The sequence below is a fragment of the Caulobacter sp. GW821-FHT10A06 genome, assembly GCF_059415805.1.
Genome location: NZ_JBWKNY010000009.1, coordinates 1 through 223,424, shown reverse-complemented (window position 1 = coordinate 223,424; position 223,424 = coordinate 1). Strand labels below are relative to the sequence as shown.

General features: G+C 68.4%; 201 protein-coding genes, 1 tRNA gene and 17 pseudogenes (1 of these 219 running past the window's edge). 120 read left to right on the top strand and 99 right to left on the bottom strand.

The genetic code is table 11. The features are described from left to right. The 7 genes from greA to AC07NF_RS25270 all read right to left on the bottom strand — a co-directional run. Positions 1-7: the start of a transcription elongation factor GreA gene (greA, locus tag AC07NF_RS25300; RefSeq protein WP_492083176.1), read on the bottom strand. The gene continues 467 nt to the left of window position 1, outside the view; only the first 7 of its 474 coding nucleotides appear in the window; it begins with the start codon at positions 5-7; its stop codon lies off the left edge, out of view. A 123-nt stretch (positions 8-130) separates the two neighbouring features. Beyond that, complete coding sequence (locus AC07NF_RS25295; RefSeq protein ID WP_494633422.1) at positions 131-1,732, bottom strand: methyl-accepting chemotaxis protein; 1,602 nt, start codon at positions 1,730-1,732, stop codon at positions 131-133. After that, positions 1,729-2,076 (bottom strand): hypothetical protein, encoded by a 348-nt coding sequence (locus tag AC07NF_RS25290; RefSeq protein ID WP_494633421.1) that lies wholly within the window; start codon positions 2,074-2,076, stop codon positions 1,729-1,731. Before AC07NF_RS25290 ends, AC07NF_RS25295 begins: the two co-directional genes overlap by 4 nt. Positions 2,077-2,188: 112 nt before the next feature. Continuing rightward, a complete protein-coding gene (locus AC07NF_RS25285) occupies positions 2,189-3,511 on the bottom strand; it encodes a DUF418 domain-containing protein (protein WP_494633420.1) in 1,323 nt (440 codons plus the stop codon). Between the two features lie 67 nt (positions 3,512-3,578). Next, positions 3,579-4,004, bottom strand: a complete 426-nt coding sequence (locus AC07NF_RS25280; protein WP_494633419.1) for a VOC family protein — start codon at positions 4,002-4,004, stop codon at positions 3,579-3,581. Positions 4,005-4,116: 112 nt separating this feature from the next. Beyond that, a complete protein-coding gene (locus tag AC07NF_RS25275; protein ID WP_494633418.1) occupies positions 4,117-5,391 on the bottom strand; it encodes an alginate export family protein in 1,275 nt (424 codons plus the stop codon). A gap of 79 nt (positions 5,392-5,470) precedes the next feature. Further along, the gene (locus AC07NF_RS25270; protein WP_494633454.1) at positions 5,471-6,133 is read right to left on the bottom strand and encodes a glutathione S-transferase family protein; all 663 of its coding nucleotides are present in this window, start codon (positions 6,131-6,133) and stop codon (positions 5,471-5,473) included. Between the two features lie 110 nt (positions 6,134-6,243). Here AC07NF_RS25270 and AC07NF_RS25265 point away from each other — a divergent pair, with 110 nt between their 5' ends. Beyond that, complete coding sequence (locus tag AC07NF_RS25265; protein WP_494633417.1) at positions 6,244-8,451, top strand: methyl-accepting chemotaxis protein; 2,208 nt, start codon at positions 6,244-6,246, stop codon at positions 8,449-8,451. 134 nt (positions 8,452-8,585) lie between these two features. On the opposite strand, the gene AC07NF_RS25260 is transcribed toward AC07NF_RS25265, so the two are convergent. The 3 genes from AC07NF_RS25260 to AC07NF_RS25250 all read right to left on the bottom strand — a co-directional run bounded on the left by AC07NF_RS25260 (position 8,586) and on the right by AC07NF_RS25250 (position 11,779). Continuing rightward, the gene (locus AC07NF_RS25260) at positions 8,586-9,647 is read right to left on the bottom strand and encodes an HPP family protein (RefSeq protein WP_494633416.1); all 1,062 of its coding nucleotides are present in this window, start codon (positions 9,645-9,647) and stop codon (positions 8,586-8,588) included. 86 nt (positions 9,648-9,733) lie between these two features. Then, positions 9,734-11,263 (bottom strand): hypothetical protein, encoded by a 1,530-nt coding sequence (locus tag AC07NF_RS25255; RefSeq protein WP_494633415.1) that lies wholly within the window; start codon positions 11,261-11,263, stop codon positions 9,734-9,736. 42 nt (positions 11,264-11,305) lie between these two features. Then, positions 11,306-11,779, bottom strand: coding sequence for a hypothetical protein (locus AC07NF_RS25250; protein ID WP_492814905.1), 474 nt, complete (start codon positions 11,777-11,779; stop codon positions 11,306-11,308). Positions 11,780-11,841: 62 nt separating this feature from the next. Between AC07NF_RS25250 and AC07NF_RS25245 the strand changes: the two genes are divergently transcribed. Next, positions 11,842-12,552: a hypothetical protein gene (locus tag AC07NF_RS25245; RefSeq protein ID WP_494633414.1), complete on the top strand. Its 711-nt coding sequence runs from the start codon at positions 11,842-11,844 to the stop codon at positions 12,550-12,552. On the opposite strand, the gene AC07NF_RS25240 is transcribed toward AC07NF_RS25245, so the two are convergent. Further along, complete coding sequence (locus AC07NF_RS25240) at positions 12,549-14,219, bottom strand: sensor histidine kinase (protein WP_494633413.1); 1,671 nt, start codon at positions 14,217-14,219, stop codon at positions 12,549-12,551. The genes AC07NF_RS25245 and AC07NF_RS25240 overlap by 4 nt on opposite strands. A 151-nt stretch (positions 14,220-14,370) precedes the next feature. Here AC07NF_RS25240 and pgsA point away from each other — a divergent pair, with 151 nt between their 5' ends. Both pgsA and AC07NF_RS25230 read left to right on the top strand, forming a co-directional pair. Next, positions 14,371-14,988, top strand: a complete 618-nt coding sequence (gene pgsA / locus AC07NF_RS25235) for a CDP-diacylglycerol--glycerol-3-phosphate 3-phosphatidyltransferase (RefSeq protein ID WP_492814911.1) — start codon at positions 14,371-14,373, stop codon at positions 14,986-14,988. A 96-nt stretch (positions 14,989-15,084) separates the two neighbouring features. After that, entirely contained in the window at positions 15,085-16,860 is a 1,776-nt protein-coding gene (locus tag AC07NF_RS25230; protein ID WP_494633412.1) for an SLC13 family permease, read from the top strand. Here the strand turns inward: AC07NF_RS25230 and AC07NF_RS25225 are convergent, their stop codons facing one another. After that, entirely contained in the window at positions 16,861-17,037 is a 177-nt protein-coding gene (locus AC07NF_RS25225) for a hypothetical protein (protein ID WP_494633411.1), read from the bottom strand. Positions 17,038-17,415: 378 nt separating this feature from the next. Between AC07NF_RS25225 and AC07NF_RS25220 the strand changes: the two genes are divergently transcribed. Continuing rightward, a complete protein-coding gene (locus AC07NF_RS25220; RefSeq protein ID WP_291871344.1) occupies positions 17,416-17,625 on the top strand; it encodes a cold-shock protein in 210 nt (69 codons plus the stop codon). 250 nt (positions 17,626-17,875) lie between these two features. Then, positions 17,876-19,084 carry a patatin-like phospholipase family protein gene (locus AC07NF_RS25215; protein WP_494633410.1) on the top strand — a complete coding sequence of 403 codons (1,209 nt, stop codon included), beginning with the start codon at positions 17,876-17,878 and terminating at the stop codon, positions 19,082-19,084. On the opposite strand, the gene AC07NF_RS25210 is transcribed toward AC07NF_RS25215, so the two are convergent. From AC07NF_RS25210 to AC07NF_RS25175, 8 genes are all read right to left on the bottom strand, one after another. Then, positions 19,044-19,706, bottom strand: a complete 663-nt coding sequence (locus AC07NF_RS25210) for a glutathione S-transferase family protein (RefSeq protein ID WP_494633409.1) — start codon at positions 19,704-19,706, stop codon at positions 19,044-19,046. The two genes, AC07NF_RS25215 and AC07NF_RS25210, sit on opposite strands and share 41 nt — an antisense overlap. Beyond that, complete coding sequence (locus tag AC07NF_RS25205) at positions 19,703-20,161, bottom strand: SRPBCC domain-containing protein (protein ID WP_494633408.1); 459 nt, start codon at positions 20,159-20,161, stop codon at positions 19,703-19,705. Before AC07NF_RS25205 ends, AC07NF_RS25210 begins: the two co-directional genes overlap by 4 nt. Next, positions 20,158-20,523: an ArsR/SmtB family transcription factor gene (locus AC07NF_RS25200; RefSeq protein WP_492814919.1), complete on the bottom strand. Its 366-nt coding sequence runs from the start codon at positions 20,521-20,523 to the stop codon at positions 20,158-20,160. The genes AC07NF_RS25205 and AC07NF_RS25200 overlap by 4 nt, the downstream gene beginning before the upstream one ends. A gap of 87 nt (positions 20,524-20,610) precedes the next feature. Next, a complete protein-coding gene (locus AC07NF_RS25195; RefSeq protein ID WP_494633407.1) occupies positions 20,611-23,571 on the bottom strand; it encodes a hypothetical protein in 2,961 nt (986 codons plus the stop codon). A 183-nt stretch (positions 23,572-23,754) separates the two neighbouring features. Continuing rightward, a complete protein-coding gene (locus AC07NF_RS25190) occupies positions 23,755-27,114 on the bottom strand; it encodes a hypothetical protein (protein ID WP_494633406.1) in 3,360 nt (1,119 codons plus the stop codon). 142 nt (positions 27,115-27,256) lie between these two features. Then, a complete protein-coding gene (locus AC07NF_RS25185) occupies positions 27,257-29,908 on the bottom strand; it encodes a hypothetical protein (RefSeq protein ID WP_494633405.1) in 2,652 nt (883 codons plus the stop codon). A 113-nt stretch (positions 29,909-30,021) separates the two neighbouring features. Continuing rightward, on the bottom strand, positions 30,022-33,228 hold the full coding sequence (locus tag AC07NF_RS25180; RefSeq protein WP_494633404.1) for a hypothetical protein: 3,207 nt from the start codon (positions 33,226-33,228) through the stop codon (positions 30,022-30,024). Positions 33,229-33,347: 119 nt separating this feature from the next. Further along, a complete protein-coding gene (locus tag AC07NF_RS25175) occupies positions 33,348-36,236 on the bottom strand; it encodes a hypothetical protein (RefSeq protein WP_494633403.1) in 2,889 nt (962 codons plus the stop codon). Between the two features lie 310 nt (positions 36,237-36,546). Between AC07NF_RS25175 and carB the strand changes: the two genes are divergently transcribed. Further along, a complete protein-coding gene (gene carB, locus AC07NF_RS25170; RefSeq protein WP_494633402.1) occupies positions 36,547-39,846 on the top strand; it encodes a carbamoyl-phosphate synthase large subunit in 3,300 nt (1,099 codons plus the stop codon). Positions 39,847-39,985: 139 nt separating this feature from the next. On the opposite strand, the gene AC07NF_RS25165 is transcribed toward carB, so the two are convergent. Both AC07NF_RS25165 and AC07NF_RS25160 read right to left on the bottom strand, forming a co-directional pair. After that, the gene (locus AC07NF_RS25165; RefSeq protein ID WP_494633401.1) at positions 39,986-41,131 is read right to left on the bottom strand and encodes an alkaline phosphatase; all 1,146 of its coding nucleotides are present in this window, start codon (positions 41,129-41,131) and stop codon (positions 39,986-39,988) included. A 92-nt stretch (positions 41,132-41,223) separates the two neighbouring features. Next, positions 41,224-41,760, bottom strand: coding sequence for a hypothetical protein (locus AC07NF_RS25160; protein WP_494633400.1), 537 nt, complete (start codon positions 41,758-41,760; stop codon positions 41,224-41,226). 160 nt (positions 41,761-41,920) lie between these two features. Between AC07NF_RS25160 and AC07NF_RS25155 the strand changes: the two genes are divergently transcribed. Further along, a complete protein-coding gene (locus tag AC07NF_RS25155) occupies positions 41,921-44,083 on the top strand; it encodes a DUF6311 domain-containing protein (protein ID WP_494633399.1) in 2,163 nt (720 codons plus the stop codon). A gap of 14 nt (positions 44,084-44,097) precedes the next feature. Here the strand turns inward: AC07NF_RS25155 and AC07NF_RS25150 are convergent, their stop codons facing one another. Genes AC07NF_RS25150 through AC07NF_RS25135 form a run of 4 tightly spaced genes read right to left on the bottom strand, consistent with a single transcriptional unit; the run spans position 44,098 to position 46,718 of the window. Then, a complete protein-coding gene (locus AC07NF_RS25150) occupies positions 44,098-44,826 on the bottom strand; it encodes a class I SAM-dependent methyltransferase (protein ID WP_494633398.1) in 729 nt (242 codons plus the stop codon). Continuing rightward, complete coding sequence (locus AC07NF_RS25145) at positions 44,814-45,272, bottom strand: GtrA family protein (protein WP_492814938.1); 459 nt, start codon at positions 45,270-45,272, stop codon at positions 44,814-44,816. The genes AC07NF_RS25150 and AC07NF_RS25145 overlap by 13 nt, the downstream gene beginning before the upstream one ends. Next, positions 45,272-46,276: a glycosyltransferase family 2 protein gene (locus AC07NF_RS25140; RefSeq protein ID WP_494633397.1), complete on the bottom strand. Its 1,005-nt coding sequence runs from the start codon at positions 46,274-46,276 to the stop codon at positions 45,272-45,274. Before AC07NF_RS25140 ends, AC07NF_RS25145 begins: the two co-directional genes overlap by 1 nt. 40 nt (positions 46,277-46,316) lie before the next feature. Next, positions 46,317-46,718 carry a DUF2177 family protein gene (locus tag AC07NF_RS25135; RefSeq protein ID WP_494633396.1) on the bottom strand — a complete coding sequence of 134 codons (402 nt, stop codon included), beginning with the start codon at positions 46,716-46,718 and terminating at the stop codon, positions 46,317-46,319. Positions 46,719-46,830: 112 nt separating this feature from the next. On the opposite strand from AC07NF_RS25135, the gene AC07NF_RS25130 reads away from it, so the two are divergent. The 4 genes from AC07NF_RS25130 (at position 46,831) to chrR (ending at position 50,248) form a co-directional block, all read left to right on the top strand. Then, positions 46,831-48,192, top strand: a complete 1,362-nt coding sequence (locus tag AC07NF_RS25130) for an NAD(P)/FAD-dependent oxidoreductase (protein WP_494633395.1) — start codon at positions 46,831-46,833, stop codon at positions 48,190-48,192. Between the two features lie 2 nt (positions 48,193-48,194). Further along, entirely contained in the window at positions 48,195-48,962 is a 768-nt protein-coding gene (locus tag AC07NF_RS25125; protein WP_494633394.1) for a DUF1365 domain-containing protein, read from the top strand. Between the two features lie 90 nt (positions 48,963-49,052). Continuing rightward, a complete protein-coding gene (locus AC07NF_RS25120) occupies positions 49,053-49,613 on the top strand; it encodes a sigma-70 family RNA polymerase sigma factor (protein ID WP_492814946.1) in 561 nt (186 codons plus the stop codon). Next, entirely contained in the window at positions 49,610-50,248 is a 639-nt protein-coding gene (gene chrR, locus AC07NF_RS25115) for a cadmium/peroxide/UV radiation responsive anti-sigma factor ChrR (protein WP_494633393.1), read from the top strand. The genes AC07NF_RS25120 and chrR overlap by 4 nt, the downstream gene beginning before the upstream one ends. On the opposite strand, the gene AC07NF_RS25110 is transcribed toward chrR, so the two are convergent. Next, positions 50,245-50,703, bottom strand: a complete 459-nt coding sequence (locus AC07NF_RS25110; protein ID WP_492814950.1) for an Lrp/AsnC family transcriptional regulator — start codon at positions 50,701-50,703, stop codon at positions 50,245-50,247. The genes chrR and AC07NF_RS25110 overlap by 4 nt on opposite strands. Before the next feature lie 104 nt (positions 50,704-50,807). Between AC07NF_RS25110 and AC07NF_RS25105 the strand changes: the two genes are divergently transcribed. Both AC07NF_RS25105 and AC07NF_RS25100 read left to right on the top strand, forming a co-directional pair. Next, positions 50,808-51,599: a tryptophan 2,3-dioxygenase gene (locus tag AC07NF_RS25105; protein ID WP_494633392.1), complete on the top strand. Its 792-nt coding sequence runs from the start codon at positions 50,808-50,810 to the stop codon at positions 51,597-51,599. Then, entirely contained in the window at positions 51,599-52,741 is a 1,143-nt protein-coding gene (locus AC07NF_RS25100; RefSeq protein WP_494633391.1) for a kynureninase/PvdN C-terminal domain-containing protein, read from the top strand. Before AC07NF_RS25105 ends, AC07NF_RS25100 begins: the two co-directional genes overlap by 1 nt. Here the strand turns inward: AC07NF_RS25100 and AC07NF_RS25095 are convergent. The 11 genes from AC07NF_RS25095 to AC07NF_RS25045 form a co-directional block, all read right to left on the bottom strand. Further along, a complete protein-coding gene (locus AC07NF_RS25095) occupies positions 52,738-53,307 on the bottom strand; it encodes a sigma-70 family RNA polymerase sigma factor (RefSeq protein WP_492814956.1) in 570 nt (189 codons plus the stop codon). The two genes, AC07NF_RS25100 and AC07NF_RS25095, sit on opposite strands and share 4 nt — an antisense overlap. Positions 53,308-53,402: 95 nt before the next feature. After that, the gene (locus AC07NF_RS25090) at positions 53,403-54,494 is read right to left on the bottom strand and encodes an energy transducer TonB (RefSeq protein ID WP_494633390.1); all 1,092 of its coding nucleotides are present in this window, start codon (positions 54,492-54,494) and stop codon (positions 53,403-53,405) included. Between the two features lie 68 nt (positions 54,495-54,562). Beyond that, positions 54,563-54,904, bottom strand: coding sequence for a response regulator (locus AC07NF_RS25085; RefSeq protein WP_494633389.1), 342 nt, complete (start codon positions 54,902-54,904; stop codon positions 54,563-54,565). After that, positions 54,901-55,269, bottom strand: coding sequence for a response regulator (locus AC07NF_RS25080; protein ID WP_494633388.1), 369 nt, complete (start codon positions 55,267-55,269; stop codon positions 54,901-54,903). Before AC07NF_RS25080 ends, AC07NF_RS25085 begins: the two co-directional genes overlap by 4 nt. Before the next feature lie 102 nt (positions 55,270-55,371). Continuing rightward, complete coding sequence (locus AC07NF_RS25075; RefSeq protein WP_494633387.1) at positions 55,372-55,599, bottom strand: hypothetical protein; 228 nt, start codon at positions 55,597-55,599, stop codon at positions 55,372-55,374. Between the two features lie 46 nt (positions 55,600-55,645). Then, positions 55,646-57,340: a glycoside hydrolase family 9 protein gene (locus AC07NF_RS25070; protein ID WP_494633386.1), complete on the bottom strand. Its 1,695-nt coding sequence runs from the start codon at positions 57,338-57,340 to the stop codon at positions 55,646-55,648. Between the two features lie 79 nt (positions 57,341-57,419). Further along, positions 57,420-58,814: a family 43 glycosylhydrolase gene (locus tag AC07NF_RS25065; protein ID WP_494633385.1), complete on the bottom strand. Its 1,395-nt coding sequence runs from the start codon at positions 58,812-58,814 to the stop codon at positions 57,420-57,422. A 17-nt stretch (positions 58,815-58,831) separates the two neighbouring features. Further along, positions 58,832-61,672: a TonB-dependent receptor gene (locus AC07NF_RS25060; protein WP_494633384.1), complete on the bottom strand. Its 2,841-nt coding sequence runs from the start codon at positions 61,670-61,672 to the stop codon at positions 58,832-58,834. Positions 61,673-61,965: 293 nt separating this feature from the next. Then, complete coding sequence (gene uvrC / locus AC07NF_RS25055) at positions 61,966-63,882, bottom strand: excinuclease ABC subunit UvrC (protein WP_494633453.1); 1,917 nt, start codon at positions 63,880-63,882, stop codon at positions 61,966-61,968. A gap of 17 nt (positions 63,883-63,899) precedes the next feature. Then, on the bottom strand, positions 63,900-64,178 hold the full coding sequence (locus tag AC07NF_RS25050; protein ID WP_494633383.1) for a type II toxin-antitoxin system RelE/ParE family toxin: 279 nt from the start codon (positions 64,176-64,178) through the stop codon (positions 63,900-63,902). Beyond that, on the bottom strand, positions 64,175-64,375 hold the full coding sequence (locus tag AC07NF_RS25045) for a hypothetical protein (RefSeq protein WP_494633382.1): 201 nt from the start codon (positions 64,373-64,375) through the stop codon (positions 64,175-64,177). Before AC07NF_RS25045 ends, AC07NF_RS25050 begins: the two co-directional genes overlap by 4 nt. Before the next feature lie 61 nt (positions 64,376-64,436). On the opposite strand from AC07NF_RS25045, the gene AC07NF_RS25040 reads away from it, so the two are divergent. The 3 genes from AC07NF_RS25040 (at position 64,437) to AC07NF_RS25030 (ending at position 66,051) form a co-directional block, all read left to right on the top strand. After that, on the top strand, positions 64,437-65,057 hold the full coding sequence (locus tag AC07NF_RS25040; RefSeq protein ID WP_492814974.1) for a TIGR02466 family protein: 621 nt from the start codon (positions 64,437-64,439) through the stop codon (positions 65,055-65,057). A 71-nt stretch (positions 65,058-65,128) separates the two neighbouring features. Beyond that, a complete protein-coding gene (locus tag AC07NF_RS25035; protein WP_492814976.1) occupies positions 65,129-65,422 on the top strand; it encodes a hypothetical protein in 294 nt (97 codons plus the stop codon). A 68-nt stretch (positions 65,423-65,490) separates the two neighbouring features. Continuing rightward, positions 65,491-66,051 (top strand): YbhB/YbcL family Raf kinase inhibitor-like protein, encoded by a 561-nt coding sequence (locus AC07NF_RS25030; protein WP_494633381.1) that lies wholly within the window; start codon positions 65,491-65,493, stop codon positions 66,049-66,051. Here the strand turns inward: AC07NF_RS25030 and AC07NF_RS25025 are convergent, their stop codons facing one another. Both AC07NF_RS25025 and AC07NF_RS25020 read right to left on the bottom strand, forming a co-directional pair. Continuing rightward, positions 66,052-66,615, bottom strand: a complete 564-nt coding sequence (locus AC07NF_RS25025) for a hypothetical protein (protein WP_494633380.1) — start codon at positions 66,613-66,615, stop codon at positions 66,052-66,054. 29 nt (positions 66,616-66,644) lie between these two features. Beyond that, positions 66,645-67,342 (bottom strand): annotated as a pseudogene (locus AC07NF_RS25020) (DUF998 domain-containing protein). Positions 67,343-67,352: 10 nt separating this feature from the next. On the opposite strand from AC07NF_RS25020, the pseudogene AC07NF_RS25015 reads away from it, so the two are divergent. Then, positions 67,353-67,486 (top strand): annotated as a pseudogene (locus AC07NF_RS25015) (hypothetical protein); the annotation flags it as partial. On the opposite strand, the gene AC07NF_RS25010 reads toward AC07NF_RS25015, so the two are convergent. Next, positions 67,465-69,174 (bottom strand): M28 family peptidase, encoded by a 1,710-nt coding sequence (locus AC07NF_RS25010; protein WP_494633379.1) that lies wholly within the window; start codon positions 69,172-69,174, stop codon positions 67,465-67,467. The pseudogene AC07NF_RS25015 and the gene AC07NF_RS25010 sit on opposite strands and share 22 nt — an antisense overlap. A gap of 378 nt (positions 69,175-69,552) precedes the next feature. On the opposite strand from AC07NF_RS25010, the gene AC07NF_RS25005 reads away from it, so the two are divergent. The 3 genes and pseudogenes from AC07NF_RS25005 to AC07NF_RS24995 all read left to right on the top strand — a co-directional run. Then, the gene (locus AC07NF_RS25005) at positions 69,553-69,792 is read left to right on the top strand and encodes a flagellar basal body rod C-terminal domain-containing protein (RefSeq protein WP_454714438.1); all 240 of its coding nucleotides are present in this window, start codon (positions 69,553-69,555) and stop codon (positions 69,790-69,792) included. 118 nt (positions 69,793-69,910) lie between these two features. Then, positions 69,911-70,000 (top strand): annotated as a pseudogene (locus tag AC07NF_RS25000) (hypothetical protein); the annotation flags it as partial. A gap of 128 nt (positions 70,001-70,128) precedes the next feature. Continuing rightward, positions 70,129-70,524: pseudogene (locus tag AC07NF_RS24995) on the top strand (DUF559 domain-containing protein); the annotation flags it as partial. Positions 70,525-70,645: 121 nt separating this feature from the next. Here the strand turns inward: AC07NF_RS24995 and carA are convergent. Beyond that, on the bottom strand, positions 70,646-71,812 hold the full coding sequence (gene carA / locus AC07NF_RS24990) for a glutamine-hydrolyzing carbamoyl-phosphate synthase small subunit (protein WP_494633378.1): 1,167 nt from the start codon (positions 71,810-71,812) through the stop codon (positions 70,646-70,648). 261 nt (positions 71,813-72,073) lie between these two features. Here carA and AC07NF_RS24985 point away from each other — a divergent pair, with 261 nt between their 5' ends. The 4 genes from AC07NF_RS24985 to AC07NF_RS24970 all read left to right on the top strand — a co-directional run bounded on the left by AC07NF_RS24985 (position 72,074) and on the right by AC07NF_RS24970 (position 77,382). Continuing rightward, positions 72,074-72,352 carry a DUF1272 domain-containing protein gene (locus tag AC07NF_RS24985; RefSeq protein WP_454714442.1) on the top strand — a complete coding sequence of 93 codons (279 nt, stop codon included), beginning with the start codon at positions 72,074-72,076 and terminating at the stop codon, positions 72,350-72,352. A gap of 578 nt (positions 72,353-72,930) precedes the next feature. Beyond that, entirely contained in the window at positions 72,931-75,846 is a 2,916-nt protein-coding gene (locus AC07NF_RS24980; RefSeq protein WP_494633377.1) for a TonB-dependent receptor, read from the top strand. A gap of 244 nt (positions 75,847-76,090) precedes the next feature. Beyond that, positions 76,091-76,234: a hypothetical protein gene (locus AC07NF_RS24975; protein WP_492814992.1), complete on the top strand. Its 144-nt coding sequence runs from the start codon at positions 76,091-76,093 to the stop codon at positions 76,232-76,234. A 380-nt stretch (positions 76,235-76,614) separates the two neighbouring features. Further along, positions 76,615-77,382 carry an alpha/beta hydrolase gene (locus AC07NF_RS24970; protein ID WP_494633376.1) on the top strand — a complete coding sequence of 256 codons (768 nt, stop codon included), beginning with the start codon at positions 76,615-76,617 and terminating at the stop codon, positions 77,380-77,382. A 56-nt stretch (positions 77,383-77,438) separates the two neighbouring features. Here the strand turns inward: AC07NF_RS24970 and AC07NF_RS24965 are convergent, their stop codons facing one another. Beyond that, positions 77,439-77,690 (bottom strand): hypothetical protein, encoded by a 252-nt coding sequence (locus AC07NF_RS24965; RefSeq protein WP_494633375.1) that lies wholly within the window; start codon positions 77,688-77,690, stop codon positions 77,439-77,441. Between the two features lie 127 nt (positions 77,691-77,817). On the opposite strand from AC07NF_RS24965, the gene AC07NF_RS24960 reads away from it, so the two are divergent. Together AC07NF_RS24960 and AC07NF_RS24955 are read left to right on the top strand one after the other, a co-directional pair. Further along, positions 77,818-78,519 (top strand): HAD family hydrolase, encoded by a 702-nt coding sequence (locus tag AC07NF_RS24960; RefSeq protein ID WP_494633374.1) that lies wholly within the window; start codon positions 77,818-77,820, stop codon positions 78,517-78,519. Positions 78,520-78,530: 11 nt separating this feature from the next. Continuing rightward, positions 78,531-78,643, top strand: a pseudogene (locus tag AC07NF_RS24955) (hypothetical protein); the annotation flags it as partial. Here the strand turns inward: AC07NF_RS24955 and AC07NF_RS24950 are convergent. From AC07NF_RS24950 to manD, 4 genes and pseudogenes are all read right to left on the bottom strand, one after another. Further along, positions 78,631-79,707 (bottom strand): annotated as a pseudogene (locus tag AC07NF_RS24950) (acyltransferase family protein); the annotation flags it as partial. The pseudogenes AC07NF_RS24955 and AC07NF_RS24950 overlap by 13 nt on opposite strands. Positions 79,708-79,875: 168 nt before the next feature. Continuing rightward, complete coding sequence (locus AC07NF_RS24945) at positions 79,876-80,532, bottom strand: helix-turn-helix domain-containing protein (protein ID WP_494633373.1); 657 nt, start codon at positions 80,530-80,532, stop codon at positions 79,876-79,878. A gap of 54 nt (positions 80,533-80,586) precedes the next feature. Continuing rightward, positions 80,587-81,336, bottom strand: coding sequence for a FadR/GntR family transcriptional regulator (locus tag AC07NF_RS24940; protein ID WP_494633372.1), 750 nt, complete (start codon positions 81,334-81,336; stop codon positions 80,587-80,589). Between the two features lie 110 nt (positions 81,337-81,446). Then, positions 81,447-82,658 carry a D-mannonate dehydratase ManD gene (gene manD, locus AC07NF_RS24935; protein WP_494633371.1) on the bottom strand — a complete coding sequence of 404 codons (1,212 nt, stop codon included), beginning with the start codon at positions 82,656-82,658 and terminating at the stop codon, positions 81,447-81,449. Between the two features lie 190 nt (positions 82,659-82,848). Here manD and AC07NF_RS24930 point away from each other — a divergent pair, with 190 nt between their 5' ends. Next, positions 82,849-84,951, top strand: a complete 2,103-nt coding sequence (locus tag AC07NF_RS24930) for an alpha-glucuronidase family glycosyl hydrolase (RefSeq protein ID WP_494633370.1) — start codon at positions 82,849-82,851, stop codon at positions 84,949-84,951. A gap of 139 nt (positions 84,952-85,090) precedes the next feature. On the opposite strand, the gene AC07NF_RS24925 is transcribed toward AC07NF_RS24930, so the two are convergent. Next, entirely contained in the window at positions 85,091-85,381 is a 291-nt protein-coding gene (locus AC07NF_RS24925) for a GIY-YIG nuclease family protein (RefSeq protein WP_494633369.1), read from the bottom strand. A 31-nt stretch (positions 85,382-85,412) separates the two neighbouring features. Continuing rightward, a complete protein-coding gene (locus AC07NF_RS24920) occupies positions 85,413-85,529 on the bottom strand; it encodes a hypothetical protein (RefSeq protein ID WP_494633368.1) in 117 nt (38 codons plus the stop codon). A 64-nt stretch (positions 85,530-85,593) separates the two neighbouring features. Here AC07NF_RS24920 and AC07NF_RS24915 point away from each other — a divergent pair, with 64 nt between their 5' ends. After that, entirely contained in the window at positions 85,594-86,907 is a 1,314-nt protein-coding gene (locus tag AC07NF_RS24915; RefSeq protein ID WP_494633367.1) for an amidohydrolase, read from the top strand. On the opposite strand, the gene AC07NF_RS24910 is transcribed toward AC07NF_RS24915, so the two are convergent. Genes AC07NF_RS24910 through AC07NF_RS24890 form a run of 5 tightly spaced genes read right to left on the bottom strand, consistent with a single transcriptional unit; the run spans position 86,904 to position 93,119 of the window. Then, on the bottom strand, positions 86,904-87,488 hold the full coding sequence (locus AC07NF_RS24910) for a TetR/AcrR family transcriptional regulator (RefSeq protein ID WP_492815010.1): 585 nt from the start codon (positions 87,486-87,488) through the stop codon (positions 86,904-86,906). The genes AC07NF_RS24915 and AC07NF_RS24910 overlap by 4 nt on opposite strands. Before the next feature lie 18 nt (positions 87,489-87,506). Continuing rightward, positions 87,507-89,015 carry a tryptophan halogenase family protein gene (locus AC07NF_RS24905; protein ID WP_494633366.1) on the bottom strand — a complete coding sequence of 503 codons (1,509 nt, stop codon included), beginning with the start codon at positions 89,013-89,015 and terminating at the stop codon, positions 87,507-87,509. Then, on the bottom strand, positions 89,012-90,526 hold the full coding sequence (locus AC07NF_RS24900; protein ID WP_494633365.1) for a tryptophan halogenase family protein: 1,515 nt from the start codon (positions 90,524-90,526) through the stop codon (positions 89,012-89,014). Before AC07NF_RS24900 ends, AC07NF_RS24905 begins: the two co-directional genes overlap by 4 nt. Further along, on the bottom strand, positions 90,523-91,608 hold the full coding sequence (locus tag AC07NF_RS24895; protein WP_494633364.1) for a tryptophan 7-halogenase: 1,086 nt from the start codon (positions 91,606-91,608) through the stop codon (positions 90,523-90,525). The genes AC07NF_RS24900 and AC07NF_RS24895 overlap by 4 nt, the downstream gene beginning before the upstream one ends. Next, on the bottom strand, positions 91,605-93,119 hold the full coding sequence (locus tag AC07NF_RS24890; RefSeq protein WP_494633363.1) for a tryptophan halogenase family protein: 1,515 nt from the start codon (positions 93,117-93,119) through the stop codon (positions 91,605-91,607). Before AC07NF_RS24890 ends, AC07NF_RS24895 begins: the two co-directional genes overlap by 4 nt. 436 nt (positions 93,120-93,555) lie before the next feature. Here AC07NF_RS24890 and AC07NF_RS24885 point away from each other — a divergent pair, with 436 nt between their 5' ends. The 4 genes and pseudogenes from AC07NF_RS24885 to AC07NF_RS24870 all read left to right on the top strand — a co-directional run bounded on the left by AC07NF_RS24885 (position 93,556) and on the right by AC07NF_RS24870 (position 100,023). Then, positions 93,556-96,747: a TonB-dependent receptor gene (locus tag AC07NF_RS24885; RefSeq protein WP_492815019.1), complete on the top strand. Its 3,192-nt coding sequence runs from the start codon at positions 93,556-93,558 to the stop codon at positions 96,745-96,747. A 128-nt stretch (positions 96,748-96,875) separates the two neighbouring features. Further along, positions 96,876-98,073: pseudogene (locus tag AC07NF_RS24880) on the top strand (glycoside hydrolase family 10 protein). Between the two features lie 127 nt (positions 98,074-98,200). Next, positions 98,201-99,886: a glycoside hydrolase family 43 protein gene (locus AC07NF_RS24875; RefSeq protein ID WP_494633362.1), complete on the top strand. Its 1,686-nt coding sequence runs from the start codon at positions 98,201-98,203 to the stop codon at positions 99,884-99,886. Continuing rightward, positions 99,864-100,023, top strand: a pseudogene (locus AC07NF_RS24870) (hypothetical protein). The gene AC07NF_RS24875 and the pseudogene AC07NF_RS24870 overlap by 23 nt, the downstream one beginning before the upstream one ends. On the opposite strand, the pseudogene AC07NF_RS24865 reads toward AC07NF_RS24870, so the two are convergent. Beyond that, positions 100,008-101,607 (bottom strand): annotated as a pseudogene (locus AC07NF_RS24865) (GH35 family beta-galactosidase). The pseudogenes AC07NF_RS24870 and AC07NF_RS24865 overlap by 16 nt on opposite strands. Before the next feature lie 46 nt (positions 101,608-101,653). Here AC07NF_RS24865 and AC07NF_RS24860 point away from each other — a divergent pair. From AC07NF_RS24860 to AC07NF_RS24830, 7 genes are all read left to right on the top strand, one after another. Next, on the top strand, positions 101,654-102,955 hold the full coding sequence (locus AC07NF_RS24860) for an alpha/beta hydrolase family protein (RefSeq protein WP_494633361.1): 1,302 nt from the start codon (positions 101,654-101,656) through the stop codon (positions 102,953-102,955). 145 nt (positions 102,956-103,100) lie between these two features. Further along, positions 103,101-104,330 (top strand): hypothetical protein, encoded by a 1,230-nt coding sequence (locus AC07NF_RS24855; protein WP_492815025.1) that lies wholly within the window; start codon positions 103,101-103,103, stop codon positions 104,328-104,330. A 3-nt stretch (positions 104,331-104,333) separates the two neighbouring features. Next, the gene (locus AC07NF_RS24850; RefSeq protein WP_494633360.1) at positions 104,334-105,122 is read left to right on the top strand and encodes a peptidoglycan recognition protein family protein; all 789 of its coding nucleotides are present in this window, start codon (positions 104,334-104,336) and stop codon (positions 105,120-105,122) included. Positions 105,123-105,215: 93 nt separating this feature from the next. Next, the gene (locus AC07NF_RS24845; protein ID WP_494633359.1) at positions 105,216-107,372 is read left to right on the top strand and encodes a sensor histidine kinase; all 2,157 of its coding nucleotides are present in this window, start codon (positions 105,216-105,218) and stop codon (positions 107,370-107,372) included. Continuing rightward, positions 107,369-108,013, top strand: a complete 645-nt coding sequence (locus AC07NF_RS24840; protein ID WP_494633358.1) for a response regulator — start codon at positions 107,369-107,371, stop codon at positions 108,011-108,013. Before AC07NF_RS24845 ends, AC07NF_RS24840 begins: the two co-directional genes overlap by 4 nt. Positions 108,014-108,078: 65 nt before the next feature. After that, the gene (locus AC07NF_RS24835) at positions 108,079-108,810 is read left to right on the top strand and encodes a CPBP family intramembrane glutamic endopeptidase (RefSeq protein WP_494633357.1); all 732 of its coding nucleotides are present in this window, start codon (positions 108,079-108,081) and stop codon (positions 108,808-108,810) included. Between the two features lie 81 nt (positions 108,811-108,891). Beyond that, positions 108,892-109,395 carry an FKBP-type peptidyl-prolyl cis-trans isomerase gene (locus AC07NF_RS24830; RefSeq protein WP_494633356.1) on the top strand — a complete coding sequence of 168 codons (504 nt, stop codon included), beginning with the start codon at positions 108,892-108,894 and terminating at the stop codon, positions 109,393-109,395. 111 nt (positions 109,396-109,506) lie between these two features. Here AC07NF_RS24830 and rutA read toward each other — a convergent pair whose 3' ends face one another. The 3 genes from rutA to rutC form a co-directional block, all read right to left on the bottom strand. Next, positions 109,507-110,565 (bottom strand): pyrimidine utilization protein A, encoded by a 1,059-nt coding sequence (rutA, locus tag AC07NF_RS24825; RefSeq protein WP_494633355.1) that lies wholly within the window; start codon positions 110,563-110,565, stop codon positions 109,507-109,509. A 4-nt stretch (positions 110,566-110,569) separates the two neighbouring features. Next, entirely contained in the window at positions 110,570-111,358 is a 789-nt protein-coding gene (rutD, locus tag AC07NF_RS24820) for a pyrimidine utilization protein D (RefSeq protein ID WP_494633452.1), read from the bottom strand. A gap of 148 nt (positions 111,359-111,506) precedes the next feature. Beyond that, positions 111,507-111,896 carry a pyrimidine utilization protein C gene (rutC, locus tag AC07NF_RS24815; protein WP_492918739.1) on the bottom strand — a complete coding sequence of 130 codons (390 nt, stop codon included), beginning with the start codon at positions 111,894-111,896 and terminating at the stop codon, positions 111,507-111,509. Positions 111,897-111,925: 29 nt separating this feature from the next. Here rutC and AC07NF_RS24810 point away from each other — a divergent pair. After that, a pseudogene (locus AC07NF_RS24810) lies at positions 111,926-112,080 on the top strand (hypothetical protein); the annotation flags it as partial. On the opposite strand, the gene rutB reads toward AC07NF_RS24810, so the two are convergent. Beyond that, on the bottom strand, positions 112,046-112,762 hold the full coding sequence (gene rutB, locus AC07NF_RS24805) for a pyrimidine utilization protein B (protein WP_494633354.1): 717 nt from the start codon (positions 112,760-112,762) through the stop codon (positions 112,046-112,048). The pseudogene AC07NF_RS24810 and the gene rutB overlap by 35 nt on opposite strands. A gap of 109 nt (positions 112,763-112,871) precedes the next feature. On the opposite strand from rutB, the gene rutR reads away from it, so the two are divergent. Then, positions 112,872-113,627, top strand: coding sequence for an HTH-type transcriptional regulator RutR (gene rutR / locus AC07NF_RS24800; protein ID WP_494633353.1), 756 nt, complete (start codon positions 112,872-112,874; stop codon positions 113,625-113,627). Between the two features lie 58 nt (positions 113,628-113,685). After that, positions 113,686-115,374 (top strand): sensor histidine kinase, encoded by a 1,689-nt coding sequence (locus AC07NF_RS24795; RefSeq protein ID WP_494633352.1) that lies wholly within the window; start codon positions 113,686-113,688, stop codon positions 115,372-115,374. A gap of 13 nt (positions 115,375-115,387) precedes the next feature. Here the strand turns inward: AC07NF_RS24795 and AC07NF_RS24790 are convergent. Next, a pseudogene (locus AC07NF_RS24790) lies at positions 115,388-115,497 on the bottom strand (hypothetical protein); the annotation flags it as partial. Positions 115,498-115,671: 174 nt separating this feature from the next. Here AC07NF_RS24790 and AC07NF_RS24785 point away from each other — a divergent pair. Continuing rightward, complete coding sequence (locus AC07NF_RS24785; RefSeq protein WP_494633351.1) at positions 115,672-117,267, top strand: flavin monoamine oxidase family protein; 1,596 nt, start codon at positions 115,672-115,674, stop codon at positions 117,265-117,267. A 5-nt stretch (positions 117,268-117,272) separates the two neighbouring features. Next, on the top strand, positions 117,273-117,674 hold the full coding sequence (locus AC07NF_RS24780; RefSeq protein ID WP_494633350.1) for a c-type cytochrome: 402 nt from the start codon (positions 117,273-117,275) through the stop codon (positions 117,672-117,674). Between the two features lie 144 nt (positions 117,675-117,818). Here AC07NF_RS24780 and AC07NF_RS24775 read toward each other — a convergent pair whose 3' ends face one another. From AC07NF_RS24775 to AC07NF_RS24765, 3 genes are all read right to left on the bottom strand, one after another. Continuing rightward, on the bottom strand, positions 117,819-118,283 hold the full coding sequence (locus AC07NF_RS24775) for an SRPBCC family protein (protein ID WP_494633349.1): 465 nt from the start codon (positions 118,281-118,283) through the stop codon (positions 117,819-117,821). Next, positions 118,280-118,621, bottom strand: a complete 342-nt coding sequence (locus tag AC07NF_RS24770) for an ArsR/SmtB family transcription factor (protein WP_494633348.1) — start codon at positions 118,619-118,621, stop codon at positions 118,280-118,282. The genes AC07NF_RS24775 and AC07NF_RS24770 overlap by 4 nt, the downstream gene beginning before the upstream one ends. A gap of 99 nt (positions 118,622-118,720) precedes the next feature. After that, positions 118,721-120,304: an aldehyde dehydrogenase (NADP(+)) gene (locus tag AC07NF_RS24765; protein WP_494633347.1), complete on the bottom strand. Its 1,584-nt coding sequence runs from the start codon at positions 120,302-120,304 to the stop codon at positions 118,721-118,723. Positions 120,305-120,892: 588 nt separating this feature from the next. Here AC07NF_RS24765 and AC07NF_RS24760 point away from each other — a divergent pair. Further along, positions 120,893-122,236 (top strand): DNA-packaging protein, encoded by a 1,344-nt coding sequence (locus AC07NF_RS24760; RefSeq protein ID WP_494633346.1) that lies wholly within the window; start codon positions 120,893-120,895, stop codon positions 122,234-122,236. A gap of 102 nt (positions 122,237-122,338) precedes the next feature. On the opposite strand, the gene AC07NF_RS24755 is transcribed toward AC07NF_RS24760, so the two are convergent. Next, a complete protein-coding gene (locus AC07NF_RS24755; protein ID WP_494633345.1) occupies positions 122,339-122,713 on the bottom strand; it encodes an endonuclease domain-containing protein in 375 nt (124 codons plus the stop codon). Positions 122,714-122,738: 25 nt separating this feature from the next. Here AC07NF_RS24755 and AC07NF_RS24750 point away from each other — a divergent pair. From AC07NF_RS24750 to AC07NF_RS24705, 10 genes and pseudogenes are all read left to right on the top strand, one after another. Further along, positions 122,739-124,023: pseudogene (locus AC07NF_RS24750) on the top strand (phage portal protein). After that, positions 124,020-124,274: a hypothetical protein gene (locus tag AC07NF_RS24745; protein ID WP_494633344.1), complete on the top strand. Its 255-nt coding sequence runs from the start codon at positions 124,020-124,022 to the stop codon at positions 124,272-124,274. Before AC07NF_RS24750 ends, AC07NF_RS24745 begins: the two are co-directional and overlap by 4 nt. Next, positions 124,264-124,671, top strand: coding sequence for an HK97 family phage prohead protease (locus AC07NF_RS24740; RefSeq protein ID WP_494633343.1), 408 nt, complete (start codon positions 124,264-124,266; stop codon positions 124,669-124,671). Before AC07NF_RS24745 ends, AC07NF_RS24740 begins: the two co-directional genes overlap by 11 nt. Before the next feature lie 32 nt (positions 124,672-124,703). Continuing rightward, the gene (locus AC07NF_RS24735) at positions 124,704-125,927 is read left to right on the top strand and encodes a phage major capsid protein (protein ID WP_494633342.1); all 1,224 of its coding nucleotides are present in this window, start codon (positions 124,704-124,706) and stop codon (positions 125,925-125,927) included. A 54-nt stretch (positions 125,928-125,981) separates the two neighbouring features. Continuing rightward, positions 125,982-126,251, top strand: a complete 270-nt coding sequence (locus tag AC07NF_RS24730; RefSeq protein WP_494633341.1) for a head-tail connector protein — start codon at positions 125,982-125,984, stop codon at positions 126,249-126,251. After that, entirely contained in the window at positions 126,248-126,640 is a 393-nt protein-coding gene (locus AC07NF_RS24725; protein ID WP_494633340.1) for a DUF3168 domain-containing protein, read from the top strand. The genes AC07NF_RS24730 and AC07NF_RS24725 overlap by 4 nt, the downstream gene beginning before the upstream one ends. Before the next feature lie 15 nt (positions 126,641-126,655). Further along, positions 126,656-127,072 carry a phage major tail protein, TP901-1 family gene (locus AC07NF_RS24720; protein WP_494633339.1) on the top strand — a complete coding sequence of 139 codons (417 nt, stop codon included), beginning with the start codon at positions 126,656-126,658 and terminating at the stop codon, positions 127,070-127,072. Beyond that, complete coding sequence (locus AC07NF_RS24715; protein WP_494633338.1) at positions 127,072-127,356, top strand: GTA-gp10 family protein; 285 nt, start codon at positions 127,072-127,074, stop codon at positions 127,354-127,356. Before AC07NF_RS24720 ends, AC07NF_RS24715 begins: the two co-directional genes overlap by 1 nt. Then, positions 127,353-127,529 carry a phage tail assembly chaperone gene (locus AC07NF_RS24710; RefSeq protein ID WP_494633337.1) on the top strand — a complete coding sequence of 59 codons (177 nt, stop codon included), beginning with the start codon at positions 127,353-127,355 and terminating at the stop codon, positions 127,527-127,529. The genes AC07NF_RS24715 and AC07NF_RS24710 overlap by 4 nt, the downstream gene beginning before the upstream one ends. Further along, a complete protein-coding gene (locus AC07NF_RS24705; protein WP_494633336.1) occupies positions 127,526-128,029 on the top strand; it encodes a phage tail tape measure protein in 504 nt (167 codons plus the stop codon). The genes AC07NF_RS24710 and AC07NF_RS24705 overlap by 4 nt, the downstream gene beginning before the upstream one ends. Here the strand turns inward: AC07NF_RS24705 and AC07NF_RS24700 are convergent. After that, on the bottom strand, positions 128,026-128,490 hold the full coding sequence (locus tag AC07NF_RS24700) for a DUF805 domain-containing protein (RefSeq protein ID WP_494633335.1): 465 nt from the start codon (positions 128,488-128,490) through the stop codon (positions 128,026-128,028). The genes AC07NF_RS24705 and AC07NF_RS24700 overlap by 4 nt on opposite strands. A 154-nt stretch (positions 128,491-128,644) precedes the next feature. Between AC07NF_RS24700 and AC07NF_RS24695 the strand changes: the two genes are divergently transcribed. The 12 genes from AC07NF_RS24695 (at position 128,645) to AC07NF_RS24640 (ending at position 142,526) form a co-directional block, all read left to right on the top strand. Continuing rightward, positions 128,645-129,244, top strand: a complete 600-nt coding sequence (locus AC07NF_RS24695; RefSeq protein WP_494633334.1) for a phage distal tail protein, Rcc01695 family — start codon at positions 128,645-128,647, stop codon at positions 129,242-129,244. Next, positions 129,244-129,870 (top strand): phage/gene transfer agent baseplate hub protein, encoded by a 627-nt coding sequence (locus AC07NF_RS24690; RefSeq protein ID WP_494633333.1) that lies wholly within the window; start codon positions 129,244-129,246, stop codon positions 129,868-129,870. The genes AC07NF_RS24695 and AC07NF_RS24690 overlap by 1 nt, the downstream gene beginning before the upstream one ends. A 212-nt stretch (positions 129,871-130,082) precedes the next feature. After that, a complete protein-coding gene (locus tag AC07NF_RS24685; protein ID WP_494633332.1) occupies positions 130,083-130,436 on the top strand; it encodes an NlpC/P60 family protein in 354 nt (117 codons plus the stop codon). Between the two features lie 10 nt (positions 130,437-130,446). Beyond that, positions 130,447-134,121: a baseplate multidomain protein megatron gene (locus AC07NF_RS24680; protein ID WP_494633331.1), complete on the top strand. Its 3,675-nt coding sequence runs from the start codon at positions 130,447-130,449 to the stop codon at positions 134,119-134,121. Between the two features lie 104 nt (positions 134,122-134,225). After that, positions 134,226-135,161 (top strand): DnaJ C-terminal domain-containing protein, encoded by a 936-nt coding sequence (locus AC07NF_RS24675; protein ID WP_494633330.1) that lies wholly within the window; start codon positions 134,226-134,228, stop codon positions 135,159-135,161. A gap of 70 nt (positions 135,162-135,231) precedes the next feature. Then, a complete protein-coding gene (locus AC07NF_RS24670; protein ID WP_494633329.1) occupies positions 135,232-137,805 on the top strand; it encodes a porin family protein in 2,574 nt (857 codons plus the stop codon). 61 nt (positions 137,806-137,866) lie between these two features. Further along, on the top strand, positions 137,867-138,109 hold the full coding sequence (locus AC07NF_RS24665) for an AbrB/MazE/SpoVT family DNA-binding domain-containing protein (protein ID WP_492815083.1): 243 nt from the start codon (positions 137,867-137,869) through the stop codon (positions 138,107-138,109). Continuing rightward, positions 138,106-138,441, top strand: a complete 336-nt coding sequence (mazF, locus tag AC07NF_RS24660) for an endoribonuclease MazF (protein WP_492815085.1) — start codon at positions 138,106-138,108, stop codon at positions 138,439-138,441. Before AC07NF_RS24665 ends, mazF begins: the two co-directional genes overlap by 4 nt. A 137-nt stretch (positions 138,442-138,578) precedes the next feature. Continuing rightward, positions 138,579-138,905, top strand: coding sequence for a PepSY domain-containing protein (locus tag AC07NF_RS24655; RefSeq protein WP_492815087.1), 327 nt, complete (start codon positions 138,579-138,581; stop codon positions 138,903-138,905). Positions 138,906-138,919: 14 nt separating this feature from the next. After that, the gene (locus tag AC07NF_RS24650; protein ID WP_454714518.1) at positions 138,920-139,597 is read left to right on the top strand and encodes a response regulator transcription factor; all 678 of its coding nucleotides are present in this window, start codon (positions 138,920-138,922) and stop codon (positions 139,595-139,597) included. A 4-nt stretch (positions 139,598-139,601) separates the two neighbouring features. After that, complete coding sequence (locus AC07NF_RS24645; protein WP_494633328.1) at positions 139,602-140,993, top strand: ATP-binding protein; 1,392 nt, start codon at positions 139,602-139,604, stop codon at positions 140,991-140,993. 162 nt (positions 140,994-141,155) lie between these two features. Then, positions 141,156-142,526 (top strand): hypothetical protein, encoded by a 1,371-nt coding sequence (locus AC07NF_RS24640; RefSeq protein WP_494633327.1) that lies wholly within the window; start codon positions 141,156-141,158, stop codon positions 142,524-142,526. Between the two features lie 176 nt (positions 142,527-142,702). On the opposite strand, the gene AC07NF_RS24635 is transcribed toward AC07NF_RS24640, so the two are convergent. Further along, on the bottom strand, positions 142,703-143,395 hold the full coding sequence (locus tag AC07NF_RS24635; RefSeq protein ID WP_494633326.1) for an alpha/beta fold hydrolase: 693 nt from the start codon (positions 143,393-143,395) through the stop codon (positions 142,703-142,705). 87 nt (positions 143,396-143,482) lie between these two features. Between AC07NF_RS24635 and ccmI the strand changes: the two genes are divergently transcribed. From ccmI to AC07NF_RS24585, 10 genes and pseudogenes are all read left to right on the top strand, one after another. Then, on the top strand, positions 143,483-144,586 hold the full coding sequence (gene ccmI / locus AC07NF_RS24630; protein WP_494633325.1) for a c-type cytochrome biogenesis protein CcmI: 1,104 nt from the start codon (positions 143,483-143,485) through the stop codon (positions 144,584-144,586). Next, positions 144,583-145,068, top strand: a pseudogene (gene ccmE / locus AC07NF_RS24625) (cytochrome c maturation protein CcmE); the annotation flags it as partial. The gene ccmI and the pseudogene ccmE, both read left to right, overlap by 4 nt. Before the next feature lie 104 nt (positions 145,069-145,172). Continuing rightward, positions 145,173-147,155 carry a heme lyase CcmF/NrfE family subunit gene (locus tag AC07NF_RS24620; RefSeq protein ID WP_494633324.1) on the top strand — a complete coding sequence of 661 codons (1,983 nt, stop codon included), beginning with the start codon at positions 145,173-145,175 and terminating at the stop codon, positions 147,153-147,155. Then, entirely contained in the window at positions 147,152-147,598 is a 447-nt protein-coding gene (locus tag AC07NF_RS24615) for a cytochrome c-type biogenesis protein (RefSeq protein WP_492815099.1), read from the top strand. The genes AC07NF_RS24620 and AC07NF_RS24615 overlap by 4 nt, the downstream gene beginning before the upstream one ends. A gap of 179 nt (positions 147,599-147,777) precedes the next feature. Then, on the top strand, positions 147,778-149,364 hold the full coding sequence (locus tag AC07NF_RS24610) for a Do family serine endopeptidase (protein WP_492815101.1): 1,587 nt from the start codon (positions 147,778-147,780) through the stop codon (positions 149,362-149,364). A 190-nt stretch (positions 149,365-149,554) separates the two neighbouring features. Continuing rightward, positions 149,555-150,226, top strand: coding sequence for a two-component system response regulator UczR (gene uczR, locus AC07NF_RS24605; RefSeq protein WP_291875595.1), 672 nt, complete (start codon positions 149,555-149,557; stop codon positions 150,224-150,226). Between the two features lie 32 nt (positions 150,227-150,258). Then, entirely contained in the window at positions 150,259-150,495 is a 237-nt protein-coding gene (locus AC07NF_RS24600) for a hypothetical protein (protein ID WP_494633323.1), read from the top strand. Further along, a complete protein-coding gene (locus AC07NF_RS24595; protein ID WP_494633322.1) occupies positions 150,495-150,809 on the top strand; it encodes a type II toxin-antitoxin system RelE/ParE family toxin in 315 nt (104 codons plus the stop codon). Before AC07NF_RS24600 ends, AC07NF_RS24595 begins: the two co-directional genes overlap by 1 nt. Positions 150,810-150,815: 6 nt before the next feature. Continuing rightward, positions 150,816-152,222, top strand: a complete 1,407-nt coding sequence (uczS, locus tag AC07NF_RS24590; RefSeq protein ID WP_492815107.1) for a two-component system sensor histidine kinase UczS — start codon at positions 150,816-150,818, stop codon at positions 152,220-152,222. 10 nt (positions 152,223-152,232) lie between these two features. Further along, positions 152,233-153,363: a threonine aldolase family protein gene (locus AC07NF_RS24585; RefSeq protein ID WP_494633321.1), complete on the top strand. Its 1,131-nt coding sequence runs from the start codon at positions 152,233-152,235 to the stop codon at positions 153,361-153,363. Between the two features lie 8 nt (positions 153,364-153,371). Here the strand turns inward: AC07NF_RS24585 and AC07NF_RS24580 are convergent, their stop codons facing one another. Next, positions 153,372-154,259, bottom strand: a complete 888-nt coding sequence (locus AC07NF_RS24580) for a M56 family metallopeptidase (protein WP_492815111.1) — start codon at positions 154,257-154,259, stop codon at positions 153,372-153,374. 106 nt (positions 154,260-154,365) lie between these two features. Here AC07NF_RS24580 and AC07NF_RS24575 point away from each other — a divergent pair, with 106 nt between their 5' ends. From AC07NF_RS24575 to AC07NF_RS24530, 10 genes and pseudogenes are all read left to right on the top strand, one after another. Next, the gene (locus AC07NF_RS24575) at positions 154,366-157,248 is read left to right on the top strand and encodes a bifunctional [glutamine synthetase] adenylyltransferase/[glutamine synthetase]-adenylyl-L-tyrosine phosphorylase (protein ID WP_494633320.1); all 2,883 of its coding nucleotides are present in this window, start codon (positions 154,366-154,368) and stop codon (positions 157,246-157,248) included. Positions 157,249-157,500: 252 nt separating this feature from the next. Then, positions 157,501-157,905 (top strand): EF-hand domain-containing protein, encoded by a 405-nt coding sequence (locus AC07NF_RS24570; protein ID WP_492815115.1) that lies wholly within the window; start codon positions 157,501-157,503, stop codon positions 157,903-157,905. A 26-nt stretch (positions 157,906-157,931) separates the two neighbouring features. Beyond that, positions 157,932-158,492 carry an RNA polymerase sigma factor gene (locus AC07NF_RS24565; protein ID WP_494633319.1) on the top strand — a complete coding sequence of 187 codons (561 nt, stop codon included), beginning with the start codon at positions 157,932-157,934 and terminating at the stop codon, positions 158,490-158,492. A gap of 13 nt (positions 158,493-158,505) precedes the next feature. After that, positions 158,506-158,961, top strand: coding sequence for a hypothetical protein (locus AC07NF_RS24560; RefSeq protein WP_494633318.1), 456 nt, complete (start codon positions 158,506-158,508; stop codon positions 158,959-158,961). Further along, on the top strand, positions 158,958-159,572 hold the full coding sequence (locus AC07NF_RS24555; RefSeq protein ID WP_494633317.1) for a periplasmic heavy metal sensor: 615 nt from the start codon (positions 158,958-158,960) through the stop codon (positions 159,570-159,572). Before AC07NF_RS24560 ends, AC07NF_RS24555 begins: the two co-directional genes overlap by 4 nt. Before the next feature lie 66 nt (positions 159,573-159,638). Further along, entirely contained in the window at positions 159,639-160,556 is a 918-nt protein-coding gene (msrP, locus tag AC07NF_RS24550; RefSeq protein WP_494633316.1) for a protein-methionine-sulfoxide reductase catalytic subunit MsrP, read from the top strand. Next, entirely contained in the window at positions 160,556-161,176 is a 621-nt protein-coding gene (gene msrQ, locus AC07NF_RS24545; RefSeq protein ID WP_494633315.1) for a protein-methionine-sulfoxide reductase heme-binding subunit MsrQ, read from the top strand. Before msrP ends, msrQ begins: the two co-directional genes overlap by 1 nt. After that, positions 161,160-161,281 (top strand): annotated as a pseudogene (locus AC07NF_RS24540) (hypothetical protein); the annotation flags it as partial. The gene msrQ and the pseudogene AC07NF_RS24540, both read left to right, overlap by 17 nt. Before the next feature lie 67 nt (positions 161,282-161,348). Next, the gene (radC, locus tag AC07NF_RS24535) at positions 161,349-162,101 is read left to right on the top strand and encodes a RadC family protein (protein WP_494633314.1); all 753 of its coding nucleotides are present in this window, start codon (positions 161,349-161,351) and stop codon (positions 162,099-162,101) included. Positions 162,102-162,206: 105 nt separating this feature from the next. Beyond that, positions 162,207-163,451: a dipeptidase gene (locus AC07NF_RS24530; protein WP_494633313.1), complete on the top strand. Its 1,245-nt coding sequence runs from the start codon at positions 162,207-162,209 to the stop codon at positions 163,449-163,451. A 141-nt stretch (positions 163,452-163,592) separates the two neighbouring features. On the opposite strand, the gene map is transcribed toward AC07NF_RS24530, so the two are convergent. The 4 genes from map to sfsA all read right to left on the bottom strand — a co-directional run bounded on the left by map (position 163,593) and on the right by sfsA (position 166,417). Next, positions 163,593-164,423 (bottom strand): type I methionyl aminopeptidase, encoded by an 831-nt coding sequence (gene map, locus AC07NF_RS24525; protein WP_494633312.1) that lies wholly within the window; start codon positions 164,421-164,423, stop codon positions 163,593-163,595. A gap of 103 nt (positions 164,424-164,526) precedes the next feature. Continuing rightward, positions 164,527-164,919 carry a hypothetical protein gene (locus AC07NF_RS24520; RefSeq protein WP_494633311.1) on the bottom strand — a complete coding sequence of 131 codons (393 nt, stop codon included), beginning with the start codon at positions 164,917-164,919 and terminating at the stop codon, positions 164,527-164,529. An 81-nt stretch (positions 164,920-165,000) separates the two neighbouring features. Beyond that, entirely contained in the window at positions 165,001-165,648 is a 648-nt protein-coding gene (locus AC07NF_RS24515) for a hypothetical protein (RefSeq protein WP_494633310.1), read from the bottom strand. 61 nt (positions 165,649-165,709) lie between these two features. Then, positions 165,710-166,417 carry a DNA/RNA nuclease SfsA gene (gene sfsA / locus AC07NF_RS24510; RefSeq protein ID WP_494633309.1) on the bottom strand — a complete coding sequence of 236 codons (708 nt, stop codon included), beginning with the start codon at positions 166,415-166,417 and terminating at the stop codon, positions 165,710-165,712. A 53-nt stretch (positions 166,418-166,470) separates the two neighbouring features. Here sfsA and AC07NF_RS24505 point away from each other — a divergent pair, with 53 nt between their 5' ends. After that, positions 166,471-167,235, top strand: coding sequence for a competence/damage-inducible protein A (locus AC07NF_RS24505; protein ID WP_492815135.1), 765 nt, complete (start codon positions 166,471-166,473; stop codon positions 167,233-167,235). Positions 167,236-167,242: 7 nt separating this feature from the next. Here AC07NF_RS24505 and AC07NF_RS24500 read toward each other — a convergent pair whose 3' ends face one another. The 3 genes from AC07NF_RS24500 to AC07NF_RS24490 all read right to left on the bottom strand — a co-directional run bounded on the left by AC07NF_RS24500 (position 167,243) and on the right by AC07NF_RS24490 (position 168,511). Further along, positions 167,243-167,641, bottom strand: coding sequence for a helix-turn-helix domain-containing protein (locus AC07NF_RS24500; RefSeq protein ID WP_492815137.1), 399 nt, complete (start codon positions 167,639-167,641; stop codon positions 167,243-167,245). Positions 167,642-167,843: 202 nt separating this feature from the next. Next, a tRNA-Leu gene (locus tag AC07NF_RS24495) sits at positions 167,844-167,928 on the bottom strand. Between the two features lie 67 nt (positions 167,929-167,995). Then, positions 167,996-168,511 carry a hypothetical protein gene (locus AC07NF_RS24490; protein WP_494633308.1) on the bottom strand — a complete coding sequence of 172 codons (516 nt, stop codon included), beginning with the start codon at positions 168,509-168,511 and terminating at the stop codon, positions 167,996-167,998. Between the two features lie 250 nt (positions 168,512-168,761). Between AC07NF_RS24490 and AC07NF_RS24485 the strand changes: the two genes are divergently transcribed. The 5 genes and pseudogenes from AC07NF_RS24485 to AC07NF_RS24465 form a co-directional block, all read left to right on the top strand. Next, positions 168,762-170,039 (top strand): Xaa-Pro dipeptidase, encoded by a 1,278-nt coding sequence (locus AC07NF_RS24485; protein WP_494633307.1) that lies wholly within the window; start codon positions 168,762-168,764, stop codon positions 170,037-170,039. 61 nt (positions 170,040-170,100) lie between these two features. Further along, positions 170,101-171,093, top strand: a complete 993-nt coding sequence (locus AC07NF_RS24480) for a methionine ABC transporter ATP-binding protein (RefSeq protein WP_494633451.1) — start codon at positions 170,101-170,103, stop codon at positions 171,091-171,093. Then, on the top strand, positions 171,093-171,746 hold the full coding sequence (locus tag AC07NF_RS24475; RefSeq protein ID WP_492815142.1) for a methionine ABC transporter permease: 654 nt from the start codon (positions 171,093-171,095) through the stop codon (positions 171,744-171,746). The genes AC07NF_RS24480 and AC07NF_RS24475 overlap by 1 nt, the downstream gene beginning before the upstream one ends. Positions 171,747-171,756: 10 nt before the next feature. After that, positions 171,757-172,104 carry a hypothetical protein gene (locus AC07NF_RS24470; protein ID WP_494633306.1) on the top strand — a complete coding sequence of 116 codons (348 nt, stop codon included), beginning with the start codon at positions 171,757-171,759 and terminating at the stop codon, positions 172,102-172,104. A 6-nt stretch (positions 172,105-172,110) separates the two neighbouring features. Further along, positions 172,111-172,205, top strand: a pseudogene (locus AC07NF_RS24465) (hypothetical protein); the annotation flags it as partial. A 6-nt stretch (positions 172,206-172,211) separates the two neighbouring features. Here the strand turns inward: AC07NF_RS24465 and AC07NF_RS24460 are convergent. Then, positions 172,212-172,460, bottom strand: a complete 249-nt coding sequence (locus tag AC07NF_RS24460) for a hypothetical protein (protein WP_454714592.1) — start codon at positions 172,458-172,460, stop codon at positions 172,212-172,214. Positions 172,461-172,577: 117 nt separating this feature from the next. On the opposite strand from AC07NF_RS24460, the gene AC07NF_RS24455 reads away from it, so the two are divergent. The 4 genes from AC07NF_RS24455 (at position 172,578) to AC07NF_RS24440 (ending at position 177,989) form a co-directional block, all read left to right on the top strand. Then, complete coding sequence (locus AC07NF_RS24455; RefSeq protein WP_494633305.1) at positions 172,578-173,393, top strand: MetQ/NlpA family ABC transporter substrate-binding protein; 816 nt, start codon at positions 172,578-172,580, stop codon at positions 173,391-173,393. Positions 173,394-173,456: 63 nt separating this feature from the next. Then, positions 173,457-174,176 (top strand): GntR family transcriptional regulator, encoded by a 720-nt coding sequence (locus AC07NF_RS24450; RefSeq protein WP_494633304.1) that lies wholly within the window; start codon positions 173,457-173,459, stop codon positions 174,174-174,176. Positions 174,177-174,315: 139 nt separating this feature from the next. Further along, the gene (locus AC07NF_RS24445; protein ID WP_494633450.1) at positions 174,316-176,712 is read left to right on the top strand and encodes a TonB-dependent siderophore receptor; all 2,397 of its coding nucleotides are present in this window, start codon (positions 174,316-174,318) and stop codon (positions 176,710-176,712) included. Further along, positions 176,682-177,989 carry an MFS transporter gene (locus tag AC07NF_RS24440; protein ID WP_494633303.1) on the top strand — a complete coding sequence of 436 codons (1,308 nt, stop codon included), beginning with the start codon at positions 176,682-176,684 and terminating at the stop codon, positions 177,987-177,989. The genes AC07NF_RS24445 and AC07NF_RS24440 overlap by 31 nt, the downstream gene beginning before the upstream one ends. A gap of 62 nt (positions 177,990-178,051) precedes the next feature. Here the strand turns inward: AC07NF_RS24440 and AC07NF_RS24435 are convergent, their stop codons facing one another. Next, positions 178,052-178,744 carry a TorF family putative porin gene (locus tag AC07NF_RS24435; protein WP_492815152.1) on the bottom strand — a complete coding sequence of 231 codons (693 nt, stop codon included), beginning with the start codon at positions 178,742-178,744 and terminating at the stop codon, positions 178,052-178,054. Between the two features lie 245 nt (positions 178,745-178,989). Then, on the bottom strand, positions 178,990-179,784 hold the full coding sequence (locus AC07NF_RS24430) for an SDR family NAD(P)-dependent oxidoreductase (protein WP_494633302.1): 795 nt from the start codon (positions 179,782-179,784) through the stop codon (positions 178,990-178,992). A gap of 85 nt (positions 179,785-179,869) precedes the next feature. On the opposite strand from AC07NF_RS24430, the gene queF reads away from it, so the two are divergent. From queF to AC07NF_RS24415, 3 genes are all read left to right on the top strand, one after another. Then, a complete protein-coding gene (gene queF, locus AC07NF_RS24425) occupies positions 179,870-180,325 on the top strand; it encodes a preQ(1) synthase (protein ID WP_492815155.1) in 456 nt (151 codons plus the stop codon). 256 nt (positions 180,326-180,581) lie between these two features. Continuing rightward, positions 180,582-181,706 (top strand): sensor histidine kinase, encoded by a 1,125-nt coding sequence (locus AC07NF_RS24420; protein ID WP_494633301.1) that lies wholly within the window; start codon positions 180,582-180,584, stop codon positions 181,704-181,706. Continuing rightward, positions 181,706-182,467 (top strand): LytR/AlgR family response regulator transcription factor, encoded by a 762-nt coding sequence (locus AC07NF_RS24415; protein WP_494633300.1) that lies wholly within the window; start codon positions 181,706-181,708, stop codon positions 182,465-182,467. The genes AC07NF_RS24420 and AC07NF_RS24415 overlap by 1 nt, the downstream gene beginning before the upstream one ends. Here the strand turns inward: AC07NF_RS24415 and AC07NF_RS24410 are convergent. Together AC07NF_RS24410 and AC07NF_RS24405 are read right to left on the bottom strand one after the other, a co-directional pair. Continuing rightward, a complete protein-coding gene (locus AC07NF_RS24410; protein ID WP_492815159.1) occupies positions 182,464-182,754 on the bottom strand; it encodes a hypothetical protein in 291 nt (96 codons plus the stop codon). The two genes, AC07NF_RS24415 and AC07NF_RS24410, sit on opposite strands and share 4 nt — an antisense overlap. Positions 182,755-182,792: 38 nt before the next feature. Further along, entirely contained in the window at positions 182,793-183,410 is a 618-nt protein-coding gene (locus AC07NF_RS24405; protein ID WP_494633299.1) for a nitroreductase family protein, read from the bottom strand. Here AC07NF_RS24405 and AC07NF_RS24400 point away from each other — a divergent pair. The 3 genes and pseudogenes from AC07NF_RS24400 (at position 183,361) to AC07NF_RS24390 (ending at position 185,774) form a co-directional block, all read left to right on the top strand. Then, a pseudogene (locus AC07NF_RS24400) lies at positions 183,361-184,090 on the top strand (NUDIX domain-containing protein). The gene AC07NF_RS24405 and the pseudogene AC07NF_RS24400 overlap by 50 nt on opposite strands. Positions 184,091-184,158: 68 nt before the next feature. Continuing rightward, a complete protein-coding gene (gene cysE / locus AC07NF_RS24395) occupies positions 184,159-184,989 on the top strand; it encodes a serine O-acetyltransferase (RefSeq protein WP_492815163.1) in 831 nt (276 codons plus the stop codon). After that, entirely contained in the window at positions 184,989-185,774 is a 786-nt protein-coding gene (locus AC07NF_RS24390) for a glutaminyl-peptide cyclotransferase (protein WP_494633298.1), read from the top strand. The genes cysE and AC07NF_RS24390 overlap by 1 nt, the downstream gene beginning before the upstream one ends. Positions 185,775-185,898: 124 nt before the next feature. Here the strand turns inward: AC07NF_RS24390 and AC07NF_RS24385 are convergent, their stop codons facing one another. Next, complete coding sequence (locus tag AC07NF_RS24385) at positions 185,899-186,057, bottom strand: hypothetical protein (protein ID WP_494633297.1); 159 nt, start codon at positions 186,055-186,057, stop codon at positions 185,899-185,901. 73 nt (positions 186,058-186,130) lie between these two features. On the opposite strand from AC07NF_RS24385, the gene AC07NF_RS24380 reads away from it, so the two are divergent. After that, positions 186,131-187,099 carry a LysR substrate-binding domain-containing protein gene (locus tag AC07NF_RS24380; RefSeq protein ID WP_494633296.1) on the top strand — a complete coding sequence of 323 codons (969 nt, stop codon included), beginning with the start codon at positions 186,131-186,133 and terminating at the stop codon, positions 187,097-187,099. 16 nt (positions 187,100-187,115) lie between these two features. After that, positions 187,116-187,322 (top strand): DUF3126 family protein, encoded by a 207-nt coding sequence (locus AC07NF_RS24375; RefSeq protein WP_454714615.1) that lies wholly within the window; start codon positions 187,116-187,118, stop codon positions 187,320-187,322. Positions 187,323-187,344: 22 nt separating this feature from the next. Here AC07NF_RS24375 and AC07NF_RS24370 read toward each other — a convergent pair whose 3' ends face one another. Continuing rightward, on the bottom strand, positions 187,345-188,616 hold the full coding sequence (locus AC07NF_RS24370) for an MFS transporter (protein ID WP_494633295.1): 1,272 nt from the start codon (positions 188,614-188,616) through the stop codon (positions 187,345-187,347). A 76-nt stretch (positions 188,617-188,692) separates the two neighbouring features. Between AC07NF_RS24370 and AC07NF_RS24365 the strand changes: the two genes are divergently transcribed. Together AC07NF_RS24365 and AC07NF_RS24360 are read left to right on the top strand one after the other, a co-directional pair. Beyond that, a complete protein-coding gene (locus AC07NF_RS24365; RefSeq protein ID WP_494633294.1) occupies positions 188,693-189,307 on the top strand; it encodes a TetR/AcrR family transcriptional regulator in 615 nt (204 codons plus the stop codon). An 8-nt stretch (positions 189,308-189,315) separates the two neighbouring features. Beyond that, positions 189,316-190,002 (top strand): GNAT family N-acetyltransferase, encoded by a 687-nt coding sequence (locus AC07NF_RS24360; RefSeq protein WP_494633293.1) that lies wholly within the window; start codon positions 189,316-189,318, stop codon positions 190,000-190,002. Positions 190,003-190,044: 42 nt separating this feature from the next. Here AC07NF_RS24360 and AC07NF_RS24355 read toward each other — a convergent pair. The 3 genes and pseudogenes from AC07NF_RS24355 to AC07NF_RS24345 form a co-directional block, all read right to left on the bottom strand. Next, positions 190,045-190,143 (bottom strand): annotated as a pseudogene (locus tag AC07NF_RS24355) (hypothetical protein); the annotation flags it as partial. A gap of 77 nt (positions 190,144-190,220) precedes the next feature. Next, the gene (locus AC07NF_RS24350; protein ID WP_494633292.1) at positions 190,221-192,215 is read right to left on the bottom strand and encodes an OPT family oligopeptide transporter; all 1,995 of its coding nucleotides are present in this window, start codon (positions 192,213-192,215) and stop codon (positions 190,221-190,223) included. 84 nt (positions 192,216-192,299) lie between these two features. Continuing rightward, positions 192,300-193,103, bottom strand: a complete 804-nt coding sequence (locus AC07NF_RS24345; protein ID WP_492815179.1) for a PhoH family protein — start codon at positions 193,101-193,103, stop codon at positions 192,300-192,302. Between the two features lie 312 nt (positions 193,104-193,415). Here AC07NF_RS24345 and AC07NF_RS24340 point away from each other — a divergent pair, with 312 nt between their 5' ends. The 3 genes from AC07NF_RS24340 (at position 193,416) to AC07NF_RS24330 (ending at position 196,866) form a co-directional block, all read left to right on the top strand. Further along, positions 193,416-193,949 (top strand): gamma carbonic anhydrase family protein, encoded by a 534-nt coding sequence (locus AC07NF_RS24340; protein WP_494633291.1) that lies wholly within the window; start codon positions 193,416-193,418, stop codon positions 193,947-193,949. 291 nt (positions 193,950-194,240) lie between these two features. Next, positions 194,241-195,908, top strand: a complete 1,668-nt coding sequence (locus AC07NF_RS24335; protein ID WP_494633290.1) for a choline dehydrogenase — start codon at positions 194,241-194,243, stop codon at positions 195,906-195,908. Between the two features lie 10 nt (positions 195,909-195,918). Beyond that, complete coding sequence (locus AC07NF_RS24330; RefSeq protein ID WP_494633289.1) at positions 195,919-196,866, top strand: aldo/keto reductase; 948 nt, start codon at positions 195,919-195,921, stop codon at positions 196,864-196,866. Between the two features lie 107 nt (positions 196,867-196,973). Here AC07NF_RS24330 and AC07NF_RS24325 read toward each other — a convergent pair whose 3' ends face one another. Beyond that, positions 196,974-197,519 (bottom strand): PAS domain-containing protein, encoded by a 546-nt coding sequence (locus tag AC07NF_RS24325; protein ID WP_494633288.1) that lies wholly within the window; start codon positions 197,517-197,519, stop codon positions 196,974-196,976. Between the two features lie 173 nt (positions 197,520-197,692). Here AC07NF_RS24325 and AC07NF_RS24320 point away from each other — a divergent pair, with 173 nt between their 5' ends. Beyond that, positions 197,693-198,622, top strand: a complete 930-nt coding sequence (locus tag AC07NF_RS24320) for a hypothetical protein (protein ID WP_494633287.1) — start codon at positions 197,693-197,695, stop codon at positions 198,620-198,622. Positions 198,623-198,678: 56 nt separating this feature from the next. Here AC07NF_RS24320 and AC07NF_RS24315 read toward each other — a convergent pair whose 3' ends face one another. From AC07NF_RS24315 to AC07NF_RS24285, 7 genes are all read right to left on the bottom strand, one after another. Beyond that, positions 198,679-201,600 carry a M16 family metallopeptidase gene (locus tag AC07NF_RS24315; RefSeq protein WP_494633286.1) on the bottom strand — a complete coding sequence of 974 codons (2,922 nt, stop codon included), beginning with the start codon at positions 201,598-201,600 and terminating at the stop codon, positions 198,679-198,681. 111 nt (positions 201,601-201,711) lie between these two features. Then, positions 201,712-202,830 carry a DUF2336 domain-containing protein gene (locus AC07NF_RS24310; protein WP_494633285.1) on the bottom strand — a complete coding sequence of 373 codons (1,119 nt, stop codon included), beginning with the start codon at positions 202,828-202,830 and terminating at the stop codon, positions 201,712-201,714. Beyond that, complete coding sequence (locus AC07NF_RS24305; RefSeq protein ID WP_494633284.1) at positions 202,797-203,405, bottom strand: hypothetical protein; 609 nt, start codon at positions 203,403-203,405, stop codon at positions 202,797-202,799. The genes AC07NF_RS24310 and AC07NF_RS24305 overlap by 34 nt, the downstream gene beginning before the upstream one ends. A gap of 60 nt (positions 203,406-203,465) precedes the next feature. Beyond that, positions 203,466-204,224: an ABC transporter permease gene (locus tag AC07NF_RS24300; RefSeq protein WP_494633283.1), complete on the bottom strand. Its 759-nt coding sequence runs from the start codon at positions 204,222-204,224 to the stop codon at positions 203,466-203,468. Next, positions 204,221-204,967: an ABC transporter ATP-binding protein gene (locus AC07NF_RS24295; RefSeq protein WP_494633282.1), complete on the bottom strand. Its 747-nt coding sequence runs from the start codon at positions 204,965-204,967 to the stop codon at positions 204,221-204,223. The genes AC07NF_RS24300 and AC07NF_RS24295 overlap by 4 nt, the downstream gene beginning before the upstream one ends. Continuing rightward, positions 204,964-205,953: an ABC transporter substrate-binding protein gene (locus tag AC07NF_RS24290; RefSeq protein ID WP_492815201.1), complete on the bottom strand. Its 990-nt coding sequence runs from the start codon at positions 205,951-205,953 to the stop codon at positions 204,964-204,966. Before AC07NF_RS24290 ends, AC07NF_RS24295 begins: the two co-directional genes overlap by 4 nt. 112 nt (positions 205,954-206,065) lie before the next feature. Further along, positions 206,066-206,662 carry an NADPH-dependent FMN reductase gene (locus AC07NF_RS24285; RefSeq protein WP_494633281.1) on the bottom strand — a complete coding sequence of 199 codons (597 nt, stop codon included), beginning with the start codon at positions 206,660-206,662 and terminating at the stop codon, positions 206,066-206,068. 74 nt (positions 206,663-206,736) lie between these two features. Here AC07NF_RS24285 and AC07NF_RS24280 point away from each other — a divergent pair, with 74 nt between their 5' ends. Next, entirely contained in the window at positions 206,737-207,132 is a 396-nt protein-coding gene (locus AC07NF_RS24280; RefSeq protein ID WP_494633280.1) for a winged helix-turn-helix transcriptional regulator, read from the top strand. Here the strand turns inward: AC07NF_RS24280 and AC07NF_RS24275 are convergent. The 3 genes from AC07NF_RS24275 to AC07NF_RS24265 all read right to left on the bottom strand — a co-directional run bounded on the left by AC07NF_RS24275 (position 207,129) and on the right by AC07NF_RS24265 (position 213,562). Continuing rightward, positions 207,129-209,201 (bottom strand): MASE1 domain-containing protein, encoded by a 2,073-nt coding sequence (locus AC07NF_RS24275; RefSeq protein ID WP_494633279.1) that lies wholly within the window; start codon positions 209,199-209,201, stop codon positions 207,129-207,131. The two genes, AC07NF_RS24280 and AC07NF_RS24275, sit on opposite strands and share 4 nt — an antisense overlap. Before the next feature lie 322 nt (positions 209,202-209,523). Then, positions 209,524-211,602 carry an ATP-binding protein gene (locus tag AC07NF_RS24270; protein ID WP_494633278.1) on the bottom strand — a complete coding sequence of 693 codons (2,079 nt, stop codon included), beginning with the start codon at positions 211,600-211,602 and terminating at the stop codon, positions 209,524-209,526. Positions 211,603-211,714: 112 nt separating this feature from the next. Beyond that, complete coding sequence (locus AC07NF_RS24265) at positions 211,715-213,562, bottom strand: ABC-F family ATP-binding cassette domain-containing protein (RefSeq protein ID WP_494633277.1); 1,848 nt, start codon at positions 213,560-213,562, stop codon at positions 211,715-211,717. 222 nt (positions 213,563-213,784) lie between these two features. On the opposite strand from AC07NF_RS24265, the gene AC07NF_RS24260 reads away from it, so the two are divergent. The 5 genes from AC07NF_RS24260 to AC07NF_RS24240 all read left to right on the top strand — a co-directional run bounded on the left by AC07NF_RS24260 (position 213,785) and on the right by AC07NF_RS24240 (position 218,363). Further along, complete coding sequence (locus AC07NF_RS24260) at positions 213,785-215,698, top strand: ATP-binding protein (protein WP_494633276.1); 1,914 nt, start codon at positions 213,785-213,787, stop codon at positions 215,696-215,698. A gap of 160 nt (positions 215,699-215,858) precedes the next feature. Further along, complete coding sequence (locus AC07NF_RS24255) at positions 215,859-216,392, top strand: hypothetical protein (protein ID WP_494633275.1); 534 nt, start codon at positions 215,859-215,861, stop codon at positions 216,390-216,392. Between the two features lie 10 nt (positions 216,393-216,402). Further along, positions 216,403-217,125, top strand: a complete 723-nt coding sequence (locus AC07NF_RS24250) for a COG3904 family protein (protein WP_494633274.1) — start codon at positions 216,403-216,405, stop codon at positions 217,123-217,125. A gap of 124 nt (positions 217,126-217,249) precedes the next feature. Then, positions 217,250-217,591: a hypothetical protein gene (locus AC07NF_RS24245; protein ID WP_494633273.1), complete on the top strand. Its 342-nt coding sequence runs from the start codon at positions 217,250-217,252 to the stop codon at positions 217,589-217,591. A 91-nt stretch (positions 217,592-217,682) separates the two neighbouring features. Beyond that, positions 217,683-218,363, top strand: coding sequence for a superinfection immunity protein (locus AC07NF_RS24240; protein WP_494633272.1), 681 nt, complete (start codon positions 217,683-217,685; stop codon positions 218,361-218,363). A 23-nt stretch (positions 218,364-218,386) separates the two neighbouring features. Here the strand turns inward: AC07NF_RS24240 and hfaD are convergent, their stop codons facing one another. The 3 genes from hfaD to hfaA are packed head-to-tail and all read right to left on the bottom strand — an operon-like array spanning position 218,387 to position 221,029. Then, positions 218,387-219,640 (bottom strand): holdfast anchor protein HfaD, encoded by a 1,254-nt coding sequence (hfaD, locus tag AC07NF_RS24235; RefSeq protein WP_494633271.1) that lies wholly within the window; start codon positions 219,638-219,640, stop codon positions 218,387-218,389. Further along, positions 219,558-220,589, bottom strand: coding sequence for a holdfast anchoring protein HfaB (hfaB, locus tag AC07NF_RS24230; protein WP_492815224.1), 1,032 nt, complete (start codon positions 220,587-220,589; stop codon positions 219,558-219,560). The genes hfaD and hfaB overlap by 83 nt, the downstream gene beginning before the upstream one ends. Further along, on the bottom strand, positions 220,586-221,029 hold the full coding sequence (gene hfaA / locus AC07NF_RS24225) for a holdfast anchoring protein HfaA (protein ID WP_494633270.1): 444 nt from the start codon (positions 221,027-221,029) through the stop codon (positions 220,586-220,588). The genes hfaB and hfaA overlap by 4 nt, the downstream gene beginning before the upstream one ends. 159 nt (positions 221,030-221,188) lie before the next feature. Here hfaA and AC07NF_RS24220 point away from each other — a divergent pair, with 159 nt between their 5' ends. Continuing rightward, positions 221,189-221,839, top strand: coding sequence for a rhomboid family intramembrane serine protease (locus tag AC07NF_RS24220; RefSeq protein WP_494633269.1), 651 nt, complete (start codon positions 221,189-221,191; stop codon positions 221,837-221,839). Positions 221,840-221,944: 105 nt separating this feature from the next. Continuing rightward, positions 221,945-222,376: a CBS domain-containing protein gene (locus AC07NF_RS24215; protein ID WP_492815230.1), complete on the top strand. Its 432-nt coding sequence runs from the start codon at positions 221,945-221,947 to the stop codon at positions 222,374-222,376. Positions 222,377-222,438: 62 nt separating this feature from the next. Here AC07NF_RS24215 and AC07NF_RS24210 read toward each other — a convergent pair whose 3' ends face one another. Then, complete coding sequence (locus AC07NF_RS24210; protein WP_454714661.1) at positions 222,439-222,870, bottom strand: RrF2 family transcriptional regulator; 432 nt, start codon at positions 222,868-222,870, stop codon at positions 222,439-222,441. Positions 222,871-223,424: the final 554 nt, after the last annotated feature.

Sequence of the window (223,424 nt, the reverse complement as noted above, 5' to 3'; positions counted from 1 at the left end):
TTTCCATTGCGGATTTTAGCTCGGACGCCTTGGGAGGAAAGACTTCCGGTCGCGGGCGCTCACAACCGGGGGCTGGGAGGATAGGCGCCCAGTTTCGGATGCGCAAGGGGGCGAGCTAGGCCTTACGGGATCAGGCCCGGCGGCGGACAGGCTGCGAGGCCGCGCCCGGCAGCTCGAACTGGCCCACCAGATCGGCCAGCAGGGCGGCGTCGGCGTTCAGGGTCTGGGTGGCCACCGAGGTCTGCTCGACCATGCTGGCGTTCTCCTGCAGCACCTGGTCCATCTGGTTGACGGCGCCGTTCACCTGGGTGAGGCCGTGGGCCTGGCTTTGCGCGGAGGCGGCGATCTCGCTGACCAGGCCGTCGATCTCGGCGATCTGCGAGACGATGCGCTCCAGGGCCTCGCCAGTGCGGCCGACCAGGCCGACGCCTTCCTCGACCTGGGCGGTCGAGGTCGAGATCAAGGTCTTGATCTCCTTGGCCGCGTCGGCCGAGCGTTGAGCCAGGGCCCGGACTTCTTGGGCGACGACGGCGAAGCCCTTACCGCTGTCGCCGGCGCGGGCGGCCTCGACCCCGGCGTTTAGGGCCAGCAGGTTGGTCTGGAAGGCGATCTCGTCGATCACCGAGATGATGTTGGTGATCTGCTGCGAGGAGCCCTCGATGGCGGTCATGGCGGTGACGGCCTGCTGCACCACCTCGCCCGAGCGGCGGATGTCGTCGCGGGCGCGAGCCACCACGCCGGCGGCCTTCTTGGCGCCCGAGGCGGTCTGGGCGACCGTGGTGGTGATCTCCTCCATGGCCGCGGCGGTCTCTTCCAGGGTGGCGGCCTGGCGCTCGGTGCGGCGCGAGAGGCTGACCGAGGCGTCAGCGATCTGGTCCGAGCCGGCGCGCAGGCCGTCGACCCGGCCCTCGATCACCGACAGGGCGTCGGCCAGCTTGCCGGCGGCGGTGTTGTAGTCGCCGCGCAGGGGCTCGTAGGCCTCGGCGAAACGCTGGTCGAGGCGCGCGGTCAGGTCGCCGCGCGCCAGGTGCGACAGGGCTTGGCCGAGGGCGGCGATGGCGGCGTCGCGCTGAGCCTCGGCCCGTTCGCGGGCGGCGGTGTTGACGGTGCGGCTCTCTTCTTCCGAGCGGCGGGCGTCCTCGGCGGCGTCATTGGCGGCGCGGGCCTCGCCGACGGCGGCTTCGGCCTTGGCGCGGGCGCGCTGGGCGACGGCGAACATCGAGTTGACGCTGGCGGTGACGGCGATCAGGGCGCCGGCCTCGACGATCAGGATGACGGCGTGGACGATCACCCGGCCCAGGCTGGCCGAGCCCGGAAACACGGCGCTGGGCAGCAGGTATGACAGGCCCAGATGGTGCACGGCGACCGTGGCGGCCGCGGCGGCGATGACGACCCAGTCGCAATAGACCACCAGCAGGGCCAGGGCGGCGAAATAGGCCATGTGCATGTCGGCCTGCCAGCCGTGGCCGCCCAGAGCCGCGACCAGCAGCGAGACCTGGGCCATCAGCGCCACGCCCACTAGCGAGCGACCGCCCGTGGTCTCGCCGCCAAACCGCCAGGCCAGGGTCGCGCCGGTCGCCGTCAGCACCGAGGCGACGGCCAGGCCCAGGGCGGCTTCGTGCACAGCCAGGCGTGCGACCAGCACCACCGGGATCATCGCCCAGGCCAGGACGACGATCAGCTTGCCGCCGAGCGCGCGTTGGGCGTCGAGGTTCGAGAAGGCCAGTTTCATGCGGAAGGCTCCGGGCGCGCGCAGGCGCCGGCAAGGGCGGGGTCGAGCAGCATCAGCGCGCCGGCGTCGCGAGCGCGCTGCGAAAGGTCGGAAGGGTCACCCCGCAGGATGACGATGAAGGAGGCTCCGCCGGCCCCGGCGATATCGCCGGCCGATCCGGCCGCGCCGATGATCTGGGCCGGGCTCCACCACGGCGGAAACACCGCCGCCACCCGTCCGGGCGTGCGGGGCTGGGCGTCGACGGCCACGGCGGCGAACAAGCTGAGAAAGACACCGAGGGTCGCGAGAGCGACCGGACCCGCGACGGCGGCAAGGCGGCGCGTCGCTGAGGTCGGGGTCGTCAAGGCGCGGGTCTCCGTCGCGCCGGCGAAAAGGTGCGAGCGCACGAAGACGAATGCCGCCAACGTGGTTTGCGAAAGCTTAACGGAGGGGCCCGGGCGACGGTTGGCCGCAGGACTAGCCGGCGGCGGACCGCCTCAACGGCCGCCACGCGCCATAGGTCAGCGACCGCAGCAGCCACTCGGCGGGGCCCATCTCGTAGACCCTGAGCCACAGCACGCTGAGCGCCGCCTGGCCGATCCAGATCACGACACACAGCCCCATCAGCTGGGCGAACCCCAGGCGGTCATAGAGGCCAAGACCGTAGAACAGGATCGAGGTGACGATGGACTGCAGCGTGTAGTTCGACAGCGCCGTTCGTCCCACCGCCGCCAGCGCGCCGCCCAGGGCGCCCAGCACGCGGGCCTTGATCAGCAGCATCAGCCCGCCCAGCCAGGCCAGGGTCATGGCCAGCCGGCCCGCCTCGAAAATCAGCGGCTGGGCCGTCGCGACGCTGGAATGGGGCAGGTAGCCGGCCCGCCACCGCAGGGCCTCGACTCCACCGCGCAGGGCCAGGCCGATGGCGAGACCGCCCAGCAGAAGGGCCCAATAGGTCGCCACGGGCGCCTCGCCGGTCAGCACGCCGCTTCGGAACAACGCCACGCCCAGCAGCATGAAACCCAGCGACTCTAGCAGCCACAGGTGGGCGTCCTCGTTCAGGTCCAGATTGAACTCCGACCACCGCTGGAGGCTCCAGCCCAGCAGCGAGGGCAGGTGGGTGCGGACCTCGCGTTCCTTGGCCCGGGCTTCGGGCGACAGGAGGGTCTTCAGCTTTTCGTCGCGCTTCTCCAGCGCCTTCTTCTGGTCGTCGGTGAGGGTCTTGCCGGCGGCCTTGGCGACGACCGCCGCTTCGGCCTGGCGCAGGCCCTCGGCGGCCTTGAGGCCCTGGACGGTGCCCGAGGCGGTCAGGGTCAGCAGCATGGCCGCCGCCGCCGCGACCAGCATCCGCGTCGGCGCCCGGCGAAACAGCGGCAGCGCCAGGCCGCACACGCCGTAGCTGAACAGAATCTCGCCCGGCCAAAGGAAGACCGCGAACTGGGCCGCGCCCAGCAGCATCAGGCCAAAGCAGCGGGTGTAGAAGGCCTGCAGCGCCAGCGCCTCCCGCTCGGGATCGGGGCGGCGCAGCATGATCATCATCCCCGCCCCGAACAGCAGGGTGAACAGCCCGCGTATCGTCCCGGCGAAGCCGACATCCTGGACGACATAGGCGATCCAGTCGGCGTTGATCGCCAGGGGCAGGGCCGGCTTGGGCCACCCCCAGCGCAGACCCATCTCCGGGATGTTCATCAGCAGGATGCCGAGGACGGCGACCCCGCGCAGGATGTCCAGGGCGTCAATGCGTGTCGCCCGCGCGACCGGCGCCAGCCTGATCCCGTCGACGTCTTTCGTCTCGCCGTCCATGAGGCCCCCGCCCGCGTGCTCGACCCTGAGTGTGTCTCAAACGCGGGCGCGGGGGTATGCGGAAAGTCTATTCCGCCTTCGGCACCGTGTTGATCATCCACGGAATCCCGAACTTGTCGGTGAAGCTGCCATAGCCCGGCGACCAGAACGTCGCGGCGAAGTCCATGCCGACCTTACCGCCTTCCGACAGGGCGTCGAAGACGCGCTTGGCCTCGGCCGGGTCGTCGGTGTGGTAGGTGACGTCGAAGCCGTTCTTGGGCTTGTCGATGTTGGGGGCGAATTCGGGCGGCATGTCCGCGCCCATGATCGACTGGTCGCCCACGTCCAGCCAGGCGTGCATCAGCCAGTCCTTGTACTTGGGATCGACCGGCATGTCCGGCGGGCCTTCGCCGAACGGGAAGGCGGCGGTGACCTTGCCGCCCAGCACCTGGGCGTAGAAGTCGAACGCGGCGCGGCACTCACCCTGGAACGAGAGGCTGGTGACGATCTTCATGGGCGTATCTCCCTTGGGTTTCCCCGACGTTAGTCGAGATCGGCGACGTTTTCACACGCACGATTGCCCGAAGTTGTCAGCAGGCGCCCCCCCGGATCTAGAGTCTGGGGACCTAGAGCTTGTACTCCAGGATCAGCCACCACTTGGTCCGCGAGGCCGGCGGGGCGAGCGTGCCCACGGGCACGGTGTCGGCGCGATCGAAGTCGGCGTACTTCCACTGCATGGTCATCTTCGAGGTGACCGGGGCGATCCAGCTGAGGTTCCACTCGCGGCCCAGGTCCGCGCCGGTGCGGTCGTCGTCGAAGTCATGATAGCGGGCCATCAGCTCGCTCTTCTTCGGCAGCCAGCGGTGCTTGGGCTTCACGGTGACGGTGATGTTGGCGTCCCGCAGGCCGTCGGCGAAGTTCTTGATGCCGCCGGCGCTGGACCAGGCGTCGGCCCAGCCATTGACCCCGTGGGCCGCGCCGATCGCCGAGCCGAAGCCGCGCACGCCGTCGCCTTCCAGGGCGTCGTAGCCCAGGCGCACGGTGTAGATGCCGCGCGTGGCCGAGGCCTCGACGCCGAGATAGTCGAGTTCGAACGGGGCGGTGTTGCCGCGCCAGTCGTTCTGGCGGGCCCAGGTGGCGGCATAGGCTACGGCGTAAGGACCGATCTTGCCCTTGCCCGAGACCCGCACGCCCTTGCTGATCGAACTGCTGGCCGGGGCCTGCTTGAAATCGAAGGCGTAGACCAGGGCCTGCACGCGCAGAGCATCGGAGACGCTCCAGCCGGCGTTGAGGAAGTGGCTGTCGCTGTCCCAGTCGGCGATCTCGCCCAGGGTGCGGTTGACCTTGGTCACATAGGCATAGGTCGCCTTGAAGCGGCCATGCGAGACGTCGGCGCGGACGGCGTCGAAGGTCTGCTCGTCCATGCGCCAGGGCGCGGCGCCGACGAAGCGCTGGTCGTCCAGCTGGATGCGCTGGCGGCCCACGGTGATCTGCGCCGCCTTGCTGGGCGTCCAGGAGAGCTGCAGGCGGTTCAGTTCGGTGACTTCCGGGTCGTTGATCACCGGATAGCGGACCTTGTCCGCGCCGTTCAGCGGCGGGCCGCCGTTGTTGGTGATGGCGAAGCGTTGCGGCCCCAGCCAGCGGATGGTCTCGAAGTCGACCAGGCCCTTGAGGGTCTTGTACTCACCGGTCTCCCAGCCGTAGCGGGCGCGGACCGTCAGGGCCTGGCCGTTTTCGGTCAGGGTCCGGGTCTTGGTCTGGTCCCAGTGCTCATAGCGCGAGCGGACCTCAAGGATTGGATGGCCACTCTTGATGGCGTCCATCACGGTGGCGTCAGCGGCCGTGGCCTCTCCGACCGCGATCCCGAACAGGGCCGCGCAAGCGAGCAGCGATGTCTTCATGGTCCGGGTGTTGGGCCATAAAGATTAATCACCTTCCCAAGAGGAACCCGGTGTCACGCTCGAGCAATACTTTGTCACACTAAGCATAGGCGTAAGGCCCGCCGCGCTCGAGGGCGCGCTGATAGGCGGGGCGGGCGTGGATCCTGTCGACGAACGCCTTGACGTGTGGACGGCTGGCCGCGCCGCCGCGGGCGATGCCGGCCTCCAGCGGGAAGCTCATCATGATGTCGGCGCCGGTCATCTCATTGCCGGCGAACCAGGACGACTTGGAAAGCTCGGCTTCCCAGTAGTCGACATGGGCCTTGATCTGCGGGTCGACGAAGCCGCTCTGGGCCTTGCCGGCGATCGACTTGACCAGGCCCTTCATCAGGCCCGGCGCGCGGTTGGGCAGGGCGGTGAAGACCAGCTTCAAGAGGAGCGGCGTCATGGCCGAGCCCTCGGCATAGTGCAGCCAGTAGGTATAGCGCAGGCGTTCGGGCGTACCCGCCGCCGGGAGCAGCCTGCCTTGGCCGTAGGTCTCCAGGATGTACTCCACGATCGCCCCGGTCTCGGCGATGACCTTGTCGCCGTCGGTGATCACCGGCGACTTGCCCAGCGGGTGGATGGCCTTCAGCGCGGGCGGAGCCAGCATGGTCGCCGCGTCGCGTTCGTAACGCTTGATCTCGTAGGGCAGGCCCAGCTCCTCCAGCAGCCACAGGACGCGCTGGCTGCGGGAGTTGTTCAGGTGATGGACGACGATCACTGGCGCTTCCCCGATATGGATATCTTGTCGCATGAACGATGATCACTCGTTCAAGGTTCGGCAAGGTTTACCATGGCTTCCTCGCCCCCTAGTCGAGTCGGGGTGTACGGATGACCGGAGCGTTTAAGCGGTTGTCATTGGCGGGAAAGCTGATGACGGCGGGCGGCGCCGCGCTTGGCGCGCTGCTGATCGCGGGCTCCCTGCTGATCACCTGGCAGAGCGGCAAGGCCATGCGCGGTCTGGCCGAGCGCTACGCCGCCACGGTGACGGCTCAGACCGGGCAAGAGATCAAGAACGACCTGGACGACGCTGACGCCGTCGTTCGGGCTTCGGCCGGCCTGTTCGCCGCGACCTACGCCTCGGGCCAGCGCGACCGCGCCCAGTACCTGGCGCAGCTGAAGCCGATCTCGAACGCCTCCAAGACCATGCTGGGCGGCTGGCTGATGTTCGCGCCCGGCGTGCTGGGCGACGACGCCGCGTTCGCCAATCGCGCCGACCTGGGCTCGACGGCCCAGGGGCGTTTCATCGGCTACTGGGTGCGCAATGGCGACACGCTGGCGGCCGAGCAGGGCGAGGACACCGAGTTCGGCGAGGACTTCTTCAAGACCAGCTACGACAGCGGCAAGCCGGCGATCCTGGAGCCCTATCGCGACAACATCACCGACGGCGGCCAGACCAAGTACGTCCTGATGACTTCGATCACCTATCCGGTGATCGCCGACGGCAAGACGGTCGGCGTCATGGGCGCCGACCTGGCGCTGGACGACATCGCCGGCCGGCTGAACGCCCTCAAGCCTTTCGACGGCGGCCGCGCCATGCTGGTCTCGCCCGGCGGCCTGTGGGTCTCGCACCCCGACGCCGCGCTGCGGATGAAGGCCTATGCCGATCCGGGCCTCGACCAGGTCAAGGCGGTGATCGCTGGCGGCGGGCCGACCGTGATCTCGGGCGTCAAGATCGGCGGCAAGCGCGCCGAGCGGCTGGTGGCGCCGATCCGCCTGGCCTCGGGCGCGACCTGGGCGGTGGTGGTCGACGTTACCGAAGAGGCCCTGCTGGCCCCCGCGCGGCAGCTGGCCCTGGGCCTGGCCATCGGTGGCCTCGTTCTGCTGCTGGCGGCCCTGTCGGTGCTGGCCCTGACCTCGCGCAAGCTGATCGCCAAGCCGTTGCTGACCCTGCGCGACACCGTGCGGGGGATGGCCGAGCACCGCTACGACCAGCCGGTGGCCGAGCTGGAACGCGCCGACGAGATCGGCTCGATCGCCCGCTCGCTGGAGACCCTGCGCGCCGAACTGGAACGGGCCCAGGCCCTGCGCGACCAGCAGGAGGCCCTGCGCGCCGCCGCCGACGCCGACCGCGACCGCGCCGCCGCCCTGACCCTGTCCATCGACGAGCAGACCGCCGTGGTCCGCCAAGTGGGCGAGGCCCTGGCCGCCGTGGCCGACGGTGACCTCAGCCGCCGCATCCCCGGTCCGTTCGCCGATGTCTACGAGCCGCTGCGCGCCGACTTCAACACCGCCGTCCAGAGCCTGGAACAGGCCATCGGCGAGATCGCCGAGGCCGCCGACGCCATCGGCGCGGCCAGCGACACCTTGAGCCAATCGTCCACCGAACTGGCCCGCCGCACCGAACGTCAGGCGCAAGGCCTGGAGCGCGCCGCCGGCTCGCTGAACGGCGTCACCAGCGCCATGGGCGAGGTCGCCGGCGGCGCCGACGAGACCCGCCGCCTGGTCGCCTCGGCGCGTGGCGAGGCCGATCAGGGCGGGACCCTGGTCGCCGAGTCCGCCCGCACCATGGGCGAGATCGACGCCTCCTCGCGCCAGATCGGCGACATCGTCGGCCTGATCGACGAGATCGCCTTCCAGACCAACCTGCTGGCATTGAACGCCGGGGTGGAAGCCGCGCGCGCCGGCGAGGCCGGTCGTGGCTTCGCGGTGGTGGCGCAGGAAGTCCGGGCCTTGGCCCAGCGCTCGGCGGACTCCGCCAAGCAGATCAAGACCCTGATCGGGGAGTCCAACCTCCGCGTCGAGGCGGGCGTGGCCCAGGTCGAACGCACCGGCGCGGCGCTGAACGGCGTGGCGGGGCGGATGGCGGGGATCGACGCGGCGGCGACGCGGATCGCGTCTTCGGTGCGGGAACAGGCGCAGGACCTCTCGGCCGTGAATGGCGAGGTGGCCGAGATCGAGCGGTTTACCCAGCAGAACCTGGCGATGGTCGAGCAGGCGCGGGTGGCTGATCAGCAGCTGGCCGGGCAGGGGGCGCGGCTGATGGAGTTGGTGGGGCGGTTCAGGCTGGGGCGTTCGGCGGTAAGGCGGGCGGCCTAGTTTTCTTCCCTTCTCCCCTTGCGGGAGAAGGTGTCAGCGAAGCTGACGGATGAGGGGTTGATAGCCCGATCCGCCGCGCGACCCCTCACCCGACCGCCTTCGGCGGCCACCCTCTCCCGCAAGGGGAGAGGGAGCTAGGCCGTGACCACACTTTCCACCACGTGCGCCCGGTACAGCACCGCGATCAGATCCGTCTGCGTGATCACCCCGATCAGCCGCCGCTCCCCATCCACCACCATCGCCTCATGCGTATGGCCGCTCGACAGGATCGGCAGCAGGGCCGCGATCGGCGTGGTCTCCATGACCTTGTGCACGAACGGATCCAACGCCGCCTCGACCTTGCGGCGGCGGTTGGTCTGTAGCTCGGCCCGACGGGCCATGCCGATCACGCGGCCCTCGGCGTCGACCACCGGGGCGGCGCGAAGTTCATGCTCGGCCAGATAGGCTAGGGCGCTTTCCGCCGACTGGTCGTGGTGCAGGCTGATCACCTCGCGAGACATCACGTCGCCGCAGCGGATCTGGGCGTGCAGGCGCTGGGCGGCCGACAGCTCGACCTCGCGGAACAGGGCGTCCAGGTCCTCGCGGCTGACGTCCAGCAGCTCGCCGTAGCGGGCCAGGGCGGCGTCCAGGTCGGCGGTGTTGTAGCCGGCGCTGCGGGTCGGCGCCGTCACCGGCGGCCGGTGCGGATAGGAGTGCCCCGTGATCCGCCCCCAGATCATGCCCGCGCCGGTCAGCAGCAGGCTGTCCACCGCCACCGGATTGAGCGCGAACAGATAACCGGCCTCCAGCACCTTGGGCCCGCCGATCACGCAGATCAAAGCGACGGCCCCGCCCGGTGGGTGTAGGCAGCCCAGCAGCATCATGGTCCCGATCGCCAATCCGACAGCAAGAGGCGCGGCGACCAGGGGCTGCGGGATCAGCATCGCCACCGTGATGCCGATGAAGGCCGAGACGATGTTGCCGCCCAGCACCGAACGCGGCTGGGCCAGCGGACTGGCCGGCACGGCGAACACCAGCACCGCCGACGCCCCGATCGGCGCCACCAGCAGCGGATGCAGCCAGTCGGCCCCGCCCACAGCGAAGCGTCCCAGGAGCCCCGCGAACAGCAGGCCCAGCAGCGCGCCGGCGCCTCCCCGGAGGGCGTCGATCGGACGGATAGGCGTCTTGCCGCGAACCAGGGCGTGAAGCGTGCTCATGGTCGGGCTCTTAGCTCGGGGCCGCGACGAGGTCTCTTCGATTTTTGTACAGCCGGTTCAAGAAAGGAGAGGCGTGGGACATCCGCCTAGTGCGGGCAGTTCGGCAAGCCCGGTTTGAGCATGGCCTTCCAGTTCTCGGCTCCTGAGCGATCTAAAAAGCGATGTAATGACGTAAGCACCGCAATCTCGTCGGGCGGCAAGCGGGGCAGGAAGCAGGAACCGACGTGCGTGTAGCCGTCGCCAGGCAGCGCAACAGGCCTACGACGGATTGCCTCCAGCTTGTATTCGAACATCGTCGTCGTGCGCAGCCTTGGGTCGTCGATCGGGAGCCAGGGGTAGAAGTCGCTCTGTAGCGGTGGAGAAATCCGCTCAGCCAACGCGCCGTGTTGGAGCCAGATCGGCTCGAATGGCGTATCGGTGCGATAGGTTTCATCAAGGCCGACCGGGCACGGCCTAGCGCCGCGCGCTCGCCCCTCCTGGCAGGCAGCGTTTAACCTGTCCCATGCGGCCCGAAGATTGGGGCCGCAAGCGCCGATGCGGACACCGGCTGGCATGCGCGTTTTGTCGTCCGCGCAGACATTGTAGAGAACGATCGATGACCAGGGTAAGCTTGAGAGGTCCGCGCCCCGTATGTCGCTATTGGCGATTACGAGACGACTGGACGTTGGTGTTTCCGGATTGACCTGGAACGAAAACACGCACTTGGCGCGATCGCCCGGCTCCCCGAAGTTCATACATATGAACCCTTGCGCCAGCGCCGCGATGTGATCAGCGCGTATAGTCGTGTCGCGCAGATTTGAGCCGACGATCGCGATCCGAGTGCTATCCAAATCGAGCTTCGTTCCCGCCAAATTGGATGAGACGATCGTTGTCGCATCAGTATTTGTCAGGAGCTGCCCGTCACGGAGCGTCGAGCCGAGTAGAACGGCTTCGCTGTCCATACTGATGTTGGGATCGGTGAGATTGGGTCCTGAGTGAAGGCTCTGAGCGTTCTTTCCAAGCTGCCACGCTTGAAGAAATTGACCGTCGATGTCGACGGTCAGACCTTTAGCGTCGAGCCCTCGAATATGGGCGCTGCCAGTGATGCAAAGTTTGTCGGCTTTGCTTTTGAGCTTGTTGAGGATCACGAAATCAATAGCGAGCGCGGTAACGTTCCCGCATATCGCGTGGGTCGCGGGACGGCGTATGGGCATCGCGCGCCGTCGGATTTTCGTATCGCGGAACTCGACTATGCGCCCGCGCTCCTGAGCGACACCGTCGGTCAGGTCCAGTCCGGTAAGGGTCTGATCATCAAGATCCATGGCCGAACTCGGCCGTCCAAGACTGATGAGTGTCTTGAAGCCCTGGCTTTGGCCGACCTCATCCCGGTGGCTTCGCCCGCGCTCGATTGCAGCTTCAGCGCCGCTCACGGCTTCAGCTACGCGGGCGGCCCGATCCAGATCTCGCGAATCCGCCTCGAAAAACCATGAAGCGATACCGCCGATCGCTACGATCGACGCGATCAGCGAAAAGACCAAGGTCAGTCGCTCGAAGCCGATCCAGAACCGCGCCACGTGTTTGGGCGCGCGTTCGATAGGCTGGCTGTATTGGATCAAACGACGCCGAAACCAGAACATTCGCCCCCGCTGAGCTCTGTCTCAGGGCGAGTGTCGCGTCGATCAGGCGTTTTGACCACCGGGTTGTTGTCCTTCCAATCGCTCCGGCGGATGTTCCAGCGGCTTCAGGTCCGGCCCCACCCACCCCAGCCGCGCTTCCGGCGTGAACAGCGCTTCCCGCGACCAGTGGTTCAGCGGCCATTCCTTGTCGCCCAGCGGCGTGACCAGCAGGCGGGCGGCGGCCTCGCCGTCGTCCAGGCCGGGCGGCAGGGCGGCGTCGAAGGCGCGGATGGCAGCCAGATAGGCTTGGGTGATGGTCTCGTGATAGCCGCTCTTGTCGTCGTTCACCCCGCCGACCGCCACGTTGTAGGCGCGGATGATGCCCGGCAGGTCGCGCTCCAGCCCCGCGTCGCGGGTGCGGACCAGGCGCAGGGTCGCCGTCAGGTGGGCGGCGTGGGTCCACTGCTCTTTCGGCAGGGTGCGGTCCAGCAGGCGCTCGGCCAGGGCCGCGATCTCGGCGGTGCTATAGGCTGTCATGGAACCATGCTGTAACCCAGTTCCTGTGAGGTGGGCATTACCTCGCGCGTAGGATTGAAGCGATGAACGTCAGTTCCCTGAGCCCGGCCATGGTGACCTCCCTGGCCAAGTCGCTGACGCCGCTCTCCAACGATCCCGCAGCGAAGACCGACGACGCCAAGGAGGGGACCTCCGCCTCGGGTTCGGCGAAAGAAGGCTCCTCGCCCGGCCAGGACGTGGCCAAGAAGCTCAAGGACATGAGCAAGGCGCTGATCGCCCTGACCCTGATCCAGGACCCGCTCGAGCGCGCCAAGGCCGCGGCCCACCTCTACAAGCAGTATTCGCAGGTGGCGAAAGACTATGCCGACGCCACGTCCGGTGGCCGCGAGGCGGCGCAGGCGGCCAGCGCCCAGAAAGCCAGCCAGCAACTCGATGAGAACGGTCAGCCGATCGACCCGCAAGCCGCCGCGCCCGCGCCGGACGCCGCCGCTCCGGTCGCCACGCCCGTCGTGACCCCGCTGCCCGCGACCGGCGCCCCACGCTTCGCCGCCGACATCTACATGGAAGAGATCAAGACCTTCGCCGGCGCGGCCAAGCAGATGTACGACGCCGCGGTGCAAGAGGCGAAGCTCAAGAAGCTGGCCGGCAAGGACGACAAGGACGACGGTTCGGCCGACATCGAGGACGGCAAGAAGGTCCTGACCGAAGCCGCCAAGGCGGTGGAAGGACCGGACGCGACGGACCAGGTCCAGATGCCCAAGGGCGCGGGCTCGGTGCTGAGCATCAGCGCCTAGAACTTATTACTCCACCGCACCTGCTCGGGCAGCGGGAAGCTGGCCTCGAACACCACGCCGTCGGGCCGGAAGTCGAACCGCGCCTGGCCCTTCTGCTCGCGGCGGATCGAGCTTTCGATCAGGCGGGTGCCGAAGCCTTGCTGCTTGGGCGGGGTGACGGGCGGGCCGCCGACGTCGCGCCAGGTGAAGGCCAGGGTGTCGGTCACCGGATCCAGCCGCCAGTCGATCTCGACCCGGCCCTCGGGCGCCGACAGCGCCCCGTACTTGACGCTGTTGGTGGCCAGTTCGTGGAACACCATGGAGAGGCCCACCGCCGTGTGCGGGGCCAGCGCCACCTCGGGGCCGGCGCGGTCGACGCGGTCCACGTGCGCCCCGACGCTGGCGGCCACCAGCGCCCCCATGTCGGCCTCGCGCCAGCCGGTGCGGGTGAGCAGGTCGTGGGCGGCCGACAGGGCGATCAGGCGGTCGGTGAACACCTCCAGCGGCGCGCCCTTCACCTTGGCGAAGCTCTGGCGGGCCAGGGCCTGGACCGTGGCCAGGGTGTTCTTCACCCGGTGGTTCAGCTCGTTGATCATCACCCCCTGACGTTCCTCGCGGGCCTGCAGTTCGCGAGAGGCCTCGCGCAGGGCGGCGTGGACGGCGGCGATCTCTTCCAGGCCGTCGGGATCGGCCGGCGACAGGGTCTCGCCCCGGCCGATGGCGTCGGCGTCTGCGACCAGGCGGCGCATCTCGTCATTGATCCGGCGCGAATAGACCAGCGACAGGGCGATCCCCAGGGCCAGCAGCAGCACGAAGACGCCGCCGGCCAGCCAGACCGAGCGGTTGACCGTCGTGGTCAGGTCCTCGCGCGGGATCGACACCACCAGGGTCCAGCCGGTCTGGGGCGAGCGGGTATAGGCGACCATGGTCGGCACGCCTTCCAGCGACTGGCTCTTGTTCACGCCTTCGGTCGAGTGGCGGAGGTTGTCCTCCATGTCCTTGGACGCCAGGGCGCCGGTGAACTTCTCGTTGAAGCGCGAGCGGGCGATGACCCGGCGGTGGTTGTCCAGCAGGGTGGCGACCCAGCGGTCGGGCACCCGCTGCTGGCGGAAGACGGAGGTGAAAGAGGCCGAGTCCACCACGTAGGACAGCACATAGGCCTTGCCCTTGACCGTGATCGGCGTGCCCACCGTAATCACCGGCTTGCCGGCCACCGGGCCCTTCAAGAGGTCGGAGACCTTGCTGCGGCCGGCCGAGAAGGCGCTGGTCTCCTCGGGCGTGCGCTTGATGCGGGGCAGGGGATCGCCATACGGCTTGAGCGTATTGACCACCTGCTGGCCGTCGGCGTCGGCGATGACGATCCAGCCGGCGCGGCGCTCCATGGCGCGGCGGGCGCGGGCGTGGAAGGCGGCCCAGTCGCCGTTCAGCAGGGCCTGGTCGGTGGACAGGGTCTCGGCCACCGAGATGCCCACGGCGGCCTGACGGTCGACGGCGCCGTTCAGGGCGCGAGCGGTGGTGACCAGCTGCTGATACAGCTGCCCGCGCGACTCGCGGTCGGCCCCCGCCAGCAGGAAACCCATCGACAGCAGGGCGGGCACCAGCAGGCTGACGGTCAGGAGAACGAGCCGGTTGCGCACCGAGCCGATGCGGCGGCGCATGCCGAAGACTCCCCCGTTCAGCCGTTCCATGCGGTGGCGCGCCCGCTGCGACGAGAGCGCGGTATCGCCCTCAAGACTTGTATACCGAAGCGAGTCGCGTCCGGCGTCTTAAAAAACCCGTTGCTCGGTTAACGAGCGTGGCCGTAGCCCTGTCGTCGTTTTGTGCGTTATGAACCTCACCATGAAGAACCTGCCCAACATCCTGACCGGCTCGCGCCTCGCGATGGCGCTGTTCATGTTCGTCGCCCTGGCGGCCGCGGCGGGCGCGGTGCCGTGGGTCAGCGACCAGCTGACGGCCGAGAGCCAGCTGCGGCTGGAGCGCTGGGCGTTCTACGCCTTTGTCGTCGCCTCGGTGACCGACTTCTTCGATGGCTGGCTGGCGCGCAAGCTGGACGCGGTCAGCGTCTGGGGCGCGATCCTGGACCCCATCGGCGACAAGATCCTGGTCTGCGGCGCCCTGCTGGGCCTGATGGCGCTGGGTCCCAACGCCATGGTCGTGCTGCCGGCCGGCCTGATCCTGTTCCGTGAATTCGCCGTCAGCGCCCTGCGCGAAGTCGGGGCCGGCAAGGGGATCAAGCTGCCGGTGACCCTGCTGGCCAAGTGGAAGACCACGCTGCAGCTGGTGGCGATCGGCGCGGAGCTGATCCTGGCCAGCTGGGGCGCGTTCGGGCTGTCGCTGGAGCCGGCGGTGATGGGCGGCTTCACGGTGGTGGCGCACAGCTTGCTCTGGATCGCGACGCTGGTGACGCTGATCACCGGCGCGCAGTACTGGGAAGCGGCGCGCAAGGCGCTGACTTAAGATCCTCCCCCGCTAGGGGGAGGATTTTGATCAGGCGCTGAACCAGAACCGTCTACGCCCCGTTCCCCCAAGCACAGCTTCCCGGGGGACTACCGTTTGACTCTCCACCAAGGCCTCGCCTTCGGCTTGATCGCGACCACCATCGCCGCCTTCGTCTGGGGCCGCTGGCGCTATGACCTGATCGCGCTGGGCGCCCTGGCCGCCGGCATGGCCCTGGGCCTGATCCCGGTGAAGGCCGCATTCGACGGTTTCGCCAACGACATCGTCATCATCATCGCCAGCGCCCTGGTCCTCTCGGCCGCCGTCGCGCGCTCGGGGATCGTCGACCTGCTGATGGCGCCGCTGCTGCCCAAGCTGAAGGACGAGCGCACACAGGTCCCCGTGCTGGCCGGGACCACGGCGGTCCTGTCCATGGCCACCAAGAACGTCGGCGCCCTGGCCCTGATGATGCCCAGCGCCCTGCAGATCGCCCGACGCACCGGCGTGCCGCCCGGGCGCCTCTTGATGCCCATGGCGTTCGGCTCGCTGGTCGGCGGCCTGGCGGTGCTGGTCGGCACCTCGCCCAACATCATCGTCTCGGAGGTGCGGCAGGAGGCCTTGGGCCAGCCGTTCCGGATGTTCGACTTCTTCCCGGTCGGCGGCATTCTGACGGTGATCGCCGTCACCTACCTGTCCTTCGCCTACCGCCTGCTGCCGCGCGAGCGCCAGGCGGCCATCGATGTCGACGCGGCCCTGGCGGCCAACGCCTATGTCACCGAGGTCGAGGTGCCCGAAGGCTGGAGCGGCGGCAACGTCTCGGCCCTGAAGAAGGCCGGCGAGGGCGCGGTCTCGATCGTGGCCCTGCTGCGTGGCCGCGAGCGGATCGAGACCCCGCACGCCAATCTCAAGCTCCACCCCGGCGACGTCCTGTTGCTGGAGGGCGAGCAGCAGGCGCTGAACCAGCTGATCGTCGCCGCCAGGCTGAAGCTGCGCGACGCCGACCGCCCGCTGGTCATGAACGAGCCGACCGAGGAGGTGCGTGTCGTCGAGGCGGTGATCGGCGGCGAGAGCGACCTGATCGGCAAGTCGGCCCGCAGCGTCACCTTGTCCGACACCCACGGCGTCAACCTGCTGGGCGTCAGTCGCAGCGGCCACCGCATGGCCGGACGCCTGGCCACCATCCGCCTGAAGGCCGGCGACATCATCGTGCTGCAAGGCGCCGAGCAGTCGCTGCCGGGCGCTCTACAAGCCTTGGGCCTTCTGCCGCTGGCGGAGCGCGAGGTGCGGCTGGGCGGCGTGCGTCACGCCATCCTGCCGGTGGCGATCCTGGTCGTGGCCATGACCCTGGTGGCGACCGGCGTCGTCCCCGTGGCGGCCGGCTTCTTCGGCGCGGCGGTGCTGGTGGTGGCGACCGGGGCGCTGCGCATGCGCGAGGCCTATGCGGCGCTGGAGGCGCCGGTGCTGGTGCTGGTGGCGGCCTTGATCCCGGTCAGCGACACGATCGAGAAGACCGGCGGCGCCGACCTGATCTCGGCCTGGCTGTCGGGCGCTTTCCACGGCCTGCCGCCGATCGCCACCCTGACGGCGATGATGGCCGTGGCCATGGCCGCCACGCCCTTCCTGAACAACGCCGCCACCGTGCTGATCGCCGCGCCGATCGGCATGGGCGTGGCGCAGCGGCTGGGGTTGTCGCCGGATCCGTTCCTGATGGCCGTGGCGGTGGGGGCGGGCTGCGACTTCCTCACGCCCGTCGGTCACCAGTGCAACACCCTGGTGCTTGGGCCGGGCGGCTACCGGTTCGGCGACTACGCCCGGCTGGGCGCGCCGCTCAGCGCGCTGATCCTGCTGATCGCGCCGTGGCTGATCGCGTGGGTGTGGCCGTTTGCCAAATAGCTAGGCCGCGTCGTTCGCCGCCAGGCGTTCCAGGGCTTCCAGCAGCTCGGGATCGGGCGCGCCGTCCAGCAGCCAGGCCGGGGGCGCGCCCCGGTCGCTGTCTTCGCGGTCGCCGTCCTCGCGCTCGCATCGCATCATGGTGGCCAGCCAGCTGGCGCCCGTCATCCGCAGAACCATCGTCGTCTCCTCGCGATGATGTTCCTGAGAATGAATTGCAATTACGACTCCCGCAAGCCCCCTCGATCGGGAGCATGCGAAACGCCGTCTGGCCTGGGCAAAATGTGGGGGAAAATCCCGGGCAAAAACTCGCCCATCAAGGCAACGCGCGAAACGCCGCGCGGGATCCAGCCCGCGCCCCAAGTAGACCAAATATTCCTTCCTTGATTTTTGGAATAAAATCAGCGATCCTAGATCATCGAATTCGCTGCCGCTCGGCCTGCTATTCCTTGCTCCCGTGGTGGAGCGCCGGACGCGCCTTCCGAACTTCCAACGAAATTTGATCGCTGATCGGGACGTTTTCGGTCGGCGAACACCCGTGACTAAGGATACTCCCCCATGGCTACTGGCACCGTGAAGTGGTTCAATTCCACCAAGGGCTTCGGCTTCATCCAGCCGGACAACGGCGGCAACGACATCTTCGTCCACATCTCGGCCGTTGAACGCGCTGGCCTCGGCTCGCTGAACGAAGGTCAAAAGATCTCGTTCGAGCCGGAAGTCGACCGCCGCAGCGGCAAGACCTCGGCCGGCCAGCTGCAAGCGGTCTAAGCGACCCGCAGCGAACCGACAGGTTCTACGGACAGGCCAGCGCTCGCGCTGGCCTGTTTTCGTTTGGAATACCCCTCTCCCCCTGCGGGAGAGGGTGGCCTGCGAAGCAGGTCGGGTGAGGGGTTGCGCTCCGCTATCCGGACAGGCCTATCAACCCCTCATCCGTCAGCTGCGCTGACACCTTCTCCCGCAAGGGGAGAAGGAGAATTCGGCCTTGACGACGGCTGTTGTCGGAGGCTTCCCATTCCCCATGTCCAGGCTGCTCGCCGCCCTGCTGTCCGTCCTGCTGCTGACCGCCTGCGGTTCGCTGCCGCGCGATCCGTTCACGGCCAATGACCTGGCGGCCGAGGCGCCCAAGGGGCTGAACGACATCCGGTTCAACGCCAGCGACGCCGACGCCGGCATCCGCTTCGCCGAGGCCGCGCGCACCCGGCGCGTCAACCAGAAAACCTTCGACGTTCTGGCCATCTCGGGCGGGGGCTCGAACGGAGCCTACGGGGCCGGGGTGCTGGTCGGCTGGACCAAGACCGGCCAGCGGCCCGAGTTCGACATCGTCACCGGCGTCTCGACCGGCGCCCTGACCGCGCCCTTCGCCTTCCTGGGTCCCGACTGGGATCGCCGCCTGACCGAGGCCTACACCAGCAAGGCGGCCGACAAGATCCTGGAGAAGCGCGGCATCGACCTGCTGTTCCGGCCCGGCTTCTACGACACCAAGGCGCTGCGGGCCCTGGTCGAGAAATATGTCGATGCGCCGATGCTGTATGCGATCGCCATGGAGCACGCCAAGGGCCGGCGCCTGCTGATCGCCACCACCAATCTCGACACCGAGGAGACGGTGATCTGGGACATGGGCGCGATCGCCGCGCGGGGCGACGAGGCCTCGCGCAAGCTGTTCCAGGACGTGCTGGTCGCCTCGGCCAGCATCCCCGGCGTCTTCCCGCCCACCCTGATCGAGGTCGAGGGCAGCGGGCGGCGCCTGTCGGAGATGCATGTCGACGGCGGGGTGACGATCCCGTTCTTCGTGGCCCCGGAGTCACTGCTGCTGTGGACCGCGCCCAAGGTCGGCGAGGCGCGGCCGGGCCACATCACGGTGCTGGTCAACGGCAAGATCGGCGGAGCGTTCGGCTTCACCAAGGGCGGCACGCTGTCGGTGGTGGGCCGTTCGTGGCTGACCATGAGCAAGGCCCTGATGCGCACCCACCTGACCGCCAGCGCCGCCTTCGCCCGGCGCAACGGCGGCAGCCTGGTCTATGCGGCCATTCCCGACGACACAGCGCTGGACACCTCGGGCCTGGACTTCAGCGCCGACAACCGCCGGACCCTGTTCGACCTGGGCAAGCGCCGGGCCGAGATGGAGGTCGCCTGGTCCGAGCCGGCGATCCCTGAAGCCCCTCAGAATGGGGTGGCCCCGCCGCCGGTTATTGCGGCCCCGTCCAGCCCGCTGGCGGCTCGCCGGTGAAGTCGGCCATCTGGGCGTCCAGGGCCTTCTGGAAACCCGGACGCGCCAGGCAGCGCGCCAGATAGGCGGCCAGCTTAGGATACTCGGCCATCATCGGCTCGGGGATCATGCGCAGCACGTCGGCCATCAGGATGTCGCCGGCCGTGAAGGCGTCGCCATCCAGATAGGCCTTGTCGCCCAGGCGGGTTTCCAGCTCGCCCAGCCGCATGCGCACCCAGCCCTCGACACGCGGGCGAGCGCCCTCGGTCCACGCCTGGCCGGCATTGAAGATATTCAGCTCGGCCAGCATGGCGATCGGTGTTTCCATGGTGTTGAGCGCGCAGAAGATCCAGGTCTGGACCCGCGCCCGGCCGGCCGCGTCGCGCGGCATCAGCGCCTCCGAGCGCTCGGCCAGGTGCAGCACGATCGCGCCGCTCTCGAACATCTCGACCTCGTCGTCGACATAGGCCGGCACCTGGCCGAACGGCTGCTTGGCGCGGTAGGCGGTCTTGTCGTCCAGGCGGATCAGCTCGGCGTCGTAGGGCAGGCCGGCCTCTTCCAGCGCCCAGCGGACGCGCAGGTCGCGGACATGGCCGCGGGCGATGCCGGGCACCCAGGCATAGGCGGAAACGAGCGCGTTCATTGGGCGGTCTCCAGATAGGTGGTCATCTTGTCGAACAGGCTGCTCCAGCCGCCGATGTGGGCGTCGCGGGCCTCGAGCGTCTTGAACGGCGCCTGGTGGAAGCGGAACAGGGTGCGGCCGCTGGCCATGGTCAGGAAGGTGACTGTGACGATGTTGTCGACATCGAACGCCCCGTCGTCCCAGCGGAAGGTCATGACGATCCGCTCGTTCGGGACGATCTCCTGGTAGACCCCCGACTTCCAGACCTCGCGGCCCTCCTCGCTGAGCATGCCGTAGTGATAGGTCCCGCCGACGCGGAAATCCTGCTCGATGGCCAGCGGGGTGAAGCTCTTGGGGCCCCACCACTTCATCAGGTGCTCGGGCTTGGTCCAGACGCGGAACACCAGCTCGCGGGGCGCGTCGAAGATGCGTTCGATCAGGAGCTCGTCGTCCTGGATCACGACAGTGTCGGTCATTCTTGAAGGTCCTTTGGGGTGTCCTTTGAGGAGGCGGCCTCTTCGGCCTGCAGTTCGGCCAGGTACGCGGCCATGCGGTCGAAGCTCTCGTCCCAGAAGCGGCGGTAGTAGTCGATCCAGCCATAGGCCCGTTGCAGGGCCTCCGGTTCCAGCTTGCAGGGGCGGGCCTGGGCCTCGCGCGAGCGGCTGATCAGCCCCGCGCCCTCCAGCACCTTCAGGTGGCGCGAGACGGCGGGCAGGCTGATGTCGAACGGCTCGGCCAGCTGGTTGACCGTGGCCTCGCCCGAGGCCAGCCGGGCCAGGATGGCGCGGCGGGTCGGGTCGGCGAGGGCGGCGAAGGTGGTGGAGAGGGAGTCGGTCATCTATTTAACGAGTTTGATAATTAACAAGATCGTTAAATTGAGGAAGCGCCTTTGTCAACCGGCGTTCTTCCGGCCTTGTCCGGGGGACTAGAGGGCGACCCCGAGCGAGACGCCGTTGCCGTTGGAGCCGGTGGTGCCGACCAGCGCGATCACGGCCATGCCGTGATCGGTGAAGTCGGCGGCGCTGAGGCTGGTGTCGCCCGCGCCGCTCGCGCCGGTATTGACCACGGCGTAGACCGTCCTGCCGGCGGTTTCGAAAACCGAGACCAGGTAGTTGGAGTCGGCGGCTAGGCCCGTGATGACAGTCGTGCCCATGGCGGCCTTGAACAGCTGGCCAATGCTGCCGGCGCTGTTGAGCGACACGCTGCCGTCCGTAAGCTTGAAGAGCACGACATTGGCGCTGATCGGCGCTCTTGTGCCGGCGGTCGAGCTGACGCTGTCGATCGTCACGGCGTCGTCCGCCGTCAGGCCCTGACTGACCGAGCCCCGGGCCAAGCCGGTGAAGGTCGTTCCGGCCGCGTTTTGCAGGCTGAAGTCGTGGTCGTCGGCGCTGAACCGGAGGGTGGGGTTGTTGGTGACGGCCGCGCCCGAAGTGCCGGTGATTGTCGCGGCCTGCAAGCCATTGAAGGTCGTGGCGGCAGCTGTGACCGTCAGCGTGTTGCCGACGAAGCCGATGGTGTCGGTTCCTGTGGTGGTGATGGCGTCGGCGCCCGCCTGGGCGTTCTGTCCCTGGACGCCGAGCGTTAGCGTATTGACGCCGCCGGCTAGGGTGAAGGTGTCGTTCCCGGTCCCGCCGACAACGGTGTCGTTCCCGTTGCCAAAGGCGGTGAACGTCAGCTTGCCGGTAAAGGCGTTAGCGTCGATCCTGCCGGAGACGTTGGTGGCCATGGATAGGGTCAGGTTGGCGTTGCCGGTGATCACCTGCTGGGCGGTGACCTTGTCGCTGACGATACGATTGGTTGTCGCCGCGCCGGTGGAGACGATGTTCAGCGTCTCCAGGTCGGCCACATCGTTCAACGTGCCCAAGGTGAAGGTGGCTAATGTCGTCGGAGCGTTGAGTTTCAGCGTCAGCATGTCGGCAGCGGTGTCATTGGCCAGGCTTAGGGCCGTGACAGCGCCACTGATCGTGCTGGCGAGCAGTTCCACGGTCATGCCGTTAGCCAGCTTGTTCAACGTATAGCCGTTAGAGGTCTGCGCGAGCTGCAGGGTGGTCATGCTGGCCGGTAGGACGCTGAAGTCCTGCGTGATCGAGTTCACGCCTGATATGCGCAGGGTTTCCACGCCGGTCACATGGGCAAAGGTGGTTGCGTCGAACGGCGAATTATTGCTGGTCACGGTCACCGCCAGCGTGTCATTGCCGCCCCGGCTGCCGTCCACGGTGTCGTTGGCGTCAAGCGTGGCGAAGTAGACGATGTTGGTCCCAGTGCCCAGGATCACGGTCTGGTTGGCCGCGCCCACCGTGGCGCTGGTAGACCCGATCGTGATGGCGCCTGTGGCGGCGCTGGCGTCGATGGTCTGAACACCGCGCGCTTTGTCGTTGGGGGGGAAGTCCAGGGTCAGTGGCGCCGAACCGCTGATGTTGATCCGCGTGAGGCTGGTCTGGACCGTCCCCGTGGCCAATCGCACGTAGTTCGCCGTGCTGGCGGAGACATTGGAGACGATGTTCAGCGTCTCATAGAAATCGGTGCTCACACCGCCGGATGGGGTCAGAGTCACGATCGGCGACGTCGACGTGTTCCCGACATCCGTGAGAGTCAGGGTGATGGCGTCGGCGGTCCCGGCCAGCGTCGCGCCGTCCCGTACGAAGGAGACGCTTCCGCTGGGGCCGATGATGCTCAGCTTGGCCACGCTGCTCCCGAAGCCGGTGATCGTCATGCCGGACGTGGCGTTATTGCTGACCAGTTCGGTGAAGCTGGTTCCCGTCACCACCACCCGGGCAAAGGTGGCGGTCGACGTCACCGACAGCCGCTCGATGTTCTGGATCTTGCTCGGATCGAGCGTGACCGCCGGGTTGCTCGTGCCGGCGATAGCCAGCGTCAAGGTGTCATAGCCGCCGGCGCCGTCCAGCACATCCGTCGCGACGTTGAAGGTCGAGGCGCCGTTCTCGGTGACGTCGGTATAGTTGGCCAGGCCGGTGAAGGTGTCGTCCAGGCTTTCGCCGGTGAACGTGTCGGTCCCGGTGGTCAGGGTGAAGGCGTGCGCGACAGCGGCGGGCTCAGGATCCGGCTCGGGCGGCGGGGGAGGCGGCGGCGGGCCGCCGGGCAGGGTGTACTGGTTCGGGGCGGAGTCGATCGCATGGCCCGTGCCGTCCGAACCCGAGCCCGGCGTCGGCTTGTAGGTGGTGGTGAGGTCAACGCCGTAGATCGCGTCGCCCTTGGCCATGGCCAGCATGAAGTTGTTGGCCGCGGCGGCGTAGACGCCCACGTCGGCCTTGATCGCCTCGCCCATCAGGTAGCCGGCCGTGGCGGCCTTCAGCGCCAGGTCGATCTGGGCCTGGCTCATGCCGGGGGTGATCATCCCTAAGGCTTGGGCCGTCGCCAGTATAGCGGCCTGACGGCTGATGATGTCGGCGATGGCCTTGGCCGGATCGGCGCCGGCGGCCTTGGCGTAGGTCGCGCCGACAATGCTCTCGTAGATCGCGGCGACATACTCGGCGAAGGTCATCGCGCCGTACTTGGCCGCGAAAGCGCCCGCGCCTTCGCCGGCCACGCCCAGGTTGGCGGCGAAGTTGATGTAGCGGTTCTCGGTGTTGAACTTGCCATAGTAGGCGTCGTTCAGGTCGTTGGGGTTGTCCGGCGAGTTGGTGAGGTAGGCCAGGCCGTCCTTGGTCGGGCTCTTGCCCGTGAAGAACTGGTAGCTGAGCGCCGCCAGGGCGGTGCTGTTGTCGGCGCTGTTGAGCACGAAGCCCAGCACCTGCGCGTCGGTCATGGCCCCGGCCGCGTTCTGGTAGGCGCGGTTCTGCAGGTCGGCCAGCGTAGCGGCGTCGGGCGCCATACCGTCGTGGACAGCCGTCCAGGCCATGACCAGCTGCTTCTCGGTATAGGCCATTGTGACACCCCTAGTGTCGAATCATCACTAGGCTTCTTGTAGCTGATTGGGCGAAAAGTTCGGTAGGCGACTTTGACGCACTTCGGGGGTCAGTTTCAGCCTTGGCCAAATGAGGAGGCGCGGCCGAAGCCGCGCCTCCTGTGACCGCCTCCCACGACGGAGGGGTCAAGGTGGCGATGGACGTTAGGACACCAGCGTCACGGTGTGCGCGGCCATGTTGCCGGTCTGGTTCAGGTCGTGGACGCCCGCCAGCTTGACGATGTAGTCGACCCCGTCGACGAAGCTGGCGGAGGCGCTGAGGTCGACGACGACATAGGTGTCGCCGCCCGCGACGAACCATTTGAGGATGGGCGTCGTCGAGCCGTCGCCCGCGGTGGCGGCGGCCAGGTTGGCGACCGCCACGCCGGCGGTGGTCTGCCCGAAGGTCACGCTGGAGAATTCGAGGGTGTCGCCCGCCCCCATGCCGGTGATCGTGGTGTAGGCGCTGGACGTGGCCGTCGCGTTCTTGATCCCGACATAGTCGTGGCCCGAGCCGACATTGACCGTGTTGGCGCCGCCGCCGACGAAGATGTTGTCGTCGCCGGTCCCGGTGGTGATCGTCGAGGCGGTGTTGTTGAGGGCGTAGACGACGTTGCCGCCATTGCCGGCATTGATCGTGGCGCCGCCGTTGCCGACCTTGATGTAGTCATCGCCCGATCCGGCCGTGATCGCCGAGGTCCCGCCGCCGTCGCCGTCGAAATAGTTCGTGCCGTTGCCCAGGTGGATGATGTTGCCGGAGAGGCCGTTGCCGCCGATGACGGTGTCGTCGCCAGCGCCGCCTTCATAGGTGATCACGCCGCCGGTCGCGGCGGTGAAGGTGACCTCGTTCACGCCCGTCGCCGAGCCCTTGATCGTCGCCGCGCCGGCCAGGGCGCCGGACGTCCACTTGAAGCCGCCGATCGTGACGCCGCTGGCGTCGACGCTGGTCAGGGCCGTGCTGGCGGCCGTCAGGTCCAGGCCGGCGTCGCCGCTGATCGTGATGGTCTTGGCGGCGGCGTCCAGCAGGCTCAGCGTGTTGAAGTCGGTCCCGGTTGGCGTCGCGCGGGTGTCGTCGGCGGTGATGGCGACGGTCTCGATGCCCGACAGGTCGACGCTGCCATAGGACACGGGGCCCGTTCCGTCGGTCACGAACCCGAGCTTGAAGCTGTCGCTGGCGCCGCCGAAATTGGCCGAGCCCACGACATAGGACGTACCTGACCGCGTCAGGACCAGGGTGTCGCCGGGGTCGAACCCGTTCAGCGTCACGCCATTGCCGTCCTCGATCTCGACATAGTGGTAGCCGCCCAGGGTGACCAGATCGATCGTGAAGTTGAAACCGTTGTCGAGGAGGAGGCGCTCGAAGTTGTGGATCTTGCTGCCGTAGAGGGCGGCGTTGTTTTGGGCGTCGATGGCGTCCATCCAGAGGCCGTCCGTGCCGTTCCCGCCGTCCACCGTCGCGGTGATCGTGCTGGTCACGCCCAGATAGAGGGTGTCGTCGCCCGCGCCCAGGTCGATGGTCTTGCTGATCGTGCTGGACGTCCAGATCGAGTCCGCGCCCGAGCCGGTCGTCACGGCCGTGACGGTGGAATCGACGCCCGCCGTGATCGCGCCCGTGGCGTTCGCGGCGTCCAACGTGGCCAGGTTGGCGTACATCGTGAGGTCGAGAAGCTCGACGGCGCCCGCGCCGGTCACGGTGATCGTCTGCAGGGCGGCGGCGCTGTCGACGATGTCCAGCGTCAGCGCGCCAGAACCGCCGATCGTCAGGGTCTTCAGGCCGTTCATGCCCAGATCGACGGCCGAGGCTTCGGGGCCCCGGGTGAGGGTCACCGTTTCGTAGACGCCGTTGTCCAGGACGTCGCCTTTGAAGCCGTTGACCGTCAGGGCCAGGGTGGTGGCCGAGGACGGACCGGCGCCGTTGTTGATGTCGACGAACACGCCGTGACTGAGCTTCAGCGTGTTCACGGCGCTGCCGCTGAAGTTGACGCCGTAGAAGCCGTCGGCCTCCAGCGTCGTGATCGCGCCGGCGTTGCTGTTGATGGTGAAATTGTCGCCGGCATGCCCGGCCGTGTCGTTGTCGGCGGTGATGGCTTGCGAGCCCTTGACCTTGATCGCGGTGGTCAGGGCGGTGCCGTCGATGGTCACCGAGCCGGGCGCCAGGGTGGAGTTGACCCCATTGGTGGCGGTCAGGGTGATGTCGGCCGAGGTTCCGACGACGATGTTGAGCACGCCCGGGCCGGCGCTGGCCCGCGTGAAGACCAGGGCGCCGGTCGGGGCGGTGTTCGTGCCGACGCGAACCGTGCCGCCGCTGTTGGCGATCGACACGGTCATGTCGTGGCCGCCGTCGGCGATGAAGGTGAAGTTGCCCTGGTCGGTGTTGGTGATCGTGACGTCCTGGGTCGCGCCGGCCGTGATCTGCGTCGACTCCTTGTCGGTGATGCTCAGCTTGGTCACGCCCGTCCAGCCGCTGGAGTCCAGATAGACGCCGGACAGGGTGTTGGTGACGTTCACCGTCTCGATGTTGCTGAAGGTCGCCGCGGCGGGGGTGTAGTTGCCGTTGAAGCTGGCGCCGATGTTCAGGGTATCGACGCCGCCGCCGCCGTTCAGCACGTCGCCGGCGTTGAAGGCCGCGGGCGTGGCGTTGAAGGTGTCGCCCAGATTGGTGCCGGTGAAGTTGTCCGCGCCGGTGGTCAGGGTGAAGGTGGCGGCCGACGGCGGCGGGGGCGGCGGCGGCGGCGGCACGTAGCCGGGCAGGGTTTCCGCCGCCGGAGCGGTGGTCACCGGGGCGCCGACGCCCTGGCCGGGCGTGGGCTTGTAGGTCTGGGTGAGGTCGACATTGTAGGCCGCGTTGCCGGTGGCCAGGGCCAGGGTGAAGTTGTTGGCGGCGGCGGCATAGACGCCGATGTCGGCCTTGATGGCTTCACCCATCAGATAGCCGGCCGTGGCGGCCTTCAGGGCCAGGTCGATCTGGGCCTGGCTCATGCCGGGCGTGATCATGCCGGCGCTCTGGGCTGTGGCCAGGATCGCGGCCTGGCGACCGACGATGTCGGCGATGGCGGCGGCCGGATCGGCGCCGGCGGCCTTGGCGTAGCTGGAGCCGACGATCGTCTCGTAGATCGAGGCGACGTACTGGGCGAAGGTCATCGCGCCGTACTTGTTCGCGAAGGCGTCCTTGCCTTCGCCGGCCACGCCCAGATTGGCGGCGAAGTTGATGTAGCGGTTCTCCAGCCCGAACTTGCCGTAATAGGCGTCGTTCAAGTCGTTGGGGTTGTCCGGCGAGTTCGTCAGATAGGCCAGGCCCTCCTTGGTCGGGCTCTTGCCGGTGAAGAACTGGTAGCTGAGCGCGGCGAGCGCGGTGCTGTTGTCGGCGCTGTTGATCACGAAGCCCAGCACCTGGGCGTCGCTCAGGATCCCGGCCGCGTTCTGCGCGGCGCGGTTCCCGAGATCCGCCAGGGTCGCGGCGTCGGGCGTGATCCCGCCATGCGCGGCCGTCCAGGCCATGGTCAGTTGCTTGAGCGTATAGGCCATCGTCCCCACCCGTGTCGGCTATTCGACTTTGGTGAGGGTTCTAACCCCGGCCGTGCGAGGCGCTTGTCATCACAAATGAGGAGGCGCGGTCGAAACCGCGCCTCTTTTCGACCTGCCCACGACGGCCGGGTCGGCGTTTTAATCAGAGGAAGGTGATGACCCCGTCGTCGACGTCGACCTGGCCGGCGCGGAGGCCCGCCGCCAGGCCCGCCGAACCGGTCAGCTTGATCACCGCGTCGCGCCCTTCGTCGAAGCCGCCGAAGTTGCTGGCGTCCGAGACGATGTAGAGGTCGCCGCCCAACACGAACCATTCCACCCTGTTGTTCGACAGGGCGGCGCCGGTGGCGGCGATGGACAGGTAGTCGGCCAGGGTGGCCATGCCGGTCAGCTCCCCGCCCAGGGCGTGGGCGTTGTTGAAGGCGCCCAGGTCCAGCTTGTCGCCGACGCCCATGCCGGTGATCGACGCGAAGTGGGTCGCGCCGTTGGCGTCGACGCCGGTGATGATCACGATGTCGTCGCCCGAGCCGACATCGACGGTGTTCGTGCCGCCGCTGATCGAGATCTCGTCGTTCCCGGTCCCGGTGGTGACGGTCATGTCGCCCGCGCCGGCGTGGACCTGGTTGGCGCCATTGCCGGCATTGACCGTGACGCCGCCGTTGTTGATCCAGAGCGTGTCGTTGCCGGCGCCCGCCGTGATGGCCGAGGTCGCGCCGCCGTAGCCCGAGAAGTAGTTGTTGCCGCCGCCCAGGTGGATGACGTTGTTGACGTCGTTCTGCGTGTACAGGGTGTCGGCGCCGGCGCCGCCCTCGAAGGTAACCACCCCGGTGATGTTCTGGGCGTCGATGTTATTGGCGCCGCTCCCGGTCTTGATCGTGACGGTGCCGGATTGCGCGACCGGCGCCCAGACCAGGTCGCCGGTGAGGGCGCTGGCGTCGACCAGGGTCAGGGCCGTGCTGGTGCTGTTGCTCAACCTCGTGTAGCCGGTCCCGTCGATGGTCAGCGTGTCCAGAGCGGCCATCTGCAAGTCGGCGTCCACGCCATTGGACTTCACGATCAGGTTCAGGGTCGAAAAGGCGCCAGAGTCCCGGAGATAGCCGTCGATGCCGTCGAGCGTGGCGTCCAGCGTCGCGGAGACGCCCACGGCGGCGATGTTGTTGGTGATCTCGATATTGCCGCCGTTGGACGCCTTCAGCGTCGTCAGGGCGTTGTCGCGGATGTACAGCGACCCGAAACCGTCGGCCTCGACCGAGGTGATCCGGCCGGCCTGGCTGGGGTCAGACCGGTAGAGGTCGTTGATAAAGAAGGTGTCGCCCCCATGACCGGCCGTGCTGGGATCGGCGGTTCGCGCCACCGAACCCTTGACCTTGACCCACTCGGTCAGGAACGTGCCGTAGAGGGTCGCCGAGCCCGACTGGGTGGTGTTGACCGCGTTGGCGGCCGTCAGGGTGACGTCCATCGACACGCCGCCGGTGATCTCCAGCGAGCCCGGGTTCACGACGGAAGCGGTTCGCGAGAAGACCAGCGCGCCGATCGGGACCAGGTTGGCGCCGACCCGGATCGTGCCCTCGCTGTCGGCGATGGAGATGGTCACGTCGCGGCCGCCGTCGGCGATGAAGGTAAAGCCCGTCTGGCTGGTGTTGGTGATCGTGACATCCTGGGTTCCGCTGGCGGTCACCTGCGTCGACTGGCTGTCGGTGACGTTCAGCTTGGTCACGTCCATCCAGTTGCTGGCGTCGACATAGACGCCCGAATTGGCGTTGGTGATGTTGACGGTCTCGATGCTGTCCAGAGTCGTCACGGCGGGGGTGTAGTTGCCGTTGAAGCCGGCGTTGATGGTCAGGGTGTCATTGCCGCCGCCGCCTTTCAGCACGTCGCTGGCGTTGAGCGTCGTGGCCGTGGCGTTGAAGGTGTCATCCAGATTGGCGCCGGTGAACGTGTCCACGCCGTTGGTCAGGTTGAAGGTCATGGGCCTCGGCGCGGGCGGGGAGGGCGGCGGCGGCGGCGGCACGTAGCCGGGCAGGGCGTCCTCCGTCGGCGCGGTCGTCACGGGCGCGCCGACGCCCTGGCCGGGCGTGGGCTTGTAGGTGGTGGTGAGGTCGACATTGTAGGCCGCATTCCCCGTGGCCAGGGCCAGGGTGAAGTTGTTGGCGGCGGCGGCATAGACGCCGATGTCGGCCTTGATCGCCTCGCCCATCAGGTAGCCGGCCGTGGCGGCTTTCAGGGCCAGGTCGATCTGGGCCTGACTCATGCCGGGGGTGATCATCCCCGAGGCTTGCGCGGTGGCCAGGATGGCGGCCTGGCGACCGACGATGTCGGCGATGGCGGCGGCCGGATCGGCGCCGGCGGCCTTGGCGTAGCTGGAGCCCACGATCGTCTCGTAGATCGAGGCCACATACTGGGCGAAGGTCATCGCGCCGTACTTGGCCGCGAAGGCGTCCTTGCCTTCGCCGGCCACACCGAGGTTGGCGGCGAAGTTGATGTAGCGGTTCTCGGTGTTGAACTTGCCGTAGTAGGCGTCGTTCAGGTCGTTGGGGTTGTCCTGGGAATTGGTCAGATAGGCCAGACCTTCCTTGGTCGGGCTTTTGCCGGTGAAGAACTGGTAGCTGAGCGCGGCGAGCGCGGTGCTGTTGTCGGCGCTGTTGATCACGAAGCCCAGCACCTGAGCGTCGCTCAGGACGCCGGCCGCGTTCTGCGCGGCGCGGTTCCCGAGATCCGCCAGGGTCGCGGCGTCGGGCGCGACGCCGCCATGCGCGGCCGTCCAGGCCATGGTCAGTTGCTTGAGCGTATAGGCCATACTCGTACGTCCCCAACTGTCGGCTATGCGACTTTGGGGTGAGTTCTAGCCTTGGCCTTGCGAGGGCGTTGTCATCACAAATAGTGAGGCGGGGCGCCTCGCAAGATTGGCCCCTAAGCCAGGGTCAGCACGCCGGCGGCGGCCGACGAGGTCGACAGGTCGATCAGGCCCGTCAGCCTGACCAGGATGTCGGTCCCCGCGTGGAACGTGGCGTCCGCGTGGCTGTCGAGCACGACATAGGTGTCGGTCCCGAACTGGAACCATCTCAGGACCGAGGTCGTGTGGCCATCGCCCGCGGCGGCGGCGTCCAGATAGTCCTGCAGTGTCGCCGGACCCGTGATCATCGCGCCCATGCCGCCGCTGGCCGCCGCTGCGCCGCCTTGCGCGGTGATCGCCAGCTTGTCGCCCGAGGCGAGGTCGGTGATCGTCGTGAAGACGCTGTTGCTGTTGGCGTTGGCGGCCGTGACATTGATCCGGTCGGCGCCCGTCCCGGTGGTGATGGTGTTGGCGCCATTGCCCACGGTGATGGTCTCGTCGCCCGAGCCGCCGGTGTAGCTGTTGCTCCCCGCGCCCAGGCTGACGATGTTGTTCTGGCCATTGGCGCCGGAGATGACGTCGTCGCCCGTTCCGCCGGTGTAGGTGATCACCCCGCCGTTCGCCGCGTTGAAGTTGACGGTGTTGGTCCCCGTCGCCGAGCCCTTGATCGTCGCGGCGTTGAGCAGCGTGTTGGCCGTCCAGGTGAAGCCGCCAGCGGTGATTCCGCTGGCGTCGACCGTGGTCAGGCTGGTGGCGAAGGTGGTCAGCGCCAGGCCGGCGTTGCCGGAGACGTTGACCGTCTGAGCCGCGGCCGACAGGTTCAGGCGCAGGGTGTGCAGCGGGTTGGTCGGGGTCGCCTGGGTGTCGACCGTCGTGACGTTGATGATCTCGACGTCGTTTAGCGCCACTGTGCCCGCCGTCAGCAGCCCGGCCTTCGACAGGACCAGATTCATCACGTCGTCGGTTCCGGCAATGAAGGCCGGGCCGCCGGTGAGGATGTAGGTGGAACCGTTGGTGGTGTCGTCCAGGATGGCCAGCGTGCCGCCTGTGGTGAAGCCGTTGAGCGACAGGTCTTGAGCGTTGAACTGGAGGCCGTTGCTGCTGACCCAGTTGTAGCCGCCCAGGTCCGTCAAGTTGAATTGTTGGCTGGTGAAGCCGGTCAGGTTCGTCAACGTCAGCCGTTCGAACCCGGTGACGTTGTTGGCGAAGGTCGTCGAGCTCATGGCGAGCAACATCGTCATCTTGACCGTCAGCTGATCGGTCGTCCCGGCGCCGCCGTTGATGGCCTTGCTGAGCGCGGTCGTGTTGGTGAGCGTGACGTTGTCGACGCCCGAGCCGCCGGTATAGGTCGTCCGGGTCCCGTCCAGCGTGATGCTGTTCGTGCCGGTGCTGGTCGAGGCGTCCACCGAGGTCAGGGTCGTGATTCCCGAGACGTTCGCGCTCAGGTCGCCCGCGCCGGCGACGGTCATCGTCGTCAGGCCAGCCATGCCGACCGTGCCCAGGGCCGAGGCCTCGGCGCCGGTGGTGACGTCCAGCGTGGTGTAGATCCCGGTGTCGGAGATCGACGGCGCGCTGACGCCGTTGACCGTCAGGGCCAGGGTGGTGGTCTTGTCGGGCGCGGCCAGGGCGCTGGTGTTGTCCAGCGTGATGGCGCCGGTGGTGTGGGCCAGCGTCAGGTTGGACAGGGCGTTGTCGGTGATGCTGACCGTGGTGGCGCCGTCGACGCTGACCTTGGTGATCGAGCCCTTCACGGCCGAGGTCCCGTCCTGGATGTCGAAGATCTGGACGGTGTTGGCGGCGTTGCCCGCGACGCCGGGCGCGGCGGCGACCGTCTTGGGCGCGACGAGGGTGACCTCGGTCGTGTTCAGCCGACCGTTGACCCGCACAGCGCCGTTGCCGTGGGTGGTGTTGGCGGTGTTGCTGGCGGTCTGGGTGACCTCGACCGTCGTGCCGCCCGAGATGTTGATCTGGCCCTGGTTGGCGGCCTGGCTGGTCGAGGTGCTGACCTTGACCGCGCCGGTCGGATCGACCGTGCCGCCGACGGTGATGGCGCCGGTCGTCGTGCCCGTGGCGTTGACGGTGACGTCGTTGCCGCCCTGCACATTCAGCATCGCCGCCGCGTGCTGGCTGGCGGTCAGCGTGACGTCGACCGTGGTGGCCGCGGTGAGCGTGGCGGCGCCGACCGAGGTGACGTTCAGCGTCTCAACGCCGGTCCAGGTCGAGATGTTGGCGGTGACGGTGTTGTTACCGTTGATGTTGACGGTCTCGATGGCGGTGACGGTCGCGGCGGGCGCGGTGTAGGCGCCGGTCGCGGTGATCGTCAGGGTGTCGCGCCCGCCACGACCGTTCAGCACGTCGCCGGCGTCGAACGTCGCGCTGGTGGCCGAGAAGGTGTCGTTCTCGCTGTCGCCCGTCAGGGTCTGTGGGCCGGCGACGAGCGAGAAGCTGAGCGACACCGGATCCGGCGCTGGCGGCAGGGGCGGCGGCGGTCCGCCGGGCAGGCCGTACTGGTCGGGCGCGGTGTCGATCGTGCGGCCCGTGCCCTGCGAGCCCGAGCCGGGGACGGGCTTGTAGGTCGTGGTGAGGTCGGTGTTGTAGACCGCCTCGCCCTTGGCCAGGGCCAGCATGAAGTTGTTGGCGGCGGCGGCGTAGAGGCCGATGTCGGCCTTGATCGCCTCGCCCAGCAGGTAGCCGGCGGCGGCGGCCTTCAAGGCCAGGTCGATCTGCGCCTGGCTCATGCCGGGGGTGATCATGCCCGAGGCCTGGGCGGTGGCCAGGATGGCGGCCTGGCGACTGACGATGTCGGCGATGGCTTTCGCGGGATCGCCGCCGGCGGCCTTGGCGTAGGTCGAGCCGACGATGGTCTCGTAGATCGAGGCGACATAGTCGGCGAAGCTCAGCGCGCCGTACTTTGCCGCGAACCTGTCCTTGCCTTCGCCGGCCACGCCCAGATTGGCGGCGAAGTTGATGTAGCGGTTCTCGAGATTGAACTTGCCGTAATAGGCGTCGCTCAGGTCGTTGGGGTTGTCCGGCGAATTGGTGAGGTAGGCCAGGCCCTCCTTGGTCGGGCTCTTGCCGGTGAAGAACTGGTAGCTGAGCGCGGCCAGGGCGGTGCTGTTGTCGGCGCTGTTGAGCACGAAGCCCAGCACCTGCGCGTCGGTCATGGACCCGGCCGCGTTCTGGGCGGCGCGGTTCTCCAGGTCGGCCAGGAGCGCGCTGTTCGGCGCGACTCCACCGTGGACAGCCGTCCAGGCCATGGTCAGCTGCTTGGATGTATAGGCCACGCGTGTTCCCCCACCGTGCATCATAGTTTTGACGTCGGTGGGGGTCTTACAACTCAAGAGCGGCGGTTGTCACCTGACGTAGCGCCGTCGGCGGTCCGCACGCTGACATTGATTTGTCGTCAGAACGCCGTCCCCAGGATCATGCCGGACGTTATGGCGGACGTGGAGACATAGCCGATCAGGGCCACGCCGGTGTCGGTGAAGTCGGCGGCGCTGAGCGTCGTGTCGCCCGCGCCGCTGGCGCCGGTGTTGACCACGAACAAGAGCGTCTTGTTGCTGCTTCCGCCGTCGAAGACCGTGACCAGATAGTTGCCGTCGGCCGCCAGGCCGGTGATCGAGGTGTTGCCGATGGCGTCGCTGAGCAGCTGCTTCAAGTCGCCGCTGTTGTTCAGGGAGGCCGTGCCCGTCAGCCCGATGAACGCGAGATTGGCAATCGCCGCGACGGGCCCGTCGTTGTTCCCGTAGGTAGAGAGGGCCAGGGTGTCGCCCGCCGTCAGGCCCTGGGCGACCGCGCCCTTGGCCAGGCCGGTGAAGGTGGTTCCGGCGAAGTTCTTCAGGCTGAAGTCGTGGTCGTCGGCGCTGAACCGCGTGGTGAGGCTCGAGACGTTGGGGGTCCCGCTGGTCCCCCGGATCCACGGGGCCGCGCCGAGAAGGCTGGTGGCGGCGCCCGTGCCGTTCGGGGCGTTGCCGACGAAGATGACGGTGTCGCTGCCGCCGTTGGTGAAGATGGTGTCGGCGCCCGACTGGGCGTTGGCCCCTTGGGCGCCCAGCTGGAACGTGTCGTTGCCCGCGCCGCCGTTCAGGGTGTCGGCGCCGGTCCCGCCGATGAAGGCGGTGCCGCTGGCCTTGGCCGTGGCCGTCAGTTTCCCGGTGAAGGCCGAGGCGTCGAGGCTGGCGGTCGCCAGGGCGTTGGTGATGGTCAGGTCGGCGCTGCCCGTCAGCACGTGAGCGGCGGTGGCGCTGTCGGTCTCGATCTGGTTGGCGGCGGTCTGGCCTGCCGCGCCGTTGGACATCAGGTTCAGGGTCTCCAGACCGGTCACGCTGGTGATGGTCTTGAGAAACGCGCCCGCCGTGCTCGCCGGCGTGATGTTCACCGTCAGGGCGTCGGAGCCGGTGTTGGCGGCCAGCGCCATCCCCAGGCTGAAGGCGTTCAGGGCGTTGACCGTCGCGTTGTTGGCCAGGTTGTTGAACAGGATGGCGCTGGTGGAGCCGTCGATCTCCAGGGTCACGCCGCCGGGCAGCTGCGTGACGTCCTGGGTCAGCAGGCCGGAGGTGTTCATGAAGCGGAACGTCTCGATGCCGGTGACGTGGGTCAGGTCGCCGGAGGTGACCGCCGAACCGGTGATCACCAGCGTGTCGTTCGTGCCCGCCGTGGCGGTCACGGTGTCGTTGGTGTTCAGCACGCCGTTGCCGAAGAACACGACGTTGCGGCCGGTCCCCAGCGTGATCGTGTGATTGGCCGCGCCCAGGGCCGTGGTGGCGTCGCCGATCGTCACGCCGCCGGTGGCGGTGTGAGAGTCGATGGTCCTGGCGCTGGTGACGATGTGATCGCCGCCGGTGGCGAAGGTCAGGGTCAGGGGCGCGGCGCCGCTGATGTTGATCGTCGCCAGGCTGGTCTGATGGGTGTCGGTGCCCAGCTTGATGGCGTTGGCCGTCCCGTTCGAGACGATGTTCAGCGTCTCGTACTGGTTGGGGGCGCCATTCCCATCGTTGATCGTGACCCCGGCCGCGCCGGTTACGTCGCTCAGCGTCAGGGTCATGGCGTCGGTGGAGCCGCTCAGGCCGGTGTTGGGCGTCTCGAAGGTGGTGGCCGAGCTGGTGTTGCTGATGTTCAGCTTGGTCGTGGCGGCGGCGTTGTGGAAGTACACGTCCTGGGTCGAGCCGGTGTTCGTCAGGTCGGTGAAGGCGATGCCGCCCAGATACAGGTGCGGGACGCCGCCGGTCGCGGTCAGGCGCACATGCTCGATATTGCTGATCTTGTTCGAGACGAAGCTGAAGCTGCCGGGGTTGTCGCTGGTGATCGTCAGGGTGTCGTCCCCGCCGGCGCCGTTCAGGACGTCGTTCGCGTTCAGCGTCGTGACGGTCCCCAGCGTGGCGGTGAAGGTGTCGGCCAGGCTTTCGCCCGTGAAGGTGTCGGCGCCGGTGGTCAGGGTGAAGGCGTGGGCGACCGGATCCGGCTCGGGCGGCGGCGGCGGCGGCGGGGCCGGCGGGCCGCCGGGCAGGCCGTAGTCAGGGGGCGCGGTGTCGACCACGTGGCCCGTGCCTTGCGAGCCCGAACCCGGCGTCGGCTTGTAGGTGCTGGTGAGGTCGGTGTTGTAGACGGCCTCACCCTTGACCAGGGCCAGCGTGAAGTTATTGGCGGCGGCGGCGTAAATGCCGACATCGGCCTTGATTGCTTCGGCCAGCACGTAGCCGGCGGTGGCGGCCTTCACGTACAAGACGACCTGGGGCCCGCTCATGGTGGCCAGATTGACCGCGCCGGAAAATATGGCTTGGGACAAGATGAGGGAGCTGCGTTCGATGATGTCGGCGATGGCCTTGGCCGGGTCGATCCCGGCGGCCTTGGCATAGGTCGAGCCGACGATGGTCTCGTAGATCGAGGCGACAAACTCGGCGATGTCCATCGCGCCATACTTGGCCGCGAAGGCGTCCTTGCCCTCGCCGGCGATGCCCAGGTTGCCGGCGAAGTTGATGTAGCGGTTCTCGAGCCCGAACTTGGCGTAGTAGGCGTCGTTCAGGTCTTTGTCGTTGTCCGGCGAGTTCGTCAGATAGGCCAGGCCGTCCTTGGTCGGGCTCTTGCCCGTGAAGAACTGGTAGCTGAGCGCGGCCAGCGCCGTGCTGCTGTCGGCGCTGTTGAGCACGAAGCCCAGCACCTGGGCGTCGGTCAGGGCGCCCGCCGCGTTCTGAGCGGCTCTATTCTCCAGGTCCGCCAGGGTCTTCGCGTTCGGCGCGATCCCGCCATTCGCGGCCGTCCAGGCCATGGTCAGCTGCTTCAGCGTGTAGGCCATATTGACACCCCTAGTGTCGAGAATCAGACATTGGTCCGTTCATATCGCGCCATAGGGGAAACTCAATCGCGGGTTTATGACGGTGCGACGTCCTGTCGCTCCCGATCGTCTCGCGAAGTGGGGCGGTGAGAGCGCGCCAAGACGGAGCCTCGACCGCGAACGCCGCTCGCCGAAAGTCGCCGTTAACCCCTTCATAAGATGCGGGGTTGCGCCAGACCGACTCCGTCTCTAAACGGGCGGCTTAACCTGCAAGATGGTCGGCAGCGGGCGCGCGGATGTGCGCGACCGTGTCTCTGCGCGCGAGTTTACGATGCCCAAAAGAACAGACATCTCCTCGATCCTGATCATCGGCGCCGGCCCGATCGTCATCGGTCAGGCCTGTGAGTTCGACTATTCGGGTGTTCAGGCCTGTAAGGCCCTGCGCGCCGAGGGCTATCGCATCATCCTGGTCAACTCGAACCCCGCGACGATCATGACCGATCCGGACGTGGCCGACGCGACCTATATCGAGCCGATCACCCCGGAGATGGTCGCCAAGATCATCGAGAAGGAGCGCCCCGACGCGCTGCTGCCGACCATGGGCGGCCAGACCGCTCTGAACACCGCCCTGGCCCTGGAAGCCGACGGCACGCTGAAGAAGTTCAATGTCGAGATGATCGGCGCCAAGGCCGAGGTCATCGACAAGGCTGAGGACCGCCAGAAGTTCCGCGACGCCATGGACAAGCTGGGCCTGGAGAGCCCCAAGTCCAAGGCCGCCCACACCATGGAAGAGGCCCGCGAAGGCCTGGCCTTCGTCGGCCTGCCGGCGATCATCCGTCCGTCCTTCACCCTGGCCGGCACCGGCGGCGGCATCGCCTACAACGTTGAAGAATTCGAAGAGATCGTCGAGCGCGGCCTGGACCTGTCGCCGACCACCGAGGTGCTCATCGAAGAGAGCGTCCTGGGCTGGAAGGAATACGAGATGGAAGTGGTCCGCGACACAGCGGACAACTGCATCATCATCTGCTCGATCGAGAACATCGACCCGATGGGCGTCCACACCGGCGACTCGATCACCGTCGCCCCGGCCCTGACCCTGACGGACAAGGAATACCAGTGGATGCGCGCGGCCTCGATCGCCGTGCTGCGCGAGATCGGCGTCGAGACCGGCGGCTCGAACGTCCAGTTCGCCGTGAACCCGGCCGATGGCCGCATGGTCGTCATCGAGATGAACCCGCGCGTGTCGCGCTCGTCCGCCCTGGCCTCGAAGGCCACCGGCTTCCCGATCGCCAAGGTCGCCGCCCGCCTGGCCGTCGGCTACACCCTGGACGAGCTGAAGAACGACATCACCGGCGGCGCGACCCCGGCCTCGTTCGAGCCCTCGATCGACTACGTGGTCACCAAGATCCCGCGCTTCGCCTTCGAGAAGTATCCGGGTTCGGAGCCTCTGCTGACCACGGCCATGAAGTCGGTCGGTGAAGTGATGGCCATCGGCCGCACCTTCAAGGAAAGCGTCCAGAAGGCCCTGCGCGGCCTGGAGACCGGCCTGGCCGGCTTCGACGAGGTGGAGATCCACGGCGCCGACGACCTGGACGCCGGCAAGGCCGCGGTGATCCGCGCCCTGGGCACGCCGACCCCCGACCGCCTGCGCGTCATCGCCCAGGCCTTCCGCCACGGCCTGACCGTGGGAGAGGTCAACGCCGCTTGTTCCTATGAGCCCTGGTTCCTGCGCCAGATCGCCGAGATCGTCCGCCAGGAAGGCTGGGTGAAGGCCGGCGGCCTGCCGACGGATGCTCAAGGCTTCCGCGCCCTGAAGGCCCAAGGCTTCTCGGACGCCCGCCTGGCCAAGCTGACCGGCTCGACCGAGGCCGCTGTGCGCAGCCTGCGCCAGGAGCTGTCGGTCCGTCCGGTCTTCAAGCGCATCGACAGCTGCGCCGGCGAGTTCCTGGCCTCGACGCCCTACATGTACTCGACCTACGAGACGGGCGCGCTGGGTCAGATCCCCGAGTGCGAGAGCGAGCCTTCGAACCGCAAGAAGGCCGTCATCCTGGGCGGTGGCCCGAACCGGATCGGCCAGGGCATCGAGTTCGACTACTGCTGCTGCCATGCGGCCTTCGCGCTGGACCAGATCGGCATCGAGTCGATCATGGTCAACTGCAACCCCGAGACCGTCTCGACCGACTACGACACCTCCGACCGCCTGTACTTCGAGCCGCTGACGGCCGAGGACGTGCTGGAGCTGCTGCATGTCGAGATGAGCAACGGGACCCTGGCCGGCGTCATCGTCCAGTTCGGCGGCCAGACCCCGCTGAAGCTGGCCCACGCGCTGGAAGAGGCCGGCGTGCCGATCCTGGGCACCAGCCCCGACGCCATCGACCTGGCCGAGGACCGCGAGCGCTTCCAGCAGCTGCTGAACGGCCTCGACATCGCCCAGCCGGAAAACGCCATCGCCCGCACCTGGGACGAGGCCCGCGCCGAAGGCGACAAGATCGGCTTCCCGTTCGTGATGCGTCCGTCCTACGTGCTGGGCGGCCGGGGCATGGAGATCATCCGTGATCACGAGCACCTGGAACGCTACATCGCCAATGCCGGCGAGATCTCGTTCGAGCACCCGATCCTGCTGGACCACTATCTGAGCCGCGCCACGGAAGTGGACGTCGACGCCCTGTGCGACGGCAAGGACGTGTTCGTGGCCGGCGTGCTGGAGCACATCGAGGAAGCCGGCGTCCACTCGGGCGACAGCGCCTGCTCGATGCCGCCCTTCTCGCTGAAGGCCGAGACGGTCGAGGAGCTGAAGCGCCAGACGGTGCAGATGGCCCTGGCCCTGAACGTGCGCGGCCTGATGAACGTGCAGTTCGCCATCGAGGAACCGCACGGCGACAACCCGCGCATCTACGTGCTGGAAGTCAATCCGCGCGCCTCGCGCACCGTGCCGTTCGTGGCCAAGACCATCGGCCAGCCGGTCGCCGCCATCGCCGCCAAGGTCATGGCCGGCGAGCCCCTGGCGGGCTTTGGCCTGAAGGACGTTCCGTACGACCACATCGCGGTCAAGGAAGCGGTCTTCCCGTTCGCCCGCTTCGCCGGCGTCGACACGGTGCTGGGCCCGGAAATGCGCTCGACCGGCGAGGTCATGGGCCTGGACTGGAAGCGCGACGGCGAGGCCGACATGGCCCCCGCCTTCGCCCGCGCCTTCGCCAAGAGCCAGCTGGGCGGCGGCGTGAAGCTGCCCCGCTCGGGCACGGCCTTCGTCTCGGTCAAGGAAAGCGACAAGCCCTGGATCGTCGAGCCGGTGAAGCTCCTGCAAGCGGCGGGCTTCACGGTGCTGTCGACCGAAGGCACCCGCGCCTATCTGGCCGAGCAGGGTGTCCAGGTCGACTACGTCAAGAAGGTCCTGGAAGGCCGTCCGCACATCGTCGACGTGATGAAGAACGGCGGCGTCCAGCTGGTGTTCAACACCACGGAAGGCAAGCAGGCCCTGGAGGACAGCTTCGAGATCCGCCGGACCGCGCTGATGATGAAGGTGCCGTATTACACGACCTCGGCCGGCGCCCTGGCTGCTGCCCAGGCGATCGCCGTGGCGCCGGAAGAGGTCTTGGACGTCCGCCCGCTGCAGAGCTACGCGGCGGAGTAGTCTGAATAGATCCTCCCCCGCGATGCGGGGGAGGTGGCCCAAAGGGCCGGAGGGGGCTAGCTCGGCCTAGGCGGCACTCGCCCCCTCAGTCGCTCCGCGACAGCTCCCCCGCATCGCGGGGGAGCATCTAGTCGGGACCCTACTTCCCGTCCTTCTTCCAGCCCCACGCGTCCATCGCCACGTCGAACAGGTGCGTGTTCGGGAAGTACCCGCGCACCCGCTCGGCGCCCGCGCCGGTGGCCAACGCCACGACTTCCTCGCCGGTGTGGGTGCGGTTCACCATCACGTTCTTCAACCGGACGAGGTCGTCGTCCTTGGCGCCCGGCTTCTGGGCAGCCTTCCAGGCGTCATAGCCCTCCAGCAACGGCTCGCCGCGCTTGCCGCCGTCGACCTGCAGGCCGAACGAGTGGTCGGCGGTGAACAGCAGCAGGGTGTCCTTCAGATCGACGCGCTGCTCGATCTCGGCGATCAGCTTGTCGAAGTCGACGATGTGCTGCAGGCCTTCGCGCGGGTCGTCGGTGTGGGCGTCCCACTCGACCACCAGCAGGTAGCCCTTGGGCGAACCCTTCAGCAGGTCCAGCGCGCGCAGGGTCGCGGCGCGGGTGTCGATCTGGTCGTTCTCGGTCACCACGATGGGGCGGGCGTTGGCCGCCGGGGCGTCTTCGAGCTTGGCGTAGATCGGGCGGTTGTTGGCCTTGGCCAGCTGGTCGAAGCCCGTGCCCGCCGCCGTCAGCTGCTGGCCGATCTTGGTGCGGCCCGTGCCGAACAGCACGTCGACGCCGTCGCCGAAGCGGGGCTTGAAGGCCTGCTGGAAGATCTCGCCCCATTTGTTGCGATCGTTCGAGTGGGCGTAGGTCGCCGCTGGCGTGGCGTCGGTGATCGGCTGGGAGGTGACGACGCCGGTGCGAAGCCCGCGCTCCTCGGCATATTCCAGCAGGGTCTTGGTCGGCGCGCCGTCGGTCTTGCCGCGCACGCCGTCGGGGGCCTGGCTGATCATGCCGTTGTGGGTCTTCACGCCGGTCATGATCGCCGACATGCCGTTGGCCGAGTCCGAAACGAACTGGTCGACCGGCGTGGTGTCGCTGAGGCCCAGGTTCGGCCACTGCTGGACGTGCAGCTTCAGCGGCTGGCCATAACCCAGCAGGCTGGCGGCGTTGACCGACGGGACGCCGCCGGCGTCGGCCAGGAAGACGATGACGTTCTTGGCCTTGGGAGCCTCGGCCAGGGCGGGAGCGGCGAGCGCCAGCGACAGCAGCGAGGCGGCGGCGAAAAGACCTCTGAACATAGGCGTCTCCCAAGCGAACATGTATCGATGGGAAGGCCTTCTAACCGCTGCCGGGCGCGGTTGGTGTGAAAGAAGTGCGACAGCGAGGCCGGCTATTGCCGGACCCCGCCCTTGGTGTTGAAGCACCGCCGCCGGCCCAACTCGCTGCCGCAGAACCCCGGCTCCTCCGTGCCCGCATGCAGCATCACATACTGGTCTCGCCGGCACTGGAACCAGGCGTGCTGGAAGGGGATGTGGTCGACGTCCTGGTGGAACACCGGGCGTTGGTCGACGGTGTAGAACCGCACCATGCTGGACAGGCCCCCGAAGCTGCCGCGACCGTTGACGATGCCGCAGATCTGGCCTTTGCGGGTGGCCCAGACCGCGCCCAGCTCCAGCGGGCTGCGCTGGTCCAGCCGGGTCTCCAGATTGGCGTGGACGATGCGCCATTCGGCCTGGGCCCGGGGGCGATAGCGGGCCGCCTGCTCGGCCGAGGGCGGAGGCAGCAGGGCGTTCTCGCGCTCGAACTGCAGGAAGTCGACGCCGGTGAAGGCCATCGCCCACAGCGTCCCGGCCACCGCCACCGTCGAGATGGCCAGCGCCACCCACGAGCGCCGCACCTTGCGTGTCCCGAAGTCCTTGATCGCCACGACGTCGTCTCCCCTGATCAGCGTCGCGCTTATGAAATTACAACTCTAAACTAATTACAATCGTAATTGTGTGTGGCGTCGACGGTGGGGCGACCTCCGGCGCGGGGGTGTCCAACCTTGGGTTCAATGCTATGCAGCGACCCTCGTACCGGGGGAATCCATGCGTCTTCCAAGCCAGCTTTCGCGCGCGCAGATCGAGACGCTCGCCTTCGCCGCCATCGTCACGATCGTGCCGATCCTGCTGTGCGGCTTCATGTTCGGGTTCGACATCCCGCTGGCCTCGGCCAAGTTCTGGAGCAATCCCAAGAACGACATGCTGGCCATGACCACGGCCTACGAGGCCTATGTCCGCCAGCCCTGGGGTTTCCCCCTGACCATGATCTCGGGCCTGACGCCCAAGCCGGTGTCGATCGTGTTCAGCGACAGCATCCCCTGGCTGTCCCTGGTGCTGAAGGCCTCGGGCCTGGGGCCGGTGTTCAACCCGTTGGGCGTCTTCCTGATGCTCTGCTACCCGCTGCAGGCCTGGGGCATGATCGCCCTGTTGCGGTCGCTGGGCGTCAAGAGCCGGGTCGCCCTGGTGCTGGGCGGTTTCCTGGCGCTGCTGTTCCCCAGCTGGATCGCCCGCCAGTTCGGCCATATCGCCCTGTGCGGCCACTGGCTGATCCTGTTTGCCTTGAGCGTGACCGTCTCGTCGGTGCGCGAGGGCCTGACGCCCCGCCGGATCGGCTGGTTCGCCGCCCTGGCGGCGCTGGCCACCGGCGTCCACGCCTATCACCTGCCGCCGATCGCCGCCTGCTTCGGCGCGGCCCTGCTGTCGGAGCTGCTGCAGCGCCGCGCCGGGGCCTGGAAGCGCGTCGCCATCGCCGCCGTCGCCGTGCTGGCCGCCGTGGCGGCCTCGGCCGTGGTGCTGGGCTATGTCGGCGCGGCCCAAGTGTCCGCCGGCGCGGACGGCCTGGGCTACTACGCCATGAACCTGCTGGGCCCGGTGTGGCCGCAGGGCTCGAACCTGTTCGGCCAGACCTGGACCGGCGCCTGGTTCAAGGGGACCCTGGCCCCGAACGGCGAGTATTTCGAGGGCTTCCAGTTCCTGGGCGTCGGGTCGCTGCTGCTGGTGGCGACCATGCTGGGCCTGGCGATCCGCGACCGGCTGGCAGGCCGCCGCCCCGAGCCCGGCTTCTGGCTGCGCTGGACGCCGCTGATCCTGGCCATGCTGGTCCTGACGGTCTGGTCGATCGGCTGGTCGGTCTATGCCGGCAAGGCGCTGCTGGTCACCTTCCCCAAGCCGGACGGCAAGGTCGCCGACCTGCTGTCGATCTTCCGCGCCCATGGCCGGTTCTTCTGGGCGCCGGGCTATCTGGTGCTGGCCCTGGGCATCGCCGCCGTCGCCCGCCTGCCGGGACGCGTCGGCTTGGCCGTCCTGGCCGCAGCCCTGGCCGTGCAGGCCTATGACAGCAGCCCCGTGCGCCAGGGCGTGCGGACGACCTTCGCCGTGCCCGACGAGCTGGACATCCCGCCCGCCCTGATCAGCGCCCCGGCGATCCGCGGCCGGACCTGGACGTTCCGCCCGACCTATTTCTGCTCGAACTCGCCGCTGGACCTGCGCGGCGTCGCCCAGCTGGTGAGGACGGCGGCCCGCAGCGGCGGCACGACCAACACCTTCGGCACCGCCCGCAACAACGACCTGCCTTGCGACGTCATCGACCCGACCCTGGGCCAGGACGCCGCGCCGGGCGATCGCCGCATCACCGTGATCATGGGCGGCGGCGCGATGGAGGGCGGGGTGCTGGAGACCGTGAACCAGCGCCACGACTGCTACCGCTTCAAGCGCGGGGTGCTGTGCGGCCGCGACCTGGGCGGGATCGCCGGACTGGAGCCGATGGAGCCCGGCCAGCTGGGCGCCAAGGTCCAGCTGCTGTCGGTGCGTCTGGACCAGCCGCTGACCGCGCCGGTGCTTGGGGAGGGCTGGTCGAAGCTGGATCCGGGCGGCAAGGGCATCTGGACCCTGGCCCACAAGGCGACCTTCACCCTGACGCCGCCGGCGACGCTGAAGCCCGGCCCGTTCCAGGTGGACATCGTCGCCATCGGCTTCTCGGACCAGCCCCTGCGGCCCCAAGCCCTGACCCTGTATGCCGAGGGGCGGCGTCTGGAGACTCAGGCCGTCGATCCGACCGCCTTCATCCTCTACCGCTTCACCGTGCCCAAGGACGTGGTCAAGCCGGGCCAGCCGATCCGGTTCACGCTGGACGTCCCTGACGCCCGCGTGTCCAGCATGGACCCGCGGATGCTGGGCGTGGCGGTGCAGGAGATCCGCCTGGCTCAGTAGGGGGTGGGCTGCTCTTAAGCCTTCTTGCGGGCGACCACGGCGATCGACATGCCGAACGGCAGGCCGGCGCCCGTCGCCAGCGGGCCTTCCAGGGCGAAGACGGCCGTCAGCGCCTTGTTCAGCCACGCGGGCGGCATGGCGTCGTCGGCGCTCTCGTCGCCCATCAGGCGCTTGAACACGCGCTGGGCCGCGGCCGGCGCGAACAGCAGGGTGTTGAAGTAGGTGGCCGCTTCGATCTCCAACCCCGCGCGCTCGAACAGCGCCCGGTATGCGGGCAGCTGATAGCGGCGCTTGTGGTGGTGCAGCACGTCGTGGTGGCCCCACATCCACTGATAGGCCGGCACCGTAGTCAGGATCGCTCCGCCCGGCTTGGCCAGCCGCGCCAGGGCCGCCACCGCGCCGGCGTCGTCATCGACATGCTCGACCACGTCGAAGGCGCAGACCAGGTCGAAGGTCTCGGGCGCGAACGGCAGGCCGTCGGGCAGCAGGCCGTGCTCCACCGGCTGGCCCAGGCGCTCGGCGGCGTATTCGCGGGAGTCCTGGTCGGGCTCCACGGCGCTGACCGTGCCGAACTCGCGCAGCAGCGGCACGTTGCCGCCCGCGCCGCAGCCGACCTCCAGGATCCGGGCGCCGGCCGGCACGCCGGTGCGGGCGATCAGGCGGCGCAGGATCCCGCGCCGGGCCACGAACCACCAGTGCTCGGTCTCCAGCTCGCGGATGCGCTCGTAGATCAGGCGTTCCATGCGGCCCCCTTGTCGGTCGGAGCGCCCTTGTGCGCGAACACCCAGAAATGGCTGAGCAGGAACAGCACGCCGGTATAGCTGACCGCCGCCGCGCCCTGCGCCGCCACGCTCCAGATCGCGCCGTGCGGCGGCAGCAGCAGGGTGGCCAGGGCCAGCACGCCCTGGTTCAGCGCGAAAGCCACGCCCACGGCGACCGCGTAACGCAGCGGGGCCGAGCGGTTGGTCGTGCGCGCCTTGAACACGAAGAACTTGGACAGCAGGAAGCTGACGCAGATGCCGATCGCATAGCCGATGGCGTTGGCCAGGTGCGGATCGACATGCAGGCCCACGTCCAGGGCCACGATGATCGAGAAGCCGACCAGGGTGTTGAGCACCCCGGCCAGGCCATACCGTAGGGCCGAGGCCAGGAAGGCCCGGCGCTCGGGGGTCAACAGACTGTGCGACATCACGCGTCCGGGCCCTGGCCGTCGAAGCCGTGACGGTCCATGACCACGTACAGCGGGCGGCCCTTCACCTCCTGATAGATGCGGGCCACGTATTCGCCCAGCGAGCCGATGGCCAGCATCTGGATCGCGAAGCCCGTCAGGATCACCACCATCAACGACGGATAGCCGGGGACGTTGTTGCCCTGCAGCAGGGTGCGGGCCACCAGGAACGCCGCCGCCAGGGCCGCCAGCACGCCGGCGATCAGGCCGACATAGCTCCACACCCGGATCGGCGCGGTGCTGAACGAGGTGATGCCGTCCAGGGCGAAGTTCCAGAGCTTCCAGTAGCGGAACGAGCTGGTCCCGGCTGCGCGCTCCGGCCGGGCGTAGGGGATGGCCTCCTGCTTGAAGCCGACCCAGGCGAACAGGCCCTTCATGAAGCGGTTGCGCTCGGGCAGCTGGCGCAGCACCTCGACCACCCGCTTATCCATCAGCCGGTAGTCGCCGGCGTTATAGGGCAGGTCGACATCCGACAGGCGGTTGAAGGCGCGATAGAAGCCCTGGGCCGTCAGGCGCTTGAGGAAGCTGTCGGCGCTGCGGTCGACGCGGACGCCATAGGCGACGTCGGCGCCGTTCTCCCAGGCGGTGATGAACTGGCCGATCAGCTCGGGCGGATCCTGCAGGTCGCAGTCGATCGGCACGACCATGTCGCCGGTCGTGGCGTCCAGCCCGGCCGACATCGCGGTCTCCTTGCCGAAGTTGCGGGCCAGGTTGATGACCTTGATCTTCGGGTTGCGCTGGTGATGGCGCAGCAGCACCGCCAGGGTGTGGTCGCGGCTGCCGTCATTGACGCAGACGATCTCGTAGTCGACGCCCAGCTTGGCCAGCTCGTCCTCGATCCGATCGAAGAACAGGTCGAGGACTTCCTGCTCGTTATAGCAGGGGGCGACGATCGAAAGGCGCTTGCCGGCGCGGGTACGCGTGACCGGAGCGGGTACGACTACGGGTATAGGCGACTGAACCATAGCTCTGGTTTAGCCGCGTTGCGGGCAAAGGGGGAGGGGTCTACTTCGCGATGAGCCGCGCGACGGCGTAACCGACCATGGCCGCCAGCATGGTGGCGACGGCGCCCCAGGCGATGTCGACCAGGGTCAGCTTCGTCGACCAGGTCCGCAAGGTGGCCTGGTTGGTCAGGTCGTAGGTGGCGTAGGCGACCGCCCCCAGCACCAGTCCGCCGACGGTGGCGCGGGAGAGGCTGGCCTCCTTCAGCGCCGGCGCGACGGCCAGCACCACCAGGCCGACCGCATAGACCAGGTAGAAGGCCACGGCCGCGCTCATCCGGGGCTTGGCGGCCAGCAGGTCGCCCAGGGCGGGGCGATAGATCCGCTCGACCATCAGGCTCAGCCACACGAAGTCCAGCGCGACGAACGCGACCAGCGAGGCGGCATAGGCGGCCAGCATTCTCATGACGAACTCCATCCGGGGACGATGCGAGGGTTACGCGCCAAAAAACCGATCGGATGCATCCATCCGTTCGCCGGCTTCGCCCGTAACCGTCTTCGAACCAGGGAGACTTCCGATGCAGGCTGGCCCGTCCGACTCCAAAGTTGCCCCGCAGCGGATCGCCGTGATCGGGGCCGGCATATCGGGCCTGTCCTGCGCCTGGCTGCTGAGCCAGCGCCACGACGTCACCCTGTTCGAGGCCGGCGACCGCCTGGGCGGCCATGCCCACACCGTCGAGGTGGCGACGCCGCGCGGCCCGATCCCGGTCGACATGGGCTTCATCGTCTATAATGAGGTCAACTATCCCAACCTGACGGCGCTGTTTAAGCACCTGAGCGTGCCGACCAAGCCGGCCGACATGTCGCTGGCCATCTCGCTGGACGACGGGGCGCTGGAATATGGCAGCAAGAGCCTGGCCTCGCTGTTCGCCCAGCCGGGGGCGTGGCTGCGCCCGCGCTTCTGGTCGATGCTGCGCGACCTGCACCGCTTCTACCGCACCGCGCCGGGGCACCTGGCGACGCTCGACCCGGTGGTGTCGCTGAGCGAGTACCTCCGCGAGAACGACTATGGCGCGGCGCTCAGCCAGGACCACCTGCTGCCGATGGCGGCGGCGATCTGGTCGGCCAGCATCGAGGGCGCGGGCGAGCACCCGGCGGCGGCCTTCATCCGCTTCTTCGAGAACCACGACCTGCTGCGTTTCGTCGGCCGTCGCAGCTGGCGCACCGTGGATGGCGGTAGCCGGCGTTATGTCGAGGGCCTGGCCCGGGCGTTCAGCGGCCGCCTGCGCCTGTCGGCCCGCATCCAGACCGTGCGCCGGACCGAGGACGGGGTGCGGGTTCTCGAAACCGACGGCCGCGAGACCGGTTTCGACCAGGTGGTGTTCGCCACCCACGCCCCGACCACCCTGTCGCTGCTGGCCGACGCCGACGCCCGCGAGCAGGCCCTGCTGGGCGCCTTCCGCTACACCACCAACGAGGTCGTCCTGCACCGCGACCGCCGCCTGATGCCGCAGCGGCGGATGGCCTGGGCCAGCTGGAACCATCTGGGCCGCCGCGACGATCCGGCCAGCGGCTGCGTCAGCTACTGGATGAACCACCTGCAGAGCCTGCCCCAGACCCCGCCGCTGTTTGTCACCCTGAACCCGCACATCCAGCCCCGCGAGGAACTGGTGCACGAGGTCCGCAGCTTCGAGCATCCGCACTACGACGCCGCCGCCCTGACGGCCCAGCGCGACCTGTGGGCGCTGCAAGGCGTGCGCCGGGCCTGGTTCTGCGGGGCTTGGTTCGGCGCGGGTTTCCACGAGGATGGCTTGCAGTCGGGCTTGGCCGTGGCCGAGCAGCTGGGCGGCGTGCGCCGACCCTGGAGCGTCGACGACGAGAGCGGCCGGATCTTCGTCGGACCCGGACCGGGCCTGGTCGAGTTCGCCAGGGCCGCCTGATCATGGAGGCCTCGGCTCTGTACCAAGGGGTCGTGACCCACGCGCGGTTCTCGCCGCGCCGCCATCGGCTGCGCTATCGCATCTTCATGCTGCTGCTGGACCTGGACGAGCTGTCTTCGGTGCTGGGGCGGCTGAAGCTGCTGACCGCCGGGCGTTTTGGCCTGCTGTCGTTCCGGGCCGCCGATCATGGCGACAAAACCGGCGGGGACCTGAAGGCCTATGCGCAGGGCGTCTTGGCCGACGCCGGCATCGTCGCCGATGGCCCGGTGCGGCTGCTCTGCATGCCGCGCATCCTGGGCTACGGCTTCAACCCGCTCAGCCTCTATTTCTGCCACCGCGCCGACGGCGACCTGGCGGCGATCCTCTACGAGGTGCGCAACACCTTTGGGCAGAGCCACAGCTATCTGGCGGCCACGCCGACCCAAGGCGCTGTAGTGCGCCAGACCGCGCCCAAGCGGTTCTACGTCTCGCCGTTCATGGACATGGACCTGGCCTACGACTTCGAGATCAGCCCGCCCGGCGAGGCGGTGTCGGTCACCGTCGGAGTCCGCCGGGGCGACGAACCTGTGCTGACCGCCACCTTCTGGGGCCAGCGCTCGGCCCTGACCGATGCGGGCCTGCTGAAGGCCTGGATTCGCCACCCGCTGCTCAGCTTCAAGGTCATCGCCGGCATCCACTGGGAAGCCGTCCGCATCCTGGCGCGCGGCATCGGCCTGCGCCGCCGCCCGCCGCCGCCCGCTCACCCCGTCACGCTGGGAAAGCCGGCGTGAGCTGTTTTTAGTCCAATCCTGGCTTCGTCCCGTATCATGGCCATGCATGCGATTCAGGCACGTTCCTCAGGCATCCGGAGACCCCGCGCGGTGAGCGCCTCGCGGGACTTCGACGGCTGCGTGACGCGGATCGCCCTGGACGGCGACCGCGAGGCCTTCGTGCGGCTGTTCGACCACTATGCGCCGCGCGTGAAGGCGCTGCTGGTGCGCACCGGCTCCAACCCCGTGGCCGCCGAGGAGCTGGCGCAGGAGACCCTGCTGGCCGTCTGGCGCAAGGCGCACCTGTTCGATCCGACCCGCGCCTCGGCGGCGGCGTGGATCTTCACCATCGCCCGCAACCTGCGCATCGACAGCATTCGCCGCAGCGACCGCGCCGTCTATGCCGAGGACCAGGCGCCGCCGGGCGACGATCCGCCCCAACCCGACGCCATCCTGGCCGGCGTGCAGGATGGCCAGCGCGTCCGGGCCGCGATGGCGTCCCTCAACCCCGACCAGGCCCAGGCGATCGAGATGGCCTTCTTCCACGAACAGACCCACACCCAGATCTCCGAAGCCTTGGGCGTGCCACTGGGCACGATCAAGGCCAGGATCCGGTTCGGGATGATGAAGCTGCGCGCCTTCATCGAGCGCGAAGCGGGAGGCCGGTCATGAGCCTGCGCCGCCTGCCCAGCGAGGAGCGTCTCCTCGCCTACGCCGCCGGGACCCTCAGTCCGCCCGAAGCCGTGGTCGTCGCCACCCACCTGGCCCTGCGTCCGCAGAGCCGCGCCTGGACCCAACTGGGCGAGGGGGTCGGCGGGGCGATGCTGGACGATCTGGCGCCGCTAGCCCTGGACGAGCGCGCGCGCGACGACGTCCTGGCGCGATTGGAAGCGCCGACGCCGGCCGAGGCTCGAGAGATCGTGAAGGGCAGCGACCCCACGCTCCCCGAACCGCTGCGCCACTTCCCGCTGAGCCGCTGGCGCTGGGTCGGCCCCGGCGTCCAGGTGCGCGACGTGCTGGGCCCTCGCGACGGCGACAGCCGCGTCATCATGCTGCGCATCGCGCCGGGCCAATGCACCCCGGTCCATACCCACGGCGGCGTCGAACTGACCTGCGTGATCGAAGGCGCCTACGCCACCAACGACGGCGTGTTCGAACCCGGCGACTTCGAAGAAGCCGACGCCAGCATCACTCACCAGCAACGGGTGGTCTCGCCCAAGCCCTGCCTGTGCGTGGCGGCCCTGGACGGTCAGATCCAGCTGCCGGGACGGCTGGGCCGCTGGCTGGCGCCGTTCGTGAAGCTCTAGAGCCCCGCCGTCAGCAGCCCGTCCTGCTTGATCGCCTTCATGCACACCGTGCTCGTATAGCGCTGCACGCCGGGCAGTTGGCTCAGGTCCTTGCGCAGCAGGTGGTCCAGATCGGCGACGTCGGCCGCCACGATGCGCAGCAGGTAGTCGCCGTCGCCGGCCGTCGAGTGGCACTCGGTGATGGCCGGGTGGCGCAGGACGGCGGCTTCGAAGGCCTCGGCGCGAGCGAACTCGACCGTGGCCAGGGCGTAGACGGTCAGGCCCTTGCCGACGGCCTTGGCGTCGATGCGGGCGCGGTAGCCGGTGATGACGCCCTGCTTTTCCAGGGCCTGGACGCGCGACCAGCAGGGCGACTTGGACAGGCCTACCCGCTCGGCCAGGGCCGCGAACGAGATGCGGGCGTCGGCCTCCAGGATGCGGAGGATCGACAGGTCGACACGGCTGAGGATGGACATTCGTTCTGTCTGTGGCGGCTGGATCGGAACATTGTTCTAGCCCGCTCGCCATCGCCCGCGCAAACGAGGACAATGTGCCGTCGCGAACAGCCTAGGGTTCTTCCATGGCGCAAGACATGACCTACGCGCGGTACCTCGCGCTCGACACCCTGCTGGCGGCGCAACAGCCGCAGAGCGATCGGCACGACGAACTGCTGTTCATCGTCATCCACCAGACCAAGGAGCTGTGGCTCAAGGAGATCATCCACGAGGTCGGCCTGGCCATGCGGCTGATCGCGGCGGGCGATGTCGAGCCGGCCTACAAGGCCCTGGCGCGGGTGTCGCGGATCCAGACGGTGATGACCCTGTCGTGGGACATCCTGGCGACGATGACGCCGGCCGATTACCTCAGTTTTCGGGGCTCGCTGGGGACCAGCTCGGGCTTCCAGTCGGCCCAGTTTCGCACCCTGGAATACATGTTGGGCCTGAAGGACCAGAGCTTCCTGAAGTTCCAAGAGGAGGGCTCGGACGGCCTCGCTTTGCTGCAGGCGGCGCTGGCCGCGCCCAGCCTGTACGACGTCGCCATCGCCCAGCTGCCGCGGCATGGGCTGACGGTGCCGGACGCGGCGCTGCGCCGCGACTTCACCCAAGCCTATGTCCCGTCCGAAGCGGTCGAGGCCGCCTGGCTGGAGGTCTATCGCGACCCGCAGCGCTATTGGGAGCTGTACCAGCTGGCCGAGAAGCTGGTCGACCTGGACGATGCTCTGGTCACCTGGCGGCACAAGCACGTGCTGACGGTCGAGCGGATCATCGGCGGCCGGCCGGGGACGGGCGGCACCGACGGCATCGGCTACCTGGCCTCGACCCTGCGCCGACGGGCCTTCCCGGAGCTGTGGACACTGCGGGGCAAGCTCTAATGACCGCGCGCAAGGACCTGTTCTCACGGGCGCTGGGTGTCCCTGGCCGCCTGCACATGGCCGCCCACAGCCACCACCTGTGGCCGGACGTGACGCTGGACGCCCAGGTCGATGTCTGGCGCGACGCCGCCATGCTGGCCGACCACAAGTGGGACAAGGTGCTGGGCGAGGTCTATCCGGCGGCGCAGGGCCTGGTCGCGCGCGAACTGAACCTGCCGTCGTCCGACACCGTGGTCTTCGCGCCCAACACCCACACCTTGCTGGCGGTGCTGAAGTCGGCGGTGGCCCGCAGGCCTGTTCGCATCCTGTCGACCGACGGCGAGTTCCACTCGTTCCGCCGCCAGGCCCAGCGCTGGGTCGAGGCCGGCGAGATCGAGCTGACCCTGGTGGAGAGCGAGCGTCCGGACTTCGCCGAGCGGTTCATCAACGCCGCGCGGACAGGCCACTACGACCTGATCTTCGTCAGCCACGTGTTCTTCAAGACCGGGTACGTTTTCGACCGGGTCTGGGAACTGGCGGCGCTGTCCAAGCCCGAGGGGCCGTGGCTGGTGGTCGACGGCTATCACGGCTTCCGGGCCGTGCCGACCGACCTGGCAAGCGTCGCGGACCGGGTGTTCTACCTGGCCGGCGGCTACAAATACGCCATGGCGGGCGAGGGCGCGGCGTTCCTGCATGCGCCGCCGGGCTTTGGCCCGCGTCCGGTGCTGACCGGCTGGTACGCCGAGTTCGGCGACCTGGAGGGGCCGCCGGGCGGGGTGGGTTACACCGCCGACGCCCAGCGGTTCATGGGCGCGACGTTCGACCCGTCGGGGCTCTATCGCTTCGTAGCGGCCGGCCGGATGCTGGAGGCCGAAGGCCTGACCACGGCGGCGATCGCCGCGCATGTGGGCGGGCTGATGCGGTCGTTGGCAGCCGCCGACCCGCTGAGGGGCGCGCTGGTGCTGAACCCGCCGGGGGATGGCCCGCAGGCGCGGTTCCTGGCGCTACGGCACGAAAAGGCCAGCGCCTGGAAACAGGCGCTGGCCGAAAAGGGTGTCGTGGTCGACGTCCGCGACGACGTGCTGCGGATCGGCCTCTCCGTCTATCACGACGAGGCCGATCTCACGGCGTTTTGCGCGGCGTGCGCGGAGCTGGAGGCTTAAGCCGCCAGACGCTCCAGCGCCTTCAGCATGCTGCCCATGGCTTCGTGCACGGGCAGGCCATCGCGTTCGTAGTTGCCGGTCTCGAAGATCTGCAGCAGGTCAGCGCGGGCGCGGCTGACGCGGCTCTTGACCGTGCCGACGGCGACGCCGATCACCTCGGCCGCCTCTTCGTACGAGAAGCCGCCGGCGCCGATCAGGATCAGCGCTTCACGTTGGCTCTCGGGCAGCATCATCATGGCCTGGCGCAGGTCGTCCAGGGCGATGGCGCTGTCGAAATTGGTGTTGGCCACCAGGGTCCGTTCGGCGGTCTCCTGGTCCAGGCCCACCGAGCGCCAGCTGCGGCGCTTGTCGGAATAGAACTGGTTGCGCAGGATCATGAAGGTCCAGGCCTTCATGTTGGTGCCCATGGTGAAGCTGTTGCGGCTGGCCCAGGCCTTGGCGACGGCGTCCTGCGCCAGATCGTCGGCGGCGGTGGCGTCGCCGCACAGCGAGCGGGCGAACGCGCGCAGGTGCGGGATCAGGGCGATCAGATCGCGTTCGAAGGTCTTTTGGTCTTGATGGTCCATCACGGCCCCCTTCGGGAAGAAACACTCAAGCTCAAAACGGAACGGGAGAGCTAAGGTTCCAGCCGAGGGGCAAATGAGGTCCTCGTTTCGAGTCTTTAGTAATCCTCGTCGACCACGGCCGGGGTCGCGTAGATGATCGGCATGACGCAGCCGCGATAGCCGGTCGGCGGAGCCGGGACCTTGATGCGCTGCATCAGGTCGCCGGCCGCGACGCGGAAGGCCTGCGTGGGCTGCGAGGCCAGCACCTCCACCGAGCCGACCTGGCCCCACGGGGCGACGTCGAACCGCACGATCGCCCAGCCGCCGACGCGGCGCTCGGCATAGGCCGGCGGGTAGGGCATGACCTCGGGCAGCGGGACCTTCTTCAAGGGGCAGGCGTCGCCGGGGCGTTCGAAGGACGAGGCGTCGGGACGCTTGGTGGCCGGCGACGCCTTCAGGCCGGCCTTGAACACCGCGTGGCAGCCGGTGCGCGGCGAGCCCGTCTGGAAGCGGCTTTCGGCGACCGAGGCGGCCGCGGCGTCGGCGAAGGCTTGTTCGCCGTGCTGGGTGACGATCTGGAGGTTGCGCACGGCGCCGTCGGCGTCGATGTCGTAGGTCATGCCCGCCCAGGCCGGGTCGACGGTGCGGTCGCCGAAGGGACGGATGTCCGGATAGGCGATGTTCTGCGGCCGGCGGCGCGGGGTCTGTCCGCAGTTGCCCAGCGCGTCCAGGGCCTTGCGCACATAGGCCGGCGTGTTGCGCCACTCGGCGATCTGGGCCTGCAGCAGCTGGGCGGGCGAAGCCAGCTCCAGCGGAACGACGGTGGCCGTCAGCGGTAGCTTGCAGGCCGAGGCCGGAGCGCCGGGCGCGAACCGCCAGCTGGCGATGAGGGCGGCCTGGCTGTCGATCGCCCGGGGCGTGTCGGGTTTCAGGTCGATCAACCGGCCTTCGGCATCGACCCCGAAGGTGTAACGCTCGGGCGCGGGCGAGCCGAACTGGCCCTCGATCGAGACGTAGCTCTGCTGCGTCCGGATCGGCACGGGCGCGCCCTCGAGCAGGCGGGCCTGGCCCTTGCCGCAGGTAAAGGTGGTCGGCGTCGGGCCGTAGGTGACCAGCTGCGGCTGGGGTTTGGGCGGTGGCGGCGGGATGACGGCGTGCGCTGCGGCAGGCGTCAGGAAGGCCAGGGCCACAAGCAGCATGCCGCGCATTGAACGCTCCGCGATCTAAGGTTGAGGCTATCTCCTCACATCGCGGCGTTCGGTCAAGTGAAGCTTTTTCAGGCAGCTTTACGGATGGCGTCGCCCAGCCGGCCCAGGCTGTAGGGCTTGGGCAGGAAAGGATCGCCCGCCGCCAGGCGACGCGCGCGGCCCGAGGTCAGCAGGCAGCGCACGGCGGGGCGACGGCGATGGATCTCGTCGGCCAGTTCCAGGCCGCTCATGCCGGGCATGTCGATGTCGGTGAAGACGACGCCGACCTCCTGGTGGTCTTCCATGACTTCCAGGGCCTCGCTGGCGTCGGCGGCCTCGTAGACGGTGAAGCCCTCGTCACGCAGGGCCTCGGCGGCGCTCATCCGGACGAGCGGTTCGTCTTCGACGACGAGAACGACTTGCAGGCTCATGGCCGGGCCTCCAGGGCGCGGCCCAGGGCCTGCAACAGCTCCCATGGCGCGATCGGCTTGGCGACGAACTCCGAGCGGCTGACGCCCTCGCTGGGGAAACGGTGGGCGCAGCGGGCCGAGACATAGACCACCGGCAGGCCCGGATCGGCCATCCGCGCCCGGTGGGCCAGGTCGAAGCCGTCGGCTCCGGCGCCCAGATTGATGTCCGTGACCAGGGCGGAGAGCGGCTCGCTGCCCAGGCGCAGCAGCGCCTCGTCGGCGTCGGCGGCGACCCGCACGCGATATCCCGCCGCTGCGAGCATGGCCTGACTCATCGCCCGCAGGGCGGCGTTGTCTTCGACCAAGAGCACCGAAATCTGTTCCATGCTCATCCTCCTGAGCAATGGAATGTCTGAAGTGCTAGCTGGTTTCAGGTCTACTAGAATTAATTTCTTGTAAATACTGGTTAATATTTGGAATTTGACCGACTAGTCGAGTGGAGGCCCGTCGTTTTCCGGCGAGCCCTTCACTGGCTCGGCCGCCTCGATCGCGTGCTTGGCCGGCTGGTCCAGGACCGCGCCGAAGCCCAGCAGCACCGAGGCCAGCATCAGTCCGCCTTTCGCCTTCGACCCGAACCGGTGGGCCAGCCAGGCGACCAGCGGGGCCAGCACTACCAGGGCGGCGAACGCGATCAGATATTGCAGCCAGATAGCCATGTTGTCCTAGGTAGGGCGTTGTTGGCGCAGGCCAACCGGTCGCCCCTCAAAGTCCCAGCAGCCCCGTCGCCAGCAGCAGGGCCGCGTTCTCGCTGGTCTGGCCCTCGTTGGAGGCCCAGGAGCCGTCGTTCTCGCAGGCGTCGACGAAGCACTTGGCCGGCGGGGTCTTGGCGTCGATCAGGACCTTCAGGCGCGGATCGGCGCCGGGCGCGCCGCCGTTGGGGCCGCCGCTGGCCCAGCCCGGCATGACGATCCCCCAGACCCGGCAGGTCCAGTGATAGGGCCGGCGCGTGGCGCGCTCGCCGTGACCGGTGACGAAGCTGTGGTCCAGGGCGTTGCAGCCCAGCACGTAGTCCAGCAGCCGCTGAGCGGTGTTGCGCGCAGGCGCTTCGCCCAGTTCGGCGGCGAACAGGCAGATGACGGCGGTGTTGAGCGCCACTTCGACCGAGCCCCAGGAGTAGGCTTGCGGGCGCAGGGTGAAGCCGTAGGGGTCGGCCGAGGCGTCGGTCGCGACGGCCTTGGCCGTCTCGACAATCGCCGCACGCGCCGTGGCGGCGGCCTCGCTCTTGCCGCGCGCCAGGCTCATCGTTCCCAGCACCTGGGGCGAAGGCCAGAAGAACGGGAAGACGCCGATCGCCTTCAAGGTTTCCGCCGCCCGCGCGCCCAATGCGGCGTCGCCGGTGGCCGCGGCCATCTCGCAGGTCGCCCACAGGATCTCCTGGCGCGGATCGGGATCGGCGTAGTTCACGTCGTCGCGCATGACCTTGGGGTTGGCTTCCAGCCAGGTCCAGGCGCGCTGGGCGGCGGCGCGGCAACGCACGGCGAAGGCATGGTCCAGCGAGGCGAACACCCGGGCCGCCTGCATTGTCGCCCCGACGAACACGCCCGCGTCCAGGCTGCCGCCGGCCTGGACCACGCGCGGATGCGGATCGCGCTCGGGCGGCTGGCCCCAGGCATAGACATTGGGGCCGGAGTCGACCTTGTGCAGCACCGAACCGTCGGGGTTCTGCATCTTCAAGAGCCACTCCAGCCCCCAGCGGGCCTGCTGCAGCAGGTCGGGCAGGTCCGGATAGAGGGGCGTGATCCCCAGCTTCAGCGCGCTAGCCGGGGCGGGGCGCAGTTCGTGCAGCCACATCATCTGGCTGACGCTGATCGCCGCCATGTGGGTCCACTTGCCGTAGTCGCCGGCGTTGTACCAGCCGCCGGTCAGGTCGCGGCTCTGGCCGTCGACGATCAGCGCGGCCTCGTCGCGGTGGCCGGCGGCGTGGCGAATGCCGGTCACCGGATCGTCGATCGCCACGCTGGCGCGGATCAGGAAGAAGGCGCGGGCGGCGTCGCGGATCAGCGGCCCGTACAGCCCCTCGGCCACGCCGAACGGCGCGGAGGCCTGCTCGCCCACCTTGACGCGATAGCGGCCGGGCGTGGTCAGGGCCGAGAAGGCGCCGGTCCGCACGTGCTCGCCGGCCGTGACGGTCAGGTCGTGGACCTTGTCGTCCAGCCTGCCGGTGAAGACGCGCTTGCCGGTCAGGGTCTCGACCGTGAAGGCGCGGGCGGCGGCGTCGCCGGGCGCGACGGTCAGCACGAACCGCTTGGCCGCGCCGGGGGCATAGCCCACCTGGTTCAGCTTCGGTCCAGGCGTGGAGGGCGCGGCGTGGGCGCAGCCGGCCTGCGCCGCCGCCAGCAGGCCGATCGCGCCGCCAGCCGCCTGACGACGGGTGATCCCCTTGTGGGTCTTCGACATGCCGCCTCCCGCGTGGTTGGCGGGACGCTAGCGTGCGGGCGTCGCGGCGACAATCTCCGGTGGAGGCATGGGCGCCGGTTCAGCTCACCGTGAACGTCGCCGCGCCCGCATCGCCGGCGCCGACAACCGCCACGCCATCCCGATGCCGAAGGTGTCCGCCGCCCAGGGCCGCGAAGGACACGCCCTTGCCGGCCATGCCCACGCCGCGCTTGAAGCTGGCGCGCTTGGGGTCACCGCTCCCGGCCGGGACGATCTCCACCGCCCCGTTGGCCCCGACCGCCAGCACCGAGCCCGGTTTCAGGATCGGCTCCAGCGACACCGTCCCGGCCCCGGCCAAGCCCGGCTTCTGCCGGAACTGCGTGGTCGGCAGCGGGCCCGCGCCCACCAGCAGCCGATCGCCGTCATGGCGCAGGAAGCTCCCCGGCCGATCCAGCGGGCTGAACCGGTCCGGGACCTCGCCCGCCCCCACCGGAACCCCGAAGTCCGGCGTCCCGTCGGGCTTGTAGTACAGCCGCTGCACGCGCGTGTGGCGGTTGGGGTCGAACAGGGGATCGCCCTTGATCTCCTTGTAGTCGCGGCCGTGATAGACGAGGACGTCGCGGCCCTGCTCGTCGACGGTGAAAGAGTTGTGGCCCGGCCCCCAGATCTTTGTCTCCTCGCAGGTCTTGAAGACCGGCTCGGGCGACTTGCTCCAGACATCGGGCGACATCAGGTCCGCGTCCTCGTCGGCGGTCAGCAGGCCCAGGCAGTAGCGGTCGTCGGTGGCGCTGGCCGAGTAGCTGATGAACAGCTTGCCGTTGCGATGCAGCGGGGCGGGGCCCTCGGCGACCTTGAAGCCGCGGATCTCCCAGTCCAGCGTCGGCACGGTCAGGCGCGCGGGCGGCCGGGCCAGGGTGGTCGGGGTCTTCAGGGGCGCCAGATAGAGGTTGCTGTTGGTCTTGATGCCCGGCTCGGCCTGGGCCCACAGGATGTAGCGCACGCCCTTGTGGCTGAAGACCGTCGAGTCCAGCGTGAAGGTGTCCCATGGGGTCTGGAACTGGCCGACAGCCTCCCAGCGGCCGGTCATCGGATCCTTGTCCAGGCAGCGCAGCACATAGGTGCGGATGTGGAACGGCTCGCCCGCGTCGCCGGCCGCGAAATACATGTGCCAGCGGCCGTCGATCTCGTGCAGCTCGGGCGCCCAGATATAGCCGCCCAGCTTGCCGGTCTTGGGCCTGCGCCAGATCACCGCCTCCTTGGCGGTGGAGAGGCCTGCCAGGGTGGGCGACCGGCGGATGGCCAGGCGATCGTACTCCGGCACCGAGGCGGTCATGTAGTACAGGCCGTCGTGGTGCTTGAAGATCAGGGCGTCGGCCCGCTGGCGCACCAGCGGGTTCGACGGAATGGCGGGCGAGATGCGGGCGGCGGCGGGGCCGGCTGCCGCGAGGACGCTTGCGCCGGCCAGCATCGTCCGGCGGCTGAGGTCGAGGGTCATGCGCTTGGTCTCCTCGATCAGAACGAATACCGCAGGCCGACCGCGAAGGTGCGGCTGAGGATGGTCGAGCCGAAGTTGTCGGTGGTCGGCCCGCCGGCGTCGCCGAAGGCATAGTACGACTGGCTCATCTCGTCGGTCAGGTTCACCGCATCGAAGGTCACCGAGATGTTCGGACGCACCTGGTAGCTGAGCTGGAAGTCCAGGCTCTTTTCCGGGCGACGCCAGATGCCGATCGGGTTGGCGAACAGGGCGGCCTCGTTGTTGTTCAGGAAGTCGTCGCGCCAGACATACGACAGGCGGGCGCCGATCGGGCCGCGCTCATAGGCCAGGGTGACATTGTACGAGAAGTTCGACACCCCGAAGAACGAGGTCCGCTGCTGGCCGGTGATAGTGCCGGCGGCGTCGGTCGAGGGGACGTTCTGCGACGACTCCAGCTTGGTCAGGCTGGCCTGCACGCCCAGGCCCTTCAGCACGTCGGGCAGGTAGTCGGGGAAATAGACCAGGCCGACCTCGAAGCCCTTCAGCACGCCGTCCGAGGCGTTGACCGGCTGGGTGATGACGAACGAGTTGGTGTTCTGGCCGCTGTTGGCGATGGTCTGGCGGCGGCGCAGGCCGACCACCAGCCCGTCGATCTCGCGCCGGAAGACCGTGCCGTAGAGGGCGCTGCCGGGCTGGAAATACCACTCGGCGGTCAGGTCGTAGTTGGTCGCGCGCGTGGCTGCCAGGTCCGGATTGCCGCCCGTGCCCGAGCCGTAGCCGACATTGGTCAGGTCGCCGGTCAGGTTGTAGTTCGGATTGAGGTCCGTGAAGTTGGGCCGGCGCAGGGTCTTGCCGTAGTTGAAGCGCAGGGTGAAAGTCTTGGCCAGGTCGTAGCGGACCGTGACGCTGGGCAGCAGGTCGTTGACCTTGGCGGTGTCCAGCTTGCGCGCGCCGGTCAGCTGGTCGTTGAAGGCCATGTCGGTGGTGACGGTGACGTAGCGCAGGCCGGCCTGGGCCTTCAGCGGGCGGCCGAACAGGTCCTGCTCGAAATCGGCCTGGACGTAGGCGGCGGTGGTGGCCTCGTCGACGCTGAAGTTCTTGAACAGGCGCAGTTGGTCGGTGGTCTTGAAGTTGGGATTGACCGTCTTGTACAGCGCCCGGATCTCGGTGGCGTGGTCGTGCAGATAGTAGCCGTTGGCCAGCACCCACGAGGTCGGCACGTCGGCCTGGCCGTCGAAGAAGCCCTCGTTGGTGAACTGCAGGCCCTTGTCCAGGGTGCTGAGCGGCCGGCCCAGGAAGCCGTCCTGGGTGCGCTGGGATTCCGAGGCCCCGCGGAAGTCGTAACGGCCGCCGAACTTGACGGTGCGTAGCGGCCCCCAGTCGGCGTCATAGGTCCCGTCGAACGACAGGGTGATGGCGTCGCCTTCGTTCTTGTTGGCGTTGTCGTAGAACTGGGCGACGTTCCACTGCGCCGGGTCTTTCAGCAGGGCGTTGTTGTCGAACTTGAACGCCGTCACCCCATTGCCCGGGTTGAAATCGACCGTGATCGAGTTGGCGACGCGATCGGTGCGCATGGCCAGGAACTGGCTGCTGTAGGTGCTGTCCTGATAGGCGAAGTCCGCCGTCAGGTGCAGCCGGTCGCCGACCTCCCACTTGCCGTTCAGGGCGTAGACGAAGCTGTCGGTCTTGGCGGTGGTCAGGTCGCCGCTGTTGAAGCCATAGACCGCGCCGACGGTCCGGGTCTTCATGATGTTGGTGCCGGGATAGAGGGTGTAGGTCGAGGCCGGGTTCGGGCCCAGGTTCCCCCACCAGTCGACAAACGAGAACAGCAGGCTGTTGAAGGTCTTGTTGCGGTAGCCGTCGTAGAAGAACTCGAAGGTGTATTCGCTGCGGTCGTTCGGGGCCCATTGCAGGGCGGCGTTGACGGCGGGGCGCTTGCGGTCGCCGTAGAAGTCGCTGGCGAACACCGCGTCGCGTGACAGCAGGTAAGGTGTGGCGACGCCGTTGATGGTCAGGGTCGAGCCGGCCTTGCTGGGCAGGCCGCTGTTGCTGCCCGGCACCCACAGCTGTTGACCTGGCGCGCGGCCGTCGGTGGGCTGGATGCGCTCCAGCGGCGTCCAGCCGGCGGCCGGCGTGGCGGTCATGAACGGCACCACGGCCCCGGCCGTGACGCTCTGGTCGCGGAACTTGGTGCGGGCGAAGCTGACGCTGAGAAGGGCGCCGACGTCGCCGGCGTTGGTGGTCCAGCGGTTGCTGACCAGGGCGCTCAGGTTGGGGTTAAACTTGTCGGCCTGCTCGTGCCAGATGCCGCGCGCGGCCAGCGAGAAGGCTGGCCCCTGGAAGTCGAAGGGGCGGCGAGTCTGGACATCGACCTGGCCGGCGATGCCGGTCTCGATCTGCTCGGCGGCGCGGGTCTTGTAGACGTCGATCCGCTTGACCAGGTTGGCCGGGATGTCCTGCAGGGCCAGCTGGCGGCCCGAGGCGGTAAAGACGTTGCGGCCGTTCCAGGTGGTGGTGATGTCGGGCAGGCCGCGGATCGAGATGGCCGAAGCCTCGCCGCCCGAGCGGTTGGTGACCTGCACGCCGGCGACCCGCTGCAGGGCCTCGACGACGTTGTTGTCGGGCAGCTTGCCGATGTCCTCGGCGACGACGGATTCGACGACCTGAGTCGCCTGGCGCTTTACCGCGAGGCCCTTCTCCAGGCTGGCGCGGATGCCGCGCACCACGACCTCCTCGACCTGGTTGTCATCGGACTGGGTGGCGATGGGGGCGGCGTCGGCGGTTTGGGCGTTGGCGCCGGTGGCGGCGCCGAGGATCAGCGCGGCGGCGGCGGTCGATACCAGCCAATAGGCGCGCGGAGTCGTGGACCGATTGGTCATTGGTGTTCCCTCCCTGAATTACACGGCCTCCGTCTGCGCGGCGGCTTCATTTGTATTATTGTCGGACAATATGGGCTTCGACAAGAGGGTATGCGGAGGCGAGCGTAGCTAGATATGCGGGAAGTGCGTGAAATCTGGTCGGACAAATTGTCCTGACCAGTTGTCTGGCCTCACCAAGGCAGAGATAAAGGCGCGCGGACGCGACGGAAACGCGGCGTTTCAGCCGTGATTCCGGGGCCTCGAACGGGATTTGTCAGGGGATAAAACCCCTCTCTCTAAGAGAGAGGGAGCTCTTAGCTCTTCCGGAAGAACCCGTGGATACGCTCGGCCAAGGCCTGGCTGACGCCTTCGACCTTCACCAGGTCCTCGACGCTGGCCCGGCCCACCCCCTTGGCCGATCCGAACGCATGCAGCAGCGCCTTCTTGCGCCCCGGGCCGACGCCTTCGATCTCGTCGAGCGGGTTCTTCTTCAGGTCCATGGATCGGCGGGTGCGGTGCGCCCCGATCGCGAACCGGTGGGCCTCGTCGCGCAGGCGCTGCAGGTAGTAGAGCACCGGCGACTTGGGCTCGAGCATGAACGGCGTCTGGCCGGGGATGAAGAACCGCTCCAGGCCGGCGTCGCGGTCCGGGCCCTTGGCGACGCCCACGACGGCGATGTCGTCGACGCCCAGGTCGGCCATGATCTCCAGCGCCGCGTCCAGCTGGCCCTTGCCGCCGTCGACCAGCACGAGGTCGGGGCGGTTGGCGTCGTCGCCCTCCTCCTCTTCCTTGACCAGGCGCGAGAAGCGGCGCTTCAGCACCTCCTTCATCATGCCGTAGTCGTCGCCGGGCGTGAGCTCGGTGCTCTTGATGTTGAACTTGCGGTACTGGCCTTTCATGAAGCCTTCCGGCCCGGCCACGATCATGCCGCCGACGGCGTTGGTGCCCTGGATGTGGCTGTTGTCGTAGACCTCGATCCGCTCGGGGGGGGCTTCCAGCTTGAAGGCCTCGCAGACGCCGGCCAGCAGCTTGGTCTGGGCGCTGCCCTCGGCCATCTTCCGCCCCAGCGCCTCGCGGGCATTGGTCAGGGCGTGACCGACCAGGTCGGCCTTCTCGCCGCGCTTGGGCACGCTGATCTCGACCTTGCGGCCGCTCTTCAGGGCGAAGGCTTCGGAGAGGAGGTCGGTCTCGGCCGGCTGGAGGTTGGCCAGGATCAGGCGCGGGATCGGCTTGTCGTCGTAGAACTGGCCGAGGAACGCGGTCAGGATCCGCTGCTCTTCGGTGGTGGTCTCGTCCTCGGATTCATCGGCATTGCCGGTGACGCGCGGGAAGTAGGCGCGGTTGCCCCAGTTCTGGCCGGCGCGGAAGAAGAACACCTGCACGCAGGCCTGGCCGCCTTCGACGTGCAGGGCGACGACGTCGGCCTCGTCCACGGTCTCGGGGTTGATCTGGGTCTCCTGCGCGACGGACGACAGGGCGCGGATGCGGTCGCGCAGGCGGGCGGCGCGCTCGAACTCCAGCTCCTCGGCGGCGGCTTCCATCTCCTTGGCCATGGTCGCCATCACCGCACGGGACTTGCCGCGCAGGAAGGCTTCGGCCTGGTCGACCAGCGCCTGGTAGTCGTCCTTGCCGATCAGGCCGGTGCAGGGGGCGGCGCAGCGCTTGATCTGGTGCAGCATGCAGGGCCGGTCGCGGGCGTCGTAGACGCTGTCGCTGCACGAGCGGAGCAGGAACGCTTTCTGCAGGGTGTTCAGCGTGCGGTTCACCGCCCAGGCGCTGGCGAACGGCCCGAAATAGTCGCCCTTGATCGTGTGGGCGCCGCGGTGCTTGCGCAGCTGGGGCGCGTCGTGGTCGCGGCGGATGACGATCTCGGGGAAGCTCTTGTCGTCGCGCAGCAGCACGTTGAAGCGCGGCTTCAGCTGCTTGATCAGGTTGATCTCGAGCAGCAGGGCGTCGGCTTCGGTGCGGGTGGTGACGAACTCCATCGACCGCGTCGCGTCGACCATGTGGGCGATGCGGTTGGTATGGAAGCGGCCCTGGGCGTACTGCACCACGCGCTTCTTCAGGCTCTTGGCCTTGCCGACGTACAGCACCTCGTCGGCGTCGCCGATCATGCGGTAGACGCCCGGCGCGTCAGGCAGGCGCGTGACCTCGTCCTTGATCAGGGCGGCGCCGATCAGGCGGGGGGAGGCGTCGGTGTCGGTGGTGGTGTCGGTCACGGAGGGAGATATAGGCGAGTCCCGGACGTTCAGCGATCTTCCAGGGTGTGGAAGATACGCAGGATGATCACGTTTTGAGGCTGCACGTCGTACTGGATCACGTAGCTTGTCGCGCCGAAGGGAACGATAAGTTCGCGGAGGTTCTCTGGGATCGAACGGCCGCGTTCTGGGAATTCGCCTAGGGATCTATAGGCCGTGATGATGGTTTCGACCGCCCGGTGCGTGACGTGCGGCGCGCGCTCCTCCAGCCACTGCCTGAGGCGGTCCAAGTCACGTCTCGCCGTCGGCGAGAATTCGACAGTCCTCATTTCCGGATGCGAGGGCGAGGCTCCGGCGGAGGAAGTTCGGCGTCGGTTCCCCAGGACCGCATCCACCGCTCGATGTCCTCAAGGGGAATACCGCCATTGCGGAGGGTCTCATCCGCCTCGCGCCGGAGCTCCGCCCAATAGGCGTCGTCTTCCCTGCGGGCGTCGAGACGGGTCTGGGGGCGATCACCATCGGCCATGTTCTGACTATGTTCCATCCATGGTTTGTCGTCAACGCGCTCCGGCGCTATGACGCGCCCCATGACCACGCGCAGCCTCTTTGTCACGCCGCTCTATGAAGCCTCCCTCGCCGGCGAGAAGGACTTCGAGACCTTCATCGACGAGCTGCACGACGCCTGTATCGCCATCGCCGAGGACGACGACGCCGGCCAGGCCTGGGCTTATAACAAGGGCTATCTGGGCTACACGTCCTACGCCTCGCTGAACGACCTGCCGCAGCGCGACAGCCTGTTCGCCGACCTGAAGAAGAAGCTCGACAAGCACGCCGCCGCCTTCGCCAAGGAGCTCCGGTTCGACCTGGGCGCGGGCAAGCTGGTCATGGACAGCTTCTGGATCAACATCCTGGAGACCGGCGGCCAGCACACCGGTCACATCCACCCCCACAGCGTCATCTCCGGCACGGTCTATGTGACCATCCCGCCGGGCGCCTCGGCCATCAAGTTCGAGGACCCGCGCCTGCCGATGATGATGGCGGCGCCCACCCGCGAGGCTGACGCGCCGGAAGGCCTGCAGCCGTTCGTCTATGTCCAGCCTTCGCCCGGCGCGATCCTGATGTGGGAGAGTTGGCTGCGCCACGAGGTGACGCCCAACCAGGCCGACGAGCAGCGCATCAGCATCAGCTTCAACTACGCTTGGCGGTAGGGCGAATGTCCTTCGGAACCGTTCGGTAAGCGCGGCGCGACTAGAGTGCGCCTCCACCCCGGGGACGAACCGTGCCGCAACATGTTCAACAGCTCTGGTTCGGCGGCCTGTATCTGGCCGTACTCACGCTCGTGGGTGTGTGGATCCTGCTCGGCGGAAATCCACACCCGTTCAAGCCGCCGTTCTGGCCCAATGCCAGCTTCCACGGCTATGCCTGCTACGACGCCTGTAAAGACCATCGGCGCGCCTATGCCTGGGCCGAGCGCGAGGGCGTGACCGACCCCGCCGAGTGCCGCCACCTCTCCCGCGCCTTCTCGGAGGGCTGCAAGGCCTGGGTCCGCGACCGCGCGCCATCCGCGTCGTGATGATCAACGGTTAAGCCGGGAAACTTGACTGGACACTCGGGGGTTGCAGCCCTCGAAGGAGACCCGTCATGGCTCAAGCGCCAGATCACGCCCCCGACCATTCCGGCGACGCTCTCATCATCCAGAAGGTCCAACCGTTCGGTCAGGGGCAGATCGTCCTGACCACGCCGTCGCTGGATCCGGACGGTCGGCTGGAGGACCGCCACTCGGCCTATCACGAGAACCGCTCGCCGCCGCTGGTCTGGACGCCGGTCGAGCACGTGGCCGCCTACGCCATTATCGTCGAGGACCCCGACGCGCCGCGCGAGCATCCGTTCGTGCACTGGCTGATCTGGAACATCCCGGGCGAGGCGACCAGCCTGCCCGAGGGTCTGCCGAACGAGGCCGGGCTGGGCCGGATCGGCGGCGCGACCCAGGGTGTCAACGGCGCGGGCAAGATCGGCTGGTACGGGCCGCGCCCGCCGCCGGGCCACGGCCTGCACCGCTATCACTTCCAGATCTTCGCCCTGGCCGCGCGCCTGACCTTCGGCCCCAACGTCCCGATGGAGACCCTGGTCAGCGCCCTGAAGGGCGACACCCTGGCCGAGGGCCTGCTGGTGGCGACCTACGAGGCGCCGGAGACGCAGTGACTACGGACCGCAGGTCCAGGTCCCCTCGATGACCCGCTTGGCGCCGTCGGCGCGGTCGTAGGTCAGCGCAGCGGGATAGGCCGGAGACTCGCCGCCGCCGGTGGGCTTGCCGGTGATGGCGATCTTAATGGTCTTGCCCTGGCCGCTGAAGGTCGTGCCGTTGACCATGGCGTCGTAGCCGCCGGGCGCGACGATGCGCTCGACATAGGTTCCGACCTTCACCAGGCCGTAGCCCGGCTCCTTCACACCGGAAAAGCCCATCGCATAGAGCAGCGGATCGCTCCCGCCGCCGCTGTTGAAGCTGCACCCCAGCTCGCCCTTCAGGGAATTGGCCTCGAAGTCGGCGCGCAGCAGGGGCGACAGCTGGATCTGCGAGCCATCGCCGCCGACCGTTGCGCCGTCGTTCGGGGCGGCGGTGACGGGCGCGGGCACGGCGGGCGCCACGGCCGGGGTGCGCACCTCGTCCGGCGCTGGCGGCGCGGCGGGCTGGTCCTCGGCCTTCTGTTGCGAACAGGCGGCCAGCGCCAAGGCGGCGGCGATCACGGCGGCGAGGCGGTAGGTCATGGCGTCCCCCAATATCGTTGAGAACGACGTTAGACGACCGCTGGCTCCGCCGCCACCGCACTCGCCTTCCAGCCTCTCTCCAGCACCCAGGCGGCGATCGCCAGCCACAGCAGGCCCAGGAACGCGTGGCCGCGCTGCCAGTAGCCGACGTCATAGCCGGTGCGGATGTTCCACACCCCGGTCAGCAGGGCGAAGACCAGGAACAGGCCGAAGAACCAGCCCAGCGAGAAGTGGGCCAGCCGCCGATAGCCCGGCTTGCCCCACAGGGCCCAGGCGGTGAACAGCGGCGCGAACTGCATGGCCAGCCCGACGCCACAGGCGCGGTGCATCGGATCAGGCCAGTGGAAGACGCCCGCGAAGAAGGCTCCCAGGCCCGTCAGCGCCACGAACAGTCCGGCGAAGGCCGAGACGCGGCGGCGACCGCCGGCCTCTTCCAGCGCATGGGCAAAGCCCGCGCCGGCCAAGAGGCCCGCGATGCCGGCGATCATCATGCCGTAGTTGAAGACCTCGGGCAGGGGCGCCTTGGGGCCGCCCAGCTCGCTGATGAACTGGGCGCCGGCGTCGAAGCCGGGGAACAGCCGCTGGGCGATCCACACGTCGGCCACCATGATGGCCGGCGCGATCACGCCGATCTTCAGGAAGGCGCCGGTGTGGACGGTCAACGCTTGGGTTCCGAGGTCACAAAAGAAGAGGGCGGCAGAATCCCTTCCGCCGCCCTCCGGGTCAATGCTCAAACGTGTCATCCCGGCCGCAGCGAAGCGGAGAGCCGGGACCCAGGGGCAACCGCTGTGCGCCGGCCCTGGGTCCCGGATAGCCTCTGCGAGGCTTCCGGGATGACACGGTGGGTTCTTACTTCGCCGCCGACGGGTGACCGGCCGGGGCGAAGACGTTGCCGAAGAAGTCGCCCTTCTTCCACACCGGACGGGCCGGAGCGTTGGCCAGCTCGCGGGCGATCTCGTAGTTCACCAGTGCGAACTTGGCGGCCGCCTGGTAGTCGATCGGCTGGTTCAGGTCGTCGCCCGGGTGGTGGTAGTTGGTCTTCAGGAAGGTGGTGAAGGCCTTCTCGCCGCCGTTCTGGAAGCCGGTCATCAGGAACACCGAAGGGATGCCCTGCTCGACGAAGCGGTAGTGGTCCGAGCGGGTGAACAGACCTTCTTCCGGCAGCGGATCGCCCGACAGCGCCACGCCCACGCGGGCGCCGGCGTGCTTGACGGCGTCGCCCACGGTCGAGCGGTCGGCGCCGAACGCGATCACGTCGGTGAACGGGTACAGCAGCACCGGCATGTCCAGGTTCACGTCGGCGGCGATGTTGGCCTTCGGCACGGTTGGGTTGTTGGCGAAGTAGTCCGAACCGACCAGACCCTTCTCTTCACCGGTCACGGCCAGCAGGATGATCGAGCGCTTGGGGCGCATCTTGCTGTTCTTGAAGCCGCGCGCGACCTCCAGCAGCGTGGCGATGCCCGAGGCGTTGTCCAGGGCGCCGTTGTTGATGCGGTCTTCGCCCGGCTTGGCGTTGTCCTTGATGCCGATGTGGTCGAGGTGGGCCGACAGGATGATGGTCTGGGCCTTCAGCGTCGGGTCCGAACCCTCGATGATGCCGACGACGTTGCTGCTCTCGCGCTTCTCGATCTCGGTCTTCAGGCTGATCTTGACCTTGCCCGGCAGGGCGAAGCCCTTGACCGCGCCGGCCGGGGTCTCGGCCTGTTCCAGGATCGTGGTCAGCGGCGTGGCCGAGCCGGCGAACAGCTTCTCGGCGCCGGTCAGGCTGATGGTGGCCAGCGACGGGGCCGACGGCGCGCGGATGGCGCCGACGTCCTGGGCGTTGCGCCAGATCACCCGCCATTCCTTCATGCCGGCCAGGCCGCGCGCGAACGGACGGCGCTTTTCGCTGCTGGTGGTCGGGATGATCAGCACGCCGACGGCGCCGCGCTTGGCGGCTTCGACGCGCTTGGTGTTGGGATTGCTGAAGTGGGCGCGTTCCTCGGTCTGGATCGAGGTCGGGGCGCCGGTCAGGATGACGACGACCTTACCCTTCACGTCCAGGCCCGCGTAGTCGTCGCGACCGCGCGAGGGATCGACCACGCCAAAGCCCGCGAACACCAGCGGCGCGTCGACATTGACGTCGGCGGCCTGGGCCTGGGAGCCCGGCAGGTAGTCTTCACCGTACTTCAGGGCGACGGCCTGGCCATCGGCGCCAGTGACGCTGATCGCGCCGTCGGTGGCCGGTCGGTGGGCCAGCAGCGGCACGTGCTGCTGATAGCTGACGCCGGTGGTCAGCTTGTCGCCGGCCGGCTTGACGCCCAGCAGGGCGTATTGGGCGGCGACATAGTTGGCGGCGATGTCGTAGCCGCGCGTGCCGGCCTCGCGGCCTTCCATGGCGTCGTCGGCCAGGAAGGTCATGTGAGCCTTGATGGCCTCGGCCGACGGCGTGAAGTCCGAAGCCGGAGCGGCTTTCTTAGCAGCGGCCGGAGCCGGCTTGGCGGGCGTGGCGGCGAGGACCGGTTGAGCGGCCATGAGCAGGGCGGCGCTGGCGAGCGCGGCGCGGCGCGTAAACGACATGTCTGTGATGAGCCTTCTTGAAAGGCAGGCCGCCCCCGGCCCGCGTCAGGGGGCGAACCATGTCGGCGCTGTGACGGCTTGTCGAGACGCGCGGACCTGAACGTTTTGTAATGTTGGGCAGGATTTCCCGCCGCGAACGGCGTTCTCGCAACAGGGCTCGCGCGGCGGGCGAGGCCAAGGCCAGCAACGGCCCCCGCCGGTTCGGTTAGCGGCAGATTCACCCTGTTCGCAACCTCGATCTGGGGCCCCGAAACATGGTTAACCCGCGTAAAAAATTATGACCAAGGTGTGAATTTTACCATTTTTGGTTGCAACCGCTTAACCCAACCGGCGCGATAACCAACGTCAACAACGGCAATTCCTTTGGGGGACAAACCGATGCAGGCAATTTCGATCGCAGCCTCCGGCATGATGGCCGCCGCCGACCGCCTCCACGCCTCGGCCCAACGCGTGGCATCGGCGGACGCCCAGGCCGATCGCGCCCAGACCCTCGGGGACGTCGACTACGTCAACGAGCGCGTCCAACAGATCGGCGCCGCCACCGACTTCAAGGCTAATGCGGCGGTGATCCGCACGGCCGACGAAATGACCGGAGCCCTGCTCAACCTCAAGGTCTGAGCCGGTTCCTGAGCAGGGCCTTTAGGCCCGCTCCCACGTAGTTAGAGCCCGGTCAGCCGGTGCGGTCTCTGCCGCAGCGGATGGGCTCTAGCGGCCGGACGCCCAAAGCGCGCCCCCCTTGCAGAGGGCGTTCGGCAGCCGCCTCCCGCTTTGCCCCCTAGTCTTGCGGGAGGCGGCCCCCCACTCTGGTTTCCCCTTCTCCCCTTGCGGGAGAAGGTGGCCCGAAGGGCCGGATGAGGGGTTGAAAGCCCTGTCCGACGCGCCGTGCGACCCCTCACCCGACCGCCTTCGGCGGCCACCCTCTCCCACAAGGGGAGAGGGGTTGTTGCGCGTTGATGTTCATGTATTGTTCTCATTATGGTGGAGCGATCGGTCGCCTTTGCTAGACGGTTGAGGCGCGATGCGCCGGCCATGGAGCGTGTGCTCTGGCGGCTGCTGCGCGATCGGCGGCTCGAGGGTCTGAAATTCCGACGGCAGTTGCCGGTTGGTCGATACGTTGCCGACTTCGTGTGTCTCCGCCATCGGCTGATCGTGGAGCTCGACGGACCTCACCACGATCAAGCGAGCGACGCTCAACGCGATGCCTGGCTGAACGCGCAAGGCTTTCGAGTCCTACGCTTCAAGAACGAACAGCTGAACGCCCCCGACGACGTACTCGGCATGATCCTCGACGCGGTCGCCGCTCCCCCTTCTCCCCTTGCGGGAGAAGGTGTCGGCGCAGCCGACGGATGAGGGGTCGCACAAACGAAAACCGCCGCGACTGGCTGTGAGGCCAGTCGCGGCGGATGCTGTCTTCAACCCCTCACCCGACCCGCTGCGCGGGCCACCCTCTCCCGCAAGGGGAGAGGGAAAACTACTTCGCCTTGTCCATCAGACCCGCAAACCGTTCGAACAGGTACAGGCTGTCCGTCGGGCCGGGCGAGGCTTCCGGGTGGTGCTGGACCGAGAACACCGGCTTGTCGGCCAGCTGGATGCCGGCGTTGGTGCCGTCGAACAGCGAGACGTGGGTCTCTTGCACCGGAGCGGGCAGGCTCTCGCTGTCCACGGTGAAGCCGTGGTTCATCGAGACGATCTCGACCTTGCCGGTGGTCAGGTCCTTGACCGGGTGGTTGGCGCCATGGTGGCCCTGTTCCATCTTCACGGTCTTGGCGCCCAGGGCCAGGGCCAGCATCTGGTGACCCAGGCAGATGCCGAACACCGGCTTGCCGCTCTCGACCAGCTTCTGGATCTCGGGAACGGCATAGGCGCCGGTCGCGGCCGGGTCGCCGGGGCCGTTGCTGAGCAGCACGCCGTCCGGGTTACGGGCCAGGATGTCCTCGGCCGAGGTGTTGGCTGGCACCACCGTGGCGCGCGCGCCGACATGGGCCAGGGCGCGCAGGATGTTGCGCTTCACGCCGTAGTCCAGGACGACCACTTCGTACTTGGGCTTGTCCAGCTTGGCGTAGCCTTCCGGCCACGACCACAGGCCCTCGTCCCAGGTGAAGGTCTGGGTGGTCGAGGCGTCCTTGGCCAGGTCCAGGCCTTCCAGGCCGGCCCAGGCCTTGGCCTTGGCGACCAGGGCGTCGAGGTCGAACTTGCCCTCGGGCGAGTGGGCGATGACGCCGTGCGGCATGCCGGTCTCGCGGATCTTGCGGGTCAGGGCGCGGGTGTCGATGCCGGCCAGGCCGATGACGCCGCGGGTCTTCATCCAGCTGTCGAAGTCGCTGCCGGCGCGCCAGTTGGCGTGGTCGGTGGGGATGTCACGGAACAGCGCGCCGCGGGCGGCGGTCTCGGCCACGCCGGTGATCTGCTCGACGTCCTCGACATTCGTGCCGACATTGCCGATGTGCGGGAAGGTGAAGGCGACGATCTGGGCCATGTAGGACGGGTCGGTCAGGATCTCCTGATAGCCCGTCATGGCGGTGTTGAAGCACACCTCGCCAACCGCGTCGCCGACCGCGCCGCAGCCCACGCCTTGCAGGATGGTGCCGTCGGCCAGGGCCAGAACGCCGGTAACGCCGGGGAGAAGGTCTTGGGACATTCTTGGGAGCGCTCCTACACGCGGTGGGGTGGGACTATTTTTGCAAAAAAGCGGGCTGGGAGTAACCCCGGCCCGCCGCGCAAACGGCGCGGTGTCTAGGGGGTATGGGGGAGGGGGTCAACCCCTGCTGATCACGCGGATTTCGCTTGCTTCCACATTCCCGTGATCGGTGAACGCTTGCCCTCGCGCGGGGGCCTGAAAAGCCCTTATGGTAGAAGGCTTCCAAGCAAAACGAACAGACGAACACGGGAGGACGGACCCATGCTCGAACTGCGCCCGAATTGCGAGTGCTGTGACGCCAACCTGCCGCCCGACAGCGACGCGGCCCGAATCTGCACCTTCGAACACACCTTCTGTGCCGACTGCGCTGACGTGCGGTTCGAGACGGCGTGCCCGGATTGCGGGGGCGGACTGGTCGCGCGGCCGATCAGGCCCGAAAGCCAGCTGCATCGGTATCCGGCGTCGCTGAGGCGGGTGAACCGGGGGCATCGGTATACGGTGCGCCGAAGCGAGGATGAGCGGCCGGCGGGCTGGGCTTAGGTCGGCGCTGGCCCCTCCACCGGCTTCGCCGGTCCCCCTGCCCCAAGCGGGGGGGGAGAGAAGGCTCCTTACACGGTGGTTTTGCATCGCTCCGCCCCGCTTGGGGGCGGACAGACCTCGCGCAGCGAGGTCAGGCGGGGGCCTGTGCGGCCTATCCAGGCCAGCGCCTCCAGTGGTCTGACATTATTGTCCGAGTAATGGGCTGTGCCGGCTCCGTGCGGCATCGGCGCTGACCTCCGCCACCCCATAAGGTCTGCCACCTGGCGAGGATATCTATCCTCCGACCATTCCCGAATGTTCGCGCGAACATTCGCCCAAAAACGCCAATCTCACCCTCGGTCACCTTCTCCGCACACGCCCTGTAGCGTGGCGCCGGCGCCGCAGCCCTGTGTCAAAGGTCCGACGATAATCCGCCGATAAGGTCTGACCACCTTGACCTAATAGGACTTACCTCGTAACGCTGTTCATTGTGACCGCTACCACCGCCGTATGGGGCGTGAACGTTGGCATGGGAAGGCCAGCGGACCCCACGGCGGCAACGAACAAGTGCGCAGAGCACCGTCTCTTAGGGGAGAAACATGCCGTCCATTCGCCGCCACTATTCCGCCCGCTCCACGACCATGCGTCTGGCTCTGATCGGCGCGACGTGTCTGACCAATATCGCCATGGCCCAAGCAGCCCAGGCGCAGACCGCGCCGGCCGCCGCCTCCGACACCGTCGAGGAAGTGGTCGTCACCGGCTTCCGCAAGTCGCTGGCCGACTCGACCAACGCCAAGCGTGACAGCGTCGCCTTCACCGACTCGGTCTTCGCCGAAGACATCGGCAAGTTCCCGGACCTGAACATCGCCGAGTCGCTGAACCGGATCCCCGGCGTGCAGCTGACCCGCGAGATCAACGGCGACGGCCTGAACGTCGCCATCCGGGGCCTGGGCACCAACTTCACCAAGATCCTGCTGAACGGCGCCCAGGCCGCCGTCGCCTCGTCGGGCCGCACCGACGGCCAGAACCAGAACCGCGAAGTCGACCTGGATCTGTATCCGACCGAGCTGTTCACCCGCCTGGACGTGTCCAAGACCCCGACCGCCGGTCAGGTCGAGGGCGGCGTCGCCGGCGTGGTCAACATGCGCAGCGCCCGGCCGTTCGACTACAAGGTCGGCCAGCAGCTGGTCTATTCGATCCAGGCTGGCGAGAACTCGGAAGACGGCCGCACCAGCCCGCGCGCCTCGCTGCTGGCCAGCAAGACGTTCGAGACCGCCGCTGGCGAGTTCGGCATCCTGATCGGCGGCGCCTGGGCCCGCAACAAGTCCACCACGACCGGCTTCGAGACGATCGGCTGGACCAACGCCAACATGACCTGCACGGGCTGTAACGTCACGGCGGGCAACGGCTTCAACTGGGCCGGGACGGTTCCGGTCGGCGTGACCGGCAATGGTCTGACCCCGGGCCAGACAATCGACAACGCCCTGCTGGCCTCGCTGAACCCGGGCACCACCCTGGTCCAGCTGTCCGACGCGCAGCTGCCGCGCCTGGGTCGTGACTCGTGGAGCTCGGGCGAGCGCAACCGCAACAGCTACATCGCCTCGCTGCAGTACCGTCCGAACGACAATCTCGATATCTACCTCGACACGATGTACTCGGAAGCGCATCGCGAGTTCGAGCGCATCGACATGAACTGGTCGGTGCGCAACTCCAACTTCATGGTCCCGGTGGGCGTGAAGGTCGACAGCAACAACGTCGTCACCGAAGGCACCTTCCTCAACTCGCAGTTCTTCCTCGAGTACCGCCCGTACGTGGAAGACGTCGAGGTCCTGAACGTGAACCCCGGCTTCAGCTGGAAGGCCAATGACTGGATCAAGGTCGACGGCCAGGTGAACTGGAGCCGTTCGGTCTTCTTCCGTGAAGCCCCGACGGTGCTGTTCAACAGCCCGCTGAACAGCGGCCTGAACGTCACCTACAAGAACGACGGCAACAAGCCCTCGATCACCCCGTCCAAGAGCCTGAACGACCCGAACCTGGGTTGGACCTGGGCCGGCGGCCGCGTGAACGTCCAGAACGAAAAGCGCGTCACCTTCACCAAGGGCGCCCACTTCGACGTGACGTTCGGCGAAGACAAGAACATCAACTTCAAGGTCGGCGCGGCCTATGACGACGTCGGTCGCCGCATCACGGCCATCGACAACTCGGGTCGCTGGCAGACCTTCACCTGCGGCGGCGGCGGCGTCACCCCGCAGAGCCCGGCCCCGTCGCCAACCCCGGCCTGCGACGGCCGCGCCGGTTCGGCCGTCACCTCGGCCACCCTGGCCAGCTTCATCAAGGCCGGTCCGATCGGCTTCGTGACCCTGGACAAGGACAAGTTCTTCGCGGCCACCAACTACGACGCGTTCAACGCGGCCGCGCCGTTCTCGTCCTCGGCCGCCACCGGCGCGGCTTCGGGCTACATCCGTGAGAAGACCTCGGGCGCCTATATCGAGATGAACGGCGTGGCCCAGATCCTGGACCGCGACCTGCGCTTCAACGCCGGCGTCCGCTACTACGACACCGAGCAGACGATCGAAGGCCCGCAGACCGTCAACGGCGTGCTCTCGTTCCTGCAGCGCACGACCAAGTACGACGGCATGCTGCCCTCGTTCAACGCCGCCTTCGACCTGGCCGACAACATCGTGCTGCGGGCCAGCGCCTCGCGGTCGATGACTCGTCCCAACCCGTCGGCCATGCTGCCGGGCACGGTGTTCTCCGATCCCTCGGCCCAGCAGGCCACGCAAGGCAATCCCAGCCTGCAGCCGTACTTCTCGAACAACTTCGACCTGGGCGGCGAGTGGTACACCGGCGGCGCCGGTTATGTGGGCGTGGCCTTGTTCCGCAAGGAGCTGACCGGCTTCACCATCAACGGCAACAACACCATCCCGTTCGCCCAGTTGGGCGTGCCGTATGACCAGCTGACCAACCTGCAGCAGCAGGCGATCACCAACCGTGGTGGCCCGAACGCGGCCACCGTGACGGTGACCCAGCAGGTCAATGCCGATGGCGTCCTGACCATCCTGGGCCAGGAAGTCACCTGGGTGCAGCCGCTGGACTTCCTGCTGAAGGGTTCGGGCTTCACCGCCAACGCCACCCACGTCGAGCAGAACCCGCGCGGTAACGGCGCCCCGGCCCAGGCCGTCGGCATCTCGCCGTGGACCTACAACATCACCGGCTACTACGAAGACCACGGCGCGACGCTGCGACTGTCGTACGTCTGGAACGACGCCCAGATCTCGTCGGGCAACAACCAGAACGGCATCCCGTTCGCGACCCTGAACACCGAGGCCCGCGGTCAGTTCGACTTCTCGGCCAGCTACCAGTTCAAGAACCTGCCGACCCAGCCGCGCGTCACCCTGGATGTCATCAACATCACCAAGGAAGAGCAGCGCAGCAACTTCTACTGGGAGAACGCCATGTTCACCCAGTACCAGCCCGGCCGTCAGGTCATCCTGGGCATCCGGGGCAAGTTCTAGGATTTGAAGTTCCCTCTACCCGCCGGCCGCGTTCCCTGGGTCGGCGGGGTTCTTTTCCAACCCCATTCGCGCGCGGGATCCTAGTCACTGCCTCCCCTCGCGCGTGGCCCTTACGGCGTGCCTTCCCACCGAAGGCGCGCCGTTCTTTTTTGGGCGAAAGGACAATCTGTCGCGGTTGTGTGACTGTGGCGGAATCTGGGCGTTAACTACCTCCGGTGCAGGGTCGGGCTTGTAAGGAGCCCCCATGACCCACCTCGACCCCGCTGCCGCCAAGATCGCCGCGATGTCCGCCAAAATCGCCCTCGGCGTTGGCGAGACCGTGCTGAACCTGGCCCTGTCGGCGGCCGTGCCGGTCAGCATCGTGGTCTTCGTGGCGCTGACCTTCTAAGGCGGGTCGACCTCAGGCTTTGAGCTCCCTCAAATCCGACTATCCCCGCGAAAGCGGGGATCCAAGCCGAGTCAGAGGATCCTCGCTCGGTCTCACCCCATCCTGAAATCCAGCTTGGATCCCCGCTTTCGCGGGGATGATCGGTGATGGGGAGGCTTGTTGATCTCGCTGGAAGTCGATCCGACTTGAGGCGTCCAGGGCCGGCCTCCGCCAACTTTTTTCCATCGCGAAAATCCAGGCCCGACAAGGGTTTGGCATTTATTTGTCGCGAAATATATTATTGCGACATCTTTTTCTCTGGACAAGCGGATCGCCTCGGGTTTATCCATTTCGTTATCGCGATAAACATTGTCGCTAACCGAAATCCGAGGGAGATCCAAATGACTCAGTTCCGCACCCTGATCGCTTCCGCCGCCGCCCTGACCCTGGCCGCCGGCTTCGTTCCCGCCCAAGCCGCGCCGAAGGCGCCCGTGAAGAACGTCGTGCTGGTGCACGGCGCCTTCGCGGACGGCTCGGGCTGGGCCGGCGTCTACAAGATCCTCAAGAAGGACGGCTACAACGTCACCATCGTCCAGAACCCGACCACCTCGCTGGCCGACGACGTGACGGTGACCAAGCGCGCCCTGGCTCAGCAGGACGGCCCGGCCATCCTGGTCGGCCACTCGTACGGCGGCGTGGTGATCTCGGAAGCCGGGACTGACGCCAAGGTCGCGGGCCTCGTTTATGTCGCCGCCTTCGCTCCGGACGCCGGCGAGTCGATCGCCACGCTGACCGCCAAGCCGGTCCCCGGCGCCCCGGTTCCGCCGATCCTGCCGCCGCAGGATGGTTTCGTGTCGCTGGACCGCGCCAAGTTCGCCGCCGCCTTCGCCGCCGACGTCGATCCCGCCCAAGCCGCCTTCATGGCGGACAGCCAGGTGCCGTGGAGCATCAAGGCCGTCAGCGGCGCGGTCACCCAGCCGGCCTGGAAGGTCAAGCCCAGCTACTATCTGCTGGCCACCGAAGACCTGATGATCCCGCCCGTCGCCCAGCGCGCCCAAGCCACCCGCGCCGGGGCCAAGATCACCGAGGTCGCCGGCAGCCACGCGGTCTTCATCTCCAAGCCGGAAGCCGTGGCCAAGCTGATCGAGGACGCCGCGCAAGGTAAGTAAGGCGGCCGCACGGAAAGAAGCCCCGGAACGCTTGGCGCTCCGGGGCTTGTCCGCGTCTAGAGGTCGCCTCGGCCGCGCAGGCGTGACCAGTGGTCGGTGTCGGGCGCCTCATCGTAGAGCGCCTGGTCCAGATGGACGAGGATCCGCGCGGCGCCGAACACCATCAGCCAGACCAGCGCGAAGAACCGGATCAGGTCGGCGTGGGGCGGCACGTGGGCGCTCCAGGCGATCAGGCCGGCGAAACCGCCTAGGCCCACGATCATCAGGACCAGCAGCAAGCGGCGATGGGCGGGGGATCGGGCGGTCATGACGCTTGAGATACCGCCGGGCCGCGTAAGGGCGCTGTTCGGAAAACCGCTCTCCGGCATAAACGCAACATAAGCTGTGACGGACATAAGGATATCCTTATGTGATTTTCGTGCTAGGCTCGCGGCCATGACCACGATCACCACCGTCGGCGTCGACGCCGACGACACCCTCTGGCACTGCGAGAGCAAGTTCCGCCTGTCGCATGCCCGATTCCTGGACCTGCTGTCCGACCACGGCGATCCCGAGAAGATCGAGAGCCAGCTGCTGGCCGTCGAGAAGCGGAACCTGCGGGTCTATGGCTACGGGGCCAAGGGTTTCACCCTGTCGATGATCGAGACGGCGCTGGAGGTCACCGACGGCGCGGTCGACACCCGCGTGATCCGCGAGATCCTGGCCGTGGGCCGCGAGATGCTGACCGAGCCGATCGAGCCGCTGCCCGGCGTCGAGAAGGCGCTGTCGGCGCTGTCGGATCGCTATCGCCTGATCCTGATCACCAAGGGCGACCTCCTGCACCAGGAGCAGAAGCTGGCCTCGTCGGGCCTGGGCGACTTCTTCGTGGCGGTGGAGATCGTGTCGGAGAAGGACGCGGGGACCTATCGCCGGGTGTTCGACCGCTACGGCACGGGCGCCGAGCAGGCGGTGATGGCCGGCAACTCGATGAAGTCCGACATCCTGCCGGCCCTGGAAGCCGGCTGCTGGAGCGCCCTGATCCCGTATCCGCTGGTCTGGGCCCACGAGGCCGCCGAGGCCCCGGTGGGGCACGAGCGGTATGTGGAGCTGGGGAGTATCAGCGAGCTGCCGGGCTGGGTGGACAGCCTGCGCGGCTAGCAAAATAACCGTGTCATCCCGGCCGCAGCGAAGCGGAGAGCCGGGACCCAGGGGCAACCGCAGTGCGCCGACCCCTGGGTCCCGGATCGGCTACGCCGTCCGGGATGACACGGATTTTTTCCCCAGCTTCGCCATCCAGTCGCGCGCCGGGCGTTCGAAGCCGATCAGCGACAGGTAGGCGATCGGGAACAGCGCCACGATCCACACCAGGCACCACAGGCGCATGGCGTCTCCGTTGAGACGCCACATCCCGAAGCCGACCCAGTTCAGCGCCACCTTCAGCGCGATCGGGTGCAGCAGGTAGAGGCTGAAGCTGAGCTGCGCCCACGGGGCCATGGCCTTGCTGACACCGCCCTGGACGCCTTGCGCGTCAGCCGCGACGCCGGCCAGGCCGACGGCGTAGATCACCAGCAGCAGGGCGGTGCGCGACGCGCCCATGCCGGACGCGACAACGAACGCCGCCAGCAGCGCCCACATGACGAAGCGGGCGTAGGGGAGTTTGGCCAGCTGATCGCGCAGCTGGAACGCCAGCATGCCCAGCATGAAGCCCGGCACGGCGCGGGCCACGCCCATGTTGAAGGTCCACTGCGAGAAGGTCTCGCCGGTGCGTGAAATCCACAGCAGGAGCAGCAGGCTGCCGATGGCGGTCGTCGCCGTGGCCCAGGCGCCGCGGGCGGTGATCCAGAACAGCGCGGGCAGGGCGATATACAGCCCCATCTCGGCGCTGATCGCCCAGCTGACGAAGTTCCAGGTCTGGGCCTTGCAGGTTCCCCAGGCGTGGATGAACAGCACGTTCTGCGGGATGCAGGTCACATCGTAGCGCGACGGGTCCCGCTCGTTCAGCACCCCGACCCAGCTGAGCGCCGCGATGACGACGAACACCAGCATGGTCGCCCAGTGCAGCGGGCCGAGGCGGGCGACGCGCTTCTGCAGGAAGTCGCGGTACTTGGCGGTGGTGGTCAGCTTGCCGGTATAGATCGCCGCCATCACGTAGCCGGAGATCAGGAAGAACAGGTCCACGATCAGGCTGAAGCTCTTGATCGTGTCGTCGGCGACTTGCCACTGGCCGTCGAGGTTGATGAACCGGTTGAAGTGGAACACCACGATCATCACCGCGCCCACGATCCGCAGGGCGTCCAGGTGCAGCATCTGGTCGGAGTCGGGTTTTAGAGGCGGGAGCTTCGGCATGGTGGAAGCTGTGGCATGGGAAGTGCGCGGCGGCCAGATAGATGCTCCCCCGCGATGCGGGGGAGCTGTCGCGGAGCGACTGAGGGGGCTAGCTGGAGCGAGGCCGAGCTAGCCCCCTCCGGCCCTCTGGGCCACCTCCCCCGCATCGCGGGGGAGGATCTGGGCGCTTTACGCCGCCACCCGCCACGCCCCCGGCGTCCGTCCCGTCAGCGCCTTCACATCTCGCGTCATGTGCGCCTGATCCGTGAACCCGACCTCCGCCGCGATCCCCGCCAGCGTCTCGGCCGTGCTGGTGATCATCCCCCACGCCCGCCGCGCCCGCGCCTCGACGCGATACCGTGACGGCGCGACGCCATAGGCCTGGCGGAACCAGCGGAAGGCGGTCTCGCGGGTGACGCCGTGGTCGCGGGCCCAGGCCTCGATGGCCAGGTCCGAGGCGTCCGACAGGGCGGCGGCCATGCGGTCGGGGGCGTCGGCGAGGGCGGCGCGGCCGGCCTCCCAGTGGGTGGCGAGATAGGCCGTGGCGGCGACGGGGTCGCGCTCGGCCAGGCGGACCAGCGTGTCCGGATCGGCGAGGCGGGCGATAGCGAAGGCCGGGGTGGTAGTCAGCGGCAAGTTCAGCACCACCGCGCGGCGGCCGGGGGCTGGATTGAAGTGGGCGCTAAAGGCGGCGTGGACCAGCACGTCGCCGGCCTCGACCCGGAACCGACCGCGCTCGCCGGCTTCCTCATAGCCGCCCTCCAGGACCACGGCGGCGTAGGGGGCCGCGTGCAGGTGGCGGGGGATGGCGTCGGCGGGGAGGGTGTGCCGGAGGGGCGGATGCATTGGGCGAACGTAGTGCGCCGAACGCGTCGCGCCAGTTAAACCCGTGTCATGGGGTTAGATCGCCACCCGCTTGGCGATCGCGCTGCGCCGCGCCTTCGTCTCCTGCTGCGCGCGCTGCACCGCTTCGGTCTCGGTCGCATGCAGCAGGTGGTCGATCACTCGCTCCAGGTGATCGCGCATCGCCTGCCGCGCCGCGGCCGGATCCCGCGCCTTCAGCGCATCCACCACCCGGCGGTGCTCGACGATGCGAGGCTCCAGGCCCATGCCGCGAGCCCGCGTCAGGATGTTCCGCGCCAGGGGCGAGCGGTTGCGCCAGTCCCACAGGTTCTCGATCGTGGCGATGATCGCGCCGTTGCCGGTGGCGCGGGCGATGGTCAGGTGGAACTCGCGGTCGGCGTCCTCGCCGCTGATCTCCTCCTCGTCGTGCATGCGCTGGAGGAGGGCTTCCAGGCCCTCGATCTGCTCGTCGCTGATCGAGGTGGCGGCCAGGGCGGCGGCCTCGCCCTCGAACAGGCGGCGGGCCTCGATCAGCTCGAAGGCGCCGATCTCGAAGTCGATCTCGGCCGACGGGGCCACGGGGCGGACATTGCCGGTGACATAGATGCCCAGGCCATGGCGGGCCTCGATCATGCCCAGCATTTCCAGGGCGATCATCGCTTCGCGTAGGGTGGGGCGCGAGACCCCAAACTGTTCGGCCAGCTCACGCTCGGTCGGCAGGCGGTCGCCCAGCTTGTACTGCCCCGCCTCGATGGCGTCGGCCACGGAGTCGGCGATCTTGCGGTAGAGCTTGACGTTGTCTGACATGGCTCGAGGGGGCTTTTAGAGACGCTGGCGGGGGCGGATTCCATGAATCACTACCACGGAGATCCGCGCGAATTGTCCTACTTTCTCTCCCTTTTCGCCGAATGGTCAGATCACCAGTCGTGCATGGACCCGTCCAGGCGGCGAGCGACCGGCAGATAGGCGCGCTGGTAGGGATATTTCGCCGCCAGCGCTTCGTCGATGTCGACGCCCAGGCCCGGCGCCTCGCCCGGATGCAGCATGCCGTCCGAGAACGTGTAGGCGTGCGGGAACACCGCGTCGGTCTCGGGCGTGTGGCGCATATATTCCTGGATGCCGAAGTTGGGGATCGACAGGTCGAAATGCAGGGCCGCGCCCATGCAGACCGGCGACAGGTCGGTGGCCCCATGGCAGCCGGTGCGCACGTGATAGAGGTCGGCGAAGCTGGCCAGCTTCTTCAGGTGGGTGATCCCGCCGGCGTGGACCACGGTGGCGCGGATGTAGTCGATCAGCTGTTCCTCGATCAGCTGCTTGCAGTCCCAGACCGAGTTGAAGATCTCGCCCACGGCCAGCGGCGTCGTGGTGTGCTGGCGGATGATCCGGAAGCTCGATTGGTTCTCGGCCGGGGTGGCGTCCTCCATCCAGAACAGGCGGTAAGGCTCCAGGTCCTTGCCCAGGCGGGCGGCCTCGATCGGGGTCAGGCGGTGGTGCACGTCGTGCAGCAGGTGGACGTCGTCGCCCAGCGCCGCGCGGGCCGCCTCGAACAGGGCCGGGGCGCTGCGCAGGTAGCGCTCGGTCGACCAGACGGTCTCCTTGGGCAGGTCGCTGTCGGCCGGCTCGTAGAAGAAGCGGTCCTTGGAGACGCCATAGGCGCCCTTCATGCCGGGCACGCCCGTCTGCAGGCGGATGGCCTTGTAGCCCTGGCCGGCATAGTGGCGGGCGTTCTCGATCGTCTCCTCGATGGTCTCGCCATTGGCGTGGCCATAGACCATCACCCCCGTGCGGCAGGCGCCGCCCAGCAGCTGGTAGACCGGCAGGCCGGCGATCTTGCCCTTAATGTCCCACAGCGCCATGTCGACCGCGGCGATGGCGGCCATGGTCACCGGGCCCCGGCGCCAATAGGCCCCGCGATACAGGAACTGCCAGATGTCTTCGATCTGGTGGGCGTCGCGGCCGATCAGGCAGGGGATGACGTGCTGGGTCAGATAGGCCTCGACCGCCAGTTCGCGGCCGTTCAGCGTGGCGTCGCCGATGCCGTAGACGCCTTCGTCGGTCACGATCTTCAGGGTGACGAAGTTGCGCCCCGGACACGTGACGATGGTCTTGGCGGCGATGATCTTGGGCATGAGACGCTTTTGCTGAAATCCGCGGGCGGGACGAAAGACCGAGGGCGCGCCAAACTTGCGGGCGCGGGCGTCCAATCTTCCTCCCTGCCTATCGGTTTACCGCTACCATGAGGCTTGTCAACCCAGTGGTCTGACCACTAAGGAGTAGAGACCCGACCTTTGAGATCGGGCGTGCGTGGGAGTGAAGCGAATGCGGTTGCTGGCTTTGGTGCTGGGCCTGGTCCTGGTCGGTTCCGCTGCCCGGGCCGAGGACGGCTATGACCTGTGGCTGCGCTATAAGCCGGTCGAGGCCGCCGCCAAGACGCCGTACGCCGCCCGCGCGGCCGCCATCGCGCCGGTCGCCAACACCCCGACGCTGAAGGTCGCTCGCGCCGAGCTGGAGCGGGGCCTCACCGGCCTGGTCGGCAAGCCCGCCAGCGCCGCCGCCGGCTCCCGCGACGGGGTCATCCAGCTGACCGTCGCGCCGCAAGCCGGCCTCGGCGACGAGGGCTATCGCATCCGCACCACGGCGGTGAACGGCAAGAAGACCACGGTCATCGCCGCGTCCAAGGACATCGGCGTCCTGTACGGCGTGTTCCGCTACCTGGAACTGATCCAGACCCGCCAGCCGGTCGAGAGCCTCGACATCGCCTCTTCGCCCAAGGTGAAGCTGCGCATGCTGAACCACTGGGACAACCTGAACCGCACGGTCGAGCGCGGTTATGCCGGCCAGTCGATCTTCGACTGGTGGCGGCTGCCCGGCCATGTCGATCCGCGCATGGTCGACTATGCCCGCGCCAACGCCTCGATCGGCATCAACGGCACGGTGCTGAACAACGTCAACGCCAAGGCCGACAGCCTGACCCCGGCCTATATCGCCAAGGCCGCCGCCCTGGCCGACACGTTCCGGCCCTACGGCATCCGGGTCTATCTGTCGGCCCGCTGGTCGGCCCCGGTCGAGCTGGGCGGCCTCAAGACCGCCGACCCGCTGGACCCGGCCGTCGCCGCTTTCTGGAAGGCCAAGGCTGACGAGATCTACAAGGCCATTCCCGACTTCGGCGGTTTCCTGGTGAAGGCCAATTCCGAGGGCCAGCCCGGCCCGCAGGACTATGGCCGCACCCATGTCGACGGGGCCAACATGCTGGCCGACGCGGTCGGCAATCGCGGCGTCGTGATCTGGCGGGCCTTCGTCTATTCGCACGAACAGCCCGACGACCGCGCCAAGCAGGGCTACAACGAGTTCAAGCCGTTCGACGGCCAGTTCCGCGACAACGTGGTCATCCAGGTCAAGAACGGCGCGATCGACTTCCAGCCGCGCGAGCCGTTCCACCCACTGTTCGGGGCCATGCCGAAGTCGAACCTCGGCATGGAGTTCCAGATCACCAAGGAATATCTCGGGTTCTCGACGCACCTCGTCTATCTCGGCCCGATGTACGAGGAGACCCTGCGCGCCGACACGATGGCCAAGGGCAAGGGCTCGACGGTGGCCAAGGTGGTCGACGGTCAGCTGGACGGCCGCAAGCTGACCGTGATGGCGGGGGTGGCCAATATCGGCACGGACCGCAATTGGTCGGGCTCGCAGTTCGACCAGGCCAACTGGTACGTCTTCGGCCGCCTGGCCTGGGATCCGGAGGCCTCGACGAAGGACATCGCGACCGACTGGGCGAAGATGACCTTCAGCAACGACCCGCGCTTCGTGAAGCCGGTCGTCGACATGATGATGGGCTCGCGCGAGGCGACGGTCGACTACATGACCCCGCTGGGCCTGCACCACCAGATGGGCCGCAGCCACCACTACGGCCCCGGGCCGTGGGTCGCCGGCGGCGAGCGCGCCGACTGGACCAGCGTGTACTACGCCAAGGCCGGGCCGGACGGGGTTGGCTTTGATCGCACGCCGACGGGGAGCAATGCGACGGCTCAATACGCGCCGGCGGTGGGGGCGTGTTTCGCCGACCTCAAATGCGTGGATGAGAAGGACCTGCTGTGGTTCCACCACCTCTCCTGGGACTACCGGCTGAAGTCGGGTGACACGCTGTGGGACGGCTTGGTGAAGCGCTACGGGCTGGGCGTGAAGTATGTCGACGACATGGAGACGACCTGGGCGGGGGTTGCGCCGTATGTGGATGCCCAGCGCCATGCCGAGGTGAGCGACTACCTGAAGATCCAGCGCGATGAGGCCCAGTGGTGGCGGGATGCGTCGGTGGCGTGGTTCGGCAGCTTCTCCAAGCGCCCCCTGCCGGCGGGCGAGAAGGCCCCGCCGAAGAGCCTCGAAGAGTACGAGGCGATGAAGTTCCCTTACGCGCCGGGGATCTAACCACTCAGTGTCATCCCGGACGCGCCGCAGGCGTGATCCGGGACCCAGGGGCGGCGCGCACCGCGTTTCGTCACCCCCTGGGTCCCGGCTCTACGCTTCGCTTCGGCCGGGATGACACGAGAATTTTGCACAGCGAGGGCTAACAGTTCAGCGTCTCGTGCAGATCCAGCCACTGCGGGTTGTTCTTCTCGATCAGCGCCAGTTTCCAGGCGCGCCGCCAGCGCTTGATGCGCTTCTCGTTTTGGATGGCTTCGTCGATCTCGCCGAACGCCTCGTACCAGACCAGCTTGGTGACGTCGTATTTCGCGGTGAAGCCTTTGTGCAGCTTCTCGCGATGTTCCCAGACCCGTCGTGCGAGATCACTAGTGACACCGGTGTAGAGCGTGCCGTTCCGTCCGCTAGTGAGGATATAGACGTAGTAGGTGTGCATTCCGATATACACTCATAGATTGTTTTATCGATCAACCTCTCGTGTCATCCCGGACGGCCCGCAGGGCCGATCCGGGACCCAGGGGCCAATGCAGTGCGGTTGCCCCTGGGTCCCGGCTCTCCGCTTCGCTACGGCCGGGATGACACATCAGAGGTAGCGGTTAAGCTGGGTTCGGCCGTCGATCCTGTGACCCCTATCCCGAGACCTCCCGCATGAAACTCCTCACCGCCACGGCCCTCGCCGCGCTGCTCGCCACCGCCGCGCAGGCCGCCCCGCTCAACGTGCCCGCCGCCAAGAAGGCCATCGACGCCCAGCTGGACCGCGACTACCCGGCGCTGGAGGCGCTCTACAAGGACATCCACGCCCACCCCGAGCTGGGTTTCCAGGAGGTCGAGACGGCCAAGAAACTGGCCGCCCAGATGCGCAGCCTAGGCTTCACCGTCACCGAGAACGTCGGCAAGACCGGCGTCGTGGCGGTGCTCAAGAACGGCGACGGCCCCAAGATCCTGATCCGCACCGAGCTGGACGGCCTGCCGATGCAGGAGAAGACGGGCCTGGCCTACGCCAGCCAGGCGACGGCGATGTACCGCGAAGAGAAGGTCTTCACCGCTCACGCCTGCGGCCACGACATCCACATGGCCGCCTGGGTCGGGACCGCCAAGCAGCTGGTCGCCCAGAAAGCCAGGTGGAAGGGCACGCTGGTCTTCGTCGCCCAGCCGGCCGAGGAGCTGACCAGCGGCGCGCGGGCCATGCTGGCCGACGGGCTGTGGGACAAGATCGGCGGCAAGCCGGACTACGGGTTTGCTTTGCACGTCGGCAACAGCCCGGCCGGCCAGGTGTCGTACAAGGCGGGCGTGCTGACCTCGACCTCGGACGGCATCGACCTGACCTTCATCGGCCAGGGCGGCCACGGCTCGATGCCCAGCGCCACGATCGACCCGATCCTGATGGCCAGCCGCTTCGTCGTCGACGTGCAGAGTGTGATTAGCCGCGAGAAGGATCCCAGCCAGTTCGGCGTCGTCACCATCGGCTCGATCCAGGGCGGCAGCGCCGGCAACATCATCCCCGACCGGGTCCGGCTGCGCGGCACGATCCGCACCCAGGACGCCGCCGTGCGCGACAAGATCCTGGCCGGCGTCCAGCGCACCGCCAAGGCCGTCGCCGCCATGGCCGGCGCGCCCGAGCCCGAGCTGAAACTGAACCCCGGCGGCAAGATGGTGGTCAATGACGCGGACCTGACCGCCCGCACGGGCGCGGTGTTCAAGGCCGCCTTCGGGGCCAAGGCGACCCTCGAGGACAAGCCCGGCTCGGCGTCCGAGGACTATTCTGAGTTCGTGCTGGCCGGCGTGCCGTCTGTGTATTTCGGCATCGGCGGGTATGCGCCGGACCAGATCGACAAGCTCAAGGCCGAGGGCAAGCCCGTGCCGACCAACCACTCGCCGTTCTTCGCCCCGACGCCGGAACCGGCCATTCGCACGGGGGTGGAGGCGATGACCTTGGCGGTGCTGGGAGTGGCGGGCCGCTAGAGCCCCAGCAGCCTGCGCACCACGAACTCCAGCGCCTCCGCCGTCACCGGCCGGCCGGTGGCGTGATTGTTCATGGCCAAGCCGCTGAGCACGTCGATGATCAGGTCGGGATCGATGCTGGCCGCGATCTCGCCCCGCGCCATGGCCCGCTCGACGATGGCGCGGCTGTGGGCGCGGCGGATGGGGAAGACCTTCTCGTGCCAGGCGACCAGCTTGGGGCGCACGCGGGCCTCGACGACCAGGAAGCTCATGCACGAGCCCATCACCGGGTCGTTGTAGAGTCGCACCATGGTCTGGCCCAGGATCACCAGGTCGGCCACGACGCTGCCGGTATCGGGCTGGGTCTCGAAGCTGAAGGCCTCGGTATAGGCCTCGGTCACGGCGTCGACCGGGTCGCTCCAGCGCCGGTAGAAGGTGGCGCGCGGCGCGCCGGCCCGCTCGCAGATGCGGTCGACGGTCAGCCCTGAGAAACCGCGTTCGGACAGCACTTCCAGCGTCGCACGCCGCAGTCGTCGCTCGACCTCCGGATCGCGCGGCCGGCCGGGTCCGCGTTTCGAGGCGGCGGGGGAGTCGGTCGTCATCACGGCAGCATAGGGGGCTCAGCCCGCCGCGCAATTCTCCGCGATGAACGCCATGTGATCCGGCATCACCTGCGCCGACTTGGCGATCACCGACTTGATCTCCGCCATGCGCGCCCGGAACAGCCCTTCGTCCATCGGATCGGCCATCGGGTCCCAGCTTTCCGGCATGATCCCCTGGCCGATGAACACCGCGAACCACGAGGTGTCGTTGAACAGCTCCTCGTTCTCGCGGAACACCCGGCCCGAGCCTCGGAACAGGTCGATCTTGTCGGCCAGATAGTCCGGGATCGGCATCTCGCGCAGATAGTCCCAATAGGCCGTGTCGTTCCGTGTCGTGGCCTTGAAGTGCAGGATCAGGAAATCCCGGATCTTCTCGTACTCGAAGGTCATGGTGCGGTTGTAGCGGTCGATGTCGGCCTGGAAGAACCGGCGGTCGGGGAAGTGGGCCAGGAGGCGCGAGATGCCGACCTGGATCAGGTGGATCGACTGGCTCTCCAGTGGTTCCATGAAGCCCGCCGACAGGCCTATGGCGACGACGTTCTTGTCCCAGCTCTTTTTGCGGCGGCCGGCGGTGAAGCGCAGGAAATTCGGGTCGGCCAGCGGCTCGCCGTCGAGGTTGGCCAGCAGGTCGGCCAGGGCCTCGTCGTCGCTGACATGGGCGCTGGAATAGGCGTAGCCGTTGCCCAGGCGGTGCTGCAGCGGGATGCGCCACTGCCAACCGTGCGGCCGGGCCGTCGCCCGCGTCACCGGGGCCAGCGAGCCGCCCAGGGCGCAAGGCATGGCCACGGCGCGGTCGTTCAGCAGCCAGTGGCTCCAGTCCTCGTAGCCGGCCTTCAAGGCTTGTTCGATCAGCAGCGCTCGGAAGCCCGAGCAGTCGATGAACAGGTCGCCCTCGATGACTTGGCCGCTTTCGAGGGTAACCGACGAAACGTGCCCGCTCTCGCCGTCCTGCTGGACGCTGGCGATCTTGCCCTCCTGGCGCACCACGCCGCGCGCCTCGGCATACTCCCGCAGGAACTTGGCATAGAGCCCGGCGTCGAACTGGAAGGCGTAGGCGATCTGGCCCAGCGGCGAGTTGGCCTGACCGTTGGGGCGCATGAACTTGCTCTGCCGCGAGGCCACGGTCTGCAGGCTGAACTCGCCCAGGTCCGGCGCGATGCCCATGGCGTGGGCCTTCAGCCAGTAGGCGTGGAACGACACCCCCTCCATGTCGACGCCATAGGGGCCGAACGGGTGGTGGTAGCTGTGGCCGATTGCCTTCCAGTCGACGAAGTCGATGCCCAGCTTGAACGTCGCCTTGGTCTTCTTGACGAACTCGTTCTCGTCCAGCCCCAGCATGCGGTTGAAGATGTTGATCTGCGGGATCGTGGACTCGCCGACGCCCACGGTGCCGATGGCCTCGGACTCGACCAGGGTCACCTGCGTGTAGCCGTCCTTGAGGAAGCGCCCCAGGGCGGCGGCGGTCATCCAGCCGGCGGTGCCGCCGCCGACGATGACGACGCGGCGCAGGCGGTGGTTCTGGGTCATGCTTTGAACTCGGGAGCCGCGCAGTAGCGGGCGATGAAGGCTTCGTGGGTCGGCATCGATTCAGCGGTCCGGCGGATCAGGCTGGCGAGCCGCTCCATCTGACCTTCGACGAAGGCGCGGTCGTACTGGTCGACCAGCGGGTCGTGGCGCTGCGGCGTCACGCCCTGGCCCAGCAAGACGGCGATCCAGCTGGGCTCGGCGAACAGGTCGTAGTCCGACTGGAAGAGGCGCCCGGAGCTGCGGAACAGCTCGATCTTGCGCGACAGGTCGGCCGGGATCTCCATCTCGCGCAGCTGCTTCCAGTAGGGCTCGTCGCGCTGGTTGGCGTGGAAGTGCAGGATGATGAAGTCGCGGATCAGCTCGACCTGCAGGATGGTCAGGCGGTTATATTCGGCGATCTCGACGGGGTTGAAGCCGCGGTCGGGGAACAGGGCCAAGAGCTTGGTGATCCCGGCCTGGATCATGTGGATGCTGGTGCTCTCCAGCGGCTCCAGGAAGCCCGACGACAGGCCGATGGCCACGACGTTCTTGTTCCAGATCTGCTTACGGCGGCCGGGGCGGAACTTGATGAAGTTCGGCTTCTGGGTGGGGGCGCCGTCGAGGGTGCCCTCCAGCGTCTTCAGCGCATCCTCGTCGCTGATGTGCTTGCTGGAATAGACATAGCCGGTGCCGATCCGGTGCTGCAGCGGGATGCGCCACACCCAGCCGGCCTCGTGGGCGGTGGCGCGGGTGAAGGGGCTCAGGCCATCGCCGCCCATCTCGCATTGCAGGGCCACGGCGCGGTCATTGGCCAGCCAGTGGCCCCAGTCCTCGAAGCCGGTCTTCAGGGTCTGCTCGATCAGCAGGGCGCGGAAGCCGGTGCAGTCGACGAACAGGTCGGCCTCCAGCACCCGGCCATCCTCCAGGGTGACGCCGGTCAGGAAGCCGGTCTCGCCGTCCTGCTCGACGCTGCCGACCTTGCCCTCGACGCGGGTGACGCCGCGCTTTTCCGCATAGCCGCGCAGGTACTTGGCATAGAGGCTGGCGTCGAAGTGGAAGGCGTATTTCAGGGCCGACATCACCTGGCCCGGATCCTTGGACGGCAAGGCGAACTTGCCCAGGTTCACGGCGGTGGCCGGCAGGTTGTAGTCGTCGATCGGCTGGGCCCAGCCTTCGTGCAGGCTGCGCAGCCAGAACTGGTGGAACTTCAGGGCCTCGATATCCAGGCCGAAATTGCCGAACGGGTGCTGGTAGCGGTGGCCCTTGTGCTTCCAGTCGATGAACTCGATGGCCAGCTTGAAGCTGCCCTTCGTCGCCCGCATGAACTCGGCTTCGTCGATGCCGAGGATCTGGTTGAAGGTGGTGATCGGCGGGATGGTGGCCTCGCCCACGCCGACCGTGGCGATGGCGTCGGACTCCACCAGCGTGACCTCGACGCCCTTGGTGTCGAGCACCTTGGACAGCGCGGCGGCCGTCATCCAGCCGGCGGTGCCGCCGCCGACGATCAGGACCTTGCGGATGGGGTTGGTCATCGCGGCATCTCCTCCGCCGTACGCTCGATCACAGCTCTCATCCGCCCCAACATCTCCCGCGTCTGCGCCAACGGCGCGCGCTCGACCAGCGGGTCCCAGCGCTTGGGCGTGATCTCCCGCGCCAGCAGGGCATGCACCCAAGCCTGCTCCGGCCAGGTCTCCTCGTCGTAGCTCACCACGCGGCCGCGGCTCTTGAACTGGGCTATTTTCCAGGCCAGCTCTTCGGGAGGCGCATCCAGCCCCCCCCACCGCAGGATCGCCATATCCCGCGCCCGATCGACGGCGAGGGCGGTCAGGCGGTTGAACTCCGCCACGGCGGCGGGACCCGTCGGCAGCAGGGCCGCCAGGCGCGAGACGGTGGTTTGCAGCAGGTGCAGGTCACCGCCATCGGCCGCGCCGATCTGGGCCAAGGTCCCACCGACGGCCACGACATTTCCAGTGACCGCCCGCGCCCGCCGGCCGGCCTTCAGCGGCGCGTCGTGGGCGAAGGTCGCGATGCGGTTCTCGACGCCCGTGAGCCGCGCGCCCGTCGGGAGCCAGGCGCTCCAGTCGATCCACTCGCCGGCCTCGCCCGAGGCGTCGACCACCAGGTCGGCGTCGGGGCGGCCACCGACCTGCACCGCGCCGGCTTTCAACGCCACGGCCTTCAGCGTCTCGGCGTACTCCGCCGCGTCCAGCAGCAGGCCATGGTCCAGGGTCGAGAGCGGCGACCTCGGATCGGCGCTCCTCTGCGCGAAACGACCGCGCGCGGCGGCTTGGGCGGTGAGGCTCCAGGCCTCCAGCGGCGCGCCATCGCCGGCGCGCAGCCAGTAGTGATGGAAGGCCAAGCCTTCGAGCACCGCGCCGGTGTCGCCGAACGGCTCGACGCTCGCGCCGTGGCGCAGGCCAAGCAGCGGGGCGCCCACCTCGATGCCCAGCCGCGTGTGCAGACCCCGCAGCGCGGGCAGGGCGACAAACTGGCCTTCAGCCGCAGGACCGGTCTTGGCCACCGAGACCTCGACGGTCCCCCGTGCGGCCGTCGCCAGCACGGCGGCGGTCATCCAGGCGTCGACGCCGCTTCCGACAATGAGGATCCGCGTCATGCCGAGACCCTCGCGTCCGCGACCGAGCGCAGATAGTCCTCATGCGCCGGCATGGCCTCCACCGTCCGCGCCACGGCCGCCTTCAGCTCAGCCAGCACGCGGGCCGACTCGGCGGCGGGGATGGCCTCGACCAGCGGGTCCCAGCCCTGCGGCGCGATGTTCTGGCCCAGATAGACGGCCAGCCACGACGGCTCCTTGAAGAACCCGTCCTTGTAGGCCGCCACCACGCCGCGTTCGCGCCACAGGGCGATCTTGTCGGCCAGGCTGGTCGGGATCGGGGCGACCGCGCGGTCGCGCCAGAACTCGGAATCGCCCCGCTGGTTGGCGTGATAGTGCAGCACCAGGAAATCGCGGATCCGCTCGAACTCCAGGTCCATGACCCGGTTGTACTCGTCCTGGTCGGCGGGATCGAAACCCTGGTGTGGGAACAGCTCCAGCAGGGTGCTGATCGCCACCTGGATCAGGTGGATCGAGGTGCTCTCCAGCGGCTCCAGGAAGCCCGAGGCGAGACCGATGGCCACGACGTTCTTGGACCACTGCTTCTTGCGACGACCGGTGACGAACCGCAGGAAGCGCGGGTCCTGCTGGGCCTCGCCATCCAGCTTCGAGAGCAAGACGCGGGCAGCCTCGTCGTCGCTGATATAGCTGGAGCAATAGACATAGCCGTTGCCCACCCGGTGCTGCAGCGGGATGCGCCAGCGCCAGCCGGCCTGGTCCGACGTGGCGCGGGTCAGGGGCGTGGCCGGCTCGACGGAGTCGCACGGCACGGCGGCGGCGCGGTCGCAGGGCAGCCACTGGGTCCAGTCGTCATAGCCGGCCTTCAGCGCGCCCTCGATCAACAGGCCCCGGAAGCCCGAGCAGTCGATAAAGAGGTCGCCCTCGATCGCCTGGCCGATCTCCAGCGTCACGCCGGTGACGAAGCCGTCGTCGGGACGCTGCTGGACGCTGGCGATCTTGCCTTCAGTGCGGGTGACGCCCCGCGCCTCGCTATAGGCCCGCAGGTACAGGGCATAGAGCGCCGCATCGAACTGGTAGGCGTAGTTGAAGGTCGAGCCCAGCGAGCGCGGATCGGGGGAGGGCGGCACGAACTTGCCCGCGAACCCGGCCATGATCGGCAGGCTGTAGGTGGTGATGGCGTCGGCTTCTCCGCGCGCCTTGGCCCGCAGCCAGTGCTGGTGGAACGGGACACCGCCGATCGGATGGCCGAACGCCCCGAACGGATGAACGTAGCGTTCGCCCTTGCGGCCCCAGTCGCGGAACTCGATGCCCAGCTTGTAGGTCGCCTGGGTCTTCTTCATGAAGTCGGCCTCGTCGAGGCCGAGGCGGGCGTTGTAGTTGCGGATGTGCGGGACGGCGGCCTCGCCGACCCCGACGGTGCCGATCTCGGCCGACTCGACCAGGGCGATCTCGATGGGCAGGCCCTTGAGCATCGCGACCAGGCCGGCGGCGGTCATCCAGCCGGCCGTGCCGCCGCCGACGATGACGATCTTGCGGATGGGAGCAGGAGTCATGCGGCGACCCTACCCATCTTGGGGTCTGTTGCGACCCCCGCGCGGACGTTTTCGCCCGTCATTCCAACGCCTCCCCCGATACCTTATCCCCGTTCAGGTCTCGTCAGATGACCCGGCAGGACAAGACTAAATTGACAACGCTGTCTTGCGTTGTCATCCTTGTTTTAAGCCGGACGTCGAGATCCGGTTCGTCGTGGCCAGACCACGAATGGGGAGGCGACCAGATCAGGAATAGAGGCTGCAGGACCGCGGTAAACCGCGAGGCCTCTACCCCAAATGGTAACGTTCCCATTCCTACGGCTACTCGAACCGAACCCGTGTGACAACGGCTTGACGAGTAGTGGTCTATCATGTGATCTGACAACAATGGTCACGGTAACATGACCGATGGTAGCGCTACCTTGCTGCCATAACGAACAAAAGGGGAGGTGGACTAATGGGAACGGCCAACAGGCCGTCCGCGGCTCGCGGACGCAATTCTATCGCCGACAATCTGAAGTACGGGGCCTCGGCGCTTGCGCTGGGCATGCTGATGGTCGGCGCGCCGGCCATGGCGCAGGACAAGAAAGAGGCGGACACGGTCGACGAAGTCGTCGTCACCAGCATCCGTCAAAGCCTCAAGAGCAGCCAGCAGCTGAAGCAGTCGTCCGACATCATCGGCGACTCGATCACCGCCGAAGACATCGGCGCCCTGCCGGACCGCTCGGTCACCGAAGCGCTGTCGCGCGTGCCGGGCGTCTCGATCAACCGTTTCGCCGCCGGCGTCGACCCCGACCACTTCTCGGTCGAAGGCTCGGGCGTGGTCGTGCGCGGCCTGAACTTCGTGCGTTCGGAACTGAACGGCCGCGACACCTTCACCGCCAACAACGGCCGTATCCTCAGCTTCGCCGACGTTCCTTCGGAACTGATGGGCGGCGTGGACGTGTTCAAGAGCCCCTCGGCCGACCTGATCGAAGGCGGCATCTCGGGCACCGTGAACCTGCGCACCCGCCAGCCGTTCGACGCCAAGGGCGAGGTGCTGTCGCTGTCGGGTGAAGTCACCTACGGCGACATGATCAAGAAGTACCGTCCGTCGATCACCGGCCTGTACAGCAACCGCTGGCAGACCAGCATCGGTGAAGTCGGCCTGCTGGCCTCGTACGTCAATTCGCGTCTGGCCAGCCGCAGCAACGCCATTCAGGTCTCGAACTTCGGCTGCCGCACCAATCTGGGCCAAGCCGTCTCGAACTGCGGCAATGGCACGAAAGGCGTGTGGTTCCCGCGCGGCGCGGCGTTCCGCTCGACCGACACCGACCGCAAGCGCGAAGGCCGCGCCTTCGCCGCCCAGTGGAAGAGCAACGACGGCACCATGTCGGCCGCCTTCCAGTACCTGCGCTCCAAGGCGGTCAGCGAATGGACCGAGCACGCGATCGAAATCGCCACCGACAACGTCACCAGCAACGGTGACTCGCGTCCGGTCGCCGGCACCAGCTTCACCTTCGACGACCAGGGCATCTTCACCAGCGGCGTGATCACCGGCACCACCGGCTGGCGCGCCGACCAGCAGGGCGCCGACCCGCGCACGCCGATCGACGGCCTGCAGTCGAACAACGTCCGCCGCGACGAGAAGCAGACGACGATCACGTCGGACTACGGCTTCAACTTCAAATGGACCCCGAACGAGCACTGGGGGATCCTGTTCGACGCCCAGCACGTGGACTCGTCGGTCGACGCCATCAGCATGGGCATCTGGGGTTCGACCTTCCAGAACGCTTCGATCAAGCTGAACGGCAACAAACTGCCGGACGTCAGCTTCCTGGCGCCGTCGAACGGCACGTCGATCTCGAACTGCACGCCGTTCAACGCCAACTGCACGTCCTACATGCGCGCGCCGCATGACAGCTTCAGCGACCCGTACAACAACTTCTGGCGCTCGGCGATGGACCACATCGAGCAGTCGGAAGGCACGGAAGACGCCGTCAAGCTGGACGTCGAATACAAGTTCAACGACGACACCTGGTTCGACTCGGTGAAGGCCGGCGTGCGCTGGTCGGAACGCGACCAGACCACCCGCTTCTCGGCCTACAACTGGGGCGTGGTCTCGGAAATCTGGGGCAGCGGCGGTCCGGTCTGGATGGACGACCCGATCAACGGCAACCCCACCACGGCCGGCGGCTTCAACAGCACCTCGCAGGTCGAGACCTACGCGTTCGACAACTTCCTGCGCGGCAAGATGGCCTCGCCGACGGCCGGTCAGCCGCGTCTGTTCTACACGAACAACACGGTCGACAATTACGCCGACCTGTCGAAGTTCCTGCTGTCGGTGGGCGACGAGTGGCGTGACCGCCTGGCCGGAGGCTGCCCACAGAACTGGGTCCCGCTGGCCATGCGCTGCGACGTCATCCCCGGCACGCCCTTCCGTAAGCAGGAAATCAATCCTGTGAACGAGAAGACCCAGTCGGCCTACGCCATGCTGCGCTTCAAGGGCGACATGGGCGAAGCCCGCGTCAGCGGCAATATCGGCCTGCGCTACACCAGCACGGACCGCGTCGCCGATGGCTTCATGGCCTATCCGCTGTCGACCAGCCTGCCGTCCGACGCCGACTGCGCCGCCGTTCCGGCCGGCCAGACCCCGTCGCCGTTCTGCCAGCTGACCCCGGCGGTCCGCGCCGCGACTCGCGCCTGGGCCAACGGCTCGGTGACGCCCAGCAGCGCCAAGTCGAAGTTCGACTACTGGCTGCCGAGCTTCAACCTGAAGGTCGTCATGCCGCACGGTCTGCAGTATCGCCTGGGCCTGTCCAAGACGATCACGCCGCCCGACATCGGCCTGACCCGCAACTACTACAACCTGGCCCTCAACACGAACGCCGACGGCATCACCAACGGTCGTCCGTCGGGCAACGTGACGGTCGGCAATCCGTACCTGAAGCCCACCCAATCGAAGAACATCGACGCCTCGGTCGAATGGTACTTCGCGCCGGTCGGCTCGCTGACGGTCGCGGCCTTCTGGAAGCAGCTGACGGACGTCGCCTACAACTCGACCGCCCGCGTGCCGTTCACCAACAACGGCGCCACGTTCGACGTGCTGGTGACCACGCCCGGCAACTCGACCAAGAAGTCGACGGTCAAGGGCTTCGAAGTCGGCTACCAGCAGTTCTACGACTTCCTGCCCAAGCCGTTCGACAAGCTGGGGATCAACGCCAACTACAGCTACATCGACAGCTCGGGCGTGCCGCAAAGCACGCTGTCGGCGACCGACCCCGACGTGGCCGCCGGCCGCATCACCACGGTCGACACCAGCAAGCTGCCGCTGCAGGGCCTGTCCAAGCACAACGCCAACTTCGCGGTGGTCTATGAGACCAGCAAGCTGTCGGCGCGCCTGGCCTACAACTGGCGTTCGGACTTCCTGCTGACCGTCCGCGACGTGATCGTGCCGTTCGCGCCGATCATGAACGAGGCCACCGGCCAGCTGGACGGCTCGATCTTCTACAACGTGACCCCGAAGATGAAGGTCGGGATCCAGGGCGTGAATCTGACCAACGAGACGACCCGCACCACGCAGGTCCTCAACAGCGACCTGCTGAAGACCGGTCGTTCGTGGTTCATGGCCGACCGCCGCTACACGCTGGTGGTTCGCGCCAGCTTCTAAGTTCCGCTGCTTGTCGGCCCGAGGGTCTCCCCCTCGGGCCGGCGGGTACGGATGGATGGGCTTTTCCGGCTTCCGATCCTCGTTTCGGAAACCGGCCGGGGAAGCCTGGTTACTCCTGCCAACTGTCTTTGTTTTGGCGCGCATCGGTCCTCCAAGACGGTGCGCGCCTTTTTCTTGGGAGCCTGACGAATGAGCCTCTCTCGCCGAGATCTTCTGGCCGTGGGCGCCGCCGGCGCCGCCACCGCTTTCGCCGGCTCGGCGTGGGCCGATGAAACCCCGCTGCGCGACCTGGCCAAGGCCAAGGGCGTCTATTTCGGCAGCGCCGTCGGCGCGGGGCCCAAGGGCGCGATCACCGGCTCGTTCGAGGATCCCAAGTACCGCGAGATCCTGGCCCGCGAGTGCGGCGTGCTGGTGCCCGAGAACGAGCTGAAGTGGTACGTGGTCCGGGCCCGCGGCCCGCAGGCCTTCGACTACGAACGCGCCGACCGCATCGCCGAATTCGCCAAGCAGAACGGCCAGGCCCTGCGCGGCCACACCCTGTTGTGGCACCACCCGCAATGGTTCCCGGCGTGGACCAAGACCTACGACTTCGGTTCGCGCCCCGCCGAGGCGGCGGCCAAGATGGTCACCGAACACATCCAGGCCCTGTGCGGCCGCTATCCGCAGATGATCTCGTGGGACGTGGTCAATGAGACCGTCGACCCCAAGGACGGCTCGATCCGCAGCACCTTCCTGTCCGATGCGATGGGCAAGGAACAGGTGCTGGACCTGTCGTTCCACGTCGCCCGCCAGGCCGCGCCCAAGGCTCGGCTGGTCTACAACGATTACATGAGCCAGGAGAACGGCAACGAGCAGCACCGCTACGGCGTGCTGAAGCTGCTGGAAGGCTTCAAGAAGCGCGGCACGCCCGTCGACGCCCTGGGCGTGCAGAGCCACATCGGCGCCGAGAACGCCGACAGCTTCACCGGTTTCGGCAAGCCGCAGACGAAGGAATGGACCGCCTTCCTGAACGAGGTCACCGGCATGGGCTACGACCTGCTGGTCACCGAATTCGACGTCCACGACAAGGGCCTGCCGGCCGCGTTTGGACCCCGCGACGCCGAGGTCGCGGCCTATGCCAAGGCGTTCCTCGACCAGATGCTCAGCTACAAGCAGACCAAGGAGGTCCTGGCCTGGGGCATGGTCGACAAGTACTCGTGGCTGCAGAACCAGTGGTATCGCCAGGACAAGCTGCCCAAGCGGCCGACGCTGTATGATGATGCGTACAAACCCAAGCCGCTGCGCGAGGCGGTGGCGGCGGCGTTCCGGGCGGCCCCGGCGCGGTAGACCTAAACCAAACTCCGACTATCCCCGCGAAAGCGGGGATCCAAGCGGTGGCGCGGGTTGGAGCACGGCGTGAAGACACAAGCTCGGCTTGGATCCCCGCTTTCGCGGGGATGATCGGTGAGAGGGGATGCGTATGATGAGATTGACCTTGGCCCTGGCCCTGATGGCCACCGCCGCGAACGCCGCCCCCAACACCGCCCAGTTCACCAACTTCGTCTACAGCGGCTCCGACCCGTCGGACTCGGTGCAGCGCGCCCCCGGCCAGTACCGCAACCCGATCGTCCAGGGCTTCTACCCCGACCCGTCGGTCACCCGCGTCGGCAAGGACTACTACCTGGTCAACTCGACCTTCGCTTGGTTCCCCGGTCTGCCGGTGCACCACTCGACCGACCTCGTCCACTGGGAGCAGATCGGCAACGCGCTGGACCGCCCCGGCATGCTGGACTTCAAGCGGCTGGGCCTGTCGCGGGCGGTGTTCGCGCCGGCCATCACCCATCACGACGGGCTGTTCTACATCCTCAACACCTGCGTCGACTGCGGCGGCAATTTCCTGATCACCGCCAAGGACCCCAAGGGGCCGTGGTCGGATCCGGTGTGGCTGCCGGACGTCGGCGGCATCGACGCTTCGCTGTTCTTCGACGACGACGCCAATGGTGGGGGCCGGGCCTGGATCGTCAACAACGACAACCCGCCGGGGCCCGCCGAGTACCAGGGCCACCGCGCCATCTGGATCCAGGAATACGACCCCAAGACCCAGAAGACGATCGGCCCGCGCTCGGTCCTGCTGGACAAGGGCGTCGACCCTTCGACCAAGCCGATCTGGCCCGAGGGGCCGCACATCCTGAAAAAGGACGGCTGGTACTATCTGGTCGCCGCCGAGGGCGGCACGGCCGAGGGCCACAGCCAGGTGGTGCTGCGCTCGAAGGTGGCCACTGGCCCATACGTTCCGTATAAGGATAATCCAATCCTCACCCAGCGCGGCCTGCCCAAGGACCGCCCGCTGCCGATCACCTCGGCCGGTCACGCCGACATCGTCGACGCCCCCGACGGCTCGTGGTGGGCGACCTTCTTAGCTGTACGTCCTTATGGCGATGATGCGTACAACACCGGCCGCGAGACCTTCCTGCTGCCGGTCGAGTGGAAGGACGGTTGGCCGGTGATCCTGCCGAAGGGCCAGACGATCCCGTACGTGAGCGCCGCGCCGAAGTTGCCGGCGGTGAAGACCTCACCCACCTCGGGTCCGTTCCGGGCGGCCGAGATGTTCGCCGGGCCCGAGCTGCCCAAAAACTGGATGACCATGCGCATCCCGACCTCGCGCTGGTGGAGCGTGAAGGGCGGCATCCTCAGCCTGGACGCTCGCGCGGCCAAGATCGGCGACAATGACCAGCCCAGCGTCTGGGCGCGGCGCCAGCAGCACATGAACGCCACGGTGTCGACGACGGTGCGGTTCGAGCCTAAGGCCGACGGCGACAAGGCCGGCCTGGTGGCGGTGCAGAACGACGACTTCTACTGGTTCGTGGGCCTGGTGCGGGCTGGCGGCAAGACCGTCGTGCGGGTCGAGAAGCGGGCCGGCAAGGGCGATCCGGTCGATGGTGTCGTGGTGGCGGAAAAGCCGGTTTCCCTCAAATCCGGCGATGGCCTGAATTTGAAGATCGTCGTGAAGGGCGGGGCCTTGGACTTCGCCTGGGGCACCGCGCCGGGGACGTGGGAGACGCTGACGGCGGGGGCTGACGGGACCACACTGAGCACCAAGGTGGCCGGTGGGTTCGTCGGAACGATGCTGGGCGTTTATGCGCATGGCGCGGCGCAGTAAGCCCGCAAAAATAGCGTGTCATCCCGGCCGCAGCGTAGCGGAGAGCCGGGACCCAGGGGCTACCGCACTGCGCTCGGCCCCTGGGTCCCGGGTCGGCTTCGCCGCCCGGGATGACACTGAATTATCGGTACTTATAGAGCCTCACCCGCTGCACCCCGAACTCCGTCGGCGGCAACCGCACGTGCCGGCCCTGGTGCGTCTGGTCGCCGTTCAGCCAGCGCCCATCAACCCACTTCCCGTCCAGGAAGCTGACCTCCCGCACGCTCTCCAAGCCGACGCTGGCCCCCTGCGTCGCGAAGGTGATCGTGATCCCCCGACCCGCCACCAGGAACTCGTCGGCGCTAAGCTGGATCACCAGCCCGCCATGCGCGGCATAGTCCTGGGCATCCTTCGGCGTCCACGGATCCACCACCGTCACCGTGAAATCCCAAGCCCCGAAGCTCGCCTTCCGAGGCGTCAGGTCCACGGTCCCGTCATAGGCCACCGGCGCCCGGAAGCCGCGCATGGTCTTGCCGCCATCATGCGTCGTGATCAGCGGCGTCAGTTGGTCCAGCAGCCGATAGGCCGCACCCAGGGTCTTCACCCCGTCCGCTGGCAGGTGCTCGATCGAGAAGGGCGAGAAGCCGATCGCGTCGTGCTCGCCGATCGCCCAGAAGGCGTTGCCGGGCGCGGGCGTCTTGCCGGCCTGGTCGGCCTCGGGGATGAACAGCGGCTGGTCGGCCCGGTCGTAGGGCGGCATCCATTTCACGAAGTCGGCGAAGTAGATGTCCGGGCTCAGCATGTCCAAGGACGGCGCCGCCGCGCGCCACAGGTCGATCAGGTGCGGCAGCGGGCCGGCGCTGGGATAACCGCCGGGCACGGTATTGGGCCGAGGCAGGGCGGCGTTGATATACATCGGCAGCGGATAGGCCTTCTTGCCGGCCGCCGTCACCGCCTCGACGTAGCGCCCGAAGGTCCAGGCCTGCCACAGCTCGTCGGTCGCCGCCGAGGCGCCGAACACCTCTTCCCACGTGCCCGTCTTCTTGGCCCCGGTCGCCTTCAGCACCGCCGCCGGCACGGGCTTCTTGAAGTCGTCCTCGGCCGCTTTGCTATGGTCGCGGGCCTGCGGCAGCATGCCGATCTCGTTCTCGACTTGGACCATCAGCACGGTGCGCTGCTCGCCGTCGACCGCCTTCAGGTGGGCCATCATCGCGGCATAGGCCTTGGCGTCGGCGTCACGGGTGGCGGGGTACGAGGCGCTGAGGATCTCGATCGCCTTCCCCTCGGCCGTGCGGGCCAAGGGGAACCGCGTCTGGTCGCGCTTCACCCAGGCTGGCGTGTAGGTCGACATGCTGTTCTTCCACGCGCCGAACCACAGCAGCACCAGCCGCATGTCGTTGGCGCGGGCCTGGGCGATCATGCCGTCCAGCACGGTGAAGTCGAACTGGCCCTCGACGGGCTCCAGCTGCTCCCAGGTCACGGGCGCGAGCACCGTGTTCAGGTTCGCCGCCTTCAGCACCGCCCAGTGGCCCGACAGGTCCTTGAGGTCCGAGCTCGAGGAATTGCCCAGCTCCCCGCCCAGGATCAGGAACGGCTTGCCGCCGACCAGCAGCCGATGCGCGCCGTCCTGGCGGGCGATGCGGGGCAGCTCTTCGGCGTGCGCGGGAAGAGCGAGGCCCAGGGTCAGGGCGGTGCCCAGAACGGTAAGAATGTTTCGCATGGCAGAGGTCAGATGACGTCATGACACTTGTAAGATCAATGCTCAAAATCGCCGTGGCGGCAGCGTTTGTGACCGCTACCCCGGCTGCCGCCCAGTTCCCGCAACGCGACGTCGCCGCCGGCCAGGCCGAGCACGCGCGCATGCTGAAAAGCCTGGGCATCACCAAGCCCCTGCGCCCCGGCGTCGACGGCTACAACAAGGCCGCGCCCAATGCCGTGAACTACGACGAGGCCAAGGCCGGGCCGTTCAGCCTGCTGCCCGATCCGCTGGCTTTCCCGGACGGCCGCCCGGTCCCCGACGCCGACGCCTGGTGGAAGACCCGCCGGCCTCAGCTGGTCGAACTGTTCGAGCGCGAGGAGCACGGGCGGATCCCCAGGAACGCCCCGAAGGTCACCTGGAAGGTGGTCAAGGAAACCAAGTCGGTCCGGGCCGGCGTGCCGGTGATCGAGAAGCGCCTGGCCGGCGTCGCCGACAACCGCCGGGCGCCGCCGATCAACGTCTCGCTGGACCTCCTCGTCGTCACGCCCGAAGGCAAGACTGGCGTCCCGCTGATCCTGGAGCTGGGCTTCCCCGACGGTCCGCCGTGGGCGCGCAACCGCCCGCCGCCGCCCGGTCCCGACTGGCGCGACCTGGTCCTGGCGCGCGGTTGGGGCTACGCGATCCTCGACCCGACCAGCGTCCAGGCCGACGATCCGGGCAAGCTGAACCAGGGGATCATCGGCCTCACCAACCGAGGCCAGCCCCGCAAGCCCGACGACTGGGGCGCCCTGCGCGCCTGGGGCTGGGGCGTCAGCCGGGCCATCGACTACTTCGAGACCGACCCGGCGATCGACGCCAAGCGGGTCGGGATCGAGGGCCTGTCGCGCTACGGCAAGGGCGCGCTGGTGGCCATGGCCTACGAGCCGCGCCTGGCCGTGGGCCTGATCGCCTCGTCCGGCGAGGGCGGCGCCAAGCTGCACCGCCGCAAGCGCGGCGAGCAGGTCGAGAACCTGGCCGCCGAGGGCGAGCACCACTGGATGGCCGGGAACTTCCTGAAATACGCCGGCCCGCTGACCGCCGACGACCTGCCGGTGGATGCTCACGAGCTCATCGCTCTGGTCGCGCCCCGGCCGCTGTTCATCAGCGTCGGCAACGACGAGGCCGACGCCTGGACCGACCCTCGGGGGATGTTCATGGCCACCGTTGCGGCGGGGCCGGTCTACCGCCTGCTGGGCAAGCAGGACCTGGGCGCGACGACCTTCCCCAAGCCCCTGACCCTGATCGCGGACGGCGACCTGGCCTTCCGCCAGCACGAGGGCGGCCACACGCCGGGCCCGAACTGGCCGTTCTTCCTCGACTTCGCGGCGCGCTACCTGGAGGCGCCCAAATAACGGGCGTCTCGATTTTATCGCTCGTTTTGAGTGTGTGGGCGCTTTTATCTTGCTAAGGCTGTGTTAACCTTTGCCGTGGGCGAGCTCGCGAGCATCAGTGCGGCGTAGCTGCAGGTCGCCATAAGTCCTTCGGGGGGAGGCGGCGATGCCGATCAAGATCAATTGGGGTGTAGTCTGGAGGTCCTTGGGCGTCTTCGCGACGTTCTTGGGCCATGCCCTTGGCGCTTTGGCGGTAACCTACGGCTTTCTTCTGGTCTTGGTGACGGCGGCGGCTCAGCAGCGCGTGATCACGCGACTGGAGGCGTTCAACAACACGCCCCCGCCGGCGCAGGTTGTACCGCCGGCCAAGGACGAGGAAGCCGATGAGGCCGATGAGACGGATCCGGCCGCCGACGCCGCCAAGCCGGTTGTCACGCCAGTGCGCGAGCGGCTCGACTACAGCTCCGGACGCGTGCGTCTTGAGGCAGCGATCGAGGCTGAGCAAAAGATTGAAACGATAAGGGGGCGGTATGCTACTGAGCAGGCGACAGCCAGAAAAGCAGTTAAAGATTACGATACTTCTCGAGAAAATGTAAAAACTACTGCGGCAAAGATTACACCGCTCTTTGAGCAGGTGCAGAGGTTGTGCAGTAAGGTCGTCCCAACATCATTATTTTTCGTTATATCTTATGAGGGGCGTTGGGATAGGGCGCGTCAATGCGGGAACTCAAATCCCACCGTGGCTACGACGTTCGCTGGTCAAGTCGACAACTATCGCGCGCTTGAGGCTGCGCTTGCTAGCCAGCGTAAGGCAGCATCCGATCTGAAGACGGCGACGGATACGTTGGAGGCGACCGGCAGGGAGCTGTCGGAGCTGCAAAATATTCTGAAAGCCGCCGAACCGCTCGGAATGATCTTCAGCGATGTCACGGCGCTCAAGGATACGTTTATTCTGAGCCCCTTCGTCGCCAGGATACCGCCGGCGATCCTTCAGATCGTGATGGCCTTTGTCTCCGGCCTGTTCGGCGCCTTGCTGGTGACGCTGGTGCTGATCGTCTATCCGAACAACTCGATCTCGGCCTCGGCCGGGGGCAAGATCCTGTCGCGGATCTTCCTGGGCGGGCTGATCTCGACCGGGGTCTATATCGTGCTCGGCGGCGGCACGGCGCTCTTGGGCGGCAACATCGCCTTCGACGAAAGCAAGGCCAACTTCATGACCTTCTGCGCCGTCGGGGTGCTGGCGGGCATGTTCTCGGACCGCGTGGCGCTGTGGCTGTCGAAGCGGGCCGACACCTTCTTCGGCGAACGCGACAAGCTGACGCCAGAGTCCTCGTCCGAGGCCGGCGGGACCACCACGACCGCCGCCACGACCACCGAACCCCATACGTACGGGTGATCCATGGCCTTCACCGCGCTCTATCCGGTCACCGAGATTCACGCCCCGATTTCGAAGCGCCGGTCCGGGCGGCGGGTCACGCCCGGCGTCAAGTTCCTGGTCGCCCACGACAGCGGCAATCCGGGCGCCACCGCCGCGGGTCACGCCCAGTGGTACCGCAACGACCCCAACCCGAAGATCGTCAGCTCGGCCCACCTGTTCGTGGACGACAAGAGCATCGTCGAGACGATCCCGGCCTTCGCCAATGCCGAGCAGGCCCTGCACGTTCTGTACTCGGTCCCGAACGACAACCGGATGTTCGGCTACGACGCCAACGATGCGGCGATCGGGGTCGAGTACTGCTATGGCGGCGGGATCGACGCCGACGCGGCCTATGCCCGTTATGTCTGGGTGCTGGCGGCGCTGTGCGACCATCACGGCCTGGACCCGGCGCGGCATGTCGTCGGCCATTCGGTGCTGGATCCGGCGCGTCGGCAGGATCCCCAGATGGGGCTGTCGGCCAGCAACCGCTCCTACGCTCAGCTGCTGAAGGACGTGGTGCGGGTGTTCCAGCAGAACAGCAGCTCGCCAACGGCCGTCGCGTCCGGCGCGGTGAAGGTCGGCCCCGTCACCACCTCGGTCTGGCTGCAGATCCGCCCGACGCCCGACCGCAGCCAGCCGCCGATCCGCAAGGTGGCGCCCAAGACCAGCCTGGTCTGCCAGGCCGTCGTGGCCGGCGAGGAGGTCGAGGGCATCGACCAGTGGTGCCAGGTCGGCGCGGCCGAATTCTGCTGGAGCGGCGGCGTCATTTGAGGTCCGCGCAACCCCCAATCCTGGGGGTGTCCCCGTAACGGTGTTCCGTGAGAGTTGCGGCCGTGCTTGTCCTGCCCCAAGCTCGGCTCATCCATGCGTACATCGTCACCCACCACCCTGTTGCTCGGCGTCGTCCTGCTGTGCGTGGCGACCGCCCTGGTCGGCGTGTGGATGGCGTTGAGCCCGGCTTGGCTGGGAGGCGGCTTCGACAGCCGGCCGAACGGCGCCATCGTCATCACTCGCCTGGACCCCGAGGGGCCCTTGGCGCGGGCCGGGGCCAAGGTGGGGGATCGGCTGGCCGGAATCGGCGCCGACCCGACGGCCCCGGCCTTGCGCGCCGCCGAGATCGGCGGCCTCGACACGCCCGCCACCCAGGTCCAGGCCCGCGAGCAGCACCGCCTGCAAGGCGCCTTCGCCCAGGCCCTGAAGGCCCGGCCGCTGGTCGTGCGGCTGGAAGGTCCGGATAAGGTCCAGCGCCCGGTGACCCTGGACGATCGCCCCCGGCCGCTGACCACCCTGAACGCCGAGTTCTGGGCCAATCTGGCGTTCGGGCTGATCGCGGCCCTGATCGTCGGCTGGGTCTGGGCGCTGCGGCCGCGCGAGCTGTCGACCCAGCTGTTCGCCGTGACGGGCCTGTCGATGCTGGCCTTCACCTTCGGCTGGGCGGTCAATTCCAGCGTCGAACTGGTGACCGACCGGGTCCTGGCCCAGGCCGCGGCCCTGCTGAACATGATCGGCGCGGTGGCCTTCGGCGGGGCGATGATCGCCTTCTTCCTGGCCTATCCCAAGCGGGTGACGCGGGCGCCGCTGATGCTGCTGGCGCCGCTATGGGTGCTGGGCTGGGCGCTGACGCCGCTGCTGCCCGGCAATCCGTCGGTCGAGAGCACCGGCCAGGCGATCACCTCGATCGAGATGGCCCTGATCATCGTCGCCATCGGCGTCCAGGTCTTCGCCAGCCGCAAGGACCCCGCCGCCATGGCCGCCGCCCGCTGGCTGGGACTGTCGGTGATCGTGGGAGCGGGGGCCTTCATCGGCAATGTCGCCGTGCCGATCGCCCTGGGCCGCGCGCCGTTCCTGGACCCGCGCTACTCGCTGGGTTTCTTCGTGATCATCTATGTCGGCATGGCCGTGGGCCTGCGCCGCCACAAGCTGTTCGAGCTAGACCAGTGGGCGTTCCGGATCCTGTTCTACCTGAGCGCCGGCGCGGCCATGCTGGCCCTGGACGGCCTCTTGATCACCGCCCTGGGCGCGGCCCCCAGCACGGCGCTGGGCGTGTCGCTGCTGATCGTCGCCTTCGCCTACCTGCCGTTCCGCGACGTGCTGTGGCGGCGCACGATCGGCCGCAAGACCATGAAGGACCACGAGATGTTCGCCGCCGTGGCCCAGGTCGCCCTGATCCACGACGCCGAGGCGCGGGCGGACGCCTGGAAAGCGCTGCTGTCCAAGGTCTATGAGCCGCTGGAAATCAGCGCCGGCGGGCCTTTACAGATCAAGGCCGAGATCCTGGACGAGGGCGTGGCCCTGGGCCTGCCCGCCGCCGCCGGCACCACGGCCCTGACCCTGCGCTTCCCGTTCCGCGGCCGAGGCCTGTTCGGCGCGGCCCAGGCCCAGCTGGCCGACCAGCTGGTGGGGCTCCTCTCACAGATCGAGGAAGGCCGCGACGCCTACGCCCGGGGCGTGGTCGAGGAGCGCCTGCGCATCGCCCGCGACCTGCATGACGACGTCGGCGCGCGGCTCTTGTCGGGCCTGCACCGCCAGGACCTGTCCCAGACCCGCGAGGCCATGCGCGGGGCGATCGGCGACCTGCGGGCCATCGTCTCGGGCCTGTCGGGCCACGACCTGCCGCTGGAGGCGGTGCTGGCCGACCTGCGCCACGAGACAGCCGAACGCCTGGAGGCGGCCGGCCTAGCGCTCGATTGGCCGCCGGTCGAGCTGGCCGACCCCGACCGCACGGCGCCCTACCGCGTCTACAAGAACCTGACCTCGGCCGTGCGCGAGGTGGTGTCCAACGCCATCCGCCACGCCGGGGCCACGACGATGGCGGTGACCGTGCATGAGGACGGCGGCCGGCTGGAACTGACCCTCAGCGATGACGGCGTGGGCCTGCCTGGCGAGCCCGGTCGGCGCAGCGGCCTGGCGAATCTCGAGCGCCGCCTGGGCGAGATCGGCGGGGCGGTCGAGATCCCCGAGACGGCCAAGGGCACGGTGATCCGCCTGTCCGCGCCGATCGATGTGAGCGCGACCGCATGAGCCTGCCTTCCACCGCATTGGTCCTCGAAGACCAGGCCGAGACCCGCGAGCACCTGCTGGCGGCGTTGTCCGAGGCCTTTCCGGGCGTGGTCGCGCGGGGCGCGGCGGACCTGGCCGAGGCGCGCTCGTTCCTGTCGGATGGCGCGCCCGACCTGGCGCTGGTGGACTTAGGCTTGCCGGACGGGCGCGGCGTCGACTTCCTGCGGGATCTGGCCGAGCGCTCGGGCGGGGCGACGCGGTCGGTGGTGGTGACCATCTATGCCGACGACCACCACCTGTTCGACGCCATCGCGGCGGGCGCGGGCGGCTATCTGCTCAAGGACATGGGCCGTGACGAACTGGTCCGTTACCTGCGGCGGCTGGAGGCGGGCGAGACGCCGCTGTCGCCGGCCGTGGCGCGGCGGATGCTGGACTACTTCCGCAAGCCCCAGGCGGCGGCCGAGCCCGAGGCCGCTTTGACGCCCCGCGAGACCGAGGTGCTGCGCCTGATCGGCCGCGGCCTGCGCTCGGGCGAGGCGGCCAAGGTCATGGGCGTCACCGAGCTGACCGTGGCGGGGTACGTCAAGGCGATCTACCGCAAGCTCAACATCTGCTCGCGAGCGGAAGCGGCGCTGGAGGCGGCCAAGCGGGGGCTGGTCTAAGCTCTACCCAGGCGCGCGGCGCACCTCTAGGGTCGCAGGGGGTAAGCGTCCCGACGGAGTGTTGCGTGCGGCAGGGTAGGTTCGGGGTCTGGCCGCGCGTGAGCGCGCTGTTGCAGATCGTGGCGGTGATCGCCGTGCTGATGGCGGCCTCGCTGGCGCTGACGATGTACGTGGCGCCGTTGCTGCCCACGCCGGTGCGTCTGCCGGTCATGACGCTGGCGACCCTGGTCGCCGTGGTCTCGGGCGGACTGTTCCTGCTGCGCGACGGGATCTCGTACCGGGACCTGGGCCTGCGCCGGCCCGCGCGGTGGCGCGCCGTCCTGGGCTGGGCGGCGGCCGCCTTCGCGGTCGCCGAGCTGGGCGCCATGCTGCTGGGCGTGGTGTTCACCCGGGTCTTCGGCTGGCCCGCGCCGAACGTCGAGTACATCCGCGCCGTGATCGTCGCCGAGCCCGTCGCCTATGTCGCCTGGATCGCGGCGGCCTGGATCTGCGCGGCGCTGGGCGAGGAGCTGACGGCCCGGGGCTTCTTCATGAACCGATTGGGCCGGGTGTTTGGGAGCAGCCGGCGCGGCCTGGCGCTGGCGGCGATCGGCCAGGCGCTGATCTTCGGCCTGCTGCATGCGCCGCAAGGACCGTCCGGGGTGTTCATGACGACCTGGGCGGGCCTGGTGCTGGCCTGGGCCTACTACGCCTCGGGCCGCAACTTCTGGGCCGCGATCCTGGCCCATGGGGCGATGGACACCTTCGCGCTGACCCTGCTGTTCATGGGCTACTGGCCACCCGGCGCCGCCAGCTGACGGGGCGAAATTTCGCCGCGAAGTTCCGGTCAAGGACGGCTACGGTGTCGCCGACTGACACCAGCGTTCGAAAGACCCTTGATGCGCCTTCTCGCTCCTCTGGCCCTCGCGGCCTTTCTCGCCGCCGGCGCGGCTCACGCCCAGGTGACGCCGACCGCGCCGCCGCAGCTGAACGCCGGGCCGTCGGCCAACGCCGTCGCCGGCAAGGCCTTCCTGGACAAGAACGCCAAGGCGCCGGGCGTCGTGACCCTGCCGTCGGGGCTGCAATACAAGGTGGTGACCTCGGGTCCCAAGACCGGCCCGTCGCCGAAGCTGGGCGACATCATCAAGGTCCACTACGAGGGCAAGCTGCTGGACGGCACGGTGTTCGATAGCAGCTTCGCGCGCGGCAAGGCGGTGATCATGCCGGCCGACGGCCTGATCCCGGGCTGGCTGGAGGCCCTGCCGCTGATGAAGGTCGGCGACGAGTGGACGCTGTATATCCCGGCCGAGCTGGGCTACGGCGGGCGGGATATGGGGGAGATCCCGCCGGATAGCGTGCTGGTGTTTCGGCTGCAGCTGATCGGGATGCTGGCGGTCGACTGATCTCCCTTCCCCCTTGATGGGGGAAGGGCCGGGGATGGGGGTGATATGGCGGTTCCGCTTGCACGGCCGTGCTCACCCCCACCCAACCCTCCCCCATCAAGGGGGAGGGCTTTAGTTTCGCGACTTCATCAACGGCTGGATCCTCTCCCCAAAATCCTCGACCCCCTTCACGAAGTCGTCGAACGTCAGCAGCACCCCGGCCGTCCCCGGCACCGCGGCGATCTCGTCCATCATCCGGGCGATGCTCTCATAGCTGCCCACCAGGGTGCCCATGTTCAGGTTCACCGCCGACTCCGGCGCGGCCAGCTGGGTCGTGTTGGTCGTCGCCCCGGCCTTGGCATTGGGCGCCGCCTGGTTGGTCAGCCAGGCCAGCGCCTCCTGGTCCGCGCCGTCGCGGTAGGACTGCCACTTGGCCATCGCCTTCTCGTCGGTCTCGTCGGCGATGATCATGAACAGCAGGAACGACTGCACGTCGCGGCCGGTCTTTTCGGCCGCCGCCTCCAGTCGCTTGTTGACCGACGCGAACGCCGTCGGGGTGTTGGTCCCCTTGCCCAGGGCGAAGCTGTAGTCGGCATATTGCGCCGTGAAGGCCAGGCCCTCGTCGGACGAGCCGGCGCAGATCAGCTTGGTCTCCTTGGGGTGCGGGCTGACCCGGCAGTCGTCCATGGTGAAGTACTTGCCCTTGAAGTCCGAGACGCCGGTCTCCAGCAGCGCCTTCAGCACGGTCGTGTATTCGGCCAGGTAGTTGTAGCGGTCGGTATAGTGCTCTTCGCCCGGCCACAGGCCCATCTGCGAGTACTCGGCCTTCTGCCAGCCGGTCACCAGGTTGATGCCAAAGCGGCCAGGGGCGATCGAGTCGATGGTCGAGGCCATGCGCGCCACGATGGCCGGCGGGATGGTCAGGGTGGCGACGGTGGCGAAGATCTTGATCTTCGAGGTCACGGCGGCCAGGCCCGACATCAGGGTGAAGCTCTCGAGATTGTGCTCCCAGAACTGCGTCTTCCCGCCGAACCCGCGCAGCTTGATCATCGAGAGCGCGAAGTCGAAGCCGTACTTCTCGGCCTTCTGGGTGATCTCTTTGTTCAGCTCGAAGCTGGGCATGTACTGCGGAGAGTTCTCCGAGATCAGCCAGCCATTGTTGCCGATGGGGATGAAGACGCCGACCTGCATGTGATTATTCCCCCGCTAGAAATTTGATGAGGCCTTCGTTGAAGGTCTCGGGATCGGTGACGGTGAAGCCGTGGCCGCCCCAGGCGACCTGCTGGAAGTCGGCATTGGGCAGATGCGCGGCCATGCGTTGCGAGCACAGCGGCGGCACCAGCATGTCGTCGGCGGAGGCCGAGATCAGCACCCGGTGAGTGATCTCCTCCAGCCGCGCGTCGATGTCGAAGGCCAGCAACGCGTTGATCCGCGCCAGCATCACCTCGCGCGGCGGGAAGCCGGCCACGTGGTGGGCCTCCTCGGCCTGCAGGCGCGCGTGGTTCCGCGAGATCCAGTCGGCCGGATAGAGGAAGATCGGCTGGGCGTGGACATAGGCTTCCGGCCCGGTGTCGTTCAGCAGATGGATGCGGGTGTCGAAGCAGCGGCGGATGTGCGGATCGGGCCGGCTCCAGCCGTTGACCACGACCAGCTTGGCCAGGCGGTCGGGGTGGTCGAGGGCCAGCTGCAGGCCCGCATTGCCGCCGGCCGCGTGGCCGACCACGTGCGCCTTGGCCAGGCCCAGGGCGTCCATGACCTTGACCATGTCATCGGCCATGTGGGCGACGGTGTAGTGGGGCGGCAGCTCCCGCGTGCTGCGGCCCGTGCCCCGGTGGTCGTAGGTGACGACCGGCCAACGCTCGGTCAGCGCCGCCATCTGCGGCCCCCAGAACGCGCCCGAGCCGCCCAGGCCGGACGACAGCAGCACGACCTCTCGGCCGGCGACCGGACCGCCGTGCAGTTCGTAGAACAGGCCGTCGACCATTCCCGTGCTCACGACCCCACCCTCCATCCGCTCATCCCCGCGAAAGCGGGGACCCAAGCAGAGCCAGCGGATTTCAGCTCGGCCGCGCCACGCCCCGAAAGGCCGCTTGGGTCCCCGCTTTCGCGGGGATGGTCGGGGGAGGGAGGCATCACTTCTTACCGATGTGCGCCACGGAGGCGATCTCGACCACGAAACCGGGTTTCACCAGGCCGCACTGGATGCAGTAGCGGGCCGGTTTGTCGCCGGGGAAGTACTCGGCATAGACCTTGTTCATCGGCGCGTAGTGGGCCCAGTCGGTGACGAAGATGTGGTTCATGGTGATGTCCTCCATCGTGCCGCCGGCGGTCTCGATCACCGACTTGATGGTCTCCAGCACTTGGCGGGTCTGGGCCTCGGCGTCGTCGGGGAAGGCGACGTTGTTGTCCTTGTCGAAGGCCAGGGTGCCCGAGACATAGACGATCCCGTCGGCCAGGGTGCCGGGCGAGAACGGGGCGATGGGCGTGCCCGTGCCGGGCGGGGTGATGACGGTCTTGGGCATCTTCCTCGTTCCTCTTCCTAGTCCTAAAAGCGTGTCATCCCGGCCGCAGCGAAGCGGAGAGCCGGGACCCAGGGGTAACCGCGATGCGCCGGCCCCTGGGTCCCGGATCGACCTCTACGAGGTCGTCCGGGATGACACGGTGTGGGTGTTCATGAGGGGGACAATTGGCCAAAAGCCCCCTTGAAATCGGCCGTCGTCGACACCCAGCCGAAGAAGGTCTCGATGTTGAACAGCGCCGCCTTCTGCACGAACTCCGGCCCCGCCTGGTGGGTGGCGTCCTCCAGCACGGTGCCGAAATATTCCAGCATGAAGCCGTCGCGCAGGGTCGACTCCACGCAGACGTTCGTGGCGATGCCGACGAACACCAGGTGCCGGATCCCGCGCGCCCGCAGCACGCTGTCCAGCTGGCTGTTGAAGAACCCGGAATAGCGCGTCTTGTGCAGCTGGATGTCGCCCGGCTGGGGTTTGAGCTCATCGACCAGCTCGTAGTCCCACTGGCCGCGCGCCAGGAGCTTGCCGTGCAGCTCGGGCTTGGCGCGCATGGTCTTCAGCGCGTTGGACTTCCACCAGTTGGGCGAGCCCGGACCGCCGGCCTCGACGTACTGGTCGTCCCAGCCGTTCTGGAAATAGACCACCTGCATGCCGGCCGAGCGGGCCACCTCCAGCACGCCCTTGATCTGCTGGATCACCGCCGCCGCGCCCGAAATGTCGAAGCCGGCCAGGTCCAGATATCCGCCCGGCGAGGCGTAGGCGTTCTGCATGTCGATGACGATCACCGCCGTGGTCTTCGGGTCCACGGGGATCGGCTCGGGCCGGGCCGGCAGCATGACGGCGCCCGGCGAAAGAGGCGTGATCGGAGAGCTCATCGACGCGGCTCCTTGTGGTTCTCAGCGGGTATGGAATACCATCTCGCCGAACGTTGCAATCCGAACCATTCGGTCCATGTTTGACCAAATGGTCCAAGTTCGAGATCGCATGACCGACCCGGCGACCAAGACCGTCAAGGCTCCGCGCAAGACCGGGCCGAAACCGGCTGCCAAAGCGACACAAGTCGCCCGCAAGCTGGTCAAGGCCGCTCAAACCGTGGGCGACGGCGCCCCTGTGGATAACTTTCCGAAGGGGCGTCGGGCTCAGGCCGGGGAAGCCCGCAAGGCCGCGATCCTCAAGGCCGCCCTGGCCGTCTTCGCCCGCCAGGGCCTGGACGGTACGAGCGTCGAGGCCATCGCCCAGGCGGCCGGGATCTCCAAGGCCAACCTGCTCTACTACCACCCCTCCAAGGAGGCCCTGTACGTGGCGGTGCTGGAGCAGGGGCTCTCCCTGTGGTTGGCCCCGCTCTCCCGCTTCACCGCCGAAGAAGACCCCGCCGACGCCATCGCCGCCCTGATCGGCGCCAAGCTGGTCCTGAGCCGCGACCACCCCGAGGTCTCGCGCCTGTTCGCCCTGGAGATGTTGCGGGGGGCGCCGCTGCTCAAGCCGGTTCTCTCGGGGCCGCTGAAGGCGGTGTTCGACGCCAAGTGCGCGGTGGTTCAATCCTGGATCGACTCCGGAAAGCTCTTCCGGGTCGATCCGCCGCACCTGATCTTCGCGATCTGGGCCCTGACCCAGCACTATGCCGACTTCGCCGTCCAGGTGCGGGCGCTGGCCGGCAAGTCCTTGTCCGACAAGGCTTTCATGGACGAGACGCAGGCGGCCCTGACCACCTTGGTGCTGGACGGGGCAAGGCCCCGCTAGGCCGGCTGCGGCCACGCGCCACGTTCCCCTTATAGGCGAGCGCCGCCAGGGTGTCGCCATGGCGGGGACGACTTCCAACACCCAGACTGCCGGCGCCCAAACCGCCGGTGAGCGGCAGACGCGACTGATCGTCGGCATTGTCGGCGCGGCCGCCGTGCTGGTGCTCGTCTCGATCCTGGGGGCCCTGGCCCTGATGGCCCTGGCCGCCCGCGCGGTGGACCACAACGAGGCCAAGGACGAGATCGCCCTGGTCGACCGGACGATGTCGCGCACCCTGGACCGCATGGAGCGCGAGACGACCTCGGCCACCATCTGGGACGCGGCCTATCTGGCCACCGGCTGGACGATCGACCACGACTGGGCCGACCTCAACTTCGCCAAATATTATCGCACCCAGTTCAGCCACGACCTGACCTTCGTGATGAAGTCGGGCCAGGTGGCCTATGCCTCCAAGGCCGGCCTGCCGGTCAGGACGGCGGACTTGGGCGGCTTCCCCGCCGAGGCCGCCCGCCCCGCCGCCGACGTCGCCGCCGACGCCCGCATCGCCCGCCGGGCTGGCCGCCTCAGCTCGGCCGCCCAGGTGACCCGCACCGGCCTGATGCGCGTGGATGGCGCGACCTGGCTGGTGTCCCTGGCCGCCGTGACCCCCGAGAGCCAGGCCGGCGCCGACGCCTATGACGGCACCTCCGCCGTGGTGGTCACCGCCCGCCGGATCGATGCGGCCTTTGTGCGCCGCCTGGCCGACGATCTTGGCCTGCAAGGCCTGGCCTTCTCGAACGACGCCCACGGACCCCAGCCCCGCGTCGTGCTGCGCGACCTGAACGGCCATCCGGTCGGCGCCCTGGCCTGGGCCGCCGAGAACCCCGGCCTGTCGCTGGTCAAGGGCGTGGCCCCCTGGATCATCGCCGGCTTTCTCGTCTTGGCCGCCGCCGGCGTGGTGCTGCTGCGCCGCGTGGCCGAGGCCCTGCGCAAGCTGGAGACCGGCCGCATCGCCCTGATCGCCGCCAAGGAAGAGGCCGAGGCCGCCAACGCCGCCAAGACCCGCTTCCTGGCCAATATGAGCCACGAGGTCCGCACCCCGCTGAACGGCGTGCTGGGCATGGCTCAGGTGATGTCCGTCGACACCCTGAGCGAGCCCCAGGCCAAACGCCTGCGGATCTTGGAGGAGTCGGGCCAGTCGCTGCTGGCCCTGCTGAACGACATTCTGGACATCGCCCGCCTGGAGACCCGCGCGGTGCGCCTGCGGGCCGAGATCTTCGACCTGGCCGGCCTGGTCGAGGCCTCCTGCGCGGCCTTTTCGGGCGCGGCGGCGGCCAAGGGCCTGAACCTTACCGTCGACATCGCCCCGGACCTGCGCGGTCGCTGGACGGGCGATCCGATGCGCCTGCGCCAGGTGCTGGGCAACCTGGTGGCCAACGCCGTCAAGTTCACCGACGACGGCGGGGTCACCGTCCGCGTGCGTCCGGCGACCAAGGGCGGCCTGCGCTTCGAGGTCGAGGACACCGGCATGGGCGTCGCGCTGGAGCACCAGACCGAGCTCTTCAAGACCTTCTCCCAGGTCGACAGCTCGATCACCCGCGCCCACGACGGGGCGGGCCTGGGCCTGTCGATCTGCCGCGAACTGGTCGAACTGATGGGCGGCACGATCGGCATGCACAGCTCGCTGGGCCTGGGGTCCAGCTTCCACTTCACCGTGCCGCTGACGCAGGCGGCGGTGGAGCGGCCGGCGCTTCGGGTGGTGCGGTAGGGGCGTTGCGTGGCCCTCGTCCTTCGACAAGCTCAGGATGAGGACCAAGGTTAGGCCGGTTCAGTAAGAAACCTCATCCTGAGCTTGTCGAAGGACGAGGTTTCGGTCCCGCCACCTGCACACTTCGCACGCAGACCGACGTTCCTTGTGCCGATAATTCGGAGCCTCCGGCCCGACCTGCCCCATTTAACCACCCCCGCCTCTCGCCCCACCGCCCTGCGCCGTGACCCCCTGAGCCCGCACCGTCGGACTCTCTCTCCGAGTCTTGGGCGGTTCAGTAGGGGATGGGCTTTCAAGATGGATTCGCGTTCAGGGGCGCCGACTCGGCGTCAGCTGCTTTCCGCCATTGCCAAGGTCGGCGGCACGGCGGCCCTCTATCAGGCGATGACCACGCTGGGCCATGCGGCCGAGACCCAGTTCCATGGGCCGCCGAACCTGCAAGGCGCGCGGTCGGGGGCCAAGGTGATCGTGCTGGGCGCGGGCCTGGCGGGCATGCTGGCGGCGTTCGAGCTGCGCAAGGCCGGCTACGAGGTCCAGATCCTGGAATTCCAGAACCGCGCCGGCGGCCGCAACTGGTCCCTGCGCGGGGGCGACACCTACACCGAGCTGGGCGGCGCGACCCAGAAGGTCGGCTTCGCCCAAGGCAACTACCTGAACCCGGGCCCCTGGCGGATCCCGCACCACCACCGGACCCTGCTGCACTACTGCAAGCAGTTCGGCGTGGCCCTGGAGCCGTTCATCCAGTTCAACCACTCGGGCTGGGTCCACTCGTCCCAGGCCTTCGGCGGCAAGCCGGTGCGCTTCAACGCCGCCGCCGCCGACTTCGAGGGCAATATCGCCGAGCTCTTGGCCAAGTCGGTCAACGCCAAGGCCCTGGACGACACCGTCACCCAGGAAGACCGCGACAAGCTGCTGGAGGCCCTGAAGGGCTGGGGCATGCTGGACAAGGACTACAAGTACTCGGCGTCCCTGCGGGCCTCGTCGCACCGGGGCTTCGAGCGGCCGGGCGGCGGCGGCGTCAACGGCGCGCCGATCCCGTCCAAGGACCTCTACAGCCTGCACGACGTGCTGGACCCGCAGGTCTGGACCTCGATGGCCTTCTTCATGGGCAGCGAGATGCAGACCACCATGTTCCAGCCGGTGGGCGGCATGGACATGATCGGCAAGGCCTTCGCACGCCAAGTCGACGGGCTGGTGACCTACAACGCCAAGGTCAGCAAGATCGCCCAGGACGACAAGGGCGTCGTGGTCAGCTGGACCGACACCGTCACCGGCAAGACCGCCGACGCCAAGGCCGACTACTGCGTCTGCACCATCCCGCTCAGCATCCTGGGCCAGATGGACCTGGCCGTGACCGACGAGATGATGGCCGCCATCAAGGCCGTGCCGTACTCGGGCCAGGTCAAGATCGGCTTGGAGATGAAGCGCCGCTTCTGGGAGGAGGACGACTACATCTATGGCGGTCACAGCTTCACCGACCAGGAGATCGGCCTGATCTCGTATCCGAACAACAACATGTTCGGGAACGGGCCGGCGGTGCTGCTGGGCGCCTTTGCCCGCGACCTGGGGGCCTTCCGCCTGGCCGGCATGACGCCCGAGCAGCGGATCGAGGTGGCCTTGGCGCAGGGCTCGGTGCTGCACCCGGAAAGCTATCGCAAGGAGTTCTCCAACGGCGCCTCGGTGGCCTGGAGCCGCGTGCCCTGGACCCTGGGCTGCTGCGCCCGCTGGAACGAGGAGACCCGTAAGGAGCACTACCAGACCCTGGTGGCCATGGACCGCCGGATCGTCCTGGCCGGCGAGCACGCCAGCTACGTCGGCTGCTGGATGGAGGGCGCGCTGCTGTCGTCCATCGACGCCATCACCCGTCTGCACAAGCGCGCGCTGGAGGCTTGAGGCTCATGAAGAAGTTCGTTGTTCTGACGGCGCTGTTGCTGGCGTCTCCGGCCGTGGCGCAAGACTCGGCCGGCGGCGTCGTCCGCGCGGCCAAGCCCGTGACCGGCGAGCAGGTCTACAGCCAGGTCTGCCAGGCCTGCCACATGGGCGACGCCAAGGGCGCGACGGGGGCGGGGACGGTTCCGGCCTTGGCCAGTAATCCGAAGCTGGCGGGGGCGGCCTATCCGATCATGGTCGTGGCCGGCGGGAAGGGTGGGATGCCGGGGTTCTCTGGCACGCTGTCTAACGCCCAGATGGCGGAGGTGGTGACCTATGTGCGGACCCACTTTGGCAATGCGTACGCCAAGCCGGTGACGGAAGCGGACGTGGCGAAACTGGCCAAGCCGCCGCCGGCGGCGAGTCACTGAGGGCTCAGCGGTCGCGGGTAACAAGATCCTCCCCCTAGCGGGGGAGGTGTCGCCGTAGGCGACGGAGGGGGAAGTAGCGGGTTATCCGGTTACTTCCCCCTCCGGCCTTCGGCCGCCTCCCCCACGGGGGGAGGGTCTGGCGCGTTACGCCGCCGCCTCCACGATCGGCGCGATCGAGTCCAGCTGCCAGCGGATGCCGTGCTCACGCCCCTCGGCCGAGTAGTACCCGTCCAGGAACGCCCCCACCTCAGTGATCACCAGCCGGGTCTTCTCCCCCTCGGCCCGGAACTCCAACGTCGCCACCGACGCCGAGGCCAGCGGCTCGCCGTGGTGCATCCAGTACGCATAGACGATCCGCTCATTCGGGATGATCTCCAGATACCGGTTGTAGAACCGGTGCGGCGGCTCGCCCGGCGGGCCGCCGATGCTGTGTTCCTCGCCGCCCACACGGAAGTCGTACTTCTGGTCGGGCACGCCCCATTCGTCGGGGCCCTTGAACCACAGCTTCTTCTTCTCCGGATCGGCGAAGGCAGCGAACACCCGGGCGGGCGAGGCGGCATAGGTGCGCTCCACGACGAAGGTCGCGTGGATGGCGTTGCGGTCGGTCATTTCGGCGTTTCCTCGTCTTCGGCCGCCAGGAAATCCCCCAGGCGGTCGAGGCGTCGCTCCCACTGGGTGCGCCTCTGGTTGATCCATTGTTCGGCCAGACTGAGGACGTCGGGGTTCATCCGGCAGGTGCGCACCCGGCCGACCTTTTCCGACGCCACGATCCCGCCCGCCTCCAGCATGGCCAGGTGCTGCATGACCGCCGGCAGGGACATGTCGAGCGGCCTGGCCAGTTCGCTCACCGAGGCGGGGCCTTGGCTGAGCCGCTCGACCATGCTGCGCCGCGCGGGATCCGCGAGGGCCTGGAACATGAGGTCGAGCGAGGGTTGTTGGTTAGGCATGGGGTTAAGTATCGAGGCGCAACTCGATAGTCAAGCGATTGCCTAAGTATCGCAGCAAACAAAAGCCCGCCGCTCCGGAAGGGGCGGCGGGCTCTTGTTTTAGGCCGTGCGGACCTTGCCATCGACCCGGCGGGCGATGCCCAGCGGGTTCTCGGTCTTCAGCTCCGCCGGCAGCAGGGCTTCGGGCAGGTTCTGGTAGCTGACCGGGCGCAGGAAGCGAGCGATGGCCAGGGTGCCGACCGAGGTCGCGCGGCCGTCCGAGGTGGCCGGGAACGGGCCGCCGTGGACCATGGCCGGGGCCACTTCCACGCCGGTGCCAAAGCCGTTGACCAGGATGCGGCCTGCCTTCAGCTCCAGGGCCGGCAGCAGGGCGGCGGTCAGGGCGTGGTCGACCTCTTCCAGGTGGATGGCGATGGTCAGCTGGCCTTCCAGGGCGTCGATGACCTTGGCCAGCTCGGCCTCGTCCTTGGCGCGCACCACCACCGAGGCGGCCCCGAAGACCTCCTCGTGCAGGCGCGGATTGGCCAGGAAGTCGGCGGCGGCGACGCTGAACAGCGCCGCGCGACCGGTGTGGCTGCCGTCGGGACCGGGCACGCCGCGCGCCACGGTGGTGACTTCCTTGGCCTCGGTCAGGGCCGCGACGCCATGGGCGAAGGCCTTGCAGATGCCGGGGGTCAGCATGACCGATGCAGGCGCGGCCTCGACCGCCTTGCCGGCGGCTTCGACGAACGCATCCAGCTCCGGCCCGTCGATGGCCAGGATCAGGCCGGGATTGGTGCAGAACTGGCCCGCGCCCAGGGTCAGGGCGGCGACAAAGTCCGGGGCGATCTTGTCGGCGCGCACCTTCAGGGCGCCCGGCAGCAGGATCACCGGATTGATGCTGCTCATCTCGGCATAGAACGGGATCGGCTCAGGGCGGCCCTGGGCGATGGCCAGCAAAGCGAGGCCGCCACGGCGCGAGCCGGTGAAGCCAGCGGCCTTGACGCGCGGATCGGCGACCAGGGCCTGGCTGACCTCATAGCCGCTGTCGTGGATCATCGAGAACACGCCCGGATGCAGGCCGACCGAAGCCACGGCCGCCTGGATGGCGCGGCCGACCAGCTCCGACGTGCCGGGGTGCGCGGGGTGAGCCTTGACGATGACCGGGCAGCCGGCCGCCAGGGCCGAGGCGGTGTCGCCGCCGGCCACCGAGAAGGCCAGCGGGAAGTTGCTCGCGCCGAACACGGCCACCGGGCCCAGCGGCACGTTGCGCAGGCGCAGGTCGGGACGCGGCAGCGGCTTGCGCTCGGGCAGGGCCGGGTCGACGCGGGCTTCCAGGAAGCCGCCGTCGCGCAGCACGCTGGCGAACAGGCGCAGCTGGCCGGTGGTGCGGGCGCGCTCGCCCTCCAGGCGCGGGCGGGGCAGGCCGGTCTCGGCCATGACGCGGACGATCAGGTCGTCGCCGATCGCCTCGATGTGCTCGGCGATGGCTTCCAGGAACGTGGCGCGGGTCTCGTAGGGCAGGGCGCGGTAGCCGGCGAAGGCCTCGTGCGCCAGGGCGGCGGCCTCTTCGACATCGGCCTTGGTCGCGCCGCCGAACGCGGGCTCCAGGACCTCGCCGGTGGCGGGGTTCTCGCCGCGGATCTCGCCGTTGGTTCCCTTGCGGCTCTCGCCGCCGATCAGAAGCTCGCCCGTCAGATGCACGTTCGTCGTCCTCGCATTTCAGTCTCGAGCGCCATATGGGCGCGGTACCATGACAAGTCCAATGCGATTGGCGGATCGGTGGGGTGTGGGCGGTGGATCGTCCACAGGAAGGTCAAAAGATCCTCCCCCTGATGGGGGAGGTGGCCGAAGGCCGGAGGGGGAACAAGTCCTGGCGCCGGTCTCTTCCCCCTCCGTCGGCTGCGCCGACACCTCCCCCGCTGGGGGGAGGATCTGGGAGTACGGGGATTGAGGGCGCTGAACGCTCGGCGTTCGCGAGATCGACTCCGGCGAATTCAACGACTTGTCACTTTTACGCCGGTCCCAATCATCCGCGCCCGCTGGCGCCGTATCTTTGTGTCATGGCCGAGAGAAGCAACGGAGCGCAGGGCTGGAGCGAGACGCTGCAGACCCGCCTCAAGGGCAAGATGGACACGTTGATCGACGCGTTCCTGTCCACCGACGATCCCGCCGAGAAAGCTCAGATCGAGAAGGACGCCCGCACCTGCGGGGTGTTCGCCCGATCGGCCAAGGCGATCGAAACCATGGTCCCCGAACCCAAGATCAAGCCCGCCGCCGACGAAGCGGCCAATGACGATGAGGCTTCCATGCATGACGGCATCCCCGACGATCCCGAAGAGCTTCAAGCCGCTCTTGCCGAGCGCTTCACCCGCATGGCCGACCTCATCGAACGCAAGCGGCGCGCCGCCGTGGATGGGGCTGGAGGCGCTGGACCGGCAACGTCTGCTGAGTGCGTGGCTCGCCGACCCGCTGGAGCACCAGCAGAGCCCTGACTACGAGCCCTGGACCACCTGGCTGATGCTGGGCGGACGCGGCGCGGGCAAGACCTTCGCCGGCGCCCGCTGGATCACCCACAAGGCGCTGGTCCATCCGACCTTGGCGCTGGTTGGTCCTACCTTGCACGACGTGCGCGAGGTGATGATCGAAGGGCCGTCGGGGCTGAAGGCGATGGGCGGGCCGCTGTTTCGCCCGCGCTGGGAAGCCTCCCGCCGCCGCCTGGTCTGGCCCAATGGCGCGGTGGCCTACGCCTTCTCGGCGGAGGATCCCGACAGCCTGCGTGGGCCCCAGTTCCACGCCGCCTGGGCCGACGAGTTCTGCGCTTGGCGCCGGCCCGCCGAGACCCTGGCCATGCTGCGGTTCGGCCTGCGCCTGGGGACCGACCCGCGCCTGGTCGTGACCTCGACGCCCAAACCCAGCAGGGCGCTGAAGGCCCTGATGGCTGAGCCCGGCGTGGCCCTGACGCGCGCCGGCACCTCCGCCAATGCCGGCAACCTGGCGCCGGCGTTCCTGCGGACGCTGGAGAGCCTCTATGGCGGCACGCGGCTGGCCGCCCAGGAGCTGGACGGGATCATCGTCGAGACCGACGGCGGCCTGTTTCGGGCCGAGGACCTGGCAAGGTGTAGGGCGGCGAGGCCCGCGCGGCTGGACCGCGTGGTCGTGGCCGTGGATCCGCCCGCTACCGCGGGCGGCGACGCCTGCGGGATCGTGGTCGTGGGACGCCGGGACGACCGGGCGTTCGTGCTGGCCGACGAGACCGCGCGGGGCTTGTCGCCGGCAGGCTGGGCCGGCAAGGCGGTCGCCGCCGCGCGGATGTGGGCGGCTGACGCGCTCGTGGCCGAGGCCAACCAGGGCGGCGACATGGTCCGCTCGGTGCTGGCCCAGGCCGATCCGCCGTGCCGGGTGAAGCTGGTGAAGGCGAGCGTCGGCAAGCGGGCCCGCGCCGAGCCGGTGGCGGCCTTGTACGAGCAGGGCCGGGTCCTGCACTGCGGGGCCTTTCCGGCGTTGGAGGAGGAGTTGATGGCGCTGGGGTCCGGGGACCTGGAGCACAGTCCGGACCGGGCGGATGCGCTGGTGTGGGCGGTGGGTGAGTTGATGCTGGGTGTGGGGCGTGCGCCGCGGTTGCGGTCGCTCTGACTCAGCACAGGCCCCCACCTGACCTCGCTTCGCGAGGTCTGTCCGCCCCCAAGCGGGGCGGAAAGGGAACCAGTCCGCTCTGCGCTTACCCGGGCGCATAGATCAAGATCCTCCCCCGCGATGCGGGGGAGGTGGCCCGGAGGGCCGGAGGGGGCGAGCTCTGAGATACTCCAGTATGCTCTTGGCCGCCCCTTCTGGGGCCTCAAGTACATCGCGCGCTGGGATGCGGAGCGTCTCGACCTGTCGAGACGCCAGCCAGGCGTCGCGCCTTACGTCTCTCGCGGGGTGATCGTCGAAGGCGTGCTGTTCTCCATCGACTTCAACGGCCAGCCTCACGCTCTCGCAATAGAAGTCCAGAATGTAGGGACCCACCGGATGCTGGCGGCGAAACTGAAGTCCGCCAAGCCGGCGTCCCTTCAGTTCCAGCCACAACAGCACCTCCGGCAGCGTCAGCTCCCGACGAAAGCGTTGCGCCATCAGTCTTCGCTCGAGTGGCGGTCTCATCTGTTCTGCCCGCGCTAGCCCCCTCCGACCCTCTGGGCCACCTCCCCCGCAACGCGGGGGAGGATCTGGATCGTGCGGCCTCTTCGTCACCACTATAACTTGTTCCTATTTCGTTCTCAACTCCGAACGCGGAGCCCTCAGTCATGCCCCTCTTCAAACCCCGCCCGCCGGAGGCCAAAGACTCCCGCGCCGCGCGCCTGATCGCCCTCACCACCGGCGGCCGCCCGCAGTGGACGCCCCGCGACTATGGCGCCCTGGCCGCCGAGGGTTTCGCCAAGAACCCCGTCGCCTATCGCTGCACCCGCCTGATCGCCGAGGCCGCCGCCTCGACGCCGCTGGCCGTGTTCGTCAACGGCCAACGCGCCGACGATCACCCGCTCAAGAAACTCCTCGACCGCCCCAACCCCGAGCAAGGCGGCCCCGATCTGATGGAGGCGTTCTTCGGCAGCCTGCAGGTCGCCGGTAACGCCTATCTGGAAGCCGCCGGCGACGCTCAGCCGTCGGAGCTCTACGCCCTGCGCTCCGACCGCATGACCCTGGTCCCCGGACCGCGCGGCTGGCCGCTGGCCTATGACTACCAGGCCGCCGGCCGCACGGTGCGGATCGCCCGCGACGCCGATGGCTGGCTGCCCGTCCTGCACCTGAAACTCTTCAACCCCACGAGCGACCACTACGGCTTCTCGCCGCTCGAGGCCGCCGCCTTCGCGATCGACGTGCACAACGCCTCCAGCGCCTGGAACAAGGCGCTGCTGGACAACTCCGCTCGGCCGTCCGGGGCGCTGGTCTACTCGAGCAAGGACGCCGGCGACCGTCTGACCGACGAGCAGTTCGATCGGCTGAAGACCGAACTCTCCGCCGCCCATTCCGGCCAGGCCAACGCCGGCCGGCCGCTGCTGCTGGAGGGCGGCCTCGACTGGCGTGCCATGTCGCTGACGCCCGCCGAGATGGATTTCACCGAGGGCAAGCACGCCGCCGCCCGCGAGATCGCCCTGGCGTTCGGGGTGCCGCCGCAGCTGCTGGGCATCCCCGGCGACAACACCTACGCCAACTATCGCGAGGCCAACGCCGCCTTCTGGCGCGGCACGGTGGTCCCGCTGGCCGAGCGTGCCGCCCGCGCCCTGACCGGCTGGCTGGGAGCGAAGTTCCCTGGCGCGCGGATCGCCCCGGACCTAGACGCCGTGCCGGCCCTGTCGGCCGAGCGCGACGCCCTGTGGAGCCGGCTGCAGGCCGCGACCTTCCTGACCGATCCCGAGCGTCGTCGCCTGGCGGGGCTGGAACATTGAGCCCGGCCGTCAACCGCTGGCGGTTCGACCGTCAGGTGTCGCTGGGCCTGGTCATCACCGTCTTTCTCCAGGCCGCCGCCGCCCTGATGTGGGCCGGCCGCGCCTCGGCCCGGATCGACGACATGCAGCGGCGCCTGGACGCCCAGGCTCCGGTCGCCGAGCGCCTCGCCCGCCTGGAGGCGCAGGCCGACGCCAGCCGCCAGAGCCTGGCCCGCATCGAAGCCCGCCTGGAGCGCAGCCATGAGCGATGAGCTGAAGATCGAGGGCTACGCCTCGCTGTTCTGGACCCGCGACCTCAACGACGACGTCACCGCCGCCGGCGCCTTCGCCGAGAGCCTGGCGCAGGGCGCGCCGGTGGTGATGCTGCACCAGCACGACGAGGCCGAGCCGGTCGGCGTCTGGGACGAGGTCGTCGAGGACGCCAAGGGCCTGTTCGTGCGTGGCCGTATCCTGAAGACCACACCGCGTGGCCGTCTGGTCGCCGCGCTGGTCGAGGCCGGCGCCCTGGACGGCCTCTCCATCGGCTTTCGCCAGGTCAAGGCCCGCACCCAGGGCCGCCTGCGCGTGCTGTCCCGCGTCGAGCTGTGGGAGGTGTCGATCGTGACCTTCCCGATGCTGCCCCAGGCGCGGCTCACCCGATCCGCCTAGCGGATATCTGCTCCCAAAACCCGGAGATCCCCATGAAGGAAACCAAACACGCGGCCTCGCCCGAGGCCCGCGCGGCGCTGGCTGACGTCTTGACGGCGTTCGAGAGCTTCAAGGCCGCCAACGACCAGCGGCTATCGGCCATCGAGACCAAGCGCGTCGACGTCCTGCTGGAAGAGAAGGTCGGCCGCATCGACGAGGCTATGTCCCGCGCCCAGGATCGCCTGGACCGGATCATGGCCGACCTCCGCCGGCCCGGTCTTGGCGGTGACGCGCCGGTCGCGCAGGTCGACGAACGCAAGGCCGCCTTCGACCGCTACGTGAAGACCGGCGAGACGCCCGCCGCGCTGCTGGAAGCCAAGGGCCTGTCGGAAAGCGTCGCCACCGCCGGCGGTTATGTCGCGCCGCCCGAGCTGGAACGGCTGATCCTGCGTCGCCTGGCGGCCACCAGCCCGATGCGCGAGATCTGCCAGGTCCGCACCATCGGCGCCGGCACGTTCCGCAAGCCGGTGTCGCCGACCGGCCTGGCCGCCGCCTGGGTGGCCGAGACCGCCGCGCGGCCTGAGACGACCGCGCCCACCCTGGACGTCATCGACTTCCCGGCCGGCGAGCTCTACGCCAGCCCGGCCGCGACCCAGGCCCTGCTGGACGACGCCTATGTCAGCATCGACGAGTGGCTGGCCGAGGAGGTGCAGGACGCCTTCGCCGCCCAGGAGACGACGGCCTTCGTGACCGGCGACGGGGTCAACAAGCCCAAGGGCCTCTTGGCCTACACCGCCGCGCCGGACGTCAGCTACACCTGGGGTCAGGTCGGCTATCTGGCCACCGGCGTCGCGGGCGCCTGGCCGGCCAGCAATCCGACCGACAAGCTGATCGACCTGATCTACGCGGCCAAGACCCAGTACCGCCAGAACGGCCGCTTCGTGATGAACCGCCGCACGGTCAGCGCGGTGCGCAAGTTCAAGGACGCGCAGGGCAACTACATCTGGAACGCGGCCCTGCAGCCGGGCCAGTCGGCGAGCCTGCTCGGCTTCCCGGTCACCGAGATCGAGGCCATGCCGGACGCCGCCGCCAACGCCTGCCCGATCGCGTTCGGTGACTTCGAGAAGGGCTACCTGATCGTCGACCGCGCCGGCGTGCGGGTGCTGCGCGACCCGTACTCGGCCAAGCCGCACGTGCTGTTCTACACCACCAAGCGCGTCGGCGGCGGGGTGCAGAACTTCGACGCGATCAAGCTGCTGAAGTTCGCGGCGTCGTAGCCGCTTCAGCGTCCCGCCGCATCGCGGCGGGACGCGCCTTCCAGGACAATCCAGATGCCCCAATCCCTCACCCTGGCCGAGGCCCGGGCGTTCCTGCGCGTGCCTGACGCCTCGGAGGACGCCGTCCTCACGATCCTGATCGACGCCGCCGAGGCCCGCATCGCGGCGGCGGCCGGCGTCACCCTGAGTCCGACCAGCCCCGCGCCGCTGCGGCTCTCCGTCCTCACCCTCGTCGCCCACGCCTACGAGCATCGCGATGCCGGGGAGCCCTCCCTGGCCCTCGTCGAGCCGTGGCTGACGCCCTATCGAAAGGCCCGGCTGTGAGCGACAAGCCCCTGATCGACGCCCTGGTCGCGACCTTGAAAGCCGCGCCCGCCGTCACCGCCATAGCGGCTCAGCGGATCCACGGCGCCGCCCCGCGTCTGCCGACCTATCCCTGTGTCGTCGTCACCCGGACGGAGAGCCGTCCCGTGGGCGAGAACGACGCCGTCGAGCACCTGCTGACCGTCACCTGCGCCAGTCGCTTCGGCGGACCCGAGGAGGCCCGCGCCCTGGTCGCGGCTGTCCGTTTGGCGCTGCACGACGCCAAGCCGGCGCTCACCGGCCGGCGGCTCGTCAACCTGCGGGTTCCTTATGCCGACGTCTTCGCCGGGGCCGACCGCGAGACCACCCTGGGCGTCGTCCGCGTGCGCGCCGTCACCGAAAATCCCTAGACCGAGGAGCTCGCCATGGCCGCCCAAGCCGGCAAGGACATGCTGCTGAAGATCAGCGACGGGGCCGCGACCCCGACCTTCCACACCGTCGCGGGCCTGCGCGCCCGGACCATCAGCCTGAACGCCAAGACCATCGACGCCACCGACAGCGACAGCACCGGCCGCTGGCGCGAGCTGCTGGCCGGGGCGGGGGTCAAGTCGGTGGCCGTATCGGGCTCGGGCATCTTCCGCGACGCCGCGTCGGACGCCCAGGTGCGGACCAGCTTTTTCGACCAGTCGCCCCGCGTGTGGCGGCTGGTGATCCCCGACTTCGGCCAGATGGAGGGCGCGTTCCTGGTCGCCGCCCTGGACTATGCCGGCGAGCACGACGGCGAGGCGGCGTTCGCGCTCAGCCTGGCCAGCGCCGGCGTCGTGACGTTCACGGCGATCTGATGCTGACGCCCAATCCCGCGCGCGGCGAGGTGGTGGTCACCATCGCTGGCGCGCCGCGGCGCCTGTGCCTGACCCTGGGCGCCCTGGCGCGGATCGAGGCGGCGTTGGGGCTCAGCGACTGGTCGCAGCTGCCGGACCGCATTGCCACCCTGTCGGCCGGGGATCTCACGTCCGTGCTCGCCGCCCTGCTGGACGGCGGGGGCGAGGCTTCGGAGATCGCCGACCGCGCCACCGTCCCGGAAGCCGCCAGCGCCTTGGCCGCCGCCCTGGCGGCCTGCGCGTGAGCTGGGCCGCGCCGCTGCGGCTGGCCGTGTCCCTGGGCATCGCGCCCGAGGCCTTCTGGCGCCTGTCGCTGAAGGAGTGGCGGGCGCTGATCGAAACGCCGCCGGCGCCGGTGCTGACCCGCACCGACCTTACCGCCCTGATCGCCCGCTATCCCGACGAGGAGATCCGATGAGCTTCGAAGACGACGGTCTATCCACGATCCCAGCCAAGGCCGCTCAAGCCGCCGCCGCGCTGGAAACCCTGAAGGCTCCCGCCGAACGCGCCGCGCGCTCGATCGATGAAGCCTTCACCCGCGCCGGCGCCTCCCTGGCGCGGTCGTTGGCGAGAGCGGCTGCCGATGGCCAAGTGTCGCTCTCCGAGCTGGCTCGCGCCGTGCTGGGTGCGGCGAGCACCGCGCTGAAAGGCGGCCTGACCGAGGCGCTATCGAAGAGCTTTTCAGGAGCGAGGGCCGACGGCGGCCCGGTGCTGCCCGGCGGCGCCTACCTGGTCGGCGAGCGGGGACCGGAGGTGTTTCGCCCGACCTCGGCCGGCAACATCGAGCCGGCGGGCGGGGGAGGGGTCTCGGTGACCGTCAATGTCCAGGGCGGCGAGGTCAGCGGCCTGGTCCGCTCCGACGCCCAGCTGGCCCAGGCTCTGGCCCGGGCCGTCAGTCTGGGGGCCCGGCGCCTCTAGAGCGCCACCGCCGCCGTGTTGGGCGGCACGGGGCCGTACTTGTTCTCGCCGGTCACGCCGGTGCTGCAGCCGACCCACAGGGTGAAGGCCAGCCAGATGGCGAAGGCGATGAAGAACGACATGAACAGGCCGCCGATGCTGGCCAGCAGGGCCGCCGTCGGCTCGCCGTCGTGGAAGGCGGTCATCAGGGCCGAGATCCCGACCGAGGCGATGGCGCCGAACACCAGCACCGGACCCAGCACCCACGGCAGCACCTGCCACCAGCCGGTCTGACCCATGTCGTGCAGGCGCTTGGTGTGGATGCAGATGCTGGAATAGATCACCAGCAGCATCAGCACGTGGCCGATGAACGGCAGCGCGCCGAGCACGATGCTGGCCCCCAGAAGGCAGAGCCATCCGATCCAGAACGCCTGGCGGCCGATGCGGCCTTCCGGCGACAGGAACAGGGTCTTCCAATCCATTTCGATCTCCAATCTCAGGCTCAATAGTTAGAGCCCGACGACCCGCCGATGAAGTGAAAAGCGGGTCATGACGCAGTCTTAATGGCAATCGCGCCGAACGGCTCCGCTTGCGCGCGATTTTTCTGCAAACCTTTTCCGAGAATGAGGGATCGCGATGAGCGAGTTCCATGAGGCGCGCCTGCCCGCGCGCCTGGCGTTCGGCTGCACGGGCGGGATCGAGCGGCGCGTCGACATCGTCACCCTGGCGTCCGGCTTCGAGCGACGGACCAGTCCGTGGACGTCCGGCCGTCGCCGTTACCTGATCGCCACCGCCGCCCGGCCGCTGGACGAGGTCGCCGAGCTCTTGGCCTTCTTCGAGGCGCGGGGCGGGCGGCTGGCGGGGTTCCGGTTTCGGGATCCGACGGACTTCAAGTCCTGCGCGCCTTCGGTCCAGCCGGCGGCGGGCGATCAGGCGATCGGGACCGGCGACGGGACGCGCAAGGTGTTCCAGCTGGTCAAGGCGGGGCGGACCATCGCCAAGCCCGCAGCCGGGACCGTGAAGGTCGCCGTGGCCGGCGTCGCCGCGCCGTTCAGCGTGGATACGACCACGGGCCTGGTGACCTTGGCGACCGCCCCGGCCGCCGGCGCGAGCGTGACGGCGGGGTTCGAGTTCGACACGCCGGTGCGCTTCGACCTGGATCGGCTGGATGTGACGCTGGAGGGCTTCGCCGCCGCGCGGGTCACCGCCTGCGCCCTGGTCGAGGTGCGGGTCTGATGCGCGCGCTTCCGGAAGGGATGGACGTCGGCCGGCTGTGCCAGACCTGGATCGTCATGCGCACCGATGGGGTGAGGCTGGGCTTCACCGACCATGACCGCGACCTAGTGGTCGACGGCGTGGTGTGCCGCGCCAGCGGCGGCTGGAGCCCCGGCGCGACCGAGACCGCCGCCGGCTATGCGCCGGGGCAGGCCGCGGCGCTGGGGGTGTTGGACGCCGACGGGATCACCGAGGCGGACCTGGCGGCCGGGCTCTATGACGGCGCGCGGGTGGCGGCGCTGCGGGTCGATTGGAGCGCGCCGAGCCGGCTGGTGCGGCTGTGGACGGCGACGATCGCGGCGGTGTCGCGGGAGGGCGAGGCGTTTACCGCGACCTTGGCCGGGCCGCTGGCGGATCTGGAGCGGGTGGCCGGGCGGACGTTCACACGGCTGTGCGACGCAAGGCTGGGGGATGCTCGGTGCGGGGTTTCTCCGCCGGCGGGCGCTGTGTGTGACAAGCGCTGGGCGACCTGTGTCGGGACGTTTGCGAATGGGGTGAACTTCCGGGGGTTTCCGACGGCGCCGGGCGAGGACTTCCTGACGCTGTATCCGGTTGAGGGTGAGCGGAATGATGGGGGACGGCGGTGAGTCAGCACTGGCCCCCACCTGACCTGCTGACGCAGGTCTGTCCGCCCCCAAGCGGGGCGGAGGAAGACACCACCCGCTCCGCGCCGGGGCGAGGCTCTCTCCTCCCCCTGTTGGGGGAGGGGGACCGGCGGAACGCCGGTGGAGGGGCCAGCGCCGTCTTGGCGGAAACCCGCCTCTGGCTCGGCACTCCGTACCGCCACCAGGCCTCGGCCATGCACGCCGGCTGCGACTGCCTGGGCCTCGTCCGCGGCGTCTACCGCGCTCTCCACGGCGCCGAGCCCGAGCCCCCGCCGCCCTACCGCCCCGACTGGGCCGAGACCGGCGGCCGCGAACTCCTCCTCGAAGCTTTTTCCCGCTGGCTCACCCCCACCGACACGCCAATCCCCGGCGACGTCCTCGTCTTCCGCATGGCCCCCGGCGCGGTCGCCAAGCACTGCGCGATCCAGTCCGGTCCCGACCGCATGATCCACGCCTATTGGGGCCGGGCCTGCGTCGAGAGCGTGCTGGGCCGCTGGTGGCGCGAGCGCCTCGTGGCCGCCTTCAGATTTCCCCCTCTCGCCCCTTGAAGGAGCCCGCATGGCCCAGATGATCCTCACCAGCGTCGGCGCGGCCGTCGGCGGCGTGTTCGGGGCGGCGGCGGGCGCCGTGGTCGGCGGGTTGATCGACCATGCCGTCGCCAGCGGCGGGACCCGGGTCGGCCCGCGCATCCCCGAGCTGCGCCTGACCGGCGCGGCCGAAGGCGCGGCGCTGCCTTGCGTGTTCGGGCGGGCCCGGGTCGGCGGCCAGGTGATCTGGGCCGCGCGCTTCCGCGAGAAGCGGGTCGAGGCCCGTGTCGGCGGCTCCAAGGGCCAGAAGACGGCCAGCTACGCCTACAGCCTGTCGTTCGCCGTGGCGGTCGCCGAAGGTCCAATCGATGGCGTCGGCCGCGTCTGGGCCGACGGCAAGGTCATGGACATGACCGGCGTCGTCATGCGCGTGCATCGCGGGACCGAGGGCCAGGGCCCCGACCCGCTGATCGCCGCCCTCGAGAGCGCGGCGCCGGCCTATCGCGGCGTGGCCTATGTGGTGTTCGAGGATCTGCCGCTGGAGCCCTACGGCAATCGCCCGCCGCAGCTGTCGTTCGAGGTCTACCGCCGGCCGCGCGCGCCCGGGACCCTGGGCCTGGAGGAGCGCCTGAAGGGCGTCTGCCTGATCCCCGGCGCGGGCGAGTTCGTCTACGCGACCGAAGCCGTCCTGCGCCGCGAGGGCCTGACCCGTACGGCCTCCGAGAGCGTGCACAATGCCGAGGGCCGGCCTGACCTGGTGGTGGCGCTGGACCAGCTTCAGGCCCAGCTGCCGAACGTCGACCACGTGACCCTGGTGGTGTCGTGGTTCGGAACTGACCTGCGCTGCGGCCAGTGCCAGATCAAGCCGGGCGTCGAGGGCGCCGCCAAGGACACCCTGCCGCTGACCTGGAGCGTGGCCGGCGTCAGCCGCTCGGGCGCGCACAAGATCTCGCTGAAGGACGGCTCGCCGGCCTATGGCGGCACGCCCGCCGACGCGGTGGTCCTGCAGGCCATCGCCGAGCTGAAGCGGCGTGGCCTGAAGGTCACCCTCTATCCCTTCATCCTGATGGACACGCCGACCTATCCCTGGCGCGGTCGGATCACCTGTGACGCCGGCACGGACGGAACCGCCTCGGCCGCGACCCAGGTGAACGCCTTCTTCGACGGCGAGTGGGGCCTGCGCCGCATGGTGCTGCATCAGGCGTCGCTCGCGGCGCAGGCGGGCGGCGTGGACGGCTTCGTTATCGGCTCCGAGCTGCGCGGCGTGACGGCCATCCGCGGCGCGGGCGGGACCTATCCGGCGACCGCCAAGCTGAAGACCCTGGCCGCCGAGGTGCGCGCGGTGGTCGGTCCGACGACCAAGTTGGGGTATGCGGCCGACTGGTCCGAGTACTTCGGCCACCAGCCGGGCGGCGGCCATGCGGTCTTCCAACTCGACCCGCTGTGGGCCGATCCGAACATCGATTTTGTCGGCATCGACTGGTATCCGCCGGTCACCGACTGGCGCGAAGGCGAGAGCCACCTGGACGCCGTCGCCGGTTTCGACGGACCGCACGATCCGGCCTATCTGCGCGCCGGCCTGACCGGCGGCGAGAGCTTCGACTGGTATTATCCCAGCCAGGCGACCCGCGATGCGCAGACCCGCACCGCGATCACCGACGGCGCCCATGGCGAGCCGTGGATCTGGCGGGCCAAGGACCTGGTCTCGTGGTGGAGCAAGCCGCATCACGACCGCCCCGGCGGCGTGCGCTCGGCGACGCCCACGGCCTGGGTCCCCAAGTCCAAGCCCATCCGCCTGACCGAGTTCGGCTGCCCCGCCGTCGACAAGGGCGCCAATTCGCCCAACCTCTTCATCGACCCCAAGAGCTCGGAGAGCTTCCTGCCGCCGTACTCCACGGGCGAGCGCGACGACTTCGGCCAGCGGCGTTACCTGGAGGCCGTGCTGGCCTGGCTGGACGAGCCGGCGGCCAATCCCGTCTCGCCGATCTATGGCGGGCCGATGATCGAGGCCGCCAGCGCCTGGTGCTGGGACGCGCGGCCGTTCCCCGATTTCCCGGCCCGCTCGGACGTCTGGAGCGACGGCGGCAACTGGGTGCTGGGCCACTGGCTGACGGGGCGGGCCGGCATCGCGCCGCTGCCCGAGTTGATCCAGGCCCTGGGCGCGCGGGCCGGCGTGGCGATCGATCCCGGCGAGGCGGGCGGAGCCGTGGGCGGCTATGTCGTCGACCGGCCGATGCGGCTGCGCGACGCCCTGGCGCCCCTGACCGAGGCCTTCGCCCTGGATCCCGTCGAGCGCGGCGACCACGTGAAGATGCTGGCCCGCGCTGGCCGGGCGGTTGGGGCGCTGGACGAGGATGATTTCGCGTTGCCGGACGACGGCCCCGCCGAGACGGAAAGTCGCGCGCTCGAGCCCGCCGCCGAAGCCCTGCGCCTGCGTTTCATCGACGCCGCCCGCGACTATCAGGTTGGGGCGCTGATGGTGCGCCGCGAGGCGGGGCAGGGGACCCGCGACGCCGACGCGCCGATCGTGCTGGCGAGCGCCGAAGCCGAGGCCGTCGCCTGCCGCATGCTGGCCGCCGACGAGGCCGCTCGTCGGGCGCGGATCGTGCGGCTGTCGCCCTCGGCCGCCTTGCGGTTGGAGGCCGGCGACCGGCTGGCCCTGGACGGTGCAACTTGGCGGGTGCAGCGCCTGGATCTCGACGAGCGGCCGCGCGCGACCCTGGTCCCGGTGCTGACGGGGATCGGCGTGGTCGGCGGCGTCGACTGGATCCTGGCCCCGCCGCGCGATCCGGCCGCCCCGCCGGTGCTGCACGTGCTGGACCTGCCCTCGGACGGCGCGCTGTCCGACGACGCCCGGCCCCTGGTCGCCGCCGCCTGCGAGCCCTGGCGGCCGCTGGACGTCCATGCCGGCGCGGGCCTCGAGACCCTTAAGGTCCGCGCCCGCCTCGCGCAGCCCGCCACCTTGGGCGAGACGCTGAGCGACCTGTTTCCGGCCTCGCCGCATCGGCTGGGTCGCGGCAGCCTGACCGTCCGCCTGGAGGGCAAGACCCTGGCCTCCGCGCCCCTGGGCACCGTGTTGGCCGGTGACAACGCCCTGGCGGTCCGCGCGCCGTCCGGCGACTGGGAGGTCATCGCCTTCCAGGGCGCCGAATTGGTCGCGGCCGACACGTGGAAGCTCTCCGGCCTGTTGCGCGGTCAACGCGATGGCGTCGCGACAGAGGTCCTGATCCCGGCCGGCGCACGGGTGGTGCTGCTGGACGAAGCCGTGGTCCCGATGGACGTCGCCGCTTTCGAGCGCGGGACGCCGCTGCTGGTCCGCGCCGCCCCGGCTGGCGGACCACCAGCAGGCTCGGCGATGACGGAAGTCAACGCGACCTGGACCGGCCGCGCTCTGCGCCCGCTCGCGCCGGCGCACCTGAAGACCCGCCTGGTCGCCGGCGACCTCCAGCTTACCTGGATCCGCCGCGCCCGCGTCGGCGGCGACGTCTGGGAAGGCGAGGTCCCGCTGGGCGAGGGCTCGGAGCGCTATCGCATCCGTGTGCTGGATGGCGCGACGGTGCTGCGCGAGGCCGAGGTTTCGACGCCGGCCTTCACCTACACCGCCGCCATGCGAATGGCCGATGCGCCCTCCGGCGCCGCCCGGATCGAGGTCTGCCAAGGCGGCGCGCTATACGGCTGGGGCGCCCCTGCGACGACAGGTCTGTGATCTAGAAGTCACAGGTGGGCTTGCGCGCGCCTCTGGACGTTCTAGATGGAGGGCGTTACCCACACTTCCCCAGTTTTCTGGGCCCACTTCTTAAAGGACCTTCCTTGGCCCGCGACCCGTATCAGGAACTCGGCGTTTCCCGCACCGCGACGGCGGACGAGATCCGCAAGGCGTTCCGCAAGCTGGCCAAGGCGCATCACCCGGACGCCAATCCGGGAGACAAGAAGGCCGAGGAGAAGTTCAAGCAGGTCAGCGCCGCCTTCGACATCGTCGGCGACGCCGAGAAGCGCAAGAAGTTCGACCTGGGCCAGATCGACGCCGATGGGCGCGAGACCATGCGCGGCGGCTTCGGCGGCCAGCCCGGCAACGGCCCGTTCAACGCCGGCGGCTTCGGCCAGGGCGGGTTCCATCGCGACCAGGGCCCGGAGATCGATCTGTCGGATCTCTTCGGCGGCATGTTCAACCAGGGCGGCGGACGTGGCCCGTTCGGCGGCGGCCAGGCCGGCGGCGGCTTCTCGACCAAGGGCGCCGACATCAAGGCTCGCCTGGACATCGACCTGGAAGAGGCCATCAAGGGCGGCAAGAAGCGCGTCGCCTTCTCGGACGGCCGCACGATCGACGTCAGCATCCCGGCCGGCGCCCAGGAAGGCCAGACCCTGCGCCTGAAGGGCCAAGGCTCGCCCGGCCGTGGTGGCCAGGGCGACGCCCTGATCGAGCTGGCCATCAAGCCGCACCCGATCTATCGCCGCGAAGGCGACGCGCTGGTCATGGACCTGCCGATCTCGATCCCCGACGCGGTGCTGGGCGGCAAGGTCGAGGCCCCGACCCCCGACGGCAATGTCATGCTGAACGTGCCGAAAGGCAGCAACAGCGGCCAGACCCTGCGTCTGAAGGGCCGCGGCATGCCCGACGCCAAGGGCAAGCGCGGCGACCTGCTGGCCCGGCTGATGGTCACCCTGCCCGAGACCGTCGACGAAGACCTGGAAAAATTCGCCCAGGCCTGGCGCGACCAGAAGCCCTACACGCCCAAGCGGAAGTAGTCTTGCCTCAAAGCCCCACCCGTCTTAGGGGAATTATGGGCTTTCAGATAACGGCGTCGGGTCGGCTTTCATGGTTCTGGTCAGCGTACTGGCGCTCTTGCAGGTCGCTGCGCCGATGCAGGAGACACCGGTTTCCCCCTTGCCGCCGGAGAGCGAGCAGACGGGGCTGCTCGACAGCCTGGTGATCAAGGCCACGCGCGGCAAGGCCAATGGCCCGGCCCAGCCCGAACTGACCCTGGACGCTTCGGAGATCCAGGCCACCGGGGCCGGCACCGTGCAGGACCTGGTCAGCTTGCTGGCCGCCGAGATCAGCACCGGCGATCCCGACAGCCCGCCGCCGATCTACCTCGCCAACGGCCGGCGGATTTCCGGCTTTTCCGAGATCAGCGGCCTGCCCAGCCAGGCGATCGAGCGCATGGACGTGCTGCCGCCGGCTTCCGCGATCGCCTACGGCTACCGGCCCAACCAGAAGGTCGTGAACTTCGTCCTGAAGAAGCGTTTCCGCTCGGCCGCCGTCGAGCTGGAAGAGGTCGCCACGACCGCCGCCGGCCGCACGGTCGAGCGGTTCGACGGCGACGTCTTCCGCCTGGCCGGCGACGAGCGCACCACGGTCGGCCTGGATTGGCGTCAGGAGTCGACGCTGTTCGAGACCGAGCGCGACATCTACCGCGTCCCCTCGGCGACCTCGCCCTATGGCCTGGTTGGCAACGTGGCGGCCACGAGCTTCGGGCGCGAGATCGACCCGGCGCTGTCGGCCCTGGCCGGCGACGTGGTCACCGTGGCGCGCGCCCCGAGCGCGGCCTGGGACGGGCCGGTGGGTCTGTCGGCCTTCTCGGCCAACAATCCCGAGCTCTCCGGGATCATCGCCAACCGCAGCCTGCTGCCGTCGTTGGGGCAGGGCAATTTCAAGGCCGCCATCACCCGCGACCTGGCCCGCAAGGTCAGCGTCACGGTCAGCGTCGACCTGGAAGACGTCCAGCGCACCAGCTTCCTGGGGCTGCCCGCGACTTCGGTGCGGTTGCCGGCCGGCAGTCCGTTCTCGCCGTTCGCGGGCGACGTCACGGTCTATCGTTATCTCGACGCGCCGTGGTCGCAGCTGCGGGTTCAGGATAATTTCCGAGGCCAGCTGGGCCTGGCCGCCAACGGCTATGTCGGCGACTGGCGCTGGTCGCTGACGGGGAACTACGACCACAACGACAGCGAGACGGCGAGCGGTCGCGGCGTCGACAGCGCGCCCTGGAAGGCGGCGATCGCGGCGCGGGATCCGGCGGTCAATCCGTTCGGCCCGATCGCCCGCGCCCTGCTGAAGGTCAACGCCCGCGACATCGCCAAGTCCAGGTCCCGCGCCGCCAAGGCCGAACTGGTCCTGAACGGCGACGTCGCCGAGATCCCCGCCGGCCGCGTGTCCTCGACCCTCAAGGTCGGCGGCGAGCGGGTCGAGCAGACCTCGGACGCCCTGCGCAACGGCGCGCCGATGCGCAGCAACTACGACCGCCGGACGATGTCGGTGCAGGGCGACATCGACGTGCCCCTGGCCAGCCGCTCGCACGAGGTGCTGCCCGTGCTGGGCGAGCTGACCGCCAGCGTCAACGCCGGCTACAATGTCGAGACCTTCAAGGACCGCCTGGCGATGGGCGCGGGCCTGAACTGGTCGCCGGACAAGCTGGTCAGCGTCAATCTCAGCCTCAGCGAGGAGCAGTCGGCCCCGGCCGCCAACCAGATCGTCGATCCGGTGCTGCAGACCGCCAATGTCACGGTGTTCGACTTCAGCACCGGGACCAGCGTGACGGTCAATCGCACGGAAGGCGGCAATCGCGGCCTGGAGAACGACCGCCGCCGCACCCTGAGGGCCGGGGTCAATCTGCGGCCGGTCGGACGCGACGGCGGCGACACCCGGGTGACGGTCAACGCCAACTATGTCCGCACCCACATCGAGGACCCGATCTCGAACTTCCCGGTGATCACCCCGGCGCTGGAGGCGGCCTTCCCCGAGCGGTTCACGCGTAACGCCGACGGCGTGCTGACGGCCATCGACAGCCGGCCGCTGAACTTCGACGCCATCGACCGCGAGGAACTGCGCGGCGGCCTGAACCTGACCCGCTTCTTCGGCCGCCCCAAGAAGGACGCGCCCAAGGGGACCAAGCCGGACCCCAAGAAGGTCGGCCAAGTGCAGGTGTCGGTGAACTACACCTTCCGCCTGCGCGACGAGACGACCTTGCGCCACGGCCTGGAGCCGCTGGACCTCTTGAACGGCGCCAGCACCAGCCGTCGAGGCCAGCCGAAGGAAGAGCTGAACTTCCGCGTCAACGCCTTCCGCCAGGGCGTGGGCCTCAACCTCAACGGCGCCTGGCGCGGCGGCAGCGTCATCGACGCCGGGCCGACCACCGGCGCCCTACGCTTCGACGACCAGACCACGGTCAATCTGTCGGCCTTCTACGAGGTCCCCCGCGACGTGAAGGCCGGCCCGGCCTCCAGCTGGCTGGCAGGGACCCGCGTCACCCTGGCGGCCGACAACCTGTTCTACAGCCGCCCCGTGGTGCGTGACGCCAGGGGCGCGACGCCGCAGGCCTACCAGCCCGATTATCTCGATCCTCTGGGCCGAACGGTGAAGCTGACGTTCAGGAAGAGCCTGATCGCTTTGTAGCGTGTCGACATTTGTTGACACATAGGCAACTCGAACCGATCTTCGTGGCAGGAGGTCGGCCATGCATGTCGTCGTGAAGAAGTGGGGTAACAGCGCTTCGGTGCGCATTCCGGCTCGGGTGATGGCCGCCGCGGATATCAGCATCGATCAAGCGGTTGATGTTCGAGAGGAAAACGGTCGGATCATCATCGAACCGATCCGGGCTCCAGAGTACGACCTTGATGCGATGTTGGCCGAGATGGAGCCCGAGACCTTCCACGAAGATGTGGATTTCGGTGCTCCCGTTGGCAAGGAAGTCTGGTGAGCGCGCGTTATGTCCCCGATGCGGGGGATATCGTCTGGCTGGAGTTCGATCCGCAGGCAGGACACGAACAAGCGGGCCATCGTCCGGCGCTCGTTCTGTCGCCGGCCGCATACAACGGCAAACGTGGGATGATGCTGTGCTGTCCGATGACCAGCCGGATCAAAGGTTACCCGTTCGAAGTCGTCGTGCCGGGACCCTCGCCCAGCGCCGTGCTTTCCGACCAGATCAAGAGCGTGGACTGGGTCGCCCGGCGGGCTCAGCGGAAGGACGTCGCCCCGCCTGGCGTGCTTGCAGAAACCCGCGCCAAGCTGAAAACGTTGCTGGGCGTCTGATCGCCTTGTGACCGCTATCGACGGAACTGGGCCGGTCGGTTCGTTCCAAGCGTGTCCGCCCGTGACAGAACGCCACAGCCCGTTCATAACCCCTGCGTTCAGTCTCCATTCAGCCGAGGTCCGTTAGACCGGAGAGCATGAAAACGATCCGTGTCCTTCTCGCCGCCGTCGCGCTGGTCGCCGCCCTTCCGGGCGCGGCCTCGGCGCAGCGTCACGACCGTGGTCCCGACTCGCTGGGCGCCGACTGGCGCGCGCAATCGGACCAGGCGCGTGGGGGCGTGCAGTCGGGTCGTCTGGTGCCGCTGGGCCGCGTGATCCAGATGATCGCCTCGCGCGTTCCTGGCCGTGTGCTGGACGCTGGGCTTGAAGGCCGCAACTACCGGGTCCGCTGGGCCGCCGCCGACGGCCGCCGCATCGACTTCATCGTCGACGCCGAGACCGGCCAGATCATCAGCGGGGGCTGAGGAGCTCTACATCCATGCGTATCCTGCTCGTCGAGGACGATCCCGATCTGTCGCGTCAGCTGAAGCTGACGCTGGGTGACGCCGGCTATGCCGTCGACCACGCCCCGGACGGCGAGGAAGCCCAGTATCTGGGCGAGAACGAGCCCTATGATGCGGTGATCCTGGACCTGGGCCTGCCCAAGGTGGACGGCGTGTCGGTGCTGGAGCGCTGGCGTCGGGGCAATGTCGCCACGCCCGTGCTGATCCTGACCGCGCGCGGCGCCTGGAGCGACAAGGTCGCCGGCTTCGACGCCGGGGCCGACGACTATCTGGCCAAGCCGTTCCATACCGAAGAACTGCTGGCCCGCTTGCGCGCCCTGCTGCGCCGCTCGGCCGGCCACGCCGCGCCATCGTTGTCGTGCGGCGCCCTACGCCTGGATCCGCGCGCCGCGCGGGCCAGCGTCAATGGCGAGCCGCTGCGCCTGACCTCGCTGGAATACCGCCTGCTGCACTACATGATGATGCACCAGGGGCGGGTCATCGGTCGCACCGAGCTGGTCGAGCACCTGTACGACCAGGACTTCGACCGGGATTCGAACACCATCGAGGTGTTTATCGGCCGCCTGCGCAAGAAGCTGGGCGCTGATCGCATCGAGACCGTGCGCGGCCTGGGCTATCGCCTGACGCCGCTCGAGGGCGAGGCAACCGCCTAGCCCGATGCTGGATCTGCGCCGCCGATCGCTGGTCCGACGGCTGGTGCTGATCGCCGGCGGCTGGACGCTGCTGGTCGTGCTGGTGGCGGGGATCTTCCTGACCGCCCAGTTCCGCGACGCGGCGATCCGCCGGTTCGACCAGTCGCTGGCCGTGCTGACCGACGACCTCTATGCCGGCTCGACCGTCGACAGCGGCCAGCTGCGCGCGCCGTTCCTGACCGACATCCGCGCCACGCGGGCCTATTCCGGTCGCTACTGGGTGATCCTGGACAAGAAGGCGGACGGGTCGATGTCGCCGGTCGTGCGCTCGCGCTCGCTGTTCGACAGCGACCTGATGCTGGCCTCCAACCAGATCGACCAGCTGGAAGCCCATCCGGGCCAGACCCAGTATTTCGACATGCGCGGACCGCAGGACAAGCCGCTGCGGGCGGCGGCCGTGCAGGCTCGCCTGCCGGGCTATGCCGATCCCGTGGTGTTCCTGGCCGCCGAGGACCGCTCGCCGATCGACGCCGACGCCGACCGCTTCGCCGGTACGACCGCGATTGCCCTGCTGATCCTGGGCGGCGGCCTGATCCTGGCGGTGGTGGTGCAGGTGCGGTTCGGCCTGCAGCCCTTGTTTCGCCTGCGCCGCGAGGTGGCCTCGGTCCGGCGCGGCAAGGCCGAGCGGCTGGCCGACGACTATCCCGAAGAGCTGGAGCCGCTGTCGCGCGAACTGAACGCCCTGCTGGCCCACAACCAGGAGGTCGTCGAGCGCCAGCGCACCCACGTCGGCAACCTGGCCCACGCCCTGAAGACGCCGCTGTCGGTGATGCTGACCGAGGCCTCCCAGCAGCCGGGCCAGCTGGCCGAGGTGGTCGAGCGCCAGGCCCAGACCATGCGCGAGCAGGTCGATCACCACCTGCGCCGCGCCCGCGCCGCCGCCCGCTCGCAGACCAGCGGCGAGCGCACGCCGGTCGAGCCGATCCTGGACGAGCTGGCCGTCACCCTGGAGCGGATCTTCCAGGACAAGTCGGACGGGCAGGGGATCGAGATCGACTGGCGCTGCCCCGAGGACCTGGCCTTCCAGGGCGAGAAGCAGGACTTCCTCGAAGTGGTTGGCAACGTGATGGAAAACGCCGGCAAGTGGAGCAAGGGCAAGATCCGCGTCGACGCCGTCGCGACCGGCGAGACCCGCATGACCGTCACGGTCGACGACGACGGCCCAGGCCTGCCGCCCGAGGAACGCGCCCTGGCGCTCAAGCGCGGCCAGCGGCTGGACGAGAACGCGCCGGGCACGGGTCTGGGCCTGTCGATCGTCGACGAACTGGCCCGCGCCTACGGCGGATCGGTCAAGCTTGGTGAATCACCCCTGGGCGGTTTGCGCGTCACGCTGGATTTGCCGCGCGCCGAGACGTAACCAGGGGTTGCGGCGAAAGGTCGCCACCAACCCCTGTGGGCAAGTTTGCTACCGGTCACCTAAACTTCTGGTAGGCCAAGACTTTTTCGCCCGCGACATCTCGGCTCAAGGCCTTGGATTTTTGACCAGTTTCGGAAATCCTTAACCTCGTTTCGAACATGGTTGACGTCTGTCGGCCGTGTGAGTCCGACACGGGGGACCATGGGCACTATCGCCGCGCATAAATTGCAGATCATCCGGACGCTGGTGGAAACCGCTCCGGACGCGGCGCTGCGCAGCCTGGAGCTGGCGCTGTCCAGCGCCGGCGCGACCGGATCCCTGGCCGCCGTGCGCGGCCTGGTCGAGGACGAGACCGCCAACCGCTTCGTCCGCAACAACATCCTGGCCCCCATCGTGCCGCTGTGTCAGCCGCGCGGCGAGGGCTGCGTCTCGTTCCCGTCGCCCGTGCTGGGCCGCGTGTGGAAGGCGCTGAAGGTCATCGTGCCGGCGCGGGTCGAGGAAGCCTCGGCCAAGTGCAATCCGTGGGACCTGGAGCAGGGCACCCCGGAAGTCTTCGACGAACTGTGCAAGACGGCCGCCGCCGGCCTGCGCGATCCCGAGAACGCCGCCTTCGACAGCGTGCGGTCGTTGTGCGACCCCGAGCATCTGGCCCTGTGCCTGCAGCTGTCGGCCATCGCCCGCTCGTGCCTGCCTAAGCTGGCCGAATGGGTCAGCCGCATGTCGGACGAGCGCGCCTTCGCCGCCAAGCTGGCCTATCGCGACGCCTGCCGCATCAGCGAAGACGCCGGCCCGCTGCTGCTGGACATGCTGTCGGCCCACCTGCCGGACGACTGGCGGATCCTGCGGGTGATCTCGGCGGTCATGGACCGGCCTACAGATCGCTACCTGGCCTCGTCCGAGGCCAAGGCGTTCGGCGAGCGCGTGCTGGCCGATATCGACGCCTCGATCGCCCGCATCGAGAACTTCAACTTCGCCGACGGCGAGAAGGTCGGCCGCGAGGCCGCCCAGGGCGCCCACCGCGCCCAGCTGCAGATCGTCGAATTCCAGCAGTCGATCGAAGTCGCCAAGGACGGCCCGTGGGGCAAGCGCCTGGCGCGCCACAAGCAGCAGATGGCCAAGGTCTGCGAGCAGCGCATGGACCAGGCCGACAAGCAGCTGGAAGCGGCCCTGCCGACCCGTCCGCTGACCATGATGGCCAAGAAGGGCAGCAAGGGCGCGGCCAAGCTGACCGAGGAGCCGGACGAGGCGATGATCCGTCGCGCCCAGTCCGCTCTCGCCTTCATCGCCGAACTGCGCTCGTGCGCCGACAAGGCCGGCTACGGCAGCTCGCGCAACAAGATCCTGGAAAAGCTGAACAGCCGCCTGGACCCCTATATCGAAGACGTCCTGCACGTGGCCCGCACGGGCGACGGCGGCGACTCCGGCCTGGCCGTGAAGTACCTGGACGTCGCGGCGGGCTTCATCGCCTACACGCGCGACGACAAGACCGCCGAGATCGTGCGGCGGCGGGCGGCGGCGGCGATCGCGGCTTAACGGCCCCCAATCCCATCTCAATAATCCTGCCTTCCTAGGCCTTGTGCCTAGGACCCATCGTTCCGCTGGCTTAGTGGGGCGAGGATATGCGCCCACGCTGACGGCGGTTTGCTGTCGACATCGCACCAAGCCGCGCCATGGGTCCTAGGCACAAGGCCTAGGAAGGCAGTTTAAGGTTACTGTTCGAGCCATTGGACCAGGGCGGCGTTCACCACCTCGGGCCGTTCGAGCGTGATCACGTGCCCGCACTCCGGCGCGACCACCAGTTTCGCGCCCGGGATCGCGGCGGCCATCTCTTCCGACAGCGCTTGCGGCGTCAGCGGATCGGCGTCGCCCACGACGATCACCGTCGGGACCTTGATCTCGCTGAGCAGCGGCCGGCTGTCGGCGCGGGCGATCACCGCCTCGGTCTGCCGCGCGAAACCCTCCAACCCCACCGCGCGGCCCATGCGGATGCTGATCGCGTTGAGCTCCGGATCGCCCTTGCGGCTGGGGTGGGTGAGGGCGTCGGCGCCTAGGGCCAAGAAGCGCTCGAAGCCGACGGCGCGGGCCTGGTCCAGCATCTTGCGGCGGGCGGCTGTCTGTTCAGGTGTGTCGGGGCGGGCGGAGGTGCAGACCAGGGCCAGCTTCTCGACCCGTTCCGGCGCTTGGCGCATGATCTCCAGCGCCAGGTAGCCGCCCATCGACACGCCGACGAGGGCGAAGCGCGGCGGGGCGGCGGCCAGGATCAAGGCGGCCATTTCCGGCAGGGTGTCGCCTTCCAGCGTATTGGCGATCTGCACCGGGCCGTGCGGCCACAGGGCGGGCAGTTGCGGGGCGAAGATCTCTTCCGAGCACAGCAGCCCCGGAACCAGCACGATCGGCGTCATCGTCACTCCCTGCGCAGCATGCGACATCTCCGTCCTTAAGCGCTTTTTCCGCTAACGGCGAAGGCCGGAACACGCTACCACGCGGCCATGATCGCTTTCTGGATCGCCGCGACGGGGCTGTCGGCCGTGACGGCCGGGCTGGTGCTGCGCGGAGCCGCGCGCGCCCGGCCGATCGACGACGCCCAGACGCGGCTCGAGCCGCATCGCCGCCGCCTGGCCGAGGTCGAGCGCCTGGCCATGGACGGACTGCTGGCGGAAGGCGAACTGAAGGCCGCCCGCGCCGAGGCCGCTCGCGGCCTGCTGGCCGCCGCCGACCAGACCCAGGTGTGGGAGCGCGACGGCGTCGGCCCGCGCAAGGCCGTGGTGGTCGCCGTCGGCGCGGCCTGCGTCGCCGCCGTCGGCCTGTATGTCACCCTGGGCCGTCCCGAACTGTCCGACCAGCCTTATGCCAAGCGCGTCGCCGCCTGGAAGGCCGCCGATCCGGCCACCCTGGCGCCCGAGCAGATCGCCGCCGTGCTGGAAGGCGTCGTCGCCGAGCGTCCCAAGGACCCCGAGCCGCTGGTGTTCCTGGCCAAGGCCCGCGCCGCCGCCGGCGACCTGACCGGCGCCGAGGCCGCCCTGCGCAAGGCCGTCCACGTTGCTCCCAAGCGCGCTGATATCTGGAGCCTGCTGGGCGAGACCTTCATGATGGAGGCGAAAGGCCAGGTCACCGCCGACGCCAAGCTGGCCTTCGGCGAGGCGCTGAAAGTCGATCCCGCCGACGTGCGCGCCCGCTATTATCTGGGTCGCGGCAAGATCGCCGATGGCGACGTCCAGGGCGGTCTGGCCGACTGGCGCGCCTTGGTGGCCGGCCTGCAACCGAACGATCCAGGCCGCGCCGCGCTGGCCCAGGAGATCGCCCAGGTCGAAGCCAAGGGCGGCCTGCCCAGCGCCGAGCCCGCCGCCGAAGCCAATCCGCAAGTCCAGGGCATGATCGCCGGCATGGTCGAGGGCCTGGCCGCGCGCCTGGCCCAGTCGCCCGACGACGCCGATGGTTGGGTGCGCCTGGTCCGCGCCTATGCCGTGCTGGGCGAGACCGCCAAGCGCGACGCCGCGCTGGCCTCGGCCTCGGCCCGCTTCAAGGACCAGCCCAAGGTGCTGTCGGCCCTGCGCCAGGCCGCCGACACGCCAGCCCAAGCTAAGACCCAATGAGTTTCTGGCCGAAATCCCGCAAAGCGCGCCGGCGCCTGACCATCCTGCTGGCCATCGCGCCTGTGCTGGCCCTGGCCGTGGGCCTGGCGCTGTATGGTCTGCGCGACAGCATCTCGCTGTTCTACACCCCCGCCCAGGCCAAGGCCGCCAATGTCGCGCCGGGCCGCAAGGTGCAGCTGGGCGGCCTGGTGCAGCACGGCAGCGTGGTCAAGCACCCCGGCGGCGACGTCGAGTTCGTGGTCGCCGACCAGCAGGCCACGGCCAAGGTCAGCTACCACGGCGACCTGCCGGACCTGTTCCGCGAAGGGCAGGGGATCGTCGCCGAAGGGACCTTCGACGCGAACGGTGTCTTCGTCGCCAAGCAGGTGCTGGCCAAGCACGACGAGCGCTACATGCCGCGCGAAGTGGCCAAGGCGCTGAAGAAGCAAGGCGAGTGGCGCGGTGAGGGGGCGGGCGCTCCGTCGTATGACAGACCCTCCCCCCAAGGGGGAGGTGGTCGCGAAGCGACCGGTGGGGGAAGTTCTGCTGACCCGGCCACGCCCCCCTCCGACCTTCGGTCGCCTCCCCCACAGGGGGAGGATCGTCGATGATCACCGAACTGGGCGCCTTCGCCCTGATCCTGTCGCTGGCCTTGTCCTTCGCCCAGACCGGTCTGTCGGCGGTCGGCGGCGCGCGGCGCTCGCCGGTGCTGGCCGGGGCCGGACGCGGCGCGGCGGTGGCGACGTTCCTGGCCGTGGCCGTGGCCTTCGCGGCCCTGATTCACGCCTTCGTCACCTCGGACTTCTCGGTCGCCAACGTGGCGGCCAACTCGCACACCGCCAAGCCGCTGTTCTACAAGGTGGCTGGCGCCTGGGGCAGCCACGAGGGCTCGATGCTGCTGTGGTGCCTGGTGCTGACCGGCTACGGCGCGGCCATGGCCTTCTTCGGCGACAGCCTGCCGCCGCGCCTGCGGGCCTATGCCATCGCCGTGCAGGGCAGCCTGGGCGTGCTGTTCCTGGCCTATACCGTTTTCGCCTCCAACCCCTTGGCGCGCCTGCTGGACGTGCCGGTCGAGGGCCGCTCGCTCAATCCGCTGCTGCAGGACTGGGCGCTGGCCGTCCATCCGCCGTTCCTCTACGCCGGCTATGTCGGCTTCTCGGTGGTCTATTCGCTGTCCCTGGCGGCGCTGATCGAGGGCCGGATCGACGCGGCTTGGGCCCGCTGGGTGCGGCCCTGGACCCTGGCGGCCTGGAGCCTGCTGACCATCGGCATCACCCTGGGCGCCTTCTGGGCCTATTACGAGCTGGGCTGGGGCGGCTGGTGGGCCTGGGATCCGGTCGAGAACGCCAGCTTCATGCCGTGGCTGATCGGGGCGGCCCTGCTGCACTCGGCCATTGTCACCGAGAAGCGCGGGGCGCTGCCGGGCTGGACGGCGTTCCTGGCCCTGGCGGCCTTCACCTTCTCGATGCTGGGCGCCTTCCTGGTGCGGTCGGGCGTGCTGACCAGCGTCCACGCCTTCGCCGTCGATCCGACGCGCGGCGTGCTGCTGCTGATGATGATGGGCCTGGCGGCGGGGACCGGTTTCCTGCTGTTTGGCCTGCGCGCCGGCAGCCTCAATCCGGGCGGCCAGTTCCGGCCGATCAGCCGCGAGAGCGCCATCGTGCTCAACAACATCCTGCTGTCGACGGCGACGGCGGTGGTGCTGCTGGGCACGCTGTACCCCCTGATCCGCGAGGCCATGGACGGCGAAGCCGTCTCGGTCGGCGCGCCGTTCTTCAGCCTGACCTTCGTGCCGCTGATGCTGCTGGCCTTCGCCGTGCTGCCGGCCGGCCCGCTGCTGGCCTGGAAGCGCGGCGACGCCAAGGGCGTGGCTCGCAAGCTGTGGATCGTGTTGGCCGTCGCCGCCCTGCTGGGCCTGGTGGCCTACGGGATCGTGCAGCCACGCAAGGCCTTGGCCAGCGGCGGGCTCGCCCTGGGCTTCTGGCTGCTGGGCGGCGCTCTGCTGGAGATGGCCGAACGCCTGAAGCTCTTCCGAGCGCCCGCCGGCGAGAGCCTGCGCCGCGCCCGAGGTCTGCCGCGCGGCGCCTGGGGCACGACCCTGGCCCATGCCGGCCTTGGCCTGTTCGTGCTGGGCGCGGCCTTCGAGACCGCCTGGAAGGTCGAGGCCGCCCAGGCGCTCAGCCTCAACGACACCCAGCAGTTGGGCGCCTACACCCTGACGCTCAGCGACGTCGGCACGGTCGAGGGCCCGAACTACCTGGCCGAGCGCGGCATCGTCTCGGTCAAGAACAAGGCCGGGACCGAGGTCTGCCACGCCGAACCCGAGCGCCGCTTCTATCCGACCGGCGGCCAGACGACTTCGGAAGTGGCCATCTGCCCCAGCGTGCTGGACGACATCTACATCGTGCTGGGCGAGCGCCGGGCGGGCGAAGGCGGCAAGCCGGCCTGGCTGGTGCGGGCCTATGTGAACCCGTGGGTGCGGCTGATCTTCCTGGGCCCGCTGATCATGGCCCTGGGCGGCATCGTCTCGCTGTCGGACCGCCGGGTGCGCCTGGGCGTGGGCCGTCGGGCCGATGAGGTGGTGTCGTGAAGCGCGCCCTGCTGATCAGCCTGGCCTCGATCGCCCTGATGGCCGGCGCGGCCGAGCCGACTGAGCGTCTGCCCGATCCGGCGCTAGAGGCCCGCGCCCGTCACCTGTTCAAGGAAGTGCGCTGTCTGGTCTGCCAGAACGAGTCGATCGACGACTCCGAGGCCCAGCTGGCCGGCGACCTGCGGCAGATTGTCCGCGAGCAGGTCAAGGCCGGGCGCAGCGACGCCCAGGTCCGCGCGTTCCTGGTCGAGCGCTACGGCGAGTTCGTGCTGCTGAAACCGGCCTTCTCGGCCGGCAACGCTGTGCTGTGGCTGGCTCCGATCGGGGTGTTGCTGGTCGGGGGCGGCCTGATGTTCGGTCTGCTGCGCCGTCGCGAGGAGCCGCCCGTTGAGCTTTCGCAGGACGAAGAAGAGCGCGTGAAGCGCCTCTTGGAAGACGATTGACACGATTGCGCCGAAAAAGAGCCTCAAGAAGCGCCTTTCGGATGACGGAAAGATAATTCGAGAACCATTGCACCTTTTATTGTCGGGACTAGGTTCTCAGATCGACTGGGACGTCGCGCCGGGCGCGAGGTTGATGCGAAAGGGACCGCGCGCGGGTCGCGCGGGTGAGGAAGAGACGAATGACCGCTAGGAAGTCGGGATTCATTGTGGGCGCCGTCGCGGGCGCGGGCGTGGCCTGTGCGGCCCTGGCCGGCGTAGGCATGCGCATGGGCGGGGCAGACGCCGCCGAGGCGCCGGCCATCCGTCCGATCAGCGCCGGAGCGCCGGCTTTCGCGCCGCCGCCGGGCGCGCCGATGTCGTTCGCCGACATCTTCGAGAAGGTCTCGCCGGCGGTCGTCCAGATCAACGTGACCTCCAAGGCCTCGCCGCCGTCGCTGCGCATCCCGGGCCTGGAAGGCTTCGACATCGTGCCGCGCGGCCAGAAGGGCAAGCCGGGCCAAGGCCAGGGCCAGGACGGTGAGGACGGCGATTCGCCGGCCACGCCGAAGCAGCAGTCCGCCGGTTCGGGCTTCTTCATCTCGGCCGACGGCTACATCGTCACCAACAACCACGTCGTGGCCGACGCCGACGACATCCAGGTGGTGATGAAGGACGGCCGCGAGCTGAAGGCCACCCTGGTCGGTCGCGACGAAGGCACCGACCTGGCGGTCATCAAGGTCATCGACCCCAAGGCCAAGGGCGCCGACTTCCCGTATGTGAACTTCGAGAACCAGGCCAAGCCGCGCGTCGGCGACTGGGTCATCACCATCGGCAACCCCTTCGGCCTGGGTGGCACCGCCACGGCCGGCATCATCTCGGCCTATAACCGCGACCTGGGCGACAACACCTCGTCGTTCGTGAACTACATCCAGATCGACGCGCCGATTAACCGGGGCAACTCGGGCGGTCCCAGCTTCGACATCTATGGCCGGGTGATCGGCGTCAACAGCGCCATCTACTCGCCGTCGGGCGGCTCGGTCGGCATCGGCTTCGCCATCCCGGCCGACATCGCCGAGGACACCGCCAAGCAGCTGATCGCCGGCGGCAAGGTCGTGCGCGGCTATATCGGCGTGACCATCCAGGACTTCAGCGCCGAGTCGGCCGAGGCCCTGGGCCTGAAGGACGTGAAGGGCGCGATCATCGCCGAGGTCACGGCCGGCGGTCCCGCCAACAAGGCCGGCCTGCTGCCCGATGACATCCTGACCGCCGTCAACGGCGTGGCCGTGGCCAACCGTTCGGAACTGACCCGCGAAGTCGCCAAGGCCCGCCCGGGCGAAGGCGTCAAGCTGTCGATCATCCGCGACGGCAAGCCGCGCGTCGTCACCGTCGTGTCGGGCACCCGTCCGGCCGAAGGCTCGCTGCTGGGCAATGACGACCAGGATCAGGACAACGGCGCGACCCCGACCCCGGACAAGCCGGCCAGCCAGAAGGTTGACGCGCTTGGCCTGACGCTGGGTCCGATCGACCCGGCCTCGCGCCAGACCTACAAGATCGACAGCGAGATCAAGGGTCTGCTGATCACCGGCGTGAAGGGCGACAGCGACGCGGGCGAGAAGGGCCTGGCCAAGGGCGACGTGCTCTCGACCATCAATGGCGCGCCCGTCGTCAGCGTGGCCGAGGTCAACAGCGCCATCGCCACCGCCAAGAAGGCCGGCCGCACCAGCGTGCTGGTCAAGGTGATCCGCCAGAACCGCCCGGTCTTCGTGCCGTTGAAGATCGCGCCGTAGGCTGAGCGCTTATTGAATGACAGAGCCCCGTTCCGGTCCGCCGGAGCGGGGCTTTTTCGTATCTGTCCAAGGTTTAAGTTACGCCGGTCGTCGAAACGGCTATCAAGCCTGCAACTGTCGCGCGATGGACCAGAATCGGGAGAACGTTGATCGTTCCGCTGTTCTGCTTGAGCGCATAAGGGGCTCACTGATGCGTATTCTGATTATCGAGGACGACCTGGAAGCCGCCGCCGCCATGGCGCACGGCCTGAAGGAAGCTGGCTACGACGTCGAGCACGCGCCCGATGGCGAGGCCGGCCTGGGCGTGGCCCAGAAGGGCGGCTTCGACGTGCTGGTCGTCGACCGCATGATGCCCAAGATGGACGGCGTCACCGTCGTCGAGACCCTGCGCCGCGAGGGCGACCAGACGCCGGTGCTGTTCCTGTCGGCCCTGGGCGAGGTCAATGACCGCGTCGTGGGCCTGAAGGCGGGCGCCGACGACTACCTGGTCAAGCCGTACGCGTTCCCCGAGCTGATGGCCCGCGTCGAGGCCCTGTCGCGCCGCCGCGAGACCGGCGCCGTGGCCACGACCCTGAAGGTCGGCGAGCTCGAGATGAACCTGATCAACCGGACGGTCCATCGCCAGGGCAAGGAGATCGATCTCCAGCCCCGCGAATTCCAGCTCCTGGAGTTCATGATGCGCCACGCCGGCCAGTCGGTGACCCGCACCATGCTGCTGGAGAAGGTCTGGGAATACCACTTCGACCCGCAGACCAACGTCATCGACGTGCACATCTCGCGCCTGCGTTCGAAGATCGACAAGGGCTTCGATCGTCCGATGCTGCAGACTGTGCGCGGCGCCGGCTACCGGCTGGATCCGTAGGCGGCAGCCGGGCGGCGTGGTAGGATCAGACCATGAACAAGCCGACGAAGCCCGAGGCTGAAGACGTCGACGACCTGGATCCGATTGGCGACGGTCTGGGTCCGATCCCGAACGGGGCCGAGATGGACGCCTGGTACGAGCGCAACCGCGAGGTCATCGCCGAGCTGGTCGAGGAGGCGCTCGCCGAGACCGAGCCGCCTACGCCCTGGAACTTCGAGGAAATGCTGGCCGATGCCCGCGCTGAATTCGAGAAGAACCAGAAGGGCTAATGGGCGCGCCAAGGGTCGTCAAATCCGCGGCCGCTATACGCGACTTCAGGCGCATCTATGCCTGGATCGCGCTGGATGGCGGAGCTGAGCGCGCGGCGAAGAACCTAGCGCGCTTGGACCGGGCGGCAGAGAGGCTAGCTCGACGACCTCTGCTAGGGCCACCTCGCCACCAAACGCAGGGCGATCTTCGCGGCTTCAGTGTCTCTCCCTGGGTAATCATCTACAGGCCGCTGCCCGACAAGATGGGCATCCACGTTCTCCGTATCCTCGACAGTCGCCAGGACCTCTCGGCGCTGCTCGGCAAGAAGACTTAAGAGCCCATGCGTCTGCCGCGCCTTCTCCGCACCACGCCGTTCCGGCTGACCCTGCTGTTCCTGACCCTGTTCGCGGCGGCGGCCAGCGCCTTCCTGGGCTACATCTATGTGGCGACGGCGGGCGAGGTGAACCGCCGCTCGCAAGCCGAGATCAGCCGCGAGTTCGAGAGCCTGGAGGCGGCCTATCGCCAGGGCGGCGTCGACGCCCTGAACCAGACCATCGTCGAGCGGGCGACGGGCGAGCGGCCGTTCCTGTATTTCCTGGCCGACAAGGACGGCAAGCGGATCTCGGGCTCGATCGAGGAGTCGCCGGTCAGCAATTTCACGGGCGATGGCCCCGAATGGGCCAGCTTCAAGGTCACCGAGACCGACCTGGACGGCGCCGAGGTCAAGGCCGCCGCGCGCGGGGTGCAGCAGCGGCTGGAGCGCGGCGAGATCCTGTTCGTCGGGGCCGATGTCGACGCTTCCGAAGCCTATGTCCGCAAGATCGTCCGGGCCCTGTGGGGCGCGGGCACCCTGGTCATCCTGCTGGGCCTGGCCGGCGGGGTGTTGATCAGCCGCAATGTCAGCCGCTCGATGCAGGGGTTGGTCGATGTGGTCAACGACGTCCGCGCCGGCGACCTGCACGCCCGCGCCAAGGTGCGCGGCACGCGCGACGAATATGACGAGCTGGCCGAGGGCCTGAACGACATGCTCGACCGGATCGAGCGCCTGATGGGCGGCCTGCGCCACGCCGGCGACGCCATCGCCCACGACCTGCGCTCGCCGCTGACCCGTCTGCGCGCCCGCATGGAGGTCGCCTTGATCGACGCCGAGAACGGCAAGGGCGATCCGGTGGCGGCGCTGGAGACCGCCCTGTCCGACGCCGACGGCGTGCTGAAGACCTTCAACGCGGTGCTGGCCATCGCCCGCCTGCAGGCGGCCGGCTCGGCGCCCGACCAGCAAGCCTTCGACGCCTCGGAACTGGCCACCGACATGGCCGAGCTCTACGAGTTCTCGTGCGAGGACAAGGGCCTGGACTTCAAGGCCGAGATCACGCCCGCCCTGAACATCAAGGGCAACCGCGAGTTCCTGGCCCAGGCCCTGGCCAACATCCTCGACAACGCCATCAAATACACCCCCGAGGGCGGAGCGATCATGCTGCGCGCGCGCCGCACCTCGTCGGGCGAGCTGGAGTTCTCGGTCACCGACACCGGCCCCGGCGTGCCCGAGGCCGATCGCCCTCGCGTGGTCCAACGCTTCGTGCGCCTGGAAAACAGCCGCAGCGAGCCTGGCGCGGGCCTGGGCCTGTCCCTGGTCAGCGCCGTCGCGACCTCGCACGGCGGCCGACTGGAACTGGCCGAGGGGCCGGGCGAGTACAACGGCATGGGACCGGGGCTGCGCGTGGCGCTGGTGTTGCCGCGGGTGGAGTAGGGAGATCGTCGTGGACCGTCGCCAGTTCCTAGCCTCGTCGCTGCTGGCCTTCGCGCCCGGCGTCGCGCTCGCCCAAGCCCAGCCTGCCCCGCCCGCCTTCCCGCCCGTCGACGCCCGCAGCGTCTGGCTGTTGGGCGACAGCGCGCCGCCCGATCCCGTGAAGACCGCCGCCCGCCTGGCCGAACTGGTCCAGAAGGGCAAGCCGCGTGACAGCTACATCTCAGGCGGCGCGGTCACCGAGCTGGAGCAGCGGTTCGCCGCGATGCTGGGCAAGGAGGACTGCGCCTTCCTGCCCACCGGCACCCTGGCCAACCACGTCGCCGTACGCATCCTGGCTGGCGAGGCCACGCGGGTCATCGTCCAACACGAAAGCCACCTCTATCGCGACGAGAGCGACGCGACCCAGCTGTTGTCGGGCTTGAACCTGATCGACCTGGCGCCCGGCCGCGCCGGCCCGTCGCTGGACGAGATCAAGGCCGCCGTCGACGAGGCTGAGAACGGCCCTTATCCGCTGAAGGTCGGGGCGATCTCGCTGGAGAGCCCAGTGCGCCGCGCCAGGGGCGAGATGCTGGACCCCGCCGCCTTGCAGGCCATCGCCGCCTACGCCAAGGGCAAGGGGATCCGCCTGCACCTTGATGGCGCGCGGCTGCTGCTGGCCCCGCCCGGCTACGACATCGCCGGGACGGCCGCCCTGTTCGATACGGTCTATGTCTCGCTCTACAAGTACCTGGACGCGCCGTTCGGGGCGGTGCTGGCGGGGAGCAAGGCCGATATCGCCAAGGCCCGCGCGCTGCGCCACCAGTTCGGCGGCACGATCTATCAGGCCTGGCCGTGCGCGGTGCTGGCCCTGGCGGCGCTGGACGACTTCCAGGCGCGCCACAAGGCCGCCTTCGCCGCCGCAGACCAGGTGTTCGCCGCGCTGGAGAAGGCCGGAGCCGCCAAGGCCAAACCCGCGCCCAACGCCTCGAACATCCGCCAGCTGGTGCTCAAGCCCAAGATCGCCGAGGGCGTCTTCGACCGCATGCGCGAAGCTGGCGTGCGCTTGGCCAAACCTGGTCCAGACGGGACGATCGACTTCTGGATCAACGACACGATCAACCGGCGTCCGGTCGACGAGTACGTGAAGCTATTCCGGGGCTGACTAGCGGCCTACTGCCCCTGCACCCAGGTGATCGCGCCCGTGTACGGATCCATCTGGGCGGCCATGCCGGGGCGCAGGTCGCCGGCGTCGGGGCCGCGCGGCGAGACGCTCCAGACGATGACCATGGCCATCACCGCCAGGAAGGTCATGGTCAGGAACCCGGCGATGTCGCGGTGCAGGCTGGGCTCGCGCCGATTCAGCAGCGACACGCGCAGGATCAGCGGATGGGTGGCCCAGCCGCAGGCCAGGGGCGAGGTGGCGACGCTCATCTGCGCCTTCATCAGGGTCTTGGCGTAGTCGGCGCGGATGTCGCTGCGCAGGGCGACGACGGTGGCGTCGCAGGCCAGCTCCTGGTCGATGCGCACCAGCCGCGTGGCCAGGGCGATCATCGGGTTGCACCAGCCCAGCACGCCGGCGCCGGCGATCACCAGGTTGGCGATCGGGTCGCCGCGATGGATGTGCGTGCGCTCGTGCAGGGTGATCATCTCGCGCTCGCGGGCGTCGAAGCGCTGGTTGAAGTCGGACGGCAGCACCACGCGCGGCCACAGGGCGCCCATGACGGCCGGCCCGGCCAAGCCTTGGTCGACCTTGCGGCGGAACAGGCGCTCGCGCAGGACCAGGACGCCGGTGGCGACGGCGCAGCCGGCCAGCCACAGCAGGATCAGCTTGGACGCCCATTCGCCCAGCGGCCGGGCGGGCGAGCCGAAGTCCATGGTCTCGGCCAAGCTGGGCAGGAAGGCGGCGGCCGCGGCGGCCGGCACGATGGCCCACAGGCCATAGGCCCGGCGCGGTCCGAACAGCTGGCGCGCGGACGGCCGCAGGATGATGACCAGCAGCACCGCGGCGGCGGCGGCGATCTGGGCCCGGATCAGGGCGAGGGCGAAGAGCTCGGTCATTCTTGAGCGGTTCCTGGCCGTTTCCTCAAACGCGATGGTTACAACTGTAAATTCCCACGTCAACCGGAGTCTTGTCCGTGAACGCGACGTGGGCCACGTTGCCCGCATGACAAAGCTCGCTACTCGCCTCGTCCCCTGCGGCCCGATCCTCGACGCCAAGGCCGCCGAGCGGGCGCATGAGGCGATCGCCAAGCGGGCGGGCGAGGCCATGGCCGGCGTCGACGCCGCCTGGGCCGCCCTGGCCCCGGTCTTCGCCGCCTCGCCGTACCTGGCCAGCCTCGCCCGCAAGGACGGCCAGCGCTTGCCCAGGATCCTGGGCGGCGATCCGGGCGAAAACTTGACCATGATCCTGGCCGCGGCGGACGCCGCCGCCGCCGAGCCGGACTTCGAGACCGCCCGCAAGACCCTGCGCGAGTTGAAGGCCGACCTGCACCTGCTGACGGCCCTGTGCGACCTGGGCGGAGTCTGGGACCTGGACCAGGTCACCGGCGCCCTGACCCGCTTCGCCGACGCCACCTTGCGCGCCGCCCTGGCCCAGGCCGTCCGGCAGGAGGTCGATCGTGGCGCCTTGACCCACGTGGGGGACGGCGAGGACGGCCCCGCGCCGGGCCTGTTCTGCATCGCCATGGGCAAGCACGGCGCGTTCGAGTTGAACTATTCCAGCGACATCGATTTCTCGATCTTCTACGCGCCCGAGAAGCTGCAGGTGGTCGAAGGTGTCGAGCCCCAGGCCGTGGCCGTGCGCATCGCCAACCACCTGGGCCGGGTGCTGCAGGAGCGCACCGCCGACGGCTATGTCTTCCGCATCGACCTGCGCCTGCGCCCCGACCCGTCCTCGACGCCGCCCGCCATGCCGGTCGACGCGGCCATGGACTACTATGAGAGCGTCGGCCAGAACTGGGAGCGCGCCGCCCACATCAAGGCCCGGATCGCGGCCGGTGACGCCCGTGAGGGCGCGGCGTTCCTGGAGGGGCTGCAGCCGTTCATCTGGCGCAAGAACCTGGACTTCGCGGCCATCGCCGACATCCACTCGATCAAGCGCCAGATCCACACCTACAAGGTCGACGACCGTCTGACCGCCAAGGGCGCGGACCTGAAGCTGGGGCGCGGCGGGATCCGCGAGATCGAGTTCTTCGTCCAGACCCAGCAGCTGATCCTGGGCGGCCGCCAGCCGGACCTGCGGGGGCCGCGCACGCTGGATGCGCTGCTGGCGCTGGCGGCGGCGGGCCACGTGACCCTGGAGGACGCCGGCTGGCTGTCCAAGGCCTATCAGGACCTGCGGGCGCTGGAGCACCGCGCCCAGATGATCGCCGACGACCAGACCCACAAGCTGCCGGAATCCGACACCGACCGGAAGCGGGTCGCCGCCCTGTGGGGGCAGGACAACCTGCGCAGCTTCGACGCCGCCGTCGGCAAGATCCTCAAGGGCGTCAACGCTCGCTATGGCCGCCTGTTCGCCGGCGAGGAGGAGCTGTCGTCGCGGTTCGGCAGCCTGGTGTTCACCGGCGTCGAGGACGATCCCGAGACCCTGGCGACCCTGAAACGCATGGGCTTCTCCAGCCCGGAGCGCGTGGCCGCCACCATCCGCGGCTGGCACCATGGCCATATCGCGGCCACCCGCACCGAGCGAGGCCGCGAGCTCTTCACCCGCCTGGCGCCGCGCCTGCTGGACGCGGCCAACGCCACGGGCGCGCCGGACCAGGCCTTCAACCGCTTCGCCGACTTCTTCGCCAGCTTGAGCTCGGGCGTGCAGATCCAGTCGCTGTTCCTGGCCCAGCCACGACTGTTCGAGCTGATCGTCGAGGTCATGGCCTTCGCCCCGCGCCTGGCCGCGACCATGGCCAAGCGGCCCACGGCGCTGGACGCCCTGCTGGACCCCAGTTTCTTCGGCCCGATCGAGACCCCGGCCGTGGCGCCGTGGGATCCGAACGACTTCGAGGGCGCGATGGACGCCGCCCGGCGCCTGTTCCGCGACCAGAGTTTCCGCATCGGCGTGCGGGTGATGAGCGGCAGCGCCGACGCCCGTGACATCGGCCGGGCCTTCGCCGAGCTGGGCGACCTGATCATCAGCGGCCTGGCCCCGGCAGCGCTGGCCGAGACCGAACGCCTGGGCGGCGCTTTCCCCGGCCAGGTGGCGGTGGTGGCGCTGGGCAAGGCTGGCTCGCGCGAGATGACCGCCAAGTCGGACCTGGACCTGATGACGCTATACATGTCGGACGACCCGGCCAGCGCGTCGGCCATCAAGGAGTGGAGCGCCGACACCTTCTACGCCCGTTTCACCCAGCGCCTGACCTCGGCCCTGTCGGCGCCGACGGCGGAGGGCACGCTGTACGAGGTCGATCTCAAGCTTCGCCCTTCGGGGACCAAAGGCCCGGTGGCGGTCAGCTTCGCGGCCTTCGGCGACTACTACGAGCGCGAGGCTGAGACCTGGGAGCTGCTGGCCCTGACCCGCGCGCGGGTAGTCTGGGCCAGCTCGCCGGACTTCAAGGCCCGCGCTGAGGGGGCGATCGAAGCGGCCCTGCGCCGGCCGCGCGAGTGGAAGAAGACCGCCGCCGACGTCATCGACATGCGCGAGCTGATGGAGCGCGAGCGACCGGGCAAGGGCGACTGGGACCTGAAACTCGAACCCGGCGGCCTGGTCGACATCGAGTTCGCCGCCCAGTTCCTGCAATTGGCCCACGCGGCGAACGGCGGCCCCCTGCGCCAGAACACCGGCGAGGCCCTGGCGGCCCTGCGCGAGGCGGGCCTGGCCGACGACGGGGCGCTGTCGCGGCTGGAGACGGCCTGGCGGCTGGAGCAGGACCTCTCGCAGCTGATCAAGGTGGCGCTGGAAGACGGCCTGGACGTCGAGGCCGAGCCCAAGGCCTTCAAGGCGCTGCTGGCCAAGGCCGGGCACGTCAGCCAGTTCAAGTCGCTGAAACCCAAGCTGGCCAAGGCGAAGGCCGATGCGCGGGCGGCCTATGAGGCGATCGTGAAAGCGGCGGGGTAGGGACCTCTTTCAATCCACCTACCAAACAAAGCTGCCTTCCTAGGCCTTGTGCCTAGGACCCATCGGTCCGCTGGGCTCAGCGCACCCGGTGATGCGCGACCATTCTGGCAAGCTCGAGAGCGGTTGAACCATGGGACCTAGGCACAAGGCCTAGGAAGGCAAAATTAGGAGGATTTCGGAGCGACGGAATTCGCCGACCTGCGCGTTCATCACTCCATGGGACGGCTTCCACCCTCGGAGACCTGAAGACCGATGATCGTACGCACCCTGATCGCCGCCGCCGTGCTCGCCGTCGCGGCGCCGGCTTTGGCGCAAACCGCTGCTCCCCAGGGCATGACCCTGCAGCAGTTCCAGGCCTCGAACGGCGACAAGCTGTTCGCGCGACTGGACACCAACAAGGATGGCAAGATCTCGCCCGACGAGTTCGCCGCCTTCCGCAAGGACAACCCCGAGGTCGACGCCAAGGCTGCGAAGGCCGGCAAGCGTGGCCAGCGGGTGTTCGCCCGTTTCGACAAGGACAAGGACGGCTTCCTGTCGCGGGCCGAGGCCGACGACGTGCTGGCCTGGCGCTTCAAGCGGATGGATACGAACAACGACGGCATCCTGACGCTGGAAGAGTTGCAGGCCAAGAAGGGCAAGGCCAAGGTCGGGGTCTGATGACGACGTGCGCGGCGGGTTGAAGCTTGGCGTCCGACGGGAACGATCCCGACGAAACCTTGCTGTCGGGGGTAGGACGGGGCGACCCGACCGCCGTGCGACAGCTATTGGACCGACGCCTGCCGCGCATTCTGGCTCTGGCCCGCCGCATGCTGAACGACGCCGGCGAGGCCGAGGACGTCGCTCAGGAGACCTTCTTGCGCGCCTGGAAACAGGCGCGGTCTTGGACGCCGGGCCAGGCCCGGTTCGACACTTGGCTGCACCGCGTGGCCCTGAACCTCTGCTACGACCGCCTGCGCCGCCGGCGCGAGGTGGTCACCGATACGCCGCCCGAGCAGGTCGACACCGGTCCCGCGCCGGACGCCGGCCTGATGCGGGCGGACCTCTCCAAGCGCGTCGAGGCGGCCCTGGCGGCTCTGCCGGCGCGCCAGCGCGAGGCGATCGTGCTTTGCCATCACCAGGGCTTGGGCAATATCGAAGCGGCGCAATTGATGGAGATCAGCGTCGAGGCGCTGGAAAGCCTGCTGGGCCGGGGGCGACGGGCCCTCAAGGCTTCGCTGGCCGATCTGCAGGGGGCGGGCGGATGAAGGAGCTGTGGTCATGATGGACCCAGAAATGCCTATTGGGCGGTTCGAGGACCTGGCCGAGATCTATGGCGGCGAGATCGCCCGCTGGCCGGAAGGCGAGCGTGAGGCCGCGCGCGCCCTGCTGGCCGCCAACCCCGAGCGCCTGTCGCCGGTGCTGGCCGGCGCCGCGCAGCTGGACCGCCTGCTGGACCTGGCGCCAGCCCAGAGCGTCGACGCCGCCCTGCTGGGCCGGCTGATCGCCGCCGCGCCGCAAGCGACGGGCAGCGCTCGCCGCTGGATCGCTGGTCTGGGCGCGGCGCTGGGCCTGTCGGCCGCCGCCTTCGCGGGCGTGCTGGTCGGGGTCTCGATGGCTAGCCATGCGCAGCCGCCGGTCGTGGCGCCGGTCGTCACCGCGCGCGCCGACACCCTGACCGCCGTCGATGTCTCCACCGACCTGCAGGACGCCCTCGAGGAGGCTTCCGAGCTATGAGCCTGTCGCGCCCGCTGCTGATCGGCCTGATCGCCTCGGCGGCCCTCAATGTGTTCCTGATCGGCGGCGTGGCCGGGGCGGTCTATGTGCGGATGTCCGCTCCGCCGCCCGCACCACAACCGGCGCCGCAGCCGATCTACATTCCGCCGTCCGTCGCCCAAGTCCCGCAGCCGAGTGATCCGGTCGCGCCAACCCGTCCCGCCAAACCTGCGACCACCACCCCGCCGCCAATCGCGCCCGTGGCGCAGGACGCCGAGCGCCAGGCCCGGCCGCCGCTGTGGACCGCCGGCGACCGTCTCTCGCCCGAGAGCCGCCGCGCGTTGCGCCAAGCCCTGCATGCGGCCAACCAGAAGAACAAGCCGATCACCCGCCAGGCCCGCGCCGAGCGCCAGGCGGCGCTGGACGCCCTGGCCTCGCCGGGCTTCGACGCGGGCGAGGTCTCGCGCCGCCTGACCACGGCCCGCACCCTGGACGTCCAGGCGCGCGGCAATGTCGAGGCCGCGTTGGCCGCCTATGCCGCCACCCTGTCGCCGCAGGAGCGGACGGTGCTGGCCCAGGGCCTGTCGCGCATCTACGCCCCGCGCCGGGCTTTGCGTCAGGGCCAGGAATAATCGTCGGCGGACGTAACCAAACGCCGCGCCCCGTCGTATCAGTGAGCGTAGCCCCGGAGCGTTCCCATGCTGATCCGCCAAGCGCCTGACCTGACCGACAACGACGTCACCGACCACGGCCTGTATTTGAAGCGCCGCACGCTGATGGCCGGGCTCGCGGGCGCGGGGCTGTTCGCTGCGGCCGGCGAGGCCCAGGCGGGCCTGAGCTTCACCAAGGGCTTTTCGACCTCGGAAAAGGCGACCTCGAAAGAGGACATCACCACCTACAACAACTTCTATGAGTTCGGCGTCGACAAGGGCGATCCGGCCGAGAACTCGGGCAAGTTCAAGCCGCGTCCCTGGACGGTGCGCATCGACGGCGCCTGCGAGGCCCCAAGGACGGTCGGCATCGAGGATCTGATCGGCAAGAACAAGCTGGAGGAGCGCATCTATCGCATGCGCTGCGTCGAGGGCTGGTCGATGGTGATCCCCTGGGTCGGTTTCCCGCTGAAGGACCTGATCGCCTCGGTCAAGCCGACCTCCAAGGCCAAGTACGTGGCGTTCGAGACGGTGATGCGGCCGTCGGAAATGCCGGGGCAGGGGTGGAACACCCTGGACTGGCCCTATCGCGAAGGCCTGCGCATGGACGAGGCGATGCACCCGCTGACCCTGATGGCCGTGGGCCTGTACGGCGATGTGCTGCCCAACCAGAACGGCGCGCCGATGCGGCTGGTCGTGCCGTGGAAATATGGCTTCAAGGGGATCAAGTCGATCGTCCGCATCAGCCTGGTCGAGAAGCAGCCGGTCACCTCGTGGAACAAGCTGGCGGCGCGTGAGTACGGCTTCTTCGCCAACGTCAATCCGGCCGTCGACCACCCCCGCTGGTCGCAGGCCAGCGAGCGCCGCATCGGCGAGTTCCGCCGCCGCGAGACCCTGCCGTTCAATGGCTACGGCGAGTGGGTCGGCGACCTCTATCGCGGCATGGACCTGAAGCGGTTCTACTGATGGCCTCTGCGAAAAAGCGTCCGTCGAAGACGCGCGACAACATCGTCTACGCCCTGGTCTGGGCGGCCTGTTTCGCGCCGATCGTCTGGCTGGCCTGGAAGGGCTTCAACGGCGACCTGGGCGCCAATCCGATCGAGAAACTGATCCGCCAGCTGGGCGTCTGGGGCCTGCGGCTGCTGCTGGTGGGGCTGGCCATCACGCCGGCCGCGCGGATCCTGAAGAAACCGCGCCTGGTGCGTTTCCGGCGGACCATCGGCCTGTTCGCCTTCAGCTACATCCTGCTGCACCTGGCCAGCTATATCGGCGTGGACCTGTTCTTCGACTGGGGCCAGCTGTGGAAGGACATCCTCAAGCGGCCCTTCATCACCTTAGGGATGCTGGGCTTTGTGCTGCTGATCCCGCTGGCGGTGACCTCGACCAACGGCTGGGTGATCCGCATGGGTCGCGCGGCCTGGAGCCGGCTGCACAAGCTGATCTACCTGATCGTGCCGCTGGGCGTCGTGCACTACTACCTGCTGGTCAAGGCCGACCACCGGCCGCCGCTGGTGTATGGCGCGGTGTTTCTCGCGCTGATGGGCTGGCGGGTCTGGGAGGCCAGGAGACCAAGACCCTCCCCCTAGCGGGGGAGGTGGCCCGAAGGGCCGGAGGGGGAAGTGCTGCTGAGCCTGCCTCTTCCCCCTCCGTCGTCTCTTCGAGCCGACACCTCCCCCGCTAGGGGGAGGATCCGAGCGCACTGCCTCTAGACAACCATGAGACGATAACGCCTACTGCTCGCCTAAGGTCGAGGGCGGCATGGTCAGCGTCAAATCCCTGGGCGTCTTGGACGCCGAGCTCTTTCCCGCGCCTCCGGCCGAGACCAAGAAGCGTTCAGCCCACGCCCACCATGCCGGCCATCGCGACCGTCTGCGCCAGCGGGCCAAGGTCGGGGGCTTCGTGGCCCTGCCGGACTATGAACTCTTAGAGCTCTATCTCTTCCGCACTTTCCCGCGCGGCGACGTCAAGCCGATCGCCAAGGCGCTCTTGACTCGCTTCGGCTCGCTGGGCGCGGTGCTGGGGGCGACGATCGAAGAGCTGGCCACCGTGCCCGGCGTCGGCGAAACGGCGGCCATGGACATCAAGCTGCTGCACGAAGCCACCTTGCGGGCCGGCCGCGACAAGATCGTCAAGCGGCCGGTGATCAGCTCGTGGAGCGCCCTGCTGGGCTATGTCCGCGTCGCCCTGGCCAACGAGTCGCGCGAGCAGTTCCGCGTCCTGTTCCTGGACAAGAAGAACCAGCTGATCGCCGACGAGGTGATGAACCGCGGCACGGTCGACCATGCTCCCGTCTATCCGCGCGAGGTGATGCGGCGGGCGCTGGAGCTGTCGTCCAGCAACATCATCATCCTGCACAATCACCCGTCCGGCGACCCGACGCCCTCGCGCCCCGACATCGAGATGACCAAGCAGATCGTCGAGGCCGGCAAGGCGCTGAAGATCGCCGTCCACGACCACCTGGTGGTCGGCCGCGAGGGCGTGGCCAGCTTCAAGGCGCTGGGGTTGATGTAGATCGGATCAGGACGAGAATTTTCTTATCAGGACGAGCCGCCTCGGCTTGACGCCCCGCATTGAAACCTTGAGCGTCGCGGCCTTGGTTTCGTCCGGAGTCTGCTCATGCGTCGCCTGCTTACCGTTTTGCTCGGATCGGCCGCCCTGCTGGCGGGGACGGCCCACGCCGCTGAAAAGAAGCCCCCCGAGAAGACCGGTGAGGTCACCAAGGCGATCAAGGCGCTGCACGACAGCTTCCTGGTCCTGGACACCCACCTGGACACGCCCGAGCACTTCTCGCGCCACGGCTGGTCGATGCTGGACGAGCACGGCGTCGCCAAGGACGGCAGCCAGGTCGACCTGCCGCGCATGAAGGCCGGCGGCCTGGATGGCGGCTTCTACGTGATCTACACCGGCCAGGGCGACCTGACCGCCGAGGGCTATCGCAAGGCCCGCGACTTTGCTTTGAACCGCGCGACCGAGATCCGCGAGATGGTCGCCGCCCACCCCGACCAGTTCGAGCTGGCCTACACCGCCGAGGACGCGGTGCGGATCAACAAGGCCGGCAAGAGCTTCGTCTTCCAGAGCATCGAGAATTCTTGGCCGATCGGCGAGGACCTGACCCTGCTGCAGACCTTCTACGCCACCGGCGTGCGCATGGCCGGGCCGGTCCACTTCCGCAACAACCAGTTCGCCGACAGCTCGACCGACCCCAAGGGCAAGATCTGGAACGGCTATTCGCCGCTGGGCCTGCGCTGGCTGGCCGAGGCCAACCGCCTGGGCATCCTGGTCGATGTCAGCCACGCCAGCGACGACATCGTCGACCAGTCGGTGGCCCTGTCCAAGGCCCCGATCATCGCCTCGCACTCGGGCGCCAAGGCGATCTTCGACCATCCGCGGAACCTGGACGACGGCCGCATCAAGAAGATCGCCGACAGCGGCGGCGCGATCTGCATCAACTCGGTCTATCTGCGCGCCAGCGCCGACAGCCCTGAGCGCAAGGCCGCCCTCGAAGCCATCGGCCGCCCGCCGCGCGACGAGGCCAGCCAGGCCGACGTCGTGGCGTGGATGGCCAAGAAGGTGGCGGTCGACAAGCAGTACCCGCCGGTGCGCGCCAACTTCGAGACCTTCATGGCCAGCATGCTGCACACCCTGAAGATCGCGGGGCCCAAGGGCGTCTGCGTCGGCGCCGACTGGGATGGTGGCGGCGGTGTCGAAGGCTTCGAGGACGTGGCCGACCTGCCCAAGATCACCGCGCGGCTCAAGGCCGAGGGCTATTCGGACGCGGATATCCAGAACATCTGGAGCGGCAACGTGCTGCGCCTGATCGCCGGCGCGCAGGCCTACGCCAAGAGCGTGGCCGGGAAGTAGAGGGGGCGGAGGTCCCAGATCCTCCCCCTAGCGGGGGAGGTGTCGGCGAAGCCGACGGAGGGGGAAGAAGCCGGATAGCCCGCTGTTCCCCCTCCGGCCTTCGGCCGCCTCCCCCACGGGGGGAGGGTCTACTCGTCCAGATCAGCCGCCCAAGATCGCCGGCTGGAACAGTCCGGCGGGCGAGGCGGTGAACACCTCATAGCCATCCTCGGTCACCCCGATCGAGTGCTCGCACTGGGCCGACAGCGACTTGTCGCGGGTCACGGCGGTCCAGCCGTCGTTCAGCACCTTCACCGCCGGCTTGCCCAGGTTCACCATCGGCTCGACGGTGAAGAACATGCCGGCCTTGAGCACCGCGCCCTGGCCCGGACGGCCAAAGTGCAGGATGTTCGGGGCGTCGTGGAACACGCGGCCCAGACCGTGGCCGCAGAAGTCGCGGACGACGCTGCAGCGCTGGGCCTCGACATAGCTCTGGATGGCGTGGCCGATGTCACCCAGCGTGGCGCCCGGCTTCACGGCCTCGAGGCCGCGCTTCATGCCTTCATAGGTGATCTCGACCAGGCGACGGGCGCGCGGGCCGACTTCGCCGACGCCGTACATGCGCGAGGTGTCGCCGTGCCAGCCGTCGACGATGGCGGTGACGTCGATATTGACGATGTCGCCTTCCTTCAGGTTCCAGTCGCCGGGGATGCCGTGACAGACGACGTGGTTGCGCGAGATGCAGACCGTCTTGGGATAGCCGCGATAGTACAGGCAGGCGGGCAGGGCGCCGTGGTCCAGGATGAACTCGCGGGCCAGGGAGTCCAGGTGGTCGGACGACACGCCCGGCTGCACGTGCGGGATCAGCATGTCCAGGCATTCGGCGGCCAGCTTGCCGGCCTTGCGCATGCCTTCGAAGTCCTCGGCCTTGTGGATCTTGATCTGACCCGTGCGGGTCTCGGCTTCGATCTCGAGGGTGTTGTCCAAGGTCATGCTCTACTCGGGCGGTCGCCGCCGCGACGGGCGGCGATCAATCTGGAAGGGGCGTATCTGCTGATCCTAGCACGGATTTCAAGCCCTTGCCCGTTCTGAACGCTTACTGGGTGGGGTTGATGCGTCGCACCGTGTCGGTCGCCGGACGGATTTCCTTGATGAAGCTGGCGTCCAGGCTGGTGGGCTTGTCGCGGCGCACATGGCAGACGCCCTTGTAGCGCGTGACCCGACCGGTCTCCTTCTCGGTCACGTCGGCGGTGAAGCTGACGTCCCATTCGCCCGGCTTGCCGGCCGGGGAGGGCTTCATGTCGTTGGAGGTGACGCTGCCGATCTCCTTGAGCCCGAAGCGGTCCTCCAGCTTGCCGGTGCAGGCCTTGAACGCGAACACGGCCCGCAGGCCGGTCATGAAGCCGTTCTCGGGCTTGCCGGGATCGGTCCGCCCGCAGCCGGACAGGGCGAGCGCCAGAACGCTCAAAGCCAGGACGGTCCCCTTCATGCGATCCCCTCAGTTCGCGTGCGGGCGAATGGGTAACCGAAGCCGCGACGATTGCAGCTTAAATCGCTGTTAGGTGAGGGATCAGACGTCGAAGGTCGCCGAGCCGCCGTCCGTCCGGATCGTCGCGATCGCGGCGTGCAAGACGGCGCGTCGATCTTGCCAGTCTTGCACGATCTTGAGCGCCCGCCGCTTTAGCGCCGGCCCTCGCCAGAAGCTGTAGACGATGATCGCCAGGGTGATCGGGGAAAGAACCACCGTCATGAACGAGAAGAGCGCGAGCGGCCAGAGCAGCCAATAGACCCAGGTTCCGACAATGAAACCCTCACCCTTCTTTCTGATCTGGGCGATGGTCTTCGGCGGGGACAACGAGAACAGCATCTGCTCGGCGGGAAAGGGGTTCTCGGCATAGGCGCGCGTGTCGAGATTTGTCGCCGAGACCGTGACCCAGTCGCCGACCGTCTCGGGCTTCACATAAACGACCCGAATGCGGCTGCCTTCGCGAAAACCAACGCCGCCATCCAGGTCGACTTCCCGCTCATCGCCAGCCGTCGTGCGGAACAACAGCTGGCGGTGCTCGGTCGTATGCGAACTGATCCTGAGGGGGGCGATATAGCCGTGCTCGCCGGTGATATGGCCCCCGCCGCCCGAAGAGCTGATCGCGGTCGAGGTCCAGTTCTGGGCGTCCAGAACCTCGCCATCAACGCTGTCGACGATGAGTTTTACCTTCAAGTTCAGCCCCCAGAGCTTGGTCGCAGGTCGAGCCTAGACGCGTTCGCGCGCCTTGGAACAGTCAGGCGTCGCCGCGCCAGCTGATCCGCCGATCAATCCGCACCGTCTCCGTGCTCATCGCACACGCATAGACCAGCACCTCGACCCCCGCCTTGGCCGCCGCGTCCAGACCCGCCGCGAATTTCGGGTCCAGGTCGGCGCAGGCGCTGAAGGTCTCGCAGTCCTCGCGCTGGACGACGAACAGCGCCACGGCGCGGTCGCCTTGCGCCACCTGGGCGGCGAGGTCGCTGAGGTGGCGGGTCGAGCGGTCGGCCTTGCAGTCGGGGAATTCGGCTAGGCCCGGCGTGCGGGAAAAGTGCACGTTCTTGACCTCCAGCCAGCAGGGCGGGCGATCCGGATGGGTCAGCAGGAAGTCGACCCGGCTGGCCTCGGCGTACTTCACCTCGGGCTTGATGGTCGCGTAGCCGGCGAGTTCGGGGATCAGGTCCTGCGCCAGGGCCTCGGCGACCAGCTTGTTGGGCAGCAGGGTGTTGATGCCGACCAGGGCGTTGCCCTGTTCCACGCATTGCAGGGTCCAGGCCAGCTTGCGTTTGGGATCGTCCGACCACGACACCCAGGCGCCCTGGCCGGCGTCCTTGACGCCCAGCATCGCGCCGGGATTGGGGCAGTGGGCGGTGATGGCCCGGCCGTCGTCCAGGATCAGGTCGGCGAAGAACCGCTTGTAGCGGGCGACCAGGCGGCCATGAACGAGCGGTTGCGGGAGCAGCATGCTGAGCCTAAGTCGAAAGGCGTAAGATCGAAGCGACATAAGGGATCCTGCCGATGACGACCAGCGAGCGCGTGACGGCTGCGGTGATGATCATCGGCGACGAGATCCTGTCGGGCCGGACCCAGGACGTGAACCTGTCGGCCATCGCCAAGTATCTGGCGACCTACGGCGTCGACCTGTGCGAAGCGCGCGTGGTGCCCGACATCGAGGAAGAGATCGTCGACGCGGTCAACGCCCTGCGCACGCGCTACGACTACGTCATCACCACCGGCGGCATCGGCCCGACCCACGACGACATCACCGCCGACTCGATCGCCAAGGCCTTTGGCGTCACCGCCCCAGAGCATCCCGAGATCATGGCCATGCTGCGCGAGCGCTGGGGCGAGCCCAACGCCGCCCGTCGTCGCATGGCGCATGTGCCCGAAGGCGGCAGCCTGGTGAAAAATCCGGTGCAGGGCCCGCCCGGCTTCCAGAAGGATAATGTCTTCGTCCTGGCGGGCGTGCCGGCGATCATGCGGGGCATGCTGGAGGACGTGGGTCCGCGCCTGCGCACCGGCGCGGTGGTGCTGAGCAAGACGGTGCGGGTCACCGGCACGGGCGAGGGCACGATCGCCGCGCCCCTGGAGGCTGTCGCGAAAGCCCATCCGGACATGTCGCTGGGCAGCTATCCGTTCTTCAGCCCGCCGGACGTCTATGGCGCCAACCTGGTGCTGCGCGGCCGCGACGCCGCCGAGCTGGACGCGGCGGCAGCCGAGCTGATCACGGCGCTGACCGAGGCGGGCGCCAGCAACATCGAGCTGCTGGCGGACCCGACCTAAGGCGAGGCTATTCCTCGCCCGCGACCGCTCGGGCCAGGTCGACCAGATGCTTGCGCATGCCGCCCGACTTGATGGCGGTGAAGGCGCGGGCCAGTTCGGGCGCGCCGGGCAGCGACCAGAAGTCGGCCATTTCGTTGGCCAGGTCGGCGGCGGTGGTGTCGGCGCCTTCCGGATCGTCCAGGCCCTCGAAGAAGAAGCCGATCGGCGTCTTCAGGAACATGGCGGTGGCCTGCAGCTTGCTGGCGCTGATGCGGTTGGAGCCGCCTTCGTACTTCTGCACCTGCTGGAAGGTCAGGCCCAGCGCGTCGGCCAGGGCCTGCTGGGAGTAACCCAGGTCCTTGCGTCGCATACGCAGGCGACGGCCCACGTGGATGTCGACGGGATCGGGGGTCTTGTCTTCAGCCATGATCACTTACTCGAACGCGACGGAGGGGGAGGTAGCTCATCGAGCCGTCGCGCGCGAACGATCGTCCTGCGTGACGCGGGCGCGATCCTGGCGGGAGTCGAGGTCTGGAGAAACGTTTATTCCTGGACGGAATGTTTATTCCCGAATGGCGGGAATCGTGGCCGCGCTTGCGCCCAAGGGTAGATCGTCGGGTTCCGGGCCTTGGTAGGGACGGTGGGACTCGAACCCACACGGATTGCTCCAACGGATTTTAAGTCCGGCGCGTCTACCGATTCCGCCACGTCCCCGTCACCTCGACCCCATAAGCCATCGATCGGCCGGGGTCGAGGCGGGTGTGGCGGCGCAAGCCGTGTGCTAGCGGCCGGTGCGGGCCTGGCGGTCCAGGGCGCGGGCCTGTTCGTCGGTGACTTCGGCGTCGCCGTTGCCGCCGATCGTGGCCGACACGTTGGTCGCCGCCTCGCCGGCCGCGACCGCGCCCGAGCGACGCGCAGCGCCGTTCTGCAGCCAGTCGATATAGAGCAGGCGGTCGGCCGAGGTCATGGCGACGTCGAAGTTGCGGCTGCGCCAGCCTTGCTCCATCCCGACGCCTTCACCTTCGACAGCCAGGGTCTGGTAGTAGCCCTTGGCCGTTTCGAGGCGGCCGGTGCGTTGATAGCCGGTGGCCAGGTTGAAGCGGTTCGGAATGGTCGGGGCCGCGGCCACGACGCGCTTCTGCAGGTTGGTGGCGATCCAGTTGTTGTCCGCCGCGAACTCGTACTGAGCCTGGTCGGACAAGGCTTGGGGGCTGGATTGCGCCAGGGCGGAAGAGGCGGCGCCAATCGAGAGCGTGCCGATTGCGGCCGAAATGAGAACAGCTTTGCTATTCGTCATGGCTAAGTCTCCGTAGATTGATGTTTCGGGGAGGTGAAACGGTCAAGTTGTTCAAGCGGAACTGGAGAGTTAGCGAAGTTCTTCTGTGTCGGTTCCTCGACCATTTTACAATTTATGCGGCAAAGCTTGTATTGATCGCTTTATCGCCAGCTTGGCTGGGCGGATCGCGGTAGGTCCGCACTAGGCCTCGACGCCTTCCACTGCCGTGATAGCGTCGCCGTGCTCAAATTTGGACGGGGACGGAACGCTTATGGGTAAGGGGATGAAAGCCGCCGCGGCGGCCGCGGTGGTGCTTGCGGCCGGCGCGGCGCATGCCGCAGACGTGGAGGCGGTCAGCGCTGCCCGCCTGCTGGACGTGGCTACGGGCAAGTATGTCGATAATCCGCTGGTGATCGTCACCGACGGTCGCATCACCAGCATCGGCAAGAAGGGCGACGCCACGCCGGCCGGGGCCAAGCTCGTCGACCTGCCGGGCGCGACCCTGCTGCCGGGCCTGATCGACATGCACACCCACATCGACGGCCTGGCCGAGATCGGCGGCTACAACAGCCTGGAATACAGCGACCGCTTCTGGAGCGTGGTCCAGGTGGCCAATGCCAAGAAGACGCTGGAGGCGGGCTTCACCACCATCCGCAATGTCGGCTCGGCCGACTTCGACGACGTGGGCCTGCGCGAGGCGATCGACGCCGGCTATGTGGTCGGGCCGCGCGTGGTCACGGCGACCTATGCGATCGGGGCTACCGGCGGCCACTGCGACTCGACCTTCTTCCCGCCGTCGATGGACGAGAAGAGCCCCTACAATATCGACAGCCCCGATGAGGCGCGGAAGGTCGTCCGGACGCTGAAGAAGTACGGCGCCCAGGTGATCAAGATCTGCGCGACCGGCGGCGTCTTCTCGCGCGGCGACGAGCCGGGCCAGCAGCAGCTGACGCAGGAAGAGATGCACGCCGTGGCAGATGAGGCCCACATGGCCGGCCTGAAGGTCGCCGCCCACGCCCACGGGGCCAGCGGCATCAAGGAGGCCATCAAGGCCGGCATCGACACCATCGAGCACGTCAGCCTGGTCGACGACGAGGGCATCAAGCTGGCGATCCAGCACGGGACCTACTTCTCGATGGACATCTACAACACCGACTACACCCAGGCCGAGGGCAAGAAGAACGGCGTGCTGGAAGACAACCTGCGCAAGGACCGCGACATCGGCGAGATCCAGCGCCAGAACTTCAAGAAGGCGCTGAAGGCCGGGGTGAAGATGATCTACGGCACCGACGCCGGGGTCTATCCGCACGGCGACAACGCCAAGCAGTTCGCGGTCATGGTCCGTTATGGCGCCACGCCCTTGCAGGCGATCCAGGCCGCGACGCTCACCGCCGCCGAGGCCCTGGGCCAGACCAAGGACGTCGGCCAGGTCGCCGTCGGGCGCTTCGGCGACATCATCGCCGTCTCGGGCGATCCGCTGGCCGACGTGACGGTGCTGGAAAAGCCGGTGTTCGTGATGAAGGGCGGGGCCGTTATCAAACAGCCCTAGCCTCGACTATCGGAGCGCGAGCGCCTAAGTGCAGCGCTCCGAAAATCACAGGACCTTCGACGTGATCGCCTTCGAGGCTGTTTCCAAGACCTATTCGGCCGGCGGACGGCCCGCCCTGAGCGAGGTCTCGCTGTCGGTGAAGGCCGGCGAGGTGTTCGGCGTGATCGGCGCCTCGGGCGCGGGCAAGTCGACCCTGATCCGGCTGATCAACGGCCTGGAGACGCCGAGCGGCGGCAAGGTGATCGTCGACGGCGATGACGTGGCGGCCCTGGGCGTCGAGGGGCTGCGGGCCCTGCGCCGCCGGGTCGGGATGATCTTCCAGCACTTCAACCTGCTGTCGGGCAAGACCGTCGCCCAGAACGTCGCCTTCCCGCTGAAGCTGGCCGGGCGTCCGGCCGCCGAGGTCAGGATGCGCACGGCCGAGCTGCTGGAGCGCGTGAGCCTGACCGAACATGCCAACAAGTTCCCCGCCCAGCTGTCGGGCGGCCAGAAGCAGCGGGTCGGCATCGCTCGCGCCCTGGCGACCAATCCCAAGGTCCTGCTGTGCGACGAGGCCACCAGCGCTCTCGACCCCGAGACCACCGAGCAGATCCTGGACCTGATCTCGGGCCTGAACCGCGAACTGGGCCTGACCATCGTCTTGATCACCCACGAGATGGACGTGGTCCGCCGCGTCTGCGACCGCGTCGCCGTGCTGGAAGCCGGCCGCGTGGTGGAAGAGGGCGCGGTCGAGGACGTCTTCCTGCATCCGACCAGCGACACCGCCCGCCGCTTCGTGCGCGAGGCGGATGGCGAGGTCTCGGCCGCCGGCATTGACGGGCGCCTGGTGCGCCTGACCTTCCGCGGCGAGGCGACCTACAAGCCGGTGCTGGGCGAGGTCGCTCGCACCACCGGCGTCGACTATTCGATCCTGGGCGGGCGCATCCACCGCCTGCGCGAGACGCCCTACGGCCAGCTGACCCTGGCGCTAACGGGCGGCGACGTGAAGGCCGCGATCGCGCAGTTCGAGGCGGCTGGTGTCCGGGTCGAGGATCTCAGCGGGGGAGCCGCCTGATGGAAAACGTCGATTGGGCCGAGATCGGCCAAGCTACCCTTGATACGCTCGCCATGCTGGGCGGCTCGATGATCCTGACGGTCATCCTGGGCCTGCCGCTGGGCGTGATCCTGTTCCTGACCGGCAAGGGCCAGATGCTGGAGAACCGCGTCGCCAACGGCGTGCTGTCGCTGCTGGTCAACATCCTGCGCTCGGTGCCGTTCGTGATCCTGCTGATCGTGATGATCCCGCTGACCGTGGTGCTGGTCGGCACCTCGCTGGGCGTGGCCGGGGCCATCCCGCCGCTGGTCGCCGGCGCCGCGCCGTTCTTCGCCCGCCTGGTCGAGACGGCCCTGCGCGAAGTCGACAAGGGCGTGATCGAGGCCAGCTTCGCCATGGGCGCCAAGCGGCGTCAGGTGGTGCTGGGCGCGCTGCTGCCCGAGGCGCTGCCGGGCCTGGTCGCCGCCGCGACCGTGACCGGCGTGGCGCTGGTGTCCTACACCGCGATGGCTGGCGTGGTCGGCGCGGGCGGCCTGGGCGACCTGGCCATCCGCTTCGGCTACCAGCGCTTCCAGACCGACGTCATGGTCGTGACCGTGGTGCTGATGCTGGTGCTGGTGCAGGTGCTGCAGATGATCGGCGACGCGGTGGTGCGCCGTGTCTCCCACAAATAGAGCTTTCGAGATGACCGACGATATCGATACCGACCACCACTGGGACGACGCCTTCGCGCAGACCCTGATCGGCAAGACCCTGCTGATGAACCTGACCTTCCTCGACGACGACGGCGAGGTGGCCGAGCGCCAGCAGTTCTTCGGCGTGGTCATCGACGCCACCGAGGCCGAGGGCATCGTGCTGGACCTGATGGGCGAGCACGACGGCGACACCTACACCCTGCCGCCCCAGACCTCGGCCATCCAGGCGGCCGAAGCGGGCGTCACGACGCTGGCCGGCGACAAGCCGGACTTCATCGCCAACTGGGCCATTCATGGCGACCCGGACGTCCCGGAAGCCGCCAACGACGAAGACTGAGGCCGCGGGGCCGTCCTCGCCCTTCGACAGGCTCAGGGTGAGGACTAGTGCTGGCGTCCAAGTAGAAACCTCATCCTGAGCTTGTCGAAGGACGAGGTTTCGGGCCCTCAAGCCTGGTCGAACGGGTGCGGCAGCCGGCCGGCCTTGAACAGGATGTCCGGGTTCTCGTCATAGTCGCCCAGCTCGACGTCGGCGCTGACCGTGAAGGCCACGACGCCTTCGCGCAGCGGGGCCAGGCGCTCGGCCTTGCGGCGCGCCTCTTCGGCCGTCTTGCAGCCGACCTGCTGTTCGGCCTTCAGGCCCTTGCCGCGTCCGGCGATATAGGACTGCACGATGTGGACGGTTTCTTTGGCCATCCCCATCCAAGCCGCCTGTTCGCAGGGGCGGTCAAGTGATCGCTCGACGGCCCCTCAGGAAATCTGATTTCCTCTGGCGCGCCTGAGCGGGCAAAACCCTACCCGTCAGATCGCCTTATGGAGCCGTTCATGGTCGCCCGCCGCGCTATTCTCGTTCTCGGCCTCGCCGCCATGACCTTGGTTGCTTGCGGGCCCAAGGCGCCCAAGGCCGGCGCCGCCAACACCCTGATCGTGGCCGCCACCGCCGTGCCGCACGCCGAGGTGCTGGAGTTCATCAAGCCGAAGCTGGCCGCCGAGGGGCTGAACATCGAGATCAAGGTGTTCAACGACTACGTCCAGCCCAACACCCAGGTCGCCGAGAAGCGCATCGACGTGAACTACTTCCAGACCCTGCCGTATCTGGAGGACTTCAACCGCGACCACGGCACCGAGCTGGTGACGATCACCGGCGTCCATGTCGAGCCGATCGGCGCCTATTCGACCAAGTGGAAGTCGATCGCCGAGGTGCCGAACGGCGCTACCGTGGCTATCCCGAACGACGCCAGCACCGAGGCGCGCAGCCTGCTGCTGCTGGCCCGCAACAACATCATCACCCTGAAGAACGCCAGCGACCTGTCGACCCTGAAGGACATCACCAGCAACCCCAAGAACCTGAAGTTCAAGGAGCTGGAAGCGCCGGCCCTGCCGCGCATTCTCAATCAGGTCGACCTGGCGGTGATCAACACCAACTACGCCCTGGACGCCAAGCTGAACCCGTCCAAGGACGCCCTGATCGCCGAGGACAAGACGAGCCCGTACGTGAACTACCTGGTCGGCCGTCCGGACAACAAGGACGACCCGCGCGTCCAGAAGCTGGCCGCGGCCCTGACCTCGCCGGACGTGAAGGCGTTCCTGGAGAAGAAGTACGCCGGGGCGGTGGTGCCGGCGTTCTGATCCGGACTGGTCACGTCTGAAATTTCACACTACCTATCAGCGACCGCTTCTCACGGATCGCTCATGGTCTCGCCTTCGCTGAACCGCACCCTGGTGCTGGACGTCGCCAACTCCTCGGGGCTCGAGGACTGGTCGCCCGACCTGCAGAAGACCAAGGTCTATGAGCGGATCCTGCTGGACCTGATCCTGGGCGCGCTGCCGGCCGGGGCGCGGTTGGACGAGCAATCGCTGGCCGCTCACTACGACACCGGCCTGGCCGGGGTGCGCGACGCCCTGGGCCGGCTGGCGCTGGAGGGTCTGGTCATCCGCCGCGCCCGCTCGGGCACCATGGTCGCGCCGCTGGACCTGGTGGAGCTGCGTCAGGGCTACGACGCCCGCGTGCTGATCGAGCCGCACTGCGCCCAGCTGGCCGCCCGCAACGCGTCCAAGGCCGAGGCCCAGGCCATGTACGAGGTCTTCGCCGAAGGTGAAGAAGCGGCCCGCACCTGCGACCTGCCGGCCCTGGTGGCCATGGACCTGCGCTTCCACGCCCTAGTGGCGCGGGCCTCGGGCAACCTCGCCTTGGCCCGGATCCTGATCCCCCTGCAGCACAAGGCCGCCCGCTTCTGGGTGTTCTCGTTCAACGGCGCCACCGAGCAGGAGCTGATGGATGAGATCGAGGAGCATCGCCAGGTCGCCCGCGTCATCGCCGGCGGCGACGCCGAGGCCTCGCGCCAGGCCATGCTGCGGATCCTGAACGTCCAGCCCGAGGCCCAGACCCGCCCGCACGTCGGCGCCGCCTAGCGGTCGCTACGGAAGCTGAGGCATTGGCGCCACAGCGTCTTCGCAATCTAAACTGAAATGTCAGAAGGCATTTTGACGAACGTCATGGCGTTCCCAGATATCGGGGCGTGAACCGCCGGGACCCGGCGGCGTGAAGGCCATGCTCCCGATGTTCAAGACCGCGCTTCTGTCCGCTTCCGCCCTGACCTTGCTGGCCTCGCCCGCGCTGGCCGAGACCCAGATCACTGACCAGGTCGACGCGGTGGTGATCGTGGCGCGCGACAAGGCGGGCCTGCTGGAGAAGCAGCCGAGCCAGACGGTGTTCGGCATCGCCAAGCCGCTGATCGAGACGCCGCGCTCGGCCAGCCTGGTCAGCGACCTGACCCTGGAGCGCTACGGCGTGCTGACCCTGGACGGCGCGACCAAGGTCTCGCCCGGGACCCACACCGCCAGCTTCTACGGCGTGCCCGGCGCGCTCAACATCCGCGGCACCCTGGCCGAGAACTACTTCCGCGGCTTCAAGCGGGTGGAGAACCGGGGGACCTATTCGACCCCGATCGGCGGGGCCTCGCGCATCGAGATCCTGCGCGGTCCGCCGACCCCGGTCTATGGCGCGGGCAAGGTCGGGGGGCTGGTCAACTTCATCCCGAAATCGGCCCGTGACGAAGGCCGCTTCCTGGTCGGGCCGGAAGGGGAGGTCACCGCCACCTTCGGCAGCTACAACAAGAAGCTGGTCACCGGCCAGTTCGGCGCGCCGGTGTCGCTGGGCAAGGCCGACGGCGGTGTCTGGGTCTACGGCGAGGTCGAGGACAGCCATAGCTACTACAAGGGCGTCTATCCGCGTCACCAGACGCTGGAGGTCTCGTCCGACTTCGACCTCGGGAATGGCTGGAGCACGGCCTTCGGCGGCATGGTGTTCCACTCGGAAGGCGACGTGCAGACGCCCGGCTGGAACCGCCTGACCCAGGACCTGATCGACAACCGTACCTACATCACCGGCCGCGACACGACGCTGAAGGACCTGGACGGCAACGGCAAGCTGACGCCCAACGAGATCGGGGCCTATCCCTACGCCAGCGCCCTGTACCTGCCGTACTACGGCTTCCCGACCACCGACACGGCCCACACCCTGGATGTCGGCGTCGGCACGACCAAGCTGGATCGCCGCACGGTCTATATCAGCCCGGCCGACTTCTCGAGAACGAGCACCCAGACCCTGTATTTCGACCTGGCCAAGGACTTGGGGAACGACCGCACGATCAAGCTGCAGCTGTTCCACGACCGCCAGGACAACAAGCGCTTCGTCTCTTACGGCTACCCCTCAGCGGTCGACGCCAAGGTCAGCGAGGTCCGCCTGACCTATGCCTTCCCGACGCAGGTCGGCGCGGTCAGCGCCAAGACCCTGGTCGGCGGTTCGCACCGCTGGTTCGAGGGCCGCCGGCGCGAGAGCTACAACAGCGGCCTGATCGCCCTGGACCGCCGCGACATCAGCCATGGCGTCACCGCCACCGACACCATCGACAGCCCGTTCGACGCCGAGCCGGGCGGCGTCGGCGTGCAGTGGGAGAACGACAACCGCTCCAAGTGGAAGCAGACGGGCGTCTTCGTCACCTCGGACATCGACGTCGGTCGGCTTAACCTGGTGCTGGGCGGCCGCTGGGATCACTACAGTGTCGAGAGCCAGGACACCGGCATCCTGTCCTACGTGCCCGCGGGCTTGCAGAAGGGCGACCGCGACAAGGCCACCTACAGCGCCAGCCTGACCTACAAGCTGCCGCTGGGCCTGATGCCCTATGTCAGCTACGCCAAGGCCGCCGCGCTGGAGATGAGCCAGGCTGGCGACGTCGCGCCGAACCTGGTGGCCGACGGCTCGTGGCTGTCGAGCTCGGACCTGACCGAGGCCGGCGTGAAGTTCCAGCTGCTGCGCGGGACCCTGATCGGCTCGCTGGCCGCCTATGAGCAGAACCGCACCCAGATCGCCGGGGCGATCTCGCCGCCGACCGTGCAGGGCACGCGGGCCAAGGGCGTCGAGTTGGAAGTCCGTTGGCTGGCGTCAGAGCGCCTGTCCTTCACCTTCGCCGGCAACAGCCAGCGCACGACGGTGAAGGGGCCGGATACGTCGTTCCAGTACATCCCGGCCTATGCCGCCGGCGTGACCGGGGCGCAGGGTTATGGCGGCTCGTACGTGGTGTGGGCGTTCAACAGCCTGCCGGGGCGCAGCGGCGACTATGCCTACACCCTGACGCCCAAGTCGGTGGTCAGCCTGTACGGGACCTACACCAGCAAGGGCTACGACTGGGGGCAGGCGGGCGCGACGGTGGGCGTCAGCCATGTCAGCCGCACGGCGGGCACGGTGCAGAACGCGGTGCGGTATCCGGCCTACAGCCTGGTCAATGCTTCAGCTTTCGTGAACCGTGGGCCGTACACCCTGTCGGTCAACATCGATAACCTCTTTGACAAGTTCTATTTCACCCCCGACGCCGACACCTACGCCAACCTCGGCGCCTTGCCGGGCAAGGGGCGGGAATGGCGGGCCACCCTGAAGCGGACGTTCTGATCGTGACCAACACTCAAGACCGCTTCCGTCCCTGGTTGCTGCTGGCCGGGTTCAGCCTGCTGCTGTTCCTGATCACCGCCTCGACCTACGGCTCGCTGGGCGTCGTCCTGCCGGCCATGATCGGCGAGCTGAAGTGGAGCTTCGAGAAGGCGTTCCTGGGCTTTTCCGTGCTGGGCGTCTTCACCGGCGCCTCGTCCTGGCTGCCGGCCATCCTGATCCGCAAGATCGGCGTGCGCGGGACCCTGTTGGCTGGCGCGGCCGTGCTGGCGGGCGGGTTCTTAGGATTGGCCAATTCCGAGAGCCTGCTCAGCTACTATGCCGGCGCGGCCGCGTGCGGCGTCGGTTTCCAGATGGCGGCGCTGATCCCCGGCACGCACGTGCTGTCGTCGCTGTTTCGCAAGCGCGCCCTGCCGTTCGGCATCTACTTCACCTTCGGCTCGCTGGGCGGCGCGGCCGGGCCGTGGATGGCCCTGACCCTGATGGGCGGCAGCGGCAATGACTGGCGGCTGTACTGGATCGTCCAGGCGGCGCTGGCGGCCGTGGTTGGCCTGATCTGCGCGATGATGGTCGGCGGGACCAAGTGGCTGGCGGAAGCCGCGCACGAAGTCGATCTCGAGGTCGAGCAGGAGGCCCGCCAGGCCCCCGCCGACGCCCGCGTCTATCGCACGTCGCACGAGTGGACGGTGCAGCAGGCCCTGCGCACGCCGCAGTTCTACATCCTGGTCGCCGCCTATTTCTCGCACCTGCTGGTGGGCGTGACCGTGGCCAGCGTCTCGGTGACCCACCTGACCGAGCTGGGCGTCGCCGCTGGCGTCGCGGCCGTCGCGGCCGGCGCCCTGGCGGCCAAGATGCTGAGCCTGGAATCGCTGATGCAGACCCTGGCCCGCCTGGCCGGCGGCGCCCTGGGCGACCGCGTCGACCCGCGCTGGCTGTTGGTCTTCGCGCAAGGGATGCTGGTCGTCGGCCTGCTGGCCTTGGCCCATGCGGCGAGCCCGGTCCTGATGCTGGTCTACGCCATCGGCACGGGCGTGGGCTTTGGCCTGACTGTGCTGGCCGTGACCGTGCTGCTGTTGAACTACTACGGCCGCCAGAGCAATCTGGAGCTCTTCTCGCTGACTTGCCTGGTCGGCGCGGTCTCGGCGGCGGGGCCGTTCATCGCCGGGGCCATGCGCGACCGGCTGGGCAGCTTTGGTCCGACCTTCCAGCTATTCGCGGCCGTCACCGCCGTAGTGTTCGTCGCCGTGCTGGCCATGCGGCCGCCGAAAGCGCCGGCGTAGGCAAAGAAAAAGCCGCCCCGGCGAACCGGGGCGGCTTCGTCTTGGAGCCTAAACCGTAAGGCTTAGAACGCGGCCTTCAGGCCGACAGCCACGCGGCTGCCGTAGATCTTGCCGTAGCCGTGCTCGTCGGTGTCCGAGTAGCGCAGGTCCAGGCCCAGCTTTTCGGTGACGGCGTAGGTGACGCCGATGTTCCAGGTGGCGTAGTCGCCGGCCTTGTCGATTTCCTGGTGGCCCAGGGCGCCGCTCAGGGTCAGCTTGTCCATCAGCGGCACGGCGCCGTTGACTTCGTAGTACACGGCGTCGCCGGTCTTGCCCGGGAATTCCGGCGACCAGTAGACGGCCAGGCCGACGGTTGCCGGGCCCAGCGGACGCGAGGCGGCGGCCTTGAACTCGGTGTAGCCGTACGAACCGGGGGTCAGGCCCTTGTCCTTGACGTAGCCGTAGTACAGCACGCCCAGGTCGATCGAGGTGTCGCCGATGGTCGGACGGATGCCGGCGTAGAAGTCGACCTCGGCGGTCGGGTCATCGGCGCCGAAGTCGACGTTCGAGGCCCAGACGCCCGCGTAGACGATGCCCGAGGTCAGGTCGACGCCGCCTTGGATGGCCGGGTCTTCCTGGGTTTGGCTGACGCCGCGGAAAACGTAGTCGCTGGTCACGCCGAGGTTGTACGAGAGCTTCAGCTCCTCGGCCATCGCGGCGCCCGACAGGGCGACGGTGGCGGCGGCGGCGGCCAGCGCGATCTTCATGGCTTTCATAATTCTATCCCCTTTTCTGTGTCGTCTCCCGGGTTGGTTCCCGAGCCCCGACGGCGCCTGCAAGCGCATTGCGTCCCTGACTGATGTGTCGGGGGCGCGCCTTTAGTTGCAATCAGGGGAATCCGAACGCCAGCAAGAAGGGCAGCCGCCGCTTAAAGTTTAGGCGCTGTGTGACGATTTTGCTTCAGAATAGGCGCAGCTAAGTCACAGCTGACGGAAAACCGAATGCGGCTTGTCTGTGCTTTTTACCTCATAGAAAGACTCGCTCCGCCCAGGTGAAGCCCCGCGTCAACCAGCAGAGTCTCTCCGGTGACGTGCCGTGAGGCGGGCGAGGCCAGGAACACGGCCGCGCCGGCGATGTCCTCGGCGGTCGAGGCGACCTTCAGCGGCGTGGCGGCCGCGGCGCCGGCCCGCAGACGCTCCAGCGACTCCTCGGGCATGTTCTTGAACCACGGCGTGTCGATGAAGCCCGGATTGACGGCGTTGACGCGGATGCGCGGACCGAGAGCCCGGGCCAGCGACAGGGTCATGGTCGTCATCGCGCCCTTGGACGCGGCATAGGGCACCGAAGAACCGTTGCCGACCACGCCGGCGATCGAGGCGGTGTTGACTACGGCGCCGGGCGAGGGCGCGGCCTCCAGCAGGGCGCGGGCGGCGCGGACCATCTGGAAGGCGCCCACCACATTGACCGAATAGAGCTTGAGGAAGTCCTCGGCGTTCACCGCGTCCAGGTCGGCGTGGTTGGGCGCGAACTTGGTCATGCCGGCATTGTTGAACAGGGCGTCGATGCGGCCCGTCGGCTCGGCGGCGGCGACGATCTTCTTGCAGTCCTCGTCATTGGCGACGTCGCCCTGGACCAGGACGGCCTTGCTGCCCTCGGCCTCGACCAGGCGGGCCGTCTCGGCGGCCTCGTCGGCGCTGCGGGCGTAGTTGACCACCACCAGGCCCGCGCCGCGCCGAGCCACCTCGACCGCGATCGCGCGGCCCAGGCCCGTGGACGCGCCCGTGATCACCACCGTGAAACCGTCGAAGTCCCGCATGTCTCTCTCCCGAACATCTGTTTGCGACGTTGTAGCGAGGCCCGTGCGGCTTGTCTCGCGGCTGTGGGAGGCCTAAATCGCGGCGATGACCGATCTCAACGTCACCCAGCTGGGCCGCGTCGTCGACGCCCCCGAAAGCCCCGAGGCCGCCGTCCTCGAGCGCGTGCCCAATCCGCAGAGCGATACGCTGTACCTGGCCCGCTTCGTCGCGCCGGAGTTCACCTCGCTGTGCCCCGTCACCGGGCAGCCCGACTTCGCCCACCTCGTGATCGACTACGCGCCGGGCGACTGGCTGATCGAGAGCAAGTCGCTGAAACTGTACCTGACCAGCTTCCGCAACCACGGCTCGTTCCACGAGGACTGCACGGTCAAGATCGGTCGCAAGATCGTCGAGATCGCCGAGCCGCGCTGGCTGCGCATCGGCGGCTACTGGTACCCGCGCGGCGGCATCCCGATCGACGTGTTCTGGCAGACCGGCGCGCCGCCGGAAGGCCTGTGGCTGCCCGACCAGGGCGTGCCGGCCTATCGCGGCCGCGGCTGATCTTGGAAAATCAAAGGCGCGCCTGAGCCGGGCGCGCCTTCTTTTTAGTTCGGGAGCGTCCTCCCAGGCGGGAGCAGGGCGTACTGAGGGTCGACGTCTCGCTCGCCCGGAAGGACCGCCTAGTGGTCGCGCCATCTGTGAAGGGTGTCAGTCCGCTTGCGACCAGGCCATATGACGCGGCGCTGGAGCGACGAAACCGGACAGCGGTGCGTCGGACGAGGGCTGCGAAAAGCGCGGCTTTCGCTAGACTGCGCCCATGAAAGATATCGACGTCGGGCTGAAGTCGGAGCTTTTCAGACACGCGCTGTTCCTGACCCTGGCCGTCTGGGGTCTGGACACGCTGCTGTTTGCCCTGCCGTACATCGCCACCGGCAAGCCGCCCCTGCCGGGCGTGCTGGCCAGCCACTTCCTGTTCATGGGCCTGGGGGCGCTGCTCTCGGGCCTGGTCTATGTCCGCGCCGCCCGCACCGCGCGCGACGACGACCGGCCGGTGCGTTTCGCGGCCCTGGTCCCGGCCGTGGTCGGCCTGGGCCTGGTGATGGCCGCGTCGGACCTCATCATCGGCGGCCACATGCGGGCGCTGCTGGACGGAACACATCCCACGGTGCGCGTCATCGCGGCCCGCAGCGTCAGCCAGTTCATGGTCGGCGCCTGGATGTTCGCGTTGCTGGGCGCGCTTTATCTGATGATGATCGCCGTGCGGGTGACCCGCGAGCGCGACCAGCAGCTGGCCGACGCCCGCGCCCAGGCCCTGGCCGCCGAGAGCCAGGCCAGCGCCGCGCGGCTAGCGGCGCTGCGCTACCAGCTCAATCCGCACTTCCTGTTCAACACCCTGAACGCCGTCAGCGCCTCGGTGATCACCGGCCGCAACGAGGAGGCCGAGTCGATGCTGGCCCGCCTGGCCGAGTTCCTGCGCTTGACCCTGGCGGCCGATCCGCAGGCGATGATCACGCTGGACGACGAGCTGGCCACCCTGCAGGCCTATCTGGAAATCGAGAGCGTCCGGTTCCGCGACCGGCTGGGCCTGGAGTTCTCGTGCCCGCCCGAGCTGCGCGGGGCGGTGGTGCCCAGCTTCATCCTGCAGCCGTTGATCGAGAACGCGGTCAAGCACGGCGTCGCCCCGACCAGTCGTCCGGTGACCATTCGCCTGGAGGCCTCGCGCGATGGCGACGACCTGGTGGTGATCGTTGAGGATGACGGGGAGGCCGCCGCCCATCCTTCGACGGGCATGGGTGTGGGCCTGACCAATGTTCGCCAGCGGCTGGAGGTGCTGTACGGCGCGCGGGGCGTCCTGCAGGCGGCGCCACGTGAGCGCGGCTACCTGGTGCTGATCCGCATCCCCTTGAAACTGGAAACCCTGTCGCGGGCGAGGGCGGCGTGATGGAGCTGAAGGTCCTTCTGGTCGACGATGAGCCGGCGGCGCTGGAACGGCTGTCGGCCCTGTTCGCCCAGATTCCCGACACCAAGCTGGTCGGCGTGGCGCGCAACGGCCGCGAGGCCGGGCAGGCGATCGCCGAGCTGGCGCCGGACCTGGTCATGCTGGACATCCAGATGCCCGAACTCTCCGGCCTGGCCCTGGCGTCTGAATTGCCGCCCGAGGCGCGGCCCGAGATCGTCTTCGTCACCGCCTTCGAGGTCTATGCCGCCGACGCCTTCGCCGTCGAGGCCGCCGACTATCTCTTGAAGCCCGTGCGTTTCGACCGCCTGCGCCAGGCCGTCGAGCGGGCCCGCCGCCGTCGCACCTTGCAGCGCGCCTATGAACAGCAGGTCGAGGCCACGGCGCCGGCCCGCGAGGGGGATCTGGACGGCATATGGGTGACGACCCGCCAGGGCCATATCCGCGTGGCGGTCAGCGAAATCGACTGGATCGAGGCGGCCAAGGACTATGTCCTGCTGCACACCGCCACCCGCAGCCACATCCACCGCATCACCATGAGCGCCTTGGAGCAGGGGCTGGATCCGAGCAAGATGATCCGTGTCCACCGCTCGGCCTTCGTCAGCCCGGACCGGGTCGAAGCCATCAACCGCCTGGGCAAGGGCCTGATCGCCCTGGTCCTACGCGACGGCGTCGCCGTGCCGGTGGGGCCGACCTATGTGAAGGCGGTGCAGGGGCGGTTGGGGCTGGTGGTGGAAGAGGTCTAGCCCTTCGCCAACCGTCGGCGGTTGGCCCGCACCTTCTTGCGCAGGTGGGCCAGCGAGCCCGAGGCGATGGCGGGGCCGGAAGCCCCCAGCTGGCCGGTCATGGCCAGCATCGGCAGGGTCAGGCCCGCAGCGACCTTTTCTCCGACCATCAGCTGGGCCTCGGCCTGGGCGGCCGCGCCGCCGGCGGCCAGTTTCATCATGCGCAGGCCGATGACCGAAGAGGCCTCCAGCCCCAGCGCCCAGCTGTCGAAGGCCAGGGTCGTCCAGGGATCTTTCCGCCGCGCCATCGTCACTCTCCTGCTGAGTTCAGAAGAAACGCCCCGCTCTAGGCAGGGCTCCATTCGGTGGTGATCGCCGCCACGTCCGGGCGCACGCGTTCCTGCGGCTGTTCGGTCGAGGTGCCGAGATAGAGATAGCCCGCCACCTGCTCGCCTTCGGCCAGGCCCAGGATCGCCGTGGCGCGCGGGTCGTAGCTGTACCAGTCGGTGATCCAGTTGGCGCCCCAGCCCAGGGCGGCGGCGGCCAATAACATTTGATGGCAGACGGCCGAGGCGCTCTGGCGCTGCTCCCACTCCGGGATCTCGCCGGGGATGAAGCGCGAGATCACGGCCACAGCCACCGGCGGGCGGGTCAGCTTGCGCAGGGCGGCGTTGGCCTTCACCGGATTGGCCTGGCTGTCGGCCAGCTGGGTGATCTGTTCAGCGAAGGCGTCCTTGGCCGCGCCTTGCAAGATCACGAAGCGCCAGGGAGCCAGCTTGCCGTGGTCGGGCACGCGAGCGGCCAGGCGCAGGATGTCGGCCAGCTGCTCGGCGTCCGGTCCCGGCGCGGCCAGGGTCATGGCCGAGGCCGACCGGCGCTTGGCCAGGAAGGCGACGACCTCGGGCGACGCCTCGATCGGCAGCGTTTCGGCGAATTCGGGAGCAGGGGGTACGGCGCCAGCCAAGACGTTATCTCCGAAGCATTGTAAGCCGCACACCTATGGCCGCAGCCCGGCCGCCACAAGTCGCGAGCCGTCGCATGTCCGAAAAGCCCAGCTGGCTGAAGCCGCACGGAAAGCCCTGGGGCGTCTCGTCCAGTCAAGTCGTATACGACAACCCCTGGATCATCCTGACCGAGTATCAGGCCATAGCCCCGACGGGCCGGCCGGCGCTGTACGGCAAGGTCGGCTTCAAGAACCAGGCGATTGGCGTCGTGCCCCTGCACGCGGACGGCACGGTGACCCTGGTCGGGCAGAATCGCTTCAGCCTCGCCAACTACAGCTGGGAACTGCCCGAGGGCGGCGCGCCGCACGGCGAAGACCCGCTGGACGGCGCCAAGCGCGAGTTGGCCGAGGAGGTGGGTCTGCAAGCCGCCGACTGGCGCCAGATCCTGCGCATGGAGCTCTCGAACTCCGTCACCGACGAGATCTGCCACGGCTTCCTGGCCATGGACCTATCGCCTGTACAGGGTGAGCCGGACGAGACCGAGGACCTCGCCGTCGCCCGCGTGCCGTTCCGCGAGGCATTGGACGCAGCGACCGCTGGCCATATGCCCGACGCAATCACGGTGGCGCTATTGCTCCGGACGCACCATATGGCCGTTCGAGGGGAGCTGCCGGCCGCTTTGGCCGCTTTGATCCTCTGAGTTTGAGAGTAGGAGCATCTTTATTGAAGATGCTCTATGTATGCGGCTGCAGGGAAGGGAGAGCCCCGATGGCCAAGCCTTTGGAAGTGGTGACATCCGAGACGGAAATCTCCGTCTGGGCGGCGCTGCGCAACCAAGCCGAACACGCCGCCAAGGACGAACCGGCCCTGGCGTCGCTGCTGAACGCGGTGATCCTGAGCCACGACAACCTGGCCGACGCCCTGACCTTCCAGCTTGCCCGCAAGCTGGGCGACCAGGAGATGCGGGCGATGACGGCGCGCGAGTTCGCCGCCGACGCCTTCGAGAGCGATCCGTCCCTGGTCGAGGCCGCCGAGGCCGACCTGAAGGCGGTGTTCGAGCGTGACCCGGCCTGCAAGGGCTATGTCCAGCCATTCCTGTTCTTCAAGGGCTTCCTGGCGCTGCAGACCCACCGCGTGTCGCACTGGCTGTGGAACCAGGGCCGCGAGACCCTGGCCTTCTACCTGCAGAGCCGCGCTAGCGAGATCTTCCAGGTCGACATCAACCCCGCCGCCAAGATCGGCAAGGGCGTGTTCATCGACCACGGCACCGGCATCGTCATCGGCGAGACCGCGGTGGTCGGCGACGACGTCTCGATGCTGCACGGCGTGACCCTGGGCGGCACCGGCGCCGACCGCGGCGACCGCCACCCCAAGATCGGCAAGGGCGTCCTGCTGGGCGCCGGGGCCAAGGTGCTGGGCAACATCACGATCGGCGACTACGCCAAGATCGCCTCGGGTTCGGTGGTGCTGCGCCCTGTGCCGCCGCATTGCACGGCCGCCGGCGTTCCGGCCCGCCTGGTCAATTGCCCCACCTGCGAGGAACCGGCCCGGACCATGGACCACACCCTGGCCGAGACCGTTTATTCCTACGAGATCTGATGCGCTCCATCCTGCGTAGTCTGAGCGGCGTTCTGCTGGCGGTCGCCCTGACCGCCTGCGCGCCTGCATCTCGCGCCGCCACCGCGCCGGTCGGCGGCTACACGGTCGTGAAGGCCTATCCGCACGACACCAACGCCTTCACCGAAGGGCTGTTCTACCGCGACGGCTTCATCTTCGAGAGCACGGGCCTGAAGGGCCGGTCGTTCATCCGCAAGTGGAACCTCGAGACGGGCGTCTCCGAACAGGAGCGCATCGTCGACAGCCGCTACTTCGGCGAGGGCATCGTCGACTGGAAGAACCGGCTGTACGAGCTGACCTGGACCGACGAAACCGGGGTCATCTACGACATCGACACCTTCGAGCGGATCGGTGAGTTCAGCTATCCGGGCGAGGGCTGGGCCCTGACCCGCGACGACAAGCGGCTGATCATGAGCGACGGCACCTCGTTCATTCGCTTCCTGGACCCCGACACCCTGAAGGAAACCGGCCGCATCGAGGTCACCGACCACGGCGTGCCGGTGCGCAATCTCAACGAGCTGGAATGGGTGAAGGGCGAGCTGCTGGCCAATGTCTGGCAGACTACCCGCATCGCCCGCATCGATCTGGCGACCGGCAATGTCACGGGCTGGATCGAGCTGGCGGGCCTCTTGAAGGAAGCCGGGGTCACCGGGACCCAGGACGACGTGCTGAACGGCATCGCCTATGACGCGGCCAAGGACCGGCTGTTCGTCACCGGCAAGCTGTGGCCCAAGCTGTTCGAAATAAAACTCACGCCGGCGAAGTGAGGCGCGGAACCGCGTTCGGGGAGTGGCGTTTATCTCACGTCCGCCCCTCTACGCCCCCCCGACCTAGTGGGCGGACCTGGGCCCCAGCCGCGAGACGCGCTGGGGCCCAACCCCTATCTGGAGCCTAGCTGTTCCTAGGGGCGCAGGCCGGGGCCTTTCCCTTCAGTGAGATTTGCTCGACATCCGGCGACGGCTTGACCGTCAGGCCGTAGATCACGGCCGTCCAGATCGCCATCAGGGCCAGGACCTGTGGGAGGGTGATGCGGGAAGGTGCGGCGGACATGCGCGCGACTATCCATCGGTTGCACCCTCGCGGATAACGACTTATCGGTCGGCCTTCTGTGAGGTTTCTTCACATGGCCCGCCGTCAGCTGCCGTCCCTGAACGCCCTGCGCGCCTTCGAGGCGTTCGGCCGTCACGGGCGCATGACCCTGGCCGCAGATGAGCTGTGCGTGACCCACGGCGCGGTCAGTCGCCAGATCCGCCAGCTGGAAGAGCATCTGGGCGTGCCCCTGACCGAGGGACCGCGCTCACGCCTGCGCATGACGGAAGCGGGCCTCAAGCTGGCCCAGGCCCTGTCGCCGGCTTTCGACCAGATCGAGGCGGCCGTGCCGCGTCCGGTCGAGGCGGGGCCAAGGCCGCTGGTCGTCTCGTGCCTGCCGACCTTCGCCATGAAGTGGCTGATCCCGCGCCTGCCCAGCTTCCAGGCGGCCTATCCCGACATCCCGGTGCGGGTGGCCGAGTCCAACGGGCCGTTCGACTTCAAGGCCGACGGCGTCGACCTGGCGGTGCGTATGCGTCGGGCGGACGATCGCGACTACGCGGACTCGGCCGCTTACCCGTTCCTACGTCACTTCCATGGACCCGTGATGGCCCCGGAGCTGGCCGCCGCGGGGCCGGCCACGTTCGCGCGGATCTGCGGACTGCCGCGCCTCCTGACCCGCACCTATCTGCAGAGCTGGCCCGACTGGATCCACGATCTGGGCGCCGCAGGCCTGCCGCCGGCGCCCAGCGAGCAGGAGTTCGACCACTATTTCTACATGCTGGAAGCCGCCGCCGCCGGCCTGGGCGTCGCGGTCGCCCCCTGGGCCTTCGTGCAGCGCGACCTGGCCAGCGGACGCCTGGTGGCGCCCTTAGGCTTCGCGCGCGGCGAGACCCGGATCGTGGCCCTGACGCCCCGCGAGGAGGCTGCGCCGGGGGCCATCCTGTTCCGCGATTGGCTGCTGGCGGAAGGCGCGTCCACACCTGATCCGCCGGAAGCGCTTGCGCCGTCCGCGTCGGACGCTAGTTTCGCCCCGATAACGCGCTCCCGGGCGCTCAGCTAGAAACGAGAGGCCCCCCGTGGACGCCAACGACATCGCCAAGCTCGAAAAGCACCTGAAGCGCACCTTCGGCAACCCGCACATCGCCGTGAAGGCGCGCCCGAAGCAGAAGGACTCGGCCGAGGTCGAAGTCGCCGGCGAATTCATCGGCGTGGTCTTCCAGGACGAGGACGAGGACGGCTCGTTCATGTTCGAAATGGCCATCCTGGGCGAAGACCTGGACTAACGGTCCCTGACCGCCGCGCGCCTCAGGCCATGACTGGCTTGGGGATCGCGCGGCGGATCATCAGCGACGCGACGCCGGCGATCAGGCCCGCCGAGCCGGCGATGATGAAGGCCTCGACATATTGGCCTTGGCTGGCGCGAATGACGCCCGCCCCGATGGCCGCCGTGGCCGCGCCCAGTTGGTGGCCGGCCGCGATCCAGCCGAACACGATAGGGCCGTCGCGCTCGCCGAAGGCCTCGGTGGACAGGCGCACGGTCGGCGGCACGGTCGCCAGCCAGTCCAGCCCGTAGAACACAGCGAACGCCGACAGGCTGACCACCGAGAAGTCCGAGAAGGGCAGGTAGATCAGCGAGAGCCCGCGCAGCACGTAGTAGACGAAGAGCAGCTTGCGCGCGTCGTAGCGGTCGGTCAGCCAGCCCGAGGCGGTGGTGCCGAACAGATCGAACAGCCCCATCAGCGCCAGCAGGCCGGCGGCCTTGACCTCGGGCATGCCCCGGTCGCCGCAGAAGGCGATCATGTGCACGCCGACCAGGCCGTTGGTAGTCAGGCCACAGATGAAGAAGCCCAGGAACAAGAGCCAGAAGGTCCGGGTCTTGGCCGCGCGGCCCAGGGCGCCGAACGCATAGGCCAGGGCGTTGCCGGCGTTGACGCGCTCGGGCTCCTGGTAGTCGTCGCCCGCGCCATAGGGCTTGAGGCCCACGTCCGAGGGGCGCTCGGGGATCAGCAGCCACATCAGCGGCGCCAGGACCAGGGTGACCAGCGAGACGGTCAGCACCACCGGCTTCCAGCCGCCGTGGTCGGCGATCAGGGCCATGCCGGGCAGGAAGATCAGCGAGCCGGTCGCGGTCGAGGCCGCTAGCAGGCCCATCATCACGCCGCGCCGGGCGACGAACCAGCGGTTCACCACCGTCGCGCCCAGCACCATGGCCACCGCGCCGCTGCCGACCCCGGCCATCACGCCCCAGGTCGCCACATACTGCCAGGAGGCGGTCATGAAGGCCGAGAGGCCGGTCGAGATCGACATCAGCACCAGGGCCAGGGTCACCGTCCGGCGCAGGCCGAACGAGTTCATCAGCGCCGCCGCGAAAGGCCCCGTGAGGCCGTACAGGAAGATGCCGATGCCCGCGGCCACCGAGATCGAGGCGCGGTCCCAGCCGAACGCCTTCTCCAGCGGCAGGATCAGCACGCCCGGCGCGGCGCGCAGGCCAGCGGCCGACAAGAGGGCCAGGAAGATCGCGCCGGCGACCACGAAGGCGTAGTTCTGCCCGAAGGGGCGGCGGCTTGCGGTTGGCATGTCGTCTCTCGATGTAACCGATCGGTACGGGCTTGAAGCGATACATACGTACCGGTAAGTAACATCGTCAAGAGCCATGTCAGACCGAACGCCAGAAGAACGACTGAACGGGCCGTACGCGGCCACGCCGCGCGCCGCCGAACGCATCTTCGACACGGCGCGGGAGCTGTTCTATCGCGAAGGCATCCGCGCCGTCGGGGTCGACGAGATCGTCACCAAGGCGGGCGTCACCAAGCCCAGCCTATACCGCAGCTACAAGTCCAAGGACGAGCTGGTCGCCGCCGTGCTGCGCGAGGTCGAGGCCGGCTTCTGGGACCGCTTCGAGGCGGCCGAGGCGCTGTATCCGAACGACGCCAAGGCCCAGATGATCGCCTATTTCCAGGTGCTGGCCGACCGTTCGGGCGGCGACGACTATCGCGGCTGCAACCTCTCCAACGCCGTGGTCGAGTATCCCGACCGCCAGCACGCCGGCCGCCAGGTTTCGCAGGTCCACAAGCAGCAGCTGCGCGAGCGTCTGCACGCCAAGGCCGCCGAAATGGGCGCGTCCGATCCCAAGGCGATGGGCGACGCCCTGATGCTGCTGATCGAGGGCGTCTTCACCTCCAGCCAGATGTTCGACGGCGACGACAAGCCGGCCAAGGCGGTGGTCGGCGCCGTGAAGGCGTTGATCGCGGCCTACTGTCCCGCTTGAATGGCGTCATGACCGCCCACATCCTCGACCGCCCCGTCTTCGCCACCCTGAACGGCCGCCAGGGCCATCTGGCCGTGCGCCGGGACGGCGCGGTGCGGATGGATCCAGACTACGGCCTGTTCGCGGCTACGGCGGACCGTAGCCCCGAGAGCCTGGCCGCGCTGGGCGAACTGGTGCGCGAGATGGGGACCGTGGGCCTGGTCGAGCTCGACACGCCGCCGGCGCCGCCCGGAACCGAAATCGTCTCCAACGCCCTTTGCCTGCAGATGGTCGCCGAGACGGTCGCGCCTGCTTGGGACGTGGCCTTCGACATGCTGGCGCTGGGCGACGCTGACGCCGCCGACATGCTGGCCCTGGCCACCCTGACCAAGCCCGGCCCGTTCTTCACCCGCACCCATCAGCTGGGCGACTTCATCGGCGTGCGCGTGAACGGCCAGTTGGTCGCCATGGCCGGCCAGCGCATGCGCCCCGACGGCTTCACCGAGGCCAGCGGTGTCTGTGTCCACCCCGAGCATCGCGGCAAGGGCTACGCGGCGAGGCTATTGCGCGAAGTGACGGCCAAGATCCTCGCAACCGGCGAGAAGGCTTTCCTGCACAGCTATGCCGACAACGCCACGGCGATCGGGCTGTACGAGTCGCTGGGCTATCGCGGGCGCGCGGAAGTGCGGTTCACGATCCTGAAGTCGGCGGAGTAGGGGCTTAGCGCCCCCTCCGTCTCGCTGCGTATCCGCAGCGATCTACCTTCCCCGTTTCACGGGGGAGGAGGCAGCTGTTCTTTCCTGCCCCGCTTGCGGGGGAGGTGGCGCGGCGCCGATAGGCGACGTGACGGAGGGGGCGCTAGCTCTGTGCTCAAAGAAAAACCCCGGAAGGCGAGGCCCTCCGGGGTTTCCTGTTTCGATCAGGCTTGGAAGCCTTACGCCTCCAGCGCCTTCGCGCCGGCCTTGCGGGCCCAGCGGTAGAGGCCGACGACCACGAACGCCGCCGCGATCAGCGACAGGATCATGCCGACGTGCTCGGGCGGGGCGAAGGGCAGGGCCAGGGGCTCGCCCTTGTTGGTGGTGACGATCAGCAGGGCCAGGGCCACGTTGAACAGGCTCTCGCCGACGATGAAGCCCGAGGCGATCAGCACGCCCAGGCGCTTGGCCGGCTCGGCCGCGCGGTCCTTGGCGACGATCTTCTCGAACAGCCAGCCGGCCACGGCGCCGACCACGACCGGAGCCGTGACGGACGAGGGCAGGTAGATGGCCAGGCCCACGCCCAGGGGCGGCAGGCTGTAGCGATCCTTGCTGGTCCCGCGCAGGATGGTGTCGACGGCCACCAAGGCCAGGCCGATCAGGGCCCCGACGCCCAGCAGGGTCCAGTTCAGGTCACCGCCCAGCACGCCCTTGGCCAGGGTCGAGATTAGGGTCGCTTGCGGCGCGGCCAGGGGCTCGTCCGAGATGGCCTGCAGGTTGGGCGCGCCGGCGAAGCCGTTCGAGCGGTTCAGCAGTTCCAGTACGAACGGGATGACCACGGCGCCCGAGATGACGCCGATGATCAGGCCGACCTGCTGCTTCCACGGGGTGGCGTCGACCAGCTGGCCGGTCTTGAGGTCCTGCAGGTTGTCGTTGGCGACCACGGCCACGGCCAGCACGCAGGTGGTGGCGTAGAGGGCGAAGGCGACCAGGGCCTTGGTGACGTCGGGGCCGACCACGCCGCGACCGACCATGCCGACCATCAGCGAGGCGCCCAGCACGGTCAGGATGGCGATGCCCGAGACCGGGCTGTTGGACGAGCCGATCAGGCCGGCCATGTAGCCGCAGACGGCGGCGGCCAGAAGGCCGGCGACGATCAGGTAGCCGATGCCGATGGCGACCAGCGGGACGGTCAGGCTGGCGATCGGGCCGCCGACCAGGAAGTGGGCCAGGAACCAGCCGGCCGGGGCCATCAGGATCAGCGAGACGATGCCGACGATGCCGATCGGGATGTCCTGCTCGACGCGGGGGATCTCGCCGCTGCCGCTCTTGCGGGCCTTGGCGGCTTCCAGGGCCGACTTCAGGCCGGCGGTGATCGGGCCGACCAGCTTGCCCAGGGTCCAGATGGCGGCGGCGCCGATGACGCCCGCGCCCAGGAAGCGCACCTGGGTCTTCCAGACGGTCAGGGCGTGGGTGGCGGCGTCGGCGCCCGGCATCGGGGTGGCGACGGTCAGGATCGGCACCAGGATGGCCCAGGCGATGAACAGGCCGGCGAACATGGCGACGCCGACGGTGATGCCCATCAGGTGGCCCGCGCCCATCAGGGCCAGCGAGCTGGAGGCGCCCAGGCCCGACGCGCCCGCGCCGGCCTTGAACTTGAAGTAGCCCGCGACCTCGGCGGCGAACAGCTTGGCGGCGGCCAGGGCGCCGAACAGGGCCGAAGCGATCGCGCCCATGCTGACGGCGGCCAGGCCCGCCTTGCCCTCGGCCTGGCCTTCGCGCGAACCGGTGCCGACCTTCAGCACCTCGGCGGCGGCGACGCCTTCGGGGTAGGGCAGGTTGGAGTTGGTCACCAGGGCCCGGCGCAGGGGGATGGTGTACATGACGCCCAGGATGCCGCCGACGGCGCAGGCGCCGAAGGTGGGCAGGAACGGCACGTTCGACCACCAGCCGATCATCAGCAGGCCCGGCAGGACGAAGATCACCGACGACAGCGTGCCCGCGGCCGAGGCGATCGTCTGGACGATGTTGTTTTCCTGGATGGTCGAGGTCTTGAACGCCCGCAGCAGAGCCATCGAGATGACGGCGGCGGGGATCGAGGTGGCGAAGGTCAGGCCGACCTTGAGGCCCAGATAGACCTGGGCCGCCGTGAAGACGAGGGTGATCAGGACGCCGAGGAGGACCCCTCTGAGGGTCAATTCCGTGCGCGGCGCGGGTAGGTCGGCCATGAACATGTCCAAAAAAGTATTAAGGCGGCCGGACCTTGCACGTCCGACCGCCTCAAACTCAAGTGCTCAGTTCAAACCGCTGTTACAAATTTACAGGACGCCCAGCATCTCCGCGACCAGCGGGTGGCGGACGATGTCGCGGTCGGCCAGGCGGACGACGGCGATGTTGGCGACCTCGTCGAACCGGGCGGCGACGTCGGCCAGGCCCGAAATGCCCGGCAGCAGGTCCGACTGGTTCGGATCGCCCGTGACGACCATGGTCGAGTGCCAGCCCAGGCGGGTCAGCAGCATCTTCAGCTGCATGTAGGTGCAGTTCTGGGCCTCGTCGATCACCACGAAGGCGTTGTTCAGGGTGCGGCCGCGCATGAAGCCGACCGGGGCGATCTCGATCGCGCCCTCGGCCATCAGGGCCCGCATGCGCTTGACCGACAGACGATCGGTCAGGGCGTCGTAGAGCGGGCGCAGGTAGGGGGCCAGCTTGTCTTCCATGTCGCCCGGCAGGTAGCCGATCGACTCGCCGGCCTCGACGGCGGGGCGCGACAGCACGATGCGGCTGACCTTGCCGGCTTCCAGCGCTTCGACGGCCTTGGAGATGGCGATGTAGGTCTTGCCGGTGCCGGCCGGACCCAGGGCCATGACCAGGTTCTTCTCGTCGATGGCTTCCATCAACTGGGCCTGGCCTGGCGATTTGGGTTTTATCGTTTTCAGATAGCTCTGGTCCCGCTCCGGATTATTGGGCGCCCCGTCATGACCAAGGGGGTTCCACGCGTTCCCACGCTCGCGAACATCGATCGGCAGGCGACGCACCTTGGCGTCATCACCGTAGTGGCCGGTCTCATACGCGCCTTCGCGCGCCATCCGCTTCAGGGCTCGCTTGGTCATCAAAGCCTCCATGAGGGCAATAAAAAAGGACGAGGCCAAAAGGCGTCGTCCTTGTCGGTGAGCTGGAAGATGGAGACGAAGTCGCGTGCGCGGCGAGGCGGCCCGGAGGGGCTTCCGATAGGCGGTGCTGTACGCCGGAACGCCAAGAGCGACACCTTCTTCGTCAGCGGGTGGGCCGATGGCGGTGGTCGCCCCCGACCCGTTACGAGAGAAGAATCATCCCGCTGGAGGAATGTTCCCTCTCGAATCGCACGACTACAATGGGGCATCGTGGTTTCCGAGTGGTTAACCGAGAAATCGCGCCCAAGAAAACGAGGCATACGGATGACTGTCTATTCCCTGGGCGCCCTTGTGCCCACGCTTCCGGCACAGGACGAATACTGGATCGCGCCGACCGCCAGCGTGATCGGCAATGTGATTCTCAAGAAGAACGCCAGTATTTGGTGGGGCAGTGTCGTGCGCGGGGACAACGATCCGATCACCATCGGCGAGAACAGCAACGTCCAGGACGGCTCGGTTCTCCATACTGATCTTGGCGTTCCCCTGACCATCGGCGCGAACGTGACCATCGGTCACATGGTGATGCTTCACGGCTGCACGATCGGCGACGGCTCGCTGATCGGCATCGGCTCGGTGGTCTTGAACGGCGCCAAGATCGGGAAGAACTGCCTGATCGGCGCTGGCGCCCTGATCACCGAGGGCAAGGAGATCCCGGACAACTCGATGGTCATGGGCGCGCCGGGCAAGGTGGTGCGCGAGGTCAGCGAGCACCACACCATGATCCTGCAGGGCTCGGCCCTGCACTATGTCGAGAACTGGAAGCGGTACGTCCGGGATCTGAAGGTAGTCGCCGAGTAGAAGCTAGGGAGCGCCACCCGCTGCTTGGGGGGATGCGAGGCGGCGCTCCCGCTTCCCGCGCGGGCACGTGCGCGAGAAGGGCCCGCCGCGAGGAGGCGTCCAGACGCGGCGAGACGATGCGGCCATCGCCGCGTTCCATACGTCTATAGGTAGTATTAGCGCTAATCGAGTTGAGTTGAAATCTAGAACACGCGTTTCCCGACAGGATTCCTCGGGGAACCTTGCGCGCCGCTCAAAGCCGGATCACTGTTGCCTTAACAATGATAACCTTCGAGGGAGGGCGTCGGGGCCATGGCCAGCGAACGCTATGATTACGTCGTCATCGGCGCCGGTTCGGCCGGCTGCGTGCTCGCCGCGCGACTGACGGAAGATCCCAATATCAAGGTCCTGCTGCTGGAGGCCGGCGGCAAGAACAGCTCGATCCTGGTGCGGATGCCCGCCGGCGTCGGCCAGCTGATCAAGGACAAGGGCGAGCAGAACTGGGGCTTCTGGACCGAGGCCGAGCCGCACCTGAACGATCGCAAGCTGTGGTGGCCGCGCGGCAAGGGCCTGGGCGGCAGCTCGGCCATCAACGGCATGATCTACATCCGCGGCCATGCGCGCGACTATGACCAGTGGCGGCAGATGGGCCTGTCCGGCTGGTCCTATGCCGAGGTGCTGCCGTACTTCAAACGCTCGGAGCACCACCACGCCGGCGGCGACGCCTATCACGGCGGAAGCGGGCCGCTGCGGGTGTCGAAGGGCGAAAGCGACAGTCCGTTCTACGGCGCTCTGGTCGAGGCGGGTCGCCAGGCGGGCTACAAGACCACCAAGGACTTCAACGGCTTCCAGCAGGAGGGCTTCGGGCCCTACGACCTGACCATCCATGACGGCAAGCGCTGGAGCGCGGCCATGGCCTATCTGACCCAGGCCCTGGCGCGTCCGAACCTGACTGTCGCCACCGAGGCCCGCACCACGCGGATCATCGTCGAGAAGGGCCGCGCGGTCGGCGTCGACTACGTGGTCGGCAAGGCCGCCGAGAAGCAGACCGCCTATGCCGACGCCGAGGTGCTGCTGAGCGCCGGCGCGGTGCAGTCGCCGCATATTCTCCAACTGTCAGGCATCGGCGCGCCGGAGGACCTGAAGGCCCATGGCATCGCCGTGGTCCACGAGTCGAAGGGCGTCGGCGCCAATCTCCAGGATCACCTGGACGTCTGCGTCTCGTGGACGGCCAAGAACCTCAAGACCGCCTATTCGGCCAACAAGGGCCTGAACAAGCTGGGCGTGGGCCTGTCCTACATGCTGATGGGCAAGGGCCTGGGCCGGCAGCAGTTCCTGGAGAGCGGCGCGTTCCTGAAGTCGCGGCCCGATCTCGATAGGCCCGACCTGCAGATCCACGGCGTGCTGGCCATCATGCAGGACCACGGCAAGACGGTGGTCGAGAAGGACGGCTTCACCCTGCACGTCTGCCAGCTGCGCCCCGAGAGCCGTGGCAAGGTCGGGCTGCGCTCGGCCGATCCGTTCGCGGACCCGACCATCCTGGCCAACTATCTGGCCACGGACGAGGACCGCCGCGCCATCCGCGAGGGCGTGCGCATCGCCCGCGAGACCGTGGCCCAGGCCGCCTTCGATCCTTATCGCGATGCCGAGTACGCGCCGGGGGCGGACGTGCGCACCGACGCCGATCTCGACGCCTGGATCCGCGCCAAGGCCGAGACGATCTACCACCCGGTCGGCACCTGCCGCATGGGCGTGGCCGGCGATCCGCTGGCGGTGGTCGACGACCAGCTGCGGGTGCAAGGGCTGCAAGGCCTGCGGGTCATCGACGCCTCGGTCATGCCCAACCTGATCGGCGGCAACACCAATGCCCCGACCCTGATGATCGCGGAGAAGGCGGCGGACCTCTTGCTGGGCAAGGCCCCGCTGGGCGCGCTAGACGTTCCGGTGTTCGAGGACGGCCGCGCCGTGGCGGCCGAGTAAGGGAGTCCGCATGCGCCACCGTCCCCTCGGCCGTTCTGGCCTTTCCACCGCGCCGCTGGTGTTCGGCGGCAACGTGTTTGGCTGGACGGCGGACGAGGCGACCTCGCACCGCCTGCTGGACACCTTCGTCGACGGCGGCTTCAACGCCGTCGATACGGCCGACGTCTATTCGGCCTGGGTTCCGGGCCACGAGGGCGGCGAGTCCGAGGGGGTGATCGGGCGTTGGCTCAAAGAGTCGGGCAAGCGCGACAAGGTGCTGATCCTGACCAAGGTGGCGATGTGGCCCAAGCAGCCGGGCCTGTCGGCGGCCAATATCGAGGCGGCGGTCGAGGGATCGCTGAAGCGCCTGCAGACGGACTACATCGACCTCTACCAGTCGCACCAGGACGACGCCGACACCCCGATCGACGAGACGCTGGAGGCCTTCGACCGCCTGGTGAAGGCCGGCAAGGTGCGGGCCATCGGGGCCTCGAACTTCTCGCCCGAGCGGCTGAAGGCCAGCCTCGACACGTCCAAGGCCAAGGGACTGGCGCGCTACGAGACGATCCAGCCGAAGTTCAACCTCTTCGATCGCGATCAGGTCGAAGGGCCGCTGGCGGATCTGACGCAGGCCGAGGGGCTGGGGATCATCCCGTTCTACGGCCTGGCCGCCGGCTTCCTGTCGGGCAAGTACCGCACCGAGGCCGACTTCGAGGGCAAGGCGCGGGCGCGGACGATCCTGCGCGACTACTGGAACGACAAGGGACGGGCGGTGCTGGCGGCTCTGGACGAGGCTGCGGCGGACGTCGGTGCGTCACCGGCCCAGGTCGCCCTGGCCTGGATCATGGCCCATCCGGCGATCACCGCGCCGCTGGCCAGCGCGACCTCGGTCGCGCAGCTGGACGAGCTGATGGGCGCGGCCCGGCTGGAATTGCCGGGTGATGTGTGGAAGCGACTGGATGAGGCAGGGCGCGCCTAGCTGTCATCCCGGCCGCAGCGAAGCGGAGAGCCGGGACCGCCGGAAGCGCCGGCGTCTGTTGCGGTCCCGGATCGGCGCGCTACGCGCTTGTCCGGGATGACAGCTTTTTACGCGATCGCTCGCCCGTCCAGGGTCGCCAGGCGCAGACGCGGCATGTCCGTATTGCCTTCGCCCAGCGGCTTGATCTCCCGCAGGCCCAGTTCGTAGGCCGGCCGGCCCATCAGGCGGGCCATCATGGCTTTCGGCTGGTAGAGGCCCAGGAAGCGGTCGGTCTCGCCCGACGCGCCCTGCAGCGGCGCGAACAGCACCTCCATGCCCACCGAAGGAACGCCATGCGCGCGAATATCGGCGGTGACCACCACCGGCGTGCGGCGTTTGCGCGCGACGTCCAGGGCGCTTTTCAGCTCCAGGCGATGGGCCAGGGCCCACAGCGACAGGGCGTCCTGGCCGCGCAGGTCGCGGGCGTGCAGGTCGGAAACAAAGCCGCCGGCCAGGCGGAACGGCAGCTTGCCGCCGTCACGGCCCAGGATGAACACCTGCGGCAGCAGCTCCAGGAAATCCCCCGGATTGACGTCCGTGCGGCGGAGCAGGGCGGCGTCGCCCTTTTTGTCTCGCCAATAGTCTATCAACCGTTCCGTGCTTGGATGGAACATCGTCGTCCCCTGGCGGGTCACTCGCGGCTGGTTTTCGACCGCACGAGCCTTGCTAGGAGAACCGGGCCAAGCCCCTGACCGTCCCATTCTGGCGCAATCCAGCGGGACGGCGGGTTTCGGCCCGTTTCTTGCTTAACCATAAGCGGACCGACCCGATGCGAAGGGAACCGCCGATGAAGGCGCCGAAACTGAACACGCGAAGCTGGGTGATCGCCCTGGGCGCGCTCCTGGGCGGGCTGCTGATCGGCGGCGCGGCCTGGGCGCAGTGCAACAGCGGCTGCCCGCCGACGCCGCCTTCGTGCTGCAAGCCCCCTCCGGCGCCGCCGAAACCGCCCGCGCCGCCGACCGGCTGCTGCGGCGGCGGCCACAACGTCAACATTCCCGGCGTCAATGTGAACATCGGCGCGACCGTGATCGTGAATGCCAACGCCTCGGCGACGGCTAATGCCGGCGCCGCTTCGGGCGCGTCGTCGGGCGCGGGCTCGCTGGCCGGCTCGGCCGCGGGCGTCACCAACTATTACGGCGGCGGCGGTCACGGCGGCTACTATTCCGGCCCGATGGCCAGCGGCTACATCCAGGGCCTGAACGTCGAGGGCGGCGAGGCCCGCCGTCGCCAGGCCTATGAAGCCACCCGCACCCGTACGCGTCGCGTGATCATCCGCGCGGTCTGCCTGGACGACCGCGACGTGCCGCACCCGGCCTCGCAGGTCACCCCCGATCGCGACATCGACGACCTGTACGACGGCGAGCTCTATCGCTGCATCGCCGGCTCGCGCATGCAGTACGTGATCGCCGACTATTCAGGGCAGATCGACATCTCGACCGGCGGCGGCGGCCAGACCTACATCTGTCAGAAGAACGAGGCGCTGTACCACGTGCCCGGCGCCGGCCAGGGCCAGGGCACGCTGACCTGCCGCCCGCAGCGTCCGGCCCGTGACTGCAACGAGCGCTCGCTGCTGCGCCGCTTCGGCGCCGGCGTGAAGATCCTGACGATCATCACCACCGAAAAGTACACCGCCTACCGCGAGGAGACGGTGCAGGAACGCCAGAGCCTGACCACCAGCTTCAGCCTGGACGGCGGCGTGGGCGGGGTCGTCTACTAGCGCCGACACCCAACGGACAAAGAGAAAGGCCCCGGTTTCCACCGGGGCCTTTTTTGTTACTTCGCCGCTTCCGGCTTCACCAGCAGCAGCCACGACTTGTCGTCGCCGAGGTAGGTCTTGGCCGCCTTCTGGACGTCGGCCGGGGTGACGCGGGTCAGGCCGGCGATCACCGAGCGGGTGGCGTCCAGCAGGCGCGGGTCGTCCTGGGCGCCCGACAGCGTGCCCAACCAGTATTCGTTGGTCACGCGGGCCTTCTCGATCGAGTCGATACGGGGCTTCTTGGCCCGCTCCAGCTCGTCCTCGGTGATCGGCTTGTCGCGCAGGTCGGCGGCGATCTTGCGGATCGAGGCCACGACGCCGTCCAGCTTCTCGGGCGGCACCTCCATGCTGACGCCCAGATAGCCCCAGTTCTTGAAGGTGACGCTGGCCGTGGACGAGGCGTTCGGCGAATAGGTCGCGCCCTGCTTCTCGCGCAGCTCGTCGATCAGGCGCAGCTGCACCACCTGGCCCAGGATCGAGACGTCGCGCGAGCGCTGCAGGTTCGAGAACAGGTCATCCGTGCGCCAGGCCATGAACAGCGCGGCCTGGTCGGGGCGGCCCTTGTGCGTGCGCAGCACCGGCTCGGCGGCCGGCGCGGGGAACGGCGCGTTGTCGGCGCCGGCCAGGGCCGGATCGCCTGGACGCTTGGGCAGGGCGCCGAAGGTGTCGGCCACGGCGGTGATGGCCTTGTCGACCGTGGTGTCGCCGACGATGACGATCTCAAGGTCGCCCTTGGTCAGCGGATTGTCGACCACGGTGCGCAGCTCGCCCAGCGAGGCGGCGGCGATCTGTTCGCGCGAGGGGAAGGTCCAGCGCTGGTCGCCATTGTGCATCAGCCCGCCCAGGTCGCGGCTGATGACGCCGCCGGTCGTGCTCTGCAGTTGGTCGTGCGCCGTGCCGTAGGCGGTCTTGACGCGGCTGAAGGCTTCCGGACGCCAGCCCGGCTCGGTGGCGAAGGCGGCCAGCACCTGCAGCTCGGTCGACAGGTCCTCGGGACGCGTGCGGCCGCTCAGCACGAAGGCGTCGTCCTCGACGCCCAGATTGGCGTTCCAGATCTTGCCGGTCAGCACGCGTTCCATGTCCTGGGACGAGATCTGTTTCAGGCCGCCCTCGATGAAGGCGCTGGCCGACCACAGGGCGCTCTGCTTGTCCGACGGCATGTCCAGCAGGCCGTGGCCGCTGCGGACCTTCACCAGCACCTGGTCGTCGCGGAACTTGGTCGGCTTGACCGTCAGCTTCACGCCGTTCTCGAAGCGGACGAAGACGGTGTCCAGGTCGGTGACGTCCTTCTGCTCGGCGACCTTGCCGGTCGGGCCGAAGCTGGAATAGGGCCACACGGTCACGCCGGGCGCGGCCGGCGGGGTTACCGGCTGGCTCTTCAGGTCGTCATAGGCCTTGAGCACCGCCTGGTCGCCACCCTCGATGGCGGTGGGCGAGGCTATGGTGATCAGCGGGCCCGAGCCGGCGAAGGACGACTTCAGCACGGCCGAAACCCGCTCGGCGGTCAGGCCCTTCACCAGTTCGTCGAAGAACGCCAGGTTCTGGCTGGGCGAGGTGATCACTTCGCCGTCGCCCAGGGTGCCGACCAGCTGGTTGGCCAGGGCGGGCGTGCGCTGGGTAGCCTCGCCGGCGGCGGCGGCGACCAGGGCCGCGCGCAAGGACGCGACCTCGCGATCCAGCTCGTCCTGGCGCACGCCGTACTGGACGGCGCGGCGCTGTTCGGCGTCCAGCGAGGTCATGGCCTCGCGCCAGTTGCCCGGCTGGGCCGTGGCCCCGAAGGTCGTCACCCGCACCGCGCCGTACTGGTCGCCCTTGAAGGCCCCGCCGGCGATGAACGGCGGCTCGGCCGAACGACCGATGGCCTGCAGGCGGCGGTTCAGCACCGCGAAGGCCAGGTTCTCGATCATGTCGCGCTCGTCGACGGCCTTGGTTTCCAACAGGCCGTCGGGCTTGCGCATCCAGGTCATCTGCACCGACCACGGCGCGCCGGCCTCGACCAGCAGCTTGGCGGTCGGGCCGCGCTTGGCCACGGGGCCAAGGTCCGGGTTCTTGCCGTTGGCGCCCTTGCCGGCCCAGTCGCCGAACTTGGTCTTGATCTTGGCTTCCATGGCGTCGACGTCGAAGTCGCCGACAGCCACCAGCACCGCGCGCTCGGGGCGGTAATAGGCCTCGTAGAAGTCGCGGATGCGTTGGGCCGGAGCGGACTTGAGGATCTCGGTCTTGCCGATCGGGATACGCTTGGGCGGCAGCTGGCCTTCCATCTGCGCCGACAGGGTGCCGATGGCGACGCGATAGCCGGGGGTGTCGCGGGTGCGCTGCTCGGACATCACCACGCCGCGCTCGCGGTCGACGGCGTCGGGGGCGATGGTCAGCTCACCGGCGGCTTCCCGCAGCAGCATCAGCGAGGTGTCGACCGTGGCGTCGTCCGACTTCGGCAGGTCCAGCTGGTAGGTGGTCTCGTCGAAGCTGGTCGAGGCATTGGTGTCGGCCCCGAACGCCAGGCCGTGGCGCTCCAGGATCTTGATCATCTCGCCTTCAGGCACGTTCTTGGATCCGTTGAAGGCCATGTGCTCCAGGAAGTGGGCCAGGCCCTGCTGGTCGTCGGCCTCCATCAGCGAGCCGGCGTCGAACCACATCCGCAGGGACGCCTGGCCGGGCGGGGTGGCGTTCTTGCGGATCGCGTAGCGCATGCCGTTGGACAGGGTCCCGAAGCGCCAGGACGGATCCACCGCGACGTCGGAAAGCTCCTGCGCCCACTGGCCGGTCTTCAGGTCAGTGATCTTCGGACCCGACAGGGAGGGCGCTTCCGGGATTTTGGGCGCCGGCGCCGAGGCCTCGCCCTTCTTCATGAACGGCAGCGAGGGTTTGGGAACATGCGAGCAGGCGGCGACGGAAAGACCGGCGGCGGCGACGAGCGCCAAGCGCGAAGCGCTGATCATCGAGAATCCAGGGCAGGAGTAGACAAGGCGCGCACCTTGGCTGTCCCACATGGCGCACGCAAGGCGCGAGAGCGGCGGGTTTGCGCCTTATTCCCTCGGAACGAGAGGTGTTTAGGCCGCCGCCACGTCGCCGGTCTGGCGACGCAGGCGCCAGAAGCGGATCGTGCGCAGGGCCGACTCGCGAGGCAGGGCCGCGTACAGCTCGCCATAGGTCTTGGCCTTGAGCATGACGTCGTCGGTCGGCTCGAGGATCAGGAGGGCGAAGGTCAGGAACAGCGAGCGGTCGAAATCGGCCGCCTTGCAGATCACCGACAAGGCGTCCATCTCGCGCCGGTCAAGGATGCGGCGGGCGGTGTGGAAGTCGACATCTGCCATGTCGGCCAGGGCCACCAGGAACAGGGTGGTCCGCTTGCCGCGCAGCATGTTGGCCAGCATCTGCGGCGAGATCTGCGCCTTGGCGCGGATGGTGCGGAACTCGGCCTCGGCCTCGGCGTGGTCGGCGGGCAAGGCGCCGTCCTCGACCGCGATGCGCTTGCGGCCGGCCGACAGGGCCGCTTCCAGCGTGGCGGGATCGACGCCGGCGTTCTTTTCCATGATCCGGTCGCGCAGGCGCGCCTCGACCACGAAGTACATCTCGTTCAGCAGGTCGACCGGCAGGCTGTGGCGGTCGACGACGGCGTCGTGCAGGGCGGGGTTGGCGGCAGCGCGGTCGACGACGGTCTCGTGGGCGGCGCGCGACAGCACCGCGCCCTCGTTGCGCAGCAGGACGCCCAGGGTGTCGTCGTCACCGCGCTCGACGATGGCGTCCGACACGGCGCTGGACACGCTGGAGCGCTGCGAGATGGCCCGCAGATGGTCCTGGCCCTGGGTGCGGGCCACGTGCAGCAGGTCTTCGTCGGTCAGGGCGGTCGAGCTGCGCAGGATCGGTTCGGCCACGGCGATGGAGCCCGAGGCCAGGGTGCGCGAGACGCCGCGCGGCGCGGCCGGGGCCTCGCCCAGGCGTTCGGCCAGCTCGATCTGCACGGCCTCTTCCATCTCGCCGGCCAGCTGGCCCAGCACCTGATCGAACAGGGCCATCTCGACGCCGTTCGAGCCGTCGGCGGCGAACAGCATGTCGGTGACGCCACGCAGCAGCTCGCGGCGCTTGGCGCTGGAAGGCTCGTTGGCGAGAGCGATCAGGTCTTGAAGCGACTGGCTCACTGGCCGTCCTTGTCGGGTTTTGCCGACCATTCACCGTCTTCGCGCGGTTTGTCCTCGTCGTCCGGCGCACTGGCGGGCGGGGCGATCAGGACCATGCGCGGCGGACCGGCGGCGGGGATGGAGTCTGGGGTCATGCCGAACTGGCGGCCGACCGAGTACGAGCGCGCGCCGACCTGGCCGTTCGGCAGGCTGGCCTGCTGCTGGGGCTGGTACAGCGGCGCCTGGGCCACGGGCGCGACCGGGGCCGGCGGGGCGTCATAGATGCTCTGCGGCAGCTCGCGGACCTGGGGCGCGTAGACCGGGACCTGCGGCTGGAAGGCGGGGCGAGCCTGCGGGGCCTGCGGCGGCTGAGGCGCCTGTGGAGCGGTGCGGGCCCACCAGGGCTGGGCCTGTGAGGCGGCCTGGGCGGTCGGCGCGACCATCTCGCGCTTGCCGCTCCAGCCGAGCGAGCGGCCGGTATAGGCTTGGCCAGTGTAGCCGGGAGCGCGGCCGTTCATGGCCTTGGGCGCGCGCTCCGGAGCGGGGCCGTAGCGGCTCTCGCGCGAGCCTTCGGCGTGCGCGGCAGTGGCGCAGGCAAGGACGGCGATGAGGACGGCGGCGCGCATGGGCGGAGTCCGGACGGAAGCTTCGAGCTTCCGTCCTAGGCCGCGCCGCTTAATCTTGCGCTAACGACCGCGCCAAACGGCGAGAAGTCGACGTTCCAACAGTTCCATCAGGGTGTGCAGCACGACGCCCAGAACCGCCAGGGTCACCAGGGCCGCGAACACCTTGGCCGTCTGCAAGCGATTGTAAGCTTCCAGGATTCTCCAAGCCAGGCCTTGGGCGCCGCCCGAGCCGGCCACGAACTCGGCGACCACGGCGCCGATGACGGCGAGGCCCGCTGCGACCTTATGTCCCTCCAGCAGGGCGGGAACGGCCGAGGGCAGGCGCAGGCGGACCAGGCGCTGCCAGGGACTGGCGCCATAGAGATCGAACAGCCGGGCCAGGTCCGGATCGACGGACTTCAGTCCGGTCAGGGCGCCCGAGAAGATCGGGAAGAAGGCCACGACCGCGGCCAGGCCGATCACCGCCCGCTCGGGATGGTCGATGCCGGCCCAGATGGTGACCAGCGGCGCGATGGCGACCAGCGGGGTGACTTGCAGGGTCACGGCGATCGGGCGGACGGCGTCTTCCAGCAGGCCGTTCAGGCTGACGGCGAGCGCCAGGGCGCAGGCCACCAGGCTGGAGATGACCAGCGCCAGCAGCGCCGTCGACAGCGTCGCCCAGGCCGAACCCAGCAGCAGCGGCCAGTTGCCCAGGAACGCGGTCCAGATCCCGCTGGGCGCGGGCAGCAGATAGGCCGGGACCGCCAGGACGCGGCAGGCGATCTCCCAGCCGCCCAGCAGGGCGGTGATCAGGATCAGCGGGGCCAGGATGCGCTTCACGCGGCGCGCTCCGTGGCTTGCGCCAGCAGGGTCGAGACCGCCTCGGCGGCCGCGCGGAAGGGCTCGGTGGTGCGGAAGCCCGGCGGGCGGACGACCGGGCCGTCGATCGCCACCTCGCCGGCGATCAGGCCGGGCCCGGGGGTCATGACCACGACGCGGCGGGCCATGTAGACGGCCTCCTCGACATTGTGGGTCACGAAGACGACGGCGGGCTTCAGCTCGTTCGCCAGGGCCAGGACGTCGTCGGCCAAGGCGCGGCGGGTGATCTCGTCCAGGGCCGCGAAGGGCTCGTCCAGCAGCAGCAGGCGGGGGCGGGTGACGAGGGCTCGGGCCAGTGAGGCGCGCATGGCCATGCCGCCCGACAGCTGGGCGGGACGGGCGTTCAGCGCGGCGGCGAGGCCGACCTTGCGTAGCGCCTCGTCGGCGGCCGCCTGCGCTTCACGCTTGGACGTCCCGGCCAGCTCCAGCGGCAGGGCGACATTGTCCCGCGCCGACAGCCACGGCGCCAGGGTGTGCGACTGGAAGACGACCGAGGTCTCGCCCTTGCCGGCGGCGCGGGTCACGGTCCCACGCGTGGGCTGCTCCAGGCCGGCCAGCAGCCGCAGCGCCGTGGACTTGCCGCAGCCCGACGGCCCGACCAGGGCGACGATCTCGCCCGAGGCCAGCGACAGGTCGACCGGCCCCAGGGCGCGGCCCCGGGCGTAGTCGACCTCGACGCCATTGAGGCTCGCGATGGCGGTCATTGGCCCTTGGGCAGGAACTGCAGCGTGTAGGCCTTCTTGAAGTCCATGTCCTTGGGGTACACGCCCTGTTCCGAGGCGACCTTGAAGAACTCGGCCCAGCGCGCGTCGCTCATCTGGCCGATCTCGCCATCCTTGCCGACGATGCCGTACGACCGCATCTTCTCGCGGGCCTGGTCCAGGACGTCCTGGGTCATCTCCGGATTGTCCTTGAGGATCGCCGCGTCGCCCGGCTTGGCGTCGCCGTACAGGTAGGACGTCCAGCCCGCCGCCGTGGCCTCGACGAAGGCCTGCACGGCTGCCGGGTTCTTGGCGATCAGGCTGTCGGGGACCAGGGCCATCGAGGCGTAGGCGGGATAGCCGCTGTCCGCTAGCAGGAAGACCGCCGGCTTGATCTTGCCTTCCTTCTCGATGAGGTACGGCTCGCTGGTGGCGTAGCCCTGCTGGATCACCCGCTTGTCGGCCAGGAACGGCGCGGACGAGTAGTTGTACTTGCGCACCTGGGCGTCGGTGAACTGGTACTTGGCTTTCAGCCAGATCCAGAAGGCGGTGATCGAGGCGTCCGACAGCAGGATCGGCCGGTCCTTCATGTCGGCGATGCCGTTGATGCCTTGGTCGGGGTGGGCGATCAGGACCTGCGGGTCCTTCTGCATGAAGGCCGCCACGGCTTTGACCGGCGTGCCTTCCTTGGCCAGGTTCATGACGATGAAACTGTTGGAGCCGACGCCGACATCGACCGCGTTGGTGGCCAGGAGCTGCGGCACGTTCACGGCCGGGCCGCCCTGGATCAGGGTCACGTCCAGGCCGCGCTTCTTGTACTCGCCGGTCGCCAGCGCCTGGTAGTAACCGCCCAGTTCGGCCTCGGCCCGCCAGTCGGTGGCCAGCTTCAGCTTGGTCACGCCGGCGGGGGCGGCGGCCTCTTTCTTGGCCGGAGAACAGGCGGCGAGCAGGGCCATCAGGCTTAAGGCGGCGAAGGCGCGACGCTGCATTGGAAATGGCTCCCCTCGATCTGAGGCCAAGTTAGGGGTGTCGGGAGCCAGTTCCAAGCCATCTCGGCGCGCCAGGTGACAGGAAGCGTCTCCCGTCACCCGGCCGGCCGGCTCAGGCCCCGGACGCCCGCGCGGCCATGGTCGCCTTGGCCCACCAGGCCAGCTCGTCCAAGGCGGCGGTCGCCGACGGGAGCAGATGGCTCTCGATGTCCTCGATGGTCTGCGTGCCGCCGACCGGAGGATAGATGGCCATGAAGTCGGCGCCGCCGATGTGGACGGCGCTGCGCGTCGAGACCATCTGCAGCTCGACGCCGATGCCCCGCAGGTGCTCGACGGCCCGCGCGGCCCCAACGCCGCCGTAGCCGATCGCCGTGAACGGCTTGCGTTCCCACTCCTTGTAGGCCTGATCCAGCGCGTTCTTGAGCGCGCCGGTGATCGAGTGGTTGTACTCGGCGACCACGAAGATGAAGCCGTCGAAGCGCGCCAGGGTCTGCTGCCAGCGCACCGCTTCGGGGCTCTGGCTGGGCATCCAGCGGTTGGAGGCCATCTCGTCGAACAGCGGCAGCGGATGGTCGCGCAGGTCGACCAGGTCCACCTCCATGTCGCCGCGGGCCCGCGCCTGCTTGAGGATCCACTGGGACGGGACGTCGGCGAAGCGCGTCGGGCGGGTGGAGCCGACGATCACGGCGATGCGAGGTTTGGCGGTCATGATAACTCTGGGTATGCTGGTTTCCGATGGAAACCTGATTACGAAAGTTATCCGCCATCGCGTAAGGAGGCACTTTGTCGGCACTAGATAACCGCGAGGAAACCGCCTGCCACGGCGACCCCGCCCACTGCGAACATATCAGTCGCCTGCTGGCGCGGATCAGCGACAAGTGGACCCTGCTGGTGGTGCGGACGCTGGGCCCTGGCCCCCGACGCTTCAACGCCCTGCGCCGCGACATCGGTGAGATCAGCCAGAAGGTGCTGGCCTCGACGCTGCGGGATCTGGAGGAGAACGGCTTCGTGTCGCGCACGGTCACGCCCACGACGCCGCCCCAGGTCGAGTACGCCCTGACCGACCTTGGCCGTGATCTGCTGACGCCGGTGAAGGCCCTGGCCGAGTGGGTGGTCGCCAACGCGGCCCGCATGGACGCGGCCCGGGTCGACTATGCGGAGCGCCGGTCAGCCGACTAGGCGCCGCCGCCTCGGTGGTTCAGCCAGCGCTCGACCTTGGCGTACAGCACCTCGCGCTGGATGGGCTTGGCGATGTGGTCGACCATGCCGGCGGCGTAGCAGCGCTCGACCTGGCGGGGCAGGGCGTCGGCGCTCATGGCGATGATCGGCGCCTTGCCGCGCTGGCCGGGCAGCGCCTTGATCGCCCGGGTCGCCTGCAGCCCGTCCATCTGCGGCATGTGGATGTCCATCAGGATGACATCGTAGTCGCCCATCATGGCCTTCTCGACGGCCTGCTTGCCGTTCTCGGCCACCTCGACCTGGCAGCCGACCAGGGTCAGCAGGGCCTCGCCGATCTCGAGATTGATGGGGTGGTCGTCGACGATCAGGATCCTGGCCGCGCCGGGCGTCGAGACCTTGGGGCGCTCGGGCAGGTCGACCTCCTCGGCCGTCGGGGCCGAGAGCTCGATCCAGAAGCACGAGCCGCGGCCCGGCACGCTGTCGACGCCGATCTTGCCGCCCATCACGTCGACCAGCGCGCGGCAGATGGCCAGGCCCAGGCCCGCCCCGCCGTGCAGCCGGCTCATCGAGCTGTCGGCTTGGCTGAAGCGCTGGAACAGCAGGGCCTGCTTGTCCAACTCAATGCCGACGCCGGTGTCGATGATCTCGAACTTCAGGCGGTCCTCGAGGTCGCCCGGCTCGACGATCAGCCGCGCGTCGATGCGGCCCTCGTCGGTGAACTTCACGGCGTTGTTCAAGAGGTTGATCAGCACCTGGCGCAGGCGGTCGGCGTCCAGGTCGTGCAAGGCCTGGACCCGGTCGATGATCTCCAGCTCCAGCGAAAGGCCCTTGGCGCGGGCCTCGGGGGCCATGATCGCCACGGTGTCGCGCAGCAGCTGTGCGGCCGAGGTCGGCTGCGGCAGCAGCTCGATCAGGCCGGCCTCGACCCGCGAGAAGTCCAGGATGTCGTTGACCACGGTCAGCAGGGCCGCGCCGGCGCTGTCGATCAGATTGACCTGGCGGCGCACCTCCGGCGGCAGGTCCTCGCGGGTGGCCAGCAGTTGGGCGAAGCCGAGCACGCTGTTCAGGGGCGTGCGGATCTCGTGGCTCATGGTGGCCAGGAACTCGGTCTTGGCTTCGGTGGCGGCCAGGGCGCGGCTGCGGGCGGCGCGGGTCAGGAGTTCGCGGCGAAGCAGGAGGCGCTTCAGGCGGTCCTGCTGGGCCAAGGCCAGGCCGGCGGCCAGGCTGGTATAGAACAGCACCGCGATGAAGACTTGGATGGTCCGCGCCTGAGCCACCGGGCCGAGGATGGCGTTGAAGCGCGGCGAGGCGCCGGACATGGCGATCGGCAGGGTGATCACGGCCACGATCACGCAGGCCATGGCCGCGCCGCGCGCGCCCAGGCGATAGGCGGCGGCCAGGGCGACCGGGAAGATCAGGAACGGCGGCGCGCCCGAGGCCGGGTGGGCGCACAGCAGGGTGACGACCGCCACGGCGAACATCAGCAGCAGCGTCTCGCGCCAGTCGCGCTGGAACGTGCGGCGGTGCTCGGCGTCGATCAGCACCAGGGCGGCGGGCAGGGCGACGGCCAGGCCCAGGCCGCAGCGCAGGAACCAGTCGGTCACGCCGCGCACGAAGGGCTCGCCATAACCCACGGTCAGGATCCCGGCGACCAGCAGGCTGGCGGCGGCGGCCACCGGGGTGGTGACGGCGGGCATCAGGATCAGCGAGCGCAGGGTGCGGATACGCGGCGCGCCCCGCCACAGGCGCTGGCAGATGGCCCAGATCGCCACGGCCTCGCCGGTGTCGATCGCCACGTACAGCAAGGCGCGCAGCAGGGTGTCGCCGACCAGCAGGCCGATAATCAGGTGGAAGACGACGAAGACCACGCTCAGCGACAGGCCGCGCGAGCCGGTCAGGGTCAGCAGGCCGGCGGCCAGCAAGGCGTTGGCGGGCCAGAAGGCGGCGACACCAAGGGGCGTACGGGTCAGGTATTCGCTGAAGGCCAGGCTGACGACGGTCGCGACCGACAGGGCCAGCAACATGGCGGCCTGCCGTCTACGTTCCTGCGCGGCCAGCCTGTGCGGCATACCGTTTCCGTCCCCCAAAGCAGCCCGTGTCATTGCACGGGAGTCCAGCGTGGGACGGCCGAACGGTTCGGGAACCACGCGAGACGCACGTCGCACCCGCCGCCTCGCGGATACGACGCTGACATCAATACGCCTGAGCGTGACGGAGTTGCCCGGTTATCGCTTCGTGTGTCGTTTGGCCGCAGGACGCCTCCGACCCGCGCCGACCCCTAAGCGATTGTATTCCCCCAGGCTTGCATTCTCGAACTGACGTTCAGGCGCGCTGACAATGCATGGCCGGCGGCACAATTCAAGAGGGCGGGGCTCCCGGCATGCGTGCGGGTCAGGCCGCCGCCCGGTCTCTGGTCAGCCAGTGGTCGACCACGCGGTACAGGGTCTCGCGGTCGATCGGCTTGGCGATGTGGTCGACCATGCCGGCGCGGCGATAACGCTCGACCTGCTGGGGCAGGACGTCGGCGGTGACGGCGATGATCGGGGCCTTGCCGTGCTCGCCAGGCAGGGCCCGGATCGCCTCGGACGCCGCCAGCCCGTCCATGCGCGGCATGTGGATGTCCATCAGGATCACGTCGAAGCGCTGCTCGCCGGCCAGGCGCACGGCCTCGTCGCCGTCCTCGGCCACGGTGACGTCGCAACCGGCCAGCACCAGCATGGCCTGGCCCAGTTCGCGGTTCATCGGGTGGTCGTCGACCAGCAGGATGCGGGCGGCGCAAGACGGCTCGTCGTTGGCGGTCGGGGCGGGCGCCTCAGCGGGCTGGGCCGGAAGGGTCAGCCAGAAGGTCGAGCCCTGGCCCGGCGCGCTGCGCAGGCCGATCTCGCCGTCCATCAGTCCGACCAGCGCCTTGCAGATGGCCAGGCCCAGGCCCACACCGCCGAAGGTGCGGCGGATCGAGCCGTCGGCCTGCGAGAACCGCTGGAACAGGCGCGCCTGCTGCTCGGCCGAGACGCCGATGCCGGTGTCGGTGACCTCGATGCGCAAGGTCCCTTCCGACGGCGCCGACAGCCGGGCGGTGACCGCACCGGCCGGGGTGAACTTCACGGCGTTGTTCAACAGGTTCAGCAGCACCTGGCGCAGGCGGCTGCGGTCCAGGCCGTACAGCGCCGCCTCGTCGGTCTCGACCTGGACGGTCAGCTCAAGGCCCTTGGCGGCCGCGTCGGGGGCGACGATGGCGACGGTCTCGCGCAGCAGGGCGGCGGGCGAGACGGGCGCCAGGTCCAGCTGGATGCGACCGGCCTCCAGGCGCGAGAAGTCCAGGATGTCGTCGACCAGGGTGACCAGGCTGTCGCCGGCCCCGGCGATCAGGTCCAGCTTGCGACGGCCCTCAGCCGAGAGCGGCTCGGTGGCGCGCAGCAGCTCGGAGAAGCCCAGGATGCTGTTCAGCGGCGTGCGGATCTCGTGGCTCATGGTGGCCAGGAACTCGCTCTTGGCCTGGCTGGCGGCCTGGGCGCGGGCGCGAGCGGCGCGGGCGACGGCGCTGCGGCGGGCCATCAGGATCTTGAGCCGGTCCTCGCGGTGTAGCGACAGGGCCGAGGCCAGGCAGGTCATGAACATCGCCGTGACGAAGACCTGGACCAGGCGAATGCGGTCGGGCTGGGTCCAGCCGACCGTGAAGACGAAGTCGCTGGCGGCCAGCAGGCTCATCGGCGCCGCGATGGCGACGGCGATCACCGCGCTCCAGGCCGCGCCGCGCGGCCCCATCTGGAACGCCGCCAGCATCGCCGCCGGGAAGATCAGGAACGGCATCGCCGGACCGTTGCGGGCGAAGGCCAGGACCGTGCAGGCGGCGACCAGCAGATAGAGGCCGGCCTGGACGTGTTTTGGGCGCAGGCGCGGATCGCCGGCGCGGCGGGGCTCCAGGATCACCAGGGTGGCGGGCAGGGCGATGGCCATGCCCAGCGAGGTGCAGGCCGCCCAGTCTCGGAAGAACGGCCAGAAGGTCAGGTTCAGCACGATGCTGGCGAGGCCCGCGCCGACAAAGGCCGCGCCGACGGTGATGGGCAGTACGGCCCCGATCAGGGTCAGCGCCTGCCGCACGCTGCGCAGGGCGGCGCGGCCTCGGGTGACGCGGTAGGCCACCGTCGCCATCAGCAGCGCCTCGACGGTGTCGACGGCGCCGTAGATGCCCACGAGGGCCCACGGATCGCCGGCCAGGCGGTGGTTGACGATGATGGTGACCAGGCTGGCGGCCCACAGGATCGCCTGGCGGCCGGGCGTGAGGCGCAACAGGCCGGCGGCGACCAGGGCGTTGACCGGCCACAGCGACGGCATGCCGTTGCCGTCGCGGGTCATGTGGTCGCTAAAGATGAACAAGGCGATATAGGCCAGGATCAGGCCCAGCAGAACGCGGTTCTGCCGGCTGTCGTCCCGGTCGGCGACATGCGCCACGCCTATCGTCAAAGCCATGTGCCGCCCGCCCCAAGCGCCCCAAGACTATGAGTCAAAGGCGTTCAGGGCGTTAAGGCAAGCGATCGCAGGTCCGTGTGCGACATTGCGACGCACGCGGAGCGATACTGGGTCACCCGTTGGCCAGGGCTTCCTTCTTTTCTTCCAGCTCCAGCCATTCCAGCTCGGCCTGCTCCAGGTCGGCGCGGGCCTTGTCCAGGGCCTTCATGGTCTTGTCGAAGGCGGCCGGGTCGCGACTGTAGAGGTTCGGGTCGGCCAGGGTCTTTTCGAACGCGGCGATGATCGCCGGGCTCTTGGCGATCAGGGCCTCGCACTCTTCCAGGCGGCGCTGGTCCTTGAAGGTCAGCTTGCCGGCCTTCTTGGGAGGAGGTGCAGCAGGGGCTGGAGCGGGCGCGGCGGCCTTGGTGGCGCGGCCCACCGGCGTGAACGACGCGCCGACGGACGCGCCGCGGGCGCCCTTGAAGAAGTCGGGGCTCTGGTCGATCAGGTCGGTCCAGCCGCCGGGGGTCTCCAGCACCTTGCCGTGGCCGTTCATGGCGATGGTCGAGGTCGCCAGGCGGTCGATGAAGTCACGATCGTGGCTGACCAGGATCAGCGTGCCGTCGAAGTCGGCCAGCAGGTCCTCGAGCAGGTCCAGCGTGTCCATGTCCAGGTCGTTGGTCGGTTCGTCCAGCACCATCAGGTTGGTGGGATTGGCCAACGCTCTGGCCAAGAGCAGGCGGTTGCGCTCACCGCCCGACAGGCTGGTCACCGGCTGGCGCAGCTGGGCCTCGGTGAACAGGAAGTCCTTGGCGTAGCCGGCCACGTGCTTGGGTTGGCCACGCACCAGGATGGAGTCGCCGCCGCCGGGGGTCAGGAAGTCCCACAGGGTGATCTTGTCCGACAGCGCCATGCGGCCCTGGTCGATGTAGGAGACCTCCAGGTTGGTGCCCAGCTGCACCGTGCCGGCGTCCAGCTCCAGCTCGCCCAGCAGCAGGCGCACCAGCGTGGTCTTGCCCGCGCCGTTGGGGCCGACCAGCGCCACGCGGTCGCCGCGCATGATGCGGGTCGAGAAGTCCTCGACGATCACGCGGTCGCCGAACTTCTTGGTCAGGTGCTTGGCCTCGACCACCTTCTTGCCCGAGGTCGCGGCGCTCTCGACGGCCATGTACATCGAGCCGCGCTTGTCGGCCTGCAGGTCCTTCTTCTGGGCGCGCAGGTCCATCAGGGCGCGGCGGCGGCCTTCGTTGCGGGCGCGGCGGCCCTGGACGCCGCGCGCCAGCCAGGCGTTTTCGCGCTCCAGCACCTTGTTGAGGCGGCGCTCTTCGTCCGCCTCGGCGGCCAGCACCTGCTCGCTCCAGACCTCGAACTCACCAAAGCCCTTGTCCAGGCGGCGCACCTTGCGGTGCTCCAGCCAGAAGGTGCGCTGGGTGACGCGGTTCAGGAAGGCGCGATCGTGGCTGACGATCAGGGCCGCGCACTTCGAATTGGCCAGCTCTTCTTCCAGCGTCTGGATGGCGAAGATGTCCAGGTGGTTGGTCGGCTCGTCCAGCAGCAGCACGTCGGGCTGCTCGGCGAAGGCGCGCGACAGGGCGGCCCGGCGCTTCTCGCCGCCCGACAGGCCTTGCGTGCTCTTCTCCGGATCCAGGCCGAAGTCGGCCAGCGCGGCCTGCGCCTCATAGTCCTCGGCGCCGCCGGCGGTGCAGTAGTCCAGCAGGGTCTCGCCGGTGATGTCCGGCTCCTGGCTGACGAAGATGATCTTGGCGCCCGGTTGCACGGCGCGCTCGCCGCTGTCGGCCTCGATGCCCTGGTTGGCCAGGATCTTCAGCAGGGTGGACTTGCCCGCGCCGTTGCGGCCGACCAGGCAGGCGCGCACGCGCGGCTCCAGGGCCAGGTCGACGCCGTCGAACAACGGCTTGGCGCCGTCGGCGAGACGGACATCCTTGAGGGCGAGAACAGGCGCGCGGGTGGGGGAGGCCATGGGGACTTCGAACTTGGTCTTGAAATTGGGAGCGGCGGAATGTCGCGCAGGTGAGGGCCCTATAGCAGGCAATGCGCCGAGGAAACGCCAAAATCACGGCCCAGTTTGCAGTTGATCCAGGTCAAGGAACGTCGGTCCGCGAATGCGACAAATTGGCCTGTTAACGGGCCGCCAAGCCTGACCTTGCTACGAACCTGGCCTTACGGAGCACAAGTATTCGCCTTGACGTTGAACCCGGAGAAGATTGCTGCTTCTGATCTTCCCGGCCTCCTGGGCCTGGGTTTCGATCAACTGCGCCGTCCGATCTGGGTGTTCGACGACGTCAGGAAGCGAAAGGTCTACGCCAATCGCGCGGCGCTGGACCTGTGGGGCGCGGCGACGCTGGACGACCTGTTGGCCCGCGACTTCTCTGACCAGTCCCCGGCCGTGCGCACCCGCATGGAAGACATCGCCGCCCGCATCGAGGGCGGGGCGGCCGTCGAGGAGCGCTGGACCTTCTATCCCAATGGCGTGCCGGTGGCGGTGAACACCACCATCTCGCGCATCGCCCTGCCGGGCGGCGGCCACGGCATGCTGCTGGAAGGCGCGACGGCCGAGATCGACGCCGACCAGCAGCGCGCCATCGAGGCCCTGCGGCACACCAGCGCCCTGGTGTCGTTGTACGACGCCGACGGCTTCCGCATCTTCGGCAACCCCGCCTCGCTGGCCAGCTATCCCGGCGCCGGCGTCCGTTTCGCCGAGATCTTCGCCAATGGCGACGCCGGCGGCGCGTTGTGGAGCTCGGCCCTGGACGGCGAGGCCGTCGAGGGCGCCTACCGCGTGATCACCGCCCAGGGCGAGCGCTGGCACGGCCTGGCCGCCCGTCGCACGCCCGACCCGGTGACCGGCGAGCTGTGCGTCCTGGTCAACGAGACCGACATCACGGAAGAGGTCGAGGCCCAATCCGCCCTGGCCGACGCCCGCGAGCTGGCGGAAGCCGCCATGGCCGCGCGTCAGGACTTCCTGGCCAACATGTCCCACGAGCTGCGCACGCCGCTGACCAGCATCCTGGGCTTCACCGACCTTCTGGCGGCCTCGCCGCTGACCGGCGAGCAGCAACGCCGCCTGGGCCGGATCCACGACGCCGGCACGGTGCTGCTGGACACGCTGAACGACGTCCTGGACTTCGCCAAGCTGGAAGCCGGCGGCGTCAATCTGGAGAGCCGGCCGTTCGAGCTGCGCGCCCTGCTGAACAAGGTGGCCGGCATCTTCGAGGCCCAGGCCTTGGCCAAGGGTCTGGATCTGGCGCTGCAGGTCGATCCCGCCTGTCCCGACTGGCTGGAGGGCGACGCCGATCGCCTGCGCCAGGTGCTGGTCAATTTCCTGGGCAACGCCATCAAGTTCACGGGCGCGGGCTCGGTGACCCTGAGCGCCAAGTACCGGGTCGGAGCCTCGGCGGGGTCGGCCCGCCTTGAACTGGCCGTATCTGACACCGGTGTCGGCGTGCCGGCGGCCATGCTGGAGACGGTCTTCGAGCGCTTCGCCCAGGCAGGGCCGGAGGTGGCGCGCAAGTTCGGCGGCACCGGGCTGGGCCTGGCGATCAGCAAGGAGATCGTCCAGCTGATGGGCGGCGAGATCGGCGTCGACAGCATCGCGGGCCAGGGCGCGCGCTTCTGGTGCGTGCTGGATCTGCCGATCGCGGCCGCGCCCGAACGTCGCGAGACCGAGGCCGCGCAGGACACGATGCGGCCGCTGAACCTGCTGGTCGCCGACGACAACGAGGCCAATCGTGAACTGATCGGCACCCTGGTCCGGGCCATGGGCCACGCGGTCGATGTGGTGGCCGACGGCTGCGCGGCGGTCGAGGCGGCGGCCTCGGGCGGCTATGACCTGATCCTGATGGACGTGCAGATGCCGCGCATGGACGGCCTGACCGCGACGCGCGCCATTCGCGGCCTGGCGGGAGACGCGGCCGCGACGCCGATCATCGCCCTGACCGCTAATGTCCTGCCCGACCAGGTCGCCTTCTACCGGGCCAGCGGCATGGACGACCATGTCGGCAAGCCGATCAATCCTCGGGAACTGCTGCTGAAAATCGCCTTGTGGGGCGAGGCGGCGGTCTCGGCCGGCGGCGCGACGGGCAGCGTCCAGGCCTGAAAACCCTTTTCGGGTGCGCCTTGGCGGCGCCAAGCGTCACTGCGGGGCAAGTTGTCGCAGGCGGGTCTTATCGCGCGTCTACGTCTCGACAGATGACGGCGTTCGATTAATACACCGCACGCGAATTAATCGTTTGCAAAGTTTAAGGAGCCCCTTGCAGATGTCCCGTTTCCGCGCCGCCATGATCACCCTGACCGCCACGGTTAGCCTGACCGCCGCCGGCGCCCATGCCGGGACCCTGCCGGAAGGTCTGCTGCAACTGGCCTCGACCGCCGCCGCCAAGGGCGCGCCGTGTGGTGGCAACGCCGCCATGGGCGCCGCCGTTGGCGCGGGCGCCACCGCCGCCGCCAAGAAGGCTGGCGTCAAGAACGCCGAAGTCGTGGGCCTGGTGATCGGCGCCCTGCTGACCGACAAGATCGCCTGCCTGCTGAACCCGGGCGAGCAGACGGCCGCCGCCACCGCGACCCAGAGCGCCATCACCCAGGGCGTCGGCTCGAACGTGAAGTGGACCTCGACCAGCCGCCCGGACGTCAGCGGCACCTCGTCGGTGCTGAGCGAAACCAAGCGCCCCGACGGCGGCCTGTGCCGCGCCGTCCGTGACGTGGTCATCGTCGGCGGCGAGGAAACCAAGGTCACTAAAACGCTGTGCCGCGCCGCTGGCGCGACCGGCTTCACCCTGGCCGCCGCTCCGTAGGTCCGCGAGCATGAAGCGCTCCGTCCTCCTGGCTGTCTGCGCCACCCTGTTGTTCAGCGCCGGGGCCGCCAACGCCCTGGGCGCTGACGCCGACAACCCGACCTGCCCGAGCATCCAGAAGGTGTTTGGTCCGTTGTCGGGTCCGGTGCAGGTGCAGTCGGCAAAGGTGAGTGGTCGCCGCGTGGTCAAGTTCAGCGGCGCCATCGTCCCCGGCGCCGCCGACAAGCTGGAAAAGGCCCTGGAGGGCGGCGAGCCGGTCGAGGAGATCTGGATCGGTTCCAGCGGCGGCGACGCGGCCGAGGGGCTGAAGATCGGCAAGCTGATCCGGTCGATGGGCGTGCCCACCCGCGTGCCGTCCGGCTGGGGCTGCGCCAGCGCCTGCAACTTCGCGTTCATGGGCGGGGCGATCCGCATGATCGATCCCAACGCGGCCTTCGCCGTGCACATGTTCACGATCACCAGCAGCGTGGACTACCAGGCGTTTGTCGACGTCACCCGGAAGGGGGGCGACCCGACCATGACCCTGAACAACATCGCCCGCCGCGAGCAGGCCTCGGCCCTGCTGGCGTCCGACGAGAACGACTTCCTGATCCGCATGGGCGTCTCGCGCAAGCTGCTGACCGAGGTGATGTACCAGCAGAAGGCCGACACCTTCCAAGGCGCCGACAAGTCGACCCTGCGCTGCCTGACGCCGGACGAGATGCAGCGCTACAACGTCGTCAACGCGGACTAGCGGGCGCTCTCCGCCCAGAAAAACGGCATCTCACCGCGCAACGTATCCGAGCAGACCGGCTCAGCTTGGCGAACCGGCAGTCGTTGCGGCTTCATCAGGCATCCGCATTCTTGAGAGAGATGCCATGCCTGCTCTTCGTCACGTCGCGCTCGCCGCGACCGTCGTTCTTGCCGGGGCGAACACGGCCCTCGCGCAGTCGTCGCCGGCCTCGCCGCCGCCCGCCGCCTCGCCCGCTCCGGCCCTGAGCCTGGACACGCCCATCGAGGTGCTGGTGGCCACGCCCGCCGCCAAGGCGACGCTGGACGCCGACATCCCGGGCCTGACGACCCATCAGATGTACGAGAAGTTCAAGCACGAGAACCTGCGCACCCTGGCGCCGAAGTTCGGCGGCGCCATCACTGACAAGGATCTGGCCAAGGTGCAGGCCGACCTTGCGGCGCTGCCGCAGGCCAAGGCCGAGGGCTAGAGAAGGGGCGCGCCTGACCTGGTATCCAGCTTGCGGTGTTCCTCGGCCAAAGCCTAGAACTTGCCCCGAGCGTGGTCTTCAGGGGCGAGGCATGGTCAGTTCCATAGGGTTCGGCATCGGGGTCTTGATCGCCGTCGCCATCTACATGCTGCCGACAATCTGCGCTTTCGCGCTGAACCATGGGTCGAAAGTCGGCATCACGATCCTCAATCTGTTCCTGGGCTGGACGCTGATCGGCTGGCTCGTGGCCCTGATCTGGACCTGCTTCGACCGCTCCAGGCCGCGGGTTGTGATCGTCGATCAAGCCAAGGTGCGGATGGATGCCGAAGATCGGGCTGACGAAGCCAGTGGCCTGCTGATGGCGCGCGGGCTTACGGGCAAGATGACCTTCAACGGCCAGGACCTCTGCATTACGCGCCATGGCGGCAAGTCCGGTCTCGCGGGCGAGCGGGTCATCACACTGGGCGCGATCAGCGCGGTGCAGCTGACAGCGGCACATCTGCAACTAATCGTGACGGGCACGCTGGAATCGGCGCCTGGCATCCTCAACACCGTGCTCGACGAGAACACCGTGGTGTTCAACCCGGCGCAACGGCCGGCGTTCGAACGGCTGGCCACTGCCATCCGGACCGCCATCGCCGAACGAAGCGGAGGCGTGGTGATCGCCGCCGCCAGCGACGCCGACGAACTGGCCAAGTTTGCGGCGCTTCGTGACCGGGGCGTGCTGACGGACGAGGAGTTCGCCTTTCAGAAGGCCAAGATCCTCGACTGATCGCGAGCGATCGACCGCCCGGCCTAGTTCGGCGCGCTGACGTTGAAGCTGGCGTTGTTGCCGATCGCCGTAGACACGCCGGTCACCTGACGGCCGCTGGACGTGATCGTGGTGCTGGACTTGGCGCCGATGTCGGCGCTGTTGGTCTGGTTGTTGGTCACTGTCATGCGGCCGCTGCACTTGGCGCAGACATAGCCCGTCACCGCATTGCCCATGGCCGTGGCGGTGGTCACCGCGTCATAGCCGTCGTTGCCTTCGAAGCTGGCCGTCGCCTCGACCCCGCCGCCATTGTTGGTCTGCAGGTTGTCGAGCACCAGCTCGCTGCCGACATTGTTGACCTGCGACGAGTTGCCGGCGGCGTAGGCCTGGGTCTGGGCCGCGCCGAACTGGTACGAGGTGCCCTCGGCCTGACCGCGCACGTACGAGGTGTTCCACTGGTTGGACGTCACGTCCATCAGCGGGCCTTCGTTCGTAGCGGACAGGTTGTTGCCGGTGGCCGTGGCGGTCGTCGCCGTCAGGTAGCTGTTGCCATAGGCGGTGAACTTGCTGGCCTGGGTCACCTCGGCCGTGTTGGCCTGGTCGGTGATCGCCCGCGCGGCCGACTGATTGCCGCCTTGGATATTGATGTTGTTGCCGGTCGTGGTCGAGGTGACCGCGCTGGTCCCCGACACGTACTGCACGATGGCCCCGCCGTCGGCGAGCGTGTTGGCGCTGGTGTTCTGGCTGATGCGCAGGCCGGCCGAGCCGTTGTCCAGATTGACGCCGGCGGTGTTGCCCATGGCCAGGGTCGAGACCGTCAGGTCCTTGGCCTCGGCATTGGCCGCCTCGACCTGGCCGCGCGCGGTGACTTCGCCCGAGTTCACCTGGACCGCGAACGCCGAGATCGTGCCGTTCGAGGCCGAGAGCGACGCGGAGTTGCCGGCCGCGGTGCTGCGCACGGCGCTGGCCGCGCCGGCGTTGGCGCCGACGTCGACGATGGTGTGGGCGTAGATGGCGCCCTGGTTTTCCTGGTTCGAGGTGACCGCCACGTCGGCATTGGTCACGCCGCCGGAAAGGCCCGTGCCCTGCGCGACCGTGCTGGCGGTCACGCCGTCCGACACCGTCTGGACGTTGAGGGTCTGCTCCGAGAAGATCTCGCCCAGGTTCAGCTGGTTGTTGAGAACCGGGCTGGGCGAGCTCTGGGCGTAGGCCGGGCTAGTAACGGCCCCGCTTAGCATCGCGCATATCGGGATCGCGGCGAGCGTTCCAGCGAGACGGGTCATCGCGGGTTTGCGCATTGTTGGTTCCCAGATTGTCGTAGGCCGGCACGAAGGCGCCCGTCTGGCCGACCGTGTCGTCGCCGAACGGGTCGTAGCGCAGGCAGCTTTGCGGGCCGGGCATGCCGTAGAGATTGGCCGACATCTCGACCGTGGCGCGTTCGATCAGGGCCCGGACCGCCAGCTGCATGGGCTCCAGAGCGCCACGGCCGGCCGAGAGGTCAACGAGCGTGCCGCCCAGCAGGTCGAAGATGCCGGCGCTGACTTCGCGGCCGACCACCTGCTTCTGATACGAGACGACGTCCACCACCTCGAGCGTGCGGGTGTTCACCAGCCGCAGGTCCAGGGCGATGTTCATGATGAAGACGCGACGCTTGAAGTTGCCCTTCAGGCCGTCGGTCGCCTTGTCGCCGGCATAGGCGTCCACGCCCGCCGAGCGGATGTTGTAGTTCAGCTCGGTGATGCCGCCGACCACATAGAAGTCCGAGCCCGGCACCTGGCCCGCCAGGATCTTGCGGTAGTCCGCCGGCGCGTCGGGCGCGCTGTTGGGGCGGTCCGAGATCAGCTTGTTGTTGGCGTACTTGAGTTCGAACTCCGACACCGAGGTGTCGAAGCGCTCGACCATGGGCATGCCGGCCTTGGCGAAGGCCGAGAAGGCCATCAGCGAGGCGCCTTGCGTGACCTTGCGGCCCGAGCCGTCGGACTCTTCCTTGCCGGTATAGTCGGCGATGCGGCCGATCGCGACGCGCGGGGCGGCCACGCGGTTGGCGCGGGCATATTGGTTCAGGCAGACCAGGGCCGCCGAATAGTCGGTCGGGTTGGCGGTGACCGGAGCGGTGCCGATCGGCTTGGCGTAGTTGCCGGCCGTCGAGGCCACCGGCACGCTGCCGCAGCCGGCCAGGGCCGTCGCGCCCATCAGGGCCAGCACAAGGGCTGTTTTCTTCAGGGAAACGGGGCGCTTCAAGTTCATTGGGCGGTTCCCGCCTTCACCACATTCGAGCCGGAGGAGACGTTGCCGTTGTTCACCTGGCTGGAATTGACGATGACCGTGTTGTTGTTGCCCTGGGTGATGACCGTCAGGTTGTTGCCGATCGCGGTCGAGCCGGCATAGCCGCCCAGGCCGCCGACGCCCGAATAGGCGTCCAGCGAACCGTTGCTGCGGCTCGACGAATAGACGCTCTGGTCCGAGCCGGTCAGCATGACGCCGTCGACGATCACCCGGTTGCCGTTGGCGTCGCGGGTCGAATAGTCGACCATGCGGTTTTCCTGGCCCGAGCTGCGGCCATAGCCGGCGTTGAACGAGGCCGAGTTCGTCGACATCGATTGGGCGGCGGCGACGCCGCAAACGCTCAGCGCGACAACGGCAGTGGCCGTCGCGATGCTGATCTTGCTTTTCCGATGCCTGGCCATACGCGGCTCCGCGAACTGTCGACACCGACGGGCAAGCAACCCTCGTGCCAAAAAGATACAGCGTGAGGGATAGCCCCAAGACCGAGAAAAAATGGTTAAGCGCCGGCTCACGATCGCCGGGTGGTTCGAATCGTCGCGGGACGCCCTAGATAGAGAGCCATGAGCGACCCGCAGCCGCGTCCCGAGCCGATGTTCAATGCGCCGTGGCCGGCGCTGCTGGCCGCGGCGGCCGTGATCGTCCCGCATATCCTGCTGTTGAAGGCCGACGACGCGACCATCCAGTCGTTGGCCCTGATCCCGCACGACTTCTGGGAAGGCCGCTGGACCGGCGCGATCACCATGATGTTCGTGCATGGCGGCTGGCTTCACGCGATCATGAATGCCGCCTTCGCCCTGGCCTTCGGCGCGCCCGTCGCCCGCCTGCTGGGACTAAATGGCCGGGGAGGGGGCATCTTCTGCCTGTTCTATCTGGCCTGCGGCGCGCTGTCGGGCGTGGGCTACGCGGCGATCCATCCGGACTCGATGAACGCGGTGGTCGGCGCCTCGGGCGCGGTGTCGGGCCTAATGGGGGCGGCGGCGCGGACCATGGACTACCAGGGACGCGTTGGACCGGTCCTGGGGCCGCGTGTCATCTCGCTGGGCCTGGGCTGGCTGGTGGTGAACCTGGTGATGGCCGTCACCGGCAGCCTGCTGACCATGGGCGCCGGCGCGGTCGCTTGGGAGGCGCACCTGGTCGGCTTCGTGGTCGGCGTCCTGTTGATTGGCCCGTTCGCCCGCTGGGCCGGTCCGCCAGCTGAACCTGAAGCGTAAGCCGCTCTTCTTACGACTGTAAGAAATAGAAGCCGCTGATCCCCATTGATCCTGCGCGCTTATTGCGAGACCCTTGTTCCCTAAAGAACATAAGGGAGAAGCGCAGTGCTGGTTTCTCAGATCCTCAAGGACAAGGGTGATCTCGTGTTCACGGCCTCCCCACAGGAGACCGTCGGCGCCGCGGCGGCGTTACTTCATACAAGACGGGTCGGGGCCATGGTGGTGGTCGACGACAAGGAGGCCGTGGTCGGAATTCTCTCCGAGCGCGACATCGTCCGGGTAATCGCCAAGGAGGGGGCCAGCGCCCTGACCAAGCCGATCGCCGGCTGCATGAGCTCGAACGTCGTCTTCGCCCAGCCGGACGAGTCGATCGACACCCTGCTCGAGCGCATGACCGACCGCCGCATCCGTCACCTGCCGGTGGTGAAGGGCGATCGCCTGGCCGGCATCATCTCGATCGGCGACCTGGTGAAGTACAAGATCAGCGAGGCCCAGGCCGAGGCTGATGGCCTCAAGGCCTATATCTCTGCCGGCTGACCACACTCTCTATGGGGCGCTCCTTATATAGAGAGCGCTCTATATAGAGAGAGGGGAGGGGATCACCCCTCGATCAGCTCGGCGCCGACACCCTTGGCGGCGTCGGCCACGCTATAGCCTTCCAGCACCGCGGCGGTCGCGTCGCGCGCGCGCAGCAGCGCCTCGCGCAGGGCGCAGGTCGCCAGGTCGCGGCAATCCTCGCAGCGCCGGAAGGCCGTGCGGCTGACGCACGGGGTCAGGGCCAGCGGCCCGTCGACCAGGCGAATGATCTCGGCGAAATTGATCTCGGCGGCGGGGCGGCCCAGCACATAGCCGCCGAACTTGCCGCGCCGGCTGACCACCAGGCCCTCGCGCGAGAGAGACAGGAGAATGGCTTCCAGGAACTTGCGCGGCGCATCGGCGCGTTCGGCCAGCTCACCGGCCGTGACCTGCCCGTCTTCTCGAGCCAGTTCGATCATCGCGCGCAGGGCGTAACGCGCCTTCTGAGACAACATGGACGCCGACTACCTTATATAAGCGCGGCTCACGAAGGCCGCGCTTGCAGAGTGCTCAGCCTTCTGAGGGAGGCGAGGCCCCGACGCAAGTCCCGCGTGACAGCGTTCATGCACAGGGGAATAGGCCGTCTGGGGATGGAATCGCGATTCCCCGCTTGCCGGGTGGGAAATCGACCTCTAGAAGCCGCCCCTCGCTTCGGGGCCACGGCCCGCCGGACGAAACCTAGACCTTCGGGGCTTGCGTTTCTGAAAGTGGATCGCTAAGTTCCGCAGCCTCAATCGAATCTCTTCTGACTTACGGCGCTCCCCAGCGGCGCGCCTCGGTCACCTTTTGCGCTCTGAAGTGGCTCCGGCCTCCAAGAAAACAAAAGTGAAAAGGTTGGTTGACCCGGGAGTTTTGCTTCTGTAGAAGCCGCCCTCCCTGAAGTACTGAAGAGGTTCGCAAGAGCTTCCAAGTATTTCGCCCCAGGAAATGAACTTCTTTTCTTAGAAAAAAGTTCTTGACTGGTTTCGGTGACTTCTTTAGAAGCTGCCGGCTCTGCCGAAGACCTCCG

Bases quoted from the DNA above. Each gene is read 5' to 3' on its own strand.
- AC07NF_RS24595 (WP_494633322.1), top strand. From the start codon at position 150,495: ATGGGCGCGCCAAGGGTCGTCAAATCCGCGGCCGCTATACGCGACTTC.
- AC07NF_RS24875 (WP_494633362.1), top strand. From the start codon at position 98,201: ATGCGTATGATGAGATTGACCTTGGCCCTGGCCCTGATGGCCACCGCC.
- AC07NF_RS25210 (WP_494633409.1), bottom strand. From the start codon at position 19,706: ATGAACGCGCTCGTTTCCGCCTATGCCTGGGTGCCCGGCATCGCCCGC.
- AC07NF_RS24290 (WP_492815201.1), bottom strand. From the start codon at position 205,953: ATGCAGCGTCGCGCCTTCGCCGCCTTAAGCCTGATGGCCCTGCTCGCC.
- AC07NF_RS24570 (WP_492815115.1), top strand. From the start codon at position 157,501: ATGATCGTACGCACCCTGATCGCCGCCGCCGTGCTCGCCGTCGCGGCG.
- AC07NF_RS25005 (WP_454714438.1), top strand. From the start codon at position 69,553: ATGCAGGCAATTTCGATCGCAGCCTCCGGCATGATGGCCGCCGCCGAC.
- AC07NF_RS24760 (WP_494633346.1), top strand. From the start codon at position 120,893: ATGACGATGAGGCTTCCATGCATGACGGCATCCCCGACGATCCCGAAG.
- AC07NF_RS24340 (WP_494633291.1), top strand. From the start codon at position 193,416: ATGACTGTCTATTCCCTGGGCGCCCTTGTGCCCACGCTTCCGGCACAG.
- AC07NF_RS25135 (WP_494633396.1), bottom strand. From the start codon at position 46,718: ATGAGAATGCTGGCCGCCTATGCCGCCTCGCTGGTCGCGTTCGTCGCG.
- AC07NF_RS25100 (WP_494633391.1), top strand. From the start codon at position 51,599: ATGACCGCGCGCAAGGACCTGTTCTCACGGGCGCTGGGTGTCCCTGGC.
- AC07NF_RS24415 (WP_494633300.1), top strand. From the start codon at position 181,706: ATGGAGCTGAAGGTCCTTCTGGTCGACGATGAGCCGGCGGCGCTGGAA.
- AC07NF_RS24735 (WP_494633342.1), top strand. From the start codon at position 124,704: ATGAAGGAAACCAAACACGCGGCCTCGCCCGAGGCCCGCGCGGCGCTG.
- AC07NF_RS24435 (WP_492815152.1), bottom strand. From the start codon at position 178,744: ATGAAAGCCATGAAGATCGCGCTGGCCGCCGCCGCCGCCACCGTCGCC.
- AC07NF_RS24845 (WP_494633359.1), top strand. From the start codon at position 105,216: ATGCGTACATCGTCACCCACCACCCTGTTGCTCGGCGTCGTCCTGCTG.
- AC07NF_RS24335 (WP_494633290.1), top strand. From the start codon at position 194,241: ATGGCCAGCGAACGCTATGATTACGTCGTCATCGGCGCCGGTTCGGCC.
- AC07NF_RS24555 (WP_494633317.1), top strand. From the start codon at position 158,958: ATGAGCCTGTCGCGCCCGCTGCTGATCGGCCTGATCGCCTCGGCGGCC.
- AC07NF_RS24365 (WP_494633294.1), top strand. From the start codon at position 188,693: ATGTCAGACCGAACGCCAGAAGAACGACTGAACGGGCCGTACGCGGCC.
- AC07NF_RS24350 (WP_494633292.1), bottom strand. From the start codon at position 192,215: ATGTTCATGGCCGACCTACCCGCGCCGCGCACGGAATTGACCCTCAGA.
- AC07NF_RS24855 (WP_492815025.1), top strand. From the start codon at position 103,101: ATGCCGATCAAGATCAATTGGGGTGTAGTCTGGAGGTCCTTGGGCGTC.
- pgsA (WP_492814911.1), top strand. From the start codon at position 14,371: ATGAAGAACCTGCCCAACATCCTGACCGGCTCGCGCCTCGCGATGGCG.
- AC07NF_RS25280 (WP_494633419.1), bottom strand. From the start codon at position 4,004: ATGAAGATCGTCACCAGCCTCTCGTTCCAGGGTGAGTGCCGCGCCGCG.
- AC07NF_RS24850 (WP_494633360.1), top strand. From the start codon at position 104,334: ATGGCCTTCACCGCGCTCTATCCGGTCACCGAGATTCACGCCCCGATT.
- AC07NF_RS25105 (WP_494633392.1), top strand. From the start codon at position 50,808: ATGGCGCAAGACATGACCTACGCGCGGTACCTCGCGCTCGACACCCTG.
- AC07NF_RS25240 (WP_494633413.1), bottom strand. From the start codon at position 14,219: ATGGAACGGCTGAACGGGGGAGTCTTCGGCATGCGCCGCCGCATCGGC.
- AC07NF_RS25200 (WP_492814919.1), bottom strand. From the start codon at position 20,523: ATGACCGACTCCCTCTCCACCACCTTCGCCGCCCTCGCCGACCCGACC.
- AC07NF_RS24940 (WP_494633372.1), bottom strand. From the start codon at position 81,336: ATGTCAGACAACGTCAAGCTCTACCGCAAGATCGCCGACTCCGTGGCC.
- chrR (WP_494633393.1), top strand. From the start codon at position 49,610: ATGAGCCTGCGCCGCCTGCCCAGCGAGGAGCGTCTCCTCGCCTACGCC.
- AC07NF_RS24270 (WP_494633278.1), bottom strand. From the start codon at position 211,602: ATGGCTTTGACGATAGGCGTGGCGCATGTCGCCGACCGGGACGACAGC.
- AC07NF_RS24980 (WP_494633377.1), top strand. From the start codon at position 72,931: ATGCCGTCCATTCGCCGCCACTATTCCGCCCGCTCCACGACCATGCGT.
- AC07NF_RS24240 (WP_494633272.1), top strand. From the start codon at position 217,683: ATGGTCAGTTCCATAGGGTTCGGCATCGGGGTCTTGATCGCCGTCGCC.
- hfaA (WP_494633270.1), bottom strand. From the start codon at position 221,029: ATGGCCAGGCATCGGAAAAGCAAGATCAGCATCGCGACGGCCACTGCC.
- AC07NF_RS24455 (WP_494633305.1), top strand. From the start codon at position 172,578: ATGGAGCCGTTCATGGTCGCCCGCCGCGCTATTCTCGTTCTCGGCCTC.
- AC07NF_RS24295 (WP_494633282.1), bottom strand. From the start codon at position 204,967: ATGACCGCCATCGCGAGCCTCAATGGCGTCGAGGTCGACTACGCCCGG.
- msrQ (WP_494633315.1), top strand. From the start codon at position 160,556: ATGGCCTCTGCGAAAAAGCGTCCGTCGAAGACGCGCGACAACATCGTC.
- AC07NF_RS24680 (WP_494633331.1), top strand. From the start codon at position 130,447: ATGGCCCAGATGATCCTCACCAGCGTCGGCGCGGCCGTCGGCGGCGTG.
- AC07NF_RS24775 (WP_494633349.1), bottom strand. From the start codon at position 118,283: ATGACCGACCGCAACGCCATCCACGCGACCTTCGTCGTGGAGCGCACC.
- AC07NF_RS24485 (WP_494633307.1), top strand. From the start codon at position 168,762: ATGGGTAAGGGGATGAAAGCCGCCGCGGCGGCCGCGGTGGTGCTTGCG.
- AC07NF_RS24430 (WP_494633302.1), bottom strand. From the start codon at position 179,784: ATGCGGGACTTCGACGGTTTCACGGTGGTGATCACGGGCGCGTCCACG.
- manD (WP_494633371.1), bottom strand. From the start codon at position 82,658: ATGCCCAAGATCATCGCCGCCAAGACCATCGTCACGTGTCCGGGGCGC.
- AC07NF_RS25185 (WP_494633405.1), bottom strand. From the start codon at position 29,908: ATGGCCTATACGCTCAAGCAACTGACCATGGCCTGGACGGCCGCGCAT.
- AC07NF_RS24265 (WP_494633277.1), bottom strand. From the start codon at position 213,562: ATGGCCTCCCCCACCCGCGCGCCTGTTCTCGCCCTCAAGGATGTCCGT.
- AC07NF_RS24580 (WP_492815111.1), bottom strand. From the start codon at position 154,259: ATGACCGAGCTCTTCGCCCTCGCCCTGATCCGGGCCCAGATCGCCGCC.
- AC07NF_RS24275 (WP_494633279.1), bottom strand. From the start codon at position 209,201: ATGCCGCACAGGCTGGCCGCGCAGGAACGTAGACGGCAGGCCGCCATG.
- AC07NF_RS25145 (WP_492814938.1), bottom strand. From the start codon at position 45,272: ATGTCGCACAGTCTGTTGACCCCCGAGCGCCGGGCCTTCCTGGCCTCG.
- AC07NF_RS25260 (WP_494633416.1), bottom strand. From the start codon at position 9,647: ATGAGCACGCTTCACGCCCTGGTTCGCGGCAAGACGCCTATCCGTCCG.
- AC07NF_RS24315 (WP_494633286.1), bottom strand. From the start codon at position 201,600: ATGATCAGCGCTTCGCGCTTGGCGCTCGTCGCCGCCGCCGGTCTTTCC.
- AC07NF_RS24900 (WP_494633365.1), bottom strand. From the start codon at position 90,526: ATGACCAACCCCATCCGCAAGGTCCTGATCGTCGGCGGCGGCACCGCC.
- AC07NF_RS25130 (WP_494633395.1), top strand. From the start codon at position 46,831: ATGCAGGCTGGCCCGTCCGACTCCAAAGTTGCCCCGCAGCGGATCGCC.
- AC07NF_RS24945 (WP_494633373.1), bottom strand. From the start codon at position 80,532: ATGCATCCGCCCCTCCGGCACACCCTCCCCGCCGACGCCATCCCCCGC.
- AC07NF_RS25050 (WP_494633383.1), bottom strand. From the start codon at position 64,178: ATGAGGACTGTCGAATTCTCGCCGACGGCGAGACGTGACTTGGACCGC.
- AC07NF_RS24985 (WP_454714442.1), top strand. From the start codon at position 72,074: ATGCTCGAACTGCGCCCGAATTGCGAGTGCTGTGACGCCAACCTGCCG.
- AC07NF_RS24925 (WP_494633369.1), bottom strand. From the start codon at position 85,381: ATGCACACCTACTACGTCTATATCCTCACTAGCGGACGGAACGGCACG.
- AC07NF_RS25150 (WP_494633398.1), bottom strand. From the start codon at position 44,826: ATGGAACGCCTGATCTACGAGCGCATCCGCGAGCTGGAGACCGAGCAC.
- rutD (WP_494633452.1), bottom strand. From the start codon at position 111,358: ATGGTCGACGGCCTGTTCTACGAACTGCACGGCGGTCCGGTCGCCGGC.
- AC07NF_RS24690 (WP_494633333.1), top strand. From the start codon at position 129,244: ATGCGCGCGCTTCCGGAAGGGATGGACGTCGGCCGGCTGTGCCAGACC.
- AC07NF_RS24385 (WP_494633297.1), bottom strand. From the start codon at position 186,057: ATGTCCGCCGCACCTTCCCGCATCACCCTCCCACAGGTCCTGGCCCTG.
- AC07NF_RS24905 (WP_494633366.1), bottom strand. From the start codon at position 89,015: ATGACCCAGAACCACCGCCTGCGCCGCGTCGTCATCGTCGGCGGCGGC.
- AC07NF_RS24420 (WP_494633301.1), top strand. From the start codon at position 180,582: ATGAAAGATATCGACGTCGGGCTGAAGTCGGAGCTTTTCAGACACGCG.
- AC07NF_RS24785 (WP_494633351.1), top strand. From the start codon at position 115,672: ATGGATTCGCGTTCAGGGGCGCCGACTCGGCGTCAGCTGCTTTCCGCC.
- AC07NF_RS25025 (WP_494633380.1), bottom strand. From the start codon at position 66,615: ATGACCTACCGCCTCGCCGCCGTGATCGCCGCCGCCTTGGCGCTGGCC.
- AC07NF_RS24325 (WP_494633288.1), bottom strand. From the start codon at position 197,519: ATGTTCCATCCAAGCACGGAACGGTTGATAGACTATTGGCGAGACAAA.
- AC07NF_RS24795 (WP_494633352.1), top strand. From the start codon at position 113,686: ATGGCGGGGACGACTTCCAACACCCAGACTGCCGGCGCCCAAACCGCC.
- AC07NF_RS24670 (WP_494633329.1), top strand. From the start codon at position 135,232: ATGGTTCTGGTCAGCGTACTGGCGCTCTTGCAGGTCGCTGCGCCGATG.
- AC07NF_RS24450 (WP_494633304.1), top strand. From the start codon at position 173,457: ATGGTCTCGCCTTCGCTGAACCGCACCCTGGTGCTGGACGTCGCCAAC.
- AC07NF_RS24440 (WP_494633303.1), top strand. From the start codon at position 176,682: ATGGCGGGCCACCCTGAAGCGGACGTTCTGATCGTGACCAACACTCAA.
- AC07NF_RS24285 (WP_494633281.1), bottom strand. From the start codon at position 206,662: ATGACCGCCAAACCTCGCATCGCCGTGATCGTCGGCTCCACCCGCCCG.
- uczS (WP_492815107.1), top strand. From the start codon at position 150,816: ATGCGTCTGCCGCGCCTTCTCCGCACCACGCCGTTCCGGCTGACCCTG.
- AC07NF_RS25250 (WP_492814905.1), bottom strand. From the start codon at position 11,779: ATGACAGCCTATAGCACCGCCGAGATCGCGGCCCTGGCCGAGCGCCTG.
- AC07NF_RS25065 (WP_494633385.1), bottom strand. From the start codon at position 58,814: ATGACCCTCGACCTCAGCCGCCGGACGATGCTGGCCGGCGCAAGCGTC.
- AC07NF_RS25285 (WP_494633420.1), bottom strand. From the start codon at position 3,511: ATGGACGGCGAGACGAAAGACGTCGACGGGATCAGGCTGGCGCCGGTC.
- AC07NF_RS24360 (WP_494633293.1), top strand. From the start codon at position 189,316: ATGACCGCCCACATCCTCGACCGCCCCGTCTTCGCCACCCTGAACGGC.
- rutR (WP_494633353.1), top strand. From the start codon at position 112,872: ATGACCGACCCGGCGACCAAGACCGTCAAGGCTCCGCGCAAGACCGGG.
- AC07NF_RS24505 (WP_492815135.1), top strand. From the start codon at position 166,471: ATGACGACCAGCGAGCGCGTGACGGCTGCGGTGATGATCATCGGCGAC.
- AC07NF_RS24460 (WP_454714592.1), bottom strand. From the start codon at position 172,460: ATGGCCAAAGAAACCGTCCACATCGTGCAGTCCTATATCGCCGGACGC.
- hfaD (WP_494633271.1), bottom strand. From the start codon at position 219,640: ATGCGCAAACCCGCGATGACCCGTCTCGCTGGAACGCTCGCCGCGATC.
- sfsA (WP_494633309.1), bottom strand. From the start codon at position 166,417: ATGCTGCTCCCGCAACCGCTCGTTCATGGCCGCCTGGTCGCCCGCTAC.
- AC07NF_RS24685 (WP_494633332.1), top strand. From the start codon at position 130,083: ATGCACGCCGGCTGCGACTGCCTGGGCCTCGTCCGCGGCGTCTACCGC.
- AC07NF_RS24975 (WP_492814992.1), top strand. From the start codon at position 76,091: ATGACCCACCTCGACCCCGCTGCCGCCAAGATCGCCGCGATGTCCGCC.
- AC07NF_RS24910 (WP_492815010.1), bottom strand. From the start codon at position 87,488: ATGACGACCGACTCCCCCGCCGCCTCGAAACGCGGACCCGGCCGGCCG.
- AC07NF_RS24970 (WP_494633376.1), top strand. From the start codon at position 76,615: ATGACTCAGTTCCGCACCCTGATCGCTTCCGCCGCCGCCCTGACCCTG.
- AC07NF_RS24780 (WP_494633350.1), top strand. From the start codon at position 117,273: ATGAAGAAGTTCGTTGTTCTGACGGCGCTGTTGCTGGCGTCTCCGGCC.
- AC07NF_RS25140 (WP_494633397.1), bottom strand. From the start codon at position 46,276: ATGGTTCAGTCGCCTATACCCGTAGTCGTACCCGCTCCGGTCACGCGT.
- AC07NF_RS24250 (WP_494633274.1), top strand. From the start codon at position 216,403: ATGAAGCGCTCCGTCCTCCTGGCTGTCTGCGCCACCCTGTTGTTCAGC.
- AC07NF_RS24695 (WP_494633334.1), top strand. From the start codon at position 128,645: ATGAGCGAGTTCCATGAGGCGCGCCTGCCCGCGCGCCTGGCGTTCGGC.
- AC07NF_RS25295 (WP_494633422.1), bottom strand. From the start codon at position 1,732: ATGAAACTGGCCTTCTCGAACCTCGACGCCCAACGCGCGCTCGGCGGC.
- AC07NF_RS25045 (WP_494633382.1), bottom strand. From the start codon at position 64,375: ATGGCCGATGGTGATCGCCCCCAGACCCGTCTCGACGCCCGCAGGGAA.
- carB (WP_494633402.1), top strand. From the start codon at position 36,547: ATGCCCAAAAGAACAGACATCTCCTCGATCCTGATCATCGGCGCCGGC.
- AC07NF_RS25080 (WP_494633388.1), bottom strand. From the start codon at position 55,269: ATGGAACAGATTTCGGTGCTCTTGGTCGAAGACAACGCCGCCCTGCGG.
- AC07NF_RS24645 (WP_494633328.1), top strand. From the start codon at position 139,602: ATGCTGGATCTGCGCCGCCGATCGCTGGTCCGACGGCTGGTGCTGATC.
- AC07NF_RS25085 (WP_494633389.1), bottom strand. From the start codon at position 54,904: ATGAGCCTGCAAGTCGTTCTCGTCGTCGAAGACGAACCGCTCGTCCGG.
- AC07NF_RS24740 (WP_494633343.1), top strand. From the start codon at position 124,264: ATGAGCGATGAGCTGAAGATCGAGGGCTACGCCTCGCTGTTCTGGACC.
- AC07NF_RS24890 (WP_494633363.1), bottom strand. From the start codon at position 93,119: ATGACTCCTGCTCCCATCCGCAAGATCGTCATCGTCGGCGGCGGCACG.
- cysE (WP_492815163.1), top strand. From the start codon at position 184,159: ATGGCCAAGCCTTTGGAAGTGGTGACATCCGAGACGGAAATCTCCGTC.
- AC07NF_RS25095 (WP_492814956.1), bottom strand. From the start codon at position 53,307: ATGGACCATCAAGACCAAAAGACCTTCGAACGCGATCTGATCGCCCTG.
- AC07NF_RS25075 (WP_494633387.1), bottom strand. From the start codon at position 55,599: ATGGCTATCTGGCTGCAATATCTGATCGCGTTCGCCGCCCTGGTAGTG.
- msrP (WP_494633316.1), top strand. From the start codon at position 159,639: ATGCTGATCCGCCAAGCGCCTGACCTGACCGACAACGACGTCACCGAC.
- AC07NF_RS25030 (WP_494633381.1), top strand. From the start codon at position 65,491: ATGGCTCAAGCGCCAGATCACGCCCCCGACCATTCCGGCGACGCTCTC.
- AC07NF_RS24920 (WP_494633368.1), bottom strand. From the start codon at position 85,529: ATGTGTCATCCCGGCCGTAGCGAAGCGGAGAGCCGGGACCCAGGGGCA.
- AC07NF_RS25155 (WP_494633399.1), top strand. From the start codon at position 41,921: ATGCGTCTTCCAAGCCAGCTTTCGCGCGCGCAGATCGAGACGCTCGCC.
- AC07NF_RS25245 (WP_494633414.1), top strand. From the start codon at position 11,842: ATGAACGTCAGTTCCCTGAGCCCGGCCATGGTGACCTCCCTGGCCAAG.
- AC07NF_RS24705 (WP_494633336.1), top strand. From the start codon at position 127,526: ATGAGCTTCGAAGACGACGGTCTATCCACGATCCCAGCCAAGGCCGCT.
- AC07NF_RS24600 (WP_494633323.1), top strand. From the start codon at position 150,259: ATGAACAAGCCGACGAAGCCCGAGGCTGAAGACGTCGACGACCTGGAT.
- hfaB (WP_492815224.1), bottom strand. From the start codon at position 220,589: ATGAACTTGAAGCGCCCCGTTTCCCTGAAGAAAACAGCCCTTGTGCTG.
- AC07NF_RS25220 (WP_291871344.1), top strand. From the start codon at position 17,416: ATGGCTACTGGCACCGTGAAGTGGTTCAATTCCACCAAGGGCTTCGGC.
- AC07NF_RS24410 (WP_492815159.1), bottom strand. From the start codon at position 182,754: ATGGCGCGGCGGAAAGATCCCTGGACGACCCTGGCCTTCGACAGCTGG.
- AC07NF_RS24445 (WP_494633450.1), top strand. From the start codon at position 174,316: ATGCTCCCGATGTTCAAGACCGCGCTTCTGTCCGCTTCCGCCCTGACC.
- AC07NF_RS24530 (WP_494633313.1), top strand. From the start codon at position 162,207: ATGCGTCGCCTGCTTACCGTTTTGCTCGGATCGGCCGCCCTGCTGGCG.
- AC07NF_RS24220 (WP_494633269.1), top strand. From the start codon at position 221,189: ATGAGCGACCCGCAGCCGCGTCCCGAGCCGATGTTCAATGCGCCGTGG.
- AC07NF_RS24610 (WP_492815101.1), top strand. From the start codon at position 147,778: ATGACCGCTAGGAAGTCGGGATTCATTGTGGGCGCCGTCGCGGGCGCG.
- AC07NF_RS24915 (WP_494633367.1), top strand. From the start codon at position 85,594: ATGAAACTCCTCACCGCCACGGCCCTCGCCGCGCTGCTCGCCACCGCC.
- AC07NF_RS24650 (WP_454714518.1), top strand. From the start codon at position 138,920: ATGCGTATCCTGCTCGTCGAGGACGATCCCGATCTGTCGCGTCAGCTG.
- AC07NF_RS24620 (WP_494633324.1), top strand. From the start codon at position 145,173: ATGATCACCGAACTGGGCGCCTTCGCCCTGATCCTGTCGCTGGCCTTG.
- AC07NF_RS25175 (WP_494633403.1), bottom strand. From the start codon at position 36,236: ATGGCCTACACGCTGAAGCAGCTGACCATGGCCTGGACGGCCGCGAAT.
- AC07NF_RS24635 (WP_494633326.1), bottom strand. From the start codon at position 143,395: ATGACGCCGATCGTGCTGGTTCCGGGGCTGCTGTGCTCGGAAGAGATC.
- AC07NF_RS25195 (WP_494633407.1), bottom strand. From the start codon at position 23,571: ATGGCCTATACCGAGAAGCAGCTGGTCATGGCCTGGACGGCTGTCCAC.
- AC07NF_RS24700 (WP_494633335.1), bottom strand. From the start codon at position 128,490: ATGGATTGGAAGACCCTGTTCCTGTCGCCGGAAGGCCGCATCGGCCGC.
- AC07NF_RS24560 (WP_494633318.1), top strand. From the start codon at position 158,506: ATGATGGACCCAGAAATGCCTATTGGGCGGTTCGAGGACCTGGCCGAG.
- AC07NF_RS24320 (WP_494633287.1), top strand. From the start codon at position 197,693: ATGAAGGCGCCGAAACTGAACACGCGAAGCTGGGTGATCGCCCTGGGC.
- uczR (WP_291875595.1), top strand. From the start codon at position 149,555: ATGCGTATTCTGATTATCGAGGACGACCTGGAAGCCGCCGCCGCCATG.
- AC07NF_RS24720 (WP_494633339.1), top strand. From the start codon at position 126,656: ATGGCCGCCCAAGCCGGCAAGGACATGCTGCTGAAGATCAGCGACGGG.
- rutA (WP_494633355.1), bottom strand. From the start codon at position 110,565: ATGCAGGTCGGCGTCTTCATCCCCATCGGCAACAATGGCTGGCTGATC.
- rutC (WP_492918739.1), bottom strand. From the start codon at position 111,896: ATGCCCAAGACCGTCATCACCCCGCCCGGCACGGGCACGCCCATCGCC.
- AC07NF_RS24960 (WP_494633374.1), top strand. From the start codon at position 77,818: ATGACCACGATCACCACCGTCGGCGTCGACGCCGACGACACCCTCTGG.
- AC07NF_RS24965 (WP_494633375.1), bottom strand. From the start codon at position 77,690: ATGACCGCCCGATCCCCCGCCCATCGCCGCTTGCTGCTGGTCCTGATG.
- AC07NF_RS25205 (WP_494633408.1), bottom strand. From the start codon at position 20,161: ATGACCGACACTGTCGTGATCCAGGACGACGAGCTCCTGATCGAACGC.
- AC07NF_RS24330 (WP_494633289.1), top strand. From the start codon at position 195,919: ATGCGCCACCGTCCCCTCGGCCGTTCTGGCCTTTCCACCGCGCCGCTG.
- AC07NF_RS24470 (WP_494633306.1), top strand. From the start codon at position 171,757: ATGACCGACGATATCGATACCGACCACCACTGGGACGACGCCTTCGCG.
- AC07NF_RS25255 (WP_494633415.1), bottom strand. From the start codon at position 11,263: ATGTTCTGGTTTCGGCGTCGTTTGATCCAATACAGCCAGCCTATCGAA.
- AC07NF_RS24310 (WP_494633285.1), bottom strand. From the start codon at position 202,830: ATGGTCGGCAAAACCCGACAAGGACGGCCAGTGAGCCAGTCGCTTCAA.
- AC07NF_RS25060 (WP_494633384.1), bottom strand. From the start codon at position 61,672: ATGACCAATCGGTCCACGACTCCGCGCGCCTATTGGCTGGTATCGACC.
- AC07NF_RS24930 (WP_494633370.1), top strand. From the start codon at position 82,849: ATGCGGTTGCTGGCTTTGGTGCTGGGCCTGGTCCTGGTCGGTTCCGCT.
- ccmI (WP_494633325.1), top strand. From the start codon at position 143,483: ATGATCGCTTTCTGGATCGCCGCGACGGGGCTGTCGGCCGTGACGGCC.
- AC07NF_RS25215 (WP_494633410.1), top strand. From the start codon at position 17,876: ATGTCCAGGCTGCTCGCCGCCCTGCTGTCCGTCCTGCTGCTGACCGCC.
- AC07NF_RS24655 (WP_492815087.1), top strand. From the start codon at position 138,579: ATGAAAACGATCCGTGTCCTTCTCGCCGCCGTCGCGCTGGTCGCCGCC.
- AC07NF_RS24520 (WP_494633311.1), bottom strand. From the start codon at position 164,919: ATGAAGGGGACCGTCCTGGCTTTGAGCGTTCTGGCGCTCGCCCTGTCC.
- AC07NF_RS25265 (WP_494633417.1), top strand. From the start codon at position 6,244: ATGACCGGAGCGTTTAAGCGGTTGTCATTGGCGGGAAAGCTGATGACG.
- AC07NF_RS25190 (WP_494633406.1), bottom strand. From the start codon at position 27,114: ATGGCCTATACGCTCAAGCAACTGACCATGGCCTGGACGGCCGCGCAT.
- AC07NF_RS24500 (WP_492815137.1), bottom strand. From the start codon at position 167,641: ATGGCTGAAGACAAGACCCCCGATCCCGTCGACATCCACGTGGGCCGT.
- AC07NF_RS25090 (WP_494633390.1), bottom strand. From the start codon at position 54,494: ATGCGCGGCATGCTGCTTGTGGCCCTGGCCTTCCTGACGCCTGCCGCA.
- queF (WP_492815155.1), top strand. From the start codon at position 179,870: ATGACCGATCTCAACGTCACCCAGCTGGGCCGCGTCGTCGACGCCCCC.
- AC07NF_RS24210 (WP_454714661.1), bottom strand. From the start codon at position 222,870: ATGTTGTCTCAGAAGGCGCGTTACGCCCTGCGCGCGATGATCGAACTG.
- AC07NF_RS24770 (WP_494633348.1), bottom strand. From the start codon at position 118,621: ATGCCTAACCAACAACCCTCGCTCGACCTCATGTTCCAGGCCCTCGCG.
- AC07NF_RS25070 (WP_494633386.1), bottom strand. From the start codon at position 57,340: ATGTCGAAGACCCACAAGGGGATCACCCGTCGTCAGGCGGCTGGCGGC.
- AC07NF_RS25165 (WP_494633401.1), bottom strand. From the start codon at position 41,131: ATGTTCAGAGGTCTTTTCGCCGCCGCCTCGCTGCTGTCGCTGGCGCTC.
- AC07NF_RS24730 (WP_494633341.1), top strand. From the start codon at position 125,982: ATGCCCCAATCCCTCACCCTGGCCGAGGCCCGGGCGTTCCTGCGCGTG.
- AC07NF_RS25275 (WP_494633418.1), bottom strand. From the start codon at position 5,391: ATGAAGACATCGCTGCTCGCTTGCGCGGCCCTGTTCGGGATCGCGGTC.
- AC07NF_RS25225 (WP_494633411.1), bottom strand. From the start codon at position 17,037: ATGGTTCTGCGGATGACGGGCGCCAGCTGGCTGGCCACCATGATGCGA.
- AC07NF_RS24380 (WP_494633296.1), top strand. From the start codon at position 186,131: ATGGCCCGCCGTCAGCTGCCGTCCCTGAACGCCCTGCGCGCCTTCGAG.
- AC07NF_RS24390 (WP_494633298.1), top strand. From the start codon at position 184,989: ATGCGCTCCATCCTGCGTAGTCTGAGCGGCGTTCTGCTGGCGGTCGCC.
- AC07NF_RS25040 (WP_492814974.1), top strand. From the start codon at position 64,437: ATGACCACGCGCAGCCTCTTTGTCACGCCGCTCTATGAAGCCTCCCTC.
- AC07NF_RS24490 (WP_494633308.1), bottom strand. From the start codon at position 168,511: ATGACGAATAGCAAAGCTGTTCTCATTTCGGCCGCAATCGGCACGCTC.
- AC07NF_RS24305 (WP_494633284.1), bottom strand. From the start codon at position 203,405: ATGCGCGCCGCCGTCCTCATCGCCGTCCTTGCCTGCGCCACTGCCGCG.
- carA (WP_494633378.1), bottom strand. From the start codon at position 71,812: ATGTCCCAAGACCTTCTCCCCGGCGTTACCGGCGTTCTGGCCCTGGCC.
- AC07NF_RS24895 (WP_494633364.1), bottom strand. From the start codon at position 91,608: ATGACGCGGATCCTCATTGTCGGAAGCGGCGTCGACGCCTGGATGACC.
- AC07NF_RS24575 (WP_494633320.1), top strand. From the start codon at position 154,366: ATGACAAAGCTCGCTACTCGCCTCGTCCCCTGCGGCCCGATCCTCGAC.
- AC07NF_RS24345 (WP_492815179.1), bottom strand. From the start codon at position 193,103: ATGGAGGCTTTGATGACCAAGCGAGCCCTGAAGCGGATGGCGCGCGAA.
- AC07NF_RS25110 (WP_492814950.1), bottom strand. From the start codon at position 50,703: ATGTCCATCCTCAGCCGTGTCGACCTGTCGATCCTCCGCATCCTGGAG.
- AC07NF_RS24840 (WP_494633358.1), top strand. From the start codon at position 107,369: ATGAGCCTGCCTTCCACCGCATTGGTCCTCGAAGACCAGGCCGAGACC.
- AC07NF_RS24245 (WP_494633273.1), top strand. From the start codon at position 217,250: ATGCCTGCTCTTCGTCACGTCGCGCTCGCCGCGACCGTCGTTCTTGCC.
- AC07NF_RS24255 (WP_494633275.1), top strand. From the start codon at position 215,859: ATGTCCCGTTTCCGCGCCGCCATGATCACCCTGACCGCCACGGTTAGC.
- radC (WP_494633314.1), top strand. From the start codon at position 161,349: ATGGTCAGCGTCAAATCCCTGGGCGTCTTGGACGCCGAGCTCTTTCCC.
- AC07NF_RS24885 (WP_492815019.1), top strand. From the start codon at position 93,556: ATGGGAACGGCCAACAGGCCGTCCGCGGCTCGCGGACGCAATTCTATC.
- AC07NF_RS24665 (WP_492815083.1), top strand. From the start codon at position 137,867: ATGCATGTCGTCGTGAAGAAGTGGGGTAACAGCGCTTCGGTGCGCATT.
- AC07NF_RS24830 (WP_494633356.1), top strand. From the start codon at position 108,892: ATGCGCCTTCTCGCTCCTCTGGCCCTCGCGGCCTTTCTCGCCGCCGGC.
- rutB (WP_494633354.1), bottom strand. From the start codon at position 112,762: ATGAGCTCTCCGATCACGCCTCTTTCGCCGGGCGCCGTCATGCTGCCG.
- AC07NF_RS25010 (WP_494633379.1), bottom strand. From the start codon at position 69,174: ATGTCGTTTACGCGCCGCGCCGCGCTCGCCAGCGCCGCCCTGCTCATG.
- AC07NF_RS24715 (WP_494633338.1), top strand. From the start codon at position 127,072: ATGCTGACGCCCAATCCCGCGCGCGGCGAGGTGGTGGTCACCATCGCT.
- map (WP_494633312.1), bottom strand. From the start codon at position 164,423: ATGACCTTGGACAACACCCTCGAGATCGAAGCCGAGACCCGCACGGGT.
- AC07NF_RS24370 (WP_494633295.1), bottom strand. From the start codon at position 188,616: ATGCCAACCGCAAGCCGCCGCCCCTTCGGGCAGAACTACGCCTTCGTG.
- AC07NF_RS24475 (WP_492815142.1), top strand. From the start codon at position 171,093: ATGGAAAACGTCGATTGGGCCGAGATCGGCCAAGCTACCCTTGATACG.
- AC07NF_RS24755 (WP_494633345.1), bottom strand. From the start codon at position 122,713: ATGGCGCAACGCTTTCGTCGGGAGCTGACGCTGCCGGAGGTGCTGTTG.
- AC07NF_RS25125 (WP_494633394.1), top strand. From the start codon at position 48,195: ATGGAGGCCTCGGCTCTGTACCAAGGGGTCGTGACCCACGCGCGGTTC.